The organism is Rothia sp. P5764 (genome assembly GCF_048512965.1).
Classification (GTDB): Bacteria; Actinomycetota; Actinomycetes; order Actinomycetales; family Micrococcaceae; genus Rothia.
Genome location: NZ_JBLXXQ010000001.1, coordinates 115,344 through 346,029, shown reverse-complemented (window position 1 = coordinate 346,029; position 230,686 = coordinate 115,344). Strand labels below are relative to the sequence as shown.

Annotated in this window: 204 protein-coding genes, 6 tRNA genes, 1 pseudogene and 1 riboswitch (2 of these 212 only partly in view); of the genes and pseudogenes, 145 read left to right on the top strand and 66 right to left on the bottom strand. The window is 56.9% G+C overall.

Features of this window, described 5'->3' with window-relative positions:
- The 4 genes from ACN08Y_RS01590 to wecB form a co-directional block, all read left to right on the top strand.
- A protein-coding gene (locus ACN08Y_RS01590; RefSeq protein WP_419111651.1) for a glycosyltransferase family 4 protein crosses the window boundary here: on the top strand, positions 1-943 show its 3' portion. Its footprint begins 728 nt before the window's first position; the window shows 943 of its 1,671 coding nt (coding positions 729-1,671); its start codon lies off the left edge, out of view; the stop codon is at positions 941-943.
- Positions 944-1,089: 146 nt separating this feature from the next.
- Positions 1,090-1,812 (top strand): ABC transporter permease, encoded by a 723-nt coding sequence (locus ACN08Y_RS01585; protein ID WP_419111650.1) that lies wholly within the window; start codon positions 1,090-1,092, stop codon positions 1,810-1,812.
- 14 nt (positions 1,813-1,826) lie between these two features.
- Positions 1,827-2,654, top strand: a complete 828-nt coding sequence (locus ACN08Y_RS01580; RefSeq protein ID WP_419111649.1) for an ABC transporter ATP-binding protein — start codon at positions 1,827-1,829, stop codon at positions 2,652-2,654.
- Between the two features lie 116 nt (positions 2,655-2,770).
- On the top strand, positions 2,771-3,913 hold the full coding sequence (gene wecB, locus ACN08Y_RS01575) for a non-hydrolyzing UDP-N-acetylglucosamine 2-epimerase (RefSeq protein WP_419111648.1): 1,143 nt from the start codon (positions 2,771-2,773) through the stop codon (positions 3,911-3,913).
- Positions 3,914-4,024: 111 nt separating this feature from the next.
- Here the strand turns inward: wecB and ACN08Y_RS01570 are convergent, their stop codons facing one another.
- The gene (locus ACN08Y_RS01570; protein ID WP_419111647.1) at positions 4,025-5,479 is read right to left on the bottom strand and encodes an APC family permease; all 1,455 of its coding nucleotides are present in this window, start codon (positions 5,477-5,479) and stop codon (positions 4,025-4,027) included.
- Positions 5,480-5,591: 112 nt separating this feature from the next.
- On the opposite strand from ACN08Y_RS01570, the gene ACN08Y_RS01565 reads away from it, so the two are divergent.
- Entirely contained in the window at positions 5,592-7,502 is a 1,911-nt protein-coding gene (locus ACN08Y_RS01565; RefSeq protein WP_419111646.1) for a hypothetical protein, read from the top strand.
- A gap of 18 nt (positions 7,503-7,520) precedes the next feature.
- Complete coding sequence (locus tag ACN08Y_RS01560; protein WP_419111645.1) at positions 7,521-9,668, top strand: glycosyltransferase; 2,148 nt, start codon at positions 7,521-7,523, stop codon at positions 9,666-9,668.
- A 71-nt stretch (positions 9,669-9,739) separates the two neighbouring features.
- Here ACN08Y_RS01560 and ACN08Y_RS01555 read toward each other — a convergent pair whose 3' ends face one another.
- Complete coding sequence (locus ACN08Y_RS01555) at positions 9,740-10,585, bottom strand: alpha/beta hydrolase family protein (RefSeq protein ID WP_419111644.1); 846 nt, start codon at positions 10,583-10,585, stop codon at positions 9,740-9,742.
- 92 nt (positions 10,586-10,677) lie between these two features.
- Positions 10,678-11,931 (bottom strand): UDP-N-acetyl-D-mannosamine dehydrogenase, encoded by a 1,254-nt coding sequence (gene wecC, locus ACN08Y_RS01550; RefSeq protein WP_419111643.1) that lies wholly within the window; start codon positions 11,929-11,931, stop codon positions 10,678-10,680.
- Between the two features lie 394 nt (positions 11,932-12,325).
- Between wecC and ACN08Y_RS01545 the strand changes: the two genes are divergently transcribed.
- The 4 genes and pseudogenes from ACN08Y_RS01545 to ACN08Y_RS01530 all read left to right on the top strand — a co-directional run bounded on the left by ACN08Y_RS01545 (position 12,326) and on the right by ACN08Y_RS01530 (position 14,876).
- Entirely contained in the window at positions 12,326-13,261 is a 936-nt protein-coding gene (locus ACN08Y_RS01545) for a CgeB family protein (RefSeq protein ID WP_419111642.1), read from the top strand.
- A 293-nt stretch (positions 13,262-13,554) separates the two neighbouring features.
- Positions 13,555-13,668, top strand: a pseudogene (locus ACN08Y_RS01540) (hypothetical protein); the annotation flags it as partial.
- 69 nt (positions 13,669-13,737) lie between these two features.
- On the top strand, positions 13,738-14,067 hold the full coding sequence (locus ACN08Y_RS01535) for a hypothetical protein (protein WP_419111872.1): 330 nt from the start codon (positions 13,738-13,740) through the stop codon (positions 14,065-14,067).
- Positions 14,068-14,132: 65 nt separating this feature from the next.
- Entirely contained in the window at positions 14,133-14,876 is a 744-nt protein-coding gene (locus ACN08Y_RS01530) for a DUF6270 domain-containing protein (protein ID WP_419111641.1), read from the top strand.
- A gap of 153 nt (positions 14,877-15,029) precedes the next feature.
- On the opposite strand, the gene purM is transcribed toward ACN08Y_RS01530, so the two are convergent.
- The 5 genes from purM to ACN08Y_RS01505 form a co-directional block, all read right to left on the bottom strand.
- Entirely contained in the window at positions 15,030-16,172 is a 1,143-nt protein-coding gene (purM, locus tag ACN08Y_RS01525) for a phosphoribosylformylglycinamidine cyclo-ligase (RefSeq protein WP_419111640.1), read from the bottom strand.
- Positions 16,172-17,902 carry an amidophosphoribosyltransferase gene (gene purF / locus ACN08Y_RS01520; RefSeq protein ID WP_419104784.1) on the bottom strand — a complete coding sequence of 577 codons (1,731 nt, stop codon included), beginning with the start codon at positions 17,900-17,902 and terminating at the stop codon, positions 16,172-16,174. Before purF ends, purM begins: the two co-directional genes overlap by 1 nt.
- A gap of 146 nt (positions 17,903-18,048) precedes the next feature.
- Positions 18,049-18,420: a hypothetical protein gene (locus ACN08Y_RS01515; RefSeq protein ID WP_419099140.1), complete on the bottom strand. Its 372-nt coding sequence runs from the start codon at positions 18,418-18,420 to the stop codon at positions 18,049-18,051.
- Positions 18,421-18,461: 41 nt separating this feature from the next.
- Entirely contained in the window at positions 18,462-18,857 is a 396-nt protein-coding gene (locus ACN08Y_RS01510; RefSeq protein WP_419104783.1) for a sterol carrier family protein, read from the bottom strand.
- Positions 18,857-19,855, bottom strand: a complete 999-nt coding sequence (locus ACN08Y_RS01505) for an asparaginase (protein ID WP_419111639.1) — start codon at positions 19,853-19,855, stop codon at positions 18,857-18,859. The genes ACN08Y_RS01510 and ACN08Y_RS01505 overlap by 1 nt, the downstream gene beginning before the upstream one ends.
- A gap of 124 nt (positions 19,856-19,979) precedes the next feature.
- Here ACN08Y_RS01505 and purD point away from each other — a divergent pair, with 124 nt between their 5' ends.
- Together purD and ACN08Y_RS01495 are read left to right on the top strand one after the other, a co-directional pair.
- Positions 19,980-21,257 carry a phosphoribosylamine--glycine ligase gene (gene purD / locus ACN08Y_RS01500; protein ID WP_419111638.1) on the top strand — a complete coding sequence of 426 codons (1,278 nt, stop codon included), beginning with the start codon at positions 19,980-19,982 and terminating at the stop codon, positions 21,255-21,257.
- 93 nt (positions 21,258-21,350) lie between these two features.
- Positions 21,351-22,277, top strand: coding sequence for a phosphoribosylaminoimidazolesuccinocarboxamide synthase (locus ACN08Y_RS01495; protein ID WP_419111637.1), 927 nt, complete (start codon positions 21,351-21,353; stop codon positions 22,275-22,277).
- Between the two features lie 70 nt (positions 22,278-22,347).
- On the opposite strand, the gene ACN08Y_RS01490 is transcribed toward ACN08Y_RS01495, so the two are convergent.
- A complete protein-coding gene (locus tag ACN08Y_RS01490; protein WP_419099145.1) occupies positions 22,348-23,103 on the bottom strand; it encodes a FadR/GntR family transcriptional regulator in 756 nt (251 codons plus the stop codon).
- A gap of 127 nt (positions 23,104-23,230) precedes the next feature.
- Positions 23,231-24,928, bottom strand: coding sequence for an L-lactate permease (locus tag ACN08Y_RS01485; protein WP_419104779.1), 1,698 nt, complete (start codon positions 24,926-24,928; stop codon positions 23,231-23,233).
- Positions 24,929-25,438: 510 nt separating this feature from the next.
- Between ACN08Y_RS01485 and ACN08Y_RS01480 the strand changes: the two genes are divergently transcribed.
- Genes ACN08Y_RS01480 through ACN08Y_RS01470 form a run of 3 tightly spaced genes read left to right on the top strand, consistent with a single transcriptional unit; the run spans position 25,439 to position 28,506 of the window.
- Positions 25,439-26,236 carry a (Fe-S)-binding protein gene (locus tag ACN08Y_RS01480; RefSeq protein WP_419104778.1) on the top strand — a complete coding sequence of 266 codons (798 nt, stop codon included), beginning with the start codon at positions 25,439-25,441 and terminating at the stop codon, positions 26,234-26,236.
- Positions 26,237-26,239: 3 nt separating this feature from the next.
- Positions 26,240-27,865, top strand: coding sequence for a LutB/LldF family L-lactate oxidation iron-sulfur protein (locus ACN08Y_RS01475; RefSeq protein WP_419099148.1), 1,626 nt, complete (start codon positions 26,240-26,242; stop codon positions 27,863-27,865).
- Positions 27,865-28,506 carry a LutC/YkgG family protein gene (locus ACN08Y_RS01470; protein ID WP_419099149.1) on the top strand — a complete coding sequence of 214 codons (642 nt, stop codon included), beginning with the start codon at positions 27,865-27,867 and terminating at the stop codon, positions 28,504-28,506. The genes ACN08Y_RS01475 and ACN08Y_RS01470 overlap by 1 nt, the downstream gene beginning before the upstream one ends.
- 49 nt (positions 28,507-28,555) lie before the next feature.
- Here ACN08Y_RS01470 and ACN08Y_RS01465 read toward each other — a convergent pair whose 3' ends face one another.
- On the bottom strand, positions 28,556-29,914 hold the full coding sequence (locus tag ACN08Y_RS01465) for a cation:proton antiporter (protein ID WP_419111636.1): 1,359 nt from the start codon (positions 29,912-29,914) through the stop codon (positions 28,556-28,558).
- A 106-nt stretch (positions 29,915-30,020) separates the two neighbouring features.
- On the opposite strand from ACN08Y_RS01465, the gene ACN08Y_RS01460 reads away from it, so the two are divergent.
- Complete coding sequence (locus ACN08Y_RS01460) at positions 30,021-31,034, top strand: hypothetical protein (protein ID WP_419111635.1); 1,014 nt, start codon at positions 30,021-30,023, stop codon at positions 31,032-31,034.
- A gap of 117 nt (positions 31,035-31,151) precedes the next feature.
- Positions 31,152-33,317, top strand: coding sequence for an MMPL family transporter (locus ACN08Y_RS01455; protein ID WP_419111634.1), 2,166 nt, complete (start codon positions 31,152-31,154; stop codon positions 33,315-33,317).
- A 116-nt stretch (positions 33,318-33,433) separates the two neighbouring features.
- On the opposite strand, the gene ACN08Y_RS01450 is transcribed toward ACN08Y_RS01455, so the two are convergent.
- A complete protein-coding gene (locus ACN08Y_RS01450; protein ID WP_419110850.1) occupies positions 33,434-33,997 on the bottom strand; it encodes an NADPH-dependent FMN reductase in 564 nt (187 codons plus the stop codon).
- 174 nt (positions 33,998-34,171) lie between these two features.
- Between ACN08Y_RS01450 and ACN08Y_RS01445 the strand changes: the two genes are divergently transcribed.
- Positions 34,172-34,783: a DNA-3-methyladenine glycosylase I gene (locus ACN08Y_RS01445; protein ID WP_419110849.1), complete on the top strand. Its 612-nt coding sequence runs from the start codon at positions 34,172-34,174 to the stop codon at positions 34,781-34,783.
- Positions 34,784-34,786: 3 nt separating this feature from the next.
- Here the strand turns inward: ACN08Y_RS01445 and ACN08Y_RS01440 are convergent.
- The 6 genes from ACN08Y_RS01440 to ACN08Y_RS01415 form a co-directional block, all read right to left on the bottom strand.
- A tRNA-Pro gene (locus ACN08Y_RS01440) sits at positions 34,787-34,860 on the bottom strand.
- Between the two features lie 84 nt (positions 34,861-34,944).
- Positions 34,945-37,827, bottom strand: coding sequence for an FAD-binding and (Fe-S)-binding domain-containing protein (locus tag ACN08Y_RS01435; protein ID WP_419111633.1), 2,883 nt, complete (start codon positions 37,825-37,827; stop codon positions 34,945-34,947).
- Positions 37,828-38,062: 235 nt separating this feature from the next.
- Positions 38,063-39,883, bottom strand: coding sequence for an ABC transporter ATP-binding protein (locus ACN08Y_RS01430; protein ID WP_419111632.1), 1,821 nt, complete (start codon positions 39,881-39,883; stop codon positions 38,063-38,065).
- The gene (locus ACN08Y_RS01425) at positions 39,880-41,712 is read right to left on the bottom strand and encodes an ABC transporter ATP-binding protein (RefSeq protein ID WP_419111631.1); all 1,833 of its coding nucleotides are present in this window, start codon (positions 41,710-41,712) and stop codon (positions 39,880-39,882) included. The genes ACN08Y_RS01430 and ACN08Y_RS01425 overlap by 4 nt, the downstream gene beginning before the upstream one ends.
- A gap of 54 nt (positions 41,713-41,766) precedes the next feature.
- A complete protein-coding gene (locus ACN08Y_RS01420) occupies positions 41,767-42,696 on the bottom strand; it encodes a metallophosphoesterase (RefSeq protein WP_419111860.1) in 930 nt (309 codons plus the stop codon).
- Positions 42,697-42,728: 32 nt separating this feature from the next.
- On the bottom strand, positions 42,729-44,858 hold the full coding sequence (locus tag ACN08Y_RS01415; protein WP_419111630.1) for a transglycosylase domain-containing protein: 2,130 nt from the start codon (positions 44,856-44,858) through the stop codon (positions 42,729-42,731).
- Between the two features lie 244 nt (positions 44,859-45,102).
- Between ACN08Y_RS01415 and ACN08Y_RS01410 the strand changes: the two genes are divergently transcribed.
- From ACN08Y_RS01410 to ACN08Y_RS01400, 3 genes are all read left to right on the top strand, one after another.
- Positions 45,103-45,306 (top strand): hypothetical protein, encoded by a 204-nt coding sequence (locus ACN08Y_RS01410; RefSeq protein ID WP_419099159.1) that lies wholly within the window; start codon positions 45,103-45,105, stop codon positions 45,304-45,306.
- Between the two features lie 84 nt (positions 45,307-45,390).
- Positions 45,391-45,867: a RidA family protein gene (locus ACN08Y_RS01405; protein ID WP_419104768.1), complete on the top strand. Its 477-nt coding sequence runs from the start codon at positions 45,391-45,393 to the stop codon at positions 45,865-45,867.
- Complete coding sequence (locus tag ACN08Y_RS01400) at positions 45,860-46,834, top strand: NUDIX hydrolase (protein WP_419111629.1); 975 nt, start codon at positions 45,860-45,862, stop codon at positions 46,832-46,834. Before ACN08Y_RS01405 ends, ACN08Y_RS01400 begins: the two co-directional genes overlap by 8 nt.
- A 326-nt stretch (positions 46,835-47,160) precedes the next feature.
- On the opposite strand, the gene ACN08Y_RS01395 is transcribed toward ACN08Y_RS01400, so the two are convergent.
- On the bottom strand, positions 47,161-47,838 hold the full coding sequence (locus ACN08Y_RS01395; protein WP_083091991.1) for a Crp/Fnr family transcriptional regulator: 678 nt from the start codon (positions 47,836-47,838) through the stop codon (positions 47,161-47,163).
- Between the two features lie 328 nt (positions 47,839-48,166).
- Here ACN08Y_RS01395 and ACN08Y_RS01390 point away from each other — a divergent pair, with 328 nt between their 5' ends.
- Positions 48,167-49,336, top strand: coding sequence for a MarP family serine protease (locus ACN08Y_RS01390; RefSeq protein ID WP_419104766.1), 1,170 nt, complete (start codon positions 48,167-48,169; stop codon positions 49,334-49,336).
- Between the two features lie 54 nt (positions 49,337-49,390).
- On the opposite strand, the gene aroQ is transcribed toward ACN08Y_RS01390, so the two are convergent.
- Positions 49,391-49,849 carry a type II 3-dehydroquinate dehydratase gene (aroQ, locus tag ACN08Y_RS01385; protein WP_419110842.1) on the bottom strand — a complete coding sequence of 153 codons (459 nt, stop codon included), beginning with the start codon at positions 49,847-49,849 and terminating at the stop codon, positions 49,391-49,393.
- A 162-nt stretch (positions 49,850-50,011) separates the two neighbouring features.
- Complete coding sequence (gene acs / locus ACN08Y_RS01380) at positions 50,012-51,949, bottom strand: acetate--CoA ligase (protein ID WP_419111628.1); 1,938 nt, start codon at positions 51,947-51,949, stop codon at positions 50,012-50,014.
- Between the two features lie 160 nt (positions 51,950-52,109).
- On the opposite strand from acs, the gene nth reads away from it, so the two are divergent.
- Complete coding sequence (nth, locus tag ACN08Y_RS01375) at positions 52,110-53,048, top strand: endonuclease III (RefSeq protein ID WP_419111627.1); 939 nt, start codon at positions 52,110-52,112, stop codon at positions 53,046-53,048.
- On the top strand, positions 53,041-53,811 hold the full coding sequence (locus tag ACN08Y_RS01370) for an NUDIX hydrolase (protein WP_419111626.1): 771 nt from the start codon (positions 53,041-53,043) through the stop codon (positions 53,809-53,811). Before nth ends, ACN08Y_RS01370 begins: the two co-directional genes overlap by 8 nt.
- Before the next feature lie 99 nt (positions 53,812-53,910).
- Here the strand turns inward: ACN08Y_RS01370 and ACN08Y_RS01365 are convergent, their stop codons facing one another.
- On the bottom strand, positions 53,911-55,683 hold the full coding sequence (locus ACN08Y_RS01365) for a bifunctional 3'-5' exonuclease/DNA polymerase (protein WP_419111625.1): 1,773 nt from the start codon (positions 55,681-55,683) through the stop codon (positions 53,911-53,913).
- A gap of 337 nt (positions 55,684-56,020) precedes the next feature.
- Between ACN08Y_RS01365 and ACN08Y_RS01360 the strand changes: the two genes are divergently transcribed.
- The 6 genes from ACN08Y_RS01360 to ACN08Y_RS01335 all read left to right on the top strand — a co-directional run bounded on the left by ACN08Y_RS01360 (position 56,021) and on the right by ACN08Y_RS01335 (position 60,139).
- Positions 56,021-57,415 (top strand): TadA family conjugal transfer-associated ATPase, encoded by a 1,395-nt coding sequence (locus ACN08Y_RS01360; RefSeq protein ID WP_419111624.1) that lies wholly within the window; start codon positions 56,021-56,023, stop codon positions 57,413-57,415.
- Positions 57,412-58,173 carry a type II secretion system F family protein gene (locus ACN08Y_RS01355; protein WP_419111623.1) on the top strand — a complete coding sequence of 254 codons (762 nt, stop codon included), beginning with the start codon at positions 57,412-57,414 and terminating at the stop codon, positions 58,171-58,173. Before ACN08Y_RS01360 ends, ACN08Y_RS01355 begins: the two co-directional genes overlap by 4 nt.
- A complete protein-coding gene (locus ACN08Y_RS01350) occupies positions 58,173-58,748 on the top strand; it encodes a type II secretion system F family protein (protein ID WP_419110835.1) in 576 nt (191 codons plus the stop codon). The genes ACN08Y_RS01355 and ACN08Y_RS01350 overlap by 1 nt, the downstream gene beginning before the upstream one ends.
- Before the next feature lie 332 nt (positions 58,749-59,080).
- On the top strand, positions 59,081-59,344 hold the full coding sequence (locus ACN08Y_RS01345) for a DUF4244 domain-containing protein (RefSeq protein WP_419111622.1): 264 nt from the start codon (positions 59,081-59,083) through the stop codon (positions 59,342-59,344).
- A 4-nt stretch (positions 59,345-59,348) separates the two neighbouring features.
- The gene (locus tag ACN08Y_RS01340; protein WP_419099173.1) at positions 59,349-59,729 is read left to right on the top strand and encodes a TadE family type IV pilus minor pilin; all 381 of its coding nucleotides are present in this window, start codon (positions 59,349-59,351) and stop codon (positions 59,727-59,729) included.
- Positions 59,726-60,139 carry an Rv3654c family TadE-like protein gene (locus ACN08Y_RS01335; RefSeq protein WP_419104756.1) on the top strand — a complete coding sequence of 138 codons (414 nt, stop codon included), beginning with the start codon at positions 59,726-59,728 and terminating at the stop codon, positions 60,137-60,139. The genes ACN08Y_RS01340 and ACN08Y_RS01335 overlap by 4 nt, the downstream gene beginning before the upstream one ends.
- 39 nt (positions 60,140-60,178) lie before the next feature.
- Here the strand turns inward: ACN08Y_RS01335 and ACN08Y_RS01330 are convergent, their stop codons facing one another.
- Positions 60,179-62,788: a DEAD/DEAH box helicase gene (locus tag ACN08Y_RS01330; RefSeq protein WP_419111859.1), complete on the bottom strand. Its 2,610-nt coding sequence runs from the start codon at positions 62,786-62,788 to the stop codon at positions 60,179-60,181.
- 305 nt (positions 62,789-63,093) lie between these two features.
- Here ACN08Y_RS01330 and ACN08Y_RS01325 point away from each other — a divergent pair, with 305 nt between their 5' ends.
- The 3 genes from ACN08Y_RS01325 to ACN08Y_RS01315 all read left to right on the top strand — a co-directional run bounded on the left by ACN08Y_RS01325 (position 63,094) and on the right by ACN08Y_RS01315 (position 65,128).
- Positions 63,094-63,537, top strand: a complete 444-nt coding sequence (locus tag ACN08Y_RS01325) for a pyridoxamine 5'-phosphate oxidase family protein (protein WP_419099176.1) — start codon at positions 63,094-63,096, stop codon at positions 63,535-63,537.
- A gap of 69 nt (positions 63,538-63,606) precedes the next feature.
- Entirely contained in the window at positions 63,607-64,485 is an 879-nt protein-coding gene (locus tag ACN08Y_RS01320; RefSeq protein ID WP_419099177.1) for a rhodanese-related sulfurtransferase, read from the top strand.
- 106 nt (positions 64,486-64,591) lie between these two features.
- Positions 64,592-65,128 carry a GyrI-like domain-containing protein gene (locus ACN08Y_RS01315; RefSeq protein ID WP_419104755.1) on the top strand — a complete coding sequence of 179 codons (537 nt, stop codon included), beginning with the start codon at positions 64,592-64,594 and terminating at the stop codon, positions 65,126-65,128.
- A gap of 144 nt (positions 65,129-65,272) precedes the next feature.
- Here ACN08Y_RS01315 and ACN08Y_RS01310 read toward each other — a convergent pair whose 3' ends face one another.
- The 3 genes from ACN08Y_RS01310 to ACN08Y_RS01300 are packed head-to-tail and all read right to left on the bottom strand — an operon-like array spanning position 65,273 to position 66,219.
- Entirely contained in the window at positions 65,273-65,413 is a 141-nt protein-coding gene (locus ACN08Y_RS01310; RefSeq protein WP_419099179.1) for a hypothetical protein, read from the bottom strand.
- A 15-nt stretch (positions 65,414-65,428) separates the two neighbouring features.
- A complete protein-coding gene (locus ACN08Y_RS01305) occupies positions 65,429-65,899 on the bottom strand; it encodes a pyrimidine dimer DNA glycosylase/endonuclease V (protein WP_419111621.1) in 471 nt (156 codons plus the stop codon).
- A 2-nt stretch (positions 65,900-65,901) separates the two neighbouring features.
- The gene (locus ACN08Y_RS01300; RefSeq protein WP_419099181.1) at positions 65,902-66,219 is read right to left on the bottom strand and encodes a thiamine-binding protein; all 318 of its coding nucleotides are present in this window, start codon (positions 66,217-66,219) and stop codon (positions 65,902-65,904) included.
- 137 nt (positions 66,220-66,356) lie between these two features.
- Between ACN08Y_RS01300 and ACN08Y_RS01295 the strand changes: the two genes are divergently transcribed.
- From ACN08Y_RS01295 to proC, 6 genes are all read left to right on the top strand, one after another.
- Positions 66,357-67,997, top strand: a complete 1,641-nt coding sequence (locus ACN08Y_RS01295) for a DUF7059 domain-containing protein (protein WP_419111620.1) — start codon at positions 66,357-66,359, stop codon at positions 67,995-67,997.
- 9 nt (positions 67,998-68,006) lie between these two features.
- Positions 68,007-68,426 (top strand): pyridoxamine 5'-phosphate oxidase family protein, encoded by a 420-nt coding sequence (locus ACN08Y_RS01290; RefSeq protein WP_419099183.1) that lies wholly within the window; start codon positions 68,007-68,009, stop codon positions 68,424-68,426.
- Positions 68,427-68,576: 150 nt separating this feature from the next.
- A complete protein-coding gene (topA, locus tag ACN08Y_RS01285) occupies positions 68,577-71,426 on the top strand; it encodes a type I DNA topoisomerase (RefSeq protein WP_419111619.1) in 2,850 nt (949 codons plus the stop codon).
- A 146-nt stretch (positions 71,427-71,572) separates the two neighbouring features.
- Positions 71,573-72,559 carry a Ppx/GppA family phosphatase gene (locus ACN08Y_RS01280; RefSeq protein WP_419099185.1) on the top strand — a complete coding sequence of 329 codons (987 nt, stop codon included), beginning with the start codon at positions 71,573-71,575 and terminating at the stop codon, positions 72,557-72,559.
- A 73-nt stretch (positions 72,560-72,632) separates the two neighbouring features.
- Positions 72,633-73,484: a sugar phosphate isomerase/epimerase family protein gene (locus ACN08Y_RS01275; RefSeq protein WP_419111618.1), complete on the top strand. Its 852-nt coding sequence runs from the start codon at positions 72,633-72,635 to the stop codon at positions 73,482-73,484.
- A gap of 53 nt (positions 73,485-73,537) precedes the next feature.
- On the top strand, positions 73,538-74,395 hold the full coding sequence (gene proC / locus ACN08Y_RS01270; RefSeq protein ID WP_419099187.1) for a pyrroline-5-carboxylate reductase: 858 nt from the start codon (positions 73,538-73,540) through the stop codon (positions 74,393-74,395).
- A gap of 423 nt (positions 74,396-74,818) precedes the next feature.
- Here the strand turns inward: proC and ACN08Y_RS01265 are convergent, their stop codons facing one another.
- Entirely contained in the window at positions 74,819-75,496 is a 678-nt protein-coding gene (locus ACN08Y_RS01265) for a potassium channel family protein (protein ID WP_419099188.1), read from the bottom strand.
- Positions 75,489-76,805: a TrkH family potassium uptake protein gene (locus tag ACN08Y_RS01260; protein WP_419099189.1), complete on the bottom strand. Its 1,317-nt coding sequence runs from the start codon at positions 76,803-76,805 to the stop codon at positions 75,489-75,491. The genes ACN08Y_RS01265 and ACN08Y_RS01260 overlap by 8 nt, the downstream gene beginning before the upstream one ends.
- Positions 76,806-77,138: 333 nt before the next feature.
- Between ACN08Y_RS01260 and ACN08Y_RS01255 the strand changes: the two genes are divergently transcribed.
- The 12 genes from ACN08Y_RS01255 (at position 77,139) to ACN08Y_RS01200 (ending at position 88,775) form a co-directional block, all read left to right on the top strand.
- On the top strand, positions 77,139-78,290 hold the full coding sequence (locus ACN08Y_RS01255) for an acetoin utilization protein AcuC (protein ID WP_419104749.1): 1,152 nt from the start codon (positions 77,139-77,141) through the stop codon (positions 78,288-78,290).
- 149 nt (positions 78,291-78,439) lie between these two features.
- Positions 78,440-79,378 (top strand): ArsR/SmtB family transcription factor, encoded by a 939-nt coding sequence (locus ACN08Y_RS01250; RefSeq protein ID WP_419111617.1) that lies wholly within the window; start codon positions 78,440-78,442, stop codon positions 79,376-79,378.
- 41 nt (positions 79,379-79,419) lie between these two features.
- Positions 79,420-81,477, top strand: coding sequence for an FCD domain-containing protein (locus ACN08Y_RS01245; RefSeq protein WP_419111616.1), 2,058 nt, complete (start codon positions 79,420-79,422; stop codon positions 81,475-81,477).
- A gap of 248 nt (positions 81,478-81,725) precedes the next feature.
- The gene (locus tag ACN08Y_RS01240; RefSeq protein WP_005504750.1) at positions 81,726-81,824 is read left to right on the top strand and encodes a 30S ribosomal protein bS22; all 99 of its coding nucleotides are present in this window, start codon (positions 81,726-81,728) and stop codon (positions 81,822-81,824) included.
- 89 nt (positions 81,825-81,913) lie between these two features.
- Positions 81,914-82,168: a glutaredoxin family protein gene (locus ACN08Y_RS01235; RefSeq protein ID WP_419099193.1), complete on the top strand. Its 255-nt coding sequence runs from the start codon at positions 81,914-81,916 to the stop codon at positions 82,166-82,168.
- Positions 82,169-82,276: 108 nt separating this feature from the next.
- Complete coding sequence (locus ACN08Y_RS01230) at positions 82,277-82,966, top strand: histidine phosphatase family protein (RefSeq protein ID WP_419099194.1); 690 nt, start codon at positions 82,277-82,279, stop codon at positions 82,964-82,966.
- A gap of 47 nt (positions 82,967-83,013) precedes the next feature.
- Positions 83,014-83,622: a TlpA family protein disulfide reductase gene (locus tag ACN08Y_RS01225; protein WP_419104745.1), complete on the top strand. Its 609-nt coding sequence runs from the start codon at positions 83,014-83,016 to the stop codon at positions 83,620-83,622.
- Complete coding sequence (locus ACN08Y_RS01220) at positions 83,615-84,367, top strand: cytochrome c biogenesis CcdA family protein (protein ID WP_419099196.1); 753 nt, start codon at positions 83,615-83,617, stop codon at positions 84,365-84,367. The genes ACN08Y_RS01225 and ACN08Y_RS01220 overlap by 8 nt, the downstream gene beginning before the upstream one ends.
- Positions 84,368-84,419: 52 nt before the next feature.
- Entirely contained in the window at positions 84,420-86,021 is a 1,602-nt protein-coding gene (gene resB, locus ACN08Y_RS01215) for a cytochrome c biogenesis protein ResB (RefSeq protein WP_419111615.1), read from the top strand.
- 92 nt (positions 86,022-86,113) lie between these two features.
- On the top strand, positions 86,114-87,205 hold the full coding sequence (gene ccsB / locus ACN08Y_RS01210) for a c-type cytochrome biogenesis protein CcsB (protein ID WP_419099198.1): 1,092 nt from the start codon (positions 86,114-86,116) through the stop codon (positions 87,203-87,205).
- A 141-nt stretch (positions 87,206-87,346) separates the two neighbouring features.
- Complete coding sequence (locus tag ACN08Y_RS01205) at positions 87,347-87,691, top strand: PadR family transcriptional regulator (protein WP_419111614.1); 345 nt, start codon at positions 87,347-87,349, stop codon at positions 87,689-87,691.
- A 19-nt stretch (positions 87,692-87,710) separates the two neighbouring features.
- Positions 87,711-88,775 (top strand): hypothetical protein, encoded by a 1,065-nt coding sequence (locus tag ACN08Y_RS01200; RefSeq protein WP_419111613.1) that lies wholly within the window; start codon positions 87,711-87,713, stop codon positions 88,773-88,775.
- A gap of 64 nt (positions 88,776-88,839) precedes the next feature.
- Here ACN08Y_RS01200 and ACN08Y_RS01195 read toward each other — a convergent pair whose 3' ends face one another.
- Complete coding sequence (locus ACN08Y_RS01195; protein WP_419111612.1) at positions 88,840-89,244, bottom strand: PLD nuclease N-terminal domain-containing protein; 405 nt, start codon at positions 89,242-89,244, stop codon at positions 88,840-88,842.
- An 87-nt stretch (positions 89,245-89,331) separates the two neighbouring features.
- Here ACN08Y_RS01195 and ACN08Y_RS01190 point away from each other — a divergent pair, with 87 nt between their 5' ends.
- Positions 89,332-89,613, top strand: coding sequence for a hypothetical protein (locus tag ACN08Y_RS01190; protein ID WP_419099202.1), 282 nt, complete (start codon positions 89,332-89,334; stop codon positions 89,611-89,613).
- 86 nt (positions 89,614-89,699) lie between these two features.
- Here the strand turns inward: ACN08Y_RS01190 and ACN08Y_RS01185 are convergent, their stop codons facing one another.
- Together ACN08Y_RS01185 and ACN08Y_RS01180 are read right to left on the bottom strand one after the other, a co-directional pair.
- Positions 89,700-90,617, bottom strand: coding sequence for a 1,4-dihydroxy-2-naphthoate polyprenyltransferase (locus tag ACN08Y_RS01185; RefSeq protein WP_419099203.1), 918 nt, complete (start codon positions 90,615-90,617; stop codon positions 89,700-89,702).
- Positions 90,618-90,704: 87 nt separating this feature from the next.
- Positions 90,705-91,958, bottom strand: coding sequence for an AMP-binding protein (locus ACN08Y_RS01180; protein ID WP_419111611.1), 1,254 nt, complete (start codon positions 91,956-91,958; stop codon positions 90,705-90,707).
- Positions 91,959-92,071: 113 nt separating this feature from the next.
- On the opposite strand from ACN08Y_RS01180, the gene ACN08Y_RS01175 reads away from it, so the two are divergent.
- The 3 genes from ACN08Y_RS01175 (at position 92,072) to ACN08Y_RS01165 (ending at position 93,161) form a co-directional block, all read left to right on the top strand.
- Positions 92,072-92,242, top strand: a complete 171-nt coding sequence (locus ACN08Y_RS01175) for a hypothetical protein (protein ID WP_419111610.1) — start codon at positions 92,072-92,074, stop codon at positions 92,240-92,242.
- 2 nt (positions 92,243-92,244) lie between these two features.
- Positions 92,245-92,475: a hypothetical protein gene (locus ACN08Y_RS01170; protein WP_419110818.1), complete on the top strand. Its 231-nt coding sequence runs from the start codon at positions 92,245-92,247 to the stop codon at positions 92,473-92,475.
- Positions 92,476-92,867: 392 nt separating this feature from the next.
- The gene (locus ACN08Y_RS01165) at positions 92,868-93,161 is read left to right on the top strand and encodes a hypothetical protein (protein ID WP_419111609.1); all 294 of its coding nucleotides are present in this window, start codon (positions 92,868-92,870) and stop codon (positions 93,159-93,161) included.
- A gap of 281 nt (positions 93,162-93,442) precedes the next feature.
- Here the strand turns inward: ACN08Y_RS01165 and ACN08Y_RS01160 are convergent, their stop codons facing one another.
- The 6 genes from ACN08Y_RS01160 to gluQRS form a co-directional block, all read right to left on the bottom strand.
- Positions 93,443-93,700: a Txe/YoeB family addiction module toxin gene (locus ACN08Y_RS01160; RefSeq protein WP_419099208.1), complete on the bottom strand. Its 258-nt coding sequence runs from the start codon at positions 93,698-93,700 to the stop codon at positions 93,443-93,445.
- Between the two features lie 7 nt (positions 93,701-93,707).
- Entirely contained in the window at positions 93,708-93,962 is a 255-nt protein-coding gene (locus ACN08Y_RS01155; protein ID WP_419111608.1) for a type II toxin-antitoxin system Phd/YefM family antitoxin, read from the bottom strand.
- Between the two features lie 154 nt (positions 93,963-94,116).
- Positions 94,117-95,070, bottom strand: coding sequence for a 1,4-dihydroxy-2-naphthoyl-CoA synthase (locus ACN08Y_RS01150; RefSeq protein WP_419111607.1), 954 nt, complete (start codon positions 95,068-95,070; stop codon positions 94,117-94,119).
- Positions 95,071-95,286: 216 nt separating this feature from the next.
- Positions 95,287-96,786 carry a sodium/proline symporter PutP gene (gene putP, locus ACN08Y_RS01145; RefSeq protein WP_419099211.1) on the bottom strand — a complete coding sequence of 500 codons (1,500 nt, stop codon included), beginning with the start codon at positions 96,784-96,786 and terminating at the stop codon, positions 95,287-95,289.
- 261 nt (positions 96,787-97,047) lie between these two features.
- A complete protein-coding gene (locus ACN08Y_RS01140) occupies positions 97,048-97,989 on the bottom strand; it encodes an EamA family transporter (protein ID WP_419111606.1) in 942 nt (313 codons plus the stop codon).
- A 5-nt stretch (positions 97,990-97,994) separates the two neighbouring features.
- Entirely contained in the window at positions 97,995-98,966 is a 972-nt protein-coding gene (gene gluQRS / locus ACN08Y_RS01135; protein WP_419111605.1) for a tRNA glutamyl-Q(34) synthetase GluQRS, read from the bottom strand.
- 227 nt (positions 98,967-99,193) lie between these two features.
- Between gluQRS and ACN08Y_RS01130 the strand changes: the two genes are divergently transcribed.
- Positions 99,194-100,108: an MBL fold metallo-hydrolase gene (locus ACN08Y_RS01130; protein WP_419099214.1), complete on the top strand. Its 915-nt coding sequence runs from the start codon at positions 99,194-99,196 to the stop codon at positions 100,106-100,108.
- Positions 100,109-100,209: 101 nt separating this feature from the next.
- Here the strand turns inward: ACN08Y_RS01130 and ACN08Y_RS01125 are convergent, their stop codons facing one another.
- Complete coding sequence (locus ACN08Y_RS01125; RefSeq protein ID WP_419111604.1) at positions 100,210-101,808, bottom strand: phosphatase PAP2 family protein; 1,599 nt, start codon at positions 101,806-101,808, stop codon at positions 100,210-100,212.
- A 249-nt stretch (positions 101,809-102,057) separates the two neighbouring features.
- Here ACN08Y_RS01125 and ACN08Y_RS01120 point away from each other — a divergent pair, with 249 nt between their 5' ends.
- Together ACN08Y_RS01120 and menD are read left to right on the top strand one after the other, a co-directional pair.
- Positions 102,058-103,098 (top strand): o-succinylbenzoate synthase, encoded by a 1,041-nt coding sequence (locus ACN08Y_RS01120; protein WP_419104812.1) that lies wholly within the window; start codon positions 102,058-102,060, stop codon positions 103,096-103,098.
- Between the two features lie 29 nt (positions 103,099-103,127).
- On the top strand, positions 103,128-104,804 hold the full coding sequence (gene menD, locus ACN08Y_RS01115) for a 2-succinyl-5-enolpyruvyl-6-hydroxy-3-cyclohexene-1-carboxylic-acid synthase (RefSeq protein WP_419111603.1): 1,677 nt from the start codon (positions 103,128-103,130) through the stop codon (positions 104,802-104,804).
- 85 nt (positions 104,805-104,889) lie between these two features.
- On the opposite strand, the gene ACN08Y_RS01110 is transcribed toward menD, so the two are convergent.
- The 4 genes from ACN08Y_RS01110 to ACN08Y_RS01095 all read right to left on the bottom strand — a co-directional run bounded on the left by ACN08Y_RS01110 (position 104,890) and on the right by ACN08Y_RS01095 (position 108,793).
- Positions 104,890-105,045: a methionine/alanine import family NSS transporter small subunit gene (locus ACN08Y_RS01110; protein WP_419099218.1), complete on the bottom strand. Its 156-nt coding sequence runs from the start codon at positions 105,043-105,045 to the stop codon at positions 104,890-104,892.
- Between the two features lie 2 nt (positions 105,046-105,047).
- Positions 105,048-106,652, bottom strand: a complete 1,605-nt coding sequence (locus ACN08Y_RS01105) for a sodium-dependent transporter (protein WP_419111602.1) — start codon at positions 106,650-106,652, stop codon at positions 105,048-105,050.
- Between the two features lie 302 nt (positions 106,653-106,954).
- The gene (locus ACN08Y_RS01100; RefSeq protein ID WP_419099448.1) at positions 106,955-107,977 is read right to left on the bottom strand and encodes a polyprenyl synthetase family protein; all 1,023 of its coding nucleotides are present in this window, start codon (positions 107,975-107,977) and stop codon (positions 106,955-106,957) included.
- Positions 107,978-108,094: 117 nt separating this feature from the next.
- Positions 108,095-108,793 (bottom strand): demethylmenaquinone methyltransferase, encoded by a 699-nt coding sequence (locus ACN08Y_RS01095; protein WP_419111601.1) that lies wholly within the window; start codon positions 108,791-108,793, stop codon positions 108,095-108,097.
- A gap of 160 nt (positions 108,794-108,953) precedes the next feature.
- Here ACN08Y_RS01095 and ACN08Y_RS01090 point away from each other — a divergent pair, with 160 nt between their 5' ends.
- From ACN08Y_RS01090 to ACN08Y_RS01080, 3 genes are all read left to right on the top strand, one after another.
- Positions 108,954-109,724 carry an ABC transporter substrate-binding protein gene (locus ACN08Y_RS01090; protein ID WP_419099220.1) on the top strand — a complete coding sequence of 257 codons (771 nt, stop codon included), beginning with the start codon at positions 108,954-108,956 and terminating at the stop codon, positions 109,722-109,724.
- Between the two features lie 88 nt (positions 109,725-109,812).
- Positions 109,813-110,607: an amino acid ABC transporter permease gene (locus ACN08Y_RS01085; protein WP_419104815.1), complete on the top strand. Its 795-nt coding sequence runs from the start codon at positions 109,813-109,815 to the stop codon at positions 110,605-110,607.
- Positions 110,608-110,636: 29 nt separating this feature from the next.
- Entirely contained in the window at positions 110,637-111,401 is a 765-nt protein-coding gene (locus tag ACN08Y_RS01080) for an amino acid ABC transporter ATP-binding protein (protein ID WP_419111600.1), read from the top strand.
- Between the two features lie 3 nt (positions 111,402-111,404).
- Here ACN08Y_RS01080 and rarD read toward each other — a convergent pair whose 3' ends face one another.
- Together rarD and ACN08Y_RS01070 are read right to left on the bottom strand one after the other, a co-directional pair.
- The gene (gene rarD, locus ACN08Y_RS01075) at positions 111,405-112,301 is read right to left on the bottom strand and encodes an EamA family transporter RarD (RefSeq protein WP_419104817.1); all 897 of its coding nucleotides are present in this window, start codon (positions 112,299-112,301) and stop codon (positions 111,405-111,407) included.
- Between the two features lie 174 nt (positions 112,302-112,475).
- The gene (locus ACN08Y_RS01070; RefSeq protein ID WP_419111599.1) at positions 112,476-113,780 is read right to left on the bottom strand and encodes a DUF6882 domain-containing protein; all 1,305 of its coding nucleotides are present in this window, start codon (positions 113,778-113,780) and stop codon (positions 112,476-112,478) included.
- Positions 113,781-114,127: 347 nt separating this feature from the next.
- Between ACN08Y_RS01070 and ACN08Y_RS01065 the strand changes: the two genes are divergently transcribed.
- Both ACN08Y_RS01065 and ACN08Y_RS01060 read left to right on the top strand, forming a co-directional pair.
- Entirely contained in the window at positions 114,128-115,432 is a 1,305-nt protein-coding gene (locus ACN08Y_RS01065) for an SseB family protein (RefSeq protein WP_419111598.1), read from the top strand.
- Between the two features lie 34 nt (positions 115,433-115,466).
- A complete protein-coding gene (locus ACN08Y_RS01060; protein ID WP_419111597.1) occupies positions 115,467-117,917 on the top strand; it encodes an MMPL family transporter in 2,451 nt (816 codons plus the stop codon).
- Positions 117,918-118,045: 128 nt separating this feature from the next.
- Here ACN08Y_RS01060 and ACN08Y_RS01055 read toward each other — a convergent pair whose 3' ends face one another.
- Both ACN08Y_RS01055 and ACN08Y_RS01050 read right to left on the bottom strand, forming a co-directional pair.
- Positions 118,046-119,512, bottom strand: coding sequence for a catalase (locus tag ACN08Y_RS01055; RefSeq protein WP_419099227.1), 1,467 nt, complete (start codon positions 119,510-119,512; stop codon positions 118,046-118,048).
- An 80-nt stretch (positions 119,513-119,592) separates the two neighbouring features.
- Positions 119,593-120,126: a Fur family transcriptional regulator gene (locus ACN08Y_RS01050; protein WP_419104821.1), complete on the bottom strand. Its 534-nt coding sequence runs from the start codon at positions 120,124-120,126 to the stop codon at positions 119,593-119,595.
- Positions 120,127-120,923: 797 nt separating this feature from the next.
- On the opposite strand from ACN08Y_RS01050, the gene ACN08Y_RS01045 reads away from it, so the two are divergent.
- Both ACN08Y_RS01045 and htpX read left to right on the top strand, forming a co-directional pair.
- Positions 120,924-123,185 carry a sigma-70 family RNA polymerase sigma factor gene (locus tag ACN08Y_RS01045; RefSeq protein ID WP_419111596.1) on the top strand — a complete coding sequence of 754 codons (2,262 nt, stop codon included), beginning with the start codon at positions 120,924-120,926 and terminating at the stop codon, positions 123,183-123,185.
- 142 nt (positions 123,186-123,327) lie between these two features.
- Complete coding sequence (gene htpX / locus ACN08Y_RS01040) at positions 123,328-124,224, top strand: zinc metalloprotease HtpX (RefSeq protein WP_419111595.1); 897 nt, start codon at positions 123,328-123,330, stop codon at positions 124,222-124,224.
- 119 nt (positions 124,225-124,343) lie between these two features.
- On the opposite strand, the gene ACN08Y_RS01035 is transcribed toward htpX, so the two are convergent.
- Positions 124,344-124,835 (bottom strand): YajQ family cyclic di-GMP-binding protein, encoded by a 492-nt coding sequence (locus tag ACN08Y_RS01035; protein WP_419099231.1) that lies wholly within the window; start codon positions 124,833-124,835, stop codon positions 124,344-124,346.
- Positions 124,836-125,013: 178 nt separating this feature from the next.
- Between ACN08Y_RS01035 and ACN08Y_RS01030 the strand changes: the two genes are divergently transcribed.
- From ACN08Y_RS01030 to trxA, 3 genes are all read left to right on the top strand, one after another.
- Positions 125,014-125,400, top strand: coding sequence for a hypothetical protein (locus ACN08Y_RS01030; protein WP_419111594.1), 387 nt, complete (start codon positions 125,014-125,016; stop codon positions 125,398-125,400).
- 164 nt (positions 125,401-125,564) lie between these two features.
- A tRNA-Tyr gene (locus tag ACN08Y_RS01025) sits at positions 125,565-125,646 on the top strand.
- Between the two features lie 115 nt (positions 125,647-125,761).
- On the top strand, positions 125,762-126,145 hold the full coding sequence (trxA, locus tag ACN08Y_RS01020; protein WP_419099233.1) for a thioredoxin: 384 nt from the start codon (positions 125,762-125,764) through the stop codon (positions 126,143-126,145).
- Positions 126,146-126,223: 78 nt separating this feature from the next.
- Here trxA and ACN08Y_RS01015 read toward each other — a convergent pair whose 3' ends face one another.
- Entirely contained in the window at positions 126,224-127,234 is a 1,011-nt protein-coding gene (locus ACN08Y_RS01015; protein WP_419111593.1) for a DNA-3-methyladenine glycosylase family protein, read from the bottom strand.
- 104 nt (positions 127,235-127,338) lie between these two features.
- Between ACN08Y_RS01015 and ACN08Y_RS01010 the strand changes: the two genes are divergently transcribed.
- From ACN08Y_RS01010 to ACN08Y_RS00965, 10 genes are all read left to right on the top strand, one after another.
- Positions 127,339-128,943 carry a DUF2079 domain-containing protein gene (locus tag ACN08Y_RS01010; RefSeq protein WP_419111592.1) on the top strand — a complete coding sequence of 535 codons (1,605 nt, stop codon included), beginning with the start codon at positions 127,339-127,341 and terminating at the stop codon, positions 128,941-128,943.
- 342 nt (positions 128,944-129,285) lie between these two features.
- Entirely contained in the window at positions 129,286-131,190 is a 1,905-nt protein-coding gene (locus ACN08Y_RS01005) for a DEAD/DEAH box helicase (RefSeq protein ID WP_419099236.1), read from the top strand.
- A 235-nt stretch (positions 131,191-131,425) separates the two neighbouring features.
- A tRNA-Thr gene (locus tag ACN08Y_RS01000) sits at positions 131,426-131,497 on the top strand.
- Between the two features lie 31 nt (positions 131,498-131,528).
- Positions 131,529-131,602: transfer RNA gene (locus ACN08Y_RS00995), tRNA-Met, on the top strand.
- A 1-nt stretch (position 131,603) separates the two neighbouring features.
- Positions 131,604-131,675 (top strand) — tRNA-Thr (locus tag ACN08Y_RS00990).
- Between the two features lie 153 nt (positions 131,676-131,828).
- Positions 131,829-132,278, top strand: a complete 450-nt coding sequence (locus ACN08Y_RS00985; protein WP_419099237.1) for an FAS1-like dehydratase domain-containing protein — start codon at positions 131,829-131,831, stop codon at positions 132,276-132,278.
- A complete protein-coding gene (locus tag ACN08Y_RS00980) occupies positions 132,275-132,739 on the top strand; it encodes a MaoC family dehydratase (RefSeq protein WP_419111591.1) in 465 nt (154 codons plus the stop codon). The genes ACN08Y_RS00985 and ACN08Y_RS00980 overlap by 4 nt, the downstream gene beginning before the upstream one ends.
- A gap of 206 nt (positions 132,740-132,945) precedes the next feature.
- Positions 132,946-134,181, top strand: coding sequence for an MFS transporter (locus ACN08Y_RS00975; RefSeq protein WP_419111590.1), 1,236 nt, complete (start codon positions 132,946-132,948; stop codon positions 134,179-134,181).
- 90 nt (positions 134,182-134,271) lie between these two features.
- Positions 134,272-135,363: a UDP-N-acetylmuramate dehydrogenase gene (locus ACN08Y_RS00970; protein ID WP_419104831.1), complete on the top strand. Its 1,092-nt coding sequence runs from the start codon at positions 134,272-134,274 to the stop codon at positions 135,361-135,363.
- Between the two features lie 16 nt (positions 135,364-135,379).
- Complete coding sequence (locus ACN08Y_RS00965; protein ID WP_419104832.1) at positions 135,380-135,790, top strand: PGPGW domain-containing protein; 411 nt, start codon at positions 135,380-135,382, stop codon at positions 135,788-135,790.
- Positions 135,791-135,849: 59 nt separating this feature from the next.
- Here ACN08Y_RS00965 and ACN08Y_RS00960 read toward each other — a convergent pair whose 3' ends face one another.
- From ACN08Y_RS00960 to ACN08Y_RS00925, 8 genes are all read right to left on the bottom strand, one after another.
- Positions 135,850-136,287, bottom strand: a complete 438-nt coding sequence (locus ACN08Y_RS00960) for a GntR family transcriptional regulator (RefSeq protein WP_419099242.1) — start codon at positions 136,285-136,287, stop codon at positions 135,850-135,852.
- Between the two features lie 9 nt (positions 136,288-136,296).
- Positions 136,297-137,436 (bottom strand): aspartate-semialdehyde dehydrogenase, encoded by a 1,140-nt coding sequence (asd, locus tag ACN08Y_RS00955; protein ID WP_419099243.1) that lies wholly within the window; start codon positions 137,434-137,436, stop codon positions 136,297-136,299.
- An 84-nt stretch (positions 137,437-137,520) separates the two neighbouring features.
- Positions 137,521-138,117, bottom strand: coding sequence for a dihydrofolate reductase (locus ACN08Y_RS00950; RefSeq protein WP_419111589.1), 597 nt, complete (start codon positions 138,115-138,117; stop codon positions 137,521-137,523).
- A gap of 9 nt (positions 138,118-138,126) precedes the next feature.
- Positions 138,127-138,945 carry a thymidylate synthase gene (locus tag ACN08Y_RS00945; RefSeq protein ID WP_419111588.1) on the bottom strand — a complete coding sequence of 273 codons (819 nt, stop codon included), beginning with the start codon at positions 138,943-138,945 and terminating at the stop codon, positions 138,127-138,129.
- 55 nt (positions 138,946-139,000) lie between these two features.
- On the bottom strand, positions 139,001-140,002 hold the full coding sequence (locus ACN08Y_RS00940) for an NUDIX hydrolase (protein ID WP_419110800.1): 1,002 nt from the start codon (positions 140,000-140,002) through the stop codon (positions 139,001-139,003).
- 133 nt (positions 140,003-140,135) lie between these two features.
- A complete protein-coding gene (locus ACN08Y_RS00935; RefSeq protein WP_419104835.1) occupies positions 140,136-142,364 on the bottom strand; it encodes an RNA degradosome polyphosphate kinase in 2,229 nt (742 codons plus the stop codon).
- 69 nt (positions 142,365-142,433) lie between these two features.
- Entirely contained in the window at positions 142,434-143,477 is a 1,044-nt protein-coding gene (gene mshD, locus ACN08Y_RS00930; protein ID WP_419111587.1) for a mycothiol synthase, read from the bottom strand.
- 39 nt (positions 143,478-143,516) lie between these two features.
- A complete protein-coding gene (locus ACN08Y_RS00925) occupies positions 143,517-144,203 on the bottom strand; it encodes a winged helix-turn-helix transcriptional regulator (protein WP_419099249.1) in 687 nt (228 codons plus the stop codon).
- Between the two features lie 148 nt (positions 144,204-144,351).
- On the opposite strand from ACN08Y_RS00925, the gene ACN08Y_RS00920 reads away from it, so the two are divergent.
- The 3 genes from ACN08Y_RS00920 (at position 144,352) to ACN08Y_RS00910 (ending at position 147,145) form a co-directional block, all read left to right on the top strand.
- On the top strand, positions 144,352-145,101 hold the full coding sequence (locus ACN08Y_RS00920) for a hypothetical protein (protein WP_419099250.1): 750 nt from the start codon (positions 144,352-144,354) through the stop codon (positions 145,099-145,101).
- A gap of 240 nt (positions 145,102-145,341) precedes the next feature.
- Complete coding sequence (locus ACN08Y_RS00915; RefSeq protein WP_419099251.1) at positions 145,342-145,998, top strand: FABP family protein; 657 nt, start codon at positions 145,342-145,344, stop codon at positions 145,996-145,998.
- Positions 145,991-147,145 carry a YgfZ/GcvT domain-containing protein gene (locus ACN08Y_RS00910; RefSeq protein WP_419111586.1) on the top strand — a complete coding sequence of 385 codons (1,155 nt, stop codon included), beginning with the start codon at positions 145,991-145,993 and terminating at the stop codon, positions 147,143-147,145. The genes ACN08Y_RS00915 and ACN08Y_RS00910 overlap by 8 nt, the downstream gene beginning before the upstream one ends.
- Positions 147,146-147,455: 310 nt before the next feature.
- Here the strand turns inward: ACN08Y_RS00910 and ACN08Y_RS00905 are convergent, their stop codons facing one another.
- Both ACN08Y_RS00905 and ACN08Y_RS00900 read right to left on the bottom strand, forming a co-directional pair.
- Entirely contained in the window at positions 147,456-148,487 is a 1,032-nt protein-coding gene (locus tag ACN08Y_RS00905) for a 6-phosphofructokinase (RefSeq protein WP_419099253.1), read from the bottom strand.
- 334 nt (positions 148,488-148,821) lie between these two features.
- On the bottom strand, positions 148,822-150,024 hold the full coding sequence (locus ACN08Y_RS00900; protein ID WP_419099254.1) for a pyridoxal phosphate-dependent aminotransferase: 1,203 nt from the start codon (positions 150,022-150,024) through the stop codon (positions 148,822-148,824).
- Positions 150,025-150,269: 245 nt separating this feature from the next.
- Between ACN08Y_RS00900 and ACN08Y_RS00895 the strand changes: the two genes are divergently transcribed.
- The 13 genes from ACN08Y_RS00895 (at position 150,270) to ACN08Y_RS00835 (ending at position 161,429) form a co-directional block, all read left to right on the top strand.
- Positions 150,270-150,342, top strand: a tRNA-Trp gene (locus ACN08Y_RS00895).
- A gap of 72 nt (positions 150,343-150,414) precedes the next feature.
- Positions 150,415-150,678, top strand: coding sequence for a preprotein translocase subunit SecE (secE, locus tag ACN08Y_RS00890; protein ID WP_419099255.1), 264 nt, complete (start codon positions 150,415-150,417; stop codon positions 150,676-150,678).
- 103 nt (positions 150,679-150,781) lie between these two features.
- Entirely contained in the window at positions 150,782-151,519 is a 738-nt protein-coding gene (gene nusG, locus ACN08Y_RS00885) for a transcription termination/antitermination protein NusG (RefSeq protein WP_419099256.1), read from the top strand.
- A gap of 162 nt (positions 151,520-151,681) precedes the next feature.
- A complete protein-coding gene (locus ACN08Y_RS00880; protein WP_419111585.1) occupies positions 151,682-152,563 on the top strand; it encodes a hypothetical protein in 882 nt (293 codons plus the stop codon).
- Positions 152,564-152,571: 8 nt separating this feature from the next.
- Positions 152,572-153,696: a hypothetical protein gene (locus ACN08Y_RS00875; RefSeq protein WP_419111584.1), complete on the top strand. Its 1,125-nt coding sequence runs from the start codon at positions 152,572-152,574 to the stop codon at positions 153,694-153,696.
- A complete protein-coding gene (locus ACN08Y_RS00870; RefSeq protein ID WP_419111583.1) occupies positions 153,693-155,693 on the top strand; it encodes an ATP-binding cassette domain-containing protein in 2,001 nt (666 codons plus the stop codon). Before ACN08Y_RS00875 ends, ACN08Y_RS00870 begins: the two co-directional genes overlap by 4 nt.
- A 188-nt stretch (positions 155,694-155,881) precedes the next feature.
- Positions 155,882-156,313: a 50S ribosomal protein L11 gene (gene rplK / locus ACN08Y_RS00865; protein WP_419099258.1), complete on the top strand. Its 432-nt coding sequence runs from the start codon at positions 155,882-155,884 to the stop codon at positions 156,311-156,313.
- Between the two features lie 147 nt (positions 156,314-156,460).
- Complete coding sequence (gene rplA, locus ACN08Y_RS00860) at positions 156,461-157,153, top strand: 50S ribosomal protein L1 (protein ID WP_419111582.1); 693 nt, start codon at positions 156,461-156,463, stop codon at positions 157,151-157,153.
- Between the two features lie 88 nt (positions 157,154-157,241).
- On the top strand, positions 157,242-158,249 hold the full coding sequence (locus ACN08Y_RS00855) for an ABC transporter ATP-binding protein (protein ID WP_419111581.1): 1,008 nt from the start codon (positions 157,242-157,244) through the stop codon (positions 158,247-158,249).
- A 241-nt stretch (positions 158,250-158,490) separates the two neighbouring features.
- Positions 158,491-159,000 carry a 50S ribosomal protein L10 gene (gene rplJ, locus ACN08Y_RS00850; RefSeq protein WP_419099262.1) on the top strand — a complete coding sequence of 170 codons (510 nt, stop codon included), beginning with the start codon at positions 158,491-158,493 and terminating at the stop codon, positions 158,998-159,000.
- A 114-nt stretch (positions 159,001-159,114) separates the two neighbouring features.
- The gene (rplL, locus tag ACN08Y_RS00845; RefSeq protein ID WP_419099263.1) at positions 159,115-159,492 is read left to right on the top strand and encodes a 50S ribosomal protein L7/L12; all 378 of its coding nucleotides are present in this window, start codon (positions 159,115-159,117) and stop codon (positions 159,490-159,492) included.
- A 171-nt stretch (positions 159,493-159,663) separates the two neighbouring features.
- Positions 159,664-160,611 (top strand): endonuclease/exonuclease/phosphatase family protein, encoded by a 948-nt coding sequence (locus ACN08Y_RS00840; RefSeq protein ID WP_419111580.1) that lies wholly within the window; start codon positions 159,664-159,666, stop codon positions 160,609-160,611.
- 176 nt (positions 160,612-160,787) lie between these two features.
- A complete protein-coding gene (locus tag ACN08Y_RS00835) occupies positions 160,788-161,429 on the top strand; it encodes a GNAT family N-acetyltransferase (RefSeq protein ID WP_419099265.1) in 642 nt (213 codons plus the stop codon).
- Positions 161,430-161,435: 6 nt separating this feature from the next.
- On the opposite strand, the gene ACN08Y_RS00830 is transcribed toward ACN08Y_RS00835, so the two are convergent.
- The 4 genes from ACN08Y_RS00830 to moaA form a co-directional block, all read right to left on the bottom strand.
- The gene (locus tag ACN08Y_RS00830) at positions 161,436-162,665 is read right to left on the bottom strand and encodes a molybdopterin molybdotransferase MoeA (RefSeq protein ID WP_419111858.1); all 1,230 of its coding nucleotides are present in this window, start codon (positions 162,663-162,665) and stop codon (positions 161,436-161,438) included.
- A 65-nt stretch (positions 162,666-162,730) separates the two neighbouring features.
- Entirely contained in the window at positions 162,731-163,339 is a 609-nt protein-coding gene (mobA, locus tag ACN08Y_RS00825) for a molybdenum cofactor guanylyltransferase (protein WP_419099267.1), read from the bottom strand.
- Between the two features lie 7 nt (positions 163,340-163,346).
- Positions 163,347-163,613, bottom strand: a complete 267-nt coding sequence (locus tag ACN08Y_RS00820; protein WP_419099268.1) for a MoaD/ThiS family protein — start codon at positions 163,611-163,613, stop codon at positions 163,347-163,349.
- Between the two features lie 2 nt (positions 163,614-163,615).
- Entirely contained in the window at positions 163,616-164,758 is a 1,143-nt protein-coding gene (moaA, locus tag ACN08Y_RS00815) for a GTP 3',8-cyclase MoaA (RefSeq protein WP_419099269.1), read from the bottom strand.
- 128 nt (positions 164,759-164,886) lie between these two features.
- On the opposite strand from moaA, the gene modA reads away from it, so the two are divergent.
- The 41 genes from modA (at position 164,887) to ACN08Y_RS00610 (ending at position 217,313) form a co-directional block, all read left to right on the top strand.
- A complete protein-coding gene (gene modA / locus ACN08Y_RS00810) occupies positions 164,887-165,663 on the top strand; it encodes a molybdate ABC transporter substrate-binding protein (protein WP_419111579.1) in 777 nt (258 codons plus the stop codon).
- A gap of 10 nt (positions 165,664-165,673) precedes the next feature.
- Complete coding sequence (locus tag ACN08Y_RS00805; RefSeq protein ID WP_419104848.1) at positions 165,674-166,534, top strand: ABC transporter permease; 861 nt, start codon at positions 165,674-165,676, stop codon at positions 166,532-166,534.
- On the top strand, positions 166,531-167,859 hold the full coding sequence (locus tag ACN08Y_RS00800; RefSeq protein WP_419111578.1) for a molybdopterin molybdotransferase MoeA: 1,329 nt from the start codon (positions 166,531-166,533) through the stop codon (positions 167,857-167,859). Before ACN08Y_RS00805 ends, ACN08Y_RS00800 begins: the two co-directional genes overlap by 4 nt.
- A 74-nt stretch (positions 167,860-167,933) precedes the next feature.
- Positions 167,934-168,455 carry a cyclic pyranopterin monophosphate synthase MoaC gene (gene moaC, locus ACN08Y_RS00795; RefSeq protein ID WP_419111577.1) on the top strand — a complete coding sequence of 174 codons (522 nt, stop codon included), beginning with the start codon at positions 167,934-167,936 and terminating at the stop codon, positions 168,453-168,455.
- A complete protein-coding gene (locus ACN08Y_RS00790) occupies positions 168,445-168,951 on the top strand; it encodes a MogA/MoaB family molybdenum cofactor biosynthesis protein (protein WP_419099274.1) in 507 nt (168 codons plus the stop codon). Before moaC ends, ACN08Y_RS00790 begins: the two co-directional genes overlap by 11 nt.
- Positions 168,941-169,462, top strand: a complete 522-nt coding sequence (locus ACN08Y_RS00785; protein WP_419111576.1) for a molybdenum cofactor biosynthesis protein MoaE — start codon at positions 168,941-168,943, stop codon at positions 169,460-169,462. The genes ACN08Y_RS00790 and ACN08Y_RS00785 overlap by 11 nt, the downstream gene beginning before the upstream one ends.
- A 16-nt stretch (positions 169,463-169,478) precedes the next feature.
- Positions 169,479-170,687 carry a ThiF family adenylyltransferase gene (locus ACN08Y_RS00780; RefSeq protein WP_419111575.1) on the top strand — a complete coding sequence of 403 codons (1,209 nt, stop codon included), beginning with the start codon at positions 169,479-169,481 and terminating at the stop codon, positions 170,685-170,687.
- Between the two features lie 139 nt (positions 170,688-170,826).
- Positions 170,827-174,549 carry a nitrate reductase subunit alpha gene (locus ACN08Y_RS00775; RefSeq protein WP_419111574.1) on the top strand — a complete coding sequence of 1,241 codons (3,723 nt, stop codon included), beginning with the start codon at positions 170,827-170,829 and terminating at the stop codon, positions 174,547-174,549.
- Positions 174,549-176,183 carry a nitrate reductase subunit beta gene (gene narH / locus ACN08Y_RS00770; protein ID WP_419111573.1) on the top strand — a complete coding sequence of 545 codons (1,635 nt, stop codon included), beginning with the start codon at positions 174,549-174,551 and terminating at the stop codon, positions 176,181-176,183. The genes ACN08Y_RS00775 and narH overlap by 1 nt, the downstream gene beginning before the upstream one ends.
- A gap of 2 nt (positions 176,184-176,185) precedes the next feature.
- Positions 176,186-177,016 (top strand): nitrate reductase molybdenum cofactor assembly chaperone, encoded by an 831-nt coding sequence (gene narJ / locus ACN08Y_RS00765; protein ID WP_419099279.1) that lies wholly within the window; start codon positions 176,186-176,188, stop codon positions 177,014-177,016.
- Positions 177,013-177,789, top strand: a complete 777-nt coding sequence (gene narI / locus ACN08Y_RS00760) for a respiratory nitrate reductase subunit gamma (RefSeq protein WP_419111572.1) — start codon at positions 177,013-177,015, stop codon at positions 177,787-177,789. Before narJ ends, narI begins: the two co-directional genes overlap by 4 nt.
- Positions 177,790-177,945: 156 nt before the next feature.
- Complete coding sequence (locus tag ACN08Y_RS00755) at positions 177,946-179,154, top strand: MFS transporter (protein ID WP_419099281.1); 1,209 nt, start codon at positions 177,946-177,948, stop codon at positions 179,152-179,154.
- Between the two features lie 169 nt (positions 179,155-179,323).
- Positions 179,324-179,435, top strand: a riboswitch (glycine riboswitch).
- Between the two features lie 172 nt (positions 179,436-179,607).
- Positions 179,608-182,451, top strand: a complete 2,844-nt coding sequence (gene gcvP / locus ACN08Y_RS00750) for an aminomethyl-transferring glycine dehydrogenase (RefSeq protein WP_419111571.1) — start codon at positions 179,608-179,610, stop codon at positions 182,449-182,451.
- 133 nt (positions 182,452-182,584) lie between these two features.
- A complete protein-coding gene (gene gcvT, locus ACN08Y_RS00745; RefSeq protein ID WP_419099283.1) occupies positions 182,585-183,703 on the top strand; it encodes a glycine cleavage system aminomethyltransferase GcvT in 1,119 nt (372 codons plus the stop codon).
- Positions 183,704-183,831: 128 nt separating this feature from the next.
- The gene (locus ACN08Y_RS00740; protein WP_419111857.1) at positions 183,832-185,298 is read left to right on the top strand and encodes an L-serine ammonia-lyase; all 1,467 of its coding nucleotides are present in this window, start codon (positions 183,832-183,834) and stop codon (positions 185,296-185,298) included.
- Between the two features lie 347 nt (positions 185,299-185,645).
- A complete protein-coding gene (gene rpoB / locus ACN08Y_RS00735; RefSeq protein ID WP_419099284.1) occupies positions 185,646-189,146 on the top strand; it encodes a DNA-directed RNA polymerase subunit beta in 3,501 nt (1,166 codons plus the stop codon).
- 69 nt (positions 189,147-189,215) lie between these two features.
- A complete protein-coding gene (locus ACN08Y_RS00730; RefSeq protein ID WP_419099285.1) occupies positions 189,216-193,106 on the top strand; it encodes a DNA-directed RNA polymerase subunit beta' in 3,891 nt (1,296 codons plus the stop codon).
- 378 nt (positions 193,107-193,484) lie between these two features.
- Positions 193,485-195,572, top strand: a complete 2,088-nt coding sequence (locus ACN08Y_RS00725) for a neutral/alkaline non-lysosomal ceramidase N-terminal domain-containing protein (protein ID WP_419111570.1) — start codon at positions 193,485-193,487, stop codon at positions 195,570-195,572.
- A gap of 435 nt (positions 195,573-196,007) precedes the next feature.
- A complete protein-coding gene (gene rpsL / locus ACN08Y_RS00720) occupies positions 196,008-196,382 on the top strand; it encodes a 30S ribosomal protein S12 (RefSeq protein WP_419099287.1) in 375 nt (124 codons plus the stop codon).
- The gene (rpsG, locus tag ACN08Y_RS00715; protein WP_185174277.1) at positions 196,382-196,852 is read left to right on the top strand and encodes a 30S ribosomal protein S7; all 471 of its coding nucleotides are present in this window, start codon (positions 196,382-196,384) and stop codon (positions 196,850-196,852) included. Before rpsL ends, rpsG begins: the two co-directional genes overlap by 1 nt.
- A gap of 75 nt (positions 196,853-196,927) precedes the next feature.
- Entirely contained in the window at positions 196,928-199,042 is a 2,115-nt protein-coding gene (gene fusA, locus ACN08Y_RS00710; protein ID WP_419099288.1) for an elongation factor G, read from the top strand.
- A gap of 192 nt (positions 199,043-199,234) precedes the next feature.
- Complete coding sequence (gene tuf / locus ACN08Y_RS00705; protein ID WP_419099289.1) at positions 199,235-200,425, top strand: elongation factor Tu; 1,191 nt, start codon at positions 199,235-199,237, stop codon at positions 200,423-200,425.
- A 554-nt stretch (positions 200,426-200,979) separates the two neighbouring features.
- Positions 200,980-201,288 (top strand): 30S ribosomal protein S10, encoded by a 309-nt coding sequence (gene rpsJ, locus ACN08Y_RS00700; protein ID WP_068169589.1) that lies wholly within the window; start codon positions 200,980-200,982, stop codon positions 201,286-201,288.
- A gap of 14 nt (positions 201,289-201,302) precedes the next feature.
- Positions 201,303-201,959 carry a 50S ribosomal protein L3 gene (gene rplC, locus ACN08Y_RS00695; protein WP_419099290.1) on the top strand — a complete coding sequence of 219 codons (657 nt, stop codon included), beginning with the start codon at positions 201,303-201,305 and terminating at the stop codon, positions 201,957-201,959.
- A gap of 6 nt (positions 201,960-201,965) precedes the next feature.
- Positions 201,966-202,589, top strand: coding sequence for a 50S ribosomal protein L4 (gene rplD, locus ACN08Y_RS00690; RefSeq protein ID WP_419099291.1), 624 nt, complete (start codon positions 201,966-201,968; stop codon positions 202,587-202,589).
- The gene (rplW, locus tag ACN08Y_RS00685) at positions 202,589-202,900 is read left to right on the top strand and encodes a 50S ribosomal protein L23 (RefSeq protein ID WP_419111569.1); all 312 of its coding nucleotides are present in this window, start codon (positions 202,589-202,591) and stop codon (positions 202,898-202,900) included. The genes rplD and rplW overlap by 1 nt, the downstream gene beginning before the upstream one ends.
- A gap of 39 nt (positions 202,901-202,939) precedes the next feature.
- Positions 202,940-203,776, top strand: a complete 837-nt coding sequence (rplB, locus tag ACN08Y_RS00680) for a 50S ribosomal protein L2 (RefSeq protein WP_419099293.1) — start codon at positions 202,940-202,942, stop codon at positions 203,774-203,776.
- Between the two features lie 12 nt (positions 203,777-203,788).
- Positions 203,789-204,070, top strand: a complete 282-nt coding sequence (rpsS, locus tag ACN08Y_RS00675) for a 30S ribosomal protein S19 (protein ID WP_083090719.1) — start codon at positions 203,789-203,791, stop codon at positions 204,068-204,070.
- 61 nt (positions 204,071-204,131) lie between these two features.
- Positions 204,132-204,497 carry a 50S ribosomal protein L22 gene (gene rplV / locus ACN08Y_RS00670; RefSeq protein WP_419099294.1) on the top strand — a complete coding sequence of 122 codons (366 nt, stop codon included), beginning with the start codon at positions 204,132-204,134 and terminating at the stop codon, positions 204,495-204,497.
- On the top strand, positions 204,498-205,295 hold the full coding sequence (gene rpsC, locus ACN08Y_RS00665; protein ID WP_419099295.1) for a 30S ribosomal protein S3: 798 nt from the start codon (positions 204,498-204,500) through the stop codon (positions 205,293-205,295).
- On the top strand, positions 205,296-205,712 hold the full coding sequence (gene rplP, locus ACN08Y_RS00660; protein WP_135012890.1) for a 50S ribosomal protein L16: 417 nt from the start codon (positions 205,296-205,298) through the stop codon (positions 205,710-205,712). It abuts the gene before it with no gap.
- Between the two features lie 2 nt (positions 205,713-205,714).
- Entirely contained in the window at positions 205,715-205,948 is a 234-nt protein-coding gene (rpmC, locus tag ACN08Y_RS00655; protein ID WP_419099296.1) for a 50S ribosomal protein L29, read from the top strand.
- Between the two features lie 5 nt (positions 205,949-205,953).
- Positions 205,954-206,226 (top strand): 30S ribosomal protein S17, encoded by a 273-nt coding sequence (gene rpsQ, locus ACN08Y_RS00650; RefSeq protein WP_419099297.1) that lies wholly within the window; start codon positions 205,954-205,956, stop codon positions 206,224-206,226.
- Between the two features lie 339 nt (positions 206,227-206,565).
- Positions 206,566-207,408 (top strand): ABC transporter substrate-binding protein, encoded by an 843-nt coding sequence (locus ACN08Y_RS00645; protein ID WP_419104859.1) that lies wholly within the window; start codon positions 206,566-206,568, stop codon positions 207,406-207,408.
- Positions 207,409-207,455: 47 nt separating this feature from the next.
- Positions 207,456-209,660: a hypothetical protein gene (locus ACN08Y_RS00640; RefSeq protein WP_419111568.1), complete on the top strand. Its 2,205-nt coding sequence runs from the start codon at positions 207,456-207,458 to the stop codon at positions 209,658-209,660.
- 40 nt (positions 209,661-209,700) lie between these two features.
- The gene (locus ACN08Y_RS00635) at positions 209,701-210,645 is read left to right on the top strand and encodes an LPXTG cell wall anchor domain-containing protein (protein WP_419111567.1); all 945 of its coding nucleotides are present in this window, start codon (positions 209,701-209,703) and stop codon (positions 210,643-210,645) included.
- A gap of 33 nt (positions 210,646-210,678) precedes the next feature.
- Entirely contained in the window at positions 210,679-211,692 is a 1,014-nt protein-coding gene (locus ACN08Y_RS00630; RefSeq protein WP_419111566.1) for a FecCD family ABC transporter permease, read from the top strand.
- Positions 211,689-212,765: a FecCD family ABC transporter permease gene (locus tag ACN08Y_RS00625; protein ID WP_419104863.1), complete on the top strand. Its 1,077-nt coding sequence runs from the start codon at positions 211,689-211,691 to the stop codon at positions 212,763-212,765. The genes ACN08Y_RS00630 and ACN08Y_RS00625 overlap by 4 nt, the downstream gene beginning before the upstream one ends.
- Positions 212,765-213,568, top strand: coding sequence for an ABC transporter ATP-binding protein (locus ACN08Y_RS00620; protein ID WP_419099303.1), 804 nt, complete (start codon positions 212,765-212,767; stop codon positions 213,566-213,568). The genes ACN08Y_RS00625 and ACN08Y_RS00620 overlap by 1 nt, the downstream gene beginning before the upstream one ends.
- A 3-nt stretch (positions 213,569-213,571) precedes the next feature.
- Entirely contained in the window at positions 213,572-214,807 is a 1,236-nt protein-coding gene (locus ACN08Y_RS00615; protein ID WP_419111565.1) for an alpha/beta hydrolase-fold protein, read from the top strand.
- A 187-nt stretch (positions 214,808-214,994) separates the two neighbouring features.
- Positions 214,995-217,313 (top strand): S-layer homology domain-containing protein, encoded by a 2,319-nt coding sequence (locus ACN08Y_RS00610; protein ID WP_419111564.1) that lies wholly within the window; start codon positions 214,995-214,997, stop codon positions 217,311-217,313.
- Between the two features lie 73 nt (positions 217,314-217,386).
- Here ACN08Y_RS00610 and ACN08Y_RS00605 read toward each other — a convergent pair whose 3' ends face one another.
- Genes ACN08Y_RS00605 through ACN08Y_RS00590 form a run of 4 tightly spaced genes read right to left on the bottom strand, consistent with a single transcriptional unit; the run spans position 217,387 to position 220,728 of the window.
- On the bottom strand, positions 217,387-218,070 hold the full coding sequence (locus ACN08Y_RS00605) for a 4'-phosphopantetheinyl transferase family protein (RefSeq protein ID WP_419111563.1): 684 nt from the start codon (positions 218,068-218,070) through the stop codon (positions 217,387-217,389).
- Between the two features lie 57 nt (positions 218,071-218,127).
- Positions 218,128-219,267: an isochorismate synthase gene (locus ACN08Y_RS00600; protein ID WP_419111562.1), complete on the bottom strand. Its 1,140-nt coding sequence runs from the start codon at positions 219,265-219,267 to the stop codon at positions 218,128-218,130.
- Positions 219,264-220,058, bottom strand: a complete 795-nt coding sequence (locus ACN08Y_RS00595; protein ID WP_419099308.1) for an SDR family oxidoreductase — start codon at positions 220,056-220,058, stop codon at positions 219,264-219,266. Before ACN08Y_RS00595 ends, ACN08Y_RS00600 begins: the two co-directional genes overlap by 4 nt.
- Before the next feature lie 46 nt (positions 220,059-220,104).
- A complete protein-coding gene (locus ACN08Y_RS00590; RefSeq protein ID WP_419111561.1) occupies positions 220,105-220,728 on the bottom strand; it encodes an isochorismatase family protein in 624 nt (207 codons plus the stop codon).
- A gap of 217 nt (positions 220,729-220,945) precedes the next feature.
- Here ACN08Y_RS00590 and ACN08Y_RS00585 point away from each other — a divergent pair, with 217 nt between their 5' ends.
- The 10 genes from ACN08Y_RS00585 to rpsE all read left to right on the top strand — a co-directional run.
- Complete coding sequence (locus tag ACN08Y_RS00585; RefSeq protein ID WP_419104867.1) at positions 220,946-222,694, top strand: (2,3-dihydroxybenzoyl)adenylate synthase; 1,749 nt, start codon at positions 220,946-220,948, stop codon at positions 222,692-222,694.
- A 165-nt stretch (positions 222,695-222,859) separates the two neighbouring features.
- Positions 222,860-223,093 carry a phosphopantetheine-binding protein gene (locus tag ACN08Y_RS00580; RefSeq protein WP_419104868.1) on the top strand — a complete coding sequence of 78 codons (234 nt, stop codon included), beginning with the start codon at positions 222,860-222,862 and terminating at the stop codon, positions 223,091-223,093.
- Positions 223,083-227,102 carry an amino acid adenylation domain-containing protein gene (locus ACN08Y_RS00575; protein WP_419111560.1) on the top strand — a complete coding sequence of 1,340 codons (4,020 nt, stop codon included), beginning with the start codon at positions 223,083-223,085 and terminating at the stop codon, positions 227,100-227,102. The genes ACN08Y_RS00580 and ACN08Y_RS00575 overlap by 11 nt, the downstream gene beginning before the upstream one ends.
- A gap of 348 nt (positions 227,103-227,450) precedes the next feature.
- Positions 227,451-227,822, top strand: a complete 372-nt coding sequence (gene rplN, locus ACN08Y_RS00570) for a 50S ribosomal protein L14 (RefSeq protein WP_135013742.1) — start codon at positions 227,451-227,453, stop codon at positions 227,820-227,822.
- A gap of 3 nt (positions 227,823-227,825) precedes the next feature.
- On the top strand, positions 227,826-228,161 hold the full coding sequence (rplX, locus tag ACN08Y_RS00565; protein WP_419099312.1) for a 50S ribosomal protein L24: 336 nt from the start codon (positions 227,826-227,828) through the stop codon (positions 228,159-228,161).
- Positions 228,161-228,721, top strand: coding sequence for a 50S ribosomal protein L5 (gene rplE / locus ACN08Y_RS00560; protein WP_135013744.1), 561 nt, complete (start codon positions 228,161-228,163; stop codon positions 228,719-228,721). The genes rplX and rplE overlap by 1 nt, the downstream gene beginning before the upstream one ends.
- A gap of 68 nt (positions 228,722-228,789) precedes the next feature.
- Positions 228,790-229,188 carry a 30S ribosomal protein S8 gene (rpsH, locus tag ACN08Y_RS00555; protein WP_419099313.1) on the top strand — a complete coding sequence of 133 codons (399 nt, stop codon included), beginning with the start codon at positions 228,790-228,792 and terminating at the stop codon, positions 229,186-229,188.
- A gap of 25 nt (positions 229,189-229,213) precedes the next feature.
- Entirely contained in the window at positions 229,214-229,750 is a 537-nt protein-coding gene (gene rplF / locus ACN08Y_RS00550; RefSeq protein WP_419099314.1) for a 50S ribosomal protein L6, read from the top strand.
- A gap of 2 nt (positions 229,751-229,752) precedes the next feature.
- Positions 229,753-230,112, top strand: a complete 360-nt coding sequence (gene rplR / locus ACN08Y_RS00545) for a 50S ribosomal protein L18 (protein ID WP_419099315.1) — start codon at positions 229,753-229,755, stop codon at positions 230,110-230,112.
- Positions 230,112-230,686, top strand: partial view of a 30S ribosomal protein S5 gene (gene rpsE / locus ACN08Y_RS00540; RefSeq protein WP_419099316.1) — the 5' portion only. 109 nt of this gene lie beyond the right edge of the window; 575 of the gene's 684 nt are visible here — the first part of the coding sequence; its start codon is at positions 230,112-230,114; its stop codon lies beyond the right edge, outside the window. Before rplR ends, rpsE begins: the two co-directional genes overlap by 1 nt.

Below are 230,686 nucleotides of genomic sequence, written 5' to 3'. Positions count from 1 at the left end.
CGCGGAGCGTTGGGGAATCCCCTGGGTCTATGAGGTGCGTGGGGTTCTGGAAGAAACCTGGCTGTCGAAACAGCCAGAGCACCTGCGGGCATCTGCTGCACGGAGCGAGCGTTTTCTACTGACGCGGGCAAGAGAAACTCAGGTGATGAAGGCAGCGAGCCATGTACTGACCCTATCGGAGACTATGAAGAAGAGTCTGATAGAGCGCGGTGTAGCCGAAGTCCGAGTTACTGTGGTGCCCAATAGCGTGGATTCCTCGCTCTTGGAGCAGCACCTTAGCCCCCGCGAGGCACGAGCCCAGCTGGGACTACCCGAGAGCGGGTTCTGGATCGGATCGGTGAGTTCGCTGGTACCCTATGAGGGGTTCGACACCCTGCTACGGGCACTTGTGCGCCTGCGTGACCAGGGGCTGGATGCCCGCCTGCTTCTGGTAGGGGACGGTACAGATAGGGTTCGCCTTGAGAAGCTAGCCCAGTCCCTGGGGGTAGCTGACAGCACGGTTTTTCTGGGGCGGATTGCGCCCGAGCTAACGCCCCTTGCCCACCAGTCTCTCGATGTCTTTGTTGTCCCCCGCACTAACGACGAGGTCTGCCGTACCGTCACCCCCCTCAAACCTATTGAGGCGATGGCGCTGGGGCGGCCTGTGGTGGCAAGCGACTTACCGCCCCTAGCTGACCTTATATGCCCTGAGGGCCAGCAGCCCGCCGGTAGGTTAGCGCAGGCAGAAGACCCGGCGTCTATCGCCCAGGCCCTGCTTTTACTCGCTGAGAATCCGGACGCCCGCGCCCGTCTAGGCGCGCAGGGTCGGGAGCTTGCCCGGGCAAGGACCTGGGAGAAGCAAGCAGCTATTGTAGAAGAGATTTACAATGGTCTTTTGACCGATGGGGGCACAATGCGCCGGAACCAAGCAACACAGCCCCCAGCTCTAGCGGAGGAGAGCTGATGTCTAACTATTCTCGTGGAAGTCTAGAGCTGAGTAGCCAGTACAGCCATTATCAGGGGCTTGTGACCAGGGGGTAGCTTCAGCAGGTAGGCGCACGCGGTAACTACCGGCTGTACTTACAGCGTCTGTGGAAGTACCGGGCGTTCATGTGGCACCAGTCCCTCTACAAGGTGTTTGCGAGCAACAGCGATAACCGGCTGGGGTCTCTGTGGCTTTTTCTCAAACCGGTGATGGATGTGGTCTTCTATTGGGTACTCTTCGGGCTGGTATTAGGTATTAATCGTGGCATGGAAAACTTTCCTGCCTTCCTAATAGTAGGAATTTTGATGTTCCGGTTTACTGCGCAGTCTATTACCTCTGCTGCATTGGTAGTGAAACAGAATAAGAGCCTGATTCAGGGTTTTAATTTTCCACGTGCGCTCCCTCCGGTTGCCCTTGCTCTAAAGAACACGCTGGAAGCTTTACCGATGATTGCGGTGATGCTAGTGGGGATTATCGTTATACCGCCGCATGTGACGGTGTCGTGGACCTGGATTCTGGTGGTGCCGATTTTCTTGCTTCAGGTTCTGTTTAACACGGGTCTGAATATGCTTATTGCTCGAATTGGCTACTTTATTCCAGATATTTTTGCTCTCTTTTCGTTTATGACCCGAATCCTTATGTATGGTTCCGGGGTTATTTTCCCTATTGAGCGGTTTATTAATCATCCAACAGCACTTCTTGTCATTGAATCTAATCCGCTGTTTATCGTCCTCAATATGTACAGGGAGGTGCTGGTCGAAGGTACAGTTCCCGGTGCCTATGAGTGGCTTTTGATGGTTTTATGGGTGGTTCTGCTGGTACTTGTTGGATTTATATTTTTTTGTTGATGCGGAGGAGCGTTATGGTTCGGTTTCCTAGTGAGTATGACCCGCAGAAACAGCTCAACGTACTGGTGGATAATGTGCATGTTGAGTACACCACTCGATTCAAAACTGGTAGGTTTAGCCGCCAGAAGAAGCAGGTGAAAGCTCTGAGCGGTGTTTCCTTTTCAGCGTTTGAGGGAGAGTTCATCGGTCTGGTGGGAAGGAACGGTGCAGGAAAATCTACCCTTTTGAGAGTAATCGCAGGTCTACAGACACCCACTAAGGGGCAGGTACTGGCAGCTGACCAACCTACTCTCATCGGTATTTCTGCAGCCTTGAATCCTTCAATGTCGGGGGATGACAACATTACTTTGGGCTGTTTGGCGATGGGCATGAGCATGGCCGAGGTTGAGGCCACCCGCCCCGGGGTAATTGAGCTGGCTGGTATTGGAGATGCTGTTTATCGCCCTATGAATACCTATTCGGCCGGTATGGGGTCGCGTCTGCGCTTTGCAATATCGATGGCTGCTAGACCCCAGATTATGCTGATCGACGAGGCCCTAAGTGCGGGCGATGCTGCTTTTGCTGACCGGGCTAAAAAGGCCATGGACGGGCTACTTGACCAGGCAGGCACCGTATTTCTCGTATCTCACGCAGCTCAGACTGTTGAGGAGATGTGTACCCGTGCCCTGTGGATTGACAGGGGTGAGCTGGTAATGGATGGGGATGCTCGCGCGGTTGCACGCAAATATCGCTGGTATGCGCATGTGCTCTCATCGGGTGATGAAGAGAAAGCCTCGGGGTTACTGGGGGACGCTCGGACTGAGGGGGCGTGCGGTTATGTGCAGGATTCCTCGGCTGGGTAGGTACTTGCTGAATTGTTACTTGCTCTTTGGGGCTAGGGCGAGAAAAAACTTTTGCGGGCAACTAGAATATAGGTGGGCTTTACACCCTTCCCCACACCGTCGTAGAGGTATAGAAGATGAAGAAGATTATGACCGTTTATGGTACTCGTCCCGAGGCCATTAAGGTTGCCCCGGTTATTAAGGCGCTTGAGGCGTCTGAGAAGTTTGAGTCGATTGCTGTAGTGACCGGGCAGCACCGGGAAATGCTTGATCAAGTCAACGCGCTGTTTGGTATTGAGCCCGTTGAGGATCTCAATATTATGTCTGCCGGCCAGGGCTTGAACGGCATTGTTGCACGGGTGATCACAGGCGTTGACGCTATTTATGAGAAGTATGCCCCTGATGCGGTGATTGTGCAGGGTGATACCTCAACGGTGATGGGTGCTGCTGTGGCTGCCTTTAATCGGCAGATTCCGGTGGTGCATCTTGAGGCTGGTCTGCGCTCGGGCGATATCAATTCTCCTTTCCCGGAGGAAGCCAACCGTAAGCTGACGAGTCAGATTGCTGCCCTTCATCTTGCTCCTACAGATGAATCAAAAGCTAATCTGCTGCGAGAGGGCGTTAACGGGGCCGATATCGTAGTAACCGGTAACTCGGTGATTGATGCCTTGCTGACCACGGTTGAGAAGACTATTGAGTTTGAGGACGCCGCAGTGCAGCAGGTAGTTGAGAGCGGCTCCCCGATGGTTCTGGTGACCACTCATCGCCGGGAGAACTGGGGTGAGCCTATGGAACGTATCGGTCAGGCTGTTGCTGAACTAGCCCGTAAATTCCCCGACTTCACTTTTGTTTTCCCTGCCCATAAGAACCCGCTGGTGCGTGAGGCTGTTCTGCCTTCGTTGGAGGGCTTGCAGAACGTCATCGTAACGGAGCCTCTTGCATATGCCGAGTTTACTCACGTCATGAAGGCTGCTCACCTGGTGCTGACTGACTCAGGTGGGGTGCAGGAGGAAGCTCCGAGCTTGGGAAAGCCGGTACTGGTACTTCGTGAGAATACTGAACGCCCTGAGGCTGTCGAGGCCGGTACTGTACGTCTAATCGGTACTGAGCTGGAACGGATCGTTTCTGAGGTTTCTGCCCTGATTGAAGATAAGGCTCATTACGCTTCGATGGCTAATGCCGTGAACCCCTATGGCGATGGTAAGGCTGCTGAGCGTACGGTAGCAGCACTTGAAGCCATGTTCGGTGTGGGTGAACGCCTGGAGGATTTCTCATCCTAGCTGCCTGTATAGGTGAGAGTCTTTTAGCGCGAATGCTCTAGCAATAATCAAGGGTTGCCCCGGTATGAACCGAGGCAACCCTTGATATATGGGGTGGGCAGAGAGTTAGCCCTATTGCCGGTAGACAGCCTGCAGGAGCTCTTCTTCAGATAGGGCGTAGTAGGTCTTTTTACGGGTGAGGAAGAAGACCATGCCAAGAATGGCCCACAGGAGAAGGGCGAATAGAGATTCTTTACCGAGCTGGCCCGGTGAACCCGGAAGCAGCAGAAGTAGCAAGAAGCCAAGGGAAAAAATGCAGCCTAGAAGCCCAAACCACTTCATACCGGCTCTCGGGGCATCATGAGAGCTCATACCGAAAACTCGGCCCTTTTTACCGATGGCATAAGCACAGTAGCAGGTGTAGAAGTAAGCAACAGAGATACCCACACTGGTCATATCTACAATCCATGAAAGAGCTGAACGTCCGAACCAGGGGGAGATAAGGCAGAGGGCCGCCACGGAGATAATAGAAACCTTGGGGGAGTTAAACTTCGGGTCAAGGCGGGCAAAAGCTGAGGGAATCATCTGAGCCCGGCCCATGGTGAGAAGCACTCGGCTTGATGAAACGTAGAAGCCATTGAGTCCGGTGAGCACACCCATGCTGGCTGAAACTACCATGAGAATGAGACCTATAGGGCCAATTAGATCAGCAATGGCGGTAGCGGTAGGCCAGCTATCGCTTGCGTAGGCATCGTGATTCTTGCCGACTGCGAAGGTGACGGCAAACATCATGACCAGGTAGATGGCTGTGGCAGCGAAAACACCCCACATGAGTAGGGCGAAGGCTTTCTTGGGGCTGAAATTGAACTCACCGGCGAGCTGGGGAACGCTGTCAAAACCTACGTAAGCCCAGGGCGCAAACGCGACGATAGTGAAGACTGCAACCCAGGGTGATACCCCCTCGGGAAAAACGGCTGGGAGTTCTAGACCACGGGTGAAGAAGATAAGAGCGCTGGCTATAAAGATAAAGACTACGCCTAGGAGGAGTAGCAGGACCGCAAAGAATTGGAATCGCCCTGAGAAAGCGATTCCGCGAATATTAAGAACCGCAAAAATAATCAGGAAGAGTGACGCGGTGATGACCTCGGGCAGGTAGATATCCCAGCCAGCCAAGCTGTAGAGCTTATAGTTCATAAATAATTGGGGCAAAGTTACTCGGAAAACTAGAGTGACAGCTGAGGCGTTGAGAGCCACAATGCCGGCATACCCAAGCGTAAGACACCAGCCCGCAATAAAGCCGTGCAGCCGACCTAAACTTGAGAGGGCAAAGGCGACTCCGCCGCCAGCGACCGGTAGTTTTTCAATAACGTTGCCGTAGCTTACTGCGATAACGGCGATAATCAGACCGCCTATGATGAAGCCGATGGTTGTTCCGGCAAGACCACCCTCTGCACCCCAATCGAAAGGGAGAATGAAGGCACCCCAGCCAACGGCTGAACCCAAGGCCATAGCGAACGCCCAGCTGGGCTTCATTGTTTTTTCAAGTCGTCCGTTTACAGGAGACGCAGTATCTGATGGGTTTACCATGAGGTCCTTGTAGAAATAGAGAGTGAACTGACTGTCAGTTTATCGCTTCCCGATTGTTACAATGAAGCGGTGAGAGAAAATTCCTTAGTAGCACCCGATGGAGGGCACGTTCATGGAAAGTAGCGTTTTCCCCGTTTCATCAAGGGATATACCGGTCTTTGCACGAGGGTTTTATCTGACCCGTAGTGCAGACCAGGTGGTTGTTCCTGAGACCTATGAGAACCAGCCGCTGGGAGATACTTGGAGCTATTTTCATGATTTTCTAACCAGCCCATCAGTGGCCCGAGACGGTGCGGCTTTTCTTGTTATACACGGTAATTTTGAGTCGCTTCAGACGTTTGCCCGAGATCAGGTTGCAGAGGTCGCTCTCGCAAAGTTTCGGAAGAATCAGCAAGACTTCTATGAATTCTTAGATGATCTGGTCGGGCGTTGGGCTATGTTTGTTTCGCTGGACGGTGAGAACCTAGAGGTCTTTCACGACGCCTTTGGCAGCAGGGTTGTCTACTACGACGAGCTAACGGGGGATTTATCGTCTCATGTTGACTTTATCGCCCGTAACAGAGGGTATGTAGATTTAGGCAACGGTACTTATTATCAGGCCGTCTCTGCAAATTTCGACCAGACCAAGAGTGAGCATATTTATGCGCTTATTCCTAACCACCGCCTTTCAATCAACGGTGAGGCTGTCGAGACTAGACGGTACTGGCCCCGCTATGAGAACCCCTACACCAGCTTGTCCCATGAGCAGAAGATAGAGAAGCTGATGACCTACTGGGGGTCCGTAGTCCAGCAATACACCCGCGATTATGACTCACTGGTTTTTTCTCTTTCAGGCGGTGAGGATTCCAGAGCCAACCTAGCTATGGCCTCTGACTATCTCGATCAGTTTGAACTTTTTACCTACGCTACTCACCGCACCGATGGTGAAAGCTACTGGTATAAGTCGATCCGAAAAGACTATGAGATTGTTCAGCAAATCGTTGGCATGGTTCCTGCCAACCACCGTTTCATGTTTAGGGAGGAATCGACTCTTGAGGCCGAGCCTCAGCTGAGTCAGGTCGTTGATATCAACACAACAGGTCAACACGGAAAATGGTTGCTACCACTCTATAGACAAGAGTTTCCGGGCATGAGACACCTGCATATGCGAGGTACCCTCTTTGAGATTGGTAAGGCTCTCTACCATGACCTCAAAGATCAGGGGGAACTTGAGGATATGAAGCGCCTGTTTGACCTCCACTCCCGAAAATCCCAGCAGGATCAAGCCCTCAAAGATGCATTCTTTGCTGAAAAGGTTGCGCGGCTGGAGCTAGAACCTAAGCACTATCGCTCTTATCTGCCCTCAGATATCTTCTACTGGGAGATGCGCCAAGGCCGCTGGTTCAGTGAGACCCTCAATGAGTCAGACCTGGCCTTCGACTCCTTCATCCCCATTAACTGCCGCCGCATTGTGATGTTGTTGCTCTCCTTCACCCTCAGTGAGCGTAGAGCGTCTTTCATCTTCGATGAGCTCATTAACCGTACCTACCCGGTACTGAACTTTATCGGTAAAAATAATCTTAAGAATCTCTATGAGCAGGTACGAGATAGCGGCAGAGTAGGTTTTTATACCGTCCCATCACGGGTTGTAATGCACTATTCCTCAAATGGTGCGCAGTATCGAGAAGCTGTGCTGCCCGATGCTGAGTCTACCTTTGGGATTCCACGCGGAAAGTTTACTGAGGGTAACTACGTTACTGCCCGGTACGTTGCTACGGCTCCTATGCCCCGGGCTGTTGTACGGTGGCAAAGCCCCTACCAGAAGGCAGCCGGTAGAGGAGTCTTCGAGTATAGGGTTTATAAGAATGGTATTTTGATGCTAACCCAAGATGGAGCAGAGACAGCTGAAGTGACAGAGTTCGGTATAGGTGACCTGCGCCCTGGTGATAATGTGCAACTAGAAATTCGGGTTCTGAAATCCCAACAGAGTAACTCGTGGCCTGCTGCATCTCGCGTTGAGATGTTTGATGTCGTTTCCTTGTAGAGAAAAGAGCTTTTTGCGATGTATAGCAAAGATTTGATTTCGCCCCTGAAACGCGGCTACCGCAAGGCTGTGAGGGTATGGGAACAGGCTCCGGAGGTATCGCGGGACGCTCTTAACGCTCTGGAGAAAGCTGATAGCTTCAAGCAGAAGAAGCAGTGGGAGAAGGCCCTCGAAAACTACCGCCTGTACCTGATGGAGAAACCAGATGACGTTTCTGCCAATATGCAGGTTGCCTATGCCTACCTTGCCCTTAACCTGCCGGGTGCAGCTTACGAGGCGATTCGCCGCGTGCTTCTCGTCGATCCTTCTCACCCCGCTGCCTTTGAGCTGTTCTTAGATTTGGCAGAGCGGGTCAAGATGGACGCCAAGTTGCGTAAGTATGTGGTTCGTTCCTTTAGCGAGCACGTGACTGAGCGGCCTGAGCGTTGGCTTGATGCAAGCGACCTAGTCATATCGCTAAATATGGAGGTAGCGCTCCAAGCTTTTGCTGCATCACCCGATGATTTGATTCGAACCTTGGGCAAACTCTCTTTGCTGGGTACCTCTAAGCCGCAAGACCAGGAACTGATTCTTGTGGCTGCTGGGCAAAAGCGGAACGAGGCGCTTCTGCGCTATAACTTAGCAAAAGGGCGCTATAGTGTGGCTCTTAAACAGCTGGCCAAGATGGAACCTGCTGAAATTCCTCTGCCCCCTCTGCGTATTGCTATTCGTGCAACCCACCGTAAGCAGAAGACCTCGGTGGCTATACAGCTCGTTAATGTTTATCTCAAGGCAGCTCCTACAGATAGCTGGGCTAATAGCAAGAAAGCCACGCTCAATACTGAGTTGCAGGAATCTAAGATAGGGAAGGAACGAAACGAGGTTCTAAATAACGGCTACCGGAACCTGCAGGTGAGCCGTCTGCAGAGGCCGGTTCCCACGGTTGAGCGGAATTCGACCGGGCTTTATCTACTGCACAACTCTCTGCCTTATAACTCTGCAGGGTATGCGACTCGGTCCCACGGAATTATCCGGGGTCTGAGGGAACTTGGCTGGGATATGCGTGGTGTAACCCGCCCGGGCTACCCATTTGATCGTCCGGAAACTAAGGTCGATGCACATCGGGTTATTCCTCCCCTCGATGTGGTGGACGGGGTACCTTATCACCGCTTGACGACTGAACGGGAATCTGTCCCTCGTGCTCCTTTTAAGCCCTATCAGGAGACCTATACCCGGCGCTTGGTGCAATTGGCTAAGAGACAAAACGTCGGACTAATTCATGCGGCCTCTAACTATTGGAACGGTATTTCTGGAGTGATGGCTGGGCGACAGCTAGGCGTGCCGTCTGTCTATGAGGTACGCGGGCTCTGGGAAATTACCCGTATCTCGCGTGAGCCTGAGTGGCTCAATACTGACGAGTATCGGTTTATGGCTGAGATGGAGGCTGAGGCTGCTCGTCATGCTGATGTGGTTCTCTCCCTGACTCGTGCTTTGAAAGAGGAGCTGATTTCTCGCGGAGTTGACGGGAACAAGATTACGATTGCTCCCAATGGCGTGGACCCTGAGCGCTTTGTGCCTCGTGAGCCTAACCTGCAGATGAAGCAGCAGCTGGGGCTGGGCGATGCTCCGACGATTGGGTACGTTGGCTCAATTTTGGACTATGAAGGTATTGATACCCTACTGGAGTCGATTGCTTTGTTGCGCGATACGGGATTGGACTTTAATGTGCTGATTGTGGGCGACGGGTCTTTCTACGAGAGCGCTTTGGAGCTTGCCCGAAGCCTGGGACTTGATGATTTCGTAAAATTTACGGGGCGGGTGCCCCATGAGGACGTCGAGGACTATTATTCTCTGATTGATATTTGCCCTCTGCCTCGTCATGGCCTGCCTGTGTGTGAGATGGTCTCGCCTTTGAAACCTTTTGAGGCGATGGCGATGGGCAAGGTCGTCGTTGGCTCTAATGTGGATGCCATTGATGAAATTATTACTCCCGGTGTGAACGGTTTGCTGAGCCAGAAGGATAATCCGCATGATTTGGCCTTACAACTGGAGCAGCTGGTGAAGGCTCCTGCTGATGTTCGAGAACTTGGTCATTCTTCACGTGCTTGGGTAGTTGAGCACCGAAGCTGGAACTCGATTGCAGGTATTATCGACCAGGCCTATGAAGCTGCAGGAATCATAGAATAGGTAATATACTGAAGCGCCTCGTAGTGACGAGGCGCTTCAGCTTACTCCCGGATATGTTTTACAGTTCTCCCCTAAGAAGTGTATTTAATGGATTGACTTAAAGTGCTTAAAGATTCAAATGAGTCAGGGATACAAATTTTTCGTAATATCTCAGTAAAGATTTCCTTATTAGGCCCTACATGTCCCTTGCCAATAAAAGGCGTAACGACTTCAACGTTATTAGAAGGGTGAAGATGGTCGAGGAAGGGAATCATGTGCCGATTCACATGGTAGCTATCACCTGAATTTTGAAGGTAGATAATCTTTGAATCGATGGGGTCCTTATAAGCATCGACTACCGAGCTTCGAAAAGGTATGGAGTCTTCACTGGTCATGCCCCAGGCCGTCTCGAGGTATCTATCAGAGACTGGCTTATAGTAATTAAAAATATTGGTTTGAGGGTTAGAAACTATTGCTGTTACCCCGTTTTGTAAGCGAATAGTTTGTTCGAGAGCTGCAAAACCTCCTCCGGAGGCGCCAAATAGAACAACTCTCTGGGCTTGAACCAAGTGTTGAATAATTTCCGCAATATCATTCTGTAGGGAGGGTTGGTGCATATTTCCTGCATACCATCCCAGGCGAAGTTCGGTGTCGAGGATGAGGGACGGATCTGAAAAAAAGAGCCGGTTAACTTTCATATTGCGAGTCACGCCCATGCCCGAGTAGGCAGGAAGATTCTCGACGTTAGGTGAAACAGCGCCGTGAAAGGATACTAGGGTAGTTTTTGCTCCACGGTCGTGGTAGTAGAAGTGTAACGGTATACCGCTGGGGTATTGAACTTCTACTGATCCATTTTTGGGTGGGGGAGACGATAGTAAATCTTTCAAAGAGTTGAATCTTGAGGGTTCTCCAGTGAACCTAATGCCACGTTTGGTCAAAATTTCTCTTCCTTATGTGCTCGCATACTTACTGATATAGATGTGGGCTAGGCGAAAATTTTTTTCTGCCTAGCCCACTGATAGTGTGCGTTCTAGCGCCAGATTCCCTTGGTGTCTACAATTTGTTTACCTGCTAAAGCTGTAGCTGCAACAGTCTTAAACTCATCGTGGTCAACCAGTAGAACTACGATATCTGCGCGTTCAATTGCAGTTTCGTAGTCGGCAAACTCAACGTTATCAATACCCTCAAGCTTCTTAGGCAAGGCAGAAACATTGGGCTCAACCGCGATAACAGTACCGTGACCAAACTCCACTGCGAGACGCTTCGTAATATCCATAGCAGGCGACTCGCGCAAGTCATCAATATTCGGCTTAAAGGCCAAACCAAGAGCCGCAATCACCGGCTCTGGAGAAGAGCCAGCAGCTTCCTTCACCTTTGAAATAACCCACTCAGGCTTACCATCGTTCACTTCACGCGCGGTGCGAATCAGGTTTGAGTTCTCACGGTCGGTTGAGACAATGAACCAGGGGTCAACAGCGATGCAGTGACCACCAACGCCGGGGCCCGGTTGCAAAATATTCACACGAGGGTGCTTATTCGCTAGGCTGATAAGCTCCCATACATCGATACCAAGCTTGTCAGAAATCAGCGAAAGCTCATTTGCAAACGCAATATTGACATCGCGGAACGAATTTTCGGTTAGCTTAGCCATCTCAGCGGTAACATCGTCTGTTGCTACCAGCTCACCAGTGCAGAAAGCTCCGTAAATCTCCTTGGCAATTTCAGTAGCCTTTGCGGTTTGCCCGCCAATAATACGAGAGTTAGTGATGAGCTCTTCCATAGCGTAGCCAGGCAGAATGCGCTCGGGGCAGTAAGCGAAGTAGATGACCGGCTTACCTTCAGGGTTTTCGGTACCATCAGCAACAAGGTCGGGGCGAAGCTCAAGAACCTTGGCTGCAAGCTTTTGAGTAGTCTTGGGGGGAGAAGTGGACTCAAGGATGATAAGCTCATCACCCTTGAGCTGGGGCGCAATATTCTCAGCGGCAGCCATGATATACGACAGGTCCCCCTCATAGTTCTCCTTGAAAGGAGTGGGAACCGCAATGACGTAAACATCAGCGTGGGGCATCTCTGTGGTTGCTTTAAGATTTCCAGAAGAAACAGCCTTCTGTAGCTGTTCCTCAAGCCCCGGCTCAACAATGGTAACCTCACCACGGTTAATGCGCTCTACATTAGCGGCATTGATATCAACGCCGGTGACCTTAAGGCCATGGTTAGCCATTACAACGGCTGTCGGCAGACCGATATAGCCGAGGCCTACGAAAGCTACAGTACGAGTGGACAAGAGTTTCACCTAACGAGTTGTCTGGGCGAAGATGAATCGTAGGACGGAACCATCAACACCCGTTGAATTGTGTATGTTAATGCCCTGTCCATTCTACGCGCAAAACGGTTCTAGACCTCAGGCGACGGCGCAAAAAAGAAATATAGAACACAGAAAGCCAATACAATAAGACCCTAGCTAAACATCTCACCTTGAAAGAAGTAGGGCGGCAACAATGGATAAAGTCTACGAAGTGTTTCAGTATGTTCGTCGAGGAGCCTGGCACCTACGTACTGGTGGGGGTTCAACAGCTTAAGGCTTTCAAAACCCGGCAAAACACTGTTCGGGGTGCAGATGCCCGCCCAGCTATCAATAGACTGTCGCCCTTACAGAGGATTTTTTTCACGATTCCCCAGTGATTACCTTAGACTTTCCCGCATTAGAAGCCTCCCCTAAACCTCCTACCTTCGATGATGTACATGTAGCCACAATTCTCGATGACTTCTATGAAACTGCGTGGGGTTATGAGTTTACAACCTACCCTCTAAAACCAGATTCTTGGGAACATACCCTTCAAGCAAACCCCATTGATCTACTGTTGGTCGAATCTGCCTGGGCTGGTAGCAACGGCGTCTGGCGCTACAAACTGACCGGTGAGAACGCTCCTGCCTCAGAACTTCTTGATCTCACTAACTACTGTAAAAGTAAAGGGATCCCCACCGTCTTCTGGAACAAAGAAGATCCTCCCCACTTCGAAGATTTTCTTGAAACGGCCAAACTGTTTGATGCGGTTTTCACATCAGATACCAATAAGATACCCGATTACCGTCAAGCACTAGGGCACAGCCGGGTGGAGGCTCTCTCCTTCGCCGCGCAAGAAGCAATCCATAATCCCATCCGCCCTAACCACGGGTATCACGAGCGGGATATAGCGTTCGCCGGTATGTATTTTGCCCACAAATACCCTGAACGTCGCGAACAAATGGATCTTCTTCTCGGAGCTGCCTACTCTGCATCAGAAAAAATGCAAACGGGGCTGGAAATCTTTTCGCGATTCTTGGGCGATAATCCTAACTACCAGTTCCCAACTCCCTACAACACACGAGTCGTGGGCTCTCTCCCTTACCCCAAAATGCTCACCGCTTACAAGGTCTTCCTCAACGTCAACTCGGTAACAGATTCACCCAGCATGTGTGCCCGTCGGGTATTCGAAATTACCGCCAGCGGTACACCCGTAGTCACCACACGATCCGAAGCCATACCCCGCTTTTTTGACCCTGCCGAAGGGCCTGTGGTTGATACCCGGGAAGAAGCCCGCCACGTACTAGCTGCATTGGTCCAGTCGCCATAGCTGAATAACCGTACAACCCACCTGGCTCAAAGGAAAATCTGGGAACATCACACCTATTCTCATCGTGCTGCACAGATTCTATCCACGGTGGGTAAACAAGGAGAGGAACGCCTTAAACTACCGAGTGTTTCGGCTCTTGTATCTCCCAATAGGCTACAACAAATTGATCATATCTTTGAGACCGTGCAGGGTTTGCCAAGGTCGAGCTAGAACTCAACCTACTCACCCACGGGTTTGAATTACCGTTCAAAGAGCTCAAAGCCCGAGCAAAAGATAGCGGTGTTGCTCTTAACGTGAGGACAGCAGACACGAACCAGTCGTTAGGAGCTTGCCTCAATCAGCTTGTTCAGGGCGCTGGTGGTGACGTGCTGACCAAAATGGACGATGATGACCTCTACGGAGAAAACTACCTGCGAGATCTTCTCCATGCACTACGTTTTTCGGGCGCAGATATCGTCGGCAAACAGGCCCATTACATGCATCTTGCACGTACTAACGCAACTATTTTGCGTAACCCAGAACGAGAACACCGGTGGACTACCTTCGTTGCCGGTCCTACTATTACAGGAAAACGAGAGGTCTTCCTAGATACTCCCTTCGCCCATAAAAACCGCGGTGAAGCCACAACTTTCCTTGAAACCGTTGCTGGCTCAGGTGGTCGTATTTACTCAGCAGACCGGTACAATTTCACTCAAATGCGATCGGTCGATATACGCGAGCACACTTGGGACATCGGAGACTCAAATCTTCTAGCTACCGGTGAGCTTAAATTTTATGGGTTAGGAACTGAACATATCATGTTCTAAGCCTTTTACCATAAACTCAAAACATCAACAGTTAGACCGCCTTTACCTAAGAGAAAGACCTAACGGTGACAGAGTCACCGCGAATCTATGTTTATGGTTCCTGCGTTGCCCGGGACACCGTCGCTGCTCTGCCTACCGGAAGCTACACCCTGGCAGGGTACACAGCCCGCCACTCCGTACTCTCCGAAGGTAGCGACGCCAGCGCGAAACTACCGGCCAGTCTCGGTCTCAACTCAGCCTTTCAAGAACGTATGGTCCGTGACGACTGGGCAGGAACCCCTCTTGAACATCTCTTTCCACGAGCAGAAACCATCGATGTATTTCTCTGGGACCTTACCTACGAGCGCCACGGCGTGCACTGGTTCATGAGCGGAGAAATCATCACCCGCTCCATCGACCTCATTCATTCTCAGCCAGCTCTTGAAGCTCTTGAACCCCACACCCACGTAACTTTTGGAAGTGACGAGCATTTTGAAGCCTGGAGCGAAAAAGTCACCAACTTCGCTCACCGGCTAGACGACACCGGCTTTTTAGAACGCACCCGCCTACTACGCATCAACTGGGCTGAAACAACCCCAGACGGGCAACCCACACCCGCATCCATGGGGCTCAGCGCCGCCCAAGCAAACCGCCTCTACACCCGCTATTACGAGCACCTAGCTGCCGCCGGCGTCCGCACCATCACTGTACCTGCCGATATCACCTACGCTGACCCCAACCACCGCTGGGGTCTAGCCCCCTTCCATTACACCCCAGAGGTCTACCAGTACGTCATCAACCAGCTTAGGGCAGAAGGCTACCGTATCTAACCCACAGCTCTAGAAAGAAAAGGAAACCTTCACAATCGTCCCACCGCGCATGAAAGTGGCGCTGGTTGCCTTATGTCGTGATAACAGCACTACATAAGGCAACCAGTGCCTTAAACCTGGCAGCTAGCTCCAGGAGCTGTAAAAGCGTAAAACCTACTTGTAGGACCCCAGGAGCACAGCGGCACCGCCGTCTACGCCCTTAGCGCCCTGCAGATAGTCGGGGTTAGCCTTATGCTGGCCGGTATCGGCCTCAACGGTGCCCAGAACCCAGCTGGGCAGGCCCCGCTGGTTGAGCCGGGCAACAGCGGCATCGGCCACCGAGGGGTCAACCACGGCAATCATGCCCACACCCAGGTTGAGGGTGCGCTCAAGGTCAGCCTGGGGCACAGAACCCAGCTCCCCGATCAGACGGAAGATAGCCGGAATCTCCCAGGTGGAGCGATCCACCAGACCCACGGTACCTACCGGCAGAACGCGTGCCAGGTTAGCGGCAAGACCGCCACCTGTCACATGCGAGAAGCCACGGATACCGGAACCGGTCTGGCCGTCCTCACCGTTGACGGGGAAAGCCTCAATCAGGTCCAGGCAGTCAGCAGTGTAAATGCGGGTAGGCTCCAGAAGTTCCTCACCCAGGGTACGGCCCAGCTCGGGGACCTGCCGCTGGTACTCCCAGCCCGCAAGAGAGAGCACCTTACGCACCAGTGAATAGCCGTTGGAGTGAATACCGGAAGACGCCATAGCAATCAGGACGTCGCCCTCGCTCACCCGGTCGGGGCCCAAGAGCTCATCGGCTTCAAGGATGCCGGTCGCAGCGCCGGCAAGATCGTATTCGTCCTCAGCCAGCAAGCCGGGGTGCTCAGCGGTTTCACCACCTACCAGGGCGGTACCCGCCAAAGAACAGCCCTCAGCCACACCGCGCACAATATCGGCAATACGCTCGGGCACAACCTTGCCGGTTGCGATGTAGTCGGTCATAAAGAGCGGCCTGGCACCGGTTACCACGATGTCATCAACCACCATGCCCACCAGGTCATGCCCAATGGTGTGGTGGATATCGAGCTTCTGCGCAATAGCAACCTTGGTACCCACACCGTCGGTGGAGGTTGCCAGATAGGGCTTCTTATAGCCCTTGAGCACCGAGAGATCGAACAGGCCAGCAAAGCCACCCACGCCGCCTACTACACCGGCACCGTGGGTTGCTTTAACAGCGTCTTTCATGAGTTCAACGGCGCGGTCACCCGCTTCAACATCAACCCCCGCCGAAGCGTAGGTAACTGCGTTCTGGTTTTGGCTCATCAGCCTGCCTCTCGGTCGGTGCCGCACTCAGCGGCAGGGCGTGTGTCTTGGGGGAGTACCAAATCTTCAAGCTCAGCGTCGGGGCCGGGCTCGCAGCCTGGCCGTGCAGGTTGCGACTGCTGGGCCGGTTCCTCAAATTTTTTTTCCAGTGAACGGGACCCGGCCCGAGTCTCAAGAGAAATAGCCTGGGCGTGGTCAGGCTTATGGGCTACTGGGCGTTCTACCGTCACCTCAGCAGCAGTTCCTGCTAGGGGGCCACCGGCGACCTTGTCCAGAATAGATTTACCGCGTCGGTCCTCATGCGGAAGCTCAATAGGATACTTACCGGTAAAGCAGGCAGTGCACAGGCGCTCGCGGGGCTGCTCGGTGGCTGCAATCATGCCATCTTCGGAGATATAACCCAGGGAATCAGCACTCAGCGACTGACGAATCTCATCAATGGTCAGCCCGTTAGCAATGAGTTCAGAGCGAGAGGCGAAATCAATACCGTAGAAGCAGGGCCACTTGACCGGAGGCGAAGAAATTCGAATGTGAACCTCCTTGGCTCCTGCCTCACGGAGCATCCGTACCAGGGCGCGCTGGGTATTGCCACGAACAATCGAGTCATCAATAACAACCAGGCGCTTACCCTCAACCACCGAACGCAGAGGGTTCAGCTTAAGGCGGATACCCAGCTGCCGGATAGTTTGAGAGGGCTGAATAAAGGTACGGCCAACGTAGGCATTTTTGACCAGGCCGTTACCGAAAGGAATACCAGACTCCTGGGCATAGCCAATAGCCGCAGGCGTTCCGGACTCCGGTGTGGGCATGACCAGGTCAGCTTCAACCTTGTGTTCACGGGCAAGTTGGCGGCCCATTTCCACCCGGGATTCGTAGACGCTTCGACCGGCAATCGTAGTATCGGGGCGGGCCAGATAGACATACTCAAAGACGCAACCGGCGGCTTGAGCTGAAGCAAACCGCTGGGAACGTAAACCGTCCTCGTCAATGGTGATGAACTCACCGGGTTCGACTTCTCGCACCAGGGAGGCGCCCACAATGTCGAGGGCGGCAGTTTCAGAGGCAATGACCCAGCCTCGATCCAACCTACCCAAGACCAGAGGACGGACCCCCTGCGGGTCACGCGCGGCATATAGGGCCTGTTCGTCCATGAAAACCAGGCAGAAGGCCCCCGACAGGGTGGGCAGTAAGTCCAGTGCCGCTTCTTCTAAGCTCTCGAAGCTGTGTTCTTTCAGGAGCGCCGTAACAAGCGCAGTATCGGTGGTGTTACCCTGGGCCAGTTCACCACGTTCGGGGCGTTTACCCCCATTTTTTGCCAGGAGTCGGTCGTAGAGATCAGCCGAATTTACCAGGTTACCGTTGTGGGCCAGGGCCAGGGTCCCGTGCGGGGTATCCCCTAGAGTGGGCTGGGCGTTCTGCCAGATATTGCCACCGGTAGTGGAGTAACGGCAGTGCCCGATGGATAGATGCCCCTGCATAGCATTGAGGGTGGTCTCATCGAATACCTGGGATACCAGACCAATATCTTTATACACGCTGAGGTGCTTGCCGTCGCTGGTTGCGATACCGGCAGATTCCTGGCCTCGGTGTTGGAGGGCATATAGGCCGTAGTAGGTAAGTTTTGCGACATCTTCGCCGGGAGCCCATACACCAAAGACACCACATTCATCTTTGGGGCCGTGGTCTACAGGGTCCAGGTCGAAGGAGAGCTTTCCGTCAGGACGAGCCAAGGTGGATTTTCCATCTCTTCTGTGGTGGTTATCTCGCCTTCACGCCTGGGATAAACGTGAGCGAGCGAACATTCCTAGTGTACCTGTCTGCGACCTAGGTGATAACAGGTATCCACATCTATGAAGAGAGTGTCGCCAAGAAACCCTTAGTCTTTGGTACTGATAGCTTTGTAGGTGGTGGTATGCCGGATTGAACGACGCTCCAGCAAGAGAGCCAGGCCGATGGCTGCTGCGGTACAGAGGGTGCCAAAGATAACGGCCATGACCCCGAAGACCGCTGCAAAGGTGTAGCTAGGGTTCTCCGGGCCCAGCGCGGTGACCACAAAAGCAACAACCAGGCCAATGAGCAGACCGGTGATAGCGAAGGCAGGCAAGGAGGGAGCTCTACGCACAGTAAGCTGGGCTCGCTCAGGTGCTGTGGCCGGTGAGAAGTGCTGGCCGGGGGCGGCCTGCTTATCCTGCTCAGTAAGGGGAGCCTGCGGCTCGGTGGGCTGACGGAATTTAGATAGAAGACTCATAGACACCAACGATACCAAGGTTTATCTTTCCGGGAGCGCGGCTAGAAGAGGGGCAGGCGCTCGCTGAGGTCTGATCGTAAACCCGAAGCAGAAATTTTAGAAAGAACCTGCTCCCAGCGGACCAGCCCCAGAGCAAGGCAACACCAGGTGTGGGCATCTGTTTCGACCACGTTGGGCGGAGTGCCGCGGGTGTGCCGTGGCCCGGCAATGCACTGGGTAACCCCGTAGGGGGGAACGCGTACCTCAACCGAATTTCCCGGTGCCAGGGTGGCCAGTTCCTCTAGGGAATAGCGGACAGCGGTGGCCCGCACCGACCGGGGTAGGGCGGCAAAGGCCTGGGTTCTTTCACCGTCGCTTGTGCCTGTGGTGAGCGCTAACCGTACCTGGGCCAGGGCGGCGGCACCGTTTTGCTCCGATATTTTGCGGCGGATAGCCACTAGAGCAGTCCCTCAAAAGCCCTGCCCGGTTCGATGGCTCCCACGGCAGCGCCACCACCGGTAATGGGGAAAGTTGTTGCGGCCACAGCCCGGTCCGCAAGCTCTTGTTCAAGATAGCCTGCTACCTGAAGGGCTCGGACAGCGGCCAGGGGAGCGGCACGGTTGGAACCGTCCAAGATTTTCACGGCAACAGAGGCCCCGGACCGCAGGCCAATAGCCAGTACGCCTTCGGCACCGCGCTTGACCACGGCATCGAGCGCCTGACTCAAAAGGGTATCGGAGCTGTTATGGCCGTGGACGTACTCGGGGTAGTCCACCATTGCGGTGGCAACGGTGGCGGCGCGGGCATCGGCCTTAATGTTCTCCACCGCTGAACCCAGAGCGCTGTAGGCGCGTGCTAGGCCAGTGAGAGAAGTTGCACCGAGCGGGGCACCGCACCCGTCCACGGTAATGTGCTGGGGTTCCTCGCCGGTGAACTGCTCAATGGTGCGCATTACCAGCTCTTGGAGGGGGTGATCGGGGGAGAGATAGTCTTCGGTAGGCCAGCCCGACTTGACACAGCCCCACAGGAAGGCGGCGTGTTTACCGGAACAGTTAAAGGCCAGGCGCTGTTTGCCGTGACCCGCTTTCAGGAGGGCCTGGTAGCTAGGCTCATCGGTGGGCCAGGCCTGCGGGCAGAGCAGGTCATCTGCGCTCAGGCCGGCCTCGGCCAAGATGCCCTGGGCGACCGTCATGTGCTCAAAGGAGCCGGTGTGGGAGCCTGAAGCTAGGGCAATCTGTGCGCCCTGAAGCTCAGCGCCGGCGTTCATTGAGGCAATAGCCTGAAAGGGTTTGAGGGCAGACCGCGCGTAGATGAGCTCCTCCGGTGCCCCCAAGGCCAGGGCTGTATCACCGCTGGGGGAGAGCACCACCAGGGAGCCCACATGCCTGGTCTCTATAAAGTTGCCTCGGGTAATGACTGCGAGTTCTGCTGCGCTACCGGCCTGAAAAGTGTGCATGGTTCAAGTGTAGCGGGCAGTCCTAGCGAGCGGTGAGGTCAGGATATGAAAAAACCCGCTCAATATGTGGTAGGAAAGCCCTGAAAGGTATATAAAAACGTGACCTAGCCGGTAGCCTAAAAGAATGAAGGTTTTGGTCTTGGGCCCTGGCGGTCGCGAACACGCAATTATCCGAGCTCTCCTACGAGATTCTGCTGTCACTGAGATTCACTCAGCCCCCGGTAACGCCGGGATTGCAGCCGATGTCCCCGTTCACGCAATTGATGCTAATGATCCCCGGGCAGCTGTCGCACTTGCGACCGATCTGGCCGTTGATTTAGTGGTTATTGGTCCCGAAGCGCCCCTGGTCGCCGGTGTCTCCGATGCTCTGCGCGAGCAGGGCTTCCCCGTTTTTGGCCCCTCCAAAGCTGCTGCTCTGCTTGAAGGCTCTAAAGCTTTCGCTAAAGAAGTCATGGCAAGTGCCGGTGTGCCGACCGCTATGGCTCACATTGCAACTAACCGGGCAGAAGCCGAATCAGCGCTGACCTCTTTTGGTGCCCCCTACGTTGTGAAAGATGACGGCCTGGCCGCAGGTAAGGGCGTTGTGGTCACCGATGACTACGATACTGCGCTGGCTCATGCCGAATCCTGCTTTGCCGCCGGAGGTGGCGTAGTCATTGAAGAGTTCCTGGACGGCCCCGAAGTCTCCCTGTTTGTCATTTCAGATGGTGCTACCTGCCTGCCCCTGTCCCCAGCCCAAGATTTCAAGCGAATCTTTGACGGCGACCGTGGCCCCAACACCGGTGGCATGGGGGCCTACACCCCACTGCCCTGGCTCCCCGAAGGCTTTGTTGAAGATGTTATTGAACGGGTCGCCCAGCCCACCGTCGATGAGATGGCCCGTCGCGGAACCCCCTTTGTGGGCCTACTCTACTGCGGTCTAGCCGCTACCAGCCGCGGTATCAGGGTCATTGAGTTTAACGCCCGCTTTGGCGACCCCGAAACCCAGGTCGTTCTGGCCCGTCTGCGCACCCCGCTCGGTGCTCTACTTCTTGCCGCCGCTAAGGGTGAGCTACCTGCTGACTTCGCGCTTGACTGGGACCCCCGGAGCGCCGTGGACGTTGTTATTGCCTCCCAGAACTACCCCGATACCCCGCGCAAGGGTGACCCCATTAGCGGCCTTGCAAGGGCCGCCGCCCCGGAGAACGTGCACATAGACCACGCGGGCACAGCCAGCGTGAACGGCGAGACCGTGACTGCCGGTGGCCGCGTCTTAGCCGTGGTTGCCCTGGGCGAAACCCTTGATCAAGCACGCCAGGCCGCCTACGCTGGGGTCCAAGAGATTTCGTGGGAAGGCGCTCAATACCGTACCGATATTGCCCTGGCCGCTGTCAAAAACCGGATCACCATTCCCACCCCCTAAACTGCTGCGAGTGACTGCCCACCGTACCCACCGGCGGGCAGTCACTCCTTTATAGCTTCATTTACCCCACATGCTCACCCACAGGAGAACGCGATGAACCATACCCCTCTTGATATTCCAGGCTGGAAGCACGTTTACTCTGGCAAGGTACGCGACCTATATATCCCCGCCGAAGATACCCAGGATGTCACAGGTATCAACCTTAAAGACGATGCTGAATTACGTGCCGGTGCCGTGATGGTGGTTGCCTCCGACCGCATCAGCGCTTTTGACCAGGTACTGCCTACCGAGATCCCTGACAAGGGGAAGATTCTCACCCAGATATCCCTCTGGTGGTTTGACCAGCTTAAGGGGGTACCCAACCACGTGCTTTCCACCGATGTCCCCGAGGTTGTTGCTGGTCGCGCTATGATTTGTAAGTCACTGAACATGTTCCCGGTAGAGTGCATCGTGCGTGGATACCTGACCGGCTCCGGGCTGGCCTCCTACCAGAAGACCGGCAAGGTCAATGAGTACGAGCTACCTAGCGGACTGGTCGATGGCTCCCGTCTCGAACCGGCCCTGTTTACCCCCACCGGCAAAGCCGAAGTAGGGGAGCACGATGAACCTATCACCCGCCAGGAACTCGATGAAGAGGTGGGGGAGGCTATCGCTGACCGCCTGCAGGAGCTGACCCTCTACGTCTACGAAACCGCCGAGAAAATTGCCCGTGAACGGGGCATCATTCTGGCCGATACCAAGATTGAATTTGGTACAGACTCCTACCGGGGCGAAATTACCCTGGGTGATGAGGTCCTGACCCCCGACTCATCGAGGTTTTGGGATGCCACCGACTACGAGCCCGGCCGCCCACAGGCATCTTTCGACAAACAGTATGTGCGCGACTGGCTCAAGAGCGAAGAATCCGGCTGGGATGGCCTTGGCCCCGTGCCGGAGCTACCCGCCGATGTTGTGGAAAAGACCCGTGCCCGCTACATTGAAGCCTTCGAACGGCTGACCGGGCAGGAGTTTGTAGCCTAGCGGCTCGGCTTACAGGGGGAGGGAGTGCTCTAGGCTCTCTCCCCTTTGCTATGACATAGGTGTTGCGGGCTTAGGCCAGGTCACGGACCTTGCGATGATAGTCGGCGTGGGTAGCGCCAATCTCGGAGAGCGCATAGAACCAGCGGATATGTTCTGTCACGTGCATTTGTGCAGCTTGGGCATTGCCTGCTGCTACGGCCTTGTAGATGGCCCGGTGCTGTTCTTGGAGCCTGGATTTGGTGCTAGCCCAGTCCTCCAGGTAGGGCACGGCCTCCTGCACGTAGCTGACGGTGGCCAGATGAAGTGAGTCGATAACGGTATCCATAACGATGTTGCTCCCCAGCGAGGAAATCTCGTAGTGGAAACGCGTATCGCAGAAGTGGAAACGCTCATCGGAGATGTCGTCTCTATCCATCTCTTCGAGGTAGCGGCGGGCTGTTGCTAAAGACTCGGCGTGCTCGGGCAGGTGGGCCTGGGTGGCGGCTTTAGCCGCCGCCTCACCTTCGAGCAGAACACGGGTGCTGACAATATCTGCCACCGGTAGGGTGCGGGTGGCGATATGCATGCGTAGAGCCCAGCCCAGCGCGTCGGAAGGCTGAGAAACGACGACAGCACCGGATTTAGGGCCTGAGCCAACACCGGAACGGATTAGACCCACAGCGCTGAGAATACGCAGGGCTTCACGGACTGAGGCGCGGGAGATGCCGTACTCTTCGGCCAAGCTCCGTTCACCGGGGAGCCGGTCACCTAGGCGGAGCTGGCCGTGGCGTAGCCGGTTTTCAATGGATTCAAGCAGAGCAGTGTAAGTGGGTTCTTTGTCTTTCACGCGCTGACTTTCGGTTTGGGAAGGGCCTGGGGTAAGGGAAAGGGCGGGCAGTACAGGCTCTTGATGCCGGTACTGCTCCGCCCTTATGGGGTTACTGAGTGCTACCTCAGCGGTGGGCTACTAAAACTTAGTGGCCACCGGTGATGTAAGGCTCAACAAGAACCCCGCTGAGAACGGTTGCCTGCAGGAAGACCAGAAGGCAAACCGCCAGGAGCAAGATGAGAGACCAGCCAAGAACTGCCTTGAAGATTTCGGACTCCCGGCCTTCCATATCAACCGAGGTAGCGGCGATAGCAAGGGACTGGGGCGAAATCATCTTACCGACAACACCGCCGGTGGTGTTAGCAGCCAGCATGAGCTCGGGGTGAGCACCGGTCATACCGTTAGCCTGCAGATGTTCAGCCGCGGTGACCTGGAGCTTGGAGAAGAGGGCGTTAGCTGAGGTATCTGAACCGGTTACAGCGGTGCCGACCCAGCCCAGCATGGGAGCCAGGAAGGCGTAGGCAACACCCAGTGAGGCAACGTACTGACCGATAGCGACGGTCTGGCCGGAGTAGTTCATGACATAGGCCAGGGCCAGAACCAAGGCGATGGTTACTGCTGACCAGCGCATCTTGTAGGCAACAGCACCGATTTCCTTGAAAGCATCACCCAGGGAGATCTTGTACTTGCCGTTTTCGTTGAAAATGGAGTAGAGAACCGCAACGATGATGCCCGAGATCAGCAGGTAGGTACCGGGGTTGCTCAACCAGGGCCAGGCGTAAACGGTCTTGACGGGCTCGCCTGAGGCGGTGAGCAGACGGTCTTTGAGCAGGGGCATATCGAAAGTGATCGCGGTGCTCTTGAGCCACTTGGCAACATCATCGATTAGGTTGGCCAGACCAAAGATGATCACAACAACCAGGTAGGGCATAAGCGCCATCCAGATACGACGACCGGGCAGGTGCTCAGCTTCGATGGGACCGGTGATACCGTAGCGCTCCCGGACGCCCTCAACACCGCGGGGCTTGACGAAGCGTAGGAAGACAACAGCCGTAGCGATGGAGACGATGCAGGCGATAACATCGGTTAGCTGGTAGACGAAGTAGGTTGCGGCCCACCACTGAGCGATAGCGAAGGAAGCGCCGATAACCGCTGCGTGCATCCAGGCATCCTTGAGACCCTGAACGCCGTCCAGGATCCAGAGCAGGATGAAGGGGACGAAGAAAGCGATGAAGGGAGCCTGGTGGCCAACGATTGCTGCGATATCGGCTGCTGACTTACCGCCAACATCACCTGCGGTGGTAATCGGGATAGCGACAGCACCGAAGGCAACGGGTGCGGTGTTAGCAATCAGAACGGTGGTAGCTGCCTTGAGGGGCTTGACACCCAGGGCCAGAATCATGGTTGCGGTAATTGCAACGGGGGCGCCGAAGCCAGCCAGAGCTTCGAGTAGGCCGCCGAAGCAGAAAGCAATCAGGATGGCCTGGATGCGTAGGTCGCCGCCGCCGATCAGGTCGAAGGTACGGCGCAGGTCTTCAAAGCGGCCTGAGAGCACGGTGATCTGGTAGAACCAGATAGCCATGAGAATAACCCAGACAATGGGGAAGATGCCGTAGATACCGCCACGGAAAGCGGACATGCCGGCCAAATCCCAGGGCATACCGAAGCCGAAGACGGCAACGAGGATAGCAACGAGAAGTGAGACCAAGCCTGAGACGTGGGCACGAGCCTTGACGCCTAGGAGCATGATAAAGAATGCAAGTAGCGGCAGGGCTGAGACCAGGGCGCTCAGCGCGAGGCTACCACCGACTGCGTCGGTTACAGCGGTATAGGTATTTTCCACTGCGTCCTCCTTATGTGATGTGTGGTGAGTGCTCCTGCCCTAAGCTGCGGGGAGAAGCCAAAAAAATTTGTGGTCTAACCGCATGTGGTCAGACCATTGTTTTCGGGCTCTACGATACATGAGACTTCTCACGCTCACCAACTTTTGAGGGAATAAATTTTTGTCACCTTCCGTTCCTGTGGCTTTCTACTCCCTTGGCCGCCTCCAGGCTTCTTGCTTTGTTGTTTCAGGTGAGATTGTGTGTTCTATGGGGGGTGGGTAGCCTTCTTGCCTCCGTCCCTGACTTCTGCCAGGGGAGGGCAGGGCAAGGTTATCTTATTTTGCACAAGAAAATATGACCTATTTAAAGTATTAAAATCTCTTATTTATCGTGTTAAATGAAGGATAAAGAAGCCAATCGAACGGGCATCTGCCTGTCTAGCCTTTCCCATCACGAAGTCCGTGTTTTTCACCTGCCCGTGTTAGGCCTCAGGCAGGCTCACTGCCACACTGAAGAAGAGAGAAATTAAGATGCGTGTCGCACTGTTTTCAACGTGCATCGTCGACGCAATGTACCCCAGGGTGGCTCAGGCTACTGTAGACATTCTGGAAGGTCTCGGTCACGAGGTTGTTTTTCCGCAGGGTCAGACCTGCTGTTCCCAGATGCATGTCAACTCGGGCTACTTTGACGATGCTTATCCCATTGTCAAGAACCACGTAAAGTCCTTTGAAGAATGGGATTTTGATGCGATTGTAGCGCCCTCTGGCTCCTGCGTTGCCTCTCTGGGGCACCAGCAACCCATGATTGCTGAGCGTGCAGGCGATACCGCCACCGCTCAGGCCGCTACTTCATTGGCCGCTCGTTCCTTTGAGCTCTCCCAATTCCTGATTGATGTCTGCGGTATTACCAATGCTGCCGAGCAGCTGGGCTCCTACTTCCCCGAGAAAGTCACCTACCACTCATCCTGCCACGGCATGCGTCTGCTGGGTCTGGGCACCCGCCAAGAAGACCTCATCCGCACCGTCGAAGGCTTGGAGTACACCCAGATTGAAGGCCTGGATCAGTGCTGTGGCTTCGGTGGCACCTTCTCCTTTAAGAATGCTGACACCTCCGGCGCAATGGTTGCCGACAAGGTCGAAAACATTGAAAAGACCGGTGCTTCAGTTTGCACCGGTGGCGACGCCTCCTGCTTGATGAACATTGGCGGCGCCCTCTCCCGCAAGGACTCAGCTGTGCGCACCGTACACTACGCCGAGATCCTAGCATCCACCAAGGACAACCCGCTCAAGGTCGATGGCCCCGTTGCTGTCACCGCAGGAGGTAAATAAACCATGTCAAGCACCGCACTCGGTATGCCCAAAGTCCGTCACGGCGTGGGCAATATCTTCGAATTTGAGCCCTTCCCTGAATACGCAGAACGTGAGCTTCAGAACGAGCAGCTGCGCTCCAACCTGGGTTTTGCCACCCATAAGATTCGCAACAAGCGTGCCGCTGTTATCTCGGAGCTATCAGACTGGCAGGACCTACGCACCGCCGGTTCCATGATCAAGCAGAAGGTCATGGCCAACCTAGACACCTACCTGGAAGAATTTGAGCGTAACTTTACCGCCAAGGGCGGTCATGTCCACTGGGCACGCGATGCCCATGAGGCCAACGAGATTGCCCTCAAACTGATCCAGGCTGAAGGCGTCACCGAGGTCAACAAGATCAAGTCCATGGCGACCGCAGAAACCGGCCTCAACGAGTTCCTCGAAGAGCACGGTATCTCGGCCATCGAGACCGACCTGGCAGAAGAAATCGTCCAGTTGGGCGATAACGACCGCCCCTCACACATTCTGGTACCCGCCATTCACCGCAACCGTACCGAAATCCGTGACATCTTCCTCAAGAAGATTGAGGGCGTCAACCCCGACCTGAGCAACGACCCTGCTGAACTGGCCGAGGCCTCACGTTTCCGTTTGCGCGAAAAGTTCCTGACCAATAAGGTCGCTATCTCCGGTGTAAACTTTGGTATCGCCGATACCGGCACCATGACCATCGTGGAGTCCGAAGGTAACGGCCGTATGTGCCTGACCCTGCCCGAAACCCTGATTACTTTCATGGGTATCGAGAAGATTCTGCCCACCGTTCAGGACTACGAGGTCTTCCTCCAGCTCCTGCCCCGCTCTTCTACCGGTGAGCGCATGAACCCCTATACCTCCATGTGGACCGGTGTCACACCGGGTGACGGCCCCCAGAACCTGCACGTTATCCTTATGGACAACGGCCGTACCGCAGCGCTGGCTGACCAGGTAGGCCGCCAGGCTCTGCACTGCATCCGCTGTTCAGCCTGTATGAACGTCTGCCCCGTGTACGAACGGGCAGGTGGCCACGCCTACGGGTCCACCTACCCCGGTCCCATTGGTGCTATCCTTTCACCCCAGCTGGGCGGCATTGAGAACGAACATAACGCGACCCTGCCTTTCGCCTCATCGCTGTGCGGTGCCTGCTATGATGCTTGCCCCGTCAAAATCAACATCCCCGAAGTGCTGGTTCACCTGCGCGGTAAGGCTGTGGACGCCGAAAAGGCTCAGGGCGAATTTGCCGGTGGCAAGAAAGACCGCCACCTGCAGATGGATGCCATGATGTTTGGCGCTAAGAAGCTCTTCTCCTCGGGCAAGATGATGGCACTGGCAACCAAGGGTCTGCCTGCCTCCAAGCTGATTACCGGCAAGAATCATAAGATCACCAAGCTCCCCGGTATTGTGGGCGGCTGGACCGACTACCGTGACATTCCTGAACCCCCCAAGACCTCCTTCCGTAACCAGTGGAAGAAGGAACGCGGGCAGGCTCCCCAGCGTGTAGCTGGCGAGCGTGTTGATGTTCAGGCACTTATAGCCGCTAACCAGGCAAAGATCGCTGAGGCCCACGCTAACGCCGCGGCCGCTAACCCCATTGCCCCCAAGGAGGCTAACTAATGTCTGATGCAAAAGCAGAAATCCTGGGTCGCATCCGCGCCTCCCTATGGGACAGCCCTCAGCCCGCTGAACCTATCCGCAACTACCGCCGCGAGAGTGACAAAGGTATTGAGGAGATCACCGAGATTCTGATTGACCGCCTGGTTGATTACAAGGCCAATGTCTACCAGGAAACCGAGGAAACCATTGCCGAGCGTATCGCTGAGCTGCTGGGTAAGTCAGCTCGCTACGTGGTCCCCTCTGGCCTGAAGAGTCAGTGGCTGCCTGAAGACACCGCCGCCCGTTCCCGCATGGTGGATTCGGGCAACGCTAACAAGCCCGGTGCTCTGTCTGTGCGTGAACTCGACGCCGTTGACGCTGTGGTGACTTCATCCACCGTCTCCTGCGCGGAGACCGGCACTATTGCGCTCAACAGTACCGATCAGGAAGGCCGCCGCGCGATCTCGCTGGTGCCCGACCACCACATCTGCGTGGTTCCCCTGGATACTGTTGTGGAGCTGATTCCCGAGACTGTCTCCCGCCTGGATTTCTCCCGGCCTGTGACCTGGATTTCGGGGCCGTCAGCAACCAGCGATATTGAGCTGATTCGCGTGGAGGGCGTACACGGCCCCCGCACCCTGGATGTCATTATCCTCAAATAGGCCTTTTGGTTAGGCCCTGGGGGAGTAGCTACCACTGATGATCTGGTAGCTACTCCCCTTTCTCTTTAACGAGGGGCATAACGCCGGTTGCTGCCTGCACAGCAGCCGAACGCTCTTGCTTCTTGGCGCTCCGGAGCTCTCTTGAATCCTTGGAGACTTCCGGAGTGGGGGTGGGGCTACCCTTAGCAACTGCTCCGATAGCGGATGCCCATAAGGGGAAGAGAAGAACTGTTAGGGCACCGCCGGTAACGAGCAGAGAAGCATTGTGCTCAGTGAGGAGGTTATGAGCTAGCGCTACCTCTGTGACCGCCACAATCATGGGCAGGCCAGCTGAGGCGTAGAGACCCAGTTGGAGTCGCTCCTGAGGAGTCTGCAAGCCTGAGCCGGTGTCTAAGAACCGTTCAGCTAGAACTACCGGTAGCCCGCGTACTAAGAGAATACCCAGGATTAAGGCTGCTAGGGTCAGGGGCTGTTCCCAGATAACTGAAACCGTGATTCCCATGCCGGAGCACACGAAGAAAAGGGGAATCAGGAAGGAAAAGCCCAGGGCCTCTAGGCGTTTGGAGAATGGTTCGAAGGCTCCATCTGGGGTCAGCGAGCGTAAGATAACACCTGCGGCGAAGGCTCCTAGCACCACATCGAGATTAAAGACAGCAGCTACCATCATCAAGGTAGCCAGCAACAACATGGCTAGGCGGAGCATGGTTTGGCTAGTGGTGTTAGCCTCGGCAGCCATGGTTCTGCTTAAGCCAGGAATTTTTTCAAAAAGACGATGAGGCAGAATTGCTGAGAACAGGGCAACAAGCATGAAGGCCACCAAAATCAGAGCAGCCAGCCAAGGAGAATGCGATGAAAGGAGCAAGGACATAGCAAAGATGGGCAGAACCTCACCGATAGCCCCGTGAACCATGACGCTTTCACCTACCGTAGTTCCCGTTTTGCCGTGGCTTTTCAGTAAGGGAAGGAGGGTGCCCAAGGCTGTGGAGCTCATGGCGATACCAATGACCGCATAGACCGACAGATCCCCTTTGAAACCGGTCAAAACCATGGCAAGAAGCGAGCCCAGAGTGAAGCTCACAGCCCATGCGCCCGCGGCAAATCCACCCTGTCGACCGCGTAGTGAGGCTGTGTTGACCTCATAACCGGCTAGCAGGAAGAGTAAACCCAGCCCTAGGTCCTTGAGGAGGGAAACCCCTTCGTCACCGCTGGCAAGCCCTAAGACATGAGGGCCGATCAGGGTGCCAAATATGATGAGGAAAACAACGTCTGGAATCTTTTTGCGGACCAGGTTGCTAGCTAGAGGAGCCAGGAGTGCTACCAGCGAGATCCAAAAAATGGAGATATATTCGCTGGTTGTTGAGGAACCAGCGGCAAGAAGAGTTGTCGTTTCGCTCGCTCCAAAGGGCATAGAACGTCCTCTCATATGTCGTTTGTAAAAGACTAGTGACCAGCGACTACCCTACCGCCTTATGAGTCGGTGTTAGGCTATCTCTGAGTAAATGTGAGGGAGGACTATGCCAGACCATTCCGGAGCGGGCAGAATTATTGGTATCGATCTGGCGCGCTGTATCGCCCTGATTAGCATGTTTGTTGCCCACACTGCCCCGACGGGTGGCCCCGCTGGGCTACTTAACCTCAGTGAGTTCCTGACTGCGCCCCTATTCGCTCTGCTTCTGGGGGCCTCAGCTTTTTACTCATCCCAGCGCATGGGTTTCCCAAGTCTCTTTGCTAGCTCTGTTGTCCGTGCAATTGCCCTGATTGCTCTGGGGCTCTATATCAGTAGCTGGGGGGCTCAGGTGGATATTGTGCTCCAGTACCTGGGCTTGCTCAGCCTCATCATGGCACCCCTGGTCTTTTTGCCGGCTTGGGCTTTGGGTGCCCTGGCGGTGGCCTGCTGGTGGTGGGCGGCCCCGGCTCGCACCTACTTTGCCGCAGATGCCGCTCAGGCTACCCTCAACGGTAGCTACACCGCCTACCTCTACGACTGGGCCTTTACCGGCCACAGCTACCAGGTGCTCACCCTGCTGACCTATGCCTGCCTGGGCGCTATCTTGGCCGCTGGCCTGGAAAGCTGGGGAGCTGTGGGAGATGCCGCAGTTGCGGTTGCCGGAACCGGTCTGACAGGCCTGCTGTTCTGGTACTCCCGAACTGCCGTTCCAGAATTCCTGCCCTACACCTCCAGCCGCCTAGAAATTGGGTTTAGCCTCAGTGCCTGTCTCGCGGTGGTGGGCTGGTCTTGTCTGCTGGCCCGAGTATTCAGCCAAGGTGAAGGGTTTCTGGCTCCCCTGGTGGCGGCCGGTCGTATGACCCTTTCTCTCTATGTTCTTCAGATCGCGGTTCTGGCTGCCTATTCGGTCTATGCCGTGGGCTACGGGCTACCAGCCCGTGCTGACTCCTGGCCCATGATGTTCGGCCTGATTGTTCTGGCTCTACTCTTCGCCTGGGCTTGGCAACGGTTCTTGGGGCACACCTTCTTGCGACGTGGCCCCCTCGAAACAGCTCTGGCCTGGGTATCGGGTCGCGGCTAGCGGCCCATGAACCAGAAGCTACGGTTTGGGCCGTACGGGGTTGGCCTTGAGCGCTACTGAGTCGATGAGTAGTAGAGTAGGGGCCAAGGCACTATGAAGTAAGGAATCATCACCCCTATGCCACAGCTAACTCGCACGGCTCCCTGGAAACAGGATCCCACAAAAGAGCAGAAACCCCGACATACCTGGCTTAGGGTTCTGATCGCCCTGACCCTCGCCCTGGTCTGGTTGGGGGTTGCCGGAGTGGGTGGCCCCTACTTCGGTAAAATTTCTGAGGTCTCCACTAACTCACAAACTGACTTCCTGCCTGCCTCGGCTGAATCAACCCGGGTCGTTCAAGAACAGGGCGACTTCTTGGGAACCGATGCCATTCCCGCAATTCTGGTATTTGAGGCCCAAGGCCAGCTGACCGACGCTCAGCGCACCTACCTGGAAGGTCTTACCGACCGGCTGGCCCAGAACGACACTTTCACCGGTGAGGCTTCACCCGTTATCTACTCAGAGGATGGACGGGCTGCCGAAATCATTCTGCCTATCAGCACCGAGGGTAAAACCGGTGACACTGTAGAAGCAATCCGGGAAGATATCAGCCAGGTCCCCGATGGACTGACCGGCTATGTGACCGGACCGGCTGGCTTTACCGCGGATCTGACGGAAGCCTTTGGCGGCATTGACGGCCTGCTTCTGATAGTGGCTTTGGTTGTTGTCTTTATTATTTTGTTGGTGGTTTACCGCTCACCACTACTACCCATTTTGGTGCTGACATCATCGGTGGTTGCGCTCTCGGGAGCTATCTTCGTGATTTGGCATATGGCTAATGCTGGTTGGGTCATGATTAACGGCCAGGTTCAGGGCATCTTGCTCATTCTTGTGGTGGGTGCGGCCACTGACTATTCCTTGCTCTATGTGGCCCGCTACCGTGAAGCCCTAACCCAGTACAGCTCCCGCTTCCAGGCCACTAACGTAGCCTGGAAAGGCTCCCTAGAACCAATCCTGGCTTCCGGTGGAACCGTGATCGCCGGTCTACTCTGTCTCTTACTTTCAGAACTTGCATCGAACAAGGCACTGGGCCCGGTAGCCGCAACCGGTATTGCGCTCGCTATGCTGGCGTCGCTGACCTTCCTGCCCGCCGTACTGGCTCTCTTTGGCCGTGTTGCCTTCTGGCCTGCCCGCCCCAAGTACGCAGGCCAGGTGCGCGAGGCCTCTACCGGGCTGTGGTCGCGCATCGCCTCCTTCGTAGCGGCTAAACCCCGTAAGGTTTGGTTGGCTACCGCACTTCTGCTGGCGGTCTTTGCGGGCTTCTCCACCACTTTCCAGGCAGAGGGCGTACGCCAGTCCGACCTGGTACTGGGTGCCTCCCAGGCTCGGGACGGCCAAAATGTGCTGGCTGAACACTTCCCAGGTGGCACTGGCTCCCCGGCCAACATTATCGTGCCCCTAGCGCAGAAAGATGCGGCTATTGCTGCTCTTGATCACCTTGAGGGTGTCAGCTCGGTTGCCGCTATTTCTGCTGATTCCCCGGCAGGAACCGTGCCGGTAGGGGCTTCTGCTGAGAGTCTGCCCCCCATCTTTGCTGCTGCCAGCCCCACCGAGGTAAAGGGCCGCGTGATGCTCCAAGCAACCCTTGCTGATCCGGCTGATTCCACGCAGGCAGAAGCAACCATTCTGGAGATTCGTCAAGCCTTTGAGAGCCAGGCTCCTGAGGCCCTAGTGGGCGGGGCTAGCGCATCGGATCTGGATACTATCACCAGTGCCCAGCATGACCGGGCACTGATTATCCCGGTGGTGCTGGCAGTTATTTCGCTGATTCTAATGCTGCTCCTGCGCTCGATTCTAGCTCCGCTCATTCTGGTGGCCGCCACGGTACTGTCCTACCTGACTGCGCTGGGCGTCTCAGCCCTGGTCTTTAACCATATTTTCAAGTTCCCCGGTGCAGACCCCACCGTGCCTCTCTTCGGGTTCGTATTCCTGGTGGCTCTGGGCATTGATTACACCATCTTCCTGATGACACGGGTACGCGAAGAAACCCTGCTCACGGATACCAGGCAAGGCTTGCGCACCGCCCTGGTTGCAACCGGCGGGGTGATTACCTCAGCGGGTATCGTACTGGCTGCGACCTTTGCTGCCCTGGGCGTTATCCCGCTCATCTTCCTGGCTCAGCTGGCCTTTATCGTTGCCTTTGGTGTGCTTTTGGACGCTACCGTTGTGCGGGCTCTGCTGATACCGGCCCTGGTAGAGGACTTCGGTAAGAAAATCTGGTGGCCCTCTAAACTCTCAGGCTAGGAAGGTAAACCCAAGGCGATAATCGTAATTACAAGAGCACTCCGGTGACCGGAGTGCTCTTGTAATTTTTTGCCCGCTGCCTTTGCAGTCCTTAGCTCCTAGAAGCTGGTAAAAATTTATCCTTGGTGGATAAAGGCCAGGTAGTTAGCTATGAAGGTATCTGCTTTCTGCTGTTGCTCCCAATCAAGAATCAGTTTGCCTTCTGCACGGGCCTCTCGCGGTATGCGGATACCGAGACCCTGGCTGTCCATCAGGTCAGCACCTACAAAGTTAATAAGATGCTCCAGGCTTTTGAGAGCAAATTTGCCGTAGCTGGAGTTGGCAACCGAGGCAATACCCACCTTCTTACCGGCTAGGACAGTGGGAGTTCCTGGGGCTTCAGCAGGATCGGGCCGTGAGGCCCAGTCGATCAGGTTTTTGAGGCGAGCGGGGTAAGCGCCGTTGTATTCGGGAGAGACAATAAGTAGCCCGTCTGCCTGCTTAATATCGGCGCGGAGCTGGGCAATAATAGCTCGGGTGGGGAACTCATCATTCTGACTGAGTAAGGGTATATGGGAGTAGTTGTAGACTTCTGCCTCAAGGCCCCTAGCCTGGGCGGTTTGAGCGAACTGCTCGGCGAGCTGGGTGTTGAAGGAACCTGTCCGGTCTGAGCCGGAGATGATAAGAATTTTTACTGACATGGTGCTACCCTTTCACACGAAGCCCAAAGCATTTACCCCTAGCTAACGTATTGTATCTATCAAGTAAATCTTGGTGGCCTTGTTGCTGCTGCCCCTAGACGTCTTGCTGCGGGACTACTCTTCGGTCAAGTCTACCCGGCAGCGCATCAGGGAAAAGTTCGAAAGGGAGTTTTTATGCTGGACAGGCAGAGATGCCCCTGGGCTCTCCAGAGCGAAATTGAGCGTGATTATCACGACAGGGTATGGGGCAGACCCCAACACAATGACAGGGCCCTCTTGGCCATGCTTAATCTGGAAGGGCAACAGGCAGGCCTCAGCTGGTATACCGTGCTTTCCAAAATAGAGTCACTCTACCGGGCCTATGCGGACTTTGACCCCGAAGTTTTAGTGACCTATGGGGACCAGCAGGTCGCTAGTCTCATGCAGACAGAGGGGATTATTAGGAATCAACTCAAAATAAGGTCGGTTCTGGCTAATGCACATGCTTATGTTGAGGTCTGCCATGAGTTTGGATCTTTTGATAATTACCTCTGGAGTTTTGTGAACTATCAGCCCATCATTAACTTCTGGAAGAGCTCAGAACAGGTACCGGCTCGAACCGACCTATCCGAGTCTATGAGTAAGGACCTCAAGGCTAGGGGTTTTAAGTTTGTGGGGCCCACAACTGTCTATGCCTTTATGCAGGCAACAGGTATGGTCAATGACCACCTGCTGACCTGCCCTATCAGGGAACAAACTTTAGGCACAAGAAAAGCCCCTGCTTCCTTGTTAAGAAACTGGGGCTAGCTGTCGGGATGACAGGATTTGAACCTGCGGCCTCGTCGTCCCGAACGACGCGCGCTACCAAGCTGCGCCACATCCCGATGTTGTTAGAACAACTGTTCAATCATAACTCCTGCCCCGGCCCACCGCAAACCGGTGTTCCGGGGCTAAGGCGGTATAGCGGCCTAGCGGGTGGCCTTTTCGAGCAGTTGAAGAATGTTCTGGTAGGTATGGCCGGTGGCCTCGGTCATGCCCTGCTCGCAGGTGCGGTTGGTGGAGGCGTAGGCCTCAAAGCTGCGGGAATTGACCTCAGCGGCTTCTGCGGCGGTGGCGCTGGCGGTCAGCTCGGGGTGGAGCATACCCCGGTCCCCAGCATAGGCGCAGCAACCCCAGGCCTGGGGCACTACAGCATCGGGTGAAATAGCCTGCGCCACTTGCACAAACTTACTGGCAATGCCCAGATGGGTCACGGAACAGGTGGGGTGCAGAGCAAGCGAGGCAATGGGGCCAGTGACGGTGAGCGCGGTGAGCAGGCGGTCAGCGGCAAACTCCACCGAGTCAATGAAGGTCAGCTGGGAGTAATCGCGCCCAGATGCTCCGGGGCCTGACGCGGCAGCTTTTTCTTTCATGACCTGGAGGCCCTCGGTACAGGAGGAAGCATCACAGACAATCGGGAGGCGCCCACCCTGGCTGGCCGCCCAAAGAATGTCGAGAACACGGTCGGCCATGTGCTGGTAGCCGTCGGTGTACCCCTTTGACTTCCACGGGGTTCCACAGCACAGGGACTTGATGCCCTCGGGCACGGTGAACTCTACACCGGCCCGCTGGCAGAGAGTTGTGAAAGCTTCGGTAGCGCTGGGAGCCGGTGCGCCGGTGGAATCTACACCGCCAAACATGGCACCCACGCAGGCGGGGAAGAAGACAATCTCGGCGCGGGGATTGGGCTGGGGTGCGCGAGACTTGCCGCCTGCGGGCAGGTCTTTCTTGTAGGAGGGGACCAGATCTGTACCCAGGAGTTTGCGCCCGATATCGGTGGCAGTTTTGGGCAGGGGGAAAGGCAGAGCCTTAGCGGTAGTCAGCGCGAGCCCGGCTGTTGAATCAACCGCCGCCCAGTTCTTGGCCGCCAGGTCCCACCCCTTAGCGGCAGCCTTGTTCTGCTGTTCGGAACGGAGTCTGCGCACCAGGTCGCCGGTATTGATCTGCACCGGGCAGCGGGTTAGGCACATACCATCTACCGCGCAGGTTTGCACACCGTGGTAGGTGTACTCGGTGGCAAGCTGGTCAGCCAAAGCGGTATTGCCCTCAGCCTGGGCTGCCTGAATTTCCCGGCGAATAACAATGCGCTGGCGTGGGGTCAGCGTCAGGTCCTTAGAGGGGCAGACCGGCTCGCAGTAGCCGCATTCGACACAGCGGTCCACTTCTTCTTCCACCGGTTCAGCGACCTTAAGGTTTTGGATGTAGCTGGCCGGGTCATCCGAGAGCACCACCCCGGGGTTGAAGACATTCTTGGGGTCAATCAGGGCTTTGAGCTCGCACATGATGCGGTAAAGCTCATCACCAAACTGGCGGCGCACATAGGGGGCCATAATACGGCCGGTGCCATGCTCAGCTTTCAGGGAGCCGTCCGCATCGAGAATGAGCTGCACCATGTCCTCGGTGAAGGCCTCATAGCGTTTGAGCAGCTTGGCATCGCGGAACTGCTCGTTGAGCATGAAGTGGATATTGCCGTCCTTGGCGTGTCCGAATATGACGGAGTCTTGGTAGCCGTGGGCATCGAAGAGTTCTGAGAGGCTCTGGCAGGTAGTTCCCAGTTTTTCAACGGGCACCACGACGTCTTCGAGCAGGGCGTTTGTGCCGCTGGGTCGGGCGCCTGCCACCGTGGTGTAGAGGCCACGGCGGGCTGCCCAGAGCTTGTTGCGCTCGGCGGCATCGGAGGTCATACGCACCGGCAGGACAGTCGGTAAACCGGCCAGCATGGGGGCCGCCTGATCTTGCTGGTGGGTGATTTCCTCGGCGCTATTGCCCGAGAACTCAACCAGGAGAGTCGCATGATCAATGACCTCAATAGCGGCTAGAGATTCGGGGACCTGCCCGGTGCGCTGGGCTACCCGAATAGAGGTCGCATCCAGCAGCTCGGCGGTTGCTGTGCCAGCTTCAACGAGCTGGGGGATAGCCTTGGTGGCATCAATAAGATTGCTGAAGGTGAGTAGGCCGGTTGTGACGTGGGAAAGTACCGGCAGGGTGCGGTAGGTGGCTGAGGCGACGAAACCCAGGGTACCCTCAGAACCGATCATCAGGTGTTCCAGAATCTTGACGGGTAGTTCGTAGTCCACAAAAGAGTTGAGCCCGTAGCCCATGGTGTTCTTCATGGAGAACTGCTGCTGAATTTTTGCCACCGAAGCTGGGTTATCCAGAATCTGGCGGCGCAGGCGGGTCAGACCCTCGTGCAGGGCGGGCTCCTGGGCGGCCAGTTGGGCATCGGCATCGGGCTCTGCGGTATCAATGACAGTGCCCGAGGGCAAGATAAAGACCATAGAGTCCAGGGTCTTGTAGGTGTTGAATTCCGTGCCCGATGACATACCAGATGAGTTGTTGGCAACCACACCACCGATGGTGCAGGCGCTGATGGAGGCCGGGTCGGGGCCCAGCTTGCGGCCGTAGGGTGCGAGGGCGGTATTGACTGCCTGCACTGTGGCGCCCGGCTGAACCCGAACGCGCTGACCGCCGTCGAGTACCTCGATGCCGCGGAAATGGCGGCGGGTATCTATGAGCAGGCCCTCGGTACCGGCCTGACCCGAGAGGGAGGTACCGCCAGAACGGAAGGTCAGTGGTAGGTTGTGCCGGTCAGCGGCCGCGAAAATCTTACCCATATCGGTGGCTGACTGCGGGCGGACTACCGCACCGGGCACCAGCAGGTAGTGGGAGGCATCGTGAGCCATAGCCAGCCGGTCGAGCGACGAATTGGAGAAGAAGTCGGAGTGGGTGATATCCCTTAGCTCAGCTGCGAAAGCGGCGATTGAATCTGTGGCAGATCGGGAGAGGGCTTGGCTTGCAGAAGCGACACTCATCGGTGATTTTCCTTGGCTGGGGCGGCGCAGACATTTGAAGAGCAGTGCTGGGCGCCGATGACCAGCCGTGCACATCCTCAATCTATCGGCCTGTGGTGTAGCCCGCAAACGATGGGTCTTGTCTGCTTGAAATAGAGCGGGGGTAAGAACTGCGCCAACAGTGCCTTGGGGCGGATAAGGGAAGGTTTCTCTTGCTTAACACAGCCTCAAAATCGCCTACTGGGTTGCGCTCTACTTAGGTTTCTTGGTCAATTCCTTGGTTCTGTTCCCAGGCTTCAACCATCCGAGCAAACCGCCCGCCGCGAGCTACCAGGGTGCTGGGGGAGCCGTCCTCAACCACCCGCCCGTCATCCATCACCAGGATCCGGTCGGCGGTGAGCACCGTGGAGAGCCGGTGGGCTATGACCAGGGAGGTGCGCCCCGCCAGCAGGGTACCAAGGCCGTGCTGAACCAGCCGCTCGGTGGGGATATCAAGGGAGGCTGTTGCCTCATCAAGAATGAGCACGGCGGGATCAGCCAGGAAGGCGCGGGCAAATGAAATGAGCTGGCCTTGCCCGGCGGAGACACGACCACCGCGCTTGGCCAGGTGGGTGTTAAAACCCTGGGGTAGGGCGGTGATGAAATCGTAGGCCCCCACCCTACGGGCGGCCTCATGAACCTGCTCGTCGGTGGCCTGCGGGTTGCCCAGCCGAATGTTATCGGCAACGGTGCCCTCAAACAGGTAGGCCTCCTGGGTCACCATCACAACCTCGCGGCGGAGCTGATGGTCGCTGAGCTCTCGCAGGTCTAGGCCGTCCAAGCGGATAGAGCCCTGGGTGACGTCGTAAAAGCGAGCTACCAGCTTTGCCAGGGTAGATTTACCGGCGCCGGTCGCTCCTACCAGCGCAAGGTGCTGGCCCGCAGCTACCTCTAGGTTAAGTCGGTGGAGAGCAGGTCTGCCGGGTAGGTACTCAAATTCGGCCTCATCAAAGACCAAATACCCCTGGGCCGGCCTGCTTCTTTGAGCCGGGTGCTCGGGTTCGGCAACATCAGGTTCTTCCGCCAGAAAGCCGGACACCTTTTCAAGGGCAGAAACTGCCGACTGGAAGAGGTTGTAGAAATCAGAGAGCATAAAGATCGGTTCAAAGACCCGGTTGGCATAGATCACTAGAGCCAGGAGTGTGCCGGCCTGCATGGAGCCGCCCAAAATGGAGTAGCCACCAATCACCAGGACCGTGGCAACAAAGGTATTGCCCAGAGCCTGCAGGGTGGGCATGTAGATGCCGTGGAGCTTAACGGACTGCATAACCCGCATCCGGTACTCTTCGGCGGCCTGCCCATACTGTTCGCGGGCGGTCGCCTCTGCCCGGAAGGCTTTGACTGCGCGGATGCCGGTAAAGGTTTCCGAAAAACGGCTAATGATTCGCGCTGATGCCACACGCTGGGCCCGGTAGGCCAGAGTCGAATTGCGGCGGAACCAGAGGGTAAGTAGGGCAACCGGAAGGCCGATACAGGCCAGGGCCACACCGGCCCGCCAGTCCATCAGGCAGAGCGCTAATACCGTGAACACAATACTGAGGAGCATGGAGGCAAGTTCCGAGAGCCCAGAATCCAAGAACTGCCGGAGCGTGTCGAGGTCACTGGTCAGGCGGGAGATAACTCGCCCGGAGGTGTAGGTTTCGTGAAAGCTCACCGAGAGTTTCTGCGAGTGCGCAAACATGCGTTGCCGCAGTTCAAAGAGCGCGTTCTGCGAGATTTTATAGGTCAGCAGAATGTTGGTGTAAAGGCAGATACCCGAGATAAGACCGGCTCCCGCGTAGAGCAGGACGACCCGGGTAGCTGGCCCCGGATCCCCACCCCTGAGCGGTTCTATGGTGGTGTTAATTGCCTGTGAGATGAGCCAGGGCATGGCCGTGTTGAGCCCCATGGCGATGACCACCAGTATCAGGGTTAACAGCAGGTGGCCGCGCACGGGTCTTAGGATTTCTACCAGCAGGTTCAGGGAACGGCGGCGTACCAGGCCTGCTTCTTCTGCGCTGAGTTCTACCCGGTCTTCGCGGGGCAGTACAGGGTTCATGCCAGGCCCTCCTGTGCTGGGGCTTCGGGTGCCATGAGTTCCCGGTAGTCAGCTCGGGCCAGTAGCTCGGTGTGACTTCCTACTGCGGCAACCTGCCCGTCCTGGAGTAGCACTACCCGGTCGGCCAGCGCCACCGTTGAGGGCCGGTGCGCGGTGAGCAGGGTGGTGGTTTTGGTGAGCTCTTGTTTGAGCTGGTCAATAACGCGTTCTTCGGTGGTGACATCGAGTGCCGAGAGCGGATCATCGAGCAGGAGCACCGCTGGATTGGTCGCAATAGCGCGGGCAAGGGAGAGCCGCTGACGTTGACCGCCCGAAAGACTCATCCCCTCTTCACCGATCACCGTTTCTGCCCCCTCCGGCAGGTGGGCAACAAAATCTGCGGCAGCAACCTTAAGGGCATTCTCTAGCCGTCGGGTCAGTTCTGCCTCGGTGAGGCCCTGGTCTTGAACCCCCAGGAGGACGTTCTCACGGACGCTGGTGGAAAAGAGAACGGGTTCCTCAAAAGCGATAGCTACGGAGGAACGAAGCTCCGGCAGGGGGAGGGAAGCAATATCGTGACCGTCCAGGTAAAGGGCCCCGGAATTGGGTTGGTACAACCGCTGGACCAAGTGTAAGACGGTCGATTTACCGGAGCCGGTGGAACCGACCAGGGCAATAATCTCGCCGGGGCCAATATCCAGGCTGAAGCCCCTTAGGACCGGGCGCTCAGCCGGGCCGTAGCTAAAGTCCACCCGGTCAAACCTAAGGGCTGCGGCCTGAGTTGTTGAGGGGCTAAGGGGTGAGCCAGTCACAAGTTCCACCTCTTCACCGGGTGCACCGACCATGACAGCGCGGTGGCGGTCCATGGAAACCTTGGCAGCCAGGTACATGGAAAGCAGCATACCGCTGCGCTCCACCTGCCCCGTCAGCATGGCTACCGTAGCAAAATACCCTGTTAGCCTACCAACACTCAATGAGCCTGCCGCGACAAGCTGAAGACCAACAATCAAAGCAAGCGCCAGTGATAGGCCGCTGGTCATAGCTGTTTGCATACGCATGGCTCCCGTAGCCCGACCGCGCCGGATTTCAAGGTCTTTGAGTTCTGCAGAGCTGGTCGCAAAGCCAGCTAAGGCATGATCGCCCCTTCCTAAGGCTTTGAGCACACGAATACCCTGCACAGATTCTTCAACAGAGGTTGCTAGGTCACCTGCCTTCTCCTGGGAAGCACGGGTGAGCTGGCGGAAAGTACGTACGAACCGCCAGATAAAGAAAACAGTAACTGGAAGACTGGCTAGGAAAATGAGGGCTAGCTGCCAGGAACCGACAAACATATAGAGCGTTCCCACCAGTACCTGGATAGCGGTGGTGATGAGCTGAATCAGGCCGAAGGCCGTCCAGCGACGCACCGTGCCCAAATCGGACATGGTACGGGTCAGTAGCTGGCCCGATGGCCAGCGGTCGTGGAAAGTAACGGGTGAACGCAAGAGCCGGTCAAAGATTCTGACCCGCATGGTATTCTCCACCTCCGAAGCCGGCTCAACGACCAGCTGGCGGCGTAAGAGGAAAAGCCCCGACTGGAGCAGACCTAAGGCTAAGACTATGCCACCACCGACCCAGATAGCCTGTACGGTGGGCTGATCGGTGAGGAGCGAATCAACAATCCACCCCAAGACCTGCGGTATCGAGATTGCCACAATAGCACTGGTGATAGCCACCAGCAGACCGGCAAACCAGCGCCCCCGGATAGGGCCTGAGTAACGCCAGAGTGTAAGGTCGTGTTCGTTTGTGTCAACAAAAGGCGCTGGCTCAGGTGTGGGTAGAGGCTTAACCCGCAAGAGGCGCAATGACATGTTTACCTTTTCTTCCGGTCTGTGGGTGAGGAAGAGAACCGTTAGTGTGCGTGCTTAGGGAGTGGTCAAAGTGACCAGTACGGCCTCCGGCGGGCAGAAGAGCCGCACCTGGGCAAACCGGGAGGTGCCCAGTCCGGCAGAAACCTGTACCGGAATATTACCTTGCAGGGAGACTCCCTTGGCGCGTTCCGGGGGCAGGTCGCAGTTAGAAACCAGTGCCCGGCCACCGGGTAGGCAGACCTGCCCGCCGTGGGTGTGTCCGGCAAAAATTGCTTGGGCGCCGTCCGCTACAAAACGATTGAGGGTACGCAGGTAGGGGGCGTGACAGATACCAAGGCGCAGGCTTGGTGCCGGTTGCCGCTCAAAGGCGGTGGGGGAGAACCCGGGGTGCCGGTCATAGTCCAGGTGAGGGTCATCGACCCCGGAGAACTCCAAGCGCAGACCCTTGAGAGTGAGCGTGTCATAGCGGTTAATGAGCCCCAGCCAGCCGCGAGCATCGAAAGCATCGTGCATGTCCTGGGTCGGTAGGGGTGCGCGGGTTTCTTGGCTGGCTTCGTCCCCGGTGTTCTTTTTCCACAGGTAGCGGGCCGGGTTTTTGGCGACCGGCGCGAAATAGCAGTTGGAGCCGGGAACGTAGACTCCGGGGAAGTCCAGGAGTGGGTCCAGCGCATCGAGCAGGGCGGGTAGCCCACTGATATGGGAGAGGTTATCCCCGGTATTAATAACCAGGTCCGGTTTCAGCTCGGCCAGCGAATGCATGAAATCCCGCTTAGGCCGCTGGCCGGGAATCATGTGCATATCCGAAATGTGCAGAACCTTAAAGTCGGGGCTACCGGCGGGAAGTACCGGTAGAGTCTCGGTGCGAATCGTGAAGTTATTGAGCTCAATAAAGTGGGCATAAGCGGCCGTGGCGGCCCCAGCTAGAGCACCTGCGCCAAGAACCGCTGCTGCGGATCGTGCCAGAGTGCCAGCCGAAGCCGCCACATGAGCAGAATTCAGAGAATTCACATCATTCCTTACTGGTTGGTGCCAAGCACCTTAGCCGAAGGTGTAGTGAAAGCGTCAGTCTTGTAGTTCTTAGCTACAGCGCGCATATAGCGTTGCCACTGAGCACCGGCGTAGGTGGCGCCGTCCACGTAGCTAAGTCGCTGCCCGTTGATGGATAGGCCGTTGAGGGAGCGGGAACCCTTATCGACGTTACCTACCCAGGAGGCGGTGGCAATGCCACGGGTGTAACCAATCATCCAGGTCTGGGTGGAGTCGTTGGTGGTACCGGTCTTAGCTGCAGAGGCACCGGCTAGCCCGATGCCGCGCTGGTAGCCGGAGCCACTGACTAGCACCTGTTCAAGGACGTAGTTAACGCCATTGGCAACGTCTTCATCGAGTACACGCTCACAGGTAGATTTATAGCCTTTGACCTCTTTGCCGTTCTTGGAGACCTTGGTGAGGGAGCGGGGCTCACAGTAGGTGCCACCGCTGGCAAAGGTAGCGTAGGCCGAAGCCATGGTGAGGGGCGTAGTACCCTTTTCCCAGCCACCTAGCATGTAGGAAGGACGGGAGATCTCGTAGGGGGCCTCGCCGGCCCCGTCGGTGATGCGTAGCTTGGCCCGCAGGTCGTTAATGGCGCAGGCATCGGTAGTCGATACCATTTTGGCAGTGAAGGAGTTAATAGAGTTCTTAATGCCGTAGGCCACTGTGTTCCAGGTTCGTAGGCCCCCTTCTGCGTTGCTGAAGGAGAAACCCTCGGCATCCTCAGAAATAATGTACCCGTTGGGCTGGCAGGAGGCCGGCCAGCGGAAGGACTTGGGGTAGTTCAGGGAGGTGCCGTCAATGGTGGCGTTAACGCCCTTACCGTCCTTGATCCACTGGGCCAGAATCACGGGTTTGAAGGTTGAACCGGGCTGGAAACCTGCAGTACCGCCGTGGGCAATATCAACGTTGAAGTTGTAGAAGTTGTCCTCGAAATTGGTTTCGACGGAGTCACCGTAGCCGGAGTTCTGCGCCATAGCAAGAACCTTTCCGCTACCGGGCTCTACAGAAACCAGAGCCGCTGATACCTTATCGGGGTTGTTGGTGGAAGGTTGGGTAGCTTCTACCTGGGCCTTGGCTTCCTTCTGGGCCTTAACGTCAACGGTGGTAATGATCTTGTAACCGCCCCGGTAGAGGGCATTCTTACGGTCATCTTCGGTTGCGCCGTAGGTTTCATCATTCAAGAAATCCGTAACAGCGTAAACACAGAAATGGGCGAAATCTCCAGCCGTAGAACAGCCTGAGGGGGTGGTGTGAATATCGAGGTTGACGTCCTCGTTGAGCGCCTCAGAGTATTCATCCTCAGTGATTTTGCCGTCACGGAGCATGGTGCCCAGTACGATGTCCCGACGCTTTTTGGCAAGTTCGGGATTCTTATCGGGGCGGTACATGTTGGGAGAGACCACCATACCGGCAAGAATGGCTGACTGGGAGATATCCAGCTCAGAGGCCGAAATACCCCAGTAGTAGTAGGCGGCGGCTTCCACGCCGTAGTTAGAGCCACCCAGGTTAATGATGTTCAGGTACCCTTCAAGGATCTGGTCCTTGCTCAGGTTCTGTTCCATGGAAATGGCCAGCTTCATTTCCTTGATTTTGTCTAGGTAGTCCTTGTTGGCACCCAGAGTTCCCGCTTCTTCCCCAGACTGCTCGGCAGCATCAATCAGCAGGTTATTGACGTACTGCTGGGTCAGGGTAGATGCACCCTGGCGGTTACCGGGGTTAATCACGTTGTTAACTACAGCGCGTGCAATACCAAGGGGTGAGACAGCCCCGTGCTCGTAGAACTTACGGTCCTCTGAGGAAAGAATGGCATCTTTCATATGCTGTGAAATTTTATCCAGAGAAACCTCTGTGCGGTTCTGAGCATAGTAAGAAGCAAGTTCGGTCTTGCCATCGCTTGCGTAAATAACAGAGGGCTTCGAGAGCGGCCCGTTGCTCATGCTGACAGGCAGAGCCTTAAACCAGTTCATGGATGCGTTGATAGTTGCGCTCATCGCGGTAGTTGGTGGTATCAGAATCAGAGCAACTACGAAGCCGGAGATAATGCTCAGTGCAATAAACTGAATGAAATCGCCCGGAGTGCGGCGCCGTGTACGAACGTTCTTAGAGGAAGCCATTTAACCAGTTTATCGGCTCCCCGGCCAAAGCGCACCACAGGGCCGGGGGACTAGCCCGGAAAAGTCCCTCAAAATCTACCGGCTTGCCTCCGTGTGGAGCTCCCTTTTAGCACCCCACAAGACACTGTCCCGGCTCCACTCTGTAGTGCACAGTAGGCACACCGAAGGCTTTGGCTGTTTCAAAACCTACTCTTGAGGCCCGGCCTCTTCGTCTTTTAGGCCCGGGTGGTCTAGGCTTGGTGCTATGGAAAAATGGGAATACGCAACAGTGCCCCTGATGATTCACGCAACCAAGCAGATCCTCGATAACTGGGGTGAAGACGGCTGGGAGCTTGTGGCAGTTCTGCCCGGTGCCGCGCCCAGCGGTGCAACCCCGGCAGGGAACATGGTTGCCCCCACTCAGGGCAATCCGATCGCCTACTTTAAGCGCAAGAAGGCAACTAACTAAACATCGCACCAGAACCGGGTTCGGGCCATAAGGCCTGTAGCCCGGTTTTATGCCCCCCGGACACCCTGTGAGAAAGGGCTTACCGTGTCAAAGATTGAAGACCGCATTAAAGAGCTTGGTTTTGAGCTCCCCGAACTGGCAGCTCCCGTGGCCGCTTACGTTCCCGCTGTAACCAGTGGCAACTATGTTTACACATCGGGCCAGCTTCCCTTCGTGCAAGGCCAGCTTCCGGCTACTGGCAAGGTAGCCGATAAGGGTCAGGAAGGGTTCGTTGACCCTGAGACCGCCCAGAAACTTGCTAGCCTCTCTGCACTCAACGCTTTGGCCGCAGTGAAGTCTGTGATCGGTGACCTTGACCGCGTGACCCGGGTGGTGAAGGTCCTTGGTTTCGTCTCTTCTGACCCCTCTTTCACCGCTCAGCCTGCTGTCATCAACGGCGCTTCTCTGCTGCTAGGCGACATATTCGGTGATGCCGGTGTGCACGCCCGTTCAGCTGTCGGCGTGCCAGTACTCCCGCTCGATTCACCGGTTGAAGTCGAAATTATCGTGGAATATGCCTAACCAGTCCATGTACACAGGTGCCCTTAAGCAGGTAGCCCCTTCCTCCGCCTCGCGCCCCTACTCCGCGGGAACTGGGGCCGTCCCGCGCGTGCCGGTAGTTAAAACCCACCCGATTCCTCCCAATCAGCAGGACTGCGCCCGCGCCTGGCTTGATCAGGGTGCCTGTGACCAAGCCCCGGCTAAACCTGCCGCCGCAGTGGTCTTTGTGCGAGATGGTGCCAACGGCGTGGAAACCTTTATGACCTACCGGGTTAAATCCCCCATGGGTAGGGTAGCTTTCCCCGGCGGTCTGGGGGTTCGTCAAGACTACGCTCCCCTAGGCTGGGTTGGGCCCGGTGGCGAATACTGGGCTAAGAGTTTTGCCCAGGAAGACCTGGGAGCTACAAGCGCTGTTGTAGTGACCGCTATCCGTGAACTTTTTGAAGAGACCGGTGTTCTGCTGGCCGGTGATAATGAGCTGTCCACTATCGAACTGACCAGCGGCCACGAATGCATGACTTCACGTCAGTCGGTAGCCCAGCAGGAGAAAATTTTCGCGGACTACCTTGAACGCAGGGGCCTAAAAATTAGGGCTGACCTGCTCAAACCTCTGGCCCGCTGGCAGTCCCCGGGTTTCTTTCACAAACGCTATGACGTGCACTATTTCACCTGCGCTGTCCCCGTAGGGCAGAGCCCCTCTCTCCTTGCTGGAAAGGGCATTTGGGGGCGCTGGGTGAGTGCTCGCGACCTGACCGCGGCTCCCTCAAGTACTGCCCTGGGTGATGAAATCGGTCAGCCGGACACCGTGGGGGTACCCTTCCAGGAGCTTGTTACCCCGGGCGTTATGTACCTGCTTGAACAGCTCGCGGGGGCTTCTGGTGCGGTGGCTTTTCTCTCAAAACGCCGCCAGGTTAGCCTCTATCTACCCGAGGTTAAACGGGACGTCACAGGTACCTGCTACCTGTCAGTAGAGGAAAAGAAAGTTTAGTTTTTTATGACTAGCTTTATTCAGGCAAAACAAGAGCAGAATGTGCTCTACTAAGAAGTCCCTGGCTTTTATCAAAGAACTTTAAAGCGCTGGGGTGTTTACTGTTCTGACTGTGTGCTTTATGGCCAGAAATTTTCTACACATAGGGCTATCTGCGGGTGTTCAGGTCGGGGGCGCATTTGAAGAAGTCTTTATAGTCCTTTGACTGTGCTAGGTCCCAGCTCTTGTTCTCCTCAAGAGCTAAGGCCTAGAAACGAAAACCGGGTGAGACAGTAACTGTCTCACCCGGTTTTTATGTTTCTACCCCTCCTTGAGGGGAGCTTGCCTTAGCGTGAACGCTGGCGCAGGCGCTGCAGGTCAAGAATGACCACTGCGCGAGCTTCCAGACGGATCCAGCCACGGGAAACGAATTCAGCCAGAGCCTTGTTAACGGTCTCGCGGGAAGCACCAACCAGCTGAGCCAGCTCTTCCTGAGTCAGTTCGTGGGCAACCAGAACACCGTCGGTTGCGGGGCGACCAAAGCGGTCAGCCAGATCCAGCAGAGCCTTAGCAACGCGACCGGGAACATCGGAGAAGACCAGGTCAGCCAGGTTTTCGTTGGTGCGGCGCAGGCGGCGGGCCAGTGCCTGAAGAACCTGAGCGGAGATATTCGGTGACTTCTCCATAGCCTTACGCAGGGACTCATGCTTGACACCTGCCAGGCGAGTCTCGGAAACAGCGGTTGCGCTGGTAGAACGGGGTGAAGGGTCAAACAGGGCCATCTCACCGAAGATTTCTCCGGGACCCATGATAGCTACCAGGTTTTCACGACCATCAGAGGCGGTGCGGCCCAGCTTCATCTTGCCTGAGATAACGAAGTAGAGCTGGTCCCCCTGATCGCCTTCGTAGAAGAGGGTGGCACCGCGGGAAAGGTCTACCTCGGTGATGTCTTCGGTGAGAGCGGCGAATGCCTCATCGTCGAGAGAAGCGAAGAGTGGCGCGCGGCGTAGTACTTCAATATCCATGGTTCTTTTGTTACTCCTAGGGGGATGATTGGTTAGTTTAAGCGCGAACCCTGTTCCTGAGGGCTACGGACTACCTAAGCATAGTCTTTGCCTAGTTCATCACACAGCACTTTTAACTGTGACTTATTCAACTACTTTAGAGCCTACATGATATTCGTGGCTTTGGACACCCATTAAGATTGCTGTTCCGAGCAGTACCAGAGTTTTTTTAACCGTCCTTTCCCGCTATTTTCAGGTTGAGCCGGTAGGCTGTGAAACCCTTACGGGTAGCCGTGCAGATTACCTGGTTAAATACTTGAGTCTGCCTCCCTCTTTCTTAAGGAGATATATGACCATCCTTGACTGGGTAATTCTTGCCATTATCGGCATCTACTTTCTTGCCGGTTTACGCCAAGGACTTTTTGTTACTCTGGGGACCTTCGTCGGCTTTATCGCCGGTGCCCTAGCTGCCCTCTACGCAACCCCGTGGGCTATCAACCAGGTGAGTTCTCACTGGTATCTGTTAGTGGGGCTGGGCACTGCCTTAGGATGTTTGATTCTTGGCCAAACCCTTGGGATGACCGTAGGCAACCTGATTCGCCGCGCCAGCGATAAGACACCCTTGCGCGGTTTGGAGCGCCTTGCAGGTGGCCTGCTCAACATCTTTTTGAGCGCTCTGGTCATCGTTACCCTTGTTCTGGTGGTCCGACCGCTCGGTATTCCCACCGTTACCGCCCTGACCTCTGAATCTAAGGTGGTTAGCTGGCTGCTCCAGGTAACACCGCCTGCCGCCCAGGAAAAGGTGACAGAGATTAAGGGTCAACTCGTCCAGGCCGCCGGCCTTCCTGAGGTATCGCATCTTCTCTACCCCGAGCAGGAAGCCCCCAGCGACCCGCTGGAAACAGATGCACTTGAAACTGCTAGCCAGTCGGTTGTGCAGGTGGTGGGTTCCGCAAACGCCTGCAACTACGTATCAGAAGGCTCAGGCTTTGCGGTGGACGGTGGGCTGGTGGTAACAAACGCCCACGTTGTTGCCGGTGTCAGTACCCCCTCCCTACTGGGCCGTAACGGGCAGGCAGCTACCGGCCAGGTGGTTTACTTCGATGCAGAGCAGGATGTTGCTATTATCAGTGCCCCTGACTTGGCTCTTGCCCCCCTGCCTATCCAAGGTGCTGAGGTGGCCGCAGGAACCACCGTTGCCTTTATGGGTTACCCCGGCGGAGGGCCTTTTGCCAGCCGTTCAGCAACCGTCCAGGGCCTAGGCTATACGCAGACCATTAATGCAAGTACAGGCCAAACGAATCCCTCCCGCTTGGTCTACCAGATAGCGGCCCATGTCCAGCAGGGGAACTCTGGTGGGCCGGTGCTCACCGAAGATGGTCAGGTCATGGCCATGATTTTTGCTAAATCCACCCAGGGCCAGACCGGTTACGCTATTCCTTCATCGATTCTGCTGGAGGCGCTCAGCCAGGTGCACTCTGGCTCTCTTGCGGTCGCAACCGGCCAGTGTGCCGTCTAGGTAGGCTAGCCTGTGCCAGAAGCGGGTAAGAGGTAGCGCCCAGGGCCTATGAGGCTACTTCCTCAACTGCCGTTCTAAAAAGGTCAAGGCCAGTTCGTAGCCCTGGGCACCGGCACCGGTAATTACAGCGGTTGCTTGCGGAGAAACAAAAGAACGGTGGCGGAAAGGCTCTCGCTTATGCACATTGGACAGGTGAACCTCCACCACCGGTAGCTCAGCGGCCTCCAAGGCATCGTGCAGGGCAAGAGAGGTGTGGGTGTAGGCTGCCGGGTTAATGATGATCCCGGCTGCTTGGGTGCCTGCTGCCTGGATAGCGTCCACCAGGTCGCCCTCATGGTTGGACTGCATAAAGCTCAGCTCAAAACCCAGCTCCGCAGCCTGCTGGCGCAAGGTGGCCTCAATATCCGCCAGGGTGGTGTGCCCGTAGACCTCGGGCTTACGCGCTCCCAAGAGGTTGAGGTTGGGTCCGTTGATAACGGAAATGAGCTTGGATGCAGTCTGTCTATGTGCCATAGGTTCTAGTTTTTCACATAAAAGGGCCCGCCCCCTGTTTATCTGCTCGGTTGCAGGTAAACAAGAGGCGGACCTAGAGTAAATATTTTTTCTGGGTTTCACCGGGCTACGGTAGTCGCCCCAGCCATGGGCCTTGGAAACAGGCTCGGGGGATTAGCCGGGCTAGCTCTTCTTAAAGTTAGCCTCAATGGACTCCATGACCGTGGGATCAGCCAGGGTGGTGGTGTCACCGACCGGGCGGTCCTCGGCTACGTCCTTGAGCAGGCGGCGCATAATCTTACCCGACCGGGTCTTGGGCAGGTCCTCCACGATGAGCACTCGCTTGGGCTTGGCGATGGGTGAAATCTCCACACCCACATGGGCGCGAATCTGCTCGGCCAGCTCAGCATCGTCGTAGCCTGCTGCCTTAGCCTCGTCGTTGAGAATGACGAAGGCCATGACGGCCTGGCCTGTGGTTTCGTCGCTAGCGCCGACAACGGCGGCCTCGGCAACAGCCGGGTGTGAAACCAGGGCCGACTCAATCTCGGGGGTGGAGAGGCGGTGGCCCGATACGTTCATGACATCGTCCACACGGCCCAGTACCCACAGGTCACCGTCAGCGTCGCGCTTAGCGCCGTCACCGGCAAAGTACATGCTCTCAAAACGAGACCAGTAGGTATCGACAAAACGGTCATCATCGCCCCAGATGGTGCGGAGCATAGAGGGCCAGGGCTCCCGAATGGTTAGAAAGCCGGACTGCTCGTTGGGTAGGGACTCGCCCAGATCATCGACCACGTCAATGGTGATACCGGGGATAGGCTGCTGGGCGCTACCGGGCTTAGCCACGGTAATACCGGGGAGCTGGGAGACCATGATGGCCCCGGTCTCAGTCTGCCACCAGGTATCAACGATGGGGCAGTTGCCCCCACCAATGACCCGGTGGAACCAGCGCCAGGCCTCGGGGTTAATAGCCTCACCCACGGTACCCAGTACGCGCAGGGAGCTCAGGTCGTACTTGGCGGGAATGTCCTCACCCCACTTCATCATGGTGCGGATAGCGGTGGGGGAGGTATACATGATGCTCACACCGTACTTTTGCACAATCTCCCAGAAGCGGCCACGGTGCGGGGCATCGGGAGTGCCCTCGTAAATGACCTGGGTGGCGCCGTTGACCAGAGGAGCGTAGGCAACATAGGAGTGGCCGGTTACCCAACCAACATCTGCGGTGCACCAGTAGACATCTGTCTCAGGCTTGAGGTCAAAGATGTTCCTGTGGGTAAAAGCGCCCTGGGTCAGGTAGCCACCGGTGGTGTGCAGAATACCCTTGGGCTTACCTGTGGTACCGGAGGTGTAGAGGATAAAGAGGGGATCCTCGGCGTTCTGGCGTGAGGGAGTGTGCTCGGTGGACTGCTCAGCGGTCAGCTCGTGCCACCAGACATCGCGGCCTTGCACCCAGCTGATCTCCTCACCGTTGCGTTGAACAACAAGGACGTGCTCGACGCTGGAGCCCCCCTTTTCTAGGGCGGCATCGACGGCGGGTTTGAGCATAGAAGGCTTACCACGGCGGTAGGAGCCGTCGGCGGTGATAACCAGCTTGGCCTCCCCGTCTTCGATACGGGAACGCAAGGCATCCGCCGAGAAGCCGCCAAAGACTACCGAATGGACGGCACCGATGCGGGCGCAGGCCAGCATAGCAATCACAGCTTCGGCAATCATGGGCAGGTAGATGGCTACACGGTCACCCTTGGTCACGCCAAGAGATTCTAGGCCGTTGGCTACGCGGGATACCTGGTCTTTGAGCTGGGCGTAGGTGTAGGAGGCGGTGTCGCCGGGCTCGCCCTCAAAGAGCAGGGCGGTGCGCTCGCCCAGGCCGTTTTCAACGTGGCGGTCTACGGCGTTGTAGCAGGCGTTGAGCTCGCCGTCGCCAAACCACTTGGCGAAGGGAGGGTTGGACCAGTCGAGGGTTTGGGTGAAGGGCTTGTACCAGGTCAGCAGGTCACGAGCCTGTTCCGCCCAGAATTCGGGGCCTTTTTCCGTGGCTTCTTGGTAGATGCCGGGCTGGGCGTTGGCCTGGGCTGAGAATTCGGGGCTGGGTGCAAAGACGTCCTGGGTGTCGGTCATCAATATGCCTTCCTCTGTGTGTGGCGTCATAGACTTAGGCCACATTGTGGTTTTCTCCCCAACAATAGCGCATCTGTAGTTTATGTCACAAATTTAGGGTTCGTGTTGAGCGAACTGACACCGAACATCAGCTTGTCGCTTCTACGGGTAATCTCTAGGTATGCCCCAGTCCAAGAAGACACCAGCATCCGCAACAGCTATAGACCAGGAACCCGCACCCCTCACCGATACTGAGCGCCAGCTCCTAGAAATCCGCACCGTTCCCACCCCAGTCGCCGAGGCCGCCGCCCGCAAACGCGCCCGCGCCACCGCCACAAATCAGGCAGAAAGCCCCCTAGCCCGCACCCGCCGCGCCCGCAAAATCAACCGCATCCTGGGCCAAACCTACCCCTACGCCGTCGCAGAACTAGACTTCGATAACCCCTACCAGCTCCTGATCGCCACCGTACTCTCAGCCCAAACCACCGACGTGCGCGTCAACGCCACCACCCCCGAACTCTTCGCCCGCTACCCCGACGCCCAGGCCCTAGCAACCGCCCGACTCGAAGACATCGAAGACATGGTGCGCCCCCTAGGCTTCTACCGCTCCAAAGCCAAATCAATCGTCAACCTGGCCGCCCAACTTGTAGCTGAACACAAAGGGGAAGTGCCGGGCAAACTCGAAGACCTGGTCAAACTCCCCGGCGTGGGCCGAAAAACCGCATTCGTAGTGCTCGGCAACGCCTTTGGCAGGCCAGGCATCACCGTAGACACCCACTTTGGCAGGCTCTCCCGCAGGCTCGGATTCACCGACCAAGAAGACCCCACCAAAGTAGAGCAGGCGGTAGCAGAACTCTTTGAACCCAAAGACTGGACCCAGCTCTCCCACAGGCTGGTCTACCACGGGCGGCGCATCTGCCACTCCCAAAAACCAGCCTGCGGAGCCTGCCCCGTAGCTGACCTCTGCCCCGCCTACGGCACCGGCGAAACAGACCAAACCAAAGCCGCCAAACTCCTCAAATACGAGATGGCACCGGGCCGTGAGCGCCTACACCTACGTTTCCTCCAGGGAGCCACCCGCCGCCAGCTGCGAGCAGAAGGGTACTCACTCAGTGCCTAAAAACCCGCAAGCTCCCAACCAGATTCCTGCGTCAGAAGCGGGAGAACACCCCGCCCTCACCCAGCTCACAGACCTGGCCCACAGGGCCCCCGCCCTTGTCAAACAGAGGGAAAACTGGAAAATCGGCGCAATTGACCCCCACACCATCAAACCCGCCGCCGTACTCCTACTCTTTGGCTTGCTTGACACCGCGCCAGCCCACCACCGCACCTGCCCCACCGTCACCAGCGACCTGGACCTGCTGCTACTAGTACGCTCCGACGGGCTACGCCATCACGCCGGGCAACCAGCCCTACCCGGTGGGCGCATCGACCCCGAAGACTACGACCAAGCCACCCTCACCGGTCAAACCGTAGAAGAGGTAGCAGCCCTCCGTGAAGCCGTCGAAGAAACCGGGCTAGATGCCAGCGGAGTGCGCCTGCTCGGGCAACTCCCACCCATCGACCTGCCAGTCAGCAACTACCGGGTCACACCTGTACTGGGCTGGTGGGATTTACCCACCCCCGTGCAAGCAGTCGACAGGGAAGAATCAGCCCTAGTGGTGCGTGTGCCGGTCGCTGACCTGCTCGACCCAGCTAACCGCCACACCGCCACTGTGCGCCGGGGCAGAACCACCCATAAGTCACCGGCCTTTGACGTAACCAACGCGGACCAGAACTTCACCATCTGGGGCTTTACCGGGATTTTGCTCTCCCGGGTCTTTGAAGAACTGGGCTGGGAAGAACCCTGGGACAGGGAACAGACGCGGGAAGACCACACCTAGAAGATCGGTAATTTATAACCCCGCAGACGGTGTTCCCGTTAGCACCCTTAAACGCCAGCCCCAAGCCAGCTAACAGTCATACCAGCTACGACGACCGAGCTACTTGGCGGTGGAATAGTCATCCGTGGTCACAACCGTTACCGGGAACTCCACATCCGTCTTCCCAAAAATCAGTTCGGTAGCGGTCTGCGCCGACTCCCGCACAATTTTCGTGCAGAGAGCCGCCTCACCCACCGGGCCGTAAAGCATAATCTCATCGTGCAAAAAATAGACCAGGCGCGACTGCAAACGCCGCCCAAAACGGCGTTCGGTACGTAGACGCCGGCGAATCTGTGCCATCCAGATAAGAGCCCACTCAGCGGCAGTACCCTGAATAAGGAAGTTGCGGGTAAACCGGCTCTGCGCGCGGGCCGCAGAGAGAGCGGCACGCTCATCGGCAGCGGTACCCTGACTGCGCTGAGCCTGAAACCAGGTGGCCGAAGGCGCAGGGGAAGTACGCCCCAAATAAGTGCTCACCTGCCCACCGCGCATACCAAGAGCGGCGGCCCGCTCTGTCAAAGCTATAGCCTGCGGGAACATCTTTTTCAGGTGCGGCATGAGCTGGCCCGCCTCACCGCTAGTAGCCCCGTACATAGCGCCCAGTAAGGCAACCTTAGCGTGGGGGCGGTCATTCAGCACACTACCGGTGCGCTCACCAATCTGAGCTATCCCCAGGTACAGGTCCCTACCCCGCCCCGCAAGAGCCAGCGCACGATCCCCGCTCATCACCGCCAAGATACGCGGCTCAATCTGCGCGGCATCGGCCACCGTAAGGATCATGCCCTCCTCAGCACGAACAGCAGGACGCACGTCCTTAGGGATCTGCATGGCACCCCCGCCATGCCCACCCCAACGACCCGTAGCTGCCGAACCCACCTCATAGCTAGGGTAAAAGCGGTTGTCACTGACCCAGGCATCAAGCCAATTCCAGCCATTAGCCGTGTAAAGCCGAGCCAACCGCTTATAAGCCAGCAAAGGCCGCACCACCTGCCAGCGATCCTCACGCAGGTGCGGCACCGCATTAGCCCACTCAGTCAGCTCCCACTTACGGGTAGTCGTGACCGAATGCCCAGCGGCCTGCAAAGCCTTGAGCACATCCTGGGGCGAATCAGGGTTCAGATGGGGCGCCCCCAGCTCCTCACGGATACGGGCGGCAAGAGCCTCCATCTTAGAGGGCCGGTCATACCCCGCCGGGCGGGGGCCCAACTCGTGCTCCAGAATCTTCTCGTGGATAGCACGGTTCCAGGGCATACCCCAGTGCTTCATCTCAGCGGCAATCAGCGCCCCCTGAGACTCAGCGGCCAACAGCAGAGCCAAACGCGAAGGGTGAGGGGAAGTCGCCACAGCCGCACGCTGGGCCGTCAGCTCGGCGGCCAAAGTCTGGGCACTCGGCTCCTGCGGAGCCTTCCTGGCCAGAGAAGAACCGGCCAACTCATCATCAAACAGGGAACCCTGCCCCTCCATGGGCTGACGCGCAGGCATCACCCCAGCAGGCTCAGGGACCAGCCGCTCCACATCAAGAGTAGGGGTATAGCTCATCGCGTTCTGCGCATTAGAAGCCGCCGTAACAAGAATCCGCTGAGCCAGCCGCAGATCATGACAGGACGCCGGCGACACCCCCGCAGTCAAGAGCTGAGGCATCACCAGACGCGAATCAGCCCACGTCCAACGAATAGTCCGGTGCGGGTTCTGGCCCTCCACCGCCCTAATAAAATCAGGGAGCTTAGCGCGGGGGAAAGTGCGGCGGCTACCGGCACCGGTATCGCTGAGAGTTATAGCCTCCCAGCTATCCCCCCGATTCGGGGTAGCTACGGGGCCGAGCACTATATACATTCTTCTATTATGGGGTCTGCCCAAAACACGGCTCAACCCTGGCTCAGCGCCAGACCCGAACACACCGTACGTTTGGGTAGGTAGACCGGCAAGCCTCCCTCTTGCCCGGTTGGCTAGCGCCCACAGCGCAATTCAAGCCACCCACCTGACCCCAGTGCTGTCTCTGCCAACATCCCTTAAACGCCAGCCCCAAGCCAGTTGGCAGACACAGCACTGAACTCTGGGCATCGCCCCCGGTTTATCCACAGCCTGCCAGGCGGGGCTAGACCTGGCGCTTTATCTGTGGCATAAAGAGGGCAGGAAAAGAAGCGGGTAGGGCTGAACCCAGAGGTCAATCATGCCTTCACCAGCTAAAACTACAGACGAACGGGTGGGCGCTGACACCGCCCCTGACGACCAGATCCAAATCCTTGTCCGCAAAGCACGCAGCCGCTTCTTTGACCTAGAGCCCCAAGACATGGCCCAACTACCCGGCCCAAAGCAGGAAAACCCCGGTGAAGAACCCAAAGCGCGGAACCAGTCCCCGGTGGAACAAAACGCAGATAAACCGGGTGAACAGCTCACCGCCGACAGCCTGAGCCTAGAGGCCATGACCGACCCCGCCCGCTTACAGGGCCTCATTGATACGGTCCTGGACGAACAAGAAAAAGCCGAAAAAACCACCTCAGCAGGTGAACCCCAGCGCGAGATAGCACCCCAAGCAGGTGCCCGCCTCAAAGCCGAACTCACCGGGCTAGGGCCCCTCGAAGAGCTCCTGAACATTGACGAACTCACCGATATTTTTGTCAATGGCCCGCACCGGGTCTGGTACGAAGCAGCAGGCAGCCTACACCGCTCAAACATCACCTTTGAGCACGACAAGGACGTGCGGGCACTGGCTACCCGCCTCATTCTGGCCGCAGGAGGCCGCCTAGATGATGCCTACCCCGCCGCCGACGTCCAGACCGCTCAGGGTGCACGCGTCCACGCGATTCTGCCACCGCTCAGCCAAAGCGGGACCCTACTTTCTATCCGTCTTCAAGGCGAGCGCCGCTACGAACTGCGCCAGCTCCGTGAGAAAGGCATGATGGGTAAGGACCTGGAACAGCTCTTGCGCTACCTGGTGAAAAGTCGTGCCAACCTGGTGGTGAGCGGGGGAACCGGCAGCGGTAAGACCACGCTTCTGCGGGCCCTCTTGCAGGAGGCCCCTGACCATGAGCGGCTGGTGCTGGTGGAGGACACTGCCGAACTACATCTGGAGCACCCCCATACGGTGAGCCTGCAAGCGCGGGTAGCTAATGCCGAAGGGCGCGGTGCCGTGGGGCTGGACGAGCTGATTCGCCAGGCCCTGCGTATGCGCCCGAGTCGCCTGGTGGTGGGGGAATGCCGGGGGGCTGAGGTCATGGACATGCTGACCGCCATGAACACCGGCCACTCCGGGAGCGGGAGCACCCTACACGCCAACTCTGCCGACGCTGTACCTGCCCGCCTCTATGCCATGGGGGCTTTAGCGGGGGTGAGCCAGGAGGCTGTGGCCCTGCAAGCCCAGACTGCTCTGGACTATCTTATTCACCTGGAGCGGGATAAAGGGCAACGGCTCGTGCGCGGTGTCTACCGGCTGCGGGGGAGCGCAGGTGCCCTGCTGGTAGAGCCGGTGTGTACAGTGGAGGCTCGCCGCCGGGGCAGTTTTCTGCTGTGGCACCCCGAGGCGAGCGGCCTTAAAGCTGCCGCCGGCCTGGGGGAATACCGATGAAAACAGGACCGGTCAGCACCCTGCCCGGCCCTCTAGGAGGGCTGGAAACCCGCTTAACTCACCTGGTTCTGAGGGCGCGCCAGGGAAACAAACCCTCTCTGGATGAGTTAGAGCTTTGGCCTGACGCTATCTGGCGAATGGCGGCCCTGCTTAAGGCAGGCTGTTCGCCGGCCTTTGCCTGCGCTATGGTAGGCCGGAACCTGGCTAGTTCATTAGAAGAAACCCGTACCCGAATAGCGAGCATGAGGCCAGTGGCGCGGTGGGGCACAGAGCGTTGGCAGGACGAGGATCTTGCCCGCGCCCTGGCCGATATGGTGGACCTCTTTGAGCGCTGTACCGAGGCCGCCCAGAAAGGGCTTCCGCTGGGCCCGGCATGCCTGCACCCTGGTACCGCTGACTACCGGGAATCTGTGCGGGATGGTGTGGTAGCTCTGGCCGCCTGCTGGCAGGTGGGGCAAACAACCGGCGCTTCACTTGCTTCAGTTTTTGAGAGACTGGCCCGCTACTACGAGACGGAAATCGACCTACGTCAACAGCGAGAAACCGCTTTGAGCGGTCCCAAGGCAACGGGACGGATCCTGTCCTGGCTACCCGCTCTGGGGCTGGGCTTGGGCATCATCATGGGTACCGACCCTCTGGGTGTTCTACTCGGTTCCTTTGGCGGTGCCCTGGTGGGACTAACCGGTCTGGGCCTAGCCTACGCGGGGAGCCGGTGGACTTCCCGGCTGATTGGGCGTGCGGAAGGGGGTGAGCTCTAGTGGTGCTGCTGGTTTTCTGTCTGAGCCTGCTCTGCCTCTTGTCTGCTGGCCTGCTCTGGGTGCTCGGCGGCAGAAAGAAGACGGAGGCGCAAGAACAGGGAGGTCCGCGCCCGCCGGTTCCTGCAGGCAATACGGAGTCGGGTTTGCCTGCTCTTAGCCCCGCCCTCTACCTGGACCTGGCGGCCACGATGCTCACCGCGGGGCTCTCTGTGCCCGCTGTGTTGGAACAGCTCAGCCAGCTTGAGCAGGGGCGGTACCGCACCGAACTAGCAGTGGTGGTTGCTAAGCTCTACGCCGGTGCCCACTGGGAGCAAGCCTGGGGCAAGAGTAGACCGGAGGGGCTGGCACCGGTGCGTGACTGTCTGGGTATGGCCCTAGAAACAGGTGCGCCCAGCGCCCAACTCGTGAGGGTGCTGGCCGACCGCCAGCGCAGGCACCGGCAACGGCAACACGAAAAATCTGCGGCCCGGCTAGCTGTCAAACTGGTGGTTCCCCTGGGGGCTTGTTCCCTGCCCGCTTTTATCTGTCTGGGGGTAATCCCCGTGCTGATAGCGCTTTTACCGACCCTCTTCTAAGAAACCGGTGGGGTTGGGGCGGTGTTCACAGGTGCCTGCTTAAGAGAAAAATGCGCGTTACACAGTGTCTTGGGAACACCAATTCGCCGGGCGAGTAGGAAGAACCCTTGAGAGCTAGGTGGGCAGAGCGACGCGCCGGGGGAGTAGTGGTCTATCCACAGGGGTGAATGAGCCTTTACCCGGTGCGTGAGCGGGAGCAGGCTAGAGGCACCCGGTCAGGACCTGCTTCTTTTCCAACGGTATCCGCACCCCTTGCCCCCGGGTTCTGATCGGGCAACAAAAACGCATGGTCTAGAGAATCTAGCCCACTGACTCTGACAAGGAGATAGAACATGTCACGTTTTTCTGCACCTCGGGACCGCGCTACGACGGAACAGTATCGGATGGAGCCTGCGGGCGCTGATAAAGCGCTTACCGGCGAGCTAGTTCATGCTGGCCTTGATAACCCTGAGGCTGGCGCCACCACTGCTGAATACGGCATCGTCATGCTAGCAGCCGTGGGCTTTGCCGGCCTGCTAGTGGTTATCCTCAAATCTGATGAAGTCCGGCAGATGCTCCTGAATATCGTTCAAACAGCACTCTCAACGGGGGCCTAGCCTCATGTCCGCCACCCTTGACCGCACCGAGGGCCAGCGGGGCTCGACTACCGCAGAGTTCGCTGTGGCCTTGCCCGCTGTGGTTTTCATTCTTGCCCTGGTTCTGGGTGCTGCCGCCACCGGCATGATCCAGCTGCGGCTGGAAGAGGGGGCCCGCCTGGGTGCCCGTGCCGCCGCACGCGGTGAAGACTCACAGACGGTAATCCGTATCGTCCAGGATGTTGAGCCGGAGGCTAGGGTTACTATCGGCCAGCAGGATGGCATGACCCGTGTGAGCGTGAGTAGGCCAGCGCCGGGACTCATTGGAAAGATCAGTGGGTGGCAGCTGAATACCGATGCCTGGGCTCTTACCGAACCTAGGGCTCAGGGCGGTGAAACTCCGTGACCCGCCCCTGCGCAGGCAGTCATGGTTCCCGCCCGCTCGGGGATTCCCCCGAGCGGGGGAGCGGGAGCCTGTCGGTGGTGGGTATGGTGTGCGCCCTGCTCATAGTGGGGATTACCTGCGCCGGGCTCATAGGCGTCCTAGCGGCTAACCACCGGGCGGCCCAGGCCGCTGACCTGGCGGCTCTAGCCGCTGCCGATGCCGCTCGCGGGCTGACCTCGGGGGATCCCTGCGATAGAGCCCAGGAGGTAGCTCAGGCCAACCGGGTCAACCTGGTGGCCTGCGCCCTTCCACCGGGCCTGGCCGGTACAGCGGATATCCGCACCTCGGTCGATATTGCTGGCCCCTTCGCCTTTCTGGGGCCAGCCCAGGGTATTTCTAGGGCTGGCCCACCCGGGCTAAGTGGTTCTTAGGTACCGGTCACCGCGATTAGCTCAGTACCGGTAAATCCTTTAGAAGGGGTCACCACTATCCTTGTGGCCGGTCAGAGACTCCGTGACGGTGAGCTCTCGGTGACTTTGCTCAAGCGTAGGTAGCTGATCTGGTGTGCTTGCTTGAGAGAGCGCGCTTGCTCGACCCGGTGCCGTAGTTCGGTTCGGTGCCGTAGTCCTGTTCGGGTTGCTGCTTCTGCCAGGTTCGTCAGTACCGGGGTGAGCCACTGCACCCAGTAGATCGGCACCTTGCTGTTCGGTGAGTTCCCCGGCTTCTACTAGCAGGGAAGCTAATAACTGTGCGGCTCCCTTCTTGTGGAGCGGTTCATTGCGGTTACCGCATTTGGGGGACTGCACGCAGGAGGGGCAGCCCAGCTCACACTCGCAGGCCAGAATGGTGTCCAGGGTTGCGCGGAGCCAGTGGGTTACCCGCTCAAAACCACGCTCGGCAAAACCCGCCCCTCCGGGGTGGCCGTCGTAGACGAAAATGGTGGGCAACTCAGTGTCTATGTGGAAGGCTGTTGAAAGCCCGCCGATATCCCACCGGTCACAGGTTGCCACCAGGGGGAGCAGGCCAATAGCGGCATGCTCGGCTGCGTGAAGCGCGCCGGGGATATCCTTCTCATGGATACCCGCTGCCTGGAGTAGCGAAGCGGGCATGGACCACCAGATGGCGCGGGTCTGGAGGAGCTGGGGCTCTAGTTCCAAAGGCTCGTCCCCTAAAACCTGTTGCCCCACCAGGCTTTTCTTCTGGTAGCTCACCACCTGAGAACGTACCCGCACCTGGCCAAAGTTCAGGCTCACCTGCCCCTGCTGGAGAGACTTTTCTGTTGCCAGTACGGCGACCTCGGTGACGTCCCGGGCCTGGGTGTAGTAGTCGGGGTTGGCCGCTGTTACGGTGATAACCCCCTTCTCCTCATCTAAATCTTCTACCAGGAAAGTTTTACCCTGGTGCGTGTAAATCGCACCGGGGTGGCCCTGGGAGTGGGATTGTGCCCGGTCCATGGTGCCGATAACACTTCCGGTGTCGCTCTCCACGATATGCAAGGGAGCGCCACCACCGCGCAGATTTACCAGGTCGCTGGCCTGCTCTGGGTGGGTCCAGAACCAGCCGGTAGCCCGCTGGCGCAGGTAGCCTCGGGAGACAAGGCTTTCCAAAAGCCGCTCGGTGCTAGTCCCAAAGATGGGTAGTTCTTCCCTGCGCAGGGGAATCTCGGAGGCTGCCGCACACAGATGGGGACTCAGGACGTAGGGGTTGTGCGGGTCAAAGACAGTCTTTTCAACACCCTGGTCAAAGATGTCCTCGGGGTGGTGAACCAGGTAGGTATCTAGGGGGTCTTCGCTGGCGATGAGCACTGCAAAGCTGTCCTGCCCGGCTCGTCCTGCCCGCCCGATCTGCTGGTAGAAGGAAGCCCGGGTCCCCGGCCAGCCGGCTACGAGCACGGCATCCAGCCCGGCAATATCTATACCCAGCTCCAGGGCAGAAGTGCTGGCAATACCCAGTATGTGCCCCCGCCTCAGACCGATTTCCAGTGCACGACGTTCCTCGGGCAGGTAGCCTGCCCGGTAGGCGGCTATGCGTTCGGAGAGACCCGGCTCTACCTCATCGAGGTAGCGCCCGGCCGTTTGCGCTATGGCTTCTGCCCCGCGCCGGGACTTAATAAAGGCGATGGTTCGGGTGCGACTGACCGCCAGGTCAGCCATCATCTCTGCTACCTGACCGATAACTGATTTGCGGACCGGGGCACCGTTTTCGCCCGCACCCGCCGGTTGTCTAGTTGGAGCCGCTAGCCGGTCACGAACCGTGTCAGGCTCGGTGAACTCAGGCTCCCACAGAAGCACCTGTGTGGATCCTCTGGGTGCGGTGCTCCGGGTAATTGCAGTGACCGCCTGAGGGCGCGACCCAATGAGGAGGGCAAAAGACTCGGCAGGTTCCGCACTGGTAGCAGAAGCCCCAATAAAAACGGGAGTAGCACCGTAATGACGGCAGATTCGGCGCAGCCGCCGCACCACAAGAGAGACGTGCGCCCCAAAAACACCCCGGTAGCCGTGCGCCTCATCAACCACCACATATTTGAGCTTGCGCAGAAAAGTTGCCCACCGGGCATGGTTAGGCAAAATAGCGTGATGAAGCATATCCGGATTAGCCAGGACCAGATGGGCACGCTCGCGGATAAAGCGGCGGTCTTCGCGTGGGGTGTCCCCGTCGTAGGCCTCTACCGCAATCCCTGGCAGGTTAAGAGCTCGTAAGGAAGAGAGCTGGTCGGCAGCTAGCGCCTTGGTGGGCGAGAGATAGAGGGCTGTTGCCCTGCCGGTATCAAAGCCGGTTCCCTGATATTCGTGTTCGCCCCGGTAGAGGGCATCGAGCACGGGGAGCTGATAGGCCAGTGACTTGCCGGAGGCTGTGCCCGTTGCAAGAATGACGTGCCTGCTACCGGAGGAATCGTGGGCAAGGGTGGCTGCCTGGACTTGGTGCAGGTAGGGCTCATCCACGCCCAAAGATTGGAAGGCCTCAACGACAGCGGGGTGGGCCCAGCTCGGCCAGGGGCTGGTCTGTGCCTCTTGGGCTGGCAGGGTGCGCACATGCCTGACCTGTGCAGGGAGCTCGGTCAGACCAAGCTGTTCCAGCACGAGTAAGAGCTCTTGGGGGGCGGGTGCCCGTGAGCCGGGGCTTTCCTGCGGGGTTTGGGTAGGCACATCCCTATTATGGCACCGCTTGGTCGGTGGTTTATTGCCTGGCCTGTTGCTGCTGTTTCCCAGACCTGTCCTGTCTGCCTGTACTGTGTTCCTACCTCTTGTTGAGGGCAGAGGTGACTGGCGCTGAGCATGGTGGGGAGCTGCCCAGGGCAAACCAAGAGCCCCTGTGCCTGACCTTTATCCCGCCAACCGGGCGTAAAGGCTGTGAGCTATGCTATAGAACTGGAATAATGAGAGTTATGAGTATTCCAATGAACATTAAGGGTCAGCAGTCAGCTCCTGAGGAGCCTGTGGTTACCGTGCTCACCGATGAGCAGGTGTGGGATTTGATCCAAGGCACTCGTTTTGCTCGTTTGGGCACAGTAGGCGAGGAGGGCTTCGTGCACATTACCCCGCTGAATATTGTGACGGACGGGGTTAAGATTTTCTTCCGCACGGCAGCCGGTAGCAAGCTTACCCAGCTCTTACTTGATGAAAAAGTGACCCTACAGTTTGACCGGGTTGAGGGCAAGAGCGCGCACTCAGTGAATGTGTTTGCCCGGGCCCGACTCCTGACTGATAGCCGCGAGATTGACTACGTCGGCAAGCTCAACCTGGAACCCTGGCTTGATAGCCAGAAGCTGGAACTGGTGGAGCTAACTCCGGTGTCCATGACGGGGCGGCGCTTCCGCCTGGGGTCCTAGCTCATCTTTTATGGCTTATCTGCCCGGTGGTATCGGGCAGACTAGGCCAAGAAGAACTAGAATGGGTGCGTGGCTCAAGAACGAATTATCCTCTATTACTGCTTTGCACCCGTAACCGACCCCAAGGCTGTCATGCTGTGGCAGCGCGCCCTGTGCGAGAAGCTTGGCCTAACCGGCCGTATCCTCATCTCCAAGCACGGCATTAATGGGACTTTGGGCGGCGATGTTAACGCCCTCAAACAGTACGGTAAGACGACCCGCCAGTACCCCGGCTTTGAGAAGCTGGAACTGAAGTGGTCCGATGGTGGTTCCGCTGATTTCCCCCGCCTGTCGGTCAAGGCCCGCAAGGAGATTGTTGCTTTCGGTGCCCCCGATGAACTTGTGGTTGACGAGAACGGTGTAGTGGGTGGCGGTGTCCACCTGAAACCCGAAGAGGTTAACCAGCTGGTTGAAGAACGTGGCGATGAGGTTGTCTTCTTCGATGGGCGTAATGCCTTTGAAGCTAAGATTGGCAAGTTTAAGAACGCTGTGGTGCCCGATGTGCGGACCACCCACGACTTTATCCAGGAGATTGAGTCGGGTAAGTACGATCATCTCAAGGACAAGCCGGTTGTTACTTACTGCACCGGCGGTATTCGCTGTGAGATTCTCTCCGCCCTCATGAAGAACCGGGGTTTCAAGGAGATTTACCAGATTGACGGCGGCATCGTGCGCTACGGCGAAAAGTTTGGTGACTCGGGGCTATGGGAAGGCTCTCTGTACGTCTTTGACAAGCGTCAGCGCGTGGAGTTCTCGCCCGATACCGTAACTATTGGTGAGTGCGAGCACTGCCAGGCTCCTGCTAATAGCTTTGTCAACCTCGATGTGGACGGTAACCGCGACCTGGTTCTGCTGTGCCCCGAGTGCGAGACCAAGGCACTGGCCCAGTTTGAGAGCGTGAGCGGCTAAGACTTTTACCTATTCAAGCGTGGGCTAGGGGCTGGGTCAAGAGGCATCGACCTTTTGCCCGGCCCCTTTTGTGTGCTCTGGTGCCGGGGTATTAGAGTAGTGAGCCATGACAGCAGAGCAGACGTATGAGACAGCCCTGATTGAGTATGGGACCTTTATGGTGGCGGGCGTGACCGAGCCGGCTAGGCAGACGAGCGATTTTTCGCTGTGGTGGAAGAAACTCTATGATCATTTGGGTGCCGGCGAGACAGAGGCTGAGGCTCAGCTGGCTGCCCAGCGGTTGGCGGCTGTGGAGAAGCTTCAGCGGGTGGGCGTGCTCATGCCAGATGCCGACGATTCTGGGGTGACCTATACTGCCGGGTTTATTGTTCCCGGGGGTATTAAAGATGTTGCGGCTTTGGGGCTGACGGGTGTGGTGGTCCCCGGTGCCATGTACGCTACGGTACTGGTGGAGGGGCCCCTGGTGCCCGGTCTTCCACCTGCCCATATTAAGGCCGGTTTTGACTATCTGGCTCAGACCTTTATCCCCTCTAAAAACCTGACCCCTACCGGTGTGTGTCTAGAGGTGTACGGGCCGGGTGATATGCAGGGGCAGAACTATCGCATGTACCTGTGGCAGGCGGTGACCGGACTCTCTGCATAGTCGCAGTTCTGAGTCTTAGCCTAAGGTAGTTGCCCTGAGAGAACAGAACCTAGAAAGAGAAATACCTTCCGGTGCGCTAGCACGGAAGGTATTTCTATGAGGTCTTACCGGTGCCCTGATGGGGCGGTAATGCCGTGGGTTATCTTACGAGTTGCGTTCCTCTGCCAGCTGTTCTTCGAGCCGGGCAATAATCTCTTCGATGAAAGCGGGGCCGCCGTTGGCTGCTTTTTGCTTCCAGTCGGTAATGGATTTTTCGAGTTCGGCAATTTTTTCTACATTAGCCATAAGAAAGACTTTAGCTTACTTGTCGGTAAAAGAAGGCGAAGTTCCCTCTTTAACTTTTTCCCAGGTTTCTATACCGCCCGGTACGGCCTTGAAAAGAGGGTGGGGTAATGCTGGCGGTGGCGTGGAGAAATGCTGGGCGAACCAGTCGGGGGAGCGCCCTTTGACTTTGTGGGTAAGGAAAGCAAGCTCATATTCTAGCTGTCCCTCGGTGACCTCTAGCTCTTCCAGCTTATTATCTCTGGGCAGTACCAGGAGTGACCGGTTAAAGGAGTAGCCGCGCGTGTCAGCTTCGTCGGCAAGGCCGTGCAGGTAGGCGCAGATATAGGCCAGCGGATCATTGCTTGCTTTGAAGCGTTCTAGCTGGGGGTGCTGAGTATAGCCGCGTGTTTTTCCTTGGAGGACTTTTTGGGCCAAGAGTGTTTCACGCCAGCAAGCGACTAGGCCTTTGGCATCGAGCAGGGCAGGGGTGATGGACCAGATACGCACTGTTAGCTCCTGGCCCGCTGGTCAATGGCTGCTTCGAGCCGGTCGAGTTTTCCGGTGATTTCACCGGAGTCGTGGCCGGGGCGGATATCCGCCTTGAGCACGAGGGAAACCCTGTTGCCGTAGCGGGTCATGGCTTCGGTGGCGGCTTTGATGACGGCCATACATTGGTCCCAGTCACCTTCGATGGTGGTGAACATGGCATCGGTGCGGTGGGGTAGGCCTGAGTCGCGCACAATCTGGACGGCTTCGGCAACGGCATCGTGGACGGAGCCGCTGGGGTCGCCGCCTCCGGTGGGGGCTACAGAGAAAGCAAATAACATACCTCTACGTTAGCCTGTGCTAGCTGTTTGTGGTAGGTTCTGCCCCATCAATGGAGGCCTAGTTTGGCGGTGCGGTGGCTAGGAGCCGGAACTGTGCGTGCGGCTGGGGTTTCTCTACGGTTAACATGGGTAGGGTGATGACTACTGATTTTTCTCGTGTTCCTGGTGCTCCGGTAAGCACCGATATCTCTTCTTTGGTCAGGCTCCATACTGCCTTGCGAGCGGTCAACTATACCTATGAGGGGGTTGCCTCCCTCCTGGGTGACCGCGCTTTTGAGGCCATGACCCGGGACCAGCTCACACCTGGTATCTACAGGCTGAACCAGGTGCTGGGGTACGAGAAAACAGCCTCTACTTTTAGCCTTGGTGAAAAGTCGCTGGCGCAGGTAGTGCGTTTCTTCCTGATGGGGCAGGTGCTTGAGTCTGCTGAGCTTGAAGCCGCTCTGGGGGCCGGTTTATGCGATCTTCTCGTAGAGCTTGGCCTGGCTGAAAGCGCTGCCACAGGTTCCCTTCAGGCTTCGGTTGACCTGCGCCCCCACGCCGCTGACGACGGCACTGAACTCTATGTTGCTAGCGATCTGGGTGCGCACCAGCGCCCCGGCGTTCTGCGGAAGGACCATGTACTGGGTATCGGTCATGCTTCCCTGACCCTGGCACAGTTCACCGAGCGCACTCCCCTTGAACGGGCGCTCGATCTGGGTACCGGGTGCGGCATCCAGACCTTCCATCTGCTGGCCCACGCCCGTCACGTCACCGCAACGGATATTTCGGAGCGGGCATTGGCTTTTACCCGCTTTAACCTTCTGCTTAATGCTCCTGCCCTAGAGATTGACCCGCAGAAGCTGGAGGACCGGGTGAGCTTGCTCCACGGTTCTTTGCTGGAACCGGTAGCCGGGCAGAGCTTTGACCTGGTGGTTTCTAACCCGCCCTTTGTCATTACACCGCGTAGCTCTGGGGAGACCCCGGCAGACCAGTTCACCTACCGCGACGGTGGTATGGCAGGGGATGGCATCGTGTCAACCTTGGTGCGCCAGCTCCCTGAGATCTTGAACCCCGGTGGGCGTGCCCAGATGCTGGGTAACTGGGAAATTCCCGTGGCTGGCCCCGGTGAGCAGGCCGACTGGTCGGCCCGCCCCCGCGACTGGGTAGGTCAAGAAGCGGAGGCCTGGTTTATTCAGCGTGAAGTCCTTGCCCCGGAGCAGTATGCTGAGACTTGGTTGCGTGATGCCAGCGAGAACCGCGACCCCGCCCACTATGAGCAGGCCTATACTGACTACCTGCGCGACTTTGCCGCGCGAGGCGTGGACGCTATCGGCTTTGGCATGATTTGGTTGCGCCGACCCAACTTGCAGGCGGCAGGGGAGCGCCTGCACCGTTTTGAGGAAATTACCTACCCGATCCAACAACCCATTGCCTCCTTTATCACTGAGGCCGTTGCCCACTATGATGCGGTGACTGCCCTGGATGATGAAGCCCTCCTAGCCCAGCATCTGGTGGTAGCTGGGGATGTGACCGAGGAGCGCCACTTGTCACCCGGTTCTGAGCATCCGTCCCTTATTTTGCTCCGCGCCGGTGCCGGTTTACGCCGCACCATTTTAGAAACCACAGAAACAAGCGGGTTCGTCTCGGCCTGCGATGGGGAACTCAGCGTGGGCCAGATTGTCAATGCCCTAGCCACTCTGCTGGACTGGCAGGACGCTTCACCCCAGCAGGAATTGATAAGTAACATTCGTGAACTGTTGGAGAAGAGTTTTCTGCGCCTTGAGCAGGGTGACTAGACTGGTGCTATGGTAGAGAACCCGATTAAAGCCCTGACCGAAGACCGCTGCTGGGAGCTTTTAAGCTCGCATGAGTTTGGGCGTCTTGCCCTAGCCGTGAGCGGCGAAGTCGATATTTACCCCGTCAATTTTGTGGTGCACCAGAAGAAAATCTACTTCCGTACCGCAGCTGGGCAGAAGCTGTCCGAGGTCGTTATTAGCCGTAAGGCCGCCTTTGAGATTGATGAAGTCAAAGATGGTATGGCCCGCTCCGTGGTAGTACACGGGAATGCCCAGTGGCTGACCAGCGAAGCTGACCTTGCCGCCATTGAATCGTTGGGGCTACGCGCCTACGCACCGACCTACAAGACCAACTGGGTTGAGGTTGAGCCGGTGAGCATTAGCGGCCGCGAATTTGAGATCGGTGAAGAACCGACCGACGAGCTCTAAGCCAGCCCCAGAACCCCGTACACCATAGGTCGGCCAGCATGATGGGTGCCAAGAGCCCTCTAAGGTCACATGACCCTAAGTGGACAGGAAGTGCTGTCTGTCGGCTATTGTTGTGCTTACACGCCTATTGTCAACCTCAAGGAGCCACCAGTGCCCACCAAGGCAACCCCCCTGCACGGCAAGTCACTGCTGATTGTAGAGTCCCCCTCTAAAGTCAAAACAATCAGCGGTTACCTGGGAGATGCCTTTATTGTCGAGTCCTCGATGGGCCACATCCGTGACCTGCCTCAGCCCTCTGAACTGCCCGATGAGCTGAAAAAGAGCCCTGTGGGTAAGTTCGCTGTTGACGTGGAGAACGGCTTTGAACCCTACTATGTGGTCAATTCTGATAAGAAGAAGAAAGTCACCGAGCTCAAGCGCCTGCTCAAAGAGTCTGATGCGCTTTATCTGGCAACCGATGGGGACCGTGAGGGCGAAGCGATTGCCTGGCACCTGCTTGAGGTGCTCAAGCCCAAGGTACCCGTCTACCGTCTGACTTTCCCGGAAATCACCAAGGAAGCCATTGAACGTGGCTTCAAGGATTTGCGTGAGATCGATGAGAACCTGGTGGATGCTCAGGAAACCCGCCGTGTCCTTGACCGTATCTACGGCTATGAGCTCTCTCCCGTGCTCTGGCGCAAGGTGTCGCGTGGCCTCTCTGCGGGCCGCGTGCAGTCTGTTGCCACCCGCCTGGTTGTTGAGCGTGAACGCGAGCGCATGGCTTTCCGCTCTGCCAGCTACTGGGATTTGACCGGCACCTTTACGACCGCATCGGCTGAGAGCTTTAGCGCTAAGCTATCTGCTGTGGATGGTGCCCGTGTTGCTACGGGCAAGGATTTTGCCGATAACGGCGCTTTAAAGGCTTCTGCGGCTTCTAAGGTTTCCCATCTCGATGAGGCCGCCGCTAGTTCGCTGGCTACCGCTCTGGCCTCTGCTGATTTCGCGGTTCGCTCGGTCGAGACCAAGCCCTACACCCGCCGTCCTGCTGCCCCTTTCACGACCTCCACCCTGCAGCAGGAGGCAGCCCGTAAGCTCCGTTTCTCGTCACGCTCGACCATGCAGGTTGCCCAGCGACTCTACGAAAACGGGTACATTACCTACATGCGAACCGACTCCGTTGCCCTGTCAGATCAGGCAATCCGGGCCGCTCGCGCCCAGGCCAAGGAACTTTACGGTGCCGAGTTTGTACCTGCCTCACCGCGCGTCTACGCTTCTAAGTCTAAGAACGCCCAGGAAGCTCACGAAGCAATCCGCCCTGCCGGTGATACCTTCCGCACCCCTGCTGCCGTCAAATCAGCCTTGAGCCCCGATGAGTTCCGTCTCTACGAACTGATTTGGAAGCGTACCGTTGCCTCTCAGATGGCTGATGCTAAGGGTTCAACCGCCTCCGTCCGCTTGGGCGCTATCGCCAGTGATGGGCGCGATGCCGAGTTCGCCGCCTCGGGTACCGTCATTACCTTCCGAGGCTTTTTAGCTGCCTATGAGGAGGGCAAAGATGCCCTGCGCAACGAGGAAGACAAGGCCGCCGAGACGAAGAGTGAGAAACGTCTGCCCCAGCTTGCCCAGGGCGATAGGCTGAACGCCAGCGATATCGAGGCTGCCCGGCACGAGACCTCGCCCCCGCCCCGCTACACCGAAGCCTCCCTGGTTAAGGCCATGGACGAGCTGGGTATTGGTCGCCCTTCAACCTATGCTGCCGTTATCTCCACCATCATGGACCGGGGTTATGTTCATCACCGGGCTGGTTCCCTGGTACCTTCCTGGACGGCTTTTTCGGTGGTACGCCTGCTTGAAGAGCACTTTGCCAAGTATGTGGACTACGAGTTCACCGCTGAGATGGAAGAGGATCTGGACCGCATTGCACGCGGCGAAGAAGCCCGCACCCAGTGGTTGGGCAACTTCTACTTTGGTGGTGAGGCCCAGCGCGGCCTCAAGCCTATGGTCGATAACCTGGGTGATATCGACGCTAGAGCTATTAACTCCATTGAGGTTGCCCCCGGAGTCAATCTGCGCGTGGGTAAGTTTGGCCCCTACCTTGAGATGGGCGGCGAAATTGATACCGAGACCGGCGAGATTAAGGACCCGGTCCGCGCTAATGTGCCTGATGATCTGGCTCCGGATGAGCTGACCGAGGAGAAGGTCGCAGAGCTGATCTCCCAGGGCAAACAGGACGGTCGTGAACTGGGTGTAGACCCGGTGACCGGGCGCACTATTGTAGCCCGGGACGGCCGCTACGGCCCCTACGTCACCGAGCTGATCCCTGAGATGAGCGAAGAAGAAATCGCCGCCTGGATGGAGGCCCAGCCCACCGAGTACTACAAGAACGGTAGGCCCAAGCCTAAGAAGAAGCCTAAGCCTGAAAAGCCCCGTACCGGCTCCCTCTTCAAGAGCATGGATCTGGCAACTATCACCCTTGAGGACGCGCTCAAACTCATGAGTCTGCCCCGCGTGGTGGGAAGCGATGCTGAGGGCCTTGAGATTACCGCCCAGAACGGACGTTTTGGCCCCTACCTGAAGAAGGGTACGGATTCGCGCTCGCTGGAAAACGAGGAGCAGATTTTCTCGATTACCTTGGAGCAGGCCCTTGAGATTTATTCTCAGCCTAAGCAGCGTGGGCGGGCGGCGGCTAAGCCCCCCTTGGCTGAGCTGGGTGTTGACCCGGTGTCTGAGAAGAAGATTGTGGTTAAGGACGGCCGCTTTGGCCCCTACATCACCGACGGTGTCACCAATATTACGGTGCCTAGGAGCGAGACAATTGAGTCACTGACTCATACCCGTGCGGTTGAGCTTTTGGCTGAGAAGCGCGCCAAGGGCCCGGTTAAGCGTAAGACTACCGCTAAGAAGACCACCGCTAAGAAGAGCCCTGCCAAGAAGGCACCTGCAAAGAAAACTACAGCCAAGAAGACAACAGCCAAGAAGACAACAGCCAAGAAGACAACAGCTACAGAAGCCGCTGAGTAGGGGCTAAGCCCTGCCAGCGGGTGATGGGGGCAGGAGCTAGGCTCCTGCCCCAGCTGTTTGCGGGATCGAGCTGGCCGGCCGCGCGGGGTGCGTCCTTTAGACTGGTAGGCAGGAACCTTATTCTTTTCACCTATCCTGGGGGAACCATGCGACTCGGCGTGCTTGATATCGGCTCAAATACCGGCCACCTGCTCTTGATCGAGGGGCAGCTGGGTTCGCGCCCCGAAGCCTATACCGATGCCCATAAGGAGCCCCTCCAACTGGTGCGCTACATTGATGCGGATGGGAAGATCACCGACGAGGGCCGCGACCGGCTGACAGCCTTTGTCAAGAGCGCTGTGCTTTATGCTATCGAGCAGGGAGCTGAGGACCTTTTAGCTTTTGCTACCAGCGCTATTCGTGAGTCCAAAAACGGCCCTGCGGTCCTTCAGCACGTGCAGAATGCCACCGGGGTGAACCTGACCGAGATTACCGGTGACCAGGAAGCTGCGATTACCTATCACGCGGTGCGCCACTGGCAGGGGTGGGGTGCTGGCCGTATCCTCAACTTTGATATTGGCGGTGGCTCCTTTGAGTTCTCTACCGGCATGGATGCCTACCCCGATGACGCTATCTCGGTGCCCCTGGGCGCTACCCGCCTGACCGGGGACTGGTTTAGCTCGGAGATCCCTTCACCCAAGGAAATTAAGAAACTCCGTAAGTATGTGCGTGAAACCCTAGAGCCTGTTGCCACCCAGCTCCTTGCCTACGGTGAGCCCAACATGGTGGTGGGTACCTCTAAGACTTTCCGCTCCCTGGCCCGTATTTGCGGTGCTGCCCCGTATTCTGCTGGCCCCTATGTTAAGCGTGAAATGCGTTTAGAAGACCTGCGCTTGTGGACCCGTCGTATGGAGGCCATGGCACCGTCTGAGCGGGTGGACTTGCCGGGGGTGTCCGAGGTGCGCGCTGAGCAGATGCTTGCTGGCGCTATTGCAGCTGAGACGGCTATGGATGTTTTTGGCGTAGGAGTTATGCGGGTCAGCCCCTGGGCTTTGCGTGAGGGCCTGATCCTGCGCCGCATGAACTACCTAGCCCAGCAGGGTTCTTACTCCATGCTTGACCCCCGCTCACTTGAAGAATTCGTCCGTAATTAGACTCTGATATCCTGCTGACCGGTAGAAACTTTCCTTTCTAGGTAAGCCGGTTTGTAGATGAACGGTGCTTGTTATGACTGACTCCCAGCTCAACCCAGCTTCTGCTGAGCCTGCTATTGTTACTACGGAAATAGAAGGGCGGCGACCTCAGATTCCTGTGGCGCTTTCGACCTCCTGCCTTTTTCCTCTGGGGGTGCACGAGACCTTTTCAACGGCTGTTGATCTTGGCTACGACAGTGTTGAGGTCATGATTACTCACACCGCTCTGAGTCAGGAGCCCTACGACCTGCTGAACCTGGTGCAGGAGTACCAGATTCCAATTTCTGCTATTCATGCACCGACTCTCTTGCTGACCCAGCAGGTGTGGGGCCGGGCCTGGAACAAGATGCAGATGGCTGCCAAAATGACCAAGGCTGTAGGAGCTGACGTGATCGTTGCTCACCCACCTTTCCGATGGCAGAAGACCTACGCCAAGAACTTTGTGGCCGGTGTCCGCGAAATCTCTGAACATGAGGGCGTTAAAATCGCGGTAGAAAACATGTACCCCTGGTCATTCAAAGGGAAAGCGATCGAGATGTACGCCCCGCACTGGGAGCCCTCTCGCTTTGACTATGAATGGATTACCTGGGACTTCTCCCATGCGGCAGCTGCCAATGATGACTCCTTAGAGGCCGTTAAACGGATTGGCTCTCGCCTGGGGCACCTTCATCTGACCGATGGTTCTGGCGATAAGCTCATGGATGAGCACTTGGTGCCGGGGCACGGTAGTCAGCCTGTTGCTGAGACGCTACAGTACCTTGCGACGACCGACTTTGCGGGCGTGGTGTGTGCCGAGGTATCGACCCGCAAGGCCAAGGGCGCGGCTGAGCGTGACGAGTGGCTCTACGAGACGCTTCAGTTTGCGCGTACCCACCTGGCCCGCTAACCTGCCTCGTGCAGGCTTTCTCTTTGATCCCTACCGATAGGACAACATCTACCATGACTACTGTAGCTTTTTTGGGAACGGGTTCCATGAACGGGGCAATTGCCTCAGGCTTGCTTGCCGGTGGAGCTGATCCTGCAACACTTCGCGCTACTGTCGGCTCCGTAGCTAGCGTCGAGCCCCTTAAGAAGAAACTGGGGGAGCGAGGCTCAGAAGTCCTGGTACTGGCAAACGAGACAGAGCCCGAAGCAAACCTGCGGGCTGTCCAGGGTGCAGACCTTGTGCTTTTGGGCGTCAAACCCTACGCTATTCTTGACCTTGCCCGGCAGATCGCCCCGGTACTGGACCCCAGCACCCTTGTGGTATCGGTGGCCGCAGGTATCACCCTCGATGCCCTGACAGCAGCACTGCCTGAGGGACAACCTGTTATCCGTTGCATGCCAAACACTCCTTCACGTGTGGGCAAGGGGGTTCTTGCTATCTCGGTGGGTGCGTCAGTAAGTGCTAGCCAGCAGGAGGTAGCGGCCAATATCTTGGCGGCAGCAGGGCAGGTCTTTGAGGTTGGAGAGGAACAGATGGGTGCTGTCACCGCTGTGTCTGGTTCTGGGCCTGCCTATGCTTTCTTACTAGCCGAGACAATGGCCGCCGCCGGTGTGAAGTTAGGCCTTGATGAGCAAACAGCCACAGCGCTAGCCGCGGCAACCGTGGCGGGTGCGGGCTATCTCTTGGAGGCTGACCCTGATCCCGAGTCACTGCGCCAGGCCGTCACCAGTCCCAAGGGGACCACAGACAGGGCTATCCGGACCTTTACTGAGGGTGGTCTCTTTGAACTAACTGAGGCGGCTATGCGGGCTTGTGTTCAGCGCAATGATGAGATGACCGCTGAATTCTGCGGCGGGAGCAAGGATCACTAGCACCTAAAGACTGTTTGAGCATAAGAGCATACTGTGCTACCAAGTTCTATAACAAGAATTCAGCCTTGAGGGTAGCGAAACTACTTGGGGGCAAACTAAAAGGCCAGTCCGTAGGGAACCGGACTGGCCTTTAGCTCTCTACCCACCAGTAGGGATCTGGCGGATGGAGAATGCCTTCAACCTGAACTCGGTGGCATTAGGGGGAACCACCATAGAGATCAGGTCTCTAGCTACTTGAACGGGTTCGCGGACCGTTCAGTAATCACTCGCACCTTTAGAGGTATTTATAACTATAGGCTAGTTCGTAGGATTATGCACCTTGTCGTCCTAGAAAAAACAGAAAAATTTTCAGAAATTAGCTCAATATACATATTAGGTTGAGGTTTATTGAATCCTAGTCAGGGCAACCTTTGGGTGGAGAATTTAGGGCCTTGAGGCAAAACGCTGAATAAGATCTACTTGCCCAGAGACAATAAGTAAATCTCGTGAAGAGACTTTTGTTGTGGGGGTTGCATGGGTAATCTCTTCGCCGGGGGATTTTACACCCACGATTGTTACACCGTATTTCGACCTAACGTCTGATTCTGCCAGGGTGAAGCCGTGGGTTTCTTTAGGTGGGTACATTTTGACGATGGCGAAATCATCGTCAAACTCAATAAAATCAAGCAAGCGACCGGAGACCAGGTGGGCGGCACGGACGCCGGCGTCTGACTCTGGGTAAACAACCCGGTGTGCTCCAATACGGGATAGAATTTTGCCGTGGGAGGGCGTAATCGCCTTGGCCCAGATGCGTTCAATCCCTAGGTCCACTAGGTTAGCTGTGATGAGCACAGAGGCCTCAACCGAGGTCCCTACGCCAACCACAGCAGAGCTAAAGTCCTGAGCACCTAGCTGGCGTAAGGCGTTGATATCTGTTGCATCTGCTTCGACCACATGGGTCAGCTCACCTGCCCACTTCTGAACCAGTGCGGAATCCTTTTCAACAGCCAGAACCTCCTTATTCTGGTGGACGAGCTGTGCAGCGGTAGCTGACCCAAAGCGGCCAAGCCCGATTACTAGAACCGGGGCGCTGTGGGTTGTGCGAGACTCTTTCTTAGCCAATGATGGGCCTTTCTTCGGGGAACTTGTATAGACGGCGGCGGGAACGTAGAGCCAGCCCCGTTGCCACGGTGACGGTACCGACTCTGCCAATCAGCATCAGCAGGGAAAGGACGTAGGCCCCTGCCGCTGGCAAATCAGGTGAGAGCCCGCTTGAAAGACCACAGGTGGCGTAAGCGGAGATAACCTCAAAGAGTGACTTATCCAGGCTGGCTCCGCTGATCAGCATAATAGCGGCAGTCCCCAGGAGTACAAAGACAGAACTCATCATGATGACCGTAATTGCGATGCGTAGTACAGCGTCAGGGATGGTTCTTCTGAAAGCTACAACGAACTGATCACCACGGGCCTCGGCCAAAATGGCTAGAAAAACTACGGCCAGGGTAGTGACCTTGATACCACCAGCGGTTGATGCTGAGCCTCCGCCAACAAACATCAGTACATCGGTCAGGAGCATTGTCACCGGGTTCATGTCTGACATCTCTACGAGGTTGAAGCCTCCAGAGCGGGTCATGACAGAAGCAAATATTCCGTTCAGTAGCTTATCGGCCAGGGTCATGCTCCCGATAGTTTTGGGGTTGTTCCATTCAAGAACCAGCCAGGCTAGGGAACCCATCATAAAGAGCAGGAAGGTACCCAGCAGGGTGAGCTTGGCGTTGAGGTTCCACCCCCGGTAGTGCAGGCTCTTGCGCAGGGCCAGGATGACTGGGAAGCCCAGGGAGCCGATAAAGACCCCTAAGGCTATGGGGGTAATGACCCACAGATCATGGCTATAGGGTACAAGGCCATCTGTGTGAGGGGTGAAGCCTGCATTGTTAAAGGCCGAGATCGCGTAGAAGACCCCGTGCCAGGTGGCTTGGCTCAGGGGCTCGCCCAAAAATATGAAGCGGGGAATAAGGGTTGCGGCAATAAAGGCTTCGATGGTGATAGAGGTGAAGGCTACTGTGCGTAGGACTGAGCCTACTTCACCCAAACGGCCAATGTTGAGGGTTTCCTGAGCGATGATTTTTGAGCGTAATCCAAGTTTCTTGCCAACGATCAGAGCCAGGATAGAGGTGAATGTGAGGGTCCCCAGGCCCCCGACCTGTGCGCCGACGAGAATAACGAGGTGCCCAAAAGTGCTCCATTGGTCAGCCGTGGAGACAGTGGTAAGACCGGTAACGGTCACAGCACTAGTTGCCGTGAAAACCGCATCATGGAGGGCTACTGAGTGGCCGTCCTGGGAGGCCCAGGGGGTGTAAAGGAGCAAGGATAAGGCGGAAATGACCAGGACAAAGGCTGCAATAGCTATGCGGGAGGAGGAATTTCCCACACTTTGATCTACTAGCTCGCGAAATCTATATAAGAGAGTTTGGAGAGGGTGGGCATCTTGGTCAGCCTCTTTCATGACTGTTTGAGGGACTCTTTCCTTGATTTTGAAGAGGGTGCTATGGTCCTCGGGTTTCGGGGGCTGGCGCACGATTTTGTTCATTGGTTCACCTCTCTTTCTAGCCTAGTGTGCGTGTCATATCGGTAGGCTCCGCTGTCGATGGGGTTTAGAGTGTTTAATGAGAAATGTGACTTAAATAACCTTTAGGGGGTAGTGCTCGTGGCAGCAACCGATAGTCTGACGCCAACTGACCTGCGAGTCTTGTGGAGTCCCCACATGGCTAACTACTATTTTGGCGACTATCACCCTATGCACCCTTCCAGGCTCGATGCCACGGCATCCCTAGCTCGCGCATTGGGAATCTTTGACCTGCCGCAAATCCAGCTCGAAGAGCCAGAGATGGCTAACGTTCACCAGCTCATGTTAGCGCATGATTACTCCTATATTGATGCGGTTCAGAAGATTAGTGCTGACCCGAGTCTTACCATTGCAAACTGTGGTTTGGGGACGGAAGATACCCCTGGTTTTGAGGGGGTGCACGAAGCAAGTGCCCGGCTGGCTGGTGGAACTTTTCAGGCGGCAGAGGCCATCTTGACTGGTGCTGTAAAACATGCGGTTAATTTTGGTGGCGGTATGCACCACGCTTCGCGGGATCAGGCGAGCGGGTTCTGCATCTATAACGACTGCGCTGTAGGTATCGGCCACCTGCTGGAACAGGGTGTTTCAAAAGTTGCCTACATCGATGTGGATGCCCACCACGGGGACGGTACTCAGAGCATCTTTTGGGATAATCCCAACGTTATGACTATCTCTCTGCATGAGAGTGGCATGACGCTCTTTCCTGGCACCGGGTTTGCAAACGAGGTGGGGCCGGAGGGCCTTGCGGCGGGAACCTCGGTAAATATTGCCCTACCCGAAGGAACTGCTGATTCTGGCTGGCTCCGAGCCTTCGACGCAATCGTCCCCAGCGTCTTACGGGAGTTTCAGCCAGAGGTCATTGTTAGCCAACACGGCTGCGACTCACACATGGACGATGACATGTCGCACCTGAAGGTCAGCATTAACGGTCAGCGTGAGATTGCCGCCCATATTTCTTTGCTTGCCGATGAGCTGTGTGAGGGCCGATGGATAGCTACCGGGGGAGGGGGCTACTCGATTTATAACGCTGTACCCCGTTCCTGGAGCCACCTTATTGCTGTTGCCGCGGGTCAGCCTCTCGATGTGAATATACCCACTCCGAAATCCTGGCAAAAATATATGTTGGAGCGCTACGGGACGAAAGTGCCCACTATCTTGGGGGACCCAGTGGATTTGTGGTGGTCTTCGTGGGAGGTCGGGTTTGACCCTGCAAGCGGTATCGACCGCTCAATTATGGCCACCCGCAAGGAGGTTTTTCCACTGTGGGGTCTGGATCCCTGGTATGACTAGTCAATATTTCTGGTGTGGCAGGGTAAGCTAGAATAGCTAAGTATTACCCTTTGGGTAAAAGTCCCTCCGCTTCAATAAGGTGCAGGCATGTCCCCCCTTCTGTTGGTAAAACATGCAATTGTGGGTATATATACGTATATGATGTCAGTATGAAAGATGACGTTTTTGCTGTTATCGCTGACTCGACCCGGCGACACATTCTTCAGGCACTTGCTGTCGAGCGATTGGCTGTGGGTGAACTGGTCGAGGAGCTTGGCGTTAGCCAACCAACTGTTTCTAAACACCTTAAAGTCCTACGAACTGCCGGTCTTGTCGAAACCGAGGCCGTAGGTCAGAAGCGTTTCTATTCAATTACCCCAGCGCCCCTCCTTACTATCACTGATTGGGCTCAGACCCTCATCGATGCCCCTGCTCTCCAAACAGGAGAGTCCCAAACTGTTCCCACCCCCCAGGACGAAAGGGCTCACCCTGCAGACCAGCAGGTCAGCACGGCCAGCCCCCCATCCCTCGAAACAAAGGTTAGCCCGCTTGCTACAAGTAGCGAGCCAGAAGAAGCCGAAGAAGAGCCCCCCGTGACTGCTGAAGTTACCCAGGAACAGGTTGATACCCCCCTTGTTCCTCACCCTAGGAATGCCGGTATTTTGATTACTCCTTTGACTGCTTTCACCCCGGTCCTTGACCGGTACACCGGTGAGCGAGCTGACGGGATTATTGATAAGGAACAGGTATTCTCCAGGCAGAAAGCAGAAAGTACCAAGGCTCTATCTGCAACATTAGATAACACATTTGCTGCAGAAGACCTTGAAACTGAGGCAACTCTTCAGCTTAAGCTGATGGCTCAGAACCTCACCTTAGATTCTGAAGACGAACAGGTTTCTCCAGGCGAGAATCCGCTTGTTCCCCAAGGCCTCTCCCAAGCTCAGCCTGCTCTTTCAAAGCTTGAGACTGATATTGATGCCCAGGCTGAGGCTGCTGTAGCGGAATCGCAGGAACGCGCATCTATCACAGAGGCGCAGGCAGCAGAAGCCGCTGAAGAAGGCGGTCTGCTGTCAAAGCTGGCTCGCTGGGGCCGTCGCAGCGCGCGCTAATCACTCCATAGACCCCTACCTGAGAGAAAACACAACCCTATATGGCACACCATCAGCAGTTTCTCGACTGGATTGAGAATGAACTGATTAACCAAAACCTGCATCTGGGAGATGAACTACCCGATGACAGAGTGCTGGCCCGCGAGGTGGGTCTTAGCCAAAATCTGATGCGTGAAAGCCTTAAGCACTGCGAAGAAATCGGGGTGCTAAGGCTTTATGAGGGGCGCAAGAAGAGCATCATCAGCGTTCTCTTGCGTGAGCCGGCATCATCGGCTGGCCCTGCCATCGGCCTCTACTTGGCCAGCTCACGAGCCCCGCGCCAGGACCTGTTAAACACCTGCCTACTCCTGGAAAGCTACGCCTTGGCCGGGCCGTCTTTTGACCAGTCTGCCTTCCCCGAACTTGACCGGATTGTCGGGGCCATGCAGGATGCCGCTACCAGTCTCAGCGATTTCCACGACCTTGAGGCTGATTTTCATATTCAGCTGGGTCGTTTGTCGGGTAACGCCCTGGTCTCTGCCCTGTTGGCTACGCTGCGCGATGCCATGATTGAAGCGCGGTTTGAGCTTGTTAACCGGGTTCCTCTGTGGAGTGCGACATCGGCTCGTTTGCGTATGGAGTACCGTGCCATTGTCGATGCGGCTCGTTCTGGTGATCCTGCACTTGCTCAGACCCTGTTGCGAGCTAACCTGCATGAGCGTTTTGCTGAGGCAGGTCACCGGCTTGATCTGCCAGAGGACATGGGGCAGGAGGATGAGGACCCTCAGTTCACTCTGGAACCCGTGGATATTGATGCCAAGGGGCTCCTGCCGGAGCAGTGGGGTGGTGCAATTGAGCCAGACCTCTTTGAGGCTCTGGCAACGATTCAGCCCATTAAGTCTTCTGTTTCGCCTGCGCGGTCTGTCCTAGAGAAGAGCAAAGAACAGCCTGCGCCCGAACCGGTTACCGCCTCGCCTGTGCAAACCGCGCCGGAAGCTCCGCTGGAGGAGGCCCCTGTAGAAGATGCTCCCGAAGTAGCCGAAGCTGTGACTGCACAGGAGGTCCTGACTGATGCGACCCCTCAAGCTAGCAAAGATACTGCTGAAGCTGAGAGCGCCCAGGCTCTTGTAGAGCCCAAGGGCCAAGAACCGGCAGAGCGTTCGGAAAAGGAGCCGCAAGCTAAGGCCGCAGAAACTCCTGAGCCTGATCTTGTGCTGGATAGCGAGGAAGAGAAGTCCCGTGAACCTGCTGTATCTGAACAGCCTGACCAGCAGCCCGAGCGTCCTGAGCCCATCGCGCTGGCAGAAGAGCGGGCTGTACCAACCGGTAGCGCTACGCGTAAGCGTCGCGGTACCGTCAGCCCCGTTGTTCGTGCAACGGTGATTCCACCGCGCCAGACCTCGCCCAAGCCGGTCCCGGTCCGGCGCCTCATTGACTGGCAACCGGTCGGCCAAGAAGACAAACCTCTTGTAGTTACTGAGCAGGTATCGGCTCCGGTCCAGAGGGTTCCGGTAGAAGACCTTGAAGAGAAGCTCAAAAACGAAGAAGCTCGTCTGGCTGCTGCCAAGAAGCTAGCTCGTCGTACTGAGGCCAACCCTAGGGAATCAGGGGCCGCACCTGCTCGTGAGACTGGGCAGGTCGCTCATGCACCTGAAGCTCAGGTCATGGAGTCACCTGCGCCTGCAAGAGAAATCGCCGCATCTGAGCCGAAACACCCCAGCAGGGTAGCTTCTAAGAAGCTCTTCGATATCGTTAACTACTTTGGTTTTAAGCAGATGAAATCTCCGGTCAGGTCGGCTGTGCCCGCAGAGCCTTCCCGCGATGTGGACGATACCCTGCATATATCTGATGAGCCTGAAACCAATTCGTTTGAGGGGTATGAGTACATCGACCCCCTTGCCGAGGATGACGGTGCAGCCGACTACTCTGATTGGGAGGATGAGGACCTGCACAAGAGCGCTCCCTGGCAGGATGAGACCTCGCAGGTTAAGAACGGCCAGGCCGAGGAGCCCCTACCGGCACAGACTGGCCAACCTACTGAGCCGGGTACTGCTGCGTCTGCCGGGAGTATCCTGAGCCAGAAAAAGGGTAAAAAGAAATCTAAGAAAAACCGCCGCTAAAGGCTCAGTGTGGGAAATGCAACGAGAAAATGTTCTCACTTGAGGGTGAACGGGCCTCGGAACGTCCTGTTTACCTGTACTCTTGACAGAGAGCGTTTTTTCACGCGGAGGGTATTTTTGTGCCCAAAAGCGTGTGTAAGGGAGCGTTTATACCGGTATAACCCCCGGATAGCTACCGTACACACCTGAACTATCAGGTGGTGTCGGCCGGGTATCAACCACTCTATTTAATAAGTGAGGTGAATCCTATGGGTTCAGTTATCAAGAAGCGCCGCAAGCGTATGTCGAAGAAGAAGCACCGCAAGCTTCTCCGTAAGACTCGCCACCAGCGCCGCAATAAGAAGTAAATTCTTCACCGTGAGCCTCGCACCTTTGGGTGCGGGGCTCACGCTCTTTAAAGTGTGGCGAGAGGCGCTGGCGCGATAGAGTAAAGACTATGGCCACACCGCTTATTGAACTTCTGACCAAGCCAGGGTGCCACCTGTGCGAATCTGCCCGGCAGGCAACCCAGGAGGTTGTCTCAGGCTTTGACCTGAGTTTTACCGAGATTAACGTTGAGGATGACCCCGACCTTTTGGAGCGGTACCGTACCGAGATTCCGGTCTTGCGGGTGGACGGGGAGGTTAAGGACTTCTGGCAAATCAACACCAAGCGTCTTGCTCGCCTGCTGGAGAAAAAACTGGCTGGCTAAAAACGTTGGGCCAGGCAAAGCCCTGACAGACCACAGTGGTGGCCAAGAGATACCCGGGCTCTTCAGGTCGGGTTAGCGCTTGTTGGCCGCGTCTGAGAGACTAGGTATATGAGCACACCACAACAGGCTACTGTTACTGTCCACCTGATGCGCCACGGCGAAGTGCACAATCCGGATCGTATTGTGTACGGGCGCCTACCCAACTACCACCTGTCCGAGACCGGGCAGAAAATGGTGGGTCTGAGCGCTGAAGAGTTTAAGCGCCGCTCCGATGCCGGGGCCAATATCGTGCACCTGGTCTGTTCGCCGCTCACCCGCACCCGGGAATCTGCCGCACCGATTGAAGAGCTCCTGGGCTTGACCGCTCAGCCCGATGAACGTGTGATTGAAGCCGATAACTACTTTGAGGGCCTGCATGTCAATAAGCAGGAGCTGCTGGGGAACCCCTCACACTGGAAGCACCTGGTGAACCCCCTGCGTCCTTCCTGGGGTGAGCCCTACAGGGAACAGGTTGCCCGTATGGCAGAGGCCATTAAGGACGCCGCACGCACAGCCTATGAGCTGGGGGGTGATGGCGCCGAGGCAATCATTGTGTCCCACCAGCTCCCCATCTGGATGGCCCGCACCTCGGTGGAGGGTGGTCTGCTACCGCATGACCCCCGCGCACGCCAGTGTAATTTGGCTTCCATTACCAGCCTTAAGTTCAAGAATATTTTTGCTCCTGGCAAGCCAAAACTCTCTTATGTTGAGCCTGCTGCGGAGCTGTACTCAGGTGTTATTCAGTTACCCGGGTCATAATAGCCCAGTTGCATCCTCACACCCTCTGACTCGAAAGACCCCTTTTTATGTTGACTCCTTCTGACCTACGAGTGAGCCGTAAGCAGGCTCTGGGGCTCTTTGCTCTGGGCACTGTGGGGCTTCTATCTGCCTGCTCGCAAGGCCAAGATTCTCTGGCATCCCAGGCTGATGCGGGGGACGCTAAGGGATATATTGCCGGTGATGGTAGCGTCACCGAATACGCGCAGGGGGAGCGGGGGCAACCCGTTGAATTTGAGGGTGAGCTGTTTGATGGTTCGGTTGTTCGAGCATCAGAACTGCGCGGTAAGCCGGTCCTGATCAATTTCTGGTACGCAGGGTGTGCGCCCTGCCGCGCTGAAGCTCCCTGGCTCAACGAGCTTCATGAGAGCTATGGCCAGAAAGTTATCTTCTACGGTGCTAACGTGCGCGATGAAAAAGGCACCGCTGAAGCCTTCGAGAAAAAATTCGGGGTTGCCTATCCCTCCTTTAGGGATCTGAACGGCAAGGTGCTCCTTGCCATGAGCAAGTATGTTCCTGCTCAGGCCGTGCCCACTACTGTTGTGCTCGATGCCGAAGGGCGTGTAGCCGCCCGCATCTTAGGGCAGATTGATAAATCGGTTCTCAAAACCCTGCTCGAAGACCAAATCAGTGCCTAACTACGGCCAAATAGTTCTTGATGGCTCACTATGGCTGGCTCTGCCCCTGGCGGCTTTAGCCGGCCTGGTGTCCTTTGCCTCGCCCTGTGTGCTACCGCTGGTACCCGGCTATGTTGGCTACGTTACGGGCCTATCGGGTGGCCAGATGAGTGCCCGCCACCGAACCATCCGCATGTTGGTTGGGATTAGCCTATTCGTGTTCGGCTTCTCTCTAATTTTCGTGCTGATGTCGGTGGTACTCGCTCAACTGGGTGCCGCCCCCTGGCTACGCGGTCAGCGCTGGGTTGATGTGCTCCTGGGAGCCCTGGTCATTCTGATGGGCCTGATTTTTATGGGGCGCTTCAACTTTTTCCAGAAGGACCGAAAAATCGAGGCAAAACCACCGGCAGGGCTGTGGGGAGCACCGATTCTGGGGATGACTTTTGGCTTGGGGTGGGCTCCCTGCATCGGCCCCACCTTTGCCGCCGTCCAAACCCTTGTCTACACCGGCGGGTCAGGTAATACTAAAGCTATTCTTCTGACGCTGGCCTACTGCCTAGGGCTGGGTATTCCCTTCCTGCTGGTAGCCCTGGGGATCAGCAGGGGTGTTAACACCCTGGGGTGGGCACGCCGCCACCGCCTACTCCTGCAGAAACTGGGCGGGGCCATGCTGATCCTTATCGGTATTCTGCTAGCCACGGGAGCCTGGACCTCCATGATGTCCTGGTTCCAAGCTACGGTTCCGGTCTACCAGCTCCCTATCTAAGTATCGGTACTCACCACCACACAAATACCCGCACTCATTACTCAAGGAAATCATGGCTGAGACTCAAGACGCGGCGGCACTCGGGCCGCTAGAAATGCTCCGCTGGGCCTGGACGCAGCTCACCAAGATGAACACCGCGCTCTTCTTGCTGCTCATGCTGGCTGTTGCCGCTGTGCCCGGCTCGGTCTTTCCCCAGCGTATTCAGGACCCTGCAAAGGTCAATGACTACATCAAAGCGCACGAGACGTGGGGCCCTATTGCCGATAAGCTCCAGCTCTTCGATGTCTTTTCTTCAGTCTGGTTCGCCTCTATCTACATTCTGCTCTTTATCTCGCTGATTGGGTGCGTTATCCCTCGCGCTCTCAAACACTTCCGCTCGATGCGCTCTGCTCCTGCGCGCACGCCCAAGAACTTTAACCGCCTACCCCAGCACCGTACCCTCATGATTCCCCTGGGCGAGGGCACCGAAGGGCTCACAGCCCAGCAAGCCATTGAAGACGCTGCCGCTATCCTCAGGAAGCGCCGCTACCGGGTAGAGATCCGCCAGGAAGCAGACGCTGTCAATGTAGCGGCTGAACGTGGCTATCTACGCGAACTTGGCAATATCCTCTTCCACCTGGCCATGATGGGGGTGCTGGTCGCCGTTGCTGTTGGCTCCCTCTTTGGCTACAGCGGCCAAAAGATTGTTGCGGAAGACGAAACTTTTGTGAACTCCCTGATGAGCTACGACTCATTCAGCCCCGGTACAAACTACAACCCCGACTGGCTGGTCCCCTACGCCGCGACCATGGATACCATGACGGTAGAGTACGACCGGCAGAAAGGTTCACCCACCTACGGGGACGATATTGACTACTCTGCCGAGTTCACTCTCACTGATTCCAAGGGGGAAAGCCGCCAGCAGACCCTCAAGGTCAATGAACCTATCTACTTTGAGGGCACTAGCATCTACCTGCTGGGAAACGGCTATGCTCCCGTCATCAAAATAAGCAATGACGACGGTACCGTAGCTTTTGAAGGCCCCGTGGTAGGCCTACCGGCGGGTAAGAGCTACCTGTCATCGGTGGTTCTTAAGGTTCCCGACGCGAGCCCCGACCAGCTGGGCTTTGTGGGTATGTTCCTGCCTACCGGCGAACGAACTACCGGGGCCGCACCGACCTCAATCGACTCAGACCTCTATAACCCCATGCTGGTTCTTCAAAGCTACACCGGTGACCTGGGGCTCGATAAGGGGGCGCCCCAGAATGTCTATGTGCTTGACCTTGAAAGCCTAACCGGGCTGAACACCATGGCCCAGGGCAACGGTATCGTCCTTGATGCAAGCAATACCAAAGCCACCATGCCCGATGGACACGGCACTGTCGAGTTCCTGGGCGTCAAGCGGTACGCTGGCTTAGAAATCCGCTCGGATCCGGGCCGCCCGCTAGCACTGGCATCCTTTATCCTGCTCTTTGCGGGCCTGATTATTTCGCTCTTTGTGGCTCGCCGCCGTGTTTGGGTGCGGGCCCGTGAAACAGGGGAGGGCGCGGAGCGCGCACTCACGGTCGAGTATGCCCTGCTGGCTCGTGGCGAAGACCCCCGTCTAAGCCTAGAAGCAGATAAGCTCACGGACTTGCTCGCTGAGCGATGGGGACTAGAATTTGATGAAGCATAACCACCCGTGCACACCGGCTCAGCAGGTGCGCCGCCCCATACAGGCCTCGGCCTCCTAACCCTGCTTGTAGCACCTTTTGAATCGAGAAGCCTATGCCAGAAATTAACGAAACGTTCGCCCGCTGGAGTGAACTCTTTATGTACCTTGCGGCGCTTACCTACATGTTTGCTTTCATTGCCTTCAGCTGGGATGTTGCCGCTAACTCGCGCATTACCAAACGGCTTGAAGCCGCCCAGGAGTCCAAGAAGGAACTTGTGGGAGCAGGCGTGGGCGGCAAGTCCGCTTCGGTGCCTGCTGCAGTTATCAGCAGTACCGAGCAAGGAACCGGTGCTCGTGGTATGGGCTACCAGCGTGTGGCCGCCGCTAAGATTTCCGCCCATGTGGCAGATTCGGATATGCGCTATGGTAGCGGTGAGCGTCGTCCGGCTGCGCGTGCTGCGGTAGCTATCATGGTGCTGGGCTGCCTTGTTCACGCTGCTGGTGTGGTGACCCGTGGTTTGGCTGCCCACCGGGTTCCCTGGGGCAACATGTACGAGTTTTGCACTACCGGTGCTTTCCTGGTGACTGCTGTGTTCCTGGTGTTCCTGGTTTTCCGTGACCTACGTTTTGTGGGCACCCTGGTTTCGGGGCTGGCCCTCGTGATGATGACAGCGGCCACTATGGGCTTTAATACACCGGTGGGCCAGCTTAAGCCCGCCCTGCAAAGCTACTGGCTGGTTATTCACGTTTCTATTGCGGTGCTGGCCTCTGCGGTCTTTACCATCACTTTTGCCATGGCCGTTCTTCAGCTTGTGCAGACGGCCCGTGAGCGTCAGATTTTGGCCGACCAGGACACCTCATTGACCCGTATGGGCTTTATGCGGTTGATTCCCTCGGCTACCGCGCTGGAAAACTTTGCTTTCCGCTTGAATACCGTGGGTTTTGCGATGTGGACCTTTACTCTAGCTGCTGGTGCTATCTGGGCTGAAAAGGCCTGGGGCCGTTACTGGGGCTGGGACACCAAGGAAGTCTGGACCTTTATTATTTGGGTTGTTTACGCGGCCTACCTGCACGCCCGTGCAACCCGGGGTTGGTCTGGCCCGCCGTCCGCCTGGCTCTCTATTGCTGGCTATCTCTGCATTATCTTCAACTTCACCGTGGTGAACGTGTTCTTCTCTGGCCTGCACTCTTACTCGGGTCTGTAAGCGCTCCTAGGGCTAGGTGCTCAGCGCCGGTCTCTTCTCTGCTGATGGGCAGGGAAGAGGCCGGCTTTTTTGTGGGTTCCCAGGGTAACTCTTGAAATCTATCTAGGTACATGTTCTACTTAGTGATGAAAGGAGCGGACTATGGCAAACAGCATGTACCCCCAGGCTCTGATCAGAGCCACCCTGCCCCTGGCCATCCTGGCCTGCCTTGAAGTCGCACCAGCCCATGGGTACGGCCTGGCCCAACACCTCGAGCAGTGGGGGTACGGCAAGCTTAAGGGCGGTTCCCTCTACCCAGCTCTCTCCAAATTAGAAGACGCAGGCTTTGTCACTACTAGCTGGACTCAGGGCGAGAAGGGGCCCGCCCGCAGGCTCTACGCCATTACGGGTGCCGGTCACCGCCATCTAGAAGCCCAACGCAGCCGGCTGGCGGAACTGGCCCAGCAACTGGGTGCTCTGCCTGTCGCTCTTGCCACCACTGGCTGAAAGATTTTAAGGAGGAGCTATGACAAGGACCCCCTACGAAAGACTGACCGAAGAGATCAGGCAGATTAGTGATCTGTCTGAAGATACCGACTGGGTACAGGCCGCCTTCGCCACCCTAGCCACCAACTCCGTCAAAGCCGTAACCAGCGAAAGCGCAGTGCGGGGCGTTATCCGGCAGGTAGAGGCAACCGGGCAAAGCCCAGCCCAACTTTACGGCCCGCCGCAGGAATGGGCCGCCCACAAAATTGCGCTCTGGCGCGACAAGGGAACCCAGGTCTTTCTTGAAGACACACCCCTAGGCCTGAAAGAATTTATTGGCTTAGGTTTGTGCCTGGGGGCCTTCTACTCTCTTCTCTTCCTGCTGGTCTTAGCGCTACCGAGCGACCGCCAGGCCGACCCCAAAATAGGGATGCTAGCGGCCCCCCTGCTTCTGGCTTTCCTTACCCTAGGGGTAGGTTCCCTCTACCAGCGGGCCAACAGGCGCTGGGGGTTTGTCAAGGCTCTTACAGCCTGTGCTCTCTTCACGCTCCTTGGCTCTGGGGCAACGGCGAGCGTCTTTGGGTTGCTCGGTGCTACCAGCACCCGCTATTCCCCCTGGTGGCTCCTACTGATTGCAGCTGTTCTCGGTCTACTGGGAGCCTTAGCCTTCAAATACCTCCCAGAGCCCTCACCGCACAAAGCACAGGAGTTGGTGCCCGGTGATGAAGCTACCTGGCTATCCGTTCTCATCCAGGAACTGCGATCCCGGGGCGATATGACCGAAGCCCGTGCCCGCGAAGAAGCCTACCGCGTGAGAGAACACCTAGCCTTCAGCCAAAGTAGTGCCCTAGAAGAGTTTGGTGATCCCGTTACCTATGCCCGCTCACTGGCCGGGCAAGGCAAGGTCCCGCCCTACCGCAACCTCCTGAGAGCCTCGCTTAGCCTAGGGGCCTGCTGCTTTTGGGCCTACAGCGCTTTTGCCGTCAATGACCCACAGGCTCTTAGCTGGAAACTACCCATCCTATTCCTGCTCGTGATACTGCTGGTCACGGAGGCCCGTAAAAGCTGGCGCGCCTACCATAAGGCCCAGAAGCCCCTGGCCTAGAAAATCAAGCCTAGAAAACCGGTAAAAATGAGGCCCCCGTAGCGACTGCTACGGGGGCTCAGGTTTATGAGGAACTGCCATCTTCTGGCTTATGGTCGGGGTCCTCGGGATCTTGAGGGTCAGCCCGCTCAGTGTCAGCAGGGTTCTTCAGCCCTTTGCGCTCGCGGTCCTGCTTCTCTCGTCTGGCCCTAGCTTCAAGAAAACGAAGATACTCGGGGTCGTCATCGGGGGCTACCACCGGTTTCTCAACAGGCGCGCCGAAAGAGCCGTACCGTGATTTAGGCGGCCTGCCCAACCAGAACCAGAGCACAGACCCCAGTAAGGGGAACAGAATCAAAACAACCAGCCAGGCCCCCTTAGGTAGGGTCCTTACCAGGCCCCGGTCGCTCTGAGCGGCATCCAGAATAGAAAAAATCCACACACCCACTAGCAGTGCGGCACCGCCAATAATCAAAATAGCTCTACCCATACCTTCTAGTGTGGCACGTTCCAGCCCGCTAGATGAGTTTGTGCGCTGATAGCGAGGTAAACCGACCGGGCAGGGTAGACTGGGGGAGTGAATTTTTTCAAGTACTCCTTGCTCCGACTCAGTCTTGCGGCTTTAGCTTTCTTCGCCGCCTACTATATTGGGGCGGGCCTTTACCTCTCCGCTATCTGCGGTGTCATCATTGGGTTCGCAATCTGCTACCTTGCCTTCCCCCGCCTGCATGTTGCCGCCGCTGGCGATTTTAACCGTCTGCTCAAGCGCAAGCCCCGTGAGAAGACTACTATCGCTGAAGAAGATCAGGCCGTCGAAGACCAAATTGACGAGGCTAACCGCTCACATCAGAGCCTCTAAAACACTATCAGGGACGCTCCACCGGGGCGTCCCTGATGCGTTGATGGGGTACTTATCTTATGCGGGCTCTGAATCACCAGCTGGCTTTAGTAACCGGTAAAGACCGTAGCCCGCTCCGCGAAGATCTCTAAGGGGTGGAGTATCACCGCTAGGGCAATAAAAATTGAGTAGCAGAGGGCTATAAAGCCCGCCTGCTTGAGCACGGGAATGAGCTGCAGCCCCAGGGCACCGGAGAGCACTACCAGGCAGGAATGAACGACCGGGCCAATCAAAATAAAGGTGAGAACAAACCAGGGATTACTGGGGACCAGCAGAACAGTTAAACCTAAGCCCAGGGCCATCTCCGCTGTGTAGGTCAAGCGTGAAACCCTGTCCCCCAGGCGGACAGCCAGGGTCCTCTTGCCGGCCTCAATGTCGGTGGGTATATCACGGACATTATTGGCCATGAGCAGGGCGCAGGAGAAGAGCCCCATAGCCACGGCACAAACCCAGGCGGTGAGAGTAAGCTGGGCAGTTTGGGTGAACATCGTACCCAGGGTAGCGACCAAACCAAAGTAGATAAAGACAAAGATATCGCCTAGACCCAGGTAGCCGTAGGGGTGCTTGCCGCCGGTATAACCCCAGGCCGCCAGTACCGCAGAAGCACCGATGGCCAGGAACCACCACTGCTGGGAGAGCATGATCAGCCCCAGGCCGCTCAGCCCGGCAAGACCGAAGCAGAGGAAGGCCGCCAGCTTGACCTGGTAGGGCTTGGCAACTCCCGATCCGACCAGGCGCAGGGGGCCAACGCGCACCTCGTCTGTTCCTTTAACGCCGTCGGAGTAGTCGTTGGCGTAGTTGACTCCCACCTGCAAGAAAAAGGCCACCAGAAAGGCCAGTAGAGCCCGTTCTGGCCTGAACTCCTTGACTTCGTAGGCGGCGGCGGAGCCAGCAATGATGGGTGCGGCGGCCAGGGGGAGGGTGCGTAGGCGCGCTCCTTCAATCCACTGTGCAACTGTTGCCACTGCTTGCTCCTTGTACTTTATCGGGGTAATTGGCGGGGATAGCCCACATAAACACCCCATTATCCCACTTTTTACTGGGCTAGGGGTTTAGCCGGTGCGTGAGGCCCACCGCGTGGCCAGGTTGTCCTTGACTGTTTTCCGGTCGGGTTTGCCCGTGCTGAGGATAGGGAAGCCTTGCGGGAAGAAGTCAATGAGCTTGGGGGCTGAGGCCGGGCCCAGCTGGTGGGCAACCCACTCCATCAGTTCGCTGTCCAGGTTTTCAGGCCGGTGGTTGGCGGCTGAATCGTTTGCTCCGGCTAGGGTCACGGCGGCGGAAATAACCTGACCCCACCGAGGATCGGGGAGCCCAAAGACCAGGGCCTCCTGAACGAGCGGGTGGCTTTCGAGAGCGGTGGCCACCTGCCGGGCACTTGTCTTGATACCACCGGAGATGAGCACATCGTCGCTTCGCCCCTGCACGGTGAGCCTGCCGGTGGCGGCATCAAAACTACCGAGGTCGTCGGTGCGGTACCAGCGGGTGCCGCTGGGGTCGATGAAAAAGTGTGCGGCTGTGCGCTGGGGGTCCTGCGCGTAGCCGCTGGCAATGGTCGGCCCGCCCAACCAGATTCTGCCGGGTGCGCTGGTATCTTCCGCCGGCTCTATCTGCACGCACACACCGGGCAGGGGGGTAGCCTCGTAGACGCAGCCCCCGGCTGTTTCGGCTGAACCGTAGGTTCTGATAACGGGCAGATGCAGTTGCCGGGCCGTCGCGATCAGCTGGGCGCTGGAGGGGGCACCGCCGAGCAGAACAGCCGAGAAGGAACGCAGGGCGTCCACTGCGGCCTGGCGCAGGGCGACATCCGGTGTTTCAAGCAGCCGGTGGAGCTGGGTCGGCACGAGGGATACCAGCCGCTCGCGGGCAGTGAGCCGCTCTGCACTATCTACAAAGTCGCGGGCACTAAAGCTGGTTCCCTCAGCAATGGAACGGGTGAGTACGGGCCGGGTACCTGCCAGCACTGAGCGGGCTAGCACCTGGGCACCGGCAACATAGTGGACCGGTAGAGCTAGGAGCCACTGGGCTGAACTGCAGTCGGTTACCCTGCTGGTTGCGTCGGCAGAAGCCTGGAGGGCACCTGCGCAGAGCACAATCTTTTTAGGCCGACCGGTAGAGCCGCTGGTGGCTACGACAAGCGCCGGAGTGGTGGGGTTTTCATCAACCTGCCTAAAGGCCCTACCAAAGAGGGCCAGGGAACGCTCCACCTGTTCCTCTACTGCACCGATTGGTGCCCCATCCACCATGACGGCGGAGCCCGGGCTGGGTAGGGGCGGTGCGGGTAGGGGGGTGAGCTGGTGTGTGTGCATGATGTTCTCCAGTTTACGCCTGGGCGGTGAGTGGCTCTTAGCCCAATCCGCTTGATAGTGTTGTGGGTAACAGTAATGCTAGGGGTGGCCCCTGGTAGAAGAAAGGGAAATAGGTGTTTTCTATTGGTGCTGGTGAGGTCTTTGCCTTGCTAATCCAGCTAGCGTTCTTTGGGTTGGTCTTTTGGGCCATGCTGGTTTTCCACAAGAAGAACAAAGCTGAGATCCGGGTAATTCGTAAGCGCCTGGGCTTGGGACAGGACCTTGATGCTAGGGGAGGTAAGTAGCCATGAGCCTGATTCTTGCAGACGGGGCTAACCCGCTGGCACCCACTACTGGTGAACTGGTTATCACTATTGTTGGCCTGGTCTACCTGGTGGCAGTGCTGACTCTTTTTGTTTTCTCCATTGTGGTGCTCTTGACTTGGGTGCGCAAGAATAAGCTGCGCGTCATTGAGCTGGAATTTGAAGAACAGGCCATCGACCGCCGCCGCGCTCAGGGTGGGCAAGAGGCAGAGTAGCTGTTGCCTCTTGCTGACCGACATGCGGGGGCCCCCTTTCAGTTGCGCGAGAGAAACCGCGCAGGTGGAAGGAATACAGCGAAAATACGTGAGCGCATTCTTGATGATAAGGGAATAATCCTTGCTCGGGAGCCTCAAAACATAAGCAAAGGGCATCCCTGCACCCGATAGATGCTTGTACCCCCAACTCTGTGCTCCTAAGAAAAGGAGCCTGGGCCAACAGCAAATACTGCTTTATCTCCAGGGGTTTAATGGTTTGAATTTATATCACATAATTATTGAATGCCGGTATTTCTAGGAGGGCCTGGTGGGAAATGAAATTGATAATCGAATTGTGTTTCTGGTTGGAAACGGTTTTGATATATCTGCCCTTAAACATGTAGGGAGTAAGTGTGCCACCTCTTTTGAGTCATTCTATTATTTTTTTAAAAATGAGTAATTTTAATGAAGAAAATTTACTTCTTGAAAAAATGGAGGGCTTGAAAGATGATGGTGCAGCAAATTGGAGTGACTTCAAATCGGCACTAGAAATTGTATATGATGAAAGGACTTCCTGTGTTGAACGGCTTGAGGAAGACCTGAATGAAATACAGATTCAGTTTTCAAAATTTTTAAACTTCGTTGTTAATGACCATGTTTTAGAGTCGATAAACAAGCTAGCTGGAGATAATCAATGTGGATCTTAAACTTACGTAGGTTTTTGGGCGACCTAAGCTGTAGCAAGCTTGATTCTCTGGGTTTTACCAGGAGCGCAGGTAATCATCAGAAATTAAAGTTTGATATTTTTTAACTTTAACTATACTTCGTTGCTCGATAATTTCCTGTACCTGGGAAAAGCAATTTGACCCTCATCCCTCTGCCACTGTCGAAAATAACTTCAAGTTCTCCCCGAATCCTAGAGGTTTGAATCTATCCACTGCCTTGTAAAAGCCGAGTTTTGGTGCGTCCATCTGATTTTTCGTTGAGGCTATTCGTAGTGGTACCTGACTGCCGCGATTCTGATGGTGTCGTCAACGATTTTATAAACCAGCCTGTGCTCCTCTGTGATTCTGCGGGACCAGTACCCCGAAAGATTATTGCGCAGAGCTTCCGGCTTGCCAATGCCCTCATTGCCATTGCGCTGAATATCTTTGAGCAAGGCGTTGATCCGTTTAAGCACCCTACGGTCCTGGGCCTGCCACCACAGGTAATCTTCCCAGGCGCTCTCACTCCACAACAGTTTCATAGGCTCGCTAACCTTCTGCAAGGGTATGAGTTTTGCCGTCACCAGACTCAAGCTCCTCAATTGAGTTAAGTAAGCGGCGTGCATTGGCGGGGGAACGCAAAAGATAAGCTGTTTCCTTGAGAGACTCGTACTCGGCCAGGGAAAGAATTACGGCAGGTTCGCGCCCAGCGCGGGTAATGATTACTTCTTCACGGTCATCAACCACAGAATCAAGTACCTGGGCGTATCTAGAACGTGATTCTGTGTAGGTCATAGTTTTCATAAAATCCTCCTGTACAGGAAACTGTACCTATGCTGAGCCTATTCGACAAGGTAAAGTGCGCAAAGAAATACGGGGTTTCCTTCCAACTGCGCGAGAAAGCCGCGCATTCGACAGGAAACCCCGCATCTGGGTAAAACCGCTGGGGAAGAGAATCCTAGAAGTAGTAGGGGTAGCTTTCCCAGTCAGGATCGCGCTTCTCTAAGAAGGCATCGCGGCCCTCTACCGCCTCATCGGTCATGTAAGCCATGCGGGTTGCCTCACCGGCGAAGACCTGCTGCCCCACCATGCCGTCGTCGGGCAGGTTAAAGGCGAACTTGAGCATACGGATAGCCTGCGGTGACTGGCGGGCAATATGCGCCGCGTACTCCAGGCCCTTCTGCTCTAACTCAGCGTGCGGCACTACCTCGTTCACCGCACCCATTTCGTACATACGCTGGGCATCGTACTCCTTGGCCAGGAAGAAAATCTCGCGCGCAAACTTCTGGCCCACCTGCCGCGCCAATAGTGCCGAGCCGTAACCCGCATCAAAAGAGCCCACGGTTGCGTCGGTCTGCTTGAACTTACCGTACTCCTCGGAGGCAATGGTTAGGTCCGCGACCACGTGCAGGGAGTGTCCACCTCCTGCCGCCCAGCCGGAGACCAGGGCAATGACCACCTTGGGCATGGTACGAATCAGGCGCTGGACCTCCAGAATATGCAGGCGGCCCGCGCGGGCAGGGTCGATGGAGTCGCGAGTCTCGCCCTCGGCGTAGCGGTAGCCATCGCGGCCGCGAATACGCTGGTCCCCGCCGGAGCAGAAGGCCCAGCCGCCGTCCTTGGGTGAGGGGCCGTTGCCGGTCAAAAGTACGGTGCCCACGGTGGAGGTCATGCGGGCGTGATCCAGTACCCGGTAGAGCTCATCAACGGTGTGTGGGCGGAAGGCGTTGCGGACCTCGGGGCGGTCAAAGGCGATCCGTACGGTGGGAAGGTCCCGCACAATTTCGCCGGTGGTCTTGCGTTCTACCTGCCGGTGGTAGGTGATGTCTGTAAGGTCTTCAAAGCCCTCGACCAGTCGCCAGGAGTGGGGGTCAAAAATATCGGAAACTTGTGCGGGAAGTTGGTTAGTCATGCCACCAGTTTACCCAGGCAAGTACAGAAGCAGGCGCACGGTGGCAGGCAAGCTGGTTGGGGGCTGGAATACATTGCCCAGCGGGTGTGAGCGAGCCGGGCAAGAGGGGCGCTTGCCACTGCTGTACCTGCTGTTAGGAATGGACATAAAACCGCCCCGCTATCCTTGCCTTGGGGCAGATAGCGGGGCGGTCTTATCTCTTGGCTGAGGCGCTTGTTAGCGAGTAAGTTCCACGGCGCGGTCGAACTCTTGGTTGATTTCCTGGGCCTGAACGGAGTCACCCTTGTAGGTGGCTATCGAGATCAGGTAGGCCACGAGCAGGTTAATCAGGAAGCCGGGGACAATCTCATACATGTAACCGGAGAGGGTGTCGTTGTAACCCCAGATGAAGACGGTTGCTGTACCTGCCAGCATACCGGCAACCGCACCGGCGACAGTCAGCTTACGCCAGTAGAGGCAAAGCAGGACGATGGGGCCAAAGGCGGCACCGAAGCCGGCCCAGGCGAAGGACACCAGGGACAGGACCGACGAATCCGGGTTCCAGGCCAGGGCGGCGGCAATGAGAGCAACAGCTAAAACAGCACCGCGGCCCAGCCACAGCCCCTTGGAAGCGGAGAGCTCCTTGCCCTTGCTGGTGAGCTTGTAGAGGTCCTCGGCCAGCGCTGAGGAGCAGACAACTAGCTGGGAAGACAGGGTAGACATGATGGCAGCGAGAACGGCGGCCAAAACAAAACCTGCGAGCAGGGGGTGCAGGAGATACTGGGACATATCCAAAAAGACTGATTCAGCGTTTTTGGTGTCGGTTAGCTGAGCCTCAGGGTGACGGGCAAAGTAGGCGATACCGATCAGACCGGCGCTCATAGCACCGATAATTGTCGCTAGCATCCAGGAGATTCCGATACGGCGGCCGGCGCGGGCATCAGCTACGGTGCGCAGACCCATAAAGCGCACGATAATGTGGGGCTGACCGAAGTAGCCCAGGCCCCAGGCCATGGAGGAGAGAATACCCAGCAGACTGGTGCCTGCAAAGAGCGAAAGAGCCGTGGGATTGACGGACTCGATGGTGGTTTCTAGGCCCGAGAAGCCGCCCACATAGAAGAGCGCCATGATAGGTAGAACAATGAGCGCTACGAGCATGAGCAGACCCTGAACCATGTCGGTGTAGGTGGCACCCAGGAAGCCACCAAAGAGCGTGTAGAGCATGGTAATGCCTGCCACCAGCACCATGCCGGTGTGGTAGTTGCCCCCAAAGGTGGACTGGAAGAAAACACCACCGGCCACCATGCCAGAGGACACGTAGAAAGTGAAGAAGATCAGGATAACCACTGCAGAGAAGATGCGGATGGCCCCGTAGGGGTCGCGCAGACGGTTATGGAAGAAGCTGGGGACGGTCACGGAGTTCCGCGATACTTCGGTGTAGCTCCGCAGACGGGGAGCAACAAATTTCCAGTTGAGCCAGGCACCTATGGTCAGGCCGACTGCAATCCAGGCTTCTGCCAGGCCAGTGATGTAGAGCGCGCCGGGCAGTCCCATGAGTAGCCAGCCGGACATGTCTGAGGCTCCGGCTGAGAGGGCGGCGGCTGTTGGGGAGAGGGAGCGACCGCCGAGAACATAGTCATCGAGGTTGTTGTTTTTGGTTTTGGCCCAGATGCCGATGCCAATCATGGCGGCAAAGTAGATGGCCAGGGCCACCAACTGGTAGGTGGTGTTGCTCATGAGCTCCTCTTGGATGTTACGCGCTCCCATAGAGGCCAGCCATAGTTACGGCGGCGGTGGGGCACTGGTGTGGGTATGGTCAGGTGACAAGTACCCTTGTGAGGTTACTTGAAGCTAGGTCAAACCTAAGATTTTAGCCTGTGGGTTAGCTTACACCTTATAGGTCATTTTGACACTTTCTACTGGAGGTTCCCATGCTTTCGAATCTGTGATGACCAGCCTTGAGCTGGGCTTAGCAATTCCTCATTTTTCTACCCACCCTTAGGATGTGCTATGTCCGTTGACGGCGGCGCTAAGGGCGATCGCCAAGCGGTTGGTGCGCCATACAATGTAGGCCCCGGAGGCCGCCACCAGCAGAATCCCCAGGTAGGACCAGGGGGTGAGTATCTCACCGAGCAAGACAGTTCCTACTGCGGCTCCGACTACCGGGTCGATGGAGAAGAGGACGCCAATAACGGCGGCACTGGTTAGCTGGCCGGCGATATTATCGGCTGAGTAGGCCAGCGCCACACCTATAATGGCGGAGAGCGCCAGCTTGAACCAGGTGCCACTGTCGAGTTCTGGCACAGCGGGAAGCGAGAGGGGGAGCATGAGCATGGCAGATAAAGCTAGGGACAGAGCCGTGCCCTTGAGTCCGCTGGTGGCTGGTGACGCGGAACCCAACCGCGCCGAATAGAGAGTGTAGCCTGCCATGGCAGTTGCCGCTCCTAGCGCCCAGATGAAGCCCAGGGGGTGATAGCCACCTGCTAGCGTGGGACCGGCAATCAGGACTACACCGACTAGGGCGACCAGGGCAAAGACCCCGTCGCGGAGCCTCCTTACTCCTAGAAGAGCTACCGTGAAAGCACCTAGGTACTCAAAAGTGACAGCAACCCCTAAAGGGATGTAGTGCACAGCATTATAAAAGCAGACGCTCATGAGGCTTAGGACTAGAGCGTACACCAGTACCTGACAGGCGTCCTTTTTACCCAGGGCCAGGGGATTAGGGCGCACCAAGACCCAGAGAACAACCGCCGCAATGAGGGTACGGAGGGCCGCCACCCTGCTGGCCCCCAGGCTCTCAAAGAGAGGGGATACGATAGCTGCCGATATTTGGATTCCCAGCGAGCCGGTTAAAATCAGCAGGAAGGCAGCCGTACCCCGGTGTTCGGCGGGGATATGCTCATGCAGGCTTTTGGGGTTCTGAACTATTGGGTTACTCATAGGCTTTATAGGCAGCAGGTACTTTCCAGGAGGGGATCAACCACGATCCAGGGGGCCCGGCCAATCTTGTCCGGTGAAAAGACGCTGAGCATTTCAGCGGCGCTTTCAGGCAGATGCGGGGTGCTGGTATTACCGCCTGAAGCAGTGATCGGGGGGAGCGGGATAGAGCCCGAAATCATCCGTAGAATCTCAGCCTGGCTTACCCCAGCTGCCTGTAACTGGGCAAGGGTGACAGCGCCATCCCGCTTAGCTAGCCTCTTGCCTTGGGTGTTTAGGGCTAGTGGCACATGCGCGTAGGTGGGCACCCCAAGGCCTAGCAGGGTTGCCAGGTAGGCCTGTCGGGGCGCACTGGAGAGCAGATCATCGCCTCGCACCACCTGGGTCACACCCTGATAGTCGTCATCGACAACGCAGACCAGGTTATAAGCGTAGGTGCCGTCATTACGCACCAGCACGAAATCGTCTACAGCGTCGGTATAACTCCCCGCGAAGTAATCGGTGACGGTGAAAGAATCAGTGTGCGCTCGCAGACGAAGGGCGGCCGGTCGTTGGGCGCGACGGGCGGCGCGTTCGCTTTCAGTCAGCTTGCGGCAGGTGCCGGGGTAAGCGCCCGGTGCACCGTGAGGAGCTGAGGAAGCCTCTTGGATTTCGCGGCGGGTGCAGAAACACTCATAGACCAGACCTTCCGCTAGTAGCTTCTCCACAGCGGCCCGGTAGGCCGGTAGTCGTGTGCTCTGGTAGAGGGTCTTACCGTCCCAGTCAATGCCTAGGGCAGTGAGGTCGGCAAGCTGGCCTTCAGCAGCCCCTGCCTTAACCCGGTCGAGGTTTTCAACGCGCATGACAAACCTGCCCCCGGCTGAGCGAGCGAATAACCAGGCCAGGAGGGCCGTGCGGAGGTTCCCCAGGTGCAGGTCACCCGATGGTGAGGGCGCATAGCGACCGCAGGGAGGGAGGGTGTCGGGGTGTGTTTGAGGCATGCAACCAGTGTAGCTGGGACAGGGCCATCCTGCGCTTCTAGGGGGAAATAGGGGCTTCTTAGGGTCTCATGTCTCAGAATCGGGCATAAATCACTGTGGTGAATATGTGACAAAAGATTGCGCTGACATGGCTAGGTAGTTTCACGTAGGGGAGTGTGTCAAGAAATAAGCCCCTCAGAAGCTAATAAAGGGGGAGCGACCTTCAGAATTCAAGTACCTTAGAGAGTATGGCTAGAACTATTGAAATTGCCGATGGTATCTATCAGATCTCAACGGACAACTACCGGCTGAACTCGGGGCTCATTGTGGGAACCGAGAAAGCACTCGTGGTTGAAACCGGTGCAGGCCCACGTCAGGGCGCGGAGATTCTGCGAGCGGTGCGCCGGGTGACTGACCTCCCTCTGGTAGTCGTTAACACCCATGCCCACTTCGACCGTTTTATGGGCAATGCTGTGTTTAAAGCCGACGGTGTGGACGATTTCTGGGCTCACCCTCGAGCGGCCCGCGCTATTGAGGCCTATGGTGACCGCCAGCGTCTTTATGTTGAGGTCCTGGAGCCGGAGATGGCGCACGATCAGGGCCCCAACACCGAACTTGTGACTCCCAACCGTTTGCTCCCCGGTGACGGTAACCGCCCGGCTTTTACCCGTGTTGAGCTCGGTGAGCGCGCGGTAACTCTTATGTATCTGGGTCTTGCCCATACCGACGGTGACGTGCTGGTGGGTGTGGACGATGTCCTCTTCACCGGTGATCTGGTAGAGCAGGGCTCTGATCCTGCCTTTGACGATTCTTACCCTCAACACTGGGTGCGCACGCTGAGAACCCTTGCTGGTTTGGACCGTTACCGGATTTTTGTTCCGGGTCATGGTAATCCCGTGGAGAGTTCCTTTATTGAGCGTATGGCTAGCACTATGGAAGATGCTATCCAAAGCATCGCTGACTCTGCCCTGAAAAAGGTTAAGGGTGCTACTACAGCTTCTATGTACCAGCTACCGTACTCGGGGGGCTCCACCCGTATTTTGCTGGATCGTCTGCTCAAACTTGAGGCTTTTGAGGCTCAGGGTCAGGGTCTTTCTGAGGCTACCTTCCAGGAGAATGTCGCTAGTGGTCTGACCGGACCTATTACTCTGGGCCGGGGTTAGGCTTTTAGCCTCAGAGGCCGGCAGAACCTGCACAGAAATAGCTTGATAGACGGATGGCCGCCCAAAGGGCGGCCATCCGTCTTATTCAGGTATAGAAATTTTTAGTAGGCCCATACCCGCTTGTAGGCGCTACGTTGCTTATTCTGTGGGCGGAGCAGGGCAACCTGGATGCAGGTGGTAAAGGCTGCCACCGAAGCGATGAGGCAGAGCGCTGCCATAAAGGCTGAACCGGGAATCGGGTTGGTGTAGGTGACCCAATAGAGGGCGGCGGCGCAAAAACCAACAAAGAACCCTGAAATGGAGAGCAGCGGGACCAGGATGAGACCTGAACGCTGGGTGTTGCTCATATCGAGTTCTTCGGAGCGCATGAACCGCAGTATCACAAGGCCGAGGACTCCCCAGAGCCCGGTCAGGGTGATAGCTGTTATGACATCACCGGGGCGGTGCCAGCCGTTGATGACGGTTGAATAACCTGCTGCTACGGTGAAGCACATGCTCAGGAGGGCAACAGTGGGCCGGAACCGTTTAGGCGAGGCCAGGAAGAGCGCTAGACCGGAGGCTGCCGCAAAGGTTGTGTGACCTGACGGGGCAGAGTTAATGAGGGCTTCCTGGATGCCCAGGTCAGGTTTGACGATGATGTAATTTTTGAGCACTTGGCTTGAGAGGTTAGCGCCCAAGGCCATGCCCAGGCCTACGAGCGCCGGGAGGAAACGGTGCTTCCAGACCAGTACAAAGAGGATGCCAACGGCCGCAATAATTCCCGCTGCGGCCGGGATGGAGTCGAGCAGGCTGGATGTCTGGTCGGTGTAGGTCATGAACTGGTAGGAAAACTCCTGGAAGGAGACTTCATCGAGTTCTTGGCCAATGGATGTCCCGACGAAGAAGAAGAAAGCGGCAACCATGAGGAAGAAGAGGGTTCCGGCGGCAAAGAAGTGCTGGATGAGGGTCCAGAGGGAGGGCCTGGTCTGCCTGATATGTGACGGGGTGAGCATCTGGAGTCGGCCGGAGGGTGAGTTCTCGCCTGCATGTGCTTCGGCCGGCTGGCCGGGTACCCCCAGCATGTGGGGCGGTAGCGGCTGGGCCTGCTGGTAGGAGCGGGCGGGCGCAGTGTGAGCCGGGGCATAGATGGGCCGGGGCTGGCGCTGGGCAGTCAAGGGGGCTTGCTGCGCCGTCGGAGTTTGCTGGGCTACCGGGCGTTCTTGGGCGTTACTTGCTGCGCGAGCTGCGCGTTCCTGCCTGACCCGCTCAGCTGTCTGCATTGCTTTTGCTTTTGCAGTGGCTAAACCAGTTTTGGCGGCGTTTATTCCCTGTAAACCGCTTTCTTGCAGTTTGGTTTTGAGCTCATCGCGTTTGAGTGGCACGGTAGGGTCAGCCATGGTGGGGGCTGCTGGGCGGCTTGAGGGAAGAACAAGGGTCGCATCGGGATCGGGATCAAAGGTTCCGAGAGGGGCGGTAGGTGCACTATCTTGGGAGCTCTGGGGCGCTGTTTGCTGGGCGGATACCGGTAGCACGACTGTCGCGTCTGCATCCTCTACGGCGGTAGGGCCCTTATGGGGGGTGGGGGCGGAAAGAAGCATGGTGGGGTCTTGGCCCTCTGGCTGGGGCACCACACGGGTGGTTACGGTGGGAGTAGCCAGCACCTCGGTAGCATCGTCGGGGACGCCTGAGATAGCCCGGGTGTCTCGCTCTTTAAAACTCACAGTAAACCCCAACTACCTTTCTGCCGCCTGTTAGGTACCTTCACGAGCCTATCAAGCAAAATACACTGAAACGAGTCCAAATAAATAAATTCATTGAGTGCTCGAGCTTGAGCTCGCTATATCATTCTGCCAAACTCAGATGGGACTTTCCTGGGAGAAAGCCTAAGGTTTGGGTGGCAATCTAACCCTCAAAATTTTAGCAGTCCTGGGTTGGAGCATGGAGCCAATGCTCGGAGTAGATTAGAGCCTATGACAGCATCGCTACCGCTTACCTCCTTGACCCTGCCCCCGATCAATGAGATTTTAGCCAACACCAGGGTCCTTGCCCTTCCTATGAAGGTGAGGTTCCGGGGGCTTGAGGTCCGTGAGACCGCTCTGATTCAGGGGCCGGCGGGCTGGGGGGAGTTCGCTCCCTTCACGGAATACGAGCCTGCTGAGGCTGCCGCCTGGCTTGCCTCTGCACTTGAGGCTGCCTGGTTGCCCTACCCCGATGCCCGCCGAAATAGTATCCCTCTCAACGCTACGGTTCCTGCTGTTGATGCTCAGGCTGTTGAAAGTGTGCTGGCCCGCTATTGCGGGGAGGTTCGTGAGGTCAAAATTAAGGTGGCCGAAGCCGGCCTAGCCTTTGAAGAATCTCTAGCCCAAGACCTTAACCGGGTGAAAGCGGTTGGCCGGGTTCTGCCTCAGGCGCGCCTAAAAGTGGATGCAAACGGTGGGTGGACCGAGGCGCAGGCAGTTCACGCTCTCATGGAACTGGAGGATTATGACCTGCTGTACGCGGAGCAGCCAACGCCCGGCATCGAGAGTCTGGCCAGGGTGAGAGAAGAACTGCGACGGCGTGGAAATGGCGTGCGGATTGCCGCCGATGAGGCGGTCCGCAAAGCCGATGATCCGCTCACTGTAGCGCGACTAGGAGCTGCAGACCTGCTGGTCATTAAGGCCGCTCCTCTGGGTGGGGTTCGCCGTTCGCTGGAGATCGTGCGCCGGGCAGGCCTACCCGTTGTTGTCTCTTCGGCCCTGGAAAGTTCGGTAGGCATTCGTACTGGGGCGGCTCTGGCGGCGGCCCTGCCGGAGCTACCTTTTGGCTGCGGTTTGGGGACGGTGTCGCTGTTCAAGCAGGACGTTTCTGCTTTCCCCCTCGTGGCAGTGAACGGTAATCTTCCCTTACCTACTGTAGAACCCGATGCCGGTCTGCTCGATCAGCTTCTAGCACCACCGGATCGCCAGCGCTGGTGGCATGAACGTATTTTTGCCTGCTACCGACTTTTGGAAAGAGAGAGCCCAAGCTAAGTATTGGCACAAGTGAGTAAGATGGTGGGGTGACTTCCGCCCCAGCGCCCTCATTTATCACCGCAATCAGCGTGCTCGATACCCTGATCCGTTCAGGTATGCGGCATGTTCTTATCTGCCCAGGTTCTCGTTCTGCGCCTTTAGCCTATGCTGTGGGGGCGCTAGCCGATGCCGGAGTTCTTGAAGCCCATGTGCGAATCGATGAACGCTCAGCGGCCTTTACGGCCCTGGGCTTAGCGAAGGCCACCGGTCAACCTGTGGGACTAATAACCACCAGTGGTACTGCGGTAGGGGAGTGCCTACCCGCCCTCATGGAGGCCTACCATTCGGGCCTCCCCCTTGCTCTACTGTCGGCGGATCGACCCGCCCACCTCCAGGGCACAGGGGCCAACCAAACTACCCGACAAGCTGGGCTGGCGCCGGCCCATACGCGTGCCAGTCTCACCCTGGAAAACTATTCGGCTGACCCTGCTGATCCCCAAAGCGACGACCTTAATCGGGCGCTAGCGGCCTTGACCGGGCGGAGCGAAAGTAACTGGAATCTCCCAGCAGACCAACCCCGTGGGCCGGTGCAGATTAACCTGGCCTTTGATACTCCGCTCACCCCAGGCCCTACCGAGCAAGAGATGCTACGGCGTTGGGCGCACAGTCTCGGGCCGCTTGCACAGCAGGGAGTGCGGCTGCTCCCCGAAAACCCAGACCTTTCTGCCCTGAGCTGGCCCCGTTCAGCCCAACTGCCTGAATATAGTTACCCTACCGTTGTGATCGCCGGGGACGGGGCGGGGCCTCTGGCTCAAATTTTTGCTCAAAAATTGGGACTACCGCTTCTAGCCGAACCGTCCTCCCAGGCTAGGTTCTCGCCGGTTGCTGTACCCGCCTACCGCCAGCTACTAGCTGGAGAGCTGGCAGGTTCCATCGAGCGGGCTGTCATCTTTGGGCATCCCACACTCTCACGTCCTGTTGCCGCCCTGATGGCCAATTCAGGTCTTGAAAGAGCACTTTATGCCCCGGTTCCTGCACCCTGGCATGAGCCTGGAGCCCTTGATCTGCACCTGGTACCTACCCTCCAGGGTTTGGCAGAATTTGCTGGGCAAGCTCCCGCTGGCTGGTTAGAGGGCTGGTTAGAAAAGGGCAAAATACAGGAAGAAGAACTCCACCAGCGGGTAGCAGCTTACCGGGCAGGCACCTATAGAGGGGATTTAAGCGACTCGGCTGACCGCACAGCTGCTCTTTCTACGGCCCTTGATACCTGGGAGAAATGCCTTTCTGATGATGCCGTTCTGGTCTTAGGTTCCTCTAATCTGATTCGAGACCTAGACCTGATTGCTCCCTCTGCGGCTTCGAGCCCACTCGTTTTTGCTCAACGCGGGTTAGCGGGTATTGATGGCACTCTGGCAGTTGCTGCTGGTATTTCTTTGGGGCTGGGGCGGAAGGTGCGTGTGCTCTTGGGCGACCTGACCTTCCTGCACGATGTCGGCTCGCTTAACATTGGCCCCTTGGAACGTAAGCCCGATGTTGAGGTGCTGGTCTACGATGACCGGGGCGGCGGTATTTTCTCTACCCTGGAACATGGGACCCTTGCCGCAGATTCCCGCTACACTGCAACCGTTCAGCGGTTTTTTACGACTCCACACACCGCAAATCTGCAGGCGCTAGCCGGAGCCTGGGGAGATAACGGGTTTAGTCTACGGGTCGTTACCCCCTAGCCGCTCAGACAGCAGAGAAAAGCCGGGGTCCACACTGACTGGTGTGGACCCCGGCATTTGTTTCTACCGCTGGGTGAGCAGGAGCTTAGGCTTCGTGGGCCCAGGGGGCTAAAGTATCAGCCTGTTCATCATCGGTGCCCGACTGATCGGGGTGGCGTGACAGGTGAACCAGAGCGGTAGCTAGCCCGCCCCAGATGAGTGCGATAGCAACAATGAGCATGATGATTGCTGATGAGCTCATAATTATTTACCTCCCTGGGCGGTTACGTTCTTGACGGTAGCATCAACGTGGTCATGCACAACCTTGCCACCGGAGATCGGGGGAGCAGGGGGAGTGAGCGCCGCACGCGAGGTCTTTGACCAAGGCAACATCGACAGGATGACAGCTGCTACAAGAAGAGCAATGACCATGCCCCAGCCGAAGATGTTGAGCATCTGGTCAGGGTAGCCACCGTAGGGTTCCTTCATCAGACCCATAAAGGTGTTGATCAGTGAGTAGCCCAAGATGATGGGTGTGATAACTGCCAGCAGTAGCATCCACAGGCGACCCATCTTCCAGGAGGAACGCTCATTGAGGTGATTGCGCAGAATGGGCAGGCCGCGGAGCAGGTAGGCCACTACAATGATGGAGACCAGGCCTGCTGCCAGAATACCGAACTGATTGACAAAGTTATCGAGAATATCCAGAACGTAGAGGCCCGAGGTGGTTGCCATCAGCACCGTTGAAATAAGAGCGATAGGTGCAATCACAAACAGGGTGGAGCGGACACGGCCCAGATTGAACTTATCTTCAACGCCCGCAACAATAACCTCGATAATTGAAATCATGGAGGTAAAGCCTGCAAAGAGCAGGGAGCCGAAGAAGAGCACACCAATGAAGGTACCACCGGGGGCCTGAGAGATGATGGTAGGGAAGGCGATAAAAGCCAGGCCGATACCGGAGGTCGCCACCTCAGAGACTGAGGTTCCAGCTGCGGTTGCCATAAAACCAAGGGCTGCGAAAACGCCAATGCCTGCCAGGAGTTCGAAAGACGAGTTAGCAAAACCAACGACAGCACCGGTACCGGTCAGGTCGGTCTTGTTCTTGAGGTAGGAGGCGTAGGTAATCATGATGCCAAAGCCGATGGAGAGCGAGAAGAAGATCTGGCCGTAAGCTGCAACCCATACTTCGGGCTTGGTGAGGGCACCCCAATCCGGTGTGAAGAGAGCGTCCAGGCCGGTCATAGCGCCATTGAGGGTCAGTGAGTAGCCCACTAGCACGATAAACATAATAATCAGGACGGGGATAAAGAAGAGGTTAGCCAGACCGACACCTTTCTGCACGCCCAAGGACATAATGACTGCGAGCAGGACCCAAATCACCACAATGGGAATCAAGATCCCGGGTACGAAGTCAAAGGTGAGGCCGGCGGGGTCAGCTACCTGGAGGACCTCAGAGAAGAGGAAGGTCTGGGGGTCATCACCCCAGGCGTGATCAAAGGAGTAGAACAGGTAGCGGGCCGCCCATGCCAGAATCGCCGCGTAGTAGATAGCGATAATGAAGTTGATGCCCATGTGCCACCAGCCGATGAACTCAGTCTTGCGGTTCAGACGGCGGAAAGCCAGGGGGGAGGAGGCACGTGCCCGGTGGCCGATGACGTAGTCGAAGAAGAGGAAGGGTAGGCCTGCGGTCAGCAGAGCAACCAGGTAGGGGATCATGAAGGCACCGCCGCCGTTATCGTAGGCAACGTAGGGGAAGCGCCAGATGTTACCGAGGCCAACGGCGGAACCGATGGCGGCAAAGATAAAGACCTTACGGCTGGAGAAGCCTTCTCGTTTTTGAGGCGCTGAGGTCTTGGTCGTACTCATGTGAGTGTCCCTCGCTCATGGATAGAAACTAAAACTGCACCTGCTAGAGGCGCAACCGGTGGTGTGAACACTGGTGCCGGGGGTGGTGGCTGGTTCATGAGGAATCCGCTAAGAGGTGACGCGGTGGCCTCGGAGCGGGGTGGGCTCCTGGCAGAATCCTGTTAATCTTTCTTGTAGTATCTTCGAAGAGCGGACAAGTGCGCGAAAAAATCTCAGATAGTGGAAGTTTTCGGGCTATAAATTAAGCCCGGCCATGTATCTTAGCCGGGCTTATAAAATTTTGCCGTGACGCGGTATAGCTTCTAGGAGTCTCGGTGCACAACGGCGTGAGCAAAGGACTTGAGTGCTTCCTTAATAACCGTATCGGGTAGCGGCTCGATAGCGGCGATTGCATCATCGGCCCACCGGTAGGCAATATCCCAGGCTTCTTGGGTGACCGGGTGGGCTGAGAGCGCGGCTACGGCCTGGGCTAGAGCCTCGTCGCTGGTAAGGTCCCCCTCAATTAATTGCTGGATACGCTGGGCTTCTTGGTCACCTGCTAATGCTGCCCGTTCAAGCAGAATGGTGGGTAGGGTTGGTACACCTTCACGCAAATCGGTGCCCGGGGTTTTGCCCGATGACTTACCCGAGCTGGTTACGTCGATGACATCGTCGGCAAGCTGGAAGGCTACGCCTACCAGTTCACCGTAGCGGGCCAGCATCTGGATAAGGGACTCGGGGGAGTCTGAAAGGATGGTGCCGTAGGAACCTGCGGCGGCAATCAGGGAGCCGGTCTTGCCCTCAATGACCTTGATGTAGTGGTTGAGGATATCCTCATGTTTCTCGGGGCCGGTGGTTTCAAAGAGCTGGCCGAGCACGAGGCGCTCAAAGGTCTGAGCCTGAACAGCTAGGGCGCGCCCGCCCAGTTCGGAAACTATGAGCGAAGCGCGGGAGAAAATGAGGTCACCGGTCAGAATAGCTACCGAGTTACCCCAGATATTCTGGGCGGTGTCTACCCCGCGGCGTTTGGGGGCATCGTCCATGACATCGTCGTGGTAGAGGGTAGCCAGGTGCGTTAGTTCAACAACCACGGCCGCATCCAGTACCCGGTCGTTGATGCCGCCACCAGCTTCTGCTGCCAGAAGGGTCAGGAGGGGGCGAATCCGCTTGCCGCCGGCGGAGAGTAGGTGGCGGGAAGCAACATCTGCCAGGTGGTTTGTCTGATTTACCGAGCGTTCAAGCCGCTGCTCAATTTCGGTGAGAGCCTCAAGGATTTTGGGGCCCAGTTCAGCGTCCTGCGCGATGAGTTCAAAGCCTTTAGGCAGACTGAAATCAGCCTCTGGCATGAATGCTTCTGCGCTCACGGGGGAGCTGGTGGAGTCAGTCACGATGATTTTTCACACTTCTTGGGTCGTACACTATCGGCCGGGGGCCGTGCTCGGGCTGCTATTAGTCTACCTGGTCTAGGCTTGGGGCTTGTATGCACGGTGTAGAGCGACGATACCGCCGGTGAGGTTGCGGTAGCGAACATCCTGCCAACCGGCTTCGGCAAAGTGGCGGGCCAGTTCGTCCTGGTTGGGCCAGGCCAGAATTGACTCTGCTAGGTATTCGTAGCTTTCGGGGTTGGAGGATACCTTGCGCGCGATGGGCGGAATCAGTTTCATGATGTAGTTCCGGTAAAGGGTGCGGAAGGGGCCGAAGGTGGGGGTGGAGAATTCGTTGATGACGATTCGACCGCCGGGTTTGGTGACTCGGTAGAGTTCCCGCAGTGCCTTGGGGTAGTCGGCGACGTTGCGTAGACCGTAAGACATGGTGACGGCGTCAAACTCGTTATCAGTAAAGGGGAGGGCCGTGACATCAGCCTGCACGAATTCGATGTCGGGGCGGCGGCGCCTGCCTACGGCGAGCATGCCTTCGGAAAGGTCGGCGGCAATGACGGTTACGCCGGCATCGGCAAAAGGCTCAGATGAGGTGCCGGTACCTGCGGCTACGTCGAGGACTTTCTGGCCGGGGCGGGCATGGACAGCGGCCACGGTCTGCTTACGCCAGTAGAGGTGCTGCCCCAGTGACATAATGCCGTTCATGAGGTCGTAGCGTTCAGCCACCTGGTCGAACATGGAGGCGATATCGGTGGTCTTTTTGTTAAGGTCTGCTCGGTTCACCCTAGCTATTTTGTCACGTTTAGGGGCAAAAGCTCATATTGGTGAGCGATGAAACACCATTATGAATAATCATGCAGATGTTTGCATTTTTAATCATTCGGGGGCAGAATGAACTTCAACGCTAACGCACTTACACACCGTATGAATGAGGTAACCAACCATGAAGAAGGCGCCCTTGGCACTTGCCGCTACTGCCCTGCTCCTAACCGCCTGTGGCTCATCAGGTACTTCCGCCACAACTGAGTCCGGGGTATCCCTGATCTCTGAGGGTAAACTCACCGTCTGCACTAACCCTCCCTACGCCCCCTTCGAGTACGAAGAAAACGGCAAAATTGTTGGTCTTGACGCTGACATTGCCGCCGCTATCGCCTCAGACCTGGCTGTAGAAGCCGAAATGTACACCACCAGCTTCGAGGGGATCCAGTCAGGTGTTGCGCTCTCCTCCGGTCAGTGCGATATCGCGCTTTCCGGTATCACTGTGACCGATGAGCGCAAAACCGTCATGAACTTCACCTCCTCGTACGTCGATGACAATCTAGCAATCCTGGTGCCCGCCGATTCTTCTATCACCGGTGAAGCTGACCTGTCAGGCCGTAAGGTCGGCGTCCAGCAGGCCACTAGCGGTGAAAAGTACGCCAAGGACGCCGGCGCTGACACCGTCCAGTATGAGGACAACGGTCTGCTCCTTCAGGCCCTGCAGACCGGCCAGGTCGATGCCGTGGTCGGTAACATTACTGTTCTGTCTGAAATGCTGACCGCAGATAGCAGCCTCAAAGTAGCTCAGGAGATTGAGACCAACGAAAAGATTGCTGCCGCTGTCTCCACCGAAAACACTGCACTGCTGGACTCTGCCAATGCGACTCTGAAGAAGATGCAAGACGACGGCCGCCTAGCTGACTTGCGGGAAAAGTACCTGGGTCTTTCCCAGTAAGTAGCCGCTTTTGCGGTAGCTACCTTCTAAGAAACCGGGGGTGGGCTCAGAGGAGCCTGCCCCCAGCACGTAACCGAGGATGAGAACCATGGCACTGTCTACCCGGCAGAAACAGACCTATGCCCGCTACTCCCAGTATGCTCTTCTGGCAGTGATCGCCCTGATCATTGTTCTTGTTGCCGACTGGGCAACCCTGCGTGAGAAGGTCTTTAACCCTGAAATCATCGCCAAGCAGTTCCCCAACATCATCACTGTTGCCCTGAAGAACACCTTGATTTACACGGCTTTGGGTTTTGTGGTGGGTCTGTCAGGCGGTATTCTGCTTGCCCTCATGAAGATTTCTTCTATCGCACCCTACCGGTGGATTTCTTCGCTTTACATTGAGCTTTTCCGCGGCCTGCCCGCGCTTCTTGTCTTTATCGCCTTTGGCTACGGTATTCCGCTGGCCTTTGGGCTACGCCTGAACAACTATGTGACCGTGATGCTTGCCCTGGGTATGGTAGCTGCGGCCTACATCGGTGAAGTTCTGCGGGCCGGTCTTGAGGCTGTGCCCAAGGGCCAGTATGAGGCCGCACGATCACTGGGTATGAGCCATACCCGCGCCATGGTGACCGTTATTATTCCCCAGGCTTTCCGGATCGTTCTGCCCCCGCTGACCAACGAGATTATCTTGCTGACCAAGGACTCATCGCTGGTCTACCTACTCGGTATGTCTGTTGCCCAGTATGAGCTCACCAAATTTGGTCGCGAAGGAATTTCCGGCTCCGGTGCCGGGCTGACCCCGCTGGTTCTTGCCGGTGTCTGCTACCTGATTATCACTGTCCCGCTCGGTTTCCTTGCCCGCCACTTCGAGAAGCGTGCCCAGGCCCGCTCCCGCACGTAACCGCCACTACCGTTTCAAGGAATACAGCCATGACCGAAAATCCTGTACCTGCCTCAGTTAGCATTACCGACCTGCATAAATCCTACGGTGAGGTGGAAGTCCTCAAAGGCATCAATATGTCCGTAGCTCCCGGCCAAGTTGTCTGCCTGATTGGCCCCTCCGGCTCGGGCAAATCAACTCTTCTGCGGTGCGTCAACCTGCTGGAGACACCTAACAGCGGAACTATTGAGGTGGCAGGGCATGCGGTGACCCACCCCGACGTTGATGTCGATGCTATGCGCCGCTCTGTGGGCATGGTCTTCCAGCAGTTCAACCTCTTCCCGCACCTGACCGTACTCCAAAACTGTACGGTAGCGCAGATTAAGGTGCTCAAACGTTCCCAGGCCGAGGCCCAGAAAATTGCCATGGCTAACCTGCAGAAGGTGGGGCTGGCCGATAAGGCTCAGCGGCACCCTGATCAGCTTTCTGGCGGTCAGCAACAGCGCGTAGCTATCGCTCGTGCCCTCTCTATGAACCCCCAGCTCATGCTCTTTGATGAGCCCACCAGTGCTTTGGACCCCGAGACGGTAGGTGATGTTCTGGGTATCATGCGCCAGCTGGCTACCGAGGGCATGACCATGGTGGTCGTAACCCATGAGATGGCTTTTGCCCGTGATGTGGCTGACCGCGTGGTCTTCATGGACGGCGGTGTTGTGGTAGAGGAAGGCCCCGCTGAACAGGTCATCGGCAACCCCCAACAGGAGCGCACCCAGCTCTTCCTCTCACGTGTGCTGAACCCCACCCAGCAATCGTAGACGCTAGGTCCTTAACCGTGGTTTCTGGGCTCTCCACGAGTCGGCTATAAAGAAAACTGCGGCTACCCAAATCAGGCCAAAGCCTACCCACCTGCCAGCGGTGAGGGTCTCATGGGTAACAAAGAGAGCCAGCAGGAACTGCATGGTCGGGGTGAGGTACTGAATCATGCCGATCAGGGACAGCGGCACCCGCGAGGCCGCGCTCGCAAAGAGCAGGAGCGGCACCGCTGTGACTAGACCCGAGGCAGCCAGAATCCAAAAGTGAGCCTGACCCTCAGCAAACAGAGTAAGGTCACCTCGGCGGGCAAAGTGAGCAAGTAGGACAGCTGCCATGGGCGCAAGAACCAGGGTCTCTACGCTCAGCGACACGACGGCGGGGACAGCTCCAGCGTACTTTTTGAGCAGACCGTAGAGGCCAAAGCTGAAAGCCAGGCCCAGGCCCAACCAAGGGATTGAGCCGTAGAAGAAACACATGACAAGCACTGCTAAGGCAGCTACCGCGATACCGGCCCACTGGAGTGGGCGGAGTTTTTCACCCAGGAAGAGAACGCCGAGCGCTACCGAAACAATGGGGTTGATGTAGTAGCCCAGTGACGCTTCCATCACATTGTGGCTTGTTGTGGCGATAACGTAGAGCAGCCAATTACAGAAAATGAGTAGGCCTGCGGCCCCGAGCACAAGGAGCTTTCTGGGGCGCTTAAGTACTGCCATGAGTGATTGAACCTGACGGGTTGCCGGTATCAGGAAAGCACAGAAAAGCAGGGTGAAGAGCACCCGCTCAGCCACAATTTCGAGGGGGCTAGCCGGTACCGTTAGCAGGAAATAGAGGGGGAAGAGGCCCCAGATAAGATAGCAGAGGAAAGCTGCAAGAATACCCGAGTTTCTCTGGTTAGTAGGCACCTGTTTTTCTTTCTGTGCTGATTCAGTAGGTCCCTGCAAGTATAGGTCAGTGCTTTCTATGGGCGGGGGAGTTCTAGCTCCTTGGGCGAATGCTCACCATAGAAAAGGCGGTGGCCCCCACCTATAGGGGGAGCCACCGCCAGAGACAACCCCTAGAGCAGGGGTATCTTGGTCTTACAGACCGAAGAAGCGGCTAAAGAAGCCCTTCTTATCTTCCTTGGGCTGGGGCTTCTTAGAGGCCTCAGCGCGTTCGGCCTCAAGGTCAGGTGCTTGACCTGCCAAACGAATCTCCCGTGCATCACGGGTGTCTTCAGCTGACTCGTAACCCGTGGGGGCCTGCTGGGCTTCGTCAGGCTCTTCGGCGCTCTGCACAGGGGCGGCAGGCTGGTCCTGCACAATGTTCTCTTCAGCAATAGTGCTGGTGGTAACACGGCCCGGGCGTACATCTTCGGCAGGGTCCTGGTCATAGGGCTGGTCCGCATTGGGGTAGACACGGTCTGTGGTGATAGTACCTTCGACTTCATCTTCGAGGGCACTCTGTTCTGCCACGGGTTCCTGGGTAGGAGCTTCCGTAAAGGTCTGAGGCTCGGCTGCGGTAGCCTCTTCCTGCTCGGAACCTGCCTGCGCTTCAGCTTGCGCTTCTGCTTGTGCTGCTTCTTCAGCGGCTAGACGGGCGGCTTCTTCTCGTTGGGCCATTTGAGCTGCGGCCTCACGCGCGGCGAGGGTTTCAATACCCTGGCGTTCTGCTTCGAGCTGTTCACGCAGATCACGAGCTTGACTGGCAAGACGGGCTAGCTCATCGGCCCCGACCTGGGGCTCGGCTGCCTCAATGCCCGAAATCTTGCCCTTATCGAACCAAAGACGTAGCGCACCGTCTGCCGCAGTGATGACAGCGGTTGCTTCGGTGTCCCAGGCGATATGTGCGCCGCGGAGCTTGGCATAGGAGTCAACAGCGCGCAAGTGGTTAACAGCGGTGCCGGTCTGCAGGGCCTGAGCCATGACCTGACCCATGCGGTTAACGGTGGGGGCATCCAGGTCAAGCTGAGAGCCTTCGAGAAGGACCCATGCACGGACACCTGCCCCAGCTGTGATGGGGTAGTGGGCATAGATGCCGGTCAGTGCCTTGGTTGCGAGGGTGAGCTTGCGCGCTAGGCCGGAGTCCAGGGGGAGCTCGTCGGTGGTGAGTTCCGTAATGGTGTGCTGTGCCCCGCCTTCACGCGCCTGGATTGCTGCCGAAACAACGCGGTCAGGGAAGTGACCGAGTTCTTGCCAGGACCAAATCCAGGAACCGCGGTTCTCAGACTCAGTGCCCAACAGGTAAGGGGTGAGACGTACGGAAGCATCAGACTGGAGGGTGAATGACGGCGCAGAGAAATCCACCGTCCATTCTGCGTCGCCGCTGATCTCAGCGAGACGGGCCTGGTACTCGGTGGAGATGAAGATCGAATCATCAATCAGATCCTGCAGTGTTTTAGTCATGGGTTAAGGCTAGCAACTCTTGGGGTGCTCACGCACCTTTTATACCCGTGGGGACCTGTATTTTCTATCTTTTACCAGGTTCTACCCACTTGGTTCCTTCCCTCTTCCGTGAGCAAGAAAGACACAAATTCAGGGGGCGTGTGGCTAAAAATAAATATTACGGTTGCCACATGTTTTTTAGACAGGGTAGTCGCAAATAACTTGACCAAACACAAGGAACACGCATATCAAGCGCAAGAATTCTTGCTTTAATAGGTATTGATAGGTATTGATAGGTATTGGTAAGCCTCTTCCCATATGGCACCAACGGGTGTGGAGGTATTCGTCCCAAACAATTCAGGAATTTCATGTCGCACTATAGTCCCAGATACGCAGAGATTGAACGCCCCACCATGGTTCAAGATGCTCTTAACTCAATTGGGAGCTGGATGCTGGGGGTAGTGTCCGTAGAGCCCGGTTGGAATGAGCTGGTCCTAGATATTAAGCCACTCTCAGAGACCGTCTTTGTGAGAATCACTGAATCTCGCGATGAAGACGATTACCTGGGAAGCGTGGGCCCGCTTAAATCTGATAGCCCAATCCTTAAGGCTATTGAACAGCTACAGCATGCTTGCTATGCAGAGGATGAGGGAACCTGGTTCACTGCTTCTGTGGTCATCACCGCAAGCGACTGGCCCGAGCCAAAATACCAGATTGGTGCGTCCTATGACCGCCTTCAGGAGCCTGTTGACTGGAAGGGCGAGGGGGGCCTGACCGGTCGCGATATCCGCACTCATTTTGAAACCTTCCCACGTGCGGATGAGCATATCCCGGACTGGGCCGCCACACGCCTGGCAGGTCGTCGCGCTCCTGGTTTTACGGATGATACGGCCAAGGCGCAGCCTGCAAAGACCGCCAACACCTACCTGGTGGAGGCCCTTGAGGCCTTTTCCCAGGACCGGAGTGACCAGGCCCTTGCCAATGTTGTGCGTTCTGCCCAGGGCGGTAACCTGGTCATGGATATCTCCCAGAGCGTCGATAACTCCGAAGGCCAGCTCCAGACCAGCTATCAGGTTCTCCGCCTGTCGAATGGCATGCGTGCGCTCACAGCTTATTCCTCGGAGGAACGGGCCTGCGAATATTCCGTGGATGTCCTCGGTCTAGATATACCGCGTTTGACTACCGAGCACGCTATGAAAGTGTTTTTACAGGTAGCCCACGATGCCTCAATTGACGTCCTGGTACTTGACCCCGGTAGTAGACACGAGTGTTTCATAGAAAAATCTCAGATTCAGTGGGTCGTCGGTTCGCCCCACAATATGCCAGTACAGCGGGCGCTTATGGAGGGGAACATGCACGACCTGCTCCTTGCCCTGGTTGCTCCGGCTTCCACGCTCCTGATGGGTGTCCGTGCCGATGATCCAGCATGTCGCCCAGTCATCCTCAAAAATGAGGATTCAGAGGACCAGTCTGTTGCACTGGTTTTTACCACTGTTGCAGAGATTGCTGCGCTTGATCCCTCCTTGCAGGTGCGAAGCGCCCCGGCCCTTGACATGCTCAAATTATTGGCTGGTGGTGCTAGTACAGCTGTGCGCATTAACGCCCTTGCTCCGCACGCTACCTTGCCTATGACTCAAATTTGCGAGCTTATTTCAGTAGTAGAATCGCAGTAAACCAAACTAGTCATACACACCAGGAGTATCTCCAATGACCGGTGCACTGCGCCAAATTGGCCACACCGTAGCCAACCATGCTCGCGCAGCCATTGCACTGTGGCTGGTGCTCTTCGTGATCGCTGGAGCTGGTGCCCTGACTCTAGCTCGGGGTGCAACAGCCAGCTATACCATGCCCGGAGCATCCTTCGATGCTGTCCGTGCGGACCTTCAGACTAAGCTCCCAGATAACGGTGTCTCTAGTGGTTACGTTGTGCTTGAGTCAGCTGGCGGTTTCACCGATGAGCAGAAGCAGGCCATCGCACAGGCGGTCGATACTTCCCACCAGGTTGAGGACGTTGCAGGTTCCGTTAATCCCTTTGAGGCGGCAGACGCTATCGCCCAGGCAACTACTACCCTTGAAAACTCAAAAGCTCAGCTAGATCAGCTTCAGGCTCAGATTAGCCAAGGCCAGGCTAAGGTCGATCAAGCTCGGGTCGCTCTACCTATAGATATCAGCCAGGAAGAGCTCAAAGAGCTTGCCCCAGACCTCCTTGCACAGGAAGAAAGCCTGAAACAGGCCCGTATCACCTTAAGGGCCAACAAACTTAAAGTAGATACCGGTCAGCGTGAACTTGATGCCATGGCCGAGGCCAACCTTGTCAGCCAAGACGGAACCGTAGCAATTGTCAGTGTTGCCTTTAACAAGGACACTAACTCGTTGACTCCGGAAGTCCGTCAGAAGGTTTTTGAAACATTCAAGGCGCTTGAAGACAAGGGCATTACTGTCAACTACAGCTACGAGCTTGACCAGGACGTTTCTAAAGTTTTTGGTGCCTCTGAAGCGATTGGTCTAGCGGTTGCATTCGTTGTTCTGCTGATTACTCTCGGTACAGTTGTGGCAGCCGGTCTGCCTCTTGTTCTGGCACTTATCGGGGCGGGTACCGCAGTTGCCCTGGTCTACACCAGTACCGCTTTTATCGGCATGACCGCTACCGACCCGGTTCTAGCTTTGATGCTGGGGCTAGGGATTGGCATTGACTATGCTCTGCTGATTCTTCATCGTTTCCGTGAAGAACTTATGGACGGAGTCGATGTTCGGGAGGCTGTTGCAATAGCTAATTCAACGGCAGGTCATTCTGTCCTCTTTGCGGGTATGACCAATATTGTTGCACTCTCTGCTCTCTTTTTGACCGGTCTACCATTCTTGGCTGTCATGGGCTTTGCGGGTGCTTTCTCTGTTGCGCTGGTTGTTGCTTCGTCCTTGACTCTGGTTCCTGCGGTTCTTTCTCTCTTGGGCACCAAGGTTTTGACCAAGAAGCAGCAGGAAGAGCGCCGCAAGGACCTGCACCGGATCTCAGACAAAACTCACAAGCCACGTAACCGCCGTGAAGCATTCGCTGAAATTGAGGCTGCCTATAAGGGGTGGGGTGGTTTTGTAACCCGCCATCCTATTACCATGACACTGGTATCAGTTGCGATTTTGATTCTTGCCATTATCCCGACCAGTTCACTTCGACTTGGTCTGCCCGACGGTTCCTACCAGGCTAGCGACTCAACTTCCTACCGCGCCTACCAGACCATTAGTGACAAGTTCGGTGAGGGTTTTAACGGGCCTATCCTTGCCGGTGTCACCCTTTCCGTTCCGGGTGACCAGGAACACCTGCGCCTAGTTGCCTTGAACGTTGCCGGCAAGCTTAATAACAAGGACATCGAAAGTGTCGCTATCGTAGGGATGAGCGAAGACAACGCCACCGCAGTTTTGGCATTCTTCCCCAAGGAAGGCCCCTCAGCCAAGAGCACCCAGGATGCTGTGCACGCAATGCTCGATAAGGTTGAGCCTACGGAGAAAGCCACGGCAACCAGTATCGGCTTAACCGGGCAGACTGTAGCTAACATCGAGATTTCTGAGCAGATTTCTACTTCAATTCCACTCTATCTCTCTGTCGTTATTCTGCTCTGTCTGATCTTGATGGCCCTTGTCTTCCGGTCAATTATTGTTCCTGTCATGGCAACCATCGGATTCTTGCTCTCAACCCTGGCCTCCTTTGGCGCTGTCGTTGCCGTCTACCAGTGGGGCTGGATGGGTGACCTCTTTGGGGTAACCCAACCGGGTCCGATTTTGGCTTTCCTGCCCATCCTGCTCATCGGTATTCTGTTTGGTCTCTCCGTGGACTACCAAATCTTCATTGTCTCCGGCATGCGTGATGCTTACCGTAAGGGCCATACTGCTCTGGATGCTGTCGCCATCGGCTACAAGCAGGGTGGCGGGGTTGTGACTGCCTGCGGTGTCATTATGGTCGCGGTTTTCGCCAGTTTCGTCTTCTCACACCTGACAGCTGTGCGGCCTATCGGTTTTGCCTTGGCCCTGGGCGTTGCTATGGATGCTTTCTTGATTCGGACCACCTTTATTCCTGCAACCATGTACCTGCTGGGGGATGTCGCCTGGTGGTGGCCTTTCGAGAAGAACCGCAAGACCGAGGACGCGCCCAAGCACATCGCCTAAGTGCGGCTTCAGCGCTAAAGCTTAGGTACTTTCAAACATGAAAACCGCCCTGCGGTATCCAAGAGGACACCGCAGGGCGGTTTTTTATGGGGTAGCTACCTGGCTAAGCAAGGTAGCTACCTGGCAGGCTACTTACCTGCTACTGCTTGGCGTACACGAGCACCGAGTTCTTCATGGACAGAGTCCCAGTACTTGAATGCACGTTCACGGATTTCATCTGACTTCACAGCACCAACGTGGCCCGCGATGTTGGAGACCAGACGTTCCTGAGCGGCCTCGTCCATAACATCGGTGTACAGGGTACGAGCCTGGCCGAAGTCGTCGTCTTCTGCGTGCAGGGTGGCAGCGGCGTGAACCAGCGCGCCATCGGCTTCCCAGGAGCCCTCACCGGCGCGTGCAGGATCAGCGTGGGGGCCACCCAGGCTGTTGGGCGCGTAGACCGGGGTATCTGCAGTCTTGAAGGAGTAGCGCATAGCGCCGTCCTGGCTGTAGTTGTTTACTTCTGCATTCCGAGCGTAGTTAACCGGAAGGTCCGCGAAGTTGGTGCCTACGCGGTAGCGGTGTGCATCGGGGTAGGAGAAGATACGACCCAGGAGCATCTTGTCGGGAGAGGGACCGATACCGGGAACAAAGTTGGAGGGTGAGAAGGCAGCCTGCTCAACCTGGGCAAAGAAGTTCTCGGGGTTCTTGTTCAGAGTCATCTTGCCGACCTTGATCAGGGGGTAGTCGGCATGCGGCCATACCTTGGTCAGGTCGAAGGGGTTAAAGCGGTAGGTCTTTGCATCTTCGTAGGGCATGACCTGGACGTAAAGGGTCCATGAGGGGAACTCGCCACGTGCGATAGCGTCGTGTAGGTCCTGACGGTGGTAATCAGCGTTCTCGCCTGCAATGCGGTTTGCTTCTTCCTGGGTGAGGAAGTCGTTGCCCTGGTCAGTCTTGAAGTGGTACTTGACCCAGAAACGCTCGCCTTCGGCATTGATCCACTGGTAGGTGTGTGAGCCGAAGCCATCCATGTGGCGCAGGGTGGCGGGGATGCCGCGGTCACCCATCAGCCAGGTGACCTGGTGAGCTGATTCGGTGCGCAGGCTCCAGAAGTCCCACTGCATGTCGTTGTCACGCAGGCCGCTGCCGGGCATACGCTTCTGTGAGTGAATGAAGTCGGGGAACTTGATGGCATCACGAATGAAGAAGACCGGGGTGTTGTTACCTACGAGGTCGTAGTTACCCTCGGTGGTGTAGAACTTGATGGCGAAGCCGCGGGGGTCACGCCAGGTGTCAGGTGACCCCTGTTCACCGGCAACGGTTGAGAAGCGGATAGCCATTTCGGTAGAAACACCGGGCTGGAAGAGCGCTGCGCGGGTGTACTGTGAGACATCCTCGGTGGTTTCGAATACACCGAAGGCACCGGTGCCCTTAGCGTGAACGACACGCTCGGGTACGCGTTCGCGGTTGAACTGAGCGAGCTTTTCAACGGTGTAGGCATCGTGCAGGACGATGGGACCATCGTTGCCTACAGTCAGTGAATCGTTGTCTGATGCAACGGGTGCACCTTGAGCGGTGGTGGTAAATGAACCGGGCTTAATCGGATTGTTCATTTCTCCTACTTTCCTGTGTGGGGTTATGCTCTGGAGCTCTTCACCGTGAGAGGTGAGGGAAACGACCGGAGCTGTGAGCGCTAGCTAACGGTGAGTTCTTGTGCAGCCTGTTGCTGAGCGAGCGCTACATCTTTTTCTTCTGGCTTCTGGCAGTCGGTGCAAATGCCTCGGTAGAGAACGTCTGCGCTGAGCAGGGCCATGCCGTGAAAATCGCTGGGGGTCAGGCAGGGGGCCTCACCAACCGCGCAGTCTACATCCTCCACTTTTCCGCAGCGGATGCAGTAGGCATGGTGGTGATTATCTCCGGTACGGGTTTCGTAGAGCCCTGCTGACCCTGGAGGCTCAAATTTACGGAGCATTTTGATGTCAGTTAGATCAGCTAGGACCACGTAGACCGACTGGACTGTGATACCGGCTAGCTCTTGGCGCACTGCTGTAACAATTGCATCGGCTGTCGAGTGCGGGTTTTCGTGAACTGCGCTCAGAACAGCGAGTCGTTGCTTTGTGACGCGACGCCCCTTGGCCCTGAGCTGAGCTGACCAGGTTTCCCTGTGGGAGCTAGCTGGTGCTTTCGGGGCTTCTGGCATGTGCTGGCAGCCTGCGGTGGCAGGCATGCTCCTTGTTGACATCATGTCACCATCCTACCCTTATTATGAATCTTTCACAATAGAGTCTGACTGTGTGGTAGATCAGATCTACCTCTTCCCGGCGGGGGGTGTTGCTTGAAAGGCTTTGTTGCTAGGCCTCTTGGCGAATATGCTCTGGAATCGTTCTGGCGAGAAAAGTTATTGAAGAAAGTTTTGTGGTGCCAGGAGCGCCGCGATAGATTTTTGGTTGACGGTAAAAATTTTTTCAAACTTTTTTAAGTTTCGCGTCATGAAACAAGTGGAAACCGCTCTTAATAAGTGATGGTGAAAATCATCGGCTGTTACCTACAAGCTGTTTGGGGCTTGAGGATAGCAAGAACCTGGCGGCGCTATGGGAAGCCTTGCCAGGCATAAGGGAATAAAGGGCGCTCATCAATCGTGGGGATTGAGCGAGTGCAATCGCTGGCTATCAAGGTTAGGGACCCTTGATAGCCAGCGCTAAAGCATTGTGCTGTCACCGGGTGCCGGGTCGCTGCTGCTGGAACCAGATAATGAAGCGATCCTGCATGCTACGCAAGCATTTACCGTGTACAGGGCCGTTCGCGGGTTCTGTACACGGAAAACATCGCGAGGATCGCATGGTGCCTTGGTGTGCTGGTGACCGGAATTACAGTATCCAGTTCGTGGGCTAAAGAGGGCATGCGGTATCTGATGGCCTGCATGCGCTTTACATATTGTGGAAATATACCGTAACGCAGAAAATCCCGATAAGCTGAAAGGAAGTCGTTTTCCTTAGCGCGGCTAGTATCTACACGGGGAGATTTATGCGATCATACAATTCTGCTCAAACTGGCCAGTCTGGCCCTGCCGACGAAGTTTTGCTTTCTGAAGTTCGCCAGGGTCAGCTTGAGTCGTTTGGTGTTTTGTATGAGCGCTATGTGGTCATGGCGCGCGCCATTGCTTATAGGCATACCTCAAACCAGACTCTGTCAGAGGATCTCGTATCTGAGGCCTTCGTCAGAATTTTGCAGGCTCTTAAGAATGGCAAGGGCCCTCGCGCTTTCATGGGCGGATATCTTGCCACAACTCTCGCTCATCTGGCTGCTGAGAACGGTCTTATAGCGCAAAAAGAGGTGCTGAGCGAAGAGCATGACCTAGAGCTGGCTGGGTCATTGGATGAGACTGTTCTTAAACTGCATGAGTCCGATGAACTGATTTCTGCATTCACCAGTTTGCCGGAACGTTGGCAGTCTGTTCTGTGGATGACCGAGGTTGAGAATAAAAAGCCCCGTGAAGTAGCTACAGCTCTGAACCTGTCGGCTAATGCTGTTTCCGCTCTTGCCGCTCGCGCACGGGAAAGCCTTCGCGAGGGGTTTCTGCGAGCACATCAACACGCTCCCAAAACTGCTGAGTGCGCGCAGTACTCACCTCACCTCAGCTCTATGGTCCGTGGCTCGCTGACTAAGAAGCGTAGCGAAACTCTACGAGCTCACCTTTCAACATGCTCATTTTGCTCTTCTGAATACCTGAATCTGATCGGTATCAACAAGACTATGCGTACGTGGGTTTTCCCCGTGCTTGCAGGGCTTACGCCGATTCTTACTGACAGTTCTAAGGTCATTCTCCCGTACATCGCCGGTGGTAGCCTAGCCCTGGCTGGTGCAAGTCACAGTGGGGGAGCGGGGCTTGCCTCTTTGATTCCCGGACGCTGGGCTTCTTCCAAACCCTCTCTGGTGGGGGCCGCTGCCGCTGTAACCGCTATTGGTGCGGTGGCCGGTGGCATAGCACTGGTCAATAGCTCGTCCTCTAATTCAACGGTGATTAGTGCCGATTCTCAGCTTGAAACCGCACCAGCTTCAAGCCCTTCGGAAGAGGTAGGTGGCATCGTTGATGCTCTTGTTGATTCGCCCCAAAGCTCAGGCTCGAGCGTCCCCGTAGAATCTTTTAGGGCTCCTGCTGCAGCAGCGCCTAGCATGCTGGTGGATACCCAGACTTTTGATTCTGCTGCTTCACCGCGCGGGCAGCTGGGGCAGAAGGCCTCTCACAGTCGCGCAAGCGCTGGGAATGCCACTGACTCTTCAGCCGGTACTAGCGTAATAAGAAGACCATCGGTGGAAACCCCTCAAGGTCAGACTCTCTCTGCTCTGACCGGTCCCTGGCAGGATGACACGATGGGGGCTCATGGGGCGTCTAAGGAGTCAGCCGATCTTGCGAGCTCTTTAGTATTCTCAAACCAGCCAGATGGTGCCGCTGGAGCCGGTGATACTCAGCAGCCTCCGGTAGCTGAGCCCGAGAGCGATGCCCCGGTAAGATCAACTTTGCCCGTGGATAGTCAGCCACCGGGGGAATCTGTAGCGCCTGTTAATCCTGTAGACCGTACCCAGCCAGTTGCTCCTGCCGATCCTGATACTCCAGTAGATCGTTCTATGCCGGCTGAGCCGACCGACCCGGCTGAGCCGACCGACCCGGCTGAACCAGCTGAGCCGACCGACCCAGCTGAACCAACTGAACCAACTGAGCCTGTTGAGCCGACCGACCCAGCTGAACCAACCGACCCGGCTGAACCAACCGACCCGGCTGAACCAACCGACCCGGCTGAACCAACCGACCCGGCTGAACCAACCGACCCGGCTGAGCCGACCGACCCGGTTGAGCCGACCGACCCGGTTGAGCCGACCGACCCAGCTGAACCGACCGACCCAGCTGAACCAACCGACCCAGCTGAACCAACCGACCCAGTTGAGCCTAAAGAACCTGCTGATCCTGACACTCCAGTGGATCGTTCTATACCGACCGACCCAACTGACCCAGCTGACCCAGCTGAGCCAAGCGACCCTGGAGTTCCCGACCCCAAGGACTGGGTAGGAACCCCCGAATACTACAAGTGGATGGCGCAGGTGCCCTGGGATACAATCGGTAGCCCAGTCAATGACAACCGTATGTGCAGGATTACCTATATCTATTCGGGTAGTCTGGTCAGCTTCGGAACCTACATTCCGCAGATTATTCTTGACTCCCCCTATGCGCTCTATGTTCTAGAGAGCTACTTTGGGCTAGAGGCGATTACAGAGATTACCTGCGTCTAGGAGACATTAAGATAGCTACCGGCCTGCCTCCTGAATGAGTTAGGCCGGTCATAATATGCTCTTCGCAAAAGCACAGCCTCTACCCAGCTAAAGACCCTAGTCTATAAAGCAACAATAACTTTCCTGAGAAAGGTGTAATAGGGTGCACGGCCATAACAACGGGCTTAAAACTGCTCTTTTACTGGGTTCGATGGTCGGTTTTCTCTTGCTCATTGGGGCGGGGCTAGCTGCCTATACCCGTAGTTCTGTGTGGATTATGATTATGGGCCTGGTGGGCGTGGGCATGGTGGCCTATTCCTACTGGAACTCCGATAAAATCGCTATCCGTTCCATGAACGCCTATCCCGTGACTCGCGATCAGGTCCCCGGTCTTTACGAAATTGTTGAGGAGCTCTCAGCCAAGGCCAATCAACCAATGCCGCGTCTCTACGTTGCTCCCAGCTTGACCCCTAATGCTTTTGCTACGGGGCGTAACCCCCAGAATGCGGCCGTTTGTTGCACCGAGGGGATCTTGCAGCTCCTTGATCATCGTGAGATGCGCGGTGTCATCGGGCATGAGCTGATGCACGTCTATAACAGGGATATTTTGATTGGCTCCATCGCTGCGGCTTTAGCTTCTGTGGTGGGAACCATCTCTCAGGTCATGAGCTTTGGCTTGATGTTTGGCGGTAACCGAAACAATGATAACCGGGGCGGTGGAGGGCTCATCTTCACGCTCTTTCTTGCTGTGATGGCACCCCTGGTGGCGGGCGTAATGCAGATGGCAATTAGCCGCACACGAGAATACGATGCCGACCAAGACGGCTCCCAGCTCACCGATGACCCGTTAGCTCTGGCCTCTGCACTGCACAAGCTTGAAAACGGTGTCTCGCGCTACCCCCTGGACCCTGAGAACCCTAAAGTTGCTGGCACAGCCTCGATGATGATCGCCAACCCTTTCCGCGCGGGTCAGATTCAAAACCTGATGGCGTCGCACCCTCCCATGGCTGACCGCATCGCCAGACTTGAAGCGATGGCGCGCGCCAAGGGGCAAATGTAGCCCTGCCGTTTTCGCGTCAGTAAGCGGGTGAATATTTTGCCCTGCCTAGGGAAAGGTGCCCTCTGTTTCAAAGAACAGAGGGCACCTTCTATGTGCTTGAGTGAAGCGCGGGCTAAAACCTAGCGGTAGTTGACAAACTGTAGATCAACTTCGAGGTCAGCACCCTTCAGCAGAGCGATAACATCCTGCAGATCATCACGTGACTTAGATGAGACACGGAGCTCGTCACCCTGGATGGTTGCCTTGACGCTCTTGGGCCCTTCTTCACGAATCAGCTTGGTGATTTTCTTGGCCTGGTCCTGGGCAATACCTTCTTTGATAGAAGACTCAATGCGGTACTCTTTGCCCGATGCATAGGGGTCACCGGAATCCAGGGACTTAAGAGAAATTCCGCGTTTAACCAGCTTGGACTGGAAGACATCAAGAACAGCTAGGGCACGTTCTTCTGAATTAGCCTTAATCAGAATCTTTTCGCCAGAAAAATCAATCTCAGCGCCAACGCCACGGAAGTCATAGCGCTGGGCTACTTCTTTCTGGGCCTGGTTGAGCGCGTTGGAAACTTCCTGCTTGTCGACCTTAGATACAACGTCAAATGATGAGTCGCTTGCCATGCAGGGCACCTCTTTCGTAAGTAATAGTCAGGGACTGGGGCACAAGGTTTTTTGAACCTGAGTGCTTCTCACTATAACCGTACCCTGTTAGAGCGGCTGTCAGCATATTTCTAGAATCGTTATAAAAATGTGACTCCATTCTCAGCAAAACTTCATTTTGCTTTGAAAGGATGAAAGTATGGCTGAAAAGAAAACAGCTGCCCACGCTCAAGCCGGCATACCGTCCGGCTCAGGAACCACTCCGGCGGCGCACCAGATAACTGCAGTAACAGACGAAAGCATTCAGAGGGCTTATGAAGCGCTCATGGCAGATCTGTCTGCAGACGATTTCCTCTTTGAAGCTCTTCCCAACGCTGGGGCAGAGCATAAGCAAGCGGAACTCTTTGCCCCCGAGCTAGGGTCTACCTTGAAGGACCCTTCCATCATTGCTCGTTTTGAGGGTGTTAAAGAGAATCTCGAGCGAGAAATCAAGGGTGGCATGTGTACCCCGGACCAAGCCTACGCCTACTTGGAGAACCTTGAAATCACGCTTCTTTTAGAGCAGGAATCCGCACTGACGTCCTAGCGGAAAACAATATGCTCACTAGCTCCTGCAGTCATGACTGCAGGAGCTCCTTCTTTCTAGAAGTGGGCTTGGCAACAAAAAGGGGTGCCAAGTTGGCAACCGTGGCAAAAGTGTGTAAAGTAGTCTACTGTTCGTTGATACGAATGATTCAAGAAATTGAATACGGCAGATTACCCGAGCGGCCAAAGGGGGCTGACTGTAAATCAGCTGGCATTGCCTACGGGGGTTCAAATCCCTCATCTGCCACAGCGAAAATCCCATCTCATCACGAGATGGGATTTTTTGTTAACTCCTCTTCATTATCAGAGAAACTGGCACCGGGCTTTAGACATGCAGGGGTAAAAGGGGTAGCGTGTTCATCATGGCAACCATTGAAATTACCCAGGAAAACCTCACCCAGCAGGTCGAATCATCAGATATCCTCTTCCTCGACTTCTGGGCTGAATGGTGTGGCCCCTGCAAGCAGTTTGGCCCCATTTTTGAGGAAGCCTCTGAGAAGCACCCCGAGATTACCTTTGGCAAGGTCGATACCGAAGATCAGCAGCAGCTGGCCGCGGCCGCCAACATCACCTCAATTCCTACTGTGATGGGTTTCCGCGAGGGTGTCCTTGTGTTCTCCCAGCCCGGTGCGCTGAACGCTCAACAGTTCGACCAGATCATTGAGGCGGTTAAGGGCTTGGACATGGCTGAGGTTCACAAGCAGGTTGCTGAGGCAGAAGCCGCTCAGCAGGCCGAAGAAAACTAAGCTTCAAAAAATACTTATAGACCTTAGCCATCGGGCTCCCCCAGCAGGGGAGTTCGATGGCTTTGCTATGTCGTGGAGCTAGAAGGAACGGAAGTCTTGCGGGGCGTAGCGGGGCGCCCTGCGGGGTTCGTGGATACCGGTGGCTTTAATGAGGCTGACCACTCGTTGCCGATGCCCGGCATAAGGGGCTAGGAGTTCTAACATGCGGTGGTCATCGCCGCGGACCCCGTCAAAGGCGTAGGTAAGGTGGTGGGCTAAATGGTAGTCACCCACACTGACGGCATCGGGGTGGCCGCAGTACCGCTGGAGTGTTTCTGCAACTGTCCACGGGCCGACACCCGGTATCCCAGCAAGAACCTGGGCCAGCTCCCCTGTAGTGCTTTCTTCCGCAAACCGTTCGAAAGAGGCGGCTTGGCGCGCATAATGGACCATAGTAGAGGAGCGCGAACGGTCAAAACCAGCCCGGTGGTAGTCCCAGTCAGGAATCTGTGCAAAGACATCAGCCGGGGGAAAAAAGAGCAAATCCGCCGGCTGATCGGGGTAGCCGGTCTGAGGGGCCTGCTGGCCGTATCGGCCAAGGAGCGCCCGCATACCTCCCATCGCCTCTATACCAGTTACCCGCTGTTCTGAGATAGCGAGCAGAAGATTTTGGGAAAGCAGGCCAATGGAGGGGAGTCTTAGACCCGGAGCCTCTGCCCTTGCCTGCTTGAGGCGTTCGGGTAGTTGTTGCCAGGCAGGGGAAGCATAGAAGGGCGACCAGCAGTCATTCTCGCCTACCCAGCCTCCAACCTTTTCAGCGAAGGCTTCCAAAGCGCTGGCTGGGGAGAGGGTTCCTGAATGTGTGGACGAGGAGGGACCGGGTGCCCACAGCGTCACATTGAACGGGGCAGATAGACCCGCCCCTGCTGGGCGTGCACACCGAAGGAGGATATTGATGCCTTGCTCATGAGCACTTGCCCAGTGGATGGTCTCGGCGGGGGTGGAAACCGCTCGCATCAGCGGATCAGCCTGGCCTCTTTGCAAGGGTGCAAAAGTCTGTCCCAGGTGCACCGCATGGGTTGGTTCCAGAACAAAAGAGGCGCGCAACATGTTTTCTATCGTCTCATGTGCCGGGCATATTGGAAGACCCGATAAGTCTTACTCAGCTCGACTGTCTATACTTACCAAAGACTGCACCCCAACAGAGAAGAACAATGGCCATTAAGAAACTGCTTGAACACCCCCAGCCGGTTCCTGCGCGAATTGCCGCAACAACCCTAGCTCTGGCAGTCTTTGGTCTCTACAGCACTTACTCCTGGTTCCAGTGGCGGCACTATCTTGTGCCCTCCTGGGATTTAGGAATCTTCGCCCAGCTTGCCAAAGCCTACTCCCAAGGTCAGGCCCCTATTGTTCCTATCAAGGGGGAGGGCTTTAACCTCCTGGGGGACCACTTTCACCCCATTACCATTGCCCTGACCCCCTTTTACTGGTTATGGCCCAGCCCAGCGACCCTGCTCTATGTGCAAAACGGACTGGTCGCTCTCTCTGTCTATTTGCTGATCAGGTTTGCCCAAAAAATAGTGAAGCCCTGGGTGGCTCTTACACTCGGGCTAGCCTACGCCTTGAGCTTCGGTATCCAGCAAGCTGTCTCTGTTCAATTCCACGAAGTAGCTTTCGCCCTACCCTTCCTGGTCATGAGCCTGGGCAACCTAGCGATCATGCGGCTTGAAACCGAGCGCGGCCCCTTTTTACGCCGGGCTGTCTACTGGGCATTCCCCTTGGTGTTTGTCAAAGAGGACATGGGAATTACGGTTCTTGCTATCGGTCTGGTTATTCTTTGGCGAACAGGATGGTTCCGCACAGCTGCAGGAATCCTCTTTCCTCTTGCAAGCGCTGCTCCGGCAACTCTGACACAACGGAGCAAAACGCTCCTGCGTTCTTGGATGAGCACCCCGGCTGTGGCGGAAGCTAGTCTGCTTACCCTCTGGGGGCTGATCTGGCCCCTGCTTGCTATCGGGCTGATCCTGCCTTACTTCAACACAGGGGGAGTCTTCGACTACTCCGATAAGCTTGACGTCGCCGCCGCTCTAGGAGACCCCCTGGGAGCATTCGCTCAGCTCTTTTACCCCTGGCAGAAAAGCGCAACTCTCGGTCTACTCCTACTCACGGGGGTTCTAGCCTGGGCTATTAGCCCCATTGCCTGGGTGGCGGTACCGACTCTTATCTGGCGCTTGCTCTCACCGCAAGAAGGCTACTGGGAACCTACCTGGCACTACAACCTGGTTCTCATGCCCATCATCTTCACCGCCCTGCTGGACACTCTGGCCCGGGCGCAGGCAGGTACTCAGGTTCCTGCCCGCCCCCTCGGCAAGGGCCCGCTGGCTGGTACCCGCAGGTCGCTCCTGGATGGAATGAAGCATCAGGCACCTATTATCTTGCCCGCTCTCACCCTGCTTATTGCTTTAGGAACCCTGCCCTGGCAGCCTCTTGCCCAGCTGGGCCAACCTAGTTTTGCTAGCTCCACGCTCAGCTTGACCGATGAGATGAAAGCAGAAGCTGTAGCGGCTATTCCACAGGGAAGTACCGTGGCCGCCGACCTCTCGGTACTTACCTACCTGGTCCCAGAACACACCGCCTACTGGATCGGACACTCCGGTGAACCCGCCCCAGATTATGTGGTCATCGACCGTATGGGGAGCGCATGGGGCAGCAACCCGCCCTCGAGCGCCGTAGCCTATGCCACCGGCAGGTACGGGTCAGCAGCCTACCTGCCCTACCGAACCATCGGGACAATTGAGATAGCCGTCCGGGCCGACTAAGCGCTGTACCCTCTATCACCACGGGGAACCAAAACCTACAAACTAGGGTAGAGTTGAGAGTGTAAGAATCGGGAACCCCGAAATTTTCTCTTAGCGCTCACGCCCAGCTAGGCAACTAATCACAGGGCTACGCGCGTTCGACGACCATACTTTGGCTAAGCAGAACGTTGAACCAACGATAGAGAACCTGATGTGTAATCAGCTCGCCCAAGCGCGCAACCCAAGTTAGCTACAGCGCCCACGAACCGAAGACCTCACCTAAGCGTAAGGCCCCTCGCGAGCATTCCACGGGGAAACCCGTAAACGCACCACACAAAACCGGTGCGTGCACAACCCCACTCGATGAGGAATACATTGACTGAAAATACTGCTGTGAACGCAGAAACCGCAACTGAACCTGTCTTCCAGGAACCGGTTGTAGACACCCATACTGCCCCCAAAACTCAGACCGAAAAGTCTGATGACGAGGGTATCCGCTTCACTGATCTAGGCCTGGATGCACGCGTCCTCGCAGCACTGGAAAAGGTAGGCTACGAAAAGCCCTCACCCATCCAGGCACAGACTATCCCCCTACTTCTTGAGGGCCGCGACGTTGTTGGCCTGGCACAGACCGGTACCGGTAAAACCGCTGCTTTCGCGCTGCCTGCCCTGTCCACCTTGGCTGAGCTCGCCGACGTCAATGGTGTTTCCAAGGACACCCAGGTTCTGGTTCTTGCACCCACCCGTGAACTGGCTCTACAGGTAGCAGAAGCTTTCTCTTCTTACGCCACCGACATGGAGAACTTCACCGTTCTTCCCGTCTACGGCGGCTCACCCTACGGCCCCCAGCTAGCCGGCCTCAAGCGCGGCGCACAGGTTGTTGTCGGTACTCCCGGCCGTGTCATTGACCACCTCAAGAAGGGCTCCCTGGACCTCTCAAACCTCCAGTACCTGGTACTTGATGAGGCCGACGAGATGCTCCGCATGGGTTTTGCCGAAGACGTTGAATCAATCCTGTCAGAAACTCCTGACACCAAGCAGGTAGCCCTCTTCAGCGCCACCATGCCCAAGACTATTCGCAAGATTGCGGAGAAGTACCTCAACAACCCCGTTGAAGTAAGCGTCAAGTCTAAGACCACCACCAGCGCCAATATCCGTCAGCGCTACATGCAGGTCATGCACTCCCACAAGCTCGAGGCAATGACCCGCGTGCTTGAGGTTGAGGACTACGACGGCATCATCGCCTTCGTACGCACCAAGAAAGAAACCGAAGAAGTAGCTGAAAAGCTCAAGGCTCGTGGCTTCCAGGCCGCCGCCATCAACGGTGACATTCCCCAGGCTCAGCGTGAACGAACCGTTGAGGCTCTGCGCCAAGGCCGTATCGATATCCTGGTTGCGACCGACGTTGCGGCCCGTGGCCTAGACGTTGAGCGTATCTCACTGGTTGTTAACTTCGACATTCCTCACGATACTGAGTCCTACGTGCACCGTATTGGCCGTACCGGCCGTGCAGGCCGTGCAGGCGAAGCTATCCTCTTCATGACCCCTCGTGAAAAGTACATGCTCCGCCAGATTGAAAAGGCTACCCGCCAGCAGGTCGAGCAGATGCACATGCCCACTGTTGACGACGTCAACGATACCCGCAAGCAGCGCTTTGCTCAGCAGATTACTGACACCATTGAGAGTGAAGACCTGAGCTTCTTCCGTACCCTCATTGATGCTTACGCTCTGGAACACGACGTCGAAGGCGAAGAGATTGCAGCTGCACTGGCTGTTATCGCCCAGCAGGGTCGCCCCTTCCTGGCCGAAGAAACTCCTGAGCCCAAGCGCAAGACCCGCGATCGTGATGACCGCGGCTTTGACCGTGATGATAAGCCCCGTGGCGGCCGCCGCCACAAGGACGAAGGCATGGTTGATTTCAAGCTCAACGTAGGCCGCGCATCACGCGTTTCGCCCGCAGCTATCGTGGGTGCCCTCACCAATGAGGGTGGCCTGACCGGTAAGCAGATCGGTTCGATTGATATCCGCCAGCACTTCACCATTGTGGGCCTGCCTGAGGCTGAGCTACCCCGTGACTTCTTTGACCGCCTGCGTGACACCCAGGTTGCTGGCGAGTTCATCAACATCAAGCGCGACCGTGGCCCCAAGGGCGGCGGTTTCGGTGGTAAGAAGTTTGATCGTGATGACCGCGGTGGCTTTGGTAAGCGCTATGACCGTGATGACCGTGGCGGCTTCGGCGGTAAGAAAAAGGGCCGTAAGAAGTTCTAAACCTTTGTGCCGTGAGAACCTAGAGACTTTTGAAAGGCTCGTTCTCGTAGAAGTGTAAGGGGGAGCCCCTCCTGGCTTTCTATTCCTTAGTTGGTTATGCCAGCCTCGGGATGGGCAGGAGGGGCCTTCTTCTGCCCTTGCTTACCCAAGAAAAAGGCTGTGCCTCAGAACACCCAGAAAAATCTGGCTTTCAGTTTGCGCGCAGGCTCAGATGTACCGTAGAGTATTATCTGTTGCCCCGATAGCTCAGTGGTAGAGCGCCATCTTGGTAAGATGGAGGTCCCGGGATCGATTCCCGGTCGGGGCTCTGGTATGAGCCCGTAATAAGGCACATACATGGCGGTGTAGCTCAGCTGGTTAGAGCGCACGACTCATAATCGTGAGGTCGACGGATCGAGCCCGTCCACCGCTACGCCCCGATAGCTCAGTGGTAGAGCGCCATCTTGGTAAGATGGAGGTCCCGGGATCGATTCCCGGTCGGGGCTCAGCTTCAAAACCTCTCCAATCTCACGGTTGGGGAGGTTTTTTCTACGCCCTGGCTTCTTTCGCGCCCAGGGCCGCAGTCGCTACAGGGCTACAATTTGGGAAAATTTAGCAAATATTTTAAAGAGTGGAAGCCTAGGGCCTAGAGTAGGACTATGGCTATTAACCAAGACCTTGTGGGCCGCCTTTACCCGCCCACCGAGCCCTACGCTGTGGGCCGTGAAAAAATCCGTGAATTTGCTACTGCTGTTAAAGCGACCAGCCCCCTGCACTTCGATCTGCAGGCCGCCCAAGCGGCAGGCTACACCGACCTGGTAGCACCACCGACTTTCGCCATTATTCTGGCGCAGAAGGCCGACGCGGCTCTGATTACTGACCCCGAGGCTGGTATCGATTTCTCCCGCGTGGTTCACGCTGACCAGCGCTTTACCCACCACCGCCCCATCGTAGCGGGCGATAAGCTCCTGACTGAAGTTCACGTTGATAGCCTGCGGGTGATGGGGGCTGGGGCCATGCTTAGCACCCGCGAAGAAATCACCACGGTTTCCGGTGAAAAAGTAGCTACCTGCTACTCATCACTTTTGGTTCGGGCGGAGGACTCATGACTGCTATAACTTTTGAGACCCTAGAAAAGGGTGCTGAGATTGGTGCCTGTCAGATTCCCGTGACCCGCGCAGACCTGGTGGCCTACGCCGGTGCTTCAGGGGACTTCAACCCTATCCACTGGAACGAGCGTTTTGCCAATGCGGTGGGGCTACCCGGGGTGATTGCTCACGGTATGTTTACCATGGGTGTGGCTATCCAGCTGGTGACCAACTGGGTGGGGGACGCCGGTGCGATTGTGGATTACCAGACCCGCTTCTCCAAGCCGGTGCCGGTACCCGACGCAGAGGGTGAGAGCTCACCTGCCAGCGGCGGCAACGTCATTTCTGTGGCCGGTAAAATCGGTGCCCTGGACCAAGAAAACCGCACCGCCCGCGTCGACCTGACCGTCACTGCCCCCGACGCCCAGGGCAAAGAGCAGAAAGTGCTCATGAAAGCCCAAGCGCTGGTCCAGCTAGCCTAGTCTCCTTAGGGGGCTAAAAATGCCAGGGGTGCTCCTCTTGCAAGAGGAAGGCCCCACTAATATCGGTGAATAAGAGACGGCCTACCGTGAGTGCTTACTGTTTTACTTCTCAAGGTGTCCCCATCATGCCCCCTTAGGGGTACATGAGCAGAGCGCTAGAATAGACAGCCGACACAAAGAATTAGAACGAGAGAAAACACCCTGGTATGCCCACATCGAGTACAGTCCCTTATCAGCTGACTGACACCCAGATTCGTACCTGGTACCGGGCTGTCCTTAGTCTCTTCTTCGCCAGCGGCCTGGTGGTTTCGGCGCTACTTACCCGTCTTCCCGACCTAGCTACCGGGCTGAATCTGAGTTCCGGACCTATGGGTTTGCTCCTTCTGGGCATGACCGCCGGTTCCTTCTGCGCTGTCAGCTTCTCCGGTGCCCTGGTAGCCCGCTTCGGCGCGATCCGATGTATAGTCGCCGCCTACGCAACAACTGTTACCGGTATGGCCCTGATCGGTTGCGGTGTCTACTATATGAGCGTCCCCATGACCCTGGTGGGGCTGAGCCTACAGGGGCTGGGGAGCGCAGTGTCGAACGTAGCCTCCAACGTGCAGGGGGTCGCCAACGAGCGAGCCCTGGGGCGGTACGTCACCCCGATTATGCACGGCTTCTTCTCCATTGGCACCGTCATGGGTGCAGCTCTGGGCGCTCTAGGCACCCAGCTAGGGCTCCCCTTCGTCGCCCATATGATGAGCTATGCGGTGGTGGTGGCAGCGCTGGTTGCATTCTCGCTAACCCGCTGCCAGACCGAAAATTACGGTCAGGACGATACCAAGGCGCTCGCAACCCTTGGGGCCTATAAGGTCCGTGATGCCTGGCGAGATAAGCACACGATCCTGATTGGGTTTTTCGTGCTGGGTGTAGCTTTGGCTGAGGGCTCAGCAAATGACTGGGTAGCCCTAGCCCTCACCCATGACTACGGCACCAGCAAGACAATCGGCTCGCTGGGCTATTTCACCTTTGTAGTGGCCATGATGGTTGGCAGATTCGGTGGGACGGCACTACTCAACAGGTACGGGCGGGTACTTATTTTGCGGATAACCTGCTCCCTGGCAATCGCTGGCCTGAGCCTGTTTATCTTTGCTCCCAAGGTCCAAGTCGGTTTTGTGGGTTTGCTGATCTGGGGTCTGGGAGCCTCTCTGGGGTTCCCTACCGGTATGTCGGCGGCCTCCGACGACCCGATGAAAGCCGCCGTGCGGGTATCGGTTGTCTCTACCATCGGTTACACAGCCTTCTTAGGTGGCCCGCCCCTGCTGGGCTTACTAGGCGAGCACTTCGGTATTCGTAAGGGGCTGATTGCCGTGCTTATTTTTGTGCTGCTCTCGCTGGTGCTGACTAGCCAGCTGACACCCAGAAAAGATAGGGATGAGCTTCTTGCTATCAGGATCTAGCAAACACCCAGCAGGCTCAGAGGGAGCTTATCTGGAAGGACTCAGGAATGAGTACATACTGGCTTGCTACCAGCCGGTAGAATGGAACCCGTGACTGAGAAGCTATTGAGTGAACTGACCACCGCCGCTGTCGGTGGCCCCGCCCGCACCTACGTCCGCGCAACAACAGAACAAGAAATTATCGCCGCTCTCCGCACCGCCGATGAGGCAGGGGAGGACCTGCTCCTTGTCGGCGGCGGTTCTAACCTGCTGGTGGCAGATGAGGGCTTTGCCGGTACGGTGCTTCACATCGCATCGGAGGGAATCGAAAATATCGGTGACTACGCCTGCGGCGGCGCCAACCTGCGCGTGCAAGCAGGGCACAACTGGGATGCCTTCGTCGCCTACACCGTAGAACGCCAGTACTCCGGTATTGAGGCTCTTTCCGGTATACCCGGTACCGTTGGCGCAACCCCCGTGCAGAACGTCGGTGCTTACGGCTCAGAGGTCGCCCACACCATTGCTTCGGTGCGTACCTGGGATCGTCAAACCGGCAATTACAAAACTTTCGCTAACGCCGACCTCAAGTTCGCTTACCGTGACTCAATCCTCAAGCAGTCAAGCGTCAACGGCACACCCCGCTATGTGGTGCTGACCGTTGATTTTCAGCTACCGCACGGTAGCATGTCTGCCCCCATTCGTTACGCTGAGCTTGCCCGCCAGCTGGGCGTTACTGTGGGGGAGCGTGCCAGCTCTGCCCTGGTGCGCAAGACTGTCCTGGGTCTTCGCGCGGGGAAAGGCATGGTTCTTGACCCGGCAGACCGCGATACCTACTCCACCGGCTCTTTCTTCACTAACCCCATTGTGGATAGCGCCGCCCTTGATACTCTGCCCGAGGACGCTCCCCGCTACCCGGTGACCACAGCCACCGGCCAAACGGTTGAAGGTAAGGTCAAGCTCAGTGCTGCCTGGTTGATTCAGCAGGCTGGCTTTGAGAAAGGCTTTGGTCTAGAGGGCCAGGCCCAGCAGCTTTCCGGCGGTCGCGCCTCACTTTCAACCAAGCACACCCTGGCCATCACTAACCGAGGCGGTGCGGCTACAGCCGATATTGCCGCTATCGCGCGAGCTGTGCGAGCCGGTGTTGAAGAACGCTTTGGCGTGTATCTGGTTGCTGAGCCCGTTGTCGTTGGTTTTGAACTCTAGCCCCTGATGTTACGCTATGAGCCTTGAACGGGAAATTGCCGGTAGCGACGGGAGTCTCTTGCACCGGCGGATGCAGCGGGTACGTGCTTTTATGGGCCGTCACCCTCTTTTCCTCTTGCTTTATCGGGCCCTGGTCATTCTTCTGGGCTTTCTCTGTATTCTTGCCGGCATCATCATGCTGGTTACCCCTGGGCCGGGCTGGCTCTTTATCTTCATGGGCATGAGCCTCTGGGGTACCGAGTTTCACTGGGCTCACCGGCTCAACCTCTGGGTCCGTGCCAAGGTGCTTGCCACCTGGCGGTCCTTTGAAGCCGCTCGCCACCGCAGGCACCGGCGTAAAACTGCCCAACGATGGGCTAAGCGAAGCAACCATAGCCACTACTGCCCCAGCGGATGCCACTACCGCACAAGCAAACCCGGCCGCTAAAACAGCTCAAAGGGCCCATGCACCACCACCTGGTGCATGGGCCTTTTTTAGGTAAGGGGCTAGCCCTCTGATGCTTCTTCTAACCCCAGCATATGGCCAATAATCTCAAGGATTTTGGGGTCTTCGTAGCCTAGCTTGCGCATGGCAGTTACATACTTTTCGGTAAGCGTTTGAGCCTTGTGGGCCGTGGAATCAAGGGCCGTAATAAAGGAGCCGGCTCGCCCGTGGGTTTCAATAGCCCCAGCAGCTTCAAGCTCCTTATAGGCCTTGGCCACGGTATTGACTGCTAGACCTGTTTCTGCCGCCAAAGCCCGCATAGGGGGTAACCTGTCACCGGCCGCCAAGCGGCCATCAAATCTAGCCGCAATAATTGCGCGCCGTAACTGGGAATAGGGGGGAACATCCGATGCCTTATCCACCCTGAAGTTTAAGGCACGGATGCCCCCGCAGAGCTCCTGATGGGACTCATGAATCGGGGGCATCTGAGGCTTGGTCATAGCTCTATTTTAGAGGGTGCCGGTCGCAATCTTCAGCATGCGGCGCACCGGCTCAGCGGCACCCCACAGGAGCTGGTCACCTACAGTGAAAGCACTGATGTACTGAGGTCCCATGCTCAGCTTGCGGATACGGCCAACCGGGATATCCAGGGTGCCAGAGGCCGCTACCGGGGTAAGGTCGCGCATAGTTGCTTCGCGCTCGTTGGGAACTACCTTGGACCACTGGTTATCTTCATCAATGATCTTCTCAATTTCCTCAACCGTAAGGTCTTCGGTCAGCTTGAGGGTGAGTGCCTGTGAGTGGGAGCGCATGGTTGCGATACGGACGCACAGACCGTCAAGAGCGACCCGGCTATCGCCTTCAAGGCCCAGAATCTTGTTGGATTCAGCCTCTGCCTTCCACTCTTCGCGAGACTGCCCCTTGCCCAAGTCTGAATCAATCCAGGGAATGAGGGAACCTGCAAGCGGTACACCGAACTGGGTGGTGTCCAGCTCGCCAGAACGTTGCTTGTCCAGAATCTTGCGGTCAATCTCAAGAATCGCTGAAGCGGGATCAGCCAGTTCAGCCTTGACGGTGCCGTTCAGGTCACCGAACTGCTTGAGGACCTCGCGCATGTGGCGGGCACCGCCACCGGAAGCCGCCTGGTAGGTCATGGAAGTACCCCACTCCACCAGGCCCTGCTTCCACAGGCCACCTAAGCCCATGAGCAGGCAGGAGACGGTGCAGTTGCCGCCGATAAAGTCTTTGACGCCAGAGTCCAGGCCACGGTCAATAACATCGCGGTTAATGGGGTCAAGTACAATCACAGCATCATCGTTCATGCGTAGGGTGGAGGCTGCATCAATCCAGATACCCTGCCAGCCGCGCTCCCGCAGAGCAGAATGAACGGCCTTGGTGTAGTCGCCACCCTGAGCAGTCACAATCACGGGGAGCTTAAGCAGCTCGTCCAGGTCGTGTGCGTCTTTGAGAGTGGCCTCTTCAAGGGCCCCGCCGAAGGTAGGGGCGGGGGCACCAGCCTGCGAGGTAGAGAAGAAGACGGGGCTAATACCCTCAAAATCTCCTTCTTCGAGCATGCGCTGCATGAGGACGGAGCCCACCATGCCACGGTAGCCTACAAAACCTACTGAATCACCGGGTGTAAAAGTCATGGTTTCAGTCTAGCTTTATTCCGCTGCACGCGTGAGGGGAACAGCCTCGTGTTACAGCCCAAAGCGAGGTAGACACGGAAAAGGCTACCCCTGTAACTGCCAGCTCTCAAAACGGTAGGGTAGAGCGACCTTATCACCTGTGGCTTCAAGGCCGTAGCCTTTAACGCTGGTGAGCGTATCGGTGGACGCAAGTAATTCCCAGCGGTCATCTAAAGCCGGTGCGTAGGTGTCGCCCTCTAATTCAAGGCCAAAGACGGTTCTTTCCACTCGGCTCACGCAACCGCCAGCTACCTGCGGCAGGTTCCGAGCTGTGAGAGCCTCCGCATAGACACGACCGCCACCAATCACCCAATAGGCAGTGGCATCGGGTGCTAGCTGGGCCGCCTGTTCAAGGGCTATGGCTAAGGAGGGTACCCAGGTAGCCCCGTCGCGGAGGGTGGGGTCAGAAAGGGAGGAGGAAATAACGATATTAGGACGCCCCGGTAAAGGACGAAAACGAGGCGGGAAGGACTCCCAGGTAGCGCGCCCCATAATCACGGGGCACCCCCAGGTAACCTGCTTGAAGTGGGCTAGGTCTTCGGGCGCGTACCAGGGCATATCACCGGCCCGACCAATCACGCCCCTGCCCACCTGGGCCCAGATGGCGCCCAGTACCGGCAAATCTTTTTCAGCTACGCTCATAGCCTGCCCCTAGACCGCGATAGGGGCTTTGATGGTGGGGTGGTGCCGGTAATCCACCAGTTCAAAGTCCTCAAACTCATAGTCAAATAGGGAGGGTTTCTTATTCTTGATGATCAGCTTGGGGTAAGGGTAGGGTTGCCGGCTGAGCTGCTCCTCAACCTGCCGATAGTGGTTGGAGTAGATATGGCAGTCCCCGCCGGTCCACACAAACTCACCGGGAACCATACCCGTCTGCCCGGCAATAAGCTGGGTCAGCAGAGCGTAGGAAGCGATGTTGAAAGGAACGCCCAAGAACATATCGGCGCTCCGCTGGTAGAGCTGGCACGAGAGCTCACGGGTGCCGTCCGGGCGGGTCTTGACGTAGAACTGGAAAAGCGCATGACAAGGCGGCAGAGCCATATCATCGACCTCAGCGGGGTTCCAGGCCGTGACGATATGCCGACGAGAATCAGGGTTAGTCTTGAGCGACTCAATGACCTTAGCAATCTGGTCAATGGTCTGCCCATTCCCGGCGGGCCAGGAACGCCACTGTACGCCGTAGACCGGGCCCAGTTCGCCGTCCTCATCAGCCCACTCGTCCCAAATACTCACACCGCGTTCCTGAAGCCACCGCACATTGGACTCACCCCGCAGAAACCAGAGCAACTCAAGAGCAACCGACTTAAAGTGAACCCGTTTAGTGGTAATCAGCGGGAAACTCTCCGCCAGGTCAAAACGCAGCTGGCGACCAAAGACACTCTTGGTGCCGGTACCGGTGCGATCAGACTTAAGATCGCCGGTAGCCATAATCTCACGAAGTAGGTCTTCGTAGGGGGTGGGAACAGTCATTATCTTCTTTTCAGTCAAGGGGGCAGGGAGCGCCGGGGGCACTCACCTCAAGGAATCAGTCATCAAAAGGCTTAATCTGTTCTAAAGAAACCACGGTCATAGGGTGAGTAACCGACACCTGCATGACCCACATTTCACCCGGCTTCAGGTAGGGATCAGCAGCGGGCAGATGCTTGCGCAGAGACTTGCCCAAATGCCCACCCAGCACCTCCAAGACCGTAGGGAGTACCGGACGATGGGTACACAAGACAACAGAACGGTCACGCTTCTCAAAGAGCGACTCTGCTACTTTACGCGCATGCTTGGGTGAACGTCTATTACTGTCCTCTGTCAGCCCGCGCTTTTCCTTAATGGTCAGGCCACTTGCCTTAGCATAAGGGTAGACCGTTTGCATGCACCTGACCCAGGGCGAGGAAACAACCCGCTCAGGGGACCAAGCCTGTAATAACCGCCCCACAGCCAGAGCCTGTCTCTTGCCTGTAGCGGCCAGCGGGCGCTCGCCTTCTGCCCCTGCCCACTTAGAACGAGGCTTGGCCTTAGCATGCCGCATCACAATTACGGGGCGAGTCTTGAGATCCTGAGCGGACTCTAAACGGAGCAGGGCATCCAGGGGTTCCTTATCGGTGGGGCTGGTCAGCATCGCCCGTGCCTGCTTGGGGCTTACCCAGCGCAGTTCATCAACTTCACCCTCATCAGCCTGTGCCCGTGCACCAGCGGGGAGCTCAGCGGCCCAGTAGTAGACCTCCTTGGGCTTTCCCTTGACCTTATAGGCGGTCACCGCAAGCGGTGCGCCTAGCGTGACTTGGAGACCCACTTCTTCACGGACCTCACGCACAGCGGTCTCGGGCAGTGTTTCCCCCGGATCCTGCTTACCCTTGGGCCAGGACCAGTCATCGTAGCGGGGGCGGTGAATGATGAGTACCTCGAGCTTGTCGTGGTGACGCCGCCAAATTAGCGCGCCAGCAGCATTGACGGCGGCCTTGTTGCGGGGACCTCGGCGGATAGATAGTTCCCCGTCTGCTGTGTGTGCGGTGTAAAAGGTGTCTGTGTGCGGCATGTGGAGCTCCAATAGTGGGGCGGGCATTTAAGATGTCCCTGGGTTAACCTTGCCTTAACCCAAGGACATTGTATTCCCTCGACTGCCCTGGAGAGGGAATCGGGCGGATAAGTTATCCTGTCAAAGCTAACTGTTAGGAGCGCTTATTGCGTTTCTTGCTCCGGCTAGCCAAGTAGAAAGCCTGGACATCACGCAGAGGCTGACCTTCGGCATCCAAATGATGGCGTTCCCAGGAACCGTTGGCGCTCAGGTGCCAGTTACTTGTCTTGTCCGAGAGGTAATTCTCAAACATTTGGAGCAGGTAAGCCACATGGGCAGGTTCCTTAACATGTACCAGGGCCTCAACACGGCGGTCCAGGTTGCGGTGCATCATATCGGCTGAGCCGATGTAGGTCTTGGGCTGACCGGCGTTTTCAAAGGTGAAAACCCGGGAGTGCTCCAAGAAACGCCCCAGCACCGAACGCACCTTGATGTTATCTGAGAGCCCAGGAACACCGGGGCGTAGGGCACAGATGCCGCGTACCAGTACATTGACTTCTACTCCGGCCTGTGAAGCACGGTAGAGGGAGTCAATGATAGCCTCATCGACCATCGAGTTGCACTTAATCTGAATCTTGGCGTAATGACCGGCCTGCTTGTGTTCTATTTCCTTATTGATGTTGTCAATCAGGCCCGAGCGCAGGGAGCGGGGGGCAACCAGCAACTGCTTGTAGGTTGTCTTGGGAGCGTAGCCGGAGAGCTGATTGAAAAGCCTGGAGACGTCCTCACCGATTTGAGGGTCGCAGGTAATTAGACCGAGATCCTCATAGAAGCGGGCGGTGGAGGGGTGGTAGTTGCCGGTGCCGATATGGCAGTAGCGGCGTAGACCATCGGGTTCCTTGCGGACCACCTGGGAGAGCTTGCAGTGGGTTTTGAGGCCCACGATGCCGTAGACCACGTGAACACCGGCGCGCTCCAGTTTGCGGGCCCATTCGATGTTGGCCTGCTCGTCAAAGCGGGCCTTAATCTCGACCAGGGCCAGGACCTGTTTGCCAGCTTCGGCTGCTTCGATGAGGGCATCGACAATGGGGGAGTCTCCGGAGGTACGGTAGAGGGTCTGCTTGATAGCCAGTACAGCGGGGTCAGAGGCTGCCTGCTCGAGGAAGGCCTGAACGCTGGTCGCAAAGGAATCGTAGGGGTGGTGGAGTAAGACATCGTGATCGCGGGTTGCGGCGAAAACGTCGGCAGCCTTGGAGGTTTCGTTGGCGTTGAGCCAGCGGGAGGTGTGGGCTACATGCTTGGGGTAGTGCAGGGCAGGGCGGTTGGTCTTAGCGATATCGGAGAGACCGCGCATGTCCAGGGGCGCAGGGAGCTTGTAGACCTCGTGCTCATCGATGCCTAGCTCGGAGACCAGGAGTTCCAGAATGGTTGGGTTGATGGTGTCTTCAACCTCTAGGCGTACCGGCGGGCCGAAACGGCGGCGGAGCAGTTCTTTCTCTAGTGCTTTAAGAAGGTTCTCAGCATCGTCCTCTTCTACTTCGAGGTCTTCGTTACGGGTTACACGGAAGGCGTGGTGTTCCAGTACTTCCATGCCGGGGAAGAGAATATCGAGGTGCTCAGCGATAATCACTTCGAGAGGGATAAAGCGTACCTCACCGGAGGATGAACGTACCGAGCGTGAGCCATCAACGGCGACCATCCGGTCCATGGTTTCGGGGACCTTGAGACGGGCAAAGAGTTCCTTGCCGGTCTGGGGATTGCGGACAATGACCGCCAGGTTGAGCGATAGACCGGAGATATAGGGGAAGGGGTGGGCCGGGTCAACGGCTAGCGGGGTGAGCACCGGGAAGACATCGGTTCGGAAGAAGTTGGAGAGGCGGTCCTGCTCAGCGGTGCTCAGATCGCTCCAGCCGACAATGCGAATGTTTTCTTTTTCGAGTTCTGGGTAGACCTGCTCGTGGAAGACCCGTGCCTGACGCTCTTGCAGGGCGTGAGCGGCTTCGGCGATTTCTTCCATCTGCTCTTCAGGGGTGAGGCCTGCGGCTGAGGGCATGGCGATACCGGTGGCGATACGGCGCTTGAGCCCGGCTACCCGGACCATGAAGAACTCATCGAGGTTGCTGGTAACGATAGAGAGGAAGTTCAGTCGTTCAAGCAAGTAGAGGTTGGGATCTTCTGCCAATTCGAGAACCCGGGTGTTGAAGTCTAGCCAGCTTATTTCGCGGTCAAGGAAACGATCGGAGCCAAAGTCACCCTCGAGGTTGGGGAGCTTAATTTTCTTCCCTATATCGATACGGTCTACGCGTGTTTCAGCGCGTTCTAGCTTGCTGATGTCACTCCCGATGGGGATGCGGTTGGGTATCTCTTCTGGTGCCTTGGTCATGGTGAGCCTTTCGCGGTTGCGGTCAATACAAAGTGTGGGTCTTGTGGCTTCGGGCCGGTGGGGTGCCCGTCAGCTGGATCTTGAGGGGGTGGCTTCTGCCGGGGCACCGGGTCGGTACTGTCGGTCAACGGTGAGCGGGGTGAAACCGAGAGAGCGGTAGAGGCTGACTGCCGCCGTATTATCTGCATCGACATAGAGAACTATACGGTCTAGGGCTTTTCCTTGCTCGTCGGTTGTCTGAGCTAGGTAAGCCATACCTGCTAAGGTGAGGGCTTTACCCAGGCCCCGGCCCTGCCACCGGGGGTCGATGCCGATGGCATAGACTTCACCTTCTGGCTCTGCTCCCTGGTCTGTGGGGATTTTGGTCCAGTGGTAGCCGGCCAGGGCAGAGCCGCACTTAGATTCTGCCTCTGCGGTACTGTCAGAGACATGAACCAAGAAGAAACCTTCGGGCCGGAACCAGGCAGATTCCGTGCGAACCTGCAGATCCTTTAGGGTCAGCCTGCCCTGCTCGGGGTGATGTGCAAAAGCGCGTGCATTCAGTTCAACCCAGTGATGGGCTTGCTCCGGTGAGTAGGTGATAAGTTCGAGACCATGGGGGAGCTGAGCCTGATCAGCTAGGTCAAGGATGCGTTGCCTCGATACTTCGGTTAGGGGTAGTTCTAGTTTGTAGAGTTCCCGGCTTGCCTTCCACCCTAAATGCTGAGCAATAGTAAGGGCAGCTTCCAGAGCGGGGGTTTGCTCCTGCGGGCCTCCGTGGATCCAGGCCGCTAGAGGCTGGCCCTCCAGAGCTTTAAGAACGGAGGTAATTAGAGTAAGGCCGATACCCTGCCCGCGCATTTGAGGGCTTACTGCTGCCTCAAGAACCCAGGTATCACCTTCAAGAACAAGCACCGCTAAGCCTACAAGCTGGTCTGCTACCCGCGCTTCAAAGGCCTTCACGGCAGAAGCCGGAACCGCCTCGTGTTGGTTCACTGCTCGGATAACTTCAACATGGGCCTGCTCCGAAAAAGGAGCTGCTCCGTCCTGTCCCTGGGCCAAGCTAGCTAGGGCCTGCATGCCTTGGGGTAAGTCAGAAGCAAAGGTAGATTCAACCACCTCAAGAGCCTTCATAGGTACCTCCTCCACTCACCATGAGCCTTCCTCCTTACTCTAACGAGACTCACCTCTGGGGGAGTTGAAGCTATAGCCAACATTGCGCACCGTCGTAATCAACTGTTCGTGGTCAGGCCCTAACTTGGAACGCAAACGGCGAATATGAACATCGACGGTGCGGGTGCCGCCGTAGTAGTCATAGCCCCACACCTCAGATAGAAGCTGGGAGCGGGTAAAAACACGGCCAGGGTGCTGGACCAAGAACTTAAGGAGTTCGAATTCCTTATAGGTCAGGTTGAGCGGTGAGCCCTGCAAACGAGCCGAATAGGAAGCCTCGTCAACCGTTACGCCCCCCACCCGAATAATAGAATCCTGAGCCTGAGCTAGGTGATCACGGTAAGCTGATAGCAGGCGTAGACGGGCTTCTAGCTCAGCCGGTCCAACCGATGCAAGAACGATATCATCAACCATCCAATGAGCTGCTACAGCCGCCATGCCGCCCTCGGTTAGCACCATCAGCAAGGGCACATTAAGCCCGGCTCCCTTCAGGAGATGGGCACAGTTGCGAGCAGCGACCAGTTCCTCGCGGGCATCGACCATGACCACATCCGGCCCCAAACCCTGGATAGGGGCAAGGGAGGAACCTAAAGGCAATACAGAAAACCGGTGTGCTAATAAACCCAAAGACTGGGTGACGTCAGCGCCATCGGTCGATGAATCACTCAACACGACAATATGCAGCACACCATCACTCCTCGCTATACAGCAACTCTTGACCAGTATAAAACGCGGTACCCGGACGTTGATAAAAAGGCTCGTAATACGGGAAGATATAAAGATAAAGCCGGGATTATGAACCCGGCCCATCACTTACCGCACCCCGAAGGCTACTGTGACCACCAAAGAGAACTCCACACGAGCAATACGAACCTTTGTTCCTGAGCTCAGTAGGTTCCGCCGAGCTCAGCAGAAAACTGTTTACCAAGGGCCCTTAGGGCGAATCGGTGCTACCCGGCGCTCCCGCTACACCCTGGTTGCTCTCTCAGGGGTGCTTGCCCTTCTCGCGCTGGTGGTTTCTGCCATTATCTCGCCAACAGTTGCGGCAGCAGCCGGTCTGGGTGCTGTACTTCTCATCGCTGGCGGCTGGCCTGCTGCCACCGGTATTGCTGAACTCCGTGGGCGCCACCGCGTAACGTCACATTCGGTCATTATTCTCTTATCCGGGCTAGCTTCGGTTCTTTATGCCTGGATTAACCCCGGGGAGTCCCCGCTTACCTTCTTACCAGCTATTGCTGCTGTTGGTATTGTCTCCAGCTTTATGACTGAGCTTGCCCGCGGTGAGGGTGCACAGGGCAAGCTGGAGTCGGTGATTAGCTGTGTTTCAGGGGTACTGGCCTCTGTTTCTGTTGCCGGATGGGTGGGTTTGGCTATTCTAGCCAAGCACGCCGAAACCGCTCAGCCGGTTGTCATGATTGGTGTGGGCGTAGGTATCCTGCTGGGCATCATCGGGATCCGGGTCATCTCGGCAGGCCCCAAAGAAGGACCGCGCCGCGGGGCAGTGACATTGGGTGTCACGCCGGTAGCTTTCATCGGAGTTATTGGGTATGTATGTGCGACTTTCCTCACGCGCGTGATAGGCTAGCCACATGAGTATTCTTGCATTAGAAATTTTCTTCCTCGTCCTGCTGGGGCTGGCAGGTCTGGCTATTTTCACCTGCATCGGCTTTGTGCTCACCGGTCTTTTCCGCGGGCAGAAGTAAACAGCTTTCAGTAGAAACCATCAGGCCCTCGCGCACCGAAGCGCGGGGGCCTTTTCTCTGCCCGACCTACGCTGACCGCTAAGCCCAGCTCACGGAGTCAAGCAGCTACTAGACTAAGGGGTATGGCTATTGAAATTCCCACCAACCTTACCCCCGAGCTCGTCCCCTTCTCCTGGTTGCTTGGTACCTGGGAAGGTACCGGCTCCCTCTGGTACGAAGGCTCTGAACAGACCCCCTTCGGGCAAATTATTACCTTCGCCCAGGAGGGCCTGCCCTTTATCGAGTACAGGGCTGAGAGCTTCCTGCTTGATGATGCAGGCAAGAAGCTCCGCACCATCACCCTTGAAACCGGCTTCTGGCAGATTGACCGACCCCAGGTAGACGGTGATCTTGGCCCCGGGCTGGTCCCGGCAGCAGTGGTCCCAGTACACCAGGACGCCGAATCGGTAGAAGCCCTGCGTAATGAAGACGGCGGCTTTAACCTGCTTGCCACCATTGCTCACCCCGGCGGGCTGACTGAAAACTATGTGGGCATGATTAAAGGCCCGGTGGTGCGTATGCAGACCGGCAACATGCTCAAAGATGACATTTCCAAAGAATACGCAGGTTCTGTCCGGCTCTGGGGCCTGGTAAACGGCAACCTCATGTGGGACTGGGAAACCGCTCACCCCGTCACCGGCAAGCTAGAAAAGCACGCATCAGCAGAGTTGCGCAAGACTTCTTCTATGACCGGTGACGACCTGGGCACCACCATGTTCGGTGGAGAGAACCTTGACTAGCCTCAGCGGCTACAGTAGCCCCCTGCTTCGCCGTCCCGGTGCCTTTGCTGCATCGGGAGCCGATGCCGGTGTCGCCGCCCACTACGGTAACCCGATTGCCGAGCAGCGGGCGCTTGCCCGCCGAAGCAAGCTGACCCTAGTGGACTACTCCCACCTGGGTATTGTGACGGTGGCTGGTCCTGACCGTTTGAGCTGGCTGACGACACTCTCGACCCAGGTGCTTACTGGCCTGGGGGAGGGGTCTAGCACTGAGCTTCTCTTGCTGACCCCGCAGGGGCGCATTGAGTTTTCCGCTTATGCAGTGGAGCAGGGGGGTAGGGTCTGGCTGATAACCGAAGGCGCTCAGGCCGCCCCGCTGGCGGACTACCTCAAGCGCATGAAGTTTATGTTAGAGGTGGAAGTCACCGACCTAACCGAGAGCTACGCTGTTCTTGGCTCGACGGTGGACCCTCGCACCTGTAAGGATGCCTCCCCGGCACTGGCTGCTGGAGTCATCTGGCAGGACCCCTGGGCAGCAGGTGTTGCTGCTGGCGGTTACAGTTACAGCGCGGTTGAAGAGAACCAACACCCCGGAGCTGACTACCACCGGTACCTGACTATCATTCCTGCTCACCGCCTACTCGATGCCGTTGACGGTTGCCAGCTAGCGGGCTCCTGGGCCGCCGATGCCCTGCGCATTGAGGCCTGGCGTCCCCGGGTGGGGGTGGATTCTGATGAGAAAACAATTCCTCACGAACTTGACCTCATGCGTACAGCAGTCCACCTGGAGAAAGGCTGCTACAAGGGCCAAGAAACAGTGGCGCGCGTGCACAACTTAGGGCACCCGCCCCGTCGCCTGACTTTCCTGGATCTTGATGGCTCTGAACATACTCTCCCCGCGGTAGGGACCCCCGTGATGAACGGGGCCAAGCAGGTGGGTGTCATTACCTCTGTTGCTCTGCACCATGAAGCTGGGCCTATTGCCTTAGCCCTTCTGAAAAGGTCGGTGGCTCCCGATGCTGAGCTACGAGCTATTGACGGCGGCGACTTTGATGCGCAGGGCAACCCTGCACCGGCTACTGAGTACGCCTGCTCGCAGACTCTGATTGTTGCTCCCGACGCCGGCCAGGTGGTGGGGCGGCGTACCAAAGGTCAGTTCCTGAGTTAGGGAAAAACCCAGGCAGTCTAAAGGCCCCGGACAGCTTGCTGTGCAAGCTATCCGGGGCCTAAATCTGTATGTGAGCCTTGAGTAAGCCTTGGTGGCTAGGAGCTCTACCTGGTTGGAGCCGTCATCTTCAAGGCAGACCAAGCGCTAGCTGGGGCCTCGATACCCTAGTCTGCAAAAGTGATGGGGACTGCGGTAGCAATCCGGGGGGGGCCTGGCTACCGTCACCAGCTACATCAACCGACCTTTGATTCTTAAAAATTTCAGAACCAAGGGTAGAGCCCTCTCTCTATACAGCTTGTCGCCCGCCTGTTTAGCGACCGAAAAGTACTTTGGCTTCCTGGTAGCGGTCAGCAGGAACTTTCTTGAGGCCGTCCAGAGCCTCGGCAAAGTCTACGCGCCTGATTTCGGTACCTTGCATGGCAACCATCTTGCCCCACTCCTTATCGTGAATCATATCCACAACCTGAATGCCTAGGCGAGTTGAGAGAACGCGGTCAAAGCCGGTAGGTGCACCGCCACGCTGAATGTGACCCAGGATGGTGTTGCGGGTCTCAATGCCGGTCAGACGTTCGATTTCCTGGGTAACCCACTCACCGATGCCACCCAGACGGGGGCGGCCGTCCTTTTCCTGGCCCTTGCCGGCCAGTACATCGTCAAAGCCCTCGGGGATGAAGCCTTCAGCTACAACGATCAGGGGTGAGCGACCGCGGTCGTGAACTTCTTTGACCCAGCCTGCTACCTCTTCCATGGATACCTTGACTTCGGGAATCAGGATGGCGTGGGCGCCCCCGGACATACCGGAGTGCAGGGCGATCCAACCAACGTGGCGGCCCATAACCTCTGCGACCATGGCGCGGTGGTGGGACTCGCCGGTGGTGCGCAGGCGGTCCAGCGCGTCGGTTGCAATGGAAACGGCGGTATCGAAACCGAAGGTGTAGTCGGTTGCCTGGAGGTCGTTATCGATTGTCTTGGGGACGCCAACTACGGGCAGGCCGGCATCGGCTAGGCGCTTTGCGCCTGCTAGGGTACCTTCGCCGCCGATAGCAACAATGGCATCAATGCCGTTGCGCTCCATCATGATTTCGATGTTTTCGGGGCCGCCCTTGGGTCCGTCGAAGGGGTTGGTGCGGGAGGTGCCCAGAATGGTGCCACCCTGGCGGGCCAGACCGCGGACCTTAGTGCGGGGCAGATCCATGTAGTCGCCCTCCACAACGCCGCGCCAGCCATCGCGGAAGCCGACGAATTCGTCGCCGTAGGTTTTGATGCCGTTGAGGACGGCGCCGCGAATGACAGCGTTCAGGCCGGGGCAGTCGCCGCCGGAGGTGAGCAGACCGATCTTCATGGAGAGTCTCCTAAATATTCCTGGTGGGGAACGGTGGTGGTGGGACCTTAGGCGGTTTTCTCCCGGAGAGCAACCGACATGTTGGTCTTTGTTGTTTTCTATTCTAGTGAATTTGGGGTTGAGTGGGTAGCTGTGGGATAGCTTGGGTTATATGTTTTCAGCCTCTACGTTAGGGTCAAAAACGATTTTATTGTGGGTGGGAGGCCGGTAAAAGAAGTGGCAGGTGTACCCAAAGCAAACTGACTCAAGAGCTAGCTGATGTCAACCGCATATGAAAGACATGAAGCTACCAGAGGTGTGCTTGCGCAGGGTACACCCGCCGACTGAGAGTTTTCTACTGGGCTGTAGCGAGTAGCTTCTGCATACGGGCCAGGCCCTCTGCCAAATCATCGTCGCCTAGCGCGTACGACAGGCGCAGGTAGCCTGAGGGGCCAAATGCTTCACCCGGCACTACCGCTACTTCGGCTTCTTCCAGGATAATTTCGGCTAATTGGGCCGAGGTCTGCGGGGTCTTGCCCGCAATGGTCTTACCGAGCAGGCCGGTGACATCGGCGTAGGCGTAGAAAGCACCCTTGGGGGTGGGGCAACGAACACCCTCGATGGCGTTCAGGCCCTCAACAATGGTCTTGCGGCGACGATCAAAAGCCTGGTGCATGGTATGGACAGCATCGAGTGGGCCGGAGACCGCTTCAAGTGCTGCAAGCTGAGCTACGTTGTTGACGTTGGAGGTCATATGGGACTGTAGGTTAGTAGCGGCCTTGGTGATATCAGCCGGAGCGATCATCCAGCCCACACGCCAGCCGGTCATGGCGTAGGTCTTGGCAACACCATTGAGAATAACAGTGTTCTCAGCCAGCTCGGGCACAGCTTTAAGAATGGAGGTAAAGGGGACACCGTCGTAGGTGAGGTGCTCATAGATTTCATCGGTCAGCACCATAATGCCCTTAGCCAGTGCCCATTGACCAATGGCTTTGGTTTCTTCGGGGGAATAGACCGCGCCGGTGGGGTTGGAGGGCGAGACAAAAATGAGGGCCTTAGTAGCCGGGGTGTAGGCGGCCTCGAGCATATCGGGGGTGACCTTGTAGTCAAGGTCGGCACCCGCGAAGACCTCGACGGGGTTACCGCCAGCCAGGCGAATTGCCTCGGGGTAGGTGGTCCAGTAGGGGGCGGGCAAGAGAACGTCATCGCCTTGGTCGATGACGGTGGCGAAAGCCTGGTAGACGGCCTGCTTGCCGCCGTTGGTCACAATAATCTGTGAGGGGTCAACCTCAATGCCGGAATCCCGCTTAGTTTTATCTGCAATAGCCTGCTTGAGTTCCGGGAGGCCTGCTGCCTGGGTGTAACGGAAGTTCTTAGGGTCATCCAGAGCCTTGCGGGCGGCTTCGACAATGTAGTCGGGCGTGGGGAAGTCAGGCTCACCGGCGCCAAAGCCAATCACCGGGCGTCCTTGGGCCTTGAGTGCCTTGGCTTTCGCGTCGACAACGAGGGTGGCCGAGGGGGCGATAGCGCCAATGCGGCGGGATACGCGCTGAGACATGGGAGGGTTCTCGCTTCTGTCCTAGTGACTTAGGACCGTTGGGTGGTTGATGCCTGTAGGTGCAACAAAAACTATGCTGAGGCCTACACCCTTAAGCATAGGTGGTTGGCTGTGGGGCTGGGGAGGGCTGTCCTCAAATTGCCAAAGAGAAAATTATGTTCTAAAGTAGGTACCGTTGTTCGCAACCGAACAACTATTGACCTATGCCCGTGCGCCTGGGTCATCCTTGAAGGGGTAACCTTCAAAGGGCGGTGGCTCAATTGGTAGAGCAGCGGTCTCCAAAACCGCAGGTTGCAGGTTCGAGTCCTGTCCGCCCTGCTTTTGCCTCACAGGTTTTTTGTCAATCGAACCGAACGGTTCATGATGAGTCTAGAAAGGGGCGGGCCTCACATGGCTAAATCAATCGCCGCTAGGACCGCCGATTCTAATGAACCAGGCGCCCACCAGAAGCTGGGCTTTTTCGGTCGTATTTTCCAGTTTTTGCGCCAAGTATTCGCAGAGCTCAAAAAAGTTACTACACCCACCGGTAAAGAACTGGTGCAGTATGTGATTGTTGTTCTTGCCTTCGTTGTTTTTATGCTCCTGCTCATCTCTGGGCTGGACTACCTCTTCGGGCAGGGCGCCTTCTGGCTTTTCGGCAATGGCATCAGCTAACTGTAGTAGAGCCGGGCTCTAAGCCCGCCCCACCCCATAAAATCTTTTGTATGTAGGGCGCACGGCGCTCCTCATAGAACTCCAACGACGAAAGCAGGAAAGCGTGTCCGAGCAGGAAATGCACACTGAAGCCGAAGAGGTTGTAGAACCTGCAGAGCAGGCAACCGACCAGGATCTGGCAGAGACTGAAACTGTAGAGGTAGAAGAAGCTACCTCCGCCGAGGAAGTCACTGAACCTGCTGTAGATCCGCTGGAAGAGTTTAAGGCTAAGCTCCGCCGCCAGGAGGGTGAATGGTTCGTTGTTCACACCTACGCTGGCTACGAGAACAAGGTTAAGACCAATCTGGAATCTCGAGTGCAGACTCTGAACGCCGAAGATGACATTTTTGAGGTTCAGGTCCCCATGGAAGAGGTCATGGAGGTCAAGAACACCGCCAAGAAACTGGTGCGCCGTGTTCGTGTTCCCGGCTACGCCCTGGTGCGTATGAACCTGACCGATGAAACCTGGGGCGTAGTACGCCACACCCCCGGTGTTACAGGCTTCGTTGGACAGGACGCCTATAACCCTGTGCCCCTGCGCCTGGATGAGGTTGTAGATATGCTGGCTCCCGTCTTTGAAGCTGAGCAGGCAGAAGCAGGCGAACTGCCCAAGCCCGCTCCCGCTGTGGAGACCGGCTACGAGGTGGGCGAGGCTGTCACCGTTAAGGACGGCCCCTTTGAGGGTATGCCCGCTACTATCTCCGAGATTAACGCTGCGGCTTCTCAGATGGTGGTACTGATTTCTGTCTTCGAACGTGAGACCCCTGTGACCCTGAACTTCTCACAGGTCACTAAGATGTAACCCCTAGAGGGTATAAAACATGTACCGCCCGGTTTGAGCTCTAAGGCTCAGGCCGGGCGGTTTTTTGTTGCCTTTTTCTTGGGGGTGCGGGCTATAGTTGTTTTAACTGAAACTGAAACTGAAACTGAAACTGAAACTGAATACGCAAAGGAGCGTGGGGCAGTGGGCACCATTCGGAATTTTAGGCAGGCATGCGGTTCTCTTATGGGCGTTGGGGCCTTAGCCCTGGGCCTGGTGGGATGTTCAGCATCTTCTTCGGGGACTGCATCAGATGCCAGCTCTGACTCTGAGATCAAAGCTGCCATCCGCATCGACCCGCAGGCTATCGAGAAGGTCAATACACTCTTCAACATGACTCCTGCGGCGCAGCAAGCTAAGGAAGCGGCAATTGCTCAATGTATGCAAGCCAAGGGGCTCACCTGGCCGGCACGGTTAGCAGATCAGGCTTTTGATATTCGTTCTCAATTCTCGCCTAAGCCTCTTAGCATTGAGGAGGCCCAACAATATGGTTATCAGACACAGAATTCTAATCCTGAACAAGATGCTCCCTTTGTAGATGACGCCACCTGGGATGCCTATACAGGTAGCCCAGAAAACGGCAACATTGCTGTTGAAGGAATTCCTGGAGCAATCGCTAAAGATGGATGCCTGGCTCAGTCCTACAAGGAAGTGTTTGGGAGCGTAGAGACCGGGGTGCTGTTTGAAAGCGGTATTCTCAACCTACCTCTGCCCTATCTCAACGCAGCTGTCGCTGATAAAAGGATTGTGGAGCTTGATAAGCAGTGGGCCACCTGTATGAAAGATCAGCACGGTCTTGAGATCGCTACACCAGAGCTAGCTGCTGTGGATACCAGCATGGACTCCCAGCAACTAGCTGTCTACGATGCCCAGTGCCGCCAAGAAGTTAAGTATGAGGAAGGTGCGACCGAGGTCTTGAATGCCTACCTGACCACTTTCCTAGCTGACCAGCAAGGTGTCATTGACCAGCTCACCCAGGCCAAGCAAACTGCTGAGAAAAACGCCCCCGTAATCCTTGGAAAATAGGTTTCACTATGAAGAAGAGCCTCTGGGCCCTGCTCACCCTACTCTGCATGATACTGACCGGGGTAACCGTCTATATCGCGTCCTCTTTTAAAACCAGTGAGCAGAAGGCTGCCGAAGCTCAGGCCCCGGAACCCAGCATTGTCACCGCCAGCATAGAAAACCGAACCTTAGAGAACACCCTGCCCCTGGTTTGCTCAGTAGACTACACCGACCAACGAGAACTGGACGTCACGAACTCAACCCCCGGTGCCCAGTACACCAGTATAGACATAACCCAGGGCGAAGAGCTGGGCAACGGGAGCCTAGTAGCCGAGGTCAACGGGGCCCCGGTCTTTACCCTCCTGGGAGGGTTCTCCCTCTACCGCGACCTGACCCTGGAAACCCAGGGGCCGGATGCCAAACTCCTCAATGATTCCCTGGTAAGTCTGGGCTATCAGCTCCCCCGGATTGGTGCCGACACAGATACAGTCACCGAGGAAACCTACCGGGCTCTCGGTGTGCTCTACACCCACTTTGGCTATAAGCCCCTGAGTAAAGAGGACCCTATTCCGGCTAGCTCCTTTATCGTGCTCAAGGACCGGGCAACCATTATCTCCAAGTCCCGCTCAACTGGCGATGTTAGCTCTGAGGCACTTGCCCTGCTGAGCTCCGGCCAGAAAGAACTGGCCTGCAAACCAGCCGCCGGTAGCCTGAGTACAGAAGTAGCCACCGGCCAGAGACTGCGACTCAGCACCGGTGCTACTGTTACCTACCCGGTAGAAGTTAAGGCCGAAAAGACCAGCACCGGAACCGGTACAGAAGCCCAGGCTGTAGCCCCTAACCAACAATCCGCAGCCGATGCAGGCACCAAGTACCTTGCAGTTCAGGTCCCCGAGGGTGATTTGGGCGGGCTGAGCCGCTTAAATGCTGAGCTGATCTTGGATTCCTCTCCCCAGGCGGGTCTGGTTGTTCCCTCCAGCGCCATCTACACCACAGGGCAGGGGAGTACCATCAAGCTCCAGGAGGGCACCGGAACCCGAGACGTTACCGTGCGGGTGACCTATAGCGCTAACGGCTACAGCATGATTGAAGCAGACCCCAGTACCGGGCTGACCGAAGGTAGCCAGGTCGTAATTTCCACCGGTACATCATGAGCTTCCAGCCCCTGATTGAAACCCGCGAGATTCGCCAGCAGTTTGGCACCGCCGATAACCCACTAGAGATTCTGCACGGTATTAACCTGACCATTCACGCCGGTGAAATGGCTGCTCTGCTGGGTACCTCTGGCTCGGGCAAAAGTACCCTGCTTAATATCCTGGGACTCCTCGCTAGGGCCAGTTCCGGCAGCTACACCCTGGGCGGAACTGATATCTCCGAGATTGAGGCTAAACGGCTAGCCGATGTCCGGCTATCTCAGGTGGGCTTTGTCTTTCAGTCCTTCCACCTGATAGCCCACAAGAACGTCACGGAAAACGTAGAGCTACCCCTGCTCTACCAGGGTGTTCCCAGGGCTGAGCGTCGTCGCCGTGCCCGCGACGTCATCGACAGACTAGGTTTAGCCCACCGGGCAACTGCCCGTATAGAAACCCTCTCTGGCGGCGAAAAACAGCGGGTGGCTATTGCCCGTGCCGTAATAACCCGCCCCACCGTGCTCCTGTGCGATGAGCCCACCGGCGCCTTGGACCAGGAACGCTCGCAAGAAGTCATGGACCTCTTGCGGGAGGTCACCGGTCAGGACCAGGCCACCCTGGTCGTCACTCACGACCCCGCCATTGCCGCCCGCTGTGACCGGAGTTTCTATATAGAAGACGGCCTGATTCTTGAAGAAACCCACCCGGCGGAACAGTTTTGCGGGCCACAAGAACAGGCGGATGGGCAGGGTAAACCACCTGCGGTAAACGACCCTGCCATAACTACCGAGCAAGAACCCGAGATTTTCCGAGAGCTTGCGGCAGAGAGCATACCTCGATTCCCCTGGGCTAGACCCGCTCTGCTTGAGGCCTGGCAAGCTACCTTTGCCCGCCTACGTCGTAACCTCTTCACCATGCTGGGGGTGGCATTAGGCGTTGCAGCACTCACTTTGACCGTGGGGCTTTCCAACACCATTGCCGGGCAGATTTCCGATGCTTTTGATATCTATCAGGCCAAGAAAGTAACTCTGCATTACAGCGGTAAAGAACCCCTGACCGCCCAACAAGCCCAGAACCTGGTGGAGAGCCCCAGCTATCAGAAACTGGCCGATATTAACGGCGTGACGGCGCAGGCGGCCTACCGAGTCATTAACGAGGTTATGAGCACCCAAGCCAGCCTCTATAGCGAAGAAAAAATATCCGCCCCGGTAGTAGCAGCCCAAGAAAGTGTCTTTGCTGTGCAGGAACAAAACCTGGTGCAGGGCCGTCTCTTTGATAGCGGGCACAACGAACGCGGTGAGACTGTAGCCGTGGTGGGGGAGAGCCTGCTCAAAAAGCTCGGCGTGAACTGGCAAGAGGGCCTAATGATTTACCTGGACGGAAACCCAGTGACGGTAATCGGGGTAGTCACCGAGAACAGCGCCTCTGGTTCCTATTACGGTGCTGTCTATCTTCCCTTAGGTACAGGGGCCTACCCCGAGAGCAAATCCTTTGACATCGTTCTGGGCGTTCAACCGGGTGCCGCCCAGCAGGTGGGCCAAGAAGCCCCTTACGCTGTTTCGCCCAATAATCCTGCTGCCTACAGCGCTAGTATCCCGCCTGCACCCGAAACCCTGAAAAACGCCGTGGACGAGCAGCAGAAAACTCTGCTGATTGCCATGTCGCTGATTACCCTGGTCATCGGCGCAGTGGGTACCATGAACACCTTCCTGGTAGGGGTTATGGAGCGCCGCCAAGAAATAGGTTTGCGTCTAGCCATTGGCACTAAACCGGCAGGTATTACCCTGCAACTAGCCATAGAAACCATCATTACCAGCCTGCTGGGATCCTTTGCCGGTGTGCTCTTCTCCATCAACGCCATTGCCATCCTCAGCCTCCTTAATTCCTGGACACCCATTATCAGCCCCGCAGTGATAGGAATGGGAGCCGGTGTTGGCCTAGCGCTAGGTGTCTTGGCCGGAATCTATCCGGCGCGCAAAGCCGCCCGGATTGACCCCATTGAATCCCTGACCCGCCTGTGAGCAAGACCCCAGCCCGCAGGCTCCCCGGGGCAATGGCTTAAAAAGTCTTAAGGGACTAAGATAGAGGACTGTATGTGTGCGCGCACGCTTGGCGCACACTGCACGGTTGGGCCGTCGCCATGGCCCGCCACCGCCCGGTACATACTCCTGTGTACCGGTCCACCAGCTAAGAAAAGGACCAAATACCAATGGCTCCCAAGAAGAAGGTCTCAGGCATCATTAAGCTGCAGATCCAGGCAGGCGCCGCTAACCCGGCTCCCCCCGTTGGCCCCGCGCTCGGTGCGCAGGGTGTCAACATCATGGAATTCTGCAAGGCTTACAATGCCGCAACCGAATCTCAGCGCGGTAACATCATCCCCGTAGAAATTACCGTCTACGAGGACCGCTCCTTCACCTTCATCACCAAGACCCCTCCGGCGGCCCAGCTGATCAAGAAAGCTGCAGGCGTTGCTAAGGGTTCAGGTGTTCCCCACACCCAGAAGGTCGGCTCACTGACCATGGATCAGGTCAAGGAAATCGCCCAGACCAAGATGGAAGACCTCAACGCTAACGACATTGATGCTGCCGCAAAGATCATTGCCGGCACTGCCCGCTCCATGGGTATCACCGTCGAAGGCTAAACCCTTCCCCCTAGCTCAGGCTAGATACCGAGGCCTCAAAACCTCACCAAGACATATATGTAAGAGCCCACCGGTAGATAGCCGGTTGGCATGTGGCAGAGCCGAGCGCGGCTCATAAGAGACCACACCTGCAAAGGAGAAAAGCAGATGGCAAAGCGCAGCAAAGCGTACCAGGCAGCTGTAGCCAAGATCGAAGCGGACAAGCTCTACGCACCCGCCGAGGCTATTGCAGTAGCAAAGGAAATCGCGGCAGACAAGCCCCACTCAACCGTTGAGGTCGCTCTGCGTCTCGGCGTTGATCCCCGTAAGGCAGACCAGATGGTACGCGGTACCGTCAACCTGCCCAACGGCACCGGTAAGACTGCCCGCGTTGTCGTTATCGCCGCAGGCGAGAAGGCAGAAGCAGCAGAAGCAGCAGGCGCTGACTACGTTGGTTCAGACGAACTGATCGCAAAGATCGCCGGTGGCTGGGTCGACTTCGACGCAGCAGTTGCAACCCCCGACATGATGGGTAAGGTTGGTCGTCTGGGTAAGGTTCTGGGCCCCCGTAACCTCATGCCCAACCCCAAGACTGGTACCGTCACCATGGACGTTGCTAAGGCAGTTGCAGACATCAAGGGCGGTAAGATTGACTTCCGTGTTGACCGCAACTCCAACCTGCACTTCATCATCGGTAAGGCTTCCTTCACCGAGCAGCAGCTGACCGAGAACTTCGAAGCAGCTCTGGAAGAGGTCAACCGCCTCAAGCCCTCATCCTCAAAGGGCCGTTACATCTCTAAGGTCACCATCGCCACCACCTTCGGCCCCGGTGTACCCGTAGACCCCGCAAGCGTAGCCTAAGTAGGTTTCGGTAGCAGGGTGCTCAAACCCTGAAAGAATGGCAGGCTCCGCAGTGTGCGGGGCCTGCCTTTCTTTTAGACTTAAGAGCATGACCCCAGTCTCCCTGCGTATAGATGCCCTCACCAAGAGCTTCGGCTCGGAGGCTGTTCTTAACAACTTCAGCCTGACCATACCAATGGGGCAAGTCACCGCACTCATGGGGGCTTCCGGTAGCGGCAAGTCAACCCTGCTGCGCATCATTGCCGGGCTTGAACAAGCCGACACTGGTACCGTCAGCTACGCCGGTGAACCTATCAGTAACGGACAGGTAGGCTTTATCTTCCAAGAGCCAGTGCTCTACCCCCACCTTAATGTCCAAGACAACATCCTTTTTGCCTACGGGCTAGCTAAGGCCCCCGATCTAGACCGCGAGCACTTTACCTCCCTGATCGGCACCCTGGGGCTGGGGGAGTACCTGCATAAGAAGCCGAGTCAGCTTTCTGGCGGCCAAGCCCAGCGGGCCGGAATTGCCCGCGCCCTGGTGCGCAAAACCCCCCTGGTGCTTTTTGATGAGCCTCTTTCTAACGTGGATCCCCACCTAGCCCAAGCTATCCGGGCTGATATTCTCACTCTGCACCACCAGCTAGGCTTTACCGGCCTTTATGTGACCCACACACCCGATGAAGCCCTCCAGATGGGCCAGGAAATTGCTGTTATAGAGCAAGGACAACTGGTGCAGACGGGGCCTGCCCGCCAGCTGCTACAGAAGCCCGCAAACCTGCAAGTAGCCCGCCTGCTCAACCCGCTCTATAACGAGCTACCTGCTGAACTGGAGGGGCAGACTATGACGGTCGGCATTTCCGCCCACGGATTTTCACCTCGGTATGAGGCAGGGCAGGGTGCCCTGCCGGTCATACCTCGGAGTACCTGGGCCTACACCTCAGGAACCCGGGTGGAGGCCTTGATAGCCAGAGATACTGAGCTGAGCACAGCACAAGGGCTTCTGTGCCTGCCCGCAGGTATGGTTATCACCGCTGTTCTGCCCGGTCTGCCCTGGGTAGAGCTGGGAAAAACAATGTACTGGGCAGTTGATACAGAGAACCTGCACTACTTTTAAGTGATTAAGCCCGCTTAATCTAGCGCACGGCTTGCTTTAAAGTAGCCGGCCGTGGTTAGATGGAGTAACCAAAGACCGCCGGTCTGTGCCTGAACAGGGTACGGTAAGGGCTGATAAGCCACCTGCGTAGGTGCCGAAACAGAAATACTGACCAGAAATTGCTGGAAAGTATTATGCCTCGTTGCCTGCGCATCGAGGCTTTTTTATTGGCCTGGCGGGATTAAGAACTGGAAGGAACACCATGGCAACACAGGATAAGATTGCTGCTGTTTCCGAGATCAAGGAACTCCTTGAAACCTCGAACGGCGTAATTCTCACCGAGTACCGTGGTCTCACCGTTGCACAGATGAAGAACCTTCGTCGTGCACTGGGTGCTGAGACCGAGTACGCCGTGGTAAAGAACACTCTGACCGCTATCGCGGCTAAGGAAGCTGGTATCGATGCATTCGATGGTCAGCTCCACGGCCCGAGCGCAATCGCATTCATCAAGGGCGACTTCATTGATGCTGCGAAGGGTCTGCGTGACTTTGCCAAGGCTAACCCCCAGCTGATCGTTAAGAGCGGTTACTTCGAGGGCGAAGCTCTCGACGAAGCTGGTATCAACAAGTTTGCAAACCTCGAATCACGCGAGGTACTTCTTGCCAAGGTCGCAGGTGGCGCAAAGGGCGCAATCGCAAAGGTTGCTCGCACCGTTGACGCTCTGCGTATCAAGCTCGAAGAGCAGGAAGGCGCAGCACCCGAAGCTGAGTAATCGCTTCTGCTGTAGCTACACAAGAGACTTTTGACCCACCGGGTCACCCGCAAAAAAATTTTCAGCTCGCAGGCCAACAAGAGCCTGCAAGAGATCACAGAAGGAGCCAAACTCATGGCTAAGCTTTCAATCGAAGAACTCATTGAAGCATTCAAGGAACTCTCCCTCGTTGAGGTTTCCGAATTCGTTAAGGCATTCGAAGAAGAATTCGACGTTACTGCTGCTGCTCCCGTAGCTGTTGCCGGTGCTGCCGGTGGCGAAGCTGCAGCTGCTGAAGAGCAGACCGAATTCGACGTTATCCTTGAAGCTGCTGGCGACAAGAAGATCGGCGTTATTAAGGAAGTTCGTGCCCTGACTTCACTGGGTCTGAAGGAAGCTAAGGACCTGGTTGACGGCGCTCCCAAGCCCGTTCTCGAAGGTGTTTCCAAGGAAGACGCAGAGAAGGCTAAGGAAGCTCTCGAAGGCGCTGGCGCAACCGTCACCCTCAAGTAATCTTTCTCAGATTCTTAATCTTTGGCGCAGGGGCGGCACCCACGAAAGTGGGAGCCGCCCCTGCGGCTTTTAAAGCCCAGTCCCTATACTGAGGGCATGGGTAAATACGTCGCACAGCTATTCTGGGGATTACTACTGCTAGCCGGCTTACTTTGGGTGTCTATCCTGTTTTTGCCAGGAACTCCTCTTATCTCCTGGCTGAGTCTACAGCTGCCGCTAGCTCAAGCCATAGCTTTCCCCGCTTTCCTGGCCTGGGTAAGTAGTGGGCTGGCACTGTTTGCGCTGTTTACACTTTCCCGCAAGAAAGTCTCGCGGCTGACCAGGGTGCTTGCTGGCGGGACCGCCCTGGTGATGGGACTTGCCAGCATAACCGCTTTTATGGACCCTTACGGGGCCAAGCGCTACCAGGTCAGGGGGAGATCCGCGATAGCCTGCACAGATACCACCAAATACACTGTCATTACCTATAACGCTCTGGACACACTCACAGAGCAAGATCTCGCGGAACTCTTGGCGCAAAACCCCGATTTTCTTGTACTTCCGGAGGTCTCACCACAGACCCCAGCTCTTGCCGGTGGGGTAGAAGGCTACCAGCTTTTCAACTCCTCAAGCACTGCGGAATTTGTTGCGCCCACACTGGTGCTCGTTAAAGATCCTTTGGGCCGCTACAGCGCTAGTGACATCCCTATGACCTTTGGAGCGCTTTTACTGAAACCTCTTGAAGGTGCTGGGCCATCACTTCTGGCGGTTCACACTGCGCCACCTATACCAACCTATATGAGCAGGTGGCAAGAAGATTTGGAGACTATCGAAGCAGTAGCTACCGCAGGTCAGGTGGCCCTTATAGCCGGCGACTTTAACGCCACTTTGCTACACGGTTCGTTGGCCAGCTACGCGGGGCTTGGATCATTGAAGGGTAAAGACGCGGCTCTATCCGCCGACGCGGTTGAAGGTACCTGGCCTGTTAATGGGATCTTGAACCGGTTTGGGCTAAGGGCTCCTATCGACCATGTTTTAATAAACCAGCCTGACCCCGCCCGCGCTCTCTCTGTGCAAAGTCGGGTTATTGGAGGTTCTGATCATGCAGCTCTTATAGTTCAGCTAGCTCTGTGCCCCTGAGAATAGAGAACCCAGGAACCTGTTGAGGGCTAGCGTCACCGGGTACAAAACCCTAACTTATAAGGAACTCGGCCAAGGAAAACTCCCTTTTCTTAACACCCCATCTTTTCATTGAAGATCCCGACCGGGCTGTAAAGTAAGGGAAGAAAAACAGATACATTCAGGAGTTTAGCGCCATGAACACACCAGCATATTCCGTCCGTCAAGCTACCGAAGCGGACTACCCAGCCGTAACCCAAACTCTCACCAACGCCTTCAAAGATGACCCGGTGATGAGTGAGGCAGTAGGCGGCAAAGGCCGAGCAGATCTGGTGGCAGCTCTCTTCGACTTCCAGATCCGAACCACCTACGGCCCTAAGGGGCTGATCGACGTTGCCACCGACCGGGAGGGAAAAATCGTGGGGGCGGCCTTGTGGCTCTCACCCCAGGGACAGAAAGGTAACCTGCTGGCCGATATTATGGACCTGCCGGACTATTACAAGGTGCTGGGGCGCAATTTACTGCGAGCAACCATGACCGAACTTAGGCTCCTGGCCGCCCGCCCCAAATTTGATCACTGGTACCTCTACACTATCGGCGTCCACGAGACAGCCCGCAACCAGGGGGTAGGGGGACTACTGCTTGATTTTCGCCGGGAAAAGCTGGGTGAGTACCCGGCCTACCTGGAAGCTTCAACCTACAGAAATGCCGCTCTATACTCCCGCCACGGTTTTGTAGAACTCTTCAAATTCAAAAGCGGTAAACCTACCCTGGGCATGCTCCACCCGGCCCCCATCAGCCAGCTGGAAAAAGCACAGGCTAAGCCCCAAGGTTCATAAGTCAGCTTAGTGCGCAGAGACAAGTGGAAGATAAGGCACCTGGTAACCTGCCTCAGCCCCCTGGGCAGGGATCAGGGCAAGAGCCTGCGCATAGGCAAAGCTGGTGAGCATGTGGGAGCGGGTTTTGGCAAGCGGGGTAAGCACATGGCCATTGGCCCGTGTATCGAGGGTAACCGGGAGCAACCGGAGTTCTGCTTTCCGATAGCCGGGGATAGCGTCTGCCAGGGTGCCTAGGGGCAGTTCCTGAAGATCTTGCCCGTAGCAACCTGCCACCCAGGCAGGCAGATAAGAGTAGAGGGCGGTGTGAGCCGCAAGCGGGTTGCCCGGTAAGCCCAGAACCAGGGGCGCTGCTGGGTTGGCGGTGTGGGGGAGCCTGGCGGCCAGAGCGGGGTGGCCCGGGCGCACAGAGACTGACTCGAAGAGATAGTTAGCGTCCATTTCTGCCAGGGTACGGCGCAGCCAGTCGGCGCTGGAAGTGGACGAGCCACCGGTCAGCAGGAGCAGGTCGGCCTCGGCGGTGGTGAGCCAGGTAAAGAAGTCCTCCTGGGTATCTACCAGACGGGTGGTGCTGACACAGCGAGCACCAAAGTCTGCAAGAATCTGCGGGAATTGCAGGGAAAAGGCGTCCCGAACCTGACCGGGCTGGGGCAGTCCACTGGTAATGACCTCGTTCCCGGTATAGGCGATAGCTATGCGGGGTTGCTGATACAGAGTCAGCCAATCAAGACCCAGCACGCCAAGGGCGCCGATATGGCGGGCACTGAGCAGAGTCCCGGCCTGTGCTACCTGTGAGCCAGCGGGCAGTTCTTCCCCGGCCCTGCGGATATCTGCCCCGGCTACCGGGTAGGGGCGCTCTGGGGAGAAAGCCCCCGACCGTGGGCTAAGCCTATGGCTGGTAACCAGTGCCTCTTCCTGCCGCAGGACTGCATCGGCCCCCGGCGGGAGTAGGCCGCCAGTCAGAATGGGCCTAGCTTGACCGGGGAGGAGGGGGCTAACCTGCCGGTGGATATTCTCACCCGGTTCAGCCGGGGCTGGCCAGAGAATTTGCCAGGGCGGCGGGCCACTCACCGCAAAACCGTCCATGGCCGATGAATCGTAGTGGGGCACCGGTAAGACCGTGCGCACCGGCTCGGCAAGAACCCGCCCGATGGCCTGCCCCAGGGGTACCCACTCGGTGGGTAGGGGCAGAGCCTGACCGTCGCGGTAAAGGAGGGCACGGGCATGGTTCCAGCTCACAGAATGCAAGGGTGGGCCTTTCGATGGCAGTGGCGGACTAAGGGATGTGTGGGCTTATGCAGTTCTTATGGGGCTGGGTAGCTGTAGCCTGCGGCACGGGCCGCCTCCCAAGTATCAATATCGGTTGCCCAGGCTGCCTCCAGGGGGATTTCTTGCGGTGCGAGCTGTACCAGGAAACGGCGTACTGAGGCATGAGCCGTGTCCCGGTTAAAGGCGGCGGTGAGCGAATCGAGACGGTAGATACCCAGCAGCGGCTGAGTGATGCCCTCTGCTAGCGCCCAGAAGCCCTGTACCTGCAGGGGGGCATGAGCCGCGGCGGCCAAGAGCACAGGCACGGCCTTGTGCGCCCGAGGCAGGTCGCAGGAAAGTAGAAGAACCCAGTGCTGGTGCTGAGCTTCGGGTGCTAGATGCTTAACCAGTTCGCGGGTACCTGCTGTGATTCCAGCGGCGGGCCCGCTAAAAGCAGGGCTTTCACGGGTAATCAGCACTTGGCGGGGTAGAGGCAGAGAATCGGGGCCAACCACCACACGGTAGCTGGCTCCCTGGCAGGCTGAGAGGACGTTCTCTAGCAGGGTCTGGTGGCCGTCCGTGAGCAGGGCCTTAGGGGCTCCACCCAACCGGCTCGAACGCCCACCGGCCAGAATCAGGGCTGAAAAAGAAAGGGGCTGTTCCATGTTTCTTTTACCCGCCAGCAAAAGGAGGTAGAACATCGACCCTGCTTGCGCCCCGAAGGCTGCCCTTTGCGGAGGTAGCCACCCCATCAATCAGGAAAGTGCACTGGGGCAGAATATCGGCTAGGGTCTGACCCGAGGGGGTAGCTCCCGGGTACCGGGTTAGCAGGTAAGCCGTGAGGGCTTCTAAGGTGGTTTCTGTTAGCTCAGTGCTCTCTAGGGTCAGCGAGGGAACACCAGCTGCCGCTCGGGCCGCGGCAAAAAAGTTAATCTGCATGGTCAGCCTCCAATGGCACTCATGGAACGATCGGGCTGGGTAAAGTCGGGGGCCTCGAAACCTGCCTGGTCTTTACCGTGCGCCCTGGGCTTGGTCCACATGGCACCCCGCCAGATATTGGCTAGTTCCCGGTCACTTGCACCGCCACGCAGGGCGCCCATAAGATCGGTTTCGGTCAGCGAGAATAGGCAGGAGCGCACCTTACCGTCAGCGGTAATCCGGGTGCGTGTGCAGGCCGAGCAGAAGGGCTCGGTCACTGACGCGATAATACCGACCTGCCCCAAGGCCTGCGGCCACAGCTCCGGCAACTGCCCGGTGCTCCCCAGCGGGAAAACGTCCCAGAGCTGGGCGGGGGAAGCTCCCCTGGGCCGACCATGCGGAACCATGTCGTAGTGGGCGGCCAAGCTGTCACGGATCTCATGGGCGGTGATGGTGCCCTCCCTGGTCCAGGAGCGGTCTGCATCCAGGGGCATCTGCTCAATGAAGCGGAGCTGGTAGCCGCCCTCAAGCGCCCAGGCTAGAAGCTGGTGGCCCTGCGCGTCGTTGATGCCGCGCATCAGAACCGCGTTGATTTTGATAGGGCTCAGACCCGCTTGAGCCGCCGCATCAATACCGGCTAGCACGCTGGCTAGCTTATCCCTGCGGGTCAGCTGAGCAAAGGTTTCGGGGCAGATGGTGTCCAGGGAAACATTGACCCTGTTCAGGCCTGCCTCAAGGAGCGCGTCTACTTTCTTGTCTAGGCCAATACCGTTGGTGGTTAGAGCGATAGGCAGGTGGGGGTAAGCCGAGCGAATCTGGCGGATAATGTGCGGCAGATCGGCACGAACCAGCGGCTCCCCTCCGGTAAACCGAACTTCCTCAATACCCAGATCTCGCACCCCAACATCAACCAGCCGGAAGATTTCATCGGCGGTTAGAAGGCTGGCTGTAGGGAGCCAGTCAAGACCCTCTGCCGGCATGCAGTAGACACAGCGCAGATTGCACTTATCCATGAGTGAGATGCGCAAATCGGTAGCAACCCTGCCCCAGCGGTCAGCAAGGGGGCCGCTGGCTGGTAGGCCGGAGCCCCGCCCTGCTGGGGGGACTCGCACCGGGATACTTGCCCCCAGGCTAATAGCGTCACTGGTTTGAGAGGACTGGGGCATACCCACACTTCCACAGGTTAATTCGTATTTAAAATGTAATATTTAGGGTATCGAAACCTGAGCTCGAACACCACTCTGCTCTACACTAATCTATAGAAAACAGTCTGCCCAGGCCACCAGGAGTCATAATGCCCCGTATCAGAACCACTATCGGCCTCCTGGCCTGCCTGACCCTGCCTCTGGCAGCCTGCGCCTCATCTTCTGCCCAAATAGAGACGACAGATCACACCGTCACGGTCTTTGCCGCCGCTTCCCTGGGACAAGCCGGTGAAGAACTCATAACCGCCTACCGCACCGAACACCCTGACGTAGAGATTATCGCCACCTACGCAGGCTCGTCCCAACTGGTGACCCAGATGGGGGAAGGAGCCTCCGCTGACCTGCTCATCACGGCAGACACCGCCACCATGAAGACAGCCCAAGCCAACATAGACGCTCTAGCCCAAGCCCGTCCGCAGGTCATTGCAAGCAATAAACTCGTCCTAGCCACAGCCCCGGGCAACCCAGCGAGCGTCGGCTCAGTCAATGATCTTGCCTCACCCGGTGTCATTACCGCCCTCTGCGCACCCCAGGTACCCTGCGGTCGACTGGCCCAGCAAGAACTGGCCCAAACCGATATCACACCGGCAAAATCCACCCAAGAAGCCAACGTCTCAGCCGTTGCCACCAAAATCTCAAGCGGCCAAGCCGACGCCGGCTTTATCTACTCCACCGATGCTAAGGCGCTCTCCGCCAGCCAAAACATTACGATTATTGAACTGCCCGGTCTGGAATCCAATAGCTACCCCATGGCCCTCACTGAGGCGGGGCAGGCTAACCCCACAGCCAGAGATTTTGCCAGCTGGCTCGCCGAATCAGAACAGGCTAGCGCCATTCTTGCCCACTACGGCTTCAACCCCGCCTAAACTAGATTCCATGAGCAAAAACAGGGACACCTCCGCAAGAGGTCGAGCAAAGCTCTTTACCTCGGTACCAGCTCATGCGGCTCTACCAGCCCTTGCAGTACTTGCGCTCATCCTGGGCCCGCTCCTTGCCCTACTCACCAGAATCCCCTGGCGGCAGTTACCCCAGTTACTCAACGACCCCGGAGTACTTGAAGCCACCTGTCTCTCAACACTCACCGCCCTGGGGGCCACCGTTATCTGCGCCCTCCTGGGAACTCCTACTTCGCTGGTGCTGTCAACCGTTCTTGAACGAACCCGCGCCCTACCCCTGACCTGGGTGCTTTACGGGCTGATTTACGCCCCCATTATCTTCTCACCGGTTGTCTCGGGCCTGGCGCTACTCTTCCTCTGGGGCAGACGGGGGCTGGTCGGTAGCTGGCTCGAAACCGCAGGTCTATCTGTGGGCTACACCCCGCTGGCCGTCCTGCTGGCCCAAATCTTTGTGGCCCTGCCCTTCTTTATCGCCACCACCGTCACCACCCTCAGAGCACTACCCGTGGAATATGAAGAAATCGCCAGGCTCGAAGGAGCCAGCCCTGCCGAAGTCACCAGCCGGGTTCTCCTGCCGCTGGCCGCCCCGGGCCTGCTCACAGCCGCCGTCCTCAGCTTTGCCCGGGCCTTGGGAGAATACGGTGCCACCGTCACCTTCGCCGGTAACGTGGCGGGCTCCACCCGTACCATCCCCCTAGCTATCGAGCTGGCGCTCAGCTCCAACGACATGACCCAAGCCCTGGGCGGGGCGCTCATGCTCATTGCCCTCTACCTGATGATTCTGGCCGCCTTAGGCTGTGCCCTGTGGCTTCGCAGACTGAAAGGAAGGCTTCGCCCGTGACCACCCACCTGCCCAGCTCCCTGCCAGACCGTGCCCCTATCGCTCCGGGCGACTACGCCCAGGCGGTCAGCGATCTGCTGGTCACCAGGCTGCACCGGCGCACCGAAAGCCTACCGCTGGATCAATGCCTAGGTCGTCAGCTTGCCAGCGATCTGCAGGCCCTTTACCCCGCGCCCTCCTTCGCCAACTCCCAGATGGACGGCTACGCCCTGACCGCACAGGCCGGTGGGCAAGCTAACCGAACCTTTAGAGTGGGGCAGGACATTGCCGCCGGTTCTGCACCGAAAAACCTAGAAATCAACGACAGTATTGCCTACCCCATCATGACCGGCGCACCCCTGCCCCAAGGCTATGAGACTGTGGTTCCTGTGGAACAAAGCCGCCCCCTCAGTGGACCGGGCGATGATGCCGGCTTTGCCGCTCAGGGGGAGTTTGTGGAACTTGCCCCCGCCCCACCGGGGCAGTTTGTGCGCAGTACCGGCGAGGACGTTAAAGCCGGTGACCTACTGGCACCTGCCGGGAGCACCGTGACTCCGGCGCTCGCAGGAGCTTTAGCAGCCCAGGGCATAGAGAAAGTAGAGATTTACTCCCCGCCCCGGCTCTTAGTCGTCACCGGTGGTGATGAGCTGACTAACGGGGGCACCCGGCTGCAGGCTGGCCGTATTTTTGATGCCAACGGACCTATGCTGCAGGCCCTTGCCCAGGAGGACGGATGCCAGGTGCGGCGGGTATCGTCCACCGATGCAGTGGAGAGCTTTATCAACCTTCTGGTGGGGGAGCTGGCCCGTCAAAAGCCTGACCTGGTGGTAACCAGCGGCGGGATTAGCCACGGCAAATACGAGGTCATTCGTCGGGCCTTAACACACCTGGCCGAGCACTCACCCGAGGGAGTTGGCGTCACCGACTGCTGGTTTGGTCATGTCAGCCAACAGCCTGCAGGCCCCCAAGGGCTCGCCCTGCTGGAAACAGCGGGCCTCACCGTCCCGGTGCTCTGCCTACCCGGTAACCCCGTGAGCACCCTGATTTCTTATCACCTCCTTATTCGCCCCGTCCTGGGCAGGCTCAAAGGCCAGGAACCCGAACGCACAGTAGGCCGGTTGGTGCTGGGAGAGCGCATACAGGCTCCTGCCCAGAAGACCCAGTTCTTGCGCGCACGCTTACGCTACCTGGTGACCGAGGGCGGAGCACGGCAGGCTCTGGTCGAACCGGATACGGCCACCGGTTCGCACCTGCTCCACCGCGCGGCTCAAGCTAATGCCCTGATTGAGTTGGAACCCGGCGTGACCTATAAGGGGGGAGAGAGCGTGCGCTACTACCAGCTCTGAGCAACAAAAACCAATACCGTATAATAGATACCTATTTATTGCTGTCGTCATCATCGGCAGAACCCAAGGACGCTATGACCCACACCAATAACCTAACCCACCTGAGAGCTGACGGCACCGCCCACATGGTCGATGTCACCGGTAAAGATAGCACCACCCGCACCGCTATTGCCGAGGGCTACCTGATCACCCGGCCCGATGTTATCGACAAAATCTACGGTGCCGACCTACCCAAGGGCGATGCCCTGCCCTTGGCCCGGGTTGCAGGCATTATGGCGGCTAAAAAAACTTCCGATCTTATCCCCCTCTGCCACCCCCTACCCCTGGGTAAAATCACCCTGGACTTTGAACGGTTGGAGGACCGGATCCGTCTTGAGGCACTGGTTAAAACCCGCGGGGTCACCGGGGTTGAGATGGAGGCCCTGACTGCCGTCAGCGGCGCTGCCCTGACACTCTATGACATGGTCAAAGCAGTCGATAAGCAGGCCCTTATCAGCGGTATCCGTGTGCTTGGGAAGAGCGGCGGTAAGTCCGGTGACTGGACGGTTGCAGGCCAATCGCCCGCCGCCCACAAGGGGGCAAAGAATGATGAGTAAGGCCTACACCCTGCCGAGCGACTCCACCGGTTTGGTGATTGTGGCCTCCACCCGCGCCGCCCGCGGTATCTACACCGATGAATCCGGCCCCCTGGCCGTTGACTGGTTGCGCCAGATGGGCTTTGAAACCCCTGCCCCCGTGGTGGTGGCCGATGCTGATTTCGGCCCCTACTTTGATGAGCTGGTCAAGGCTGGGAACCTGCCCACCTTTATCCTGACCAGCGGTGGCACCGGCCTGAACAGTGACGATATGACCGTAGAGGCTGTACGCCCCCACCTAGAAAAAGAAGTACCCGGCATCATGCAGGCATTCTGGGCGCAGGGGCTTCAGAACACACCAGCGGCGGTGCTCTCGCGCGGGGTGGCCGGTGTGATCGGGCGTAGCTTCATCATGACCCTGCCCGGGTCCAAGGGCGGGGTGCGCGACGGCTGTACGGTACTCACCCCGCTTATCTCCCATATCTGCCGCCAGCTTGAGGACTATCATGACCACTAAAGACGCTCAGAATGCCCAGCTTGATGCTTCGACGGCTAACCCCTATGCAGGCAAACCGCTAGAACCTACCGAATCGCAGGTGGTGTTCACTGCCGTGACCGAGGAGCCCCTGGAACCGCTCCTGGTAGAGGCCAAGGCGGCCACCATGACAGCTGCCATGGGTGCCCTGGTGGTCTTTGACGGTATAGTGCGCGACCACGACCACGGGCAGGCTGTCCGTGCCCTGTCCTACAGTGCCCACCCGCAGGCCGCTGACTTTTTGGCAGATGTCCTTGCAGCGGTAGCACAGGAGATCCCGGGGATCCGGCTCTGGGCCGCCCACCGAGTGGGCCCTATCCCTATCGGGCAGTCAGCCTTGACTGTGCTGGCGGCCGCTGCCCACCGGGGGACCGCATTTACCGCCTGTTCCCTGGCCGCTGACCGCATCAAAGCTCAGGTGCCCATCTGGAAAGAACAGGAACTAACCGACGGATCAGTGCAGTGGGTGGGTATAGACACCCCCGCCCGGTAGCCGGAAGGAAAAACGCATGATCTCACCCGAACTCCCGCCCCTTGCCTACCGCCTCTACGGGAGGCAGATGATCCTACCCGAGCTGGGGCAGGCAGGCCAGGAAAAGCTCAGCCGGGCTCATGTTGCCGTCATTGGTGCGGGCGGTTTGGGCTCCCCGGCCCTGCTGTATTTGGCTGGCGCGGGGATTGGCCGTATTACGGTGCTCGATGATGATGCGGTTGAGCTGTCGAACCTGCACCGTCAGGTTATTCATTCCTACGCGCGGGTGGGTAGCTCGAAAGCTGATTCGGCGGCCCAGACCCTGCGTGAACTCAACCCTCTGGTGCAGGTTGACTCCCTCAAAGTGCGGCTAAGTGATGAGAACGCCGCTGATCTGCTGGCTGATGTTGATGTTCTGGTGGACGGTAGCGATAATTTCCCAACCCGCTACACAGCCTCTCGTGCGGCGGCCCACCTGGGCATCCCCCACGTCTGGGGCGCTATTTTGGGCTTTGATGCTCAGATGAGTGTTTTCTGGGCGGGTCGCGGCCCCCGCTATGAGGACCTCTACCCGGCAGAACCTGATCCGGGATCGGTGCCTAACTGTGCAAGAGCCGGCGTAATAGGTGCCCTGGCTGGGGTGGTGGGCACAGCTATGGCCCTTGAAACGGTCAAGCTCCTTGCCGGTATCGGGCAACCCCTGCTGGGCCAGGTGGGCTACTACAGCGGGCTCACCGGCAGGTGGGAATACATTCCGCTGCTTGCCTCTCGGGCGTATTCAGGTTCTAGTGCTCAGACCTCCCAGCCTCTTTCTGCCACCGGGCCGGTGGGGGAGGTCGCCAAGAACTCCGCGCTTAATACAGGCCCGCACCAGCTCCCTGAGCCGGACGGTGCCGAGCCTGACCAGTACGGCCTTGAGGTTACCTGGTCAGATATCATCGGCTCCCCTTATTTTGCCGATGTGCCGCTCCTTGATGTGCGCGAACCCCACGAGCATAGGGCGCTGGCTGTGCCCGGGAGCTTTAACCTACCCCTGTCTCTTATTGAGCAAGCTGGGCAGGACACCAGCCTGCAACCGACGATTGATGCTATTTTGCCCAGCCGCCAGGGCCGCTATGCCCTCTACTGTGCCACCGGAGTGCGCTCCCTCAAGGCGCTTAAGCTGCTGACGGCCGCAGGTTTTAGTGACCTCTACAGCATAGAGGGTGGCCTGGATGCCTGGCTGAGTGCTGGGGGCTCGGAATAAAAAAAAGGGGTGCGGCGCCCCTCTCAAAGCTGTTGATAGACCCAGGCCAATAGGCCGTTTTCTGCTGGGTAGCGGAGGGTAATTAGCACACATTTTTATTCGGTATTTTTTATGCGAGTTATTGGGTAAACTAAAACTCATGACTCAGCAGGCATCACACACAGCAGGCCCTGACGGGCCGATGACCGATAAGCTCATCAAATTCGGCAAGTTCTTTACCAAGTGGGACGAAACCGACGACGGCCGCGCCGCCTTCCTCACCGGTGGCCGCTCCGGTGACGTTTTCTACCGCAACCGCTGGAGCCACGACAAGGTAGTCCGCTCCACCCACGGTGTCAACTGCACCGGCTCCTGCTCCTGGCAGGTCTTCGTCAAAGACGGTGTGATTACCTGGGAAGCCCAGGCAACCGACTATCCCACAGTCGGCCCCGACCGCCCCGAATACGAACCGCGCGGCTGCCCCCGTGGCGCGGCTTTCTCCTGGTACACCTACTCGCCCACCCGCGTGAAGTACCCCTACATTCGCGGTGTACTCCTGGAAATGTACCGCGAGGCTCGCACCCGCCTGGGGGATCCCGTTGAAGCCTGGGCCTCCATTGTCTCGGATCCGGACAAGCGTCGTGCCTACACCTGCGCGCGCGGTAAGGGCGGCCTGGTGCGCGGTAGCTGGGCAGAAGCCCTAGAAATGGTGGCCGCCGCCCAGATTCACACCATTAGGACCTACGGCCCTGACCGTAACATCGGCTTCTCGCCCATTCCGGCTAAGTCCATGGTGTCCCACGCCTCCGGTGCCCGCTACATCGAGCTCATGGGCGGTGTGATGACCAGCTTCTACGACTGGTACGCAGACCTGCCCGTAGCATCACCCCAGGTCTTTGGTGACCAGACTGATGTGCGGGAGTCCGGCGACTGGTGGGACACTACCTACCTGATGATGTGGGGCTCCAACATTCCGGTGACCCGCACCCCCGATGCCCACTGGATGGCCGAGGTTCGCTACCGTGGCACCAAGGTTGTCTCTGTCTCCCCGGACTACGCCGACAACACCAAGTTTGCCGACGAATGGCTCCCCGCCCAGCCCGGCACCGATGCCGCCCTGGCTATGGCCATGGGCCACGTCATTCTCAAAGAGAACTTTGTGGACCAGCGGGTGGAGTTCTTTGAGGACTACACCAGCACCTACACCGACTTTCCCTTCTTGGTGACCCTAGAAACCCGTGAAGATGGTAGCAAGGTTCCCTCCAAGTTCCTGACCGCCGCTGACCTGGCCGCTCACCGCCATGCTGCCGATGCCGCCTTCAAGACCGCCCTCTTCAACCGTGAAACCGGCGAGGTCGTGGTGCCCAACGGTTCCATGGGTTACCGCTACAACGCTCAGGACGAGGGTAAGTGGAACCTTGACCTAGAGGGGGTAAGGCCGGCGCTCTCTATCCTAGATTTGCCCCAAGCTACCCTGACCAGTACCGCTGAGCTTAAGCTCCCCGCTTTTGATGAGCCCTCAGGCCGAGGCAAGGTCGTGACCCGTGGCGTTCCCACCATTATTGTCGAGGGCCACGAAGTTACCACCGTCTTCGACCTGATGCTGGCCCAGTACGGGGTGGGCCGCCCCTGCCTGCCCGGTCACTGGGCAGCGAACTTCGAGGACGCAGAGACCCAGTACACTCCTGCCTGGCAGGAGGCTATTACCTCGGTACCCGCCGATGCTGTGATTCGTACTGCCCGTCAGTTCGCCCAGAACTCCATTGATTCAGGCGGTCGTACCATGATTATCATGGGCGCCGGTATCTGCCAGTGGTACCACGGTGATACCACCTACCGCTCCATCTTGGCCCTGCTGATGATGTGCGGTGCCGAGGGGCGTAACGGTGGTGGCTGGGCCCACTACGTTGGCCAGGAGAAAGCCCGCCCGATTACCGGCTGGGCACACATGGCTAACGCCCTGGACTGGTACCGCCCGCCGCGTACCCAGGCTGGCACCAGCTTCTGGTATATGCACACCGACCAGTTCCGTCAGGACGGATACTCTGCTGATTCGCTTCAGTCACCGCTGGCCAAGGGAGAACTGGCCGGCGTGCATACCGCTGACCTATTGGCCCGCGCCGTGCGCATGGGCTGGACTCCTTTCTACCCGCAGTTCCCCGAGAACTCCCTGGATTTGGCTGATAAGGGTGCAGAAGCAACGGAGGCCGGTACCGCCCAGTCACCCGCTGACTACGTAGCCCAGCGCCTGAACTCCGGGGATCTGGAGTTCTCCGTTGAAGACGCCGACGCACCGGCTAACTGGCCCCGCACCCTCATGCTCTGGCGTAATAACCTACTGGGTTCATCGGCTAAGGGTGAGCAGTACTTCCTGCGCCACCTGCTGGGTAATGAGAACGCCAAGATCAGCAAGGACGCCGAGAACCGCCCCGATGAAGTACGTTGGCAGGACGATGCACCGGTGGGCAAACTGGACCTGCTGGTCACCACCGACTTCCGCATGACCTCCTCGACCCTGTCCTCGGATGTCGTATTCCCTGCCGCTACCTGGTACGAGAAACACGATATTTCCTCGACCGATATGCACCCCTACATTCACGCTTTCTCACCGGCCATTAATCCGCCTTGGGAAACCAAGACCGACCACCAGATTTTCAAGGAACTGGCCTACGTCTTTTCCAAGCTGGCTAAGAAGCATCTGGGGGTGCGTAAGGACCTGGTCTCTGTGCCTCTGCAGCACGATACCCCCGGCCAGATTGCCCAGCCCGGTGGTCACGCCCCGGACTGGAAGAACCAGAAGATCCAGGGCATTCCGGGCAAGAATATGCCGGTCTTTACTGTGGTGGAACGTGACTACCCAGCTCTCTATGACATGTACACCTCGGTGGGGCCCCTGCTCTCCAAACTGGGAACCACCACCAAGTTCGTGACCGTCGATGTAAACGACGAGCTGGCAACCCTAGCCCAAGAACATGGCGTGATGGGCAGCGGTAAGGGCGCGGGTCTTCCCGCCCTAGATACCGACGTCAAGCTGGCCGATACCATCTTGGCGCTCTCGGGTACCTCCAACGGCCCGGTTGCCCTTAAGGGCTTCAAAGCCCTGGAGAAACGGGTAGGCAAAAAGATGCACCACCTGGCCGAGGGCAACGAAGAGAAGCGCATCCGCTTCCGCGACACCCAGGACCGCCCGGTTCCCGTCTTCACCTCACCCGAATGGTCAGGTTCAGAAACAGGTGGCCGCCGCTACGCGCCCTTCACCCTGAACATTGAGCAGCTCAAGCCCTTCCACACCCTGACCGGTCGTATGCACTTCTTCCTGGATCACGACTGGATGAGCGAGATGGGGGAGCAGCTCCCGGTCTACCGCCCCCCGCTAGATATGCACAACCTCTTTGGCGAGCCCGAGCTGGGCGAGACCGGCGACCTCTCCGTTGCCGTCCGCTACGTCACCGTCCACAACAAGTGGGCTATCCACTCCTCCTACCACGACAACCTCTACATGCAGACGCTCTCACGCGGTGGCACCCACGCCTGGATGAGCCCTCAGGATGCAGCAAAGATTGGCGTGAAAGATCACGACTGGATTGAGTGCGAGAACACCAACGGTGTCTTTGTGGGCCGTGCGGTGGTTTCCCACCGTATGCCCGAAGGCGTTGTCTACGTGCACCACGCCCAGGAACGCCTGGTCAACGTGCCCAAGGCCGAGCGCACCGGCAAGCGCGGTGGTATCCATAACTCGGTCACCCGCATCATGGTTAAACCCACCCACATTATCGGTGGCTACGCCCACCAGGCCTATGCCTTCAATTACCTGGGACCTACCGGTAACCAGCGAGATATTGTTTCCAGAATCCGCCGCCGCAAGCAGGAGGTAACCTACTAATGCGCGTTATGGCCCAAGTATCAATGATTATGGCGCTCGATAAGTGCCTGGGCTGCCACACCTGCTCCGTGACCTGTAAGCAGGCATGGACCAACAGGGCTGGCACCGAGTACGTGTGGTTCAACAACGTTGAAACCCGCCCCGGCCAGGGCTACCCCCGCCGCTACGAAGACCAGGAGAAGTGGAAGGGCGGCTGGGTTCTCAACAAGCGCGGCCGTCTAGAACTCAAGAGCGGTAACCGCTTCAAGAAGCTTTTTACCCTCTTTGCTTCACCGGTCCAGCCCGAGCTCTCGGACTACTACGAGCCCTGGACCTACGACTACGAGAACCTGACCAGCGCACCGCTGGGCGATGATTTCCCCACCGCCCGCCCCAAGTCACTGATTACCGGTGAGGACACTTCCATCGAGTGGGGCCCCAACTGGGACGATAACTTGGGCGGCGCGACCGAAAACGGCCACCTGGACCCCCTGGTTGAGAAGGTGCGCCAGCAGTCAGAAGAGAAGATCAAGTTCGAGTTCGAACGCACCTTCATGTTCTACCTGCCCCGCATTTGCGAGCACTGTCTCAACCCTTCCTGCATGGCATCCTGCCCCTCCGGCGCCATCTACAAGCGCGAGGAGGATGGCATCGTGCTGGTGGACCAGAACCAGTGCCGTGGCTGGCGTCAGTGCATCACCGGCTGCCCCTACAAGAAGATTTACTTCAACCATAAGAGCGGTAAAGCCGAAAAATGTACCTTCTGCTACCCCCGTATCGAGCACGGTATCCCCACCGTCTGCGCCGAAACCTGCGTGGGCCGCATGCGCTACATCGGCATCTTCCTCTACGACGCTGACCGGGTCACCGAGGCCGCCAGCGTTCCCGACGAAAAGCAGCTCTACCAGGCACAGCTGGACATCATGCTTGACCCCTTCGACCCTGAGGTAATCCGCGAGGCCGCCAAACAGGGTATCCCCGACTCCTGGATGACAGCTGCCCAGAAGTCACCGGTCTACAAGCTGGCTAAGGAATGGAAGATCGCCCTTCCTCTGCACCCCGAATACCGCACCATGCCCATGGTCTGGTATGTCCCGCCGCTCTCACCCATCATCGACCTGCTCCAGGAGCAGGGTCACGATGCCGAGAGCAAGGCCAACCTCTTTGGTGCTATCGATGCCCTGCGTATTCCCGTGGAATACTTAGCCGAGCTCTTCACTGCCGGGGACACCACCATCGTGGTCAATGTGCTCAAGAAGCTGGCCGCTATGCGTGCCTACATGCGTGACATCACCTTAGGTGGGGTTGGCAAGGAGGACATCGCCCAGGCAGTGGGCATGACCGGTGCCCAAATGTACGAGATGTACCGCCTCATGGCTATCTCCAAGTACGAGGAACGCTACGTCATTGCCCCGGCTCACCTGGAAGATGCCCACAACCTGGAAGAAATCGGTTGCTCCCTGGATACCGACGGCGGCCCCGGCATGCTCTACGACAGCGCCTTCACCGACCCCGGTGACCGCCCGGTTCCCGTATCGGCCGGCAGCTACGCCAACGCCCAACGTGCCGACGGCAAAGTCGATATCTTCCTCTGGGACGGCAAAACCCGCCCCGACTCCCTCTTCCCCGATACCTCCGGTAGCAAGAAGGTCTAGGTATGGCTGGTTTTTTCTCCAAGCTCATCCAAGGGACCCCGGCTGAGGCGGAACCCGAGCTACCTGCATCGGGTGACCCCTTTGACATGGACTGGGGCAGCGGTGCCCCTGAGGACGCCGTAATCTACCAGGTCACCTCCGTGCTCATGCGTTACCCCTGCCAAGAGACTCAGGCCCTGCTACCTGAACTCAGCCAACTCGCCGCTGAAACCGGCAATACCGACCTTCTAGAAGGTGTTGCCGCCATCAGCCGCTGGTACCAAGAGCACAGCCTGGAAGAAATTCAGGCCGAGTATGTGCAGGAATATGACCTCTCTCGCCGCCACGCCTTCCACCTGTCCTATTGGACCGAAGGTGACACCCGGCGGCGCGGTGAGGCTCTCACCCGCTTCAAACAGATGTACCGGGACTCCGGCATGGTCACCACCCTGCACGGGGAACTACCCGACTACCTGCCCATGGTCCTTGAGTTCACCGCCCTGGTCAACGCCAGGGCGGGGCGGGCCGCCCTCCAGGCCTACAGACCCTCCCTGGAACTGCTGCGCCTAGCCCTACGCGATGACAAGCTGCCCTACCACCGGCTGATTGAAGCTGTTTGCCACACCCTGCCTGGAGTTTCACCCCAAACCCAGGAGGAAGTACAAAAACTCGTCACCGCAGGGCCACCGGCAGAGAGCGTAGGCCTCTCCCTAGCACCGGGTGACCCCCGCCTGCTACCTCTTCTTCTGCCCCACGAGCAAACCCCCGGAGCGAAGATCGGTGCGGACAAAAACACCGCCCCACCCAGTCTCGCCCCCGCTATGCCCCACACACAGAACGGAGCACACCAGTGAACGCCCTTGATTTCTTCCTCTGGGGGATCTTCCCGTACATCACCCTAGCCACCGTGATCGGCGGCACCATCTGGCGTTACAAGACCGACCAGTTCGGCTGGACCACCCGCTCATCACAGATGTACGAGTCCAAACTTCTACGCATTGCCTCACCCATGTTCCACTACGGAATCCTCGTGGTTCTAGTAGGTCACATCGTGGGCCTGCTTATTCCCAAGTCCTGGACCGATACCGTAGGCATCTCAGAGCACTTCTACCACCTCAACGCTCTCATCCTTGGCTCAGTGGCAGCGGTCGCCACTCTCATTGGCCTCTTCGCCATGATCTACCGCCGCCGCACCAGCGCAACCGTCTTCCGGGCCACCACCTGGAACGACAAAATGATGTATGTTGCCCTCACCAGCGCTATCGTCCTCGGATCAGTTGCCACCCTCTTCAACGCCATGGAAATCGAAGGTCACCACAACTACCGCGAAACCGTCTCCGTCTGGTTCCGCTCCCTCTTCTACTTCCAACCCAACGTCGAAGCCATGGCCAGCGCCACCACCTCCTTCCACATCCACGTGGTTGTCGCCATGATCCTCTTTTGCCTCTGGCCCTTCACCCGCCTGGTCCATGCCTTCACCGCACCCCTGCACTACATCTTCCGGCCCTACATCGTCTACCGCTCCCGCGGCAAACGCAACTACCAGCGCGGCTGGTCACCGGTAGGAACCGCAGACTCTGTCAACAAAGACGCTCGCGCCGTCGAACGGCAGAATCACCACCACTAAAGAAAGGCGCGAGGATTCCCCTTAGCCGGCTATCCTTCTTGCCTCTGGCCCGGGGCTCGTCGCAATTCATGCCAGCCCCAGCCAGCCGGCTGCAGGGAATCCCCGCCCCATCGAGACAGATCACCTGCTTCAAAGACTGATACTAAGGAAAACACTATGTCTACAAGAGCTCTTGCTGCAAAAGACCCACAGCTAGCTGGCCAGTTCAAGTACGTCATTATGGCGGCGCTCGCCTCCATGATCGGCTTCTGGGGTTGGACCATGATTGGCCCCCTGGCCAAGTACTACACCCAAGAATATGGCCTGACCGAAGGCCAGCGCTCCCTGCTGATCGCAACTCCCGTCATCGTAGGTTCTGTTGCCCGCATCCCGGTAGGTGCCCTCACCGACCGATTTGGTGGGCGGATCATGTTTACCATCATGCTTACCCTCACCGGTTCCATGGTCTTCATCACCGGTTTAGTTGGACAAACCGGTAACTTCACCCTGTTGCTGGTCACCGCCTTCTTCCTGGGCATCGGGGGCGCTATCTTTGCTGTTGGAATCCCTTTCTCAGCCGCCTGGTTTGAACCCCACCGCAAGGGTCTAGCAACGGGTATCTTCGGTATGGGTATGGTCGGTACAGCCTGCGCGGCCTTTTTCAACCCTCGCATGCTCAAAGCCTTCGGTTATTTCCCAACCCATGTCATTATGGCCTGTGTAGCCCTGGCCTATGCAGCAGTGGTCTGGCTGGTTATCCGTGATTCACCGGTTATGAAGGCCCGCACCCCTCAACCAATGCTGCCCAAGATCCTTGCTGTCTCCAAGGAACTCATCACCTGGCAGCTCTGCTTCATCTACGCTGTAGTCTTTGGGGCCTTCGTTGCCTTCTCCAACTTCCTCTCCACCTACATGCAAAACGTCTACGGCTACGAAGCCGTTGCAGGTGGTAGCTTCGCAGCCCTCTTCGCCGTCTGCGCCGTGCTTGCCCGGCCCTGCGGTGGCGTAGCGGCAGATAAGTTCGGGGGCAAGCTCACCACCTTGATAGCCTTCTTAGCTATGGCTGTTCTAGCCGTACTGATCTCCTTTGAACCTGCCAGTACCGCAGCCAATACCTTGCTGCACGTGCTGATGGCTATCTTTGTGGGCTTTGGCACCGGCACCATCTATGGCTGGCTGGGTAAGGTTGTTAAGCCTCAAGAAACCGGTACTGTATCGGGCCTTGTTTCTGCCGCTGGTGGTTTGGGCGGTTATTTCCCTCCGCTGATTATGGGGGCCGCCTACACATCAACCGGCCACTATTCCTGGGGCCTTCTTGCCCTCTCTGCTGCCTGCCTGGTTTCTCTGGCTATCTCACTCTGGATGAAGTCAGATAAAAAAGCCTAAACTCCAGTTTTTATCCACTGTGAACACCGCTTCTGCTACGGGCAGGGGCGGTGTTTGGCTTAATCGTTGAGACTCTTCAAACCAGTTCTGTGCCCCTATCTGGTACCCCAGTATGGTACCCCTGTGTAATGTGTGGCACAATAAGGGTTGATAAACTAAAACGTCGCTAATAACTGGCGCGGGAGAGACCGGATACCCGGCGGTTGAGGGACCGCCAGGCCGGCGCCGAAGGAGCAAACCCTCCCCGGGAAACTCTCAGGCACACGTACCGCTCAGCTAAGGCAACTCTGGAGAGGGGCGTCAAACCCCCACCGAAGGGGCAAAATTCGCACCCGCTTTCCAGGCGTGAAAGGAAAGCCGCGAACCAAAACTCTCAGGTTGTAACAGAGCGGGGAGGACACCGTCTACAGGGCACCCTGTAGGCAGGTTTAACTTTTACCTTGGAGAGTTACCATGTCCTTCCTTGACCGCCACCTTGGGCCCCGTTCCGCTGACCAGGAAAGCATGCTTTCCGCCCTCGGCTACGAGTCCCTGAGCGACCTCATCAACGAGGTCATCCCCGCCAACATCCGCCTGGCCGATGACCTTAACCTGCCTGCACCCCTGAGCGAGCACCAAGCCCAGCAAAAAATTGCCTCCTACGCTGCCCTTAACCAGGTCAAGCACCAGATGATTGGAGCAGGCTACTACGATGCCATCACCCCCGCCGTCATCCGCCGCAACATCCTAGAAAACCCCGGCTGGTACACCTCCTACACCCCCTACCAGCCTGAAATCTCTCAGGGCCGCCTAGAAGCCCTCCTCAACTTCCAGAACACGGTCATGGAATTGACCGGCCTGCCTATCGCCAACGCCTCCCTGCTCGATGAAGCAACCGCAGTCGCCGAAGCCGCCGTCATGATGCAGCGAGCCAACCGCAAGGTCAAAAACGGCTTCTTCGCCATCGACTCCCGCGCCCTACCCCAAACCCTGGCCGTGGTACGCGGCCGCGCCGAAGCCCTGGGCATTGACTTCGTTATTACCGACTTTGAAAAGGGCCTGCCCGAGGGCGACCTCTACGGCATCATCATCTCTAACCCGGGCCAGGACGGCCAGGTCCGAGACATCGCCCCGCTCATCCAGGCCGCCAAAGAACGCGGTGCCCTAGTCACCGTCATCGCTGACCTGTTAGCCCAGACCCTGCTGGTTGCACCCGGTCACCAGGGGGCCGATATCGCTGTTGGCTCCTCCCAGCGTTTCGGTCTGCCTTTCTGGTACGGTGGCCCCCATGCCGCTTTCATGGCCGTCACCAAAGGGCTGGAACGCAACCTGCCTGGTCGTCTGGTCGGTGTCTCTAAGGATGCCTTCGGTAAGCCCGCCTACCGCCTGGCCCTGCAAACCCGCGAACAGCATATCCGCCGCGAAAAGGCCACCTCCAACATCTGTACTGCCCAGGCCCTGCTAGCTATTGCCGCAGGTGCCTACGCCGTCTATCATGGCCCCGAAGGTCTGCGCGCCATTGCCACCTGCCTGCACGATAAGGCGGCACGGGTCGCTGAAGCTCTGGCCCAGGTAGGCCTGCGCCCGGTCCACGAGACTTTCTTTGACACCGTAGCCTTTGAGGCCCCCGGGCAGGCCGACCAGCTGGTAGATAAAGCTCTGGAAGCCGGAATCAACATCCGCCGCCTCTCCGCTGACCGCATCTCCATTTCGGTGGGCGAATCCCACAGCGAGCAGGTACTCCAAGACCTGGTCACTGCCCTGGGCGGCACCCTGGGGGAGAGCGATGCCTACAAGATTCCTGAAACCCTCTTGCGCACCGATGAGTACATGACCCACCCGGTCTTCCACCTCTACCGGTCAGAGACCTCCATGATGCGTTACCTGCGTTCTTTGGCTGATAAGGACCTGGCCCTGGACCGCACCATGATTCCGCTGGGTTCCTGCACTATGAAGCTCAACGCGGCCTCCGAGATGGAACCCATCTCCTGGCCTGAATTTGCCGGAATCCACCCCAACGTACCCGCTGACCAGGCCGCCGGCTGGAAGGCCCTGATTGAGGAACTCTCCGCCTGGCTCCTTGAGATTACCGGCTACGACGCTATCTCCCTGCAGCCTAACTCCGGGGCATCGGGTGAGTACGCCGGCCTACGCGCTATCCGCGCCTATCACGAAGCCAGGGGCGACACCCAGCGCACCGTGGTCCTGATCCCTATGAGCGCCCACGGCACCAACGCTGCCTCCGCCGCCTTAGCCGGTCTGAGCGTAGCCGGTGTTGCCACCGCACCCGATGGCTCCATTGACGTAGAGGACCTCAAAGCCAAGATCGCCAAGTACGGCGATACCATTGCGGGCATCATGATTACCTACCCCTCCACCCACGGTGTCTTCGAGGAGCAGGTTGTTGAGGTCTGCCAGCTGGTCCACCAGGCCGGGGGACAGGTCTATGTGGACGGCGCTAACCTGAACGCCCAGATGGGACTTGCCCAGCCCGGTAAGTTCGGCGGGGATGTCTCGCATCTGAACCTGCATAAGACCTTCGCTATTCCTCACGGTGGTGGCGGCCCCGGCGTTGGACCGGTTGCGGTGGGTGCCCACCTGCAGAAGTACCTGCCCGGTAACGGTTACCAAGCCGATGAGCAGGGCAAGCTAACCCAGGCACCCCTGCCCATTTCCCAGGCCATGTTCGGTTCAGCCGGTGTGCTACCTATCTCCTGGATGTACATTGCCATGACCGGAGCCGATGGTTTGCGCGCCTGCTCCGAGGTAGCTATCCTTTCGGCCAACTACATTGCCAAGAAGCTGGGCCAACTCTACCCCGTGCTCTACAGCGGCGACACCGGCCTGGTGGCCCACGAATGCATCCTGGACCTGCGAGATTTGACCGCCGCCTCCGGCATCACCGCCGAGGATGTCTGCAAGCGCCTCATGGACTACGGCTTCCACGCCCCCACCCTGGCCTTCCCCGTTCCCGGTACCCTCATGGTCGAGCCCACCGAGTCAGAATCCCTAGCAGAGCTGGACCGCTTCATCGATGCCATGACCCAGATTCACGCCGAGATTCAGGAGGTCATTGACGGCAGGGTGAGCGCCGAAGAGTCCGTACTCCGTAAGGCCCCGCACACCGTTGAGGCCGTCACCGCCGATGAGTGGAACCGCCCCTACAGCCGAAGCCAGGCCGCCTACCCACTCCCGGCCCTGCGCCAGAACAAGTACTTCAGCCCGGTAGCCCGTATTGACGGCGCTGGCGGCGACCGTAACTTCGTGTGCGAGTGCCCGCCCATGGAAGCCTTCGATCTAGAAGCTCCGAGCGCTTAAGACATGCGCCCAGACCCTGGGGCACCTGCCCACTGAGTCCTTCTAGCGACCGAGAGTCTGCCCCGGCTGCCACCGCCCTCACCGGGGGCGGGGCGGCACTCCATCACCCCTTCTTTTGCCTGAAAGGTTCACCGTGTCACCCCAGAAAACCTCCCTCTACCAGGTCCACGCCGACCTGGGTGCCTCCTTCACCGACTTTGGCGGCTGGGACATGCCCCTCAAATACACCAACGATGTTGAAGAACACCGCGCGGTCCGCTCCGCAGCTGGCCTCTTTGACCTCTCCCACATGGGGGAGTTCCGCGTCACCGGTCCCGATGCTGCCGCCTTCCTGGACTACGCCCTGCTCTCTAATATGTCTATCCTCAAGGTCGGCAAAGCCAAATACTCCCTGCTCCTGAATGAGGCAGGCGGGGTTATTGACGACCTGATCACCTACCGGCTGGGCCAAGAAGAGTTCCTGGTCATTCCCAACGCTGCCAACGTAGCAGTTGATTATCAAGCTATGAGCGCTCGCACCGAGGGCTTTGACGTGACCCTGACCGACGAAACCACTAGCACTTCACTGGTTGCTATCCAGGGCCCTGCCTCCGAGGCCATTGTGCTGGATATGGACCCGTCTGATCCCGAGCTGGTCACCTCCCTGGGCTACTACGCGGCGGTGCCCCTGGAACTGAACGGCGTGAGTGTACTCCTGGCCCGCACCGGCTACACCGGCGAGGACGGTTTTGAGCTCTATGTTGCCAACGAGAGAGCAGCTGAATTGTGGGCGCTGGCCTCCGAGCGCGGACAGAAGCACGGTATTCTGCCCGCTGGCCTGGCCGCCCGTGATTCACTGCGCCTTGAAGCAGGCATGCCCCTCTACGGCCACGAGCTGGGCCTGGACATTACCCCCTTGGAATCGGGCATGGGCAAGCTGGTAGAGATTGCCCTGACCAAGAAGAGCGCAGACTTCCTGGGTCGGGCTGCCCTGGCCGAGGCCGCAGAGCAGACTCCCGCCCGTAGCCTGGTTGGTTTGAAGGCCCAGGGCAAGCGCCCCGGGCGGGCCGGGTCCCAGCTCTTGGACGAGCGGGGACAGGTGATCGGTGAAATCACTTCGGGCATTCCCTCACCGACCCTGGGATACCCCATTGCGATGGCTCTTATAGCCAGTGAGTACGCTCAAACGGGAGCTACAGTCAGCGTCGATATCCGTGGTAAGGTAGCACCTTTCGACATTGTTGAACTACCTTTTTACACCCGCCAGAAGTAAGTAGAGAATCTGGTGAGCGGGTGGCCCCTTGAAAGGCCACCCGCTCTCTTTAAGGAAAGGCCAGAAAGTTCTTGGAGATTGATTACGTCCCTGATTTTTCCCCGGGGCACAAGACACCCCAGCCGAGTATCCAGAGGCAGGCTGAAGCCCTGGAATATGACATCAGTGTTTTTGAGCTTTTCTCTATTGGTATTGGGCCTTCTAGTTCACACACTGTAGGCCCTATGCGGGCAAGCAACCGTTTTATTGCTGAGCTGATTGATGCGGGCAATCTCGACCGTGTCACCGGTGTGCACATTGACCTGTACGGGTCGCTGGCTGCCACCGGGGCAGGTCACGGAACTATGAGCGCTGCCCTCAAAGGCCTGTGCGGTTTTGTTCCTGAAACTATTGATATCCTGGCAGCTGAAGCGCTCATGGACCGTAACCAGGTCGATGGCACTCTGCCCCTTGCCGGCTACCCATCAGCCGCCTTTGCCGAGGGCGCCCCCGGTGCAGCTACCCCCAAGATAATAGGTCCGGTTGTTAACTACCGCGAGCTGGATATTACCCTGCGACCGCTGACCGTCTTGCCCCGTCATACCAACGGCATTAAGGTGACCGCAAAAGCGGGGGAGCAGGTGCTCTTAGAGCGTACCTACTTCTCCATTGGCGGTGGCTTCATCGTGGAAGAGAATGAGGAAAGTGCTGGCTCTAGCGGGCTAACCCAGGCTCCCTACCCCTTCGGATCGGGTGCTGAGCTGCTGGATATGGCCAACACCGCGGGTCTTTCTATTGCCCAGCTCAAAATGGAGAACGAGAAAACCGTACGGTCCGAAAAAGAAGTTCGCGCGGGTATCCTCCACATCCGCCAGGTCATGAAGGAGTGTATCGGTTCCTCCTTAGAGCGTATGGGGTATCTGCCCGGGCCTTTGAAAGTGCGTTGCCGTGCCAGCCAGTGGCACCGTGACCTCTTGGCTGAGGATCCCCAAAAATCACCCGAGTTCGCTATCGACTGGGTGAACCTCATAGCGCTGGCGGTCAACGAGGAAAACGCTTTTGGCGGCCGGATTGTCACTGCTCCCACAAACGGTGCCTCGGGGATTATTCCCGCCGTCCTGCACTACGCCCTGAACTACGTTCCAGCGGTGCGCCACCGCGGGCAGAAAGTGGTGGATGATGCTGTGGTGGACTTCTTCTTGGCCGCCGCCTCCATCGGTGCGCTCTACAAGAAACGAGCCTCTATCTCGGGCGCTGAAGTGGGTTGCCAGGGTGAGGTGGGGACCGCCTCCTCTATGGCCGCTGCCGGTTTGGCCCAGGTGATGGGCGGAACCAATGAGCAGGTAGAGAACGCTGCCGAGATCGCTATGGAGCACAATCTGGGCCTGACCTGCGACCCGGTGGGTGGCCTGGTGCAGATTCCCTGTATTGAGCGCAATGCTATGGCGGCCTCAAATGCTGTGACTGCGGCCAAGATGGCCCTGCGTGGGGACGGCCAGCATCGTGTTTCCCTGGACCAGGTGATTGAGACTATGCGCCAGACCGGTGAGGACATGTCCCACCGTTACAAGGAGACCTCCATGGGCGGCCTGGCGGTCAACGTGGTGGAGTGCTAGAAGCCAAAACATGGGGGGCCGCTACCGTTCTAGAGGGGGTAGCGGCCTTTGGTAGGCAAAGGGGCCTCTGAGGGGGAGGGTTGCACAAAGCGGCCATATTCGGTATAGACAAGTTTGCTGGCTTGCTGTAGTATGAATATTTGCGCTTCCCTAATCTTCTGTGCCTTCATATAGCGGTGGGCAGGTTGTTACAGGTTTTAAGTACGCCCCAGTACCCTCGAACATACTCTAGCTAACCAGCACGGCACAGGTGCCCATTTAGCAAGTTGTCTTTTTCAGGGTTCTTCGCGTACCACCCCTGGCGGGGGAGCGGGTACGAACAGACATGTCTGTGGAAGGATCCCATCTTGGTCGCCTCGAGCACCTCTCATACTAAAGCCGCTAACGGCGTAGATTCGCACAGTCGAATCTCATTCGCAAAAATCGCTGAGCCCCTGCAGGTACCCAACCTGCTGGCGCTCCAGCTCGACAGCTTTGATCAGCTCGTCGGTAACGAACGCTGGGCGGCAAAAGCCGCTGTAGCCGCCGAAACCGGTGACACCTCCGTCAGCCAAACTTCTGGCCTGGCAGATATTTTCGAAGAAATCTCTCCGATCGAGGACTTCCAGGGCACCATGTCCCTGTCCTTCTCCGATCCCGAGTTCGCTGACCCCAAGTACACCATGGAAGAGTGCAAGGATCGCGACGCGACCTACTCGGCTCCGCTGTACGTCAAGGCCGAATTCATGAATAACAACACGGGCGAAATCAAACAGCAGACCGTGTTCATGGGCGATTTTCCCCTGATGACCGAATCCGGCACCTTTGTGATTAATGGTTCCGAGCGCGTCGTCGTTTCGCAGCTAGTCCGTTCACCCGGTGCCTACTTCGAAAAGACCGCAGACCGCACCTCCGATAAGGACATCTACAGCGCGAAGATTATCCCTTCCCGCGGTGCATGGTTTGAACTTGAAATCGATAAGCGCGACCAGGTCGGCGTTCGTCTTGACCGCCGTCGTAAGCAGTCCGTGACCACCCTGCTTAAGGCTCTTGGCTGGAGCGAGGCTAAGATTCTGTCTGAATTCGGTGAATTCGACTCAATCCGCGCCACCCTTGAGAAGGACACCGTCCAGACCCGCGACGAGGCTCTGCTGGATATCTACCGCAAGCTGCGCCCGGGTGAACCCCCGACGGTTGATGCTGCTCAGGCTCTGCTGGACAACATGTACTTCACCCCCCGCCGCTACGACCTGGCCAAGGTCGGCCGCTACAAGGTTAACCGCAAGCTGGGCCTTGATACTCCCGTTAACGATCCTTCTGCTTCTGTTCTGTCTCAGGACGACATCGCGGCTATGATTCGCTACCTGGTCACTCTGCACGCAGGTGGCACCACTATCAAGGGTGTCCGTGACGGCCAGGAAGTTGACGTCCGCGTTGACGTTGATGATATCGACCACTTCGGCAACCGTCGCATCCGTGCGGTGGGCGAACTGATCGAGAACCAGATTCGTACCGGCCTGTCCCGTATGGAGCGCGTTGTCCGCGAGCGTATGACTACCCAGGACGTTGAGGCTATCACCCCTCAGACCCTGATTAACATCCGCCCGGTTGTTGCCTCTATCAAGGAATTCTTCGGCACTTCCCAGCTCTCCCAGTTCATGGACCAGAACAACCCGCTTGCAGGTCTAACCCACAAGCGCCGTCTGTCCGCACTGGGCCCCGGCGGTCTGTCCCGTGACCGTGCGGGCATGGAAGTTCGAGACGTCCACCCTTCCCACTACGGCCGTATGTGCCCCATCGAAACCCCTGAAGGCCCCAACATCGGCCTGATTGGCTCCTTGGCAACCTACGCCCGCATCAATCCCTTCGGTTTCATCGAAACCCCCTACCGTATCGTTCGTAACGGTAAGGTCACCGACGAGGTCAAGTACCTGACCGCCGACGATGAAAAGGGCAACACCATTGCGCAGGCTAACGCCCCCTTGACCGCCGACATGACCTTCTCTGAAGAGCAGGTCCTTTGCCGTGCAGGCGATGGATCCGGTGAAGCTGTTCTGGTTGATGCCTCCGAGATTGAGTTCATGGACGTTTCACCCCGCCAGATGGTGTCTGTTGCAACCGCTCTGATTCCTTACCTGGAACACGATGACGCTAACCGAGCACTCATGGGTGCTAACATGCAGCGTCAGGCTGTTCCCCTGCTGGAGTCTGAGGCTCCCGTTGTAGGTACCGGCATGGAACGCTATGCAGCGATTGACTCCGGTGACTCTGTTCTGGCTAAGAAAGCTGGCGTGGTTTCTGAGGTGTCAGCTGACCTGGTTGTTGTTCGCAACGATGACGGCACCACCACCTCCTACCCGATTCTCAAGTTCCAGCGCTCCAACCCAGGTAACTGCTACAACCACCGTGTTGTTGTTAAGGTGGGCGACCGGGTTGAAGCTCGCGGCTTGATTGCCGATGGCCCCTCCACCGACAAGGGCGAGCTTGCCCTCGGTAAAAACCTCTTGGTTGCTTACATGTCCTGGGAAGGGTTCAACTTTGAGGACGGTATCATCCTGTCCCAGCGCATGATCTCCGATGACGTGCTGACCTCAATCCACATTGAGGAACACGAAATTGATGCCCGCGACACCAAGCTGGGTGCCGAAGAGATTACCCGCGATATCCCCAACGTCTCCGAAGAGGTCCTGTCTGCTCTTGATGAGCGCGGCATCATCCACATCGGTGCAGAGGTTGAAGCCGGCGACATCCTGGTCGGTAAGGTCACCCCCAAGGGCGAGACCGAGTTGACCCCCGAAGAGCGCCTCTTGCGCGCTATCTTCGGTGAGAAGTCCCGCGAAGTCCGTGACACCTCCCTGAAGGTTCCCCACGGTGAGTCCGGAACTGTTATTGGCGTTCGTATCTTTGACCGCGAAAACGAAGACGAAGACCTGCCCAGCGGTGTTAACCAGCTGGTCCGTGTCTATGTTGCTCAGAAGCGCAAGATCACTGTTGGCGATAAGCTGGCAGGTCGCCACGGTAACAAGGGTGTTATCACCAAGATTCTGCCCGTTGAGGATATGCCCTTCATGGAAGACGGCACCCCCGTTGACGTCATCCTCAACCCGCTGGGCGTTCCCGGTCGTATGAACATCGGTCAGGTACTCGAAGTTCACACCGGCTGGTTGGCTAAGCAGGGCTGGAAGATTGAGGGCAACCCCGCCTGGCTCGATAAGCTTCACAACTTCCCCAAGGAAACCGGCCCCACCAACGTGGCAACCCCGGTATTCGACGGTGCCGGTGAAGAGGAACTCTTTGAGCTACTTGATCACGCTAACCCCAACCGCGACGGCGATCGTCTGATTGACCGTTCCGGTAAGGCACGTCTGCTTGATGGCCGTTCCGGTGAGCCCTTCCCCGAACCCGTTTCGGTGGGCTACCAGTACATCCTCAAGCTGCACCACCTGGTGGACGATAAGATCCACGCTCGTTCAACCGGTCCCTACTCCATGATTACCCAGCAGCCCCTGGGCGGTAAGGCCCAGTTTGGTGGTCAGCGCTTTGGTGAGATGGAAGTGTGGGCACTGGAAGCATACGGTGCCGCTTACACCCTGCAGGAAATCCTGACCGTCAAGTCCGATGACGTCCACGGCCGCGTTAAGGTCTATGAGGCTATCGTTAAGGGCGAGAACATCCCCGAACCCGGTGTTCCCGAGTCCTTCAAGGTCTTGATCAAGGAAATGCAGTCCCTCTGCCTGAACGTTGAGGTTCTCTCAACTGACGGTAAGACCATCGAAATGCGCGATGGAGAAGAAGAAGGCTTCCGTGCAGCAGATGACCTGGGTATTGACCTGTCCCACGCAGAGCCCAGCTCTGTCGAAGAGGTCTAACCCCTAAGCGGTTAGATTCCTCATCTGTTCTCAAAGACTTCAAAACACTAGGAAAGAGATAAGGACCAAATGTCCAACGAATCTTCACTTGGTTTGATGCGTATTGGCCTGGCGACCTCCCAGAATATTCTGGATTGGTCCTACGGCGAGGTTAAGAAACCTGAAACCATCAACTACCGAACCCTAAAGCCCGAGAAGGAAGGCCTCTTCGACGAGCGCATCTTCGGCCCCACCCGCGACTGGGAATGCTACTGCGGTAAGTACAAGCGTGTCCGTTTTAAGGGCATCATCTGTGAGCGCTGTGGCGTAGAGGTCACCCGTGCCAAGGTGCGCCGTGAGCGCATGGGTCACATTGAGCTGGCAGCTCCTGTCACCCACATCTGGTACTTCAAGGGTGTCCCCTCCCGTCTGGGCTACTTGCTTGACCTGGCTCCTAAGGACCTGGAAAAGATTATTTACTTCGCCGCCTACATGATTACTCATGTTGACGAAGAAGCCCGCCACGAGGACCTGCCTAACCTGCAGGCCGCTCACGACCGCGATAAGAAGGTCCTGGAGGATCAGCTTGCCGCCGACATTAACCTGATTGCTCGCGAGACCGAAGAGGAACTCGCTCGCGTTGAGGCTGAGGGTGGTAAAGCCGCTGAGAAGCGTAAGCTCCGTGATGCCGCTGAGCGTCAGATGGCTGCGGTTCGTAAGAACGCAGAACGCGAAATCGAGCAGCTCGAGCGCGTCTGGGATCGCTTCAAGAACCTCAAGGTCGCTGACCTTGAAGGTGACGAGTCGCTCTATCGTGGCATGGTCGATAAGTACGGCATGTACTTTGAAGGCTCCATGGGTGCTGAGGCTATCAAGAAGCGTCTTGAGAGCTTTGACATGGAAGCGGAAGCTGAGGCTCTCAAGGACATCATTCAGACCGGCAAGGGTCAGAAGAAGACCCGTGCGCTCAAGCGTCTGAAGGTTGTCAACGCTTTCTTGACCACCGATAACTCCCCGCTGGGTATGGTTCTGGATTACGTTCCCGTTATTCCTCCGGAACTGCGCCCCATGGTTCAGCTTGACGGTGGCCGCTTTGCCACCTCCGACCTGAATGACCTCTACCGTCGCGTTATTAACCGCAACAACCGCCTCAAGCGTCTGCTGGAACTCGGTGCCCCCGAGATTATCGTCAACAACGAAAAGCGTATGCTTCAGGAAGCTGTTGACTCCCTGTTCGATAACGGTCGCCGCGGTCGCCCTGTGACCGGTCCCGGTAACCGCCCCCTCAAGTCCCTCTCGGACATGCTTAAGGGTAAGCAGGGGCGTTTCCGCCAGAACCTTCTGGGTAAGCGCGTTGACTACTCAGGCCGTTCCGTTATTGTCGGTGGCCCCACTCTGCAGATGCACCAGTGCGGTCTGCCTAAGCAGATGGCGCTGGAGCTCTTCAAGCCCTTCGTCATGAAGCGCCTGGTTGATCTGAACCACGCTCAGAACATCAAGTCTGCTAAGCGCATGGTTGAGCGTTTCCGCCCCCAGGTTTGGGACGTTCTCGAAGAGATCATCACCGAGCACCCCGTTCTGCTCAACCGTGCACCTACCCTGCACCGCCTGGGTATTCAGGCCTTCGAACCCCAGCTGGTTGAAGGTAAGGCTATCCAGTTGCACCCGCTCGTTTGCTCCGCTTTCAACGCGGACTTCGACGGTGACCAGATGGCTGTGCATCTGCCTCTCTCACCCGAGGCGCAGGCTGAGGCTCGCATCCTCATGCTCTCATCTAACAACATCCTGAAGCCTTCAGATGGCCGCCCTGTTGCGGTACCTGACCAGGATATGATTATCGGTCTCTTCCACCTGACCACCGCTCGGGAGGGTGAGAAGAACGAGGGTCGTCTGTTCTCCTCATACGCCGAAGCCATTATGGCTTTGGACCGCCACGAGATTGAGCTCTACACCAAGGTCAAGATTGTTCTTGACGACTTTGTACCCTACGAGGGCTGGGAAGCCCCCGAGGGCTACGAGCCCGGTCAGCCCGTGCTGGTGGAGACCACTGTCGGTCAGGTTATCTTCAACCAGACCCTGCCCGCTGACTACCCCTGGTATACCGGTGTCGCAGACAAGAAGAGCCTGGGTGCCCTGATTAACGATCTGGCTGAGAAGTACCCCATGCACGTGGTTGCTCGCTCACTGGATGAACTCAAGAACACCGGTTTCTACTACGCCTCACGCTCAGGTGTGACCGTTGCGGTTACCGATATCGCTGCGCCTCCCACCAAGCCCGCCATTATGGAAGGCTATGAGGCTCAGGCTGCTAACATCGAGTCCCAGTTCGCTATGGGTCTGATTGACGACCATGAGCGTCGTACCGAGCTGATTGACATCTGGACTAAGGCAACCGATGAGGTTGCTGAGGCTATGAAGGAAAATCTGGCTGAGAAGAACACCACCATTAACCGCATGGTTACTTCTGGTGCTCGCGGTAACTGGATGCAGGTCCGTCAGATTGCCGGTATCCGTGGTCTGGTGTCTAACACCAAGGGTGAAATTATGCCTCGCCCGATTAAGTCTTCCTACCGCGAAGGCCTGTCGGTTCTGGAGTACTTCATCGCTACCCACGGTGCTCGTAAGGGTCTGGCTGATACCGCGCTGCGTACCGCTAACTCGGGTTACCTGACCCGTCGTCTGGTGGACGTTTCGCAGGACGTCATTGTGCGTGAGCACGACTGTGGTACCCACCGTGGTCTGGCTCTGCCCCTGGTTCAGGTTGACCAGGCTAGCGGTGCAGTAACCCTGCACGAGAATGTTGAGTCTTCAATCCACGGTCGTTCACTTGCTGTGGACATCAAGGCTGAGGACGGCACCGTTCTGGCAGAAGCTGGCGCCGACGTTTCAGATATCGTTATTGATGATCTCTTCAAGGCCGGTATCCAGGAAGTTCGTGTTCGCTCGGTTCTGACCTGTGAGTCCGCTGTTGGTGTCTGTGCCCTCTGCTACGGTCGCTCCATGGCTTCGGGTAACCTGGTCGACATTGGTGAAGCCGTCGGTATTATCGCGGCTCAGTCCATTGGTGAGCCCGGTACCCAGCTGACCATGCGTACCTTCCACACCGGTGGTGTCGCATCGGCTGACGATATTACCCAGGGTCTGCCCCGTATTCAGGAGCTCTTCGAGGCTCGCACCCCCAAGGGTGTTGCCCCGATCTCCGAGGTCACCGGTCGCGTCAGCATTGAGGACACTGAGAAGTCCCTCAAGGTTGTCATCACCCCTGATAACGGCGATGATCCTATCGCTTACCCCATTCTGCGTCGTGCCCGCCTGGAAGTTGCCGAGGGTGACCATATCACCGTCGGTACCCAGCTGGTTGCCGGTGCTGTTGATCCTAAGGAGATCCTGCGTATTCGCGGTCCCCGTGAGGCTCAGAAGCATCTGGTGGATGAGGTTCAGGGCGTCTACCGTTCACAGGGCGTAGGTATCCACGACAAGCACGTTGAGGTTATCGTTCGCCAGATGCTCCGCCGTATTACCGTGATTGATTCCGGTGAGACCAACCTGCTGCCCGGTGAGCTGGTTGAGAACGTGGCTTTCCAGAACGCTAACCGTGCGGCAGTTGCTGAGGGTAAGCGCCCCGCTTCGGGCCGTCCCGAGCTGATGGGTATCACCAAGGCATCACTGGCTACCGAGTCGTGGCTGTCGGCCGCTTCCTTCCAGGAAACCACTCGCGTCCTGACCCAGGCTGCGATGGAAGGCAAGGAAGACCCGCTGGTCGGCCTTAAGGAGAACGTCATCATTGGTAAGCTGATCCCCGCCGGTACCGGTCTTGCTCGTTATAACGATATCGAGGTTGAACCTACCGACGAGGCGCGTGAGGCCCTGTTCGCTCAGACCGCGACTCCTTACAACGATTTCAGCTACGCTGAGACCAATGAGGGTGCTATCAGCCCCGAGTTCCAGGCTATTCCGCTGGATGACTACGAGATTCGCTAGTCTCTAGGCCAGGCAGCTTCTAGGCCGCAAAGTTAAGGGCGCTTCCCCACATTGGTGGGGGAGCGCCCTTTGCCCTGTCCGGCAGTTTCTGAGCTGATGGCGGTTTGAGGTTAGCTGGTTGGCCCTCTTTGGGAGAGGAGCTCTGAAAAGGAGGGGGAGGAGGCTTGGCTGATGAGGCGGCGAGCGGTCGATGGACTATCGGTGCGTGCGGAAAGTAACATTCGATCGGGTTTGGGTGCTGACCTGCATCAAAATCGGGGTCTGGCTTTCCTTGCCGTTTTTCTGAGGCTCAAGGGTGTCTGTGGAGGCGTAGTCTATAACCGTACATATCACTCTATTGCTTAGTACAAAGCAATCGCACATATTGAGGTCACCATGATGTCAAAGAAGAGAATAGGGGCGGGGATAGCTACCCTGGGTGCTACGTTGGCTCTTGTCGCCGGTAGCTCTCTGATGCCTGCAGAGGCTGCCAACCAGGTAACCCCCGCGACAGTCAGCGCTGCCAGCGTCTCGGACCTAATCCGTTCTAGTCAGCCAACAGAGCTTAATCCTTTTTTGGTGGGAGCCGGGGTTTCCGATATTACCGGTGAGGTAGCTGAGGTGGGCTTTATTGGCTATGGGACGGCCACACAGAAGGGCAGCGGTCTGCATACTCGTCAGTATGCCCGTGCCTTTGTTGTGATTGATCCGGTAGACGGGCAACGTAACCTGATAGTGGTTTTGGACGCTCTCAGTGGTTGGGGTAGTCTGCGTGAGGCTTTGGTGGATCAGATTCGAGCTGAGTTTGGCCCTGAGTTTTCAGAGGCCAATATCATGATTACAGCCAGCCATACGCATGCCACTCCTGGGGGAGTGAGTAAGGATGCCCTCTATAACATCACTACCTTGGGCTTCCACAAGGCTACTTTTGATGCTCAGGTCACTGGCTCCATGCGCGCTATTCGCCAGGCTCTTGCTGATCTAGCGCCCGGGAACGTCACGGTCTCCCAGTCTGAATTGACCGGGGTCGGTGTCAACCGTTCGGCTGTTGCTCAGCGGCAAGATCCTCCGGAACTTTTGCGGATGTTGACTGATGGTGTAGATCCTTCCAGCACTACTTTTCGGTTCGAGCACAATGGGGTAACCCGGGCGGTTCTCAACTGGTATGCGGTGCATGCTACGTCTTTGACCAACCAAAATACTCTGGTTTCTTCTGATAATAAGGGCTATGCCGAGTACCTGCTAGAGACGGTCGATCACGGGGTGGACCTTAATCAGGAAAGTGATCAGCCTGATTTTGTGGCTGCTTTTGCTAATAGTAGCGCTGGTGATGTCTCACCCAATACCTGGTTGAAACCTGGAATGGGCCCCACCGATGATCAGTTTGAAAACCTGAAGATCCAGGGTAGCCGCCAGGCTGATGCCGTCCGGCAGCAGTTGGCAAACCCCGGAGTGCCCCTTGGCCGGGGCTTGGACTCCCGAATTACGTATACGGATTTCTCTTCAGTAAATGTGAGCCAGCAGTTCACGGGCACTGGTTATGCCGGGCGAACCTGTAATGCTTCCCTGGGTGCACCTTTCGCAGCCGGCAGTGTGGAAGATGGGCCGGGAGCTGATGGTTTCAATGAGGGGGTAAATGCTAATAAGGTGTGGAGCGGCTTTAACTGGCTTGCCTATAGCGCATCCTCGGACTTGACCGCCTGCCAGTACCCTAAGGCAAATCTTTTGGCGGTTCATCAGCAGATCCAGCAAAAGTTACCGGTTCAGGTCATGCGTTTTGGTGACTACTACCTTTTGGGTATGCCCGGTGAACTGACGAGCGCTGTGGGGGCGCAATACCGGCAGGATATGGCAGAACTGTTTGGGGTAGATGTATCTCATATCATTGTTCAGGGCTACACTAATGCTTATAGCCATTATGTGACCACGCCTCAGGAATATGTGACCCAGCAGTATGAAGGCGGAGCAACTGTCTTTGGCATCAACGAGATGGGTGCCTTCCGTCAGGTCTTGCAGACTGTGGGTAGCTCCCTGAAAGAGGGTACAGAACTGAATATTGGTGATAAGCCTCTTATGCGCAAGCCTATGGAGTCGACTGTCGGCAAGGTCTGGTATGACAGCCCCGGCTGGGGTAACTACTATGGCAAGGTTTTGGCTCAACCGCGTGATACTCATACTGGGGGCCAGGTAAGCGCTCTCTTTGTGGGCGCGCACCCCAATAATAATCACAAGCTCAACGCCACCTATCTTGAGGTTCAGCGAAAGCAAGGGGACAGTTGGGTGAGGGTTGCAGCCGATAACGACCCCAATACCAAGTTCCATTGGCGGCGGCACTGGGCTGCCCAATCGCGTGTCAGCATTGAATGGCAGGTACCTGAGGAGGCTCTGCCCGGTACTTATCGCCTTGTCTACTACGGTGATTCAAAGCAAGCCAACGGAAAGATTACTCCCTTTACTGGAACCAGCCGGGAGTTTAAGGTCAGCTAGCACCTTGTGACTTCTTGCGGTGCCCGTCCCTCTTCTATGTGAGGGGCGGGCACCATTTTTGTAGGTAAATGGAGGGTAGAACCTGTCTTAAGTGCCTCATATCACCACGATCGCGGGTTTAAAGCTGAGGTTGAGCAGGCTTTGGGGTAGATTAAAGCGCGCAAAACAGGCTATAGTCATACCTGGAGTACTTAGCAGTGGCGTAAGCTCCTAGCTCAGTACATGAGAACCAATGGCAGAATGGACACCGTCCTTTGGCCTTGTTCACTCTCGACTTCGGTCGAAAAGTGATCTTGAGGCCTAAATGCCATTTTTTGTTATGTCTGGGTACATTCTGCTAAGCGTAAGAATTTCTTTTGCACTTATTTCCAAGTTGCAGAAGGCAAGTAAAGCCGGTTGAGCCTAACAGCCCAGCCGAAACCAAACGGAGAACAAGTGCCTACAATTCAGCAGTTGGTCCGTAAGGGCCGTGCACCCAAGGTCGTCAAGACCAAGGCGCCCGCACTTAAGGGCAACCCCATGAAGCGTGGCGTATGCACCCGTGTATACACCACTACCCCGAAGAAGCCGAACTCAGCACTGCGTAAGGTCGCACGTGTTAAGCTCAACGGCGGCATCGAGGTTACCGCATACATCCCCGGTGAGGGCCACAACCTTCAGGAACACTCCATCGTGCTGGTGCGCGGTGGTCGTGTGAAGGACCTCCCCGGTGTTCGTTACAAGATTGTACGTGGCGCACTGGATACCCAGGGCGTTAAGGGCCGCGGTCAGGCTCGTTCACGCTACGGCGCAAAGAAGGAGAAGAAGTAATGCCTCGTAAGGGTCCCGCTCCTAAGCGTCCCCTCGTAAACGATCCTGTTTACGGTTCACCGCTGGTCACCCAGCTCATCAACAAGGTTCTGCTGGACGGCAAGAAGTCAACCGCTGAGCGCATCGTTTATGGTGCACTCGAAGGCGTTGCTCAGAAGACCGGCGCAGATCCCGTAGCAACCCTCAAGAAGGCTATGGACAACGTCAAGCCTTCACTTGAGGTCCGCTCACGCCGCGTTGGCGGTGCGACCTACCAGGTCCCCGTCGAGGTTCGCGCAGGCCGTGCAACCGCATTGGCTCTTCGCTGGCTCGTTGGCTTCTCAAAGCTTCGTCGCGAGAAGACCATGACCGAGCGTCTCATGAACGAGATCCTGGATGCTTCCAACGGTCTCGGTGCAGCTGTGAAGCGTCGCGAAGACACTCACAAGATGGCAGAGTCCAACAAGGCCTTCGCACACTACCGCTGGTAATTTTTTCGTAGCCTGCCGCTATGTACAAAAGTACATAGCGGTAGGCTATCGGAGTTTCTCACAAGGGAGAACAAAGTGGCACTAGACGTGCTTACAGACCTAAAAAAGGTCCGCAACATTGGTATTATGGCGCACATTGACGCCGGTAAGACCACCACAACCGAACGCATCCTCTTCTACACCGGTATTAACCACAAGATTGGTGAAACCCACGACGGTGCGTCAACCATGGACTGGATGGCTCAGGAACAGGAACGCGGTATTACCATTACCTCCGCGGCTACCACCTGCTTCTGGAAGAACAACCAGATCAACATCATCGATACCCCCGGCCACGTTGACTTCACTGTTGAGGTTGAGCGTTCACTGCGCGTCCTCGACGGCGCTGTAGCCGTGTTCGACGGTAAGGAAGGCGTTGAGCCTCAGTCTGAAACCGTTTGGCGTCAGGCTGACAAGTACGAAGTTCCCCGCATCTGCTTCGTCAACAAGATGGACAAGCTGGGCGCTGACTTCTACTTCACCGTAGACACCATCGTCAAGCGTCTGGGCGCAACTCCTCTGGTCCTACAGCTCCCCATCGGCGCTGAAAACGACTTCATTGGCGTCGTTGACCTGCTCACGATGCAGGCCTATGTATGGCCCGGCGATGCCAAGGGCGACGTTACCATGGGCGCTTCCTACGAAACCCGCGAGATTCCTGCGGACTTGGTTGAGAAGGCCGAAGAGTACCGTTCACAGCTGGTTGAAGCTGTAGCTGAGTCCTCTGAAGAGCTCATGAACAAGTATCTGGAAGGCGAGGAACTGACCCTTGAGGAAATCAAGGCCGGTATCCGTCAGCTGACCGTCAACAATGAGGCTTACCCGGTTCTGTGTGGTTCAGCATTCAAGAACCGCGGCGTGCAGCCCATGCTTGACGCTGTTCTGGATTATCTGCCCTCACCGCTGGATGTTCCTGCTATGGTTGGTCACCTGCCCACCGACGAAGAGGCAGAAGTAACCCGCAAGCCCTCAGCAGATGAGCCTTTCGCGGCTCTGGCCTTCAAGGTCGCAGCACACCCCTTCTACGGTCAGCTGACCTACATCCGCGTTTACTCCGGTAAGGCTGCACAGGGCCAGCAGGTTCTGAACGCCACCAAGGGTAAGAAGGAACGTATTGGTAAGCTCTTCCAGATGCACTCCAACAAGGAGAACCCTGTTGAAGAGATCCAGGCAGGCCACATCTACGCAGCTATCGGCCTGAAGGACACCACCACCGGTGACACCCTCTGCGATATTGCTAACCCCGTGGTTCTGGAATCCATGACCTTCCCCGCACCCGTGATCTTCGTGGCCATTGAGCCCAAGACCAAGGGTGACCAGGAGAAGATGTCAACTGCGATTCAGAAGCTTTCTGCAGAAGACCCCACCTTCACTGTTTCACTCAACGAAGAAACCGGCCAGACCGAAATTGGCGGTATGGGCGAGCTCCACCTGGACATCATCGTTGACCGTATGAAGCGTGAATTCAAGGTTGAAGCAAATGTGGGTAAGCCCCAGGTTGCCTACCGCGAAACCATCACCAAGGCTGTCGAGAAGGTTGACTACACCCACAAGAAACAGACCGGTGGTTCTGGTCAGTTCGCTAAGGTTCAGGTTTCCTTCGAACCCGTTCCCCTGGACGCAGAAGAGCTCTACGAGTTTGATAACGTCGTTACCGGTGGTCGCGTTCCCCGCGAATACATCCCCTCTGTTGATGCCGGTATCCAGGACGCAATGCAGCTGGGTATCTTGGCTGGCTACCCCGTAGTCGGTGTCAAGGCTACTCTGATTGACGGCGCTTACCACGACGTTGACTCATCAGAAATGGCCTTCAAGATTGCTGGCTCAATGGTCTTCAAGGAAGGCGCACGTCGCGCTAACCCGGTTCTGCTTGAACCCCTGATGGCTGTTGAAGTTCGTACCCCGGAAGAGTACATGGGCGACGTGATCGGCGACCTGAACTCACGCCGCGGTCAGATCCAGTCGATGGAAGATGCAGCAGGCGTCAAGATCGTTCACGCTCTTGTTCCGCTGTCAGAAATGTTCGGTTACATCGGTGACCTCCGTTCAAAGACCCAGGGTCGTGCCGTCTTCTCCATGGAGTTCGACAGCTACTCAGAGGTTCCCAAGAACGTCGCTGATGAAATCATTCAGAAGAGCCGCGGCGAATAATTCTCGCCCTGGTACGGCTCGCTTAATGTGAGCCGTACCGCTTTTCAAAAAACCTAATAAATGAACCTCTCTGGGTTTCGCCTGACCGGCCTTATCCGCTATTGTGGTAGCTAGACCGCCTTCTATGGCGGAGTGCGCCGGTATCAAACCCGAGTGCAGGTTCTCAAATCTTCTCTATAGGAGGAAAAACTCTTGGCAAAAGCTAAGTTCGAGCGCTCCAAGCCTCACGTAAACGTCGGTACTATTGGTCACGTTGACCACGGTAAGACTACTCTGACCGCTGCTATCTCTAAGGTTCTTGCAGACAAGTACCCTGACCTGAACGAGAAGCGCGACTTCGGTATGATCGACTCCGCTCCCGAAGAGCGCCAGCGCGGTATTACCATTAACATTGCTCACATCGAGTACCAGACCGAGAAGCGCCACTACGCACACGTTGACGCTCCCGGCCACGCTGACTACGTCAAGAACATGATCACCGGTGCTGCTCAGATGGACGGCGCAATCCTGGTTGTTGCTGCCACCGACGGCCCCATGGCACAGACCCGCGAGCACGTTCTGCTGGCTCGCCAGGTTGGCGTTCCCACCCTGCTTGTTGCTCTCAACAAGTCAGACATGGTTGAAGATGAAGAACTTCTCGACCTGGTTGAGATGGAAGTTCGCGAACTTCTGTCCTCACAGGAATTCGATGGCGACAACGCTCCTGTTGTTCGCGTTTCCGCTCTGAAGGCTCTGGAAGGTGACCCCGAGTGGGTTGCTAAGGTTGAAGAGCTCATGGACGAGGTTGACAACTACATTCCCGACCCCGTACGTGAGAAGGACAAGCCCTTCCTCATGCCCATCGAGGACGTCTTCACCATCACCGGTCGCGGTACCGTTGTTACCGGCCGTGCAGAGCGCGGTACCCTCAAGATCAACTCCGAAGTTGAGATCGTTGGTATCCGCCCCATCCAGAAGACCACCGTTACCGGTATCGAGATGTTCCACAAGCAGCTCGACGAAGCTTGGGCAGGCGAGAACTGTGGTCTGCTGCTTCGCGGTCTCAAGCGCGATGACGTAGAGCGTGGTCAGGTTGTTGTTGCTCCCGGCTCAATCACCCCCCACACCCAGTTCGAGGCTAACGTTTACATCCTTTCCAAGGATGAAGGCGGCCGCCACAACCCCTTCTACTCGAACTACCGTCCTCAGTTCTACTTCCGCACCACCGACGTTACCGGTGTTATCACCCTTCCCGAGGGCACCGAAATGGTTATGCCCGGCGACAACACTGAGATGACCGTTGAGCTCATCCAGGAAATCGCTATGGAAGAGGGCCTGGGCTTCGCAATCCGCGAAGGCGGCCGCACCGTCGGTTCAGGTCGCGTAACCAAGATCATCAAGTAAGTCTGACTTACCCTAAGATCTGCAACTACCCCTAGGGTAGAAGCGCAAGGGCTGGCCCCGCAGAGTAATCTGCGGGGCCAGCCCTTTTACATTGTGTAGCCTTTTGAGTCCTTGCATCTTGGAAACCTCTGATCTCAGGGAGGCTCTTTGAGGGGTGGCTCTAGCAGGGTACCTGTTAACATATGTGGGTCTGAACACTTCAAGAAAGAAAATCTTGCTAAGAATAGATAACTCTGGCATGATTGAGTACGTTGTTCAAGCGTTTGCCCGCTGAAAGTAGCCAGATAGCAGTTCTGATAGATGGTGAAGGCAAACCCAAATATGACCCAATCGATCAGTTCGAGGGAATAGTGCGCGCTTTTTATGCATTGCATAGGCGACACGCCCGAGTTCGGGGGTCGGTGCCTCGGCAGGGTGAGGAACCCGGCAGATGCCGGATTCAGCCTGTTAGAGGCGGCGCGAAAGAAATGAAGATTCATCTCTTTACCTTAAGCGCCATAAAAAGGAGCAACCGCTCCGTTACAGGGAAGTAGACAAGAAAGAGAGTCCGACAGATGGCGGGACAGAAAATCCGCATCCGTCTGAAGTCATACGACCACGAGGTCATTGATTCTTCAGCTCGGAAAATCGTTGAGACAGTTACGCGTGCAGGCGCTACGGTAGTTGGCCCCGTGCCCCTACCCACCGAAAAGAACGTGTACTGCGTTATCCGTTCGCCTCACAAGTACAAGGACAGCCGCGAGCACTTTGAAATGCGCACGCACAAGCGTCTGATCGACGTCGTTGATCCGACCCCCAAGGCTGTTGATGCCCTCATGCGTCTTGACCTTCCGGCAGACGTAAACATCGAAATCAAGCTGTAGAGGATCGCATCTAAATGACTAACAAGTTCGAGCGCCAGGTTAAGGGCCTGCTGGGCACCAAGCTTGGCATGACCCAGGTCTGGGACGAAAACGGCAAATTCGTGCCCGTTACTGTCGTCAAGGCCGATTCAAACGTTGTTACCCAGCTGCGCAAGGCTGAAACCGATGGCTACGAAGCTATCCAGATCGGTTTCGGTGCTATCGAAGCTCGTAAGGTAACCAAGCCCCTCGCCGGTCACTTCGAGAAGGCAGGCGTAACTCCTCGCCGTCACCTCGTTGAACTCCGCACCTCAGACGCTGCAGAATACTCACTCGGTCAGGAACTGACCGTTGAGCTCTTCGAAGCTGGCCAGAAGGTTGACGTAGTAGGCAAGACCAAGGGTAAGGGCTTCGCCGGTGTTATGAAGCGTCACGGCTTCGCAGGTGTAGGTGCATCACACGGTGCCCACAAGAACCACCGTAAGCCCGGCTCAATCGGTGGCGCATCATACCCCGCACGCGTGTTCAAGGGTATGCGCATGGCAGGCCGTATGGGCGCTGCACGCCACACCACCATGAACCTCACTATTCAGGGTGTAGATGCAGAAAACAATGTTCTTTTGATCAAGGGCGCAATCCCCGGTCCTAAGGGCGGCGTTGTTCTGGTTCGCACCGCTGTGAAGGGAGCCTAATACACCATGGCTGTCAAGACCGTAAAGGTAGACCTGCCCGCTGATATCTTCGACGCTCAGGCATCTGTACCCCTGCTTCACCAGGTGGTAGTTGCCCAGCTCGCAGCAGCTCGTCAGGGTACTCACAAGACCAAGAACCGCGGCGAAGTTTCCGGCGCAGGCCGTAAGCCCTTCAAGCAGAAGGGTACCGGCCGTGCACGTCAGGGCTCCATTCGCGCCCCCCACATGACCGGTGGTGGCGTTGTACATGGCCCGACCCCTCGTAGCTACGCTCAGCGGACCCCCAAGAAGATGATTGCAGCTGCCCTGCGCGGCGCTCTCTCCGATCGCGCTCGTCACGATCGCGTTCACGTTGTCGAAACCCTGGTTGAAGGCCCCAAGCCTTCCACTAAGGCAGCTAAGGCAGCAATCGCAGAGATCACCAGCCGCAAGAATGCACTGGTTGTCATCGACCGCAAGGACGACCTGGTAGCACTGTCAGCACGCAACCTGGAGAACGTACACGTTATCTACGCAGATCAGCTGAACACCTACGATGTTCTGATCTCAGATGACGTTATCTTCACCAAGGATGCCTACGACGTATTTGTCGCAGTTGCTTCCAAGGCCAAGAAAGAGGCTGCTAAGTAATGTCTGTTACCACCTCAACTTTCAAGGATCCCCGCGACGTGATTATCGCTCCCGTCGTGTCGGAAAAGAGCTACGGTCAGCTCGACGAAGGTAAGTACACCTTCCTCGTAGACCCCCGCTCCAACAAGCTGGAAATCAAGCAGGCCATCGAGACCATCTTCGATGTCAAGGTTGCTTCCATCAACACCGCCAACCGTGCAGGCAAGCGCAAGCGCACCCGCCACGGTTGGGGTGCTCGTAAGAACACCAAGCGTGCGATTGTAACCCTCAAAGAAGGCGCAATCGACCTCTTCGGCGGTCCGGTAGCATAGGCTCCGGAGACCACTTTAGCGAAGGAAAGAAATATCTAAATGGGTATTCGTAAACACAAGCCGACGACCCCGGGTCGCCGTGGCTCGAGCGTATCAGATTTCGCAGAAATCACCCGCTCAACCCCGGAAAAGTCCCTGGTCCGTCCGCTCCCCAAGAAGGGCGGCCGTAACAACACCGGTCGCATCACCACCCGTCACAAGGGTGGTGGACACAAGCGCCAGTACCGTCTGATCGACTTCCGTCGTCACGACAAGGACGGTGTTGACGCACGCGTTGCACACATCGAGTACGATCCCAACCGTACCGCTCGCATCGCACTGCTCCACTACGTTGATGGCACCAAGCGTTACATCATCGCCCCCAACAAGCTTGCTCAGGGCGACATCGTTGAGTCAGGTCCCGCGGCCGATATTAAGCCCGGCAACAACCTGCCCCTGCGTAACATCCCTGTGGGTACCGTGATCCACGCTGTTGAGCTCCGCCCCGGTGGCGGTGCCAAGATGGGCCGCTCAGCTGGCGCATCTATCCAGCTGGTTGCAAAGGAAGGTAAGTACGCTCAGCTGCGTCTGCCCTCCGGCGAAATCCGCAACGTTGATGTCCGTTGCCGCGCAACCGTTGGTTCGGTTGGTAACGCTGAGCAGTCAAACATCAACTGGGGTAAAGCAGGCCGTAACCGCTGGAAGGGCATCCGCCCGACCGTTCGCGGTGTCGTCATGAACCCCGTTGACCACCCCCACGGTGGTGGTGAGGGTAAGACCTCAGGTGGCCGTCACCCGGTTAACCCCAACGGTAAGCCCGAGGGCCGCACCCGCCGCCCCAACAAGGAAAGCGACAAGCTCATTGTTCGTCGCCGTCGTACTGGCAAGAAGCGCTAAGGAGCCTGAAACATGCCTCGTAGTTTGAAGAAGGGCCCTTTCGTTGATCAGCACCTTTTTGTAAAGGTTGCAGCTCAGAACGAGAAGGGCACCAAGAACGTTATCAAGACTTGGTCCCGCCGCTCGATGATTATTCCCGACATGCTCGGTCATACCATCGCAGTGCACGACGGACGCAAGCACGTACCCGTGTTCATCACTGAGTCCATGGTCGGACACAAGCTCGGCGAGTTTGCACCGACCCGTACTTTCCGTGGCCACGTTAAGGACGACCGCAAGGGCAAGCGTCGCTAAGAACGGGTAACCGTTTTTAGATACGTTTCCCTTTCGGCAATAGACGAAAGAGAGATAGGCAATGGAAGCCAAGGCAACTGCGTCGTACGTACGCGTTACGCCTATGAAGGCACGCCGCGTCATCAACCTTATCCGTGGCAAGCAGGCGGAAGAGGCTCTGGCGATTCTGAAGTTCGCTCCTCAGGGCGCTTCAGAACCGGTATACAAGATCGTTGCATCAGCTGTTGCAAACGCTCGCCAGAAGGCGACCCAGCAGGGTCTGCCCTTCAAGGAAGAGGAGCTGTTCATCAGCGAAGCATACGCGAACGAAGGTCCCACCATGAAGCGATTCCAGCCTCGTGCCCAGGGCCGTGCGTTCCGCATCAACAAGCGCACCAGCCACATCACCGTGGTAGTTGCTACCCCGGAGAAGGAGGAGGGCCGCTAAATGGGTCAGAAAATTAACCCCAACGGTTTCCGACTTGGTATCACCACCAACCACGTTTCAAAGTGGTTCGCTGACTCCAACAAGGAAGGCGAACGCTACGCAGACTACGTTCGCGAAGATGTAAAGATTCGTGAACTCCTGTCAAAGGGTATGGAACGCGCAGGCATCGCAAAGGTTGAGATCGAGCGTACCCGTGACCGTGTTCGTGTGGACATCCACACCGCACGCCCCGGTATCGTTATCGGCCGCCGCGGCGCCGAAGCAGACCGTATCCGTGGCGAGCTCGAGAAGCTCACCGGCAAGCAGATTCAGCTGAACATCCTCGAGGTTGCTAACCCCGATCTGTCAGCTCAGCTGGTTGCCCAGGGCATCGCAGAGCAGCTTGCTTCACGCGTAGCATTCCGCCGCGCAATGAAGAAGGCAATCCAGTCCGCACAGCGTGCAGGTGCTAAGGGTATCCGTATCCAGTGCTCCGGCCGTCTGGGTGGCGCTGAAATGTCACGTTCAGAGTTCTACCGCGAAGGCCGTGTGCCCCTGCACACCCTGCGTGCGAACATCGACTACGGTTTCTTCGAAGCAAAGACCACCTTCGGCCGTATTGGCGTCAAGGTATGGATCTACAAGGGTGACCTCACCGACAAGGAGCTTGCTGCACAGCAGGCTTCTGGTAACCGTCGCGGCAACAACCGTGGTGGCGACCGTCGTCGTGCAGGTGGCCGTGGGCCCCGCCGTGAACGTCGTTCCGACAACGCTTCAGCACCCGCTGAAGCAAAGACTGCAGAAAACGGTGAGGCATAAATGCTAATTCCCCGTCGAGTTAAGTACCGCAAGCAGCATCACCCCAAGCGTTCAGGTATGGCTAAGGGTGGCACCGAGGTAGCGTTCGGTGAGTGGGGCATTCAGGCTCTGACTCCCGCATACGTCACCAACCGTCAGATTGAAGCTGCACGTATTGCAATGACCCGTCACATCAAGCGTGGCGGTAAGGTTTGGATCAATATTTATCCCGACCGTCCGCTAACCAAGAAGCCTGCTGAAACCCGTATGGGTTCCGGTAAGGGTTCACCCGAATGGTGGGTCGCAAACGTAAAGCCCGGTCGAGTTATGTTCGAACTCTCCGGTGTATCCGAAGAAGTGGCTCGCGAAGCTATGCGCCTCGCAATCCACAAGCTCCCGATGAAGGCACGCGTTGTGCGTCGCGAAGGTGGTGAATAGAAATGGCAGTTGGATCAAAGGATCTGAGCATCGACAACCTCGCAGAGCTCTCCAACGAGAATCTGGTAGAGAAGCTGCGTGCGTCGAAGGAGGAGCTATTCAACCTCCGTTTCCAGGCAGCCACTGGTCAGCTTGAAAATCCCGGTCGTATCCGCTCGGTCAAGCGCGACATTGCACGTATTTACACTGTGCTTCGCGAACGCGAGCTCGGTATTCGTCCCGCAACCGAAGGTTAAATCACATGAGTGAAGTAAAGACTGAAGAGCGCGGCTACCGCAAGACTCGCCGCGGCTACGTTGTGTCCGACAAGATGGACAAGACTGTAGTCGTTGAGGTCGAGGACCGCGTGAAGCACGCACTGTACGGCAAGGTTATGCGCCGTAGTTCCAAGATCAAGGCACACGATGAGCAGAACACTGCTGGTATTGGTGACCTGGTTCTCTTGGCTGAGACCCGTCCGCTATCCGCTACCAAGCGCTGGCGCGTCGTGGAGATCATCGAAAAGGCTAAGTAAGCCCTAGAGATGAGTCAGACCTGGTGCTGACTTTTCAAGGTGCCCTTTCCCATTATTATTTGGGGGAGGGCACCTTTTTGCGCCCTGCTTCTGCTTGAAGCCCATGACTCAATAAAGTAAGGTAAGGCTTAGCTTATTATCCCAACCACTTTCTGAGGCTTCACTTTGTTACCCCTTAATAGACGTACTTTTTTTCTGACAACAGGTTTAGCGGCAGCAAGCGGGCTTACCGCCTGCTCACAGGCGGAGACCTCATCGGCCGCTCAGTCTGGAGCCAGCCGGATTGTAGTAGATGTTGAAGGTAATGAGGTCAGGTTGCCTGAGCGACCTCAGAAAGTAGTGACTCTCTCTGAACCGACCCTAGATGCGGCCTTGGCCTTAGGGGTTATGCCGGCGGGTACAGTTTCAGGCAGGGGGCAGGCAACAGTACCCCACTATCTTCAAGATAAAGCAGCAGATATTAAAATCCTGGGTTCTGTCTCGGAGCTCAACTATGAGGCCATTGGGGCTCTTAAGCCAGATTTGATCTTGGCTGATGGCACCAGTATCAATAACCGGCCCGATGTTCTGGATATTTTAAAGGCCATAGCTCCCTTGGTTTTTTGTGGGTATGCCGGTGGTCCGTGGCAGACCAATCTGGACTTTGTGGCCCAGGCACTGAATCTGCAAGATCGGGGCCAGCAGGTTAAAGATGAATATGCCCAGCTGACACGTTCTTTAGCCCAAGAACTTGCCCCTCAATACTCGGATAAAACCTTTTCTGTAGTTCGCTGGCAGGGGGGCGGGCCCTCTCTGATTCTTAAGGAACTACCGGCCGGTCAGGTGCTTTCAGACCTTAAATTGGCCAGACCTGCTGGTCAGGATCGTTTGGGTAGGGGGCATTCTGAACCTGTATCCCTGGAGAACCTATCTCTCATTGATGCTGACTATATGTTTTTTGGCACCTTGGGTGGTGCCAGCCAAGATAACCCCCACTCCGAGACCGGGGCTGATCGTCAGGGCGCGCAAGTAGCTTTAGAGGCTGCTCAAGAGACATCAGGCTTTACCGATCTCAAAGCCTATCGTCAGGACCATATTATTTTGGTTGACGGCTCGCTATGGACATCAACAGGTGGTCCCTTGCTCATGAAGGGAATTGCTGAGAATATCCGTGAGGTATTACTGACAGATTCTGCCCGGTAGATTCTCAAGGTCCCTAGAAAATAACGAGCGTTAGGTAAGAATTCGTGATGAGTCAAAACTCTCCCAAAGCTATTCGAGGGCGTCGCTACCTAGCCGCGCTTACTCTTTCATCGGGTTTGGTCCTCTGTCCTGCCCTGGTGCAACCCAGTATAGATCCCTCTGGACTAGGCTTAGGTGCTCATGCGCTGGAGGCCAGCCCGCAGGTAGAGGTCACTAGCCCCGAGGGGGCTACAGTCAAAGGGCCAGATTCCATAAAATTTGGGCAGACTATAGAGGTGACCGGTAGCGGCTGGCTACACCCAGAAGGGGGTGGTTCTACCATTACCCTCAAGGCAGACAAGAGGGGTTTGACCCGGGGCGGCAGTGATATCCTCAAAACTTTTACGGCGGAGGACGATGGTAGCTTCAAGCTCACTCTCGACTACCCCAGCCTGGCTAACGGTTTTGATCAAGAGTGGGAGCCAGGCTCTGAGCATATTTTCCATTTTCTGACAGGTTCAGGCAAGGCCGGGGATGCTATGCGAGCCCTGGTACTACCGGTAACCATTGAAGGCGAGCCTGATTCGCCGGCCCCTGCCCCTGATACCAGCCAATGGACCAAGCTAAGCGCCGGTCAGGCCTCGCTGTTCATTAAGCCCTACCAATCTGGTGAAAAAATCCGGGTGCGGGGCCAGGGCTGGGTTAAAGGCCAAGGTCAGGGCGGGTCCGTCGTAGCCCTCAAACTGGCCTCCGGTCAGGATACTTTCTATGAGAGGGCAGATAACAGTGCCCAAAACGCCTATCTGAGAACCCTGGGGCAAGCTGAGCTGGGGGAGGACCGGACTATTTGGGCACTGCTAACAGATGATGCGTCGGTGGCTAATCCTCAAGAGGGCATCTATCTCATCAGTTCAGATGGTTCCTTTGATCTAGAGCTAGAGGTGCCAGAACCCTTGCGCCAGGCCCAAGCTGGGCAGTATCTGGCAGTCCAGACCCTTTCTGGTCGCTTTGCCCCCGGAGATACCCGGCGTTCAGCTCGTTCTGAGCCGGTGCCGGTTAATGGGCTTGCCTCTCAGGAGGGGAAGAAAGATGACCAGGTCACTTGCCAGACCGAGCAGGCCTCACCTTCGGCCCGGCTGGCCCAAAAGACGGTTCAGGCAGGCGGTAGCTTGCACCTGCTGGGGCAGGGCTGGTGTAACCCCCAAGGTAAGGGAGCACCCCGTATAGCGGTTAAGATTGATGATGCCGCTATCTCGCACCGAGATACGGCGGTTCATAGCAATAAGACTATCTGGGCGATTATCGAACCTGACCCCAAAACCGGAGAAATTGATACCTGGATTCAGCTTCCTGCCGCTGATGGCAGTGACTCAGAACCGGGGCTCTCTGAGGGAGCTCACAGCTTACGGCTCTTGGCAGGTTCGCTTCAAGCTGGTGACATGAGGGTTTCCTACGGTGGAACTGGCACCCTGGACTTTATCGTCGGTAAGTATGCTCCCACCAGAATGCCTGATGTGCTTAGTGAAGAGGAGATTACCTCTAGCCCCCGCAATGAGGTCATGGTTAAGCGAGATGATCTCAAGATTTCTGTGACAGTTCCCCAAGCAGAGCCCGGCCAGTGGGTAAGGGTCAATCCCTACCTGGGTGGTTCGATTCGAGCACGCTGGGGCAGTACATGGCAACAGCTAGATCAAGACAGAAGCATCCACTACTCCATGCCTGAGAGTTTGGCAGCAGGGGATTACAAGTTTGTCGTCCAGAGCGGTGATCAAGAGAGCTTTGGCAAATTGATGGGGTGGGCCAGCCTTAAAGTAGCGCAAGAGTCCCAGGATACTGGTAAGTCAGCTACCTGGAGCAAGGTGCTAGCCGGTGGCAATGCTGTGCAGGCTACTGGACTGAGCAGGGCTAGTGTGGGAACCCAACTTGGTGTCACGAGTCAGGCTGGTGTCTTGGGCAGGGCCCAAAATCCAGCCGCTGGTGGGCTGACAGGCGCTAACAACAGTAGTTCTCAACTGAGCAGGATTGTTCGCGTGGCTCCTGCCCCAGCCCAGGTCAAGCAGGCACCTCAAGACTCTAAAAAACCCGCGCCCTCAGCTTCGGATCGGGTCCTACAGGCCCCCCAATCCGCGAGAGTTGAGCCGGCTCAGGACCCGCTCATTAGCCAAGAGACGGTCGAACCGGGTGCCGATATGTCTCTTTTCAATAATCTGCTCTTGCTCGCTGGCGCGCTCCTTGTGCTTGTTGTGGTCTTGCTACCGCGCAAGAAACAGTAGACCTCCTTGCCTAAAATTTTCGGATAGAAAGACAAAAAACATGCCTCTACAAACCTCCATGAGAAAGCTGCTAGCAGCTACGGTTCTTGGCTCAACTCTTGTTTTCAGTGCCCCTCAGGCCCTGGCCATCCCACCGGGTGGGGCTAGCGCCAATACCCCAGGTACTTCTTCAACGGTTACTCCTGGTAGCCTGCGTGCTGGTGACACTATCAGCTTCACTGTCTCGGGTTTCCCTGCCAACGAGCAAGTCAACGTCAAAATTGATAACGGGGACGCCTGCCCCTCTGACTCCCCTCAGGGGGCCTGCGTGGTTCACCAACTAAAAACGGATTCCCAGGGCAAGGCCTCGGGCTCCTTTGTGCTGTCGCGGGAATTAGCACCCGGCCAACATACCCTACGGTTCCTGGCTACAGAGATTATCTATAACTCCGATGGACAACAAAACGGAACGAGGGGATATTCAAACCAGTCCCCGGCCTTCACCATTGAGAGCGGGGAGCAGGACTCCCAGGGTGGCTCCTCGGGTGGGCAGGCAGCTCCCGGTGATAAGGGGCAGGCAGGTCAAGGTCAGAACTCCGGGGGCCAGAATCAAGGCCAGCAGAATGCGGGCTCTAATAGCGGGACCTCTGGAACCTCCCAGGGGCGAACCGACAGCGGGCAGACAGATGGCAATGGCAGCGGCCAAGAGGATGTTATCTATCAGGATGCTGAGGGCAACCAAATTAGCAAAGAGGAGTATGATGCCCTCATGAAAGAGCAGGAGCAAGGCCAGCCTTCAGCATCGGCTTCGGGTTCTGCCTCCGCTTCGGCTTCAAGCTCCGCTTCTGCTTCGCCTGATCCCTCTGCTTCGGCCAGTTCGGTAGCCCAGGACCAGCCAGCTAGCCAGAAGCAGCAAGAAGGTTCTCTTCCCTGGATCGGCATCATTGGCTTGAGCCTAGCGGCCTTGGTTGCTGGCTTTGTCCTATGGCGTCGTCGCCAGGCCTAAGCATCATCAATGGCCAATTACGCAAAAGCTATCATGGGAGATGTACAGCGGCCGGTCATCGGTAAGCGCTCTGTGTGGTGGTTCCTGTTGTTCTTGACCCTGCTTGGGATCAGTATCGCTTTATCACTTTTTTGGGGCTCGCACCAGCTAGATAGCAGTACTGTCCTCCAGGTGCTTGGGGGGCAGGGCCCAGATCAAGCTCAGAAGATTATTTGGGAACAGCGCATCCCCCGCACGGGCCTAGCCCTGGTCTGCGGAGCTGCTTTGGCTCTAGCCGGGTCCTTGATGCAGTCTTTGACTCGTAACCCCTTGGCAGAACCGGGCCTACTGGGCATCAACGCGGGAGCTTCGGTTGCCGTTGTCCTTTCTGTGGTTTTATGGGGAGCTGCCGGTATATATAGGTATATGGGAGCCGCTCTGGTGGGGGCCTGCCTGGCTACCTTAGCTGTTTATCTGCTGGGGCGGGGGGCTCGGTCCTCCATCATCAGACTGGCGCTGGCAGGGGTGGCTTTATCGGCTGCTCTGAGTGCTCTTAATCAGGCCCTGATCCTATCTAACCAAGAAGCCTATGACGAGTTTAGATTCTGGGTTGCCGGTTCTCTTCAGGGGCGGGGGAGCGATATATTCTTAGCGCTCAGTCCTTTGCTGGGCCTGGGTTTTCTCCTTGCTTTCTGGGTTACCCCGGCTATCAATGCACTGGCTATGGGTGAGGAGAGCGCTATATCTTTGGGGGTCAACCTGAAGAAAACTTATTTCCTGACTCTGGTTGTTGTGACACTGCTGGCAGGTTTGGTGACGGCTGCTATTGGTCCTATAGCTTTTGTCGGTCTAGCCGTTCCCTATATGGTGAGATATTTCGTAGGTAATGATCTTCGGTGGGTTAACTTAGGCTCCATGATTTTGGGTCCCTGCTGGCTTCTGAGTGCAGATGTTCTGGCTCGCCTGATCTTCGCGCCCCAGGAGACCCATGTGGGCATCATAGCTACCCTGGTCGGGGCCCCCTTTTTTGTGATCATGATGAGCCGCCGTAAAGAGGTGGTCCTATGAGTCTGACCCAGCAACGCGGTCTACATATCAGCAGAGCGCGGGATCTGGCGGGCAGGCCGGTCCTGGCCGTATCTGGCCTGATGAACTTTCAGCTGCCCCTGCGGCTGGCTTTCTACAACCTCTGCCTCTACCTACTGATTCTCGCCCTTGGCCTTTGGGCTTTGACTCAGGGAGATTATGACCTGTCTCCCGCTCAGGTTCTTCAGGCCCTCAAAGGTGGTTCTGATGATGCCTTAGCTAGCTATTTTGTGAGAGAAGTAAGAGCTCCCCGAATTGTTGCTGCTCTCTTAGTAGGCCTAGCCCTGGGAGTTTCCGGCGCTATCTTTCAGATTATTTCCGGTAACTCGCTGGGCTCCCCAGATATCATTGGTTTTACCTATGGTGCGGCTACAGGCGCACTGATCAACATCATTATTTTTGATGCTGGCCCCTTAGGGATAGCCTGTGGCGCTATTAGCGGTGGCTTGGTCAGCTCTCTCATCGTTTGGTTTTTGACACGTCAAACAGGGCTTCGCGGTACCCGTCTGGTCTTGATTGGGCTGGGTTTAGGGGCCACTCTTTCGGCCTTGAATGCTCTCTTGGTGGTAGGGGCCTCCCTCACTCAGGCTCAAACTGCTGCCTCATGGATGGCGGGGAGCCTCAACACCATGAATTGGGGAAAAATCAGTTTCTTGGCTCTGGGACTGGTCATTTTGCTTCCCCTGAGCTGGAGCCTGAGCAGGCCCCTGGGCTCTCTTACCTTTGGCGGGCAGATTGCGGTAGGGCTGGGTGTTCCTCTGACAAAGGTCAGGGTTACAGCACTTTTCGTAGGAGTTTTGCTTGTCTCCCTTGCTACGGCAGTGACTGGTCCTTTGGCATTTGTGGCCTTGGCGGCACCGCACCTTGCCCGAAAAATTACTAGAGTCCAGGGTGCCGGGCTGGCAAGTGCAGCAGCTACTGGGGCTTGCCTGGTACTCCTATCGGATCTTATCGGTCAATACGCCTTCAGGGCCCCTCTACAGGTGGGGGTCGTTACCGGTGCCTTAGGCGGTATATATTTGGTCTACCTGATTGCTATGGAAGGAAAGCGCTGATGGTGCTAGCTCAGCCCGAATCGAGACTTCAGGCTCGGGACCTCTGCCTTGGCTACGGGGCTCAGGCTGTTCTTGAAGGTGTGGACTTGGATGTTCTCGAAGGAGAGCTTACGGTCATTCTTGGCCCTAATGCCTGCGGAAAATCTACCCTTCTCAAAGCACTGTCAAGAGTCTTGATACCTCAAGGAGGGCAGGTTCTCTTAGACCAGGAACTGATGCAATCGCTCAAATCGAAAGATATTGCCCGGGTTCTAGCTATGTTGCCGCAAACACCGGATATTCCTGCAGGTGCGACTGTTGCGGATATTGTGGCTAGGGGCCGTTACCCCCACCAGGGTTTTCTGAAAACCTGGTCCGCTCAAGACCAAGAAATATGTACTCAAGCTATGGCCTCAGCTCAGGTTTTAGATTTGGCTGAGCGCAGTATCGAAGAGCTTTCTGGGGGGCAACGCCAGCGGGTCTGGATTGCTATGACCCTGGCTCAGCAGACCCCCCTGGTCCTCCTCGATGAGCCAACTACCTATCTTGATATCACCCATCAAATAGAGGTGCTTAATCTGACTCGGGAACTGTACCGGCAGGGGAGTACTGTGGTGGTGGTTCTTCACGACCTTAATCTAGCTTTTCGGTACGCTACACACGTAGTCTTGATGCGTTCCGGTAAAATTCTTGCCCAAGGGGACCCTCGCCAGATTGTGACTGAGAGCCTTATCAAAGAAGTGTACGGTCTAGATTCCCTGGTCATTGAAGACCCCTGCTCCGGTACGCCCCTGGTTATTCCTACCTTCTCTCAGGGGGCCTAGCCCATGAAGAGTCATCCCACTCCGCCCAAGATACCCCGTCCTCTGCCAGCACCGCGGGTCAGCTCGCCCTTGCTAGGTGCCCTCCTGGACCGGTTAGGGCCAGCAGATACTGCAAGCCTGAATCATGAGCTTGAAGCGCTGACGGCTCAAGGAACACCTCTGGTAGAGACACCTCCTGCCGAAGCCACAGCAGCTGATGAACAGATAGTTACCTTCCTGTACAAGCACCCTTCTGCTCAGCGAGTGCTGATCTTTATCAATCGCTTGACCGATGAACGGAATCTAGCTGATTCTCTGATGGAACCGGTGGGCCAGTCATCATACTTTGCCATTAGCTTTCGTATGAAGAAGGATTGGCGGGCCTCCTATTGTTTTATCGTTCAGGAGCTTGATCATGCAGCTCCTTGGGAAGCTGCTTTCAATCAGTGGCAGCTCCGGCAGGCTCTGGATGAAGGGGTTACTGATCCCCACAACCCCCTACGCTGTCTAAATAGTCGTGGCCGGGAACTCTCGGTTGTACAACTAGAGCAGGCGCCCTTACAACCCTACCTCTCTGACTCCCAGCCGCATGAGTCTGCCTGGTTGAGGACCAGTGGAGGCCGTCAATATTTTCTATGTAGGTTGGGCCAACTTGAGCCCGGATCGCCTATTGTCTGCCTTCTGGATGGGGAACAATGGTTGTCTATGGGGCTTAAGGGAATGCTGATGGCAGCCCACCAGGATAAGTACCTGCCCTCCTGCCTGTTCATTTTTGTCCACTCAGGGGGGCGGGAGCAACGTTGGCAAGAGCAGGCCGGTGATTTCCCATTTGCTGACTTCCTGGCTGATGAGTTACTTGTTGAGGCACTTGAAGGCACAGCACAGAAACTGGGGGAGCAAGAGATTGTCGTGGTGGGCCAGTCCCTAGGTGGCCTTTCTGCGCTTTTGGCGGTACTTAAACGCCCTGATGTTTTCACTGCGGCATGCGCCCAGTCGGCCTCGCTCTGGCAGGAGATAGCCTTTAGTCAGCTGGAGGATGCCAGTCAAGACCAAGCCCTTTCTCCTAGACATCGCTTATTCCTTGAGGTGGGGGAGCAAGAGTGGGTGCTATTACCAGCCCACGAACGTTTTGTCACTCGTGCCCGTGAACTGGGTGTCATGGTGGACTATCAGACCTATAACGGAGGGCATGATTATGCCTGCTGGCGAGGTTCGCTGATCCCGGCTTTGCGCCGCCTGCTCCATGAAGGGTTGAAATAGTACAGTATTTTCTTTCCTAATTCAATCAGGATTAAAAGGTTACCCTGATTTTTAAATCAGGTTGAAATAAGTTAGAAATTAGGTAATCCTTAATTGGGGCTCGACGGGTGAAGAATGCCAAACTCGATGCCCTGTCAATGCACAGTACATGAGGCCTCCGGCCTTAGTCTCCTAAGGAGAAAATCTTATGAACAGCCCCCACCCCAAGCGCACCCTAAGCTCAGCCCTGGTTGGAGTGTGCGCCCTGAGCCTTTTGGGCTCTTCCTTTATGGTGCCCGCACAGGCAGCCGATGCCCCCGCCCGTGATATCAGCGTACAGGCCCAGCAAACCGCCGGTATCCCCGGTCAGTACCAGGCATCCTACTCCGCCAAGAACAACAAGATGTGGGTCACCGGCTCATTCGGCCGTAATATGACCGTTTCATCTTTGGCGCGAGTCAATCCTGAAACCATGAAAATTGAAGCAGTCGCCGAGCTTCCGACCGTCCGCTTTGGTAGCGGTAAGAGCTCAGGCTACAGCTACATGGGCGTTTACGGCGTAGCGGTAGACGATGTCAACAACAAGGTTTGGGTAACCAATACTCGTAACGACTCGATTTCTGTCTACGACCAGGACAGCATGGAGCTGGTCTGGACCAGCTACGACTATTTTGCGACCGACACTGACGTTGAGCACCCCCGGTCAATCATTATTGATAACAAGCGCAATAAGGCCTATGTCACCGGTCGCTACAATGTTTGGTCGATTGATTTGACCTCACACGAGGTCAAGAACCTGGCCATCAAGCCAGAAAGTGATGTCCGCGTTCTGACCATGAACCCCACCATCGATGAGACGACCGGTAAGCTCTACGTTCCTGAGCGCTCTAGCGGTACTGTTCAGATTGTAGACCTGGACACTTTCAGCCTGGAATCTGAATTTACTGTTCACGCAGATGACCCTGCAGCAGACACCCTGCCTTCAGCGGTTGCTATCGATCACTCTCTGAATGAAATCTTCATCTCCTCCCAGGGCAAGGACGGCGCTAACTCTGGCGTGACTGTTTACGATCTAAACACTCACGAATACAAGAAGAGCATCCCCTTCGGTACTCGTTCACTGGGTATTGTCAACGACGAGGACCGTGACCTGGTCTACGTAGCTGACTTCGGTCAGGGATCAGTGGGTGTTATTGACGCGGCCGCCGGTCAGCTGGTTGCCGAAGTTAACACCGGTGACTCCAAGACTAACGACCTAGCTATGGCTGCCGACGGTTCTGTCTTCGCCGTTGATAAGAACCCCTACAAGACCGGCCTGAGCGTTCCTTTTGCTCTTGACTTCGCTACCGGCCAGAATGCCCCCGGCACAACCACTCTTTCCAAGGGTAAGCAAGTCGACATTGAGGTCAACTCCTTTACTCGCCTGACTGTTGACGCCAAGGATGCCACACTGCCCGAGGCAGAAAAGTCAACTGAGACCACCGACGGTGTCACCGTGACCGGTGTTAAGGCTGTACAGGAAGGCCAGGCTCTAGAATTTAGTGGAACCGGTTGGACCACCGAAGACGGCAAGGGCTCTGTCATTGTTGCAAAGCTGGATGACGGTGGTGTCAGCGTCAATGAGCCGGTCAAGAACCCCGTAACCGGCGACCCCATTAAGAACAAGACCGTCTACGGTGCAGTTGCCGCAGATGAGCAGGGTAATTGGACTCTCACCATGCCCTTCCCCACTCAGGACAATTCAAGTGTTGAGCCTCAGGAATGGGCAGCTGGCACTGAGCACAACGTGCGCTTCCTGACCGGGTCAATGGCTGAGAATGACAAGCGCCGGGCTGTAGGTTTCAAGTTTACTGTTGCAGCACCGCAGGCTACTACCCCTGTCAGCCCCAAGAAGATCGACCCTGCCCAGGTGGATTTCCAGGGCTACCCTGAGCTGACTAAGACCACAGATCAAGACTTCGTCACTGTGATCTTCAAGGACGTGCCGGAATCCCTCATGTTCCAGCAGGAGATTATGTGGGTTGCTGAGCACGGTGTAGCCAAGGGCTGGCCTGATAATACCTATAGGCCTTTTGAAAACATCGAACGTGGAGCTATGGCAGCCTACATGTACCGCCTGGCTGGCTCACCCCGCTACCACGCACCCGAGGTATCACCCTTTAGCGATGTTTCCACCGACCACCCCTTCTACAAGGAGATCGCCTGGTTGCAGCAGGCCGGAATCACCACCGGCTGGCCCGATGGGACCTTCCGTCCTAGTGAAAGCATCAACCGTGATGCTATGGCCGCTTTCTTCTACCGGGCTGCTGGTTCACCCGACTACACCCCCTCAGGTGATGGTGCCTTCAAGGATGTCCAGTCAAGCACTGCATTCTACAAGGAGATTTCCTGGCTCAAGGACCAGGGTATTACCACCGGCTGGCCCGATGAGACCTTCCGCCCGCTGACCCCCATCAAGCGCGATGCTATGGCAGCTTTCGTCTACCGCTACCAGGACAAGCTAGATGTGGAAGCATCTGCTAAGTAGTAGACACTTGCTCTAAGGCAGGACTCCTTACACTTCTGGCCCCTCCACATCCCGGTGGAGGGGCCAGAAGTTTTTAGAGGCAGCTATCAAGGGTAGCCAGGGAGCAAAGAGGGCCCTGCCCCGAATCTATGCTTATCATGTCCAGTCCGGGCGGTTGCTGGTCAGGATATTCCCAGCCTAGGTAGTCTAGGCTCAGAGAACGGGCCAAGCCCTGCCCCCGGGCTTTGAGGTAGGCTTCCTTCCTGGTCCACAGCCAGGTTAATCTTTCGGTGAGTTCGGCCCCGGAAAGGTCCCCCAGCTCTTCCTTTTCTGCGGGGTGTAAATAGGGTAGGAGCCAGTCACCTGCTCTGCTAGTGGCCAGACATTCCAGATCTACTCCGACAGGGGTGTGGGCCTGCCGAGCTAGGGCAATGGCAAGCCACTGGTTGCTGTGAGAGAGTGAAAAGCTAGCTCCGGGGCACAGGGGCTTGCCCCAGGGGCCATAGCTAATCTCTACCTGACCGGGGCTTAGGCCCAAAGGCTGACAAAGGCTAAGCCGCAGGAGTATCCGGGTGAGCGCCCAGTGCTTGCCACGACAGCCCTGGGGGTCTAAAAGGTCCAGTCTGCTGGCTTTTTCCTGTTCGGCCTGTGCCAATGAAGTCCAAAAGCTTTCCAGGCCGGGGTGGTTGGCTGTGCACCAAAAATCAAGCCGGTAGATACTGACCTGGGCCCTGGTGAAGTGATAGCTCCGGTAGGGCTTAAGAGGAAAAGGTCGCAAGAGATGGCACCTAGTCTGGTGGGCTAAAAACAGACCTTGTGGCGGACAAACCAGCGCCTAGCTCTTGGCCGCGGGCACACTGTCCTTGAGGGCTGCAAGAACCGTTTGCATTTTTGCCTGGGTCTCGGCTAGTTCTTTGGCAGGATCAGAGCCGGAGACAATACCGGCTCCAGCAAAAACATTAACCTTAGACGAGACTCTTTGCAGGCAACGAAGCACCAGCGACCAGCGCCCGTTACCCTGACTATCTGCCCAGCCCACAATCCCACTGTAGTAGCCTCTTGGGTAAGACTCCAGCTGGCTAATGCGGTGCTGAGCGAGAGCTTGGGGAGCACCACAAACTGCTGGGGTTGGGTGAAGCGAAGCTGCTAGATCTAGCGAGCTAATACCTGGAGGGACCTGAGCCCTAATAGGAGTACCAAGGTGCCACATTGAATCCGTAGACATGACCTCAGGGCCACTGGGCCTAGAAATCTCTATTCCATCAAAAAGCTCAAGTTGCTTGAGGATGTGCTCCACTACCAGGGAATGTTCAAAGAGGTCCTTGGGGGAGTGGAGCAAAATCTTTTGAGCCTCTTGCAGATCTTTGGCCTGATGGGCTGCAATTGATCCAGCCAAGGGATGGGTAGTGAAACTTCCCGAGTTTAAATCGACCAGGACTTCTGGGGAAGCACCAATCCATGTTTCATGGCCTGATAGGGGGATACGGAAGACGTCGGCGTGAGGATTGTTCCGGTACAAACGGTCAAAGACAAGGTGATCGAATGCCGCTATATTCTCTGGGGCAGTAGCTAGGTCGAGGGTTTTTTTCCAGGAAAGAACAATCTTTTGATAATCTCCTGAGCTAATCTCGGTCAGTGCTTCCTCTACAGCCTGCCGGAAGCTCAGAGCACTTGCCCTATTAATCTGGTTGTCATCCTCAGTGGCAAGTATGAAATCCAGGTCTGGCTCAGGAACAGATACAGTTTTCTGGTGGGGAGTAAAGGAATAATCTGTGCTGTGAATGAGCGTGGAGGGGCTTTTCGGATCAAAGGGAATGATGCCGCAAATGATTGCGTCCTGATCACCGTAGGTAGAGAAAAGATCATCTAATGAACATTGAGCCAGGGGTAGGCTTAGACAGGTACCTGATGGGACGCTGAGATGTTTACCTTGGCTTACAAAGTCGAAGAGCGGGAGCTTATTTTTAGCATTCATCGTTGTGTAGCACCTCCATCGGCGGTCAACTCGGCAAGTGTGATGTGGGAGGAAGCTGATGAGAGTAAAAAGTGTACTACTGAAGCGATTTCCTCGGGCCGAGCAATTTTTTTGAGAGGAATGCCATTTCTATAATGCTCTGGTGAACCAGCAATTGTTTCTTGACTCAAATCCTGTCCCTGCCATATGGGCTCTAGCATGGGTGTGAGCGTTGTTCCAGGGCATATGACATTCGCCCGGATGCCGTACTGGCCGATTTCTAGGCCCAGAGAACGGGTGTAATGGGAGGCAAAAGCCTTGCTGGCCCCATAGGCGCTAAAGAGGGATCGTGGGCCGGTAGCTGCATTGGAGGCAAGCGTTACGATTGAGCGCTGTCGATAGAGACTGGGATCCTGATTGTCAGCTACCATGTGGCGGGCTGCCGCATTAGAGGTGTTGAAGACTCCTAGAGCATTGACAGCTAGAACTTTTTCAAGGTCTTGTGCACTACATTCTAAGGCCGGCCCATGGTGAAGCAACCCTGCGGCATTGACCAATCCCAGGATGGTGTAGCTTTCGTTGATCTGAGAAAATATTTTATCAATGCTTTCAGCCTGGGATACATCTGCCTGAATTGTGATAACTCCAGCGCCCTCAGATAGTTTTTTATCTCCTGCCTCCAGGCTAAGCCCTATGAGTGTGCAGTCCTTAAACTCGGGGCTTTGGGCGAGTATATCTAGGGTGGCAGATCCTATTCCTCCACTAGAACCAGTCACGATGATGCAGGGCGGACGAGATGATTGGGCAGTCATAGCGGTTCTTACGAAGTCCTTAGGTAGGGTCGGGCGGGGGCTGTGGTCAGCTCTTGAGAATTCTTGCGCTCTGGATGGTTTGCCCACACCGCTGAGCTACGTAGGAGAGGGCCATCAGGTGCTCTTCCCGGGAGAAATCAGCTTGGGCATCGCCGATAAAGAAGACCTTGTAGCCCTTCATGAAGGCTGTAAGCGCTGTTGTGAGGCACCCGATATGTGAGTATATCCCGGTAATCCAGAGTTGATCTTTGCCGTAGTTGCGCAGCCGATGATCAAGGTCGGTTCGGTAGAAGGCACAGTAGCGCCACTTGGTCAGCACCGTATCCTCTGGTTTTGGGGCTAACTGCTGGATGATCTGTGCTCCCTGGACAGATTGCATGCCTGAACCCCAAAAATCATTGAGTAACTGCCTATCTTGGGGTTGCTGAGCGGGGGGCTGAGCGGTGTATATCAGGGGCATATCTTCTTGCCGGGCAAACTGGCTGAGTAGGTCAATGTTGCCAATTGCCCGCTTAATTTGGCTTTCAGGGTGGGGATCGAAAGCATCCACGAAGTGGTTCTGCATATCGTGAACCAGCAAGGCTGCTCGGCTGGGGTCGGGGAGCCATTCTGTGCTGTTGGTTGGAAAGGCATCAGTATCGAGCGTATAGCTGGCGATCCTGGGAAGCATATTTAGGCTATCCTAATTCTCTGATAAGGCAAACATGATATTTTTATGAAGACCACCTTAAAATTAGCTGATATATGCCTTGCTTGCAAACAAGGTTGCCCTGGTATTCTTGCTAAGGTTAGGGAAGGCTGAGCTGTAGCGTAATCTGCGGCTATCAGTTCCTGAGCTAGTCAGATCTAGCTAGGATAAACCAATGAACTGTTTGGGATGAGAGTGTATGAGCCATAGAGACCTTGCTAGCCCCTTTGATGAGCTCAAGCCGGTTACTAGGAGCCCCCTAGAATTCCAGGGTTTTGTCCCCGAGGAGCGGCTCAAGGACTATTACCTCAAAGGCTACTATCAGCCTCAAACCATAGCTCAGTTCCTGCAAGAGAGCCTGAGTAAGTACGCTGATCAGCCCGCGGCCATTGGTCTAACTCATCAGAGTCAGGGTGAGGGCTCCGGCTCCCAGGAACAAAAATGGACCTACAAACAGTTGGCCGCACAAGCGGAGCTAGCCGCTCAGCGTCTGCAGTCTCTGGGGGCTAGAAAGGGCGATAGGGTTCTGCTGCAACTTCCGAACTGTCTGGAGTTTCTCTCCTACATGGTGGGTTCTTTTCAGCTGGGTCTTGTCCCTGTTTTCTGCCTTCCTAAGCACAGGGAACGCGAGCTAGAGCATTTTGCGCGACAGGTGGATCCTGCAATCCATATCTTTGCCCAGGGCGCCGAAAACTGCGACTATTGGTCCCTTTACCGGGCATACTCGCAGCGCATGCTAGCAGCAGATCTAAGGCCCCCTCTGGCCTTGGACATTACCGAGCCGGGGCAAGGACTTGAACCCCAGGCGGGGTTGCCTGGGTGTCCAGATGCAGAGGAGACAGCGGATAAGTGCGCGAAACCCTGGGAATCGGTAGCGCTCTTTCAGCTTTCGGGGGGCACTACCGGCAGGTCCAAGATGATTCCCCGAACCCATATGGACTACCTCTACTCCGTGCGAGAGTCAGCCCATATTTGCCAGCTAAGTCCCCAGACCAAAATGCTGGTTGTGCTACCAGCTGCCCACAATTTCACTATGAGTTCGCCAGGCATACTGGGGGTTTTATACTCGGGCGGAACCCTTATTATGGCCGGTGATCCAAGCCCTCAAACCGCATTTGGCCTGATCCAGCGGCACGGTGCAACCATGGCCTCTCTGGTCCCGGCACTTGCCAGGGCTTGGGCTTTACTGGCTGAAAGAGGCGGGCTGTCCTTTCCAAGCCTAGAGTTGGTTCAGGTCGGTGGGGCAAAATTTAGCCCCAGCGCTGCCCGCCATCTGGTTGAGGTTCTGGGTGTCAAACTGCAACAAGTCTTTGGCATGGCTGAAGGGCTAGTCAATTACACGCGTTTGGATGATCCCCTGGAGATAGTATTGACCACCCAGGGAAGACCAATCAGCCCCGATGACGAGATTCTGATCCTTGATGACCAGGACAAGATCCTTCCAGCAGGTCAAGCCGGGCACCTTCTAACTAGAGGTCCCTACACGATTGGTGCCTACTACCGGGAGGAAAAAGCCAATAGGGAGAGTTTTACCGACCAGGGCTTCTACAGGACTGGTGACCTGGTAGTAGCCCACCCGAGCGGCCATCTAGAGGTAGTGGGCAGAGCTAAAGATCAGATAAATCGCGCCGGCGAAAAAATCTCGGTTGATGAGATCGAAGATTTTGCCTTGCAGCTCCCTGCAGTCCAGGATGCAGTAGCAGTTGGGCTACCTGATCCAGATGTTGGTGAGCGTATCTGTTTAGTGCTCTTGGCAGGCGACCTCAAGGCTTTCGGGCCCAGCCCCCTAGATTATGTTCGTCGTGCCTACCGTCAAGCGGGTTTTGCTACCTATAAGTTGCCTGAGAGGGTTGAGCTTCTGAGCCAATTCCCCTTGACCAAGGTGGGAAAGATTTCCCGCAAGGAACTTAGAGAGCGCATCGGAAAAATCATCAGTAGCCCCCAGTAAAAACAGTTACCGGAGCAAAACAGGAAGAGGGAAATTTGCTAGTTGGCCAAGAGGTGCTCTGCCCAGGTAAGGGTCCTCGTGCCCACCTCCTCTGAGCGCCAATAGAGTTCCCGGCCTTCCTGCGCCCTTGAAATATTAACAGCTAATCATAGAAAGGTTACCCTCATGACCCAAGAAGAACTCCTGGAACTGCTCCACAAGCAGATGGGAGACAAGCTAAATCAGGCAAGTATCAAAGAACAGCCGCAGGCAGACCTCTTGGAGGCCGGTTTGGACTCTATGGGGGTCTTTTTCCTGCTCGATGACCTGGCCCAAAAGGGGTACCAGCTTGAATTTACCGACTTTATAGCTCAGCCAACCTTGGCTTACCTCATGGAGGCGACGCAGGGTGAGAGCTGAGCGGTGGCATGACCTACCTGCCTCAATGGTCGGCATCTACTGCGCCACGGCGGCAGAACCGCAGAATCCCAGATACAACACCGCTGAGCTCATTGAAATCAGTGGTAGCTTGGACTACCAGGTTTTGGAAGCAGCCCTGCATGATGCTTATTCTGAACATGAGGCTTTAGGGGCAGAGTTTTGCCAGGAAGAGATAAAACAAGCCCCCCAGGGTTTAAAAAGTAAACAGGGCACTCCTCAGTGGAGAGCGCGGACTACACCTGAGGATCAAGAGCAGAGAGAGCTTATAGAGCGCTGCCGCTTACCAGAACAGCAGAATCAGTTTGAGGCAGTCAGCCAGTGGTGTTATCAGCGAGCTCAGCAACCCCTAGACGTGTTTAACGGTAAGGGGGTAGATGCTGTACTCATCGAGATGGGTCAGAGAACCTGGCTCTACCACGCAGCCCATCACCTGATAGCTGACGGCTATGCCGTGCACACACTTTTGGGCCGCTGGGCCCAACTGTACCGGGAAGGTCTGCACGGGCAGAGCACAGTCGGTAAGCGCTCATCGCTAGCGGAATTGGCTATTCAGAGCCAAGAACAAGCTGATCGGGCACTCCAAGATAGGCAGGCCTGGATCAAGAAACTGGCAGAAGAGGATCTCAGCGCCGATACCTCAGTTGCCCAGGCCACGGCACCGGCAAGCTTCAGGCCTTACCGCTCACGCCACACTGTCAGCCAGCAGCTCCAGGCTAGCCTCCTTAAAGCCAGTAAGGATTTCGGGGTGGGTTGGTCTCAGCTACTGACCGCTGCTTTAGGCTCTTATCTAGCCAGGGCAGCTCGGAGCGAGGTGAGCCGCCTTGCGGTGCCTCTGATGAACCGTACCCTTGCCGGTTCCAAGGCTAGCGCGCTTACCCTTTGTAGTGCTGTCAACCTCCTGCCTCTTGCGGTCCCAGCGAGCGGTGATGTTAAGGAGCATGCCCAGAAAGTTGCTCAGGAAATGGCCTTTGCCCAGGGGCACCCCCTGGCACGCTATGAGGACCTGGAAAGAATAACTGCTAGTAGGGGTCGTCTGACCGGGGCTCAGATCAATATTGTTCCTTTTGAATCAGCGCTCGATTTTGGTGGTGGCACCACAGGCCGGATCCATAATCTGCTTGCAGGGCCGGTTGAGAATATAACTGTCTGCCTAAGGGGAATGCCAAGACCCGGGGCGGACTTAAGCCTGGAAGTAGACTGTAACCCAGCTCTCTACAGCCTGGAAGAAAGTCACTTGCATGGTGAGCGTATCCTTAGCTGGCTTGAACAGTACGCTCAGCTGTGTGGGCGTGGAGGTGAGCTCGATCAATTAAAGCAGGCAACGGCCAGTGAAAGAACTGCCCTGGAAGAGTTTAACAGGACCGCCCATGATGTGAACTACCAGCCCTTGGCTGCCCGTTTTCTTGAATTTAGCCGGCGACAGCCAGAAGATTTTGCGGTCATTGAGGCGGCCCCCTATGATTCCTACGGCTCCTCTGAGACCGAATTTGGTCACCGTACTTTGACCTACCAGCAGCTAGCGGACCTGAGCCTTCGCTACGCAGGGGCTCTCCAAAGCTACGGTGTCAGCAGGCAGGATACCGTTGGCTTGCGGGTTGAGCGTGGCCTGGAGCAGTTCATCTTGCTTTATGCTCTCTTGCATCTGGGGGCAGTTTACCTCCCCCTGGACCCGGCCCTACCCGCTGGTAGGATCAGCTCCATGTGCCAGGACGCCCAAGCCAGTCTTATCTGCCAGGGACCTGGCGTGGCCCCTTTGGAAGGGCAAATGGTACCTGAGCTGGTGAGCTGGCAAGAGCTCACCGAACGAGCAGTAGCTTTAGGCCCGGAAGAACTGATAGAGGCAGGGGCGGGCAGTAGCCTTCAAGCTCATGAAAATATTTACGCCCTCTTTACCTCTGGCTCTACCGGCCGCCCCAAGGGAGTCATCACCAGCGCGGGAGCTCTAGCCAACCGGCTTGCCTGGCAACAAGACCTGCTCAGGCTGGAGGAAGGTGAGCGGGTACTGCATAAGACCCCAATCTCTTTTGACGTGCATATCTGGGAACTCTATTGGCCTCTGACTCAGGGGGCCACTGTAGTGGTTGCTGCCCCTGGCGGGCATAGAGACCCCCAGTACCTAGCCGGTATCTTGGAGCAAGGCGGTGCCGACCTTGTGCATTTTGTTCCCAGCATGCTAGCAGCCTATCTGGATTCTCTGGCACTCCTGGATAGCCCTCAAGCCGGCAAGCAAGGCCCTAGAGCTTTTATTTGCTCTGGTGAGCAGCTCCCAGCTTCAAGTGTCCTGCAGGTTCATAGGCGTTATCAGGCTCCGGTCCATAACTTTTACGGCCCGACCGAAGCAGCTATTGATGTGACAGCTTTTTCTGCTTTGCCCGGGAGTTCATACAGCCAGGTGCCTATTGGCAGACCGGTGTGGAATACCGGCCTCTCTATCCGCGACCTGGCCGGGCAAGAGTGCCCCCCTGGGGTAGTGGGGGAATTGCACCTGCACGGTGTGCAGGTGGCAAGCGGCTATCTGCAAAGACCGGAGCTAAGTCAGGCCTCTTTCTACCTGGACTGCGCCGGAGAGCCTTCCTACCGCACCGGAGACCTTGCCTACTGGGATAGCCAGGGCAATGTTTACTACCGGGGCAGGGCAGATAACCAGGTCAAGATCAGGGGCCAACGGGTGGATCTAGGCGAGATTGAGACGGTGCTGGCAGGACACCCGAATGTCTCTAATGTTGCTGTTCTCTACCTCCCCGAACGCCTTGATACCCTGGTGGCTTTTGTGGAACTGAGGCAGGGGTGCACGGATACCAACCCTGCTGATTACGCGGCCTACACCGGCCAAGAGCTCCCCGATTATATGATTCCCAACCAGTGGATCTTTGGCCAAGAATTGCCTTTGACCCCTAACGGCAAGATAGATCGTAAATCCCTGCGAAACTATTACCTTGAGCAGGCCGAGCACGGTCAGCCGTCACCGACGATTAGTCATCAGGTCAAGAGCCTTCTGGAGGAAGAAATCTGTGCTATTTATAGCACCCTACTGGGCTTCCAGGCTGGCCCCGATACTGATTTTTTTGCGCAGGGCGGTAATTCACTAGCAGCCTTAAACCTCTTGGCAAGCCTTGAGCGACAGACAGGGAAGAAAGGCTCATTCTCGCAAATCTTTACAAACCCCACCCCCCGCCTACTTGCCCAAGCCTTGGAGAGCAACGAAGCTGATGACTTCGTACCGCTTTTGAGCCTACGTCAGAGCCAGGACAGAGAGCAGAAAAACCATATTGTTTTTGTCCCCCCGGCTGGCGGGCTGGGCTGGTGCTATCACACCTACCTGCCCTATCTACCTGTCCGAAAGCCAATCTGGGCCCTGCAAGCAGCGGCCTACAGAGACCCGCAGGCCCCTGCTGCCGGCAGTATTGAACAACTAGCTAGAGACTATATTGGGGTGCTTCATGAGGCCGGTATAGAACTAGAAGGGCTCACCCTACTGGGCTGGTCACTGGGCGGGATGGTAGCCCAGGAGATGGTCTACCAGCTAGAGCAGGCGGCTCTGGCACCTGGGCGGCTTATCCTCCTCGATGCCTACCCGCAGGAACTGTGGCGTAGGCAGAAGCCACCAACAGAAGATCAAAAATGGCAGGCTTTAGTCCGAATGGGCGGTCTAGAAACTGCAGAAACAGGTCTCACCAGAAGCAGGGTAGTTGAACTACTTGAGGGAACCAATACAGCGCTGGGATCCTTGGGGGATGCTGAACTGAACGTCTGTATCGACCAGGTCCACAGGGCCATGGAACTCGTTCGTTTGGGGGATCCTTCTCCTATCGTTACTTCTACTACTCTCTTATCAGCTCTGCGCTCCCAGGAGAAGGGGCTAGAGCCGGAAAGCTGGGCTAGATACTGCGCTAACTATGGGTGGGTTCAGGTTGCCCAAGAACATGTTGACTTGGTCAAACCCCAAAGCTTCGGTGGAGTCTTGCAAAAAATTTTCGACCAGGCTTGAGTGAAGGAGTGCAGGCTGACTACAGCCTAAATCACTCGCACTGCCCTAAGTGCGGGCTGTTCAGTGCTGATTAACTGTGGTAAAGTTGATAACCTATGTGGCTACCTATAGCTACATAACCACGGTTTCTTTCGTGCCACAGCATAATGCCGCTCACACAGCGGGGTTCGCCCGCTCACCACGCGGGTCCAGATGCTCGGGGCATGACTGATTCCTAGGCGTGTCCGCCAACTCTCTACCCTGTTTCAGGTATGAGAGACCGGCGCGTCAACATCCCGTAGAAATGTTCCGCAAGGCTGGCTCGCAACCTATACCGCGTGTCGGAACCGGCGAGACGACAGGAGAAATATGATTCAGCAGGAGTCACGACTCAAGGTTGCTGACAACACCGGTGCGAAGGAAATCCTAACCATCCGTGTTCTCGGCGGCTCAAAGCGTCGTTACGCAGGCATTGGCGACATCATCGTCGCAACCGTCAAGGACGCAATCCCCGGCGGTACCGTAAAGAAGGGCGACGTTGTTAAGGCAGTTGTCGTCCGCACCAAGAAGGAAGTTCGTCGTCCCGACGGCTCCTACATCAAGTTCGACGAGAATTCAGCAGTAATTCTCAAGAACACCGATGGTGACCCCCGTGGCACCCGTATCTTCGGACCTGTTGGCCGCGAACTGCGCGACAAGAAGTTCATGAAGATCATTTCACTTGCTCCGGAGGTGCTCTAACTCATGGCTAAAATCAAGTCTGGTGACCTGGTACAGGTTATTTCAGGTGCAGATAAGGGTAAGCAGGGCAAGGTTCTTAAGGTATTCCCTAAGACCGAGCGCGTGCTGGTTGAAGGCGTAAAAATCATCACCAAGCACAACAAGGCTAACCCCATGACCGGCGAAGCTGGTGGCATCGAAAAGGTTGAGGCTCCGATTCACGTTTCTAACGTTGCAATCGTTGATCCCGAGACCAAGAAGCCGACCCGCGTTGGTTACCGCCTCGAGACCGTAGAGCGCAATGGCAAGGAGCGCACTGTTCGCGTTCGCGTTGCCAAGAGCTCGGGTAAGGACATCTAATGACCGAAGCAAAGATTACCCCTCGTTTCAAGACGAAGTTCAACGAAGTAGTCACCCCCGCCCTGCAAGAAGAGTTCAAGTACGAGAACGTCATGCAGGCACCGAAGATCGTTAAGGTCGTCGTTAACATGGGTGTTGGTGAAGCTGCCAAGGACGCGAAGCTCATGGATGGTGCTATCCGCGACCTCACCGCAATCACCGGTCAGAAGCCTCTCGTTACCCGCGCGAAGAAGTCCATCGCACAGTTCAAGCTGCGCGAAGGCCAGCCCATCGGTGCGCACGTCACTCTCCGTGGCGACCGCATGTGGGAATTCCTCGACCGCCTGGTCACCCTGGCTCTTCCCCGTATCCGCGACTTCCGCGGCCTCTCGGATCGCCAGTTCGACGGTAACGGTAACTACACCTTCGGTTTGACCGAACAGTCAATGTTCCACGAAATCGACCAGGATTCCATTGACCGTGTACGCGGCATGGACATCACCGTGGTTACCACCGCAAAGACCGACGATGAAGGCCGTGCGCTTCTCAAAGCACTCGGTTTCCCGTTCAAGACTCAGTAACGACTACGTTATAGGTCCGCACCTGTACTCAGGTGAGGAAACCATAACGAGGAAGGGCCTAGCCCACCATGACTATGACAGATCCTGTCGCAGATATGCTGACCCGTTTGCGCAACGCAAACTCAGCACATCACGACTCCGTTTCAATGCCTTACTCTAAGCTGAAGGCTCGCATCGCCGAGATCCTCAAAGCTGAAGGCTACATCGCTGACTTCAAGGAAGAGGAAGCACGAGTCGGTAAGACTCTGACCCTCGAACTGAAATTCGGCCCCTCACGCGAGCGTTCCATTGTTGGCGTTCGCCGTATTTCCAAGCCGGGTCTGCGTGTATACGCAAAGTCCACCAACCTTCCTCAGGTACACGGTGGCCTCGGTATCGCAATCCTGTCAACCTCTTCAGGTCTGCTTACTGACAAGCAGGCTGCGAAGAAGGGTGTTGGCGGCGAAGTCGTCGCTTACATCTGGTAGTCGGTAAGAAGAGAAAGGAAGAAGAATGTCACGTATTGGACGTCTCCCCATCTCGGTTCCTGCCGGCGTTGAGGTAAAAATCGACGGCAACCTTGTTGCCGTTAAGGGTTCAAAGGGCGAGCTGACTCACGAAGTCGCAGCCCCCATCGAGGTCACTCTCGAAGACGGTGTACTCACCGTCACCCGCCCGAACGATGAGCGCGATTCACGCTCTCTGCACGGCCTGACCCGCACCCTGATTCAGAACATGATCATCGGTGTCACCGAAGGCTACACCAAGAAGCTCGAAATCGTTGGTACCGGTTACCGTGTAACCGCAAAGGGTTCCGACCTCGAGTTCGCACTTGGCTACTCACACCCCATCACCGTTAAGGCACCTGAAGGTATCTCATTCGCTGTTGAGGGCGCTAACAAGCTGACCGTTTCCGGTATCAGCAAGCAGCAGGTTGGCCAGGTTGCAGCTAACATTCGCGGTCTGCGTAAGCCCGATCCCTACAAGGGTAAGGGTGTTCGCTACGAAGGCGAGCAGATCCGTCGCAAGGTCGGAAAGGCTGGTAAGTAACAATGGCTGTAAAGACTAAGTCAGCACAGCGCGCACGCCGTCACGCACGCGTTCGCAAGTACGTTTCAGGTACCGCAGCACGTCCTCGTCTGTCTGTTACCCGCTCAGCTCGTCACATGTTCGTTCAGGTCATTGACGACACCAAGGGCGTAACCCTTGCATCAGCATCCACCATGGAAGCTGAGCTGCGCGCCGCAGAGCTAGACAAGACCGCTAAGGCAAAGCGCGTGGGCGAACTCGTCGCCGAGCGTGCCAAGGCGGCAGGCATCGAGGCAGTTGTCTTCGACCGCGGTGGTAACAAGTACCACGGCCGTGTCGCAGCAGTTGCAGAAGGCGCACGCGAAGGAGGTCTGGCACTCTAATGAGCGAGCAGACTGTAAATGAAAAGGAAACTCAGGTGACTGAAGCAAGCGCAGAAGCTACCGCTGAAACTTCCGAGAAGCGCGAAGCCCGCCGTAACGAGCGTGGCGACCGCCGCGGTAACCGTGGTGATCGCCGTGGCAACCGCGGCCGCGAAGAAGAGAAGGACAAGTTCATCGAGCGCGTTGTCACCATCAACCGCGTCTCCAAGGTCGTCAAGGGTGGTCGTCGCTTCAGCTTCACCGCACTTGTCGTTGTTGGTGACGGTAACGGTATGGTTGGCGTCGGCTACGGTAAGGCTAAGGAAGTTCCCGCCGCCATCTCTAAGGGTGTTGAAGAAGCTAAGAAGAACTTCTTCCGCGTACCCCGTATTGAAGGCCGCACTATTCCTCACCGCGTTCAGGGTGAAGCAGCAGCAGGCGTAGTTATGCTCCGCCCCGCTACCGCTGGTACCGGTATTATCGCTGGTGGTCCCGTTCGTGCCGTACTTGAGGCAGCAGGCATCCACGATGTTCTGTCCAAGTCACTCGGTTCCTCGAACCAGATCAACATTGTCCACGCGACCATCGATGCACT

Bases quoted from the DNA above. Each gene is read 5' to 3' on its own strand.
- ACN08Y_RS01585 (WP_419111650.1), top strand. From the start codon at position 1,090: ATGTGGCACCAGTCCCTCTACAAGGTGTTTGCGAGCAACAGCGATAAC.
- ACN08Y_RS01580 (WP_419111649.1), top strand. From the start codon at position 1,827: ATGGTTCGGTTTCCTAGTGAGTATGACCCGCAGAAACAGCTCAACGTA.
- wecB (WP_419111648.1), top strand. From the start codon at position 2,771: ATGAAGAAGATTATGACCGTTTATGGTACTCGTCCCGAGGCCATTAAG.
- ACN08Y_RS01570 (WP_419111647.1), bottom strand. From the start codon at position 5,479: ATGGTAAACCCATCAGATACTGCGTCTCCTGTAAACGGACGACTTGAA.
- ACN08Y_RS01565 (WP_419111646.1), top strand. From the start codon at position 5,592: ATGGAAAGTAGCGTTTTCCCCGTTTCATCAAGGGATATACCGGTCTTT.
- ACN08Y_RS01560 (WP_419111645.1), top strand. From the start codon at position 7,521: ATGTATAGCAAAGATTTGATTTCGCCCCTGAAACGCGGCTACCGCAAG.
- ACN08Y_RS01535 (WP_419111872.1), top strand. From the start codon at position 13,738: ATGCATCTTGCACGTACTAACGCAACTATTTTGCGTAACCCAGAACGA.
- purM (WP_419111640.1), bottom strand. From the start codon at position 16,172: ATGAGCCAAAACCAGAACGCAGTTACCTACGCTTCGGCGGGGGTTGAT.
- ACN08Y_RS01515 (WP_419099140.1), bottom strand. From the start codon at position 18,420: ATGAGTCTTCTATCTAAATTCCGTCAGCCCACCGAGCCGCAGGCTCCC.
- ACN08Y_RS01505 (WP_419111639.1), bottom strand. From the start codon at position 19,855: ATGCACACTTTTCAGGCCGGTAGCGCAGCAGAACTCGCAGTCATTACC.
- purD (WP_419111638.1), top strand. From the start codon at position 19,980: ATGAAGGTTTTGGTCTTGGGCCCTGGCGGTCGCGAACACGCAATTATC.
- ACN08Y_RS01495 (WP_419111637.1), top strand. From the start codon at position 21,351: ATGAACCATACCCCTCTTGATATTCCAGGCTGGAAGCACGTTTACTCT.
- ACN08Y_RS01480 (WP_419104778.1), top strand. From the start codon at position 25,439: ATGCGTGTCGCACTGTTTTCAACGTGCATCGTCGACGCAATGTACCCC.
- ACN08Y_RS01475 (WP_419099148.1), top strand. From the start codon at position 26,240: ATGTCAAGCACCGCACTCGGTATGCCCAAAGTCCGTCACGGCGTGGGC.
- ACN08Y_RS01470 (WP_419099149.1), top strand. From the start codon at position 27,865: ATGTCTGATGCAAAAGCAGAAATCCTGGGTCGCATCCGCGCCTCCCTA.
- ACN08Y_RS01465 (WP_419111636.1), bottom strand. From the start codon at position 29,914: ATGCCCTTTGGAGCGAGCGAAACGACAACTCTTCTTGCCGCTGGTTCC.
- ACN08Y_RS01460 (WP_419111635.1), top strand. From the start codon at position 30,021: ATGCCAGACCATTCCGGAGCGGGCAGAATTATTGGTATCGATCTGGCG.
- ACN08Y_RS01455 (WP_419111634.1), top strand. From the start codon at position 31,152: ATGCCACAGCTAACTCGCACGGCTCCCTGGAAACAGGATCCCACAAAA.
- ACN08Y_RS01450 (WP_419110850.1), bottom strand. From the start codon at position 33,997: ATGTCAGTAAAAATTCTTATCATCTCCGGCTCAGACCGGACAGGTTCC.
- ACN08Y_RS01445 (WP_419110849.1), top strand. From the start codon at position 34,172: ATGCTGGACAGGCAGAGATGCCCCTGGGCTCTCCAGAGCGAAATTGAG.
- ACN08Y_RS01435 (WP_419111633.1), bottom strand. From the start codon at position 37,827: ATGAGTGTCGCTTCTGCAAGCCAAGCCCTCTCCCGATCTGCCACAGAT.
- ACN08Y_RS01430 (WP_419111632.1), bottom strand. From the start codon at position 39,883: ATGAACCCTGTACTGCCCCGCGAAGACCGGGTAGAACTCAGCGCAGAA.
- ACN08Y_RS01425 (WP_419111631.1), bottom strand. From the start codon at position 41,712: ATGTCATTGCGCCTCTTGCGGGTTAAGCCTCTACCCACACCTGAGCCA.
- ACN08Y_RS01415 (WP_419111630.1), bottom strand. From the start codon at position 44,858: ATGGCTTCCTCTAAGAACGTTCGTACACGGCGCCGCACTCCGGGCGAT.
- ACN08Y_RS01410 (WP_419099159.1), top strand. From the start codon at position 45,103: ATGGAAAAATGGGAATACGCAACAGTGCCCCTGATGATTCACGCAACC.
- ACN08Y_RS01400 (WP_419111629.1), top strand. From the start codon at position 45,860: ATGCCTAACCAGTCCATGTACACAGGTGCCCTTAAGCAGGTAGCCCCT.
- ACN08Y_RS01395 (WP_083091991.1), bottom strand. From the start codon at position 47,838: ATGGATATTGAAGTACTACGCCGCGCGCCACTCTTCGCTTCTCTCGAC.
- ACN08Y_RS01390 (WP_419104766.1), top strand. From the start codon at position 48,167: ATGACCATCCTTGACTGGGTAATTCTTGCCATTATCGGCATCTACTTT.
- aroQ (WP_419110842.1), bottom strand. From the start codon at position 49,849: ATGGCACATAGACAGACTGCATCCAAGCTCATTTCCGTTATCAACGGA.
- acs (WP_419111628.1), bottom strand. From the start codon at position 51,949: ATGACCGACACCCAGGACGTCTTTGCACCCAGCCCCGAATTCTCAGCC.
- nth (WP_419111627.1), top strand. From the start codon at position 52,110: ATGCCCCAGTCCAAGAAGACACCAGCATCCGCAACAGCTATAGACCAG.
- ACN08Y_RS01365 (WP_419111625.1), bottom strand. From the start codon at position 55,683: ATGTATATAGTGCTCGGCCCCGTAGCTACCCCGAATCGGGGGGATAGC.
- ACN08Y_RS01360 (WP_419111624.1), top strand. From the start codon at position 56,021: ATGCCTTCACCAGCTAAAACTACAGACGAACGGGTGGGCGCTGACACC.
- ACN08Y_RS01355 (WP_419111623.1), top strand. From the start codon at position 57,412: ATGAAAACAGGACCGGTCAGCACCCTGCCCGGCCCTCTAGGAGGGCTG.
- ACN08Y_RS01345 (WP_419111622.1), top strand. From the start codon at position 59,081: ATGTCACGTTTTTCTGCACCTCGGGACCGCGCTACGACGGAACAGTAT.
- ACN08Y_RS01340 (WP_419099173.1), top strand. From the start codon at position 59,349: ATGTCCGCCACCCTTGACCGCACCGAGGGCCAGCGGGGCTCGACTACC.
- ACN08Y_RS01325 (WP_419099176.1), top strand. From the start codon at position 63,094: ATGAGTATTCCAATGAACATTAAGGGTCAGCAGTCAGCTCCTGAGGAG.
- ACN08Y_RS01315 (WP_419104755.1), top strand. From the start codon at position 64,592: ATGACAGCAGAGCAGACGTATGAGACAGCCCTGATTGAGTATGGGACC.
- ACN08Y_RS01310 (WP_419099179.1), bottom strand. From the start codon at position 65,413: ATGGCTAATGTAGAAAAAATTGCCGAACTCGAAAAATCCATTACCGAC.
- ACN08Y_RS01300 (WP_419099181.1), bottom strand. From the start codon at position 66,219: ATGTTATTTGCTTTCTCTGTAGCCCCCACCGGAGGCGGCGACCCCAGC.
- ACN08Y_RS01295 (WP_419111620.1), top strand. From the start codon at position 66,357: ATGACTACTGATTTTTCTCGTGTTCCTGGTGCTCCGGTAAGCACCGAT.
- ACN08Y_RS01290 (WP_419099183.1), top strand. From the start codon at position 68,007: ATGGTAGAGAACCCGATTAAAGCCCTGACCGAAGACCGCTGCTGGGAG.
- ACN08Y_RS01280 (WP_419099185.1), top strand. From the start codon at position 71,573: ATGCGACTCGGCGTGCTTGATATCGGCTCAAATACCGGCCACCTGCTC.
- ACN08Y_RS01275 (WP_419111618.1), top strand. From the start codon at position 72,633: ATGACTGACTCCCAGCTCAACCCAGCTTCTGCTGAGCCTGCTATTGTT.
- proC (WP_419099187.1), top strand. From the start codon at position 73,538: ATGACTACTGTAGCTTTTTTGGGAACGGGTTCCATGAACGGGGCAATT.
- ACN08Y_RS01255 (WP_419104749.1), top strand. From the start codon at position 77,139: ATGGCTAACTACTATTTTGGCGACTATCACCCTATGCACCCTTCCAGG.
- ACN08Y_RS01250 (WP_419111617.1), top strand. From the start codon at position 78,440: ATGAAAGATGACGTTTTTGCTGTTATCGCTGACTCGACCCGGCGACAC.
- ACN08Y_RS01245 (WP_419111616.1), top strand. From the start codon at position 79,420: ATGGCACACCATCAGCAGTTTCTCGACTGGATTGAGAATGAACTGATT.
- ACN08Y_RS01240 (WP_005504750.1), top strand. From the start codon at position 81,726: ATGGGTTCAGTTATCAAGAAGCGCCGCAAGCGTATGTCGAAGAAGAAG.
- ACN08Y_RS01235 (WP_419099193.1), top strand. From the start codon at position 81,914: ATGGCCACACCGCTTATTGAACTTCTGACCAAGCCAGGGTGCCACCTG.
- ACN08Y_RS01230 (WP_419099194.1), top strand. From the start codon at position 82,277: ATGAGCACACCACAACAGGCTACTGTTACTGTCCACCTGATGCGCCAC.
- ACN08Y_RS01225 (WP_419104745.1), top strand. From the start codon at position 83,014: ATGTTGACTCCTTCTGACCTACGAGTGAGCCGTAAGCAGGCTCTGGGG.
- resB (WP_419111615.1), top strand. From the start codon at position 84,420: ATGGCTGAGACTCAAGACGCGGCGGCACTCGGGCCGCTAGAAATGCTC.
- ccsB (WP_419099198.1), top strand. From the start codon at position 86,114: ATGCCAGAAATTAACGAAACGTTCGCCCGCTGGAGTGAACTCTTTATG.
- ACN08Y_RS01205 (WP_419111614.1), top strand. From the start codon at position 87,347: ATGGCAAACAGCATGTACCCCCAGGCTCTGATCAGAGCCACCCTGCCC.
- ACN08Y_RS01200 (WP_419111613.1), top strand. From the start codon at position 87,711: ATGACAAGGACCCCCTACGAAAGACTGACCGAAGAGATCAGGCAGATT.
- ACN08Y_RS01195 (WP_419111612.1), bottom strand. From the start codon at position 89,244: ATGGGTAGAGCTATTTTGATTATTGGCGGTGCCGCACTGCTAGTGGGT.
- ACN08Y_RS01180 (WP_419111611.1), bottom strand. From the start codon at position 91,958: ATGCACACACACCAGCTCACCCCCCTACCCGCACCGCCCCTACCCAGC.
- ACN08Y_RS01170 (WP_419110818.1), top strand. From the start codon at position 92,245: ATGAGCCTGATTCTTGCAGACGGGGCTAACCCGCTGGCACCCACTACT.
- ACN08Y_RS01160 (WP_419099208.1), bottom strand. From the start codon at position 93,700: ATGAAACTGTTGTGGAGTGAGAGCGCCTGGGAAGATTACCTGTGGTGG.
- ACN08Y_RS01155 (WP_419111608.1), bottom strand. From the start codon at position 93,962: ATGAAAACTATGACCTACACAGAATCACGTTCTAGATACGCCCAGGTA.
- ACN08Y_RS01150 (WP_419111607.1), bottom strand. From the start codon at position 95,070: ATGACTAACCAACTTCCCGCACAAGTTTCCGATATTTTTGACCCCCAC.
- putP (WP_419099211.1), bottom strand. From the start codon at position 96,786: ATGAGCAACACCACCTACCAGTTGGTGGCCCTGGCCATCTACTTTGCC.
- ACN08Y_RS01140 (WP_419111606.1), bottom strand. From the start codon at position 97,989: ATGAGTAACCCAATAGTTCAGAACCCCAAAAGCCTGCATGAGCATATC.
- gluQRS (WP_419111605.1), bottom strand. From the start codon at position 98,966: ATGCCTCAAACACACCCCGACACCCTCCCTCCCTGCGGTCGCTATGCG.
- ACN08Y_RS01130 (WP_419099214.1), top strand. From the start codon at position 99,194: ATGGCTAGAACTATTGAAATTGCCGATGGTATCTATCAGATCTCAACG.
- ACN08Y_RS01120 (WP_419104812.1), top strand. From the start codon at position 102,058: ATGACAGCATCGCTACCGCTTACCTCCTTGACCCTGCCCCCGATCAAT.
- ACN08Y_RS01110 (WP_419099218.1), bottom strand. From the start codon at position 105,045: ATGAGCTCATCAGCAATCATCATGCTCATTGTTGCTATCGCACTCATC.
- ACN08Y_RS01105 (WP_419111602.1), bottom strand. From the start codon at position 106,652: ATGAGTACGACCAAGACCTCAGCGCCTCAAAAACGAGAAGGCTTCTCC.
- ACN08Y_RS01100 (WP_419099448.1), bottom strand. From the start codon at position 107,977: ATGCCAGAGGCTGATTTCAGTCTGCCTAAAGGCTTTGAACTCATCGCG.
- ACN08Y_RS01090 (WP_419099220.1), top strand. From the start codon at position 108,954: ATGAAGAAGGCGCCCTTGGCACTTGCCGCTACTGCCCTGCTCCTAACC.
- ACN08Y_RS01085 (WP_419104815.1), top strand. From the start codon at position 109,813: ATGGCACTGTCTACCCGGCAGAAACAGACCTATGCCCGCTACTCCCAG.
- ACN08Y_RS01080 (WP_419111600.1), top strand. From the start codon at position 110,637: ATGACCGAAAATCCTGTACCTGCCTCAGTTAGCATTACCGACCTGCAT.
- ACN08Y_RS01070 (WP_419111599.1), bottom strand. From the start codon at position 113,780: ATGACTAAAACACTGCAGGATCTGATTGATGATTCGATCTTCATCTCC.
- ACN08Y_RS01065 (WP_419111598.1), top strand. From the start codon at position 114,128: ATGTCGCACTATAGTCCCAGATACGCAGAGATTGAACGCCCCACCATG.
- ACN08Y_RS01060 (WP_419111597.1), top strand. From the start codon at position 115,467: ATGACCGGTGCACTGCGCCAAATTGGCCACACCGTAGCCAACCATGCT.
- ACN08Y_RS01055 (WP_419099227.1), bottom strand. From the start codon at position 119,512: ATGAACAATCCGATTAAGCCCGGTTCATTTACCACCACCGCTCAAGGT.
- ACN08Y_RS01050 (WP_419104821.1), bottom strand. From the start codon at position 120,126: ATGCCTGCCACCGCAGGCTGCCAGCACATGCCAGAAGCCCCGAAAGCA.
- ACN08Y_RS01045 (WP_419111596.1), top strand. From the start codon at position 120,924: ATGCGATCATACAATTCTGCTCAAACTGGCCAGTCTGGCCCTGCCGAC.
- ACN08Y_RS01035 (WP_419099231.1), bottom strand. From the start codon at position 124,835: ATGGCAAGCGACTCATCATTTGACGTTGTATCTAAGGTCGACAAGCAG.
- ACN08Y_RS01030 (WP_419111594.1), top strand. From the start codon at position 125,014: ATGGCTGAAAAGAAAACAGCTGCCCACGCTCAAGCCGGCATACCGTCC.
- trxA (WP_419099233.1), top strand. From the start codon at position 125,762: ATGGCAACCATTGAAATTACCCAGGAAAACCTCACCCAGCAGGTCGAA.
- ACN08Y_RS01015 (WP_419111593.1), bottom strand. From the start codon at position 127,234: ATGTTGCGCGCCTCTTTTGTTCTGGAACCAACCCATGCGGTGCACCTG.
- ACN08Y_RS01010 (WP_419111592.1), top strand. From the start codon at position 127,339: ATGGCCATTAAGAAACTGCTTGAACACCCCCAGCCGGTTCCTGCGCGA.
- ACN08Y_RS01005 (WP_419099236.1), top strand. From the start codon at position 129,286: ATGAGGAATACATTGACTGAAAATACTGCTGTGAACGCAGAAACCGCA.
- ACN08Y_RS00985 (WP_419099237.1), top strand. From the start codon at position 131,829: ATGGCTATTAACCAAGACCTTGTGGGCCGCCTTTACCCGCCCACCGAG.
- ACN08Y_RS00980 (WP_419111591.1), top strand. From the start codon at position 132,275: ATGACTGCTATAACTTTTGAGACCCTAGAAAAGGGTGCTGAGATTGGT.
- ACN08Y_RS00975 (WP_419111590.1), top strand. From the start codon at position 132,946: ATGCCCACATCGAGTACAGTCCCTTATCAGCTGACTGACACCCAGATT.
- ACN08Y_RS00965 (WP_419104832.1), top strand. From the start codon at position 135,380: ATGAGCCTTGAACGGGAAATTGCCGGTAGCGACGGGAGTCTCTTGCAC.
- ACN08Y_RS00960 (WP_419099242.1), bottom strand. From the start codon at position 136,287: ATGACCAAGCCTCAGATGCCCCCGATTCATGAGTCCCATCAGGAGCTC.
- asd (WP_419099243.1), bottom strand. From the start codon at position 137,436: ATGACTTTTACACCCGGTGATTCAGTAGGTTTTGTAGGCTACCGTGGC.
- ACN08Y_RS00950 (WP_419111589.1), bottom strand. From the start codon at position 138,117: ATGAGCGTAGCTGAAAAAGATTTGCCGGTACTGGGCGCCATCTGGGCC.
- ACN08Y_RS00945 (WP_419111588.1), bottom strand. From the start codon at position 138,945: ATGACTGTTCCCACCCCCTACGAAGACCTACTTCGTGAGATTATGGCT.
- ACN08Y_RS00940 (WP_419110800.1), bottom strand. From the start codon at position 140,002: ATGCCGCACACAGACACCTTTTACACCGCACACACAGCAGACGGGGAA.
- ACN08Y_RS00935 (WP_419104835.1), bottom strand. From the start codon at position 142,364: ATGACCAAGGCACCAGAAGAGATACCCAACCGCATCCCCATCGGGAGT.
- mshD (WP_419111587.1), bottom strand. From the start codon at position 143,477: ATGAAGGCTCTTGAGGTGGTTGAATCTACCTTTGCTTCTGACTTACCC.
- ACN08Y_RS00915 (WP_419099251.1), top strand. From the start codon at position 145,342: ATGGCTATTGAAATTCCCACCAACCTTACCCCCGAGCTCGTCCCCTTC.
- ACN08Y_RS00905 (WP_419099253.1), bottom strand. From the start codon at position 148,487: ATGAAGATCGGTCTGCTCACCTCCGGCGGCGACTGCCCCGGCCTGAAC.
- ACN08Y_RS00900 (WP_419099254.1), bottom strand. From the start codon at position 150,024: ATGTCTCAGCGCGTATCCCGCCGCATTGGCGCTATCGCCCCCTCGGCC.
- secE (WP_419099255.1), top strand. From the start codon at position 150,415: ATGGCTAAATCAATCGCCGCTAGGACCGCCGATTCTAATGAACCAGGC.
- ACN08Y_RS00875 (WP_419111584.1), top strand. From the start codon at position 152,572: ATGAAGAAGAGCCTCTGGGCCCTGCTCACCCTACTCTGCATGATACTG.
- ACN08Y_RS00870 (WP_419111583.1), top strand. From the start codon at position 153,693: ATGAGCTTCCAGCCCCTGATTGAAACCCGCGAGATTCGCCAGCAGTTT.
- rplK (WP_419099258.1), top strand. From the start codon at position 155,882: ATGGCTCCCAAGAAGAAGGTCTCAGGCATCATTAAGCTGCAGATCCAG.
- rplA (WP_419111582.1), top strand. From the start codon at position 156,461: ATGGCAAAGCGCAGCAAAGCGTACCAGGCAGCTGTAGCCAAGATCGAA.
- ACN08Y_RS00855 (WP_419111581.1), top strand. From the start codon at position 157,242: ATGACCCCAGTCTCCCTGCGTATAGATGCCCTCACCAAGAGCTTCGGC.
- rplJ (WP_419099262.1), top strand. From the start codon at position 158,491: ATGGCAACACAGGATAAGATTGCTGCTGTTTCCGAGATCAAGGAACTC.
- rplL (WP_419099263.1), top strand. From the start codon at position 159,115: ATGGCTAAGCTTTCAATCGAAGAACTCATTGAAGCATTCAAGGAACTC.
- ACN08Y_RS00835 (WP_419099265.1), top strand. From the start codon at position 160,788: ATGAACACACCAGCATATTCCGTCCGTCAAGCTACCGAAGCGGACTAC.
- mobA (WP_419099267.1), bottom strand. From the start codon at position 163,339: ATGGAACAGCCCCTTTCTTTTTCAGCCCTGATTCTGGCCGGTGGGCGT.
- ACN08Y_RS00820 (WP_419099268.1), bottom strand. From the start codon at position 163,613: ATGCAGATTAACTTTTTTGCCGCGGCCCGAGCGGCAGCTGGTGTTCCC.
- moaA (WP_419099269.1), bottom strand. From the start codon at position 164,758: ATGCCCCAGTCCTCTCAAACCAGTGACGCTATTAGCCTGGGGGCAAGT.
- modA (WP_419111579.1), top strand. From the start codon at position 164,887: ATGCCCCGTATCAGAACCACTATCGGCCTCCTGGCCTGCCTGACCCTG.
- ACN08Y_RS00805 (WP_419104848.1), top strand. From the start codon at position 165,674: ATGAGCAAAAACAGGGACACCTCCGCAAGAGGTCGAGCAAAGCTCTTT.
- moaC (WP_419111577.1), top strand. From the start codon at position 167,934: ATGACCCACACCAATAACCTAACCCACCTGAGAGCTGACGGCACCGCC.
- ACN08Y_RS00790 (WP_419099274.1), top strand. From the start codon at position 168,445: ATGATGAGTAAGGCCTACACCCTGCCGAGCGACTCCACCGGTTTGGTG.
- ACN08Y_RS00785 (WP_419111576.1), top strand. From the start codon at position 168,941: ATGACCACTAAAGACGCTCAGAATGCCCAGCTTGATGCTTCGACGGCT.
- ACN08Y_RS00780 (WP_419111575.1), top strand. From the start codon at position 169,479: ATGATCTCACCCGAACTCCCGCCCCTTGCCTACCGCCTCTACGGGAGG.
- ACN08Y_RS00775 (WP_419111574.1), top strand. From the start codon at position 170,827: ATGACTCAGCAGGCATCACACACAGCAGGCCCTGACGGGCCGATGACC.
- narH (WP_419111573.1), top strand. From the start codon at position 174,549: ATGCGCGTTATGGCCCAAGTATCAATGATTATGGCGCTCGATAAGTGC.
- narJ (WP_419099279.1), top strand. From the start codon at position 176,186: ATGGCTGGTTTTTTCTCCAAGCTCATCCAAGGGACCCCGGCTGAGGCG.
- ACN08Y_RS00755 (WP_419099281.1), top strand. From the start codon at position 177,946: ATGTCTACAAGAGCTCTTGCTGCAAAAGACCCACAGCTAGCTGGCCAG.
- gcvP (WP_419111571.1), top strand. From the start codon at position 179,608: ATGTCCTTCCTTGACCGCCACCTTGGGCCCCGTTCCGCTGACCAGGAA.
- ACN08Y_RS00730 (WP_419099285.1), top strand. From the start codon at position 189,216: ATGTCCAACGAATCTTCACTTGGTTTGATGCGTATTGGCCTGGCGACC.
- ACN08Y_RS00725 (WP_419111570.1), top strand. From the start codon at position 193,485: ATGTCAAAGAAGAGAATAGGGGCGGGGATAGCTACCCTGGGTGCTACG.
- rpsG (WP_185174277.1), top strand. From the start codon at position 196,382: ATGCCTCGTAAGGGTCCCGCTCCTAAGCGTCCCCTCGTAAACGATCCT.
- rpsJ (WP_068169589.1), top strand. From the start codon at position 200,980: ATGGCGGGACAGAAAATCCGCATCCGTCTGAAGTCATACGACCACGAG.
- rplC (WP_419099290.1), top strand. From the start codon at position 201,303: ATGACTAACAAGTTCGAGCGCCAGGTTAAGGGCCTGCTGGGCACCAAG.
- rplD (WP_419099291.1), top strand. From the start codon at position 201,966: ATGGCTGTCAAGACCGTAAAGGTAGACCTGCCCGCTGATATCTTCGAC.
- rplW (WP_419111569.1), top strand. From the start codon at position 202,589: ATGTCTGTTACCACCTCAACTTTCAAGGATCCCCGCGACGTGATTATC.
- rplB (WP_419099293.1), top strand. From the start codon at position 202,940: ATGGGTATTCGTAAACACAAGCCGACGACCCCGGGTCGCCGTGGCTCG.
- rpsS (WP_083090719.1), top strand. From the start codon at position 203,789: ATGCCTCGTAGTTTGAAGAAGGGCCCTTTCGTTGATCAGCACCTTTTT.
- rplV (WP_419099294.1), top strand. From the start codon at position 204,132: ATGGAAGCCAAGGCAACTGCGTCGTACGTACGCGTTACGCCTATGAAG.
- rpsC (WP_419099295.1), top strand. From the start codon at position 204,498: ATGGGTCAGAAAATTAACCCCAACGGTTTCCGACTTGGTATCACCACC.
- rplP (WP_135012890.1), top strand. From the start codon at position 205,296: ATGCTAATTCCCCGTCGAGTTAAGTACCGCAAGCAGCATCACCCCAAG.
- rpmC (WP_419099296.1), top strand. From the start codon at position 205,715: ATGGCAGTTGGATCAAAGGATCTGAGCATCGACAACCTCGCAGAGCTC.
- rpsQ (WP_419099297.1), top strand. From the start codon at position 205,954: ATGAGTGAAGTAAAGACTGAAGAGCGCGGCTACCGCAAGACTCGCCGC.
- ACN08Y_RS00640 (WP_419111568.1), top strand. From the start codon at position 207,456: ATGAGTCAAAACTCTCCCAAAGCTATTCGAGGGCGTCGCTACCTAGCC.
- ACN08Y_RS00635 (WP_419111567.1), top strand. From the start codon at position 209,701: ATGCCTCTACAAACCTCCATGAGAAAGCTGCTAGCAGCTACGGTTCTT.
- ACN08Y_RS00630 (WP_419111566.1), top strand. From the start codon at position 210,679: ATGGGAGATGTACAGCGGCCGGTCATCGGTAAGCGCTCTGTGTGGTGG.
- ACN08Y_RS00625 (WP_419104863.1), top strand. From the start codon at position 211,689: ATGAGTCTGACCCAGCAACGCGGTCTACATATCAGCAGAGCGCGGGAT.
- ACN08Y_RS00620 (WP_419099303.1), top strand. From the start codon at position 212,765: ATGGTGCTAGCTCAGCCCGAATCGAGACTTCAGGCTCGGGACCTCTGC.
- ACN08Y_RS00615 (WP_419111565.1), top strand. From the start codon at position 213,572: ATGAAGAGTCATCCCACTCCGCCCAAGATACCCCGTCCTCTGCCAGCA.
- ACN08Y_RS00610 (WP_419111564.1), top strand. From the start codon at position 214,995: ATGAACAGCCCCCACCCCAAGCGCACCCTAAGCTCAGCCCTGGTTGGA.
- ACN08Y_RS00600 (WP_419111562.1), bottom strand. From the start codon at position 219,267: ATGAATGCTAAAAATAAGCTCCCGCTCTTCGACTTTGTAAGCCAAGGT.
- ACN08Y_RS00595 (WP_419099308.1), bottom strand. From the start codon at position 220,058: ATGACTGCCCAATCATCTCGTCCGCCCTGCATCATCGTGACTGGTTCT.
- ACN08Y_RS00590 (WP_419111561.1), bottom strand. From the start codon at position 220,728: ATGCTTCCCAGGATCGCCAGCTATACGCTCGATACTGATGCCTTTCCA.
- ACN08Y_RS00585 (WP_419104867.1), top strand. From the start codon at position 220,946: ATGAGCCATAGAGACCTTGCTAGCCCCTTTGATGAGCTCAAGCCGGTT.
- ACN08Y_RS00580 (WP_419104868.1), top strand. From the start codon at position 222,860: ATGACCCAAGAAGAACTCCTGGAACTGCTCCACAAGCAGATGGGAGAC.
- rplN (WP_135013742.1), top strand. From the start codon at position 227,451: ATGATTCAGCAGGAGTCACGACTCAAGGTTGCTGACAACACCGGTGCG.
- rplX (WP_419099312.1), top strand. From the start codon at position 227,826: ATGGCTAAAATCAAGTCTGGTGACCTGGTACAGGTTATTTCAGGTGCA.
- rplE (WP_135013744.1), top strand. From the start codon at position 228,161: ATGACCGAAGCAAAGATTACCCCTCGTTTCAAGACGAAGTTCAACGAA.
- rpsH (WP_419099313.1), top strand. From the start codon at position 228,790: ATGACTATGACAGATCCTGTCGCAGATATGCTGACCCGTTTGCGCAAC.
- rplF (WP_419099314.1), top strand. From the start codon at position 229,214: ATGTCACGTATTGGACGTCTCCCCATCTCGGTTCCTGCCGGCGTTGAG.
- rplR (WP_419099315.1), top strand. From the start codon at position 229,753: ATGGCTGTAAAGACTAAGTCAGCACAGCGCGCACGCCGTCACGCACGC.